We start from the raw sequence: 228036 nt of genomic DNA, 5'->3' as shown, positions 1-228036 counted from the left end.
GGTCGCCGAGCGGGCCGGCGGACCGGATGCCACCTTCAGCGCGTTCGGCGGGGCGCGCTACCTGGAGCAGCACTGGCCGGTGACCGGCCACGCCACTGGGCAGACGCCGGGCTACCCCGCCTTCCTGGGCGCCGAGCGCCAGGGCCAGCGCCAGGGCCAGGCCCCCGCCCAGGACGACCCGCCGACCATCGAGCTCGGCCCGCCGATCACCGAGGAGAACCCGTACGCGGCGTCCTACCCGCCCCCGGACACCGACCCGGGCCCGGTCGGCCCGCTCTACGTGGTCGGCGACGTGCACGGCTACCTGGACGAGCTGCTCGCCGCGCTGCACGAGCAGGGCCTGGTCGACGGCGAGGGCCACTGGTCGGCCGGCCGGTCCCGGATCTGGTTCCTCGGTGACTTCACCGACCGCGGTCCCGACGGGATCGGGGTGATCGACCTGGTGATGCAGCTGGCCGCCGAGGCGGCGGCGGCCGGCGGCTACTGCCGGGCGCTGATGGGCAATCACGAGCTGCTCTTCCTCGGCGCCCACCGCTACGGCGACGAGCCGGTGCAGTCCACCGCCGGCACCGCCTCGTTCCGCGCGGCCTGGCTGCTCAACGGCGGCCAGCAGCACGACCTGGAGCGGCTGCAGGGCCACCACATCAGCTGGCTCAAGCGGCTGCCCGCGATCGCGCTGGAGGACGGGCACCTGCTGCTGCACTCCGACACCACGGCGTACCTGGAGTTCGGCGACTCGATCGACGAGGTGAACGACGCCGTCCACAACCTGCTCGCGGACGAGGGCGCGGACGACTGGTGGGACGCCTTCCGCCGCTTCACCAAGCGGTTCGCCTTCCGCGGCGAGGGCGGCCCGATGGCGGCCGGCGAGCTGCTGGGCACCTACGGCGGGCACCGGGTGGTGCACGGCCACAGCCCGATCCCGTACCTGACCGGCGAGGCGAACAACGGCAGCGGCGAGCGGCCCTACGTGCCGGGGCCCTACATCTACGCCGACGAGCTGGCGGTGGCGATGGACGGCGGGGTCACCATGGAGGGCCGACTGCTGGTGGCCCGGCTGCCGGTGGACTGACCGTCGGCAGCCGGGCCGGTCGAGGAGGTGGCGGCCCTGGGAGGTCGCGGCCCGGGGACGTCGTGGCCCGGGGACGTCGTGGCCCGGGGAGGTGGCGCGGCGTCAGCGGTTCGGGTTCTGGTACTGCTCCTGCCAGCCCGGCTTGTTCCGCTGGGACGTGACCAGGGCCGTGTTCACCAGGGCCAGCGCGCCGAAGGCCACGCCCCAGGCCCAGCCGGCCCGCGCGCCGAGCGCCAGCGCGCCGGCCCCGAAGACCAGCGCCTTGACCAGCAGCACGCCCGCCACCGGCAGCTTCACCGAGGCCCGCGGGGCGGCGTAGCGTCCCCAGAGCACGGCGGCCAGCAGCGGCAGGCCGATCGCCAGCAGCAGGTGCACGGCCGTGTCCGGCCCGGTGCGGTACCCCCACCAGGCCAGGAAGCCGAGTGCGGCCAACTCGATGAAGAACGCCAGGACATCGTTCAGGGCACGCAGTCCATTGGTCACCATGGCCCGCACCCTAACGGCAAACCGCTTGCCCGAGGTCGAGTATCGCTTGAGCGTGACCGGATGTCAGAGCTCGCGGGCGAAGTGCAGCGCCACGATCGACATCCTGCGAGCGTGGTAGAAGCGGTGCGCGCCGTGGTTGGCGGCCCCGGAGTCCAACTCGATCCGCACGCAGCCCGAGCGGCGGGCGCGCTCCTCCAGCTGGCCGAGCAGGTGGGCGCCGACGCCGCCGGAGCGGACGTCGGGGTCGGTGACCAGGTCGTCGACGAAGAGCAGCCGCCCCCGGCTGGTGGCCAGCACCCGGTGCGCCGCCACCGCCAGGCAGCGCCCGCGCGGGTCGTAGGCGGCCGTGAAGACCAGCCCCTGGGCGTGCGCCTCGGCGGCGAAGGCGGCGAACTCCGCGCGCCCCAGGCCCGGCCGCAGCAGCCGGATCAGCGGGGCCACGTCCCGTTCCAACTCCACCTGGTCAGGCGTCACATCACAGACGATCAGCTCCATGGCGCACCACCTTAGACCGGCCGGCGAATGGTGGGTGGGGCAAGGAGCGGGTCGAGGGCCGAGTCTGGGCGGCGCCGACGAGGAAGTCCATGCGGAGCATTGGCGACTGAGGAGAAGCCGTCCAGGCGACAGCCATCGGCACGCGACGCCGCCCACCATTCGCCGGCCGGTCCCGGACCGGCTGGTCTTAGACCGGTCGGGAGGCGGTGGGCCCGCTCCCGGCCCGGACCTGCTTGCGGAAGCCGTCGAGCACGTCCTGGCGCAGCAGCCGGCCGAAGCCGGCCGACTCCAGGCGCAGGCCGAGCACGGCCTCGGTGACGCCCAACGCCTCGGCCGTGCGCGCCAGGTGCCAGTCGTGGGCGGCGAGCCGGCTGAGCAGGTGGCCGCGCCGGGTCTGGTTCTCGGAGAGCCGGAAGGTCTTGAGGTAGGCCAGCCGACCGTGCTCGTCGGTGATCGTCTCGCCCAAGTGGTTCTCCCGCTTGAGCTGGAAGCCGGGCAGGAAGCGGTTCAGCGTGAAGCGGCCCATCCGGTACACGGTGCTGACGGTGTGCTCGTCCGCCAGCAGCCCGGCCGCCATGGTGGTGTCGTGGAACTCCGCCCACTCCCGCTCCTGCTGCTCGGCCGCGGCGCGCAGCTGGGCCAGGGTGCGGATGCCGGGCCCCGGGATCGAGGCCCGGAAGGCGGGCAGCGGCAGCATCAGGGCGGTGTAGTGGTGGACCAGTTCGCCGTACAGGTCGTGCAGCAGGCTGGGGTGCAGCGCGCGGTAGTCCTCGGGGTGCGGAACCACGAAGGCGGCGGCGAGCGCGTCCGCGACGTACAGCAGCACGCCGCACTGGCCCGGGTGGATCTCGAAGATCCGCAGCGCGTCGGCCAGTCCGCTCACCTCGCCGCCGAAGTAGGCCTCCTCCGCGCGCGGCGACAGCCCCTGCCGGATCGCCCGCTGCGACCACTCGCGCCAGGCGATGACGGGCCCGTTGAAGTGCAGCGCGAGGTAGCCCTCCAGGGCCAGGTGCAGCGGCAGGAAGCGCAGCCGGGTGCGGTCCTCGCGGCGGGCCATCCGGTGCTGGCCGCGCGGCTGGAGCGGCACCGACCGCGGGTGCTCGGCCACGTCGAGCTGGGTGCCGTAGGCGGCGGCCGCCGTGCCGTCCCGGGTCCAGTCGGCGACGAAGCCGTGCGGGATGTACGAGGTGTACGTGCTCCGGTCGTCGAGCCGCACCACGCTCGGGCCGCCGTCCGAGGGGTAGAGCCGGCGGTGCAGGCGCAGGTCGGTGATCGGCTGCTCGCGCACCAGCGGGACCAGCCGCACCGCGCCCCAGCTCTGCGCGGGGCGGGTGGCCAGGCCGGTCAGGTCGAGGGTGCTCAGGTCGGGGGTGGTCAGGTCGGGGGTGCTGAGGTCGGGGGTGCTGAGGTCGGGGGTGGTCATCGGGTCTCCTGGCTCAGGAAGGCGGCCACCCGCGCGTCCAGGTGCGCGCGCAGCTCGGCCAGGCCGGTGCGGCCCTGGGCGAACTGGGCCAGCTCGACGAGCGCGGGCAGGTCCTCGGCGTCGCGCAGGCCGGCGGTGGGGACGCCGGGAGCCAGCCGGCGCACGTCGAAGTCCTCCGCGTCGTAGACCGGGTTGAGGTGGACGACGCTGGTGCGGTGCCCGGGGTCGAGCCGGGTGCGGTGCACCCTGAGCACCTCGGCGGCCAGCCCGGGCGGGGCGTTGTCCCAGCCGTCCGAGACGATGACCACCAGGTCGGGGGAGGTCTCCAGGGCGTCCAGCACCCGGTGCCCGAGCGGGGTCGGGCCCAGCGGGTGGGCGAGCAGCGCGTCGGTGCGGCCCGAGGTCCAGTGCGCCGTGTACCGCTGGGCCAGCTCCGCCAGCAGGTGGTGGGCGGCGAGCGCGACGGCCAGCGGGCGGCGGCGCTTGGTGCCCGAGCCGTAGCTGGAGAAGCTGTCGTCGAGCACCGCCGCCACCGTGCCCCAGCGGCCCCGCAGCGGCCCGGCCGCGCGGACGGCGGCGGCCCGCAGCGCGGCGGTCAGCTCGGCGCGGCGCTCGCGGCGCTCGGCGGTGGGCAGCGCCAGCGTGTAGGAGGCGAGCCGGGTCAGCGGCATCCGGGCGAGGTCGGCGGCCGGTGCCTGGGCGCCGTGGGCCCGCGCGGACTCCTGCAGCCGCAGCTGCTCCAGCCGCGTGAGCCGGGGGGCGATCCGCTCCAGGAAGGCGCCGCGCGCGATGCCGTGCTTGGCCGCGAAGCCCTCGGCGACGGTGAACGGCAGCTCGTACAGCGCCGGCTGCTCGTAGTGCGCGCGGCGCCAGGCGTCCAGCAGCGGGGCGTCGTAGTGGGCCCGGCGCTTGGGGGCGAACAGGAAGTCGCCCAACTCCGCCTCGGTGGGGGCGAGATGGGTGTGCCGAAGGGCGGCCTTCAGGCCGCTGCGGTACTTGACGGCGTCGAAGGCGGGCTCGGGGCGCGCGGCCAGCCAGTCGCGGATGATGGCGCGGGTGCGGCGGTTGTTCACCTTGGCCCGGCGCAGCTGCCCGAAGAGCCGGTAGACCCGCTGCGGCGGCAGCGTCAGCAGCCGGCGGGCGATCAGCGCGCCCTCGGTGCGGCGCTCGGCCGGCGCCGCCTCGTCGGCGTGCACCAGCAGCGCCTGGATGATCAGGGCCGCGTTGTGGTCGTTGCAGCCCAGGGCGAGCGTGGCGGCGTACAGCTCGCGGTAGTTGACCCGCAGGTACTCGTGCAGGAAACCGAGCGAGAGCCGCTGGGCGCCCGCTCCGGCGTGGAACTCGCGCTGGCCGGTCGCGGTGATCGCGGCGTTGACGAAGAGCAGCACGTCGTCGGCGGCGATCAGGTCGGCGTGGCTCTCCATCGCGGGCCTCCAGGCGCCGGTCGATCGGGGGCGGGGATCGTGAGTTGGCAGGTGTCGGGAGCTGACGGGAATCGGGAGCTGACGACGGCCGGCCGGGGAGATGGGGGCACGAGCTGCGAATCATCGCGGTAGAGGCGGGTCCCGGAAGTCGCACCGGAGTCCCGCGGCCGGACCGTCGAGCCCGACCGTAACAGAGCGGTGGAGGCGCGGTCCGCCGGTTTTCTTCCCGCCGTCCGCTGCCACTTCGCGCCTCCGGGCTGCCTCCTAAGAGGCACGGATATGCCCACGAACGGGGCATGTGGGACGCGGTCCGGGTCACTACCGTGTGTTCCGGTAGAGCTACACCCCGAGAGGAAGTGCCATGCGCGCCATCGTCCAGCACCGCTTCGGCGGCCCCGAGGTCCTCGAACTCGCCGAGGTCGAGCGGCCGAAGCCACTGCCCACCGAGATCGTGGTGGAGGTCAAGGCGGCCGGGGTCAACCCGGTGGAGACCATCATCCGCTCCGGCGGCTTCCCGCTGCTCGGGCAGCCCCCGTTCATCCTGGGCTGGGACGTCTCCGGCGTGGTCACCGAGGTGGTCCCCGGTGTCACCCGGTTCAAGGTCGGCGACGAGGTCTTCGGGATGCCGTTCTTCCCGCGCGCCGCGAACGCCTACGCCGAGTACGTCGCCGCCCCCTCGCGGCACTTCGCGCTCAAGCCGCCGAGCCTGACCCACGTGCAGGCCGCCGCCATCCCGCTGGCCGGGCTGACCGCCTGGCAGGGCCTGGTGGACGTGGCCGACGTGCGGCCCGGCCAGCGGGTGCTGATCCACGGCATCGCCGGCGGCGTGGGCCTCTTCGCGCTGCAGATCGCCAAGGCCCGCGGCGCCTACGTGATCGGCACCGCCAGCGCGCCCAAGCACGAGCTGCTGCGCGACTTCGGCGCCGACGAGCTGATCGACTACCGCACCGAGGACTTCACCGACAAGGTCAAGGACGTGGACCTGGTCTACGAGACCATCGGCGGCGACTACCCCTACCGCTCGCTGCGCACGCTGCGCCCCGGCGGCCTGCTGTTCAGCGCCGTCGGCCGCGGCGACCAGGCCCTGGAGCGGGCCGCGGAGCAGGCCGGGATGCGCTTCACCGGCATCTCGGTGGAGCCGGACGCGGCGGGCCTGGAGGCGCTGGCCGACCTGGTCGAGCGCGGGCTGCTGCGCACCCACGTGGCGCACACCCTGCCGTTGGAGCAGGCGGGCAGGGCACACGAGTTGGTGGCCACCGGGCACACCACCGGGAAGATCGTGCTGGTGCCGTGAGCCGCCGACCGGTGGCGCCGTCCCACGACGGCGCCACCGGGGCCGGCTCAGGCCTGGCGGCGGATCTCCACCGTGCGGAAGCGGCTGGCCACGAAGGCCGCGTCCGTGTAGGCGGCGTTGGCGGCCGGGTTGGCGCCGGTACCGTGCAGGTCGGAGAAGGCGGCGGTCTGGTTCGGGTAGACGCCGCCGGTGAGGTTGAGCGAGAGGCAGACGCCGGTGTCCAGGCTCGCCCGGACCAGCTGCCGCTCCACCTCGGGGTCGGTGGTGTAGCCGGTGGCGGTCATCGCGCCGTGCTCGGTGACGGTCTGCCGCAGCAGCTCGACGGCGTCGGCGGTGGAGTCGACGGCGACGGCGAAGAAGACCGGGCCGAAGCACTCGGTGAGGAAGACCGCACGGTCGTCCGGCTTGTGCGCCTCCACCTTGATCAGCGCGGGGGTGCGGATGGCCGCGTTCGGGTACTCGGCCGACTCCACCACCCGCGGCGCCAGCGCCAGGTCGCCGTACTCGCCGCTCGCCGCGGCGGCGCTGCGCTGCAGCACGGCCGGGTTGACCACGGCGCCCAGGATCGCGGCGGCGCGGGCGTCGTCGCCGAGCAGGCCCTCGATCGAGCGGGCCAGGTCGGCCACCACCTCGTCGTAGGACTTGGTGCCCTGGTCGGTGGCGATGCCGGTGCGCGGGATCAGCAGGTTCTGCGGGGTGGTGCACATCTGGCCGGTGTAGAGGGAGAGGGCGAAGGCGAGGTTGGACAGCATGCCCTTGTAGTCGCCGGTGGAGTCGATGACCACCGTGTTGACGCCGGCCTTCTCGGTGTAGACCAGGGCCTGCTTGGCGTTCTCCTCCAGCCAGTCGCCGAACTCGGTCGACCCGGTGTAGTCGATGATCCGCACCGCCGGGTTCAGGGCCAGGGACTTGGCGATGCCCTCGCGGTCGCGCTCGGCGGCCAGGGTCACCAGGTTGGGGTCGAAGCCGGCCTCGGCGAGCACCTCGCGGGCGATCCGCACGGTCAGCGCGAGCGGCAGCACCGCGCGCGGGTGCGGCTTGACCACCACCGGGTTGCCGGTGGCCAGCGAGGCGAACAGGCCCGGGTAGCCGTTCCAGGTCGGGAAGGTGTTGCAGCCGATCACCAGCGCGGTGCCGCGCGGCACGGTGACGAACTCCTTGCGCAGCACCAGCGGGTCGCGCTTGCCCTGCGGCTTGGTCCAGCCGGCCTCGGCGGGCAGCTTGGCCTGCTCGGCGTAGGCGTAGGCGACCGCTTCGAGGCCGCGGTCCTGGGCGTGCGGGCCGCCGGCCTGGAAGGCCATCGCGTAGGCCTGCCCGGTGGTGTGCATGACGGCCTGGGCCATCTCGTGCGAGCGGGCGTTGATCCGGGCCAGGATCTCCAGGCAGACCGCGGCGCGGGCGGCCGGGGTGGCGGCGGCCCAGCCGCCGGCGGCGGCTCCGGCGGCGGCCAGCAGCGCGTCCACCTCGGCGCGCGGGTAGGCGATGTCCAGCTCGATGCCGTACGGCGACACCTCGGTGCCCACCAGGTCGCCCGCCTCGGGGTGGCCGGGCAGCGCGAAGGTGGTGCCGAGCAGGGCGTCGAACGCGGCCTTGCCGTCGGCCGCGCCGCTCTCGCCGTAGGCCTTGGGGATCTCGGGGTACGGGGACCAGTAGTCCCGCTCGGTGAGCGCGGTGAGCGCCTGGTTCAGGGTCTGCTGGTGACGCTCGATCAGTTCGTCGACGGCGGCCATGCGGCGCTCCTCGCGGGCAGATGTCTGGGCTGGCGCTCCTCAGCGTAACCGAACGATCGGTCGGGGGAACAGGGCCTCGCGAGACAATCGGTCAGCTGTCGGTCGGCAGTCGGCCGGCAGTCGGTCAGCTGTCGGTCGGCCGTCGGTCGGCCGTCGATCAGCCATCGGTCGGCCGCGGGCGACAGCCCCGCCCCGCCCGGTGATCACCCTGCGCAGCCGGGGATACTCGGACCATGGCCGACACCCCGCTGCGCACCACCTACACCGTCGACTCCCTGCTCGCCGTCACCGTCGAGGTCTTCAACACCCGCGGCTACGACGGCACCTCGATGGAGGACCTGTCGCGGGCGGCCGGGATCTCCAAGTCCTCGATCTACCACCACGTGCGCGGCAAGGAGGAGCTGCTGCGGCTCGCGGTGGGCCGGGCGCTGGACGGGCTGTTCGGCACCCTGGACGAGCCGGCCGCGCTCAGCGGGCGACCGGTGGACCGGCTGGAGCACGTGGTGCGGCGCACCACCGAGGTGCTGCTGGCCGAGCTGCCCTACGTGACGCTGCTGCTGCGGGTGCGCGGCAACACCGCGACCGAGGAGTGGGCGCTGGAGCGGCGGCGGGAGTTCGACCACCGGGTGGCGGAGCTGGTGCGCGAGGCGGTGGCGGCCGGCGAGCTGCGCGCGGACGTGGAGCCGCGGCTGGCCACCCGGCTGCTCTTCGGGATGATCAACTCCATCGCGGAGTGGTACCGCCCCGCCGGGTCGAGCGCCGACGGCGTGCCGGACGCGGTGGTCCGGCTGGCCTTCGACGGGCTGCGCGCCTGACGCCGCCCCCTCGGGGTGCGGCGCGCGCTCGGGCCGGGCTCGGGCTCAGGCGGGCTCAGGCGGGCTCAGGCGGGCTCAGGCGGGCTCAGGCGGGCTCAGGCCGGCGGCACCCGGTCGGTCTCCTCGAAGACCAGCAGCGTCTGGGTGGAGAGCACCTCGGGGATGCTCTGGATGCTGCCCAGCACCAGCTCCCGCAGCGCCCGGTTGTCGGCGGTGTGCACCAGCATCAGCACGTCGAACTCGCCGCCGACCAACGCGATGTGCGCCACCCCCGGCAGCTCCAGCAACTGCTCGCGCACGGTCCGCCAGGAGTTCTGCACGATCTTCAGGGTGACGTAGGCGCAGGCGCCCTGCCCGGCCCGTTCGTGGTCGACCCGGGCGGTGAAGCCGCGGATCACCCCGTCCTCCATCATCCGGGCGATCCGGGCGTAGGCGTTGGCGCGCGAGACGTGCACCCGCTCGGCGACCGAGCGGATCGAGGCCCGGCCGTCCTGCTGGAGCAGCCGCAGGATCGAGCGGTCCACCCGGTCCAGGCCCCGATCGGTACCGCCGTTCGCCGCACCCGCGGGTCCGGGCTGCGGTCTGCTCCCGTTCGACCCGGCCATTTGTTCAGCGCCCATGTCCCCCAACCCTCCCGCGATGGACGTGCTGCTTTCAGCAGACTGCCGTGGCAGCCGATTGTCCAGCACCTTCGCTCGGCTGTGGCCACAATGAACAGACAACCGAACAATCGGTTGGGAGGCAACACCCGCCCACCGCCGCTCTCCCCCGCCGCCGCCCTCCTCGGGGTCCTCCCGGCACCGCGGCCCCGCCCTCCCCACCCCTTGGAGGTGCCTGATGACCGTCCTCGACCACCGGCCCACCGCGCCCGTGCCCCCGTGGCTGCCCGACGCGACCGGACCCCGGACCGACCCCGCGCCCCTCCTGCCGGACGACGCGCCCTACCGCGTCCTCGGCACCCCGAAGCTGGCCGAGCACGACCCCGAGCTGCTGCGCGAGCTGTACCACCGCCTGGTGGTCGGCCGCCGCTACAACCAGCAGGCCACCACCCTCACCAAGCAGGGCCGGCTGGCCGTCTACCCCTCCTCCACCGGCCAGGAGGCCTGCGAGGTGGCCGCCGCCACCGTGCTGCGGGAGGAGGACTGGCTCTTCCCCAGCTACCGCGACACCCTGGCGGTGGTCGGCCGCGGCGTCGACCCGCTGGCCGCGCTCACCCTGCTGCGGGGCAACGCGCACACCGGCTACGACCCGGTGGCCACCCGCACCGCCCCGCTCTGCACCCCGCTGGCCACCCAGGCCCCGCACGCGGTCGGCCTGGCCCACGCGGCCAGGCTGCGCGGCGATCGGGTGGTCGCGCTGGCGATGCTCGGCGACGGCGGCACCAGCGAGGGCGACTTCCACGAGGCGCTGAACTTCGCGGCCGTGCTGAACGCCCCGGTGGTCTTCCTGGTGCAGAACAACGGCTACGCCATCTCGGTGCCGCTGACCAAGCAGTCCGCCGCGCCGACCCTGGCGCACAAGGCGGTCGGCTACGGCATGCCGGGCCGGCTGGTGGACGGCAACGACGCGGTGGCCGTGCACCAGGTGCTGGCCGAGGCCGTCGAGCGGGCCAGGACCGGCGGCGGGCCGACCCTGGTGGAGGCGCTGACCTACCGCCTGGAGGCGCACACCAACGCCGACGACGCGACCCGCTACCGGGTCTCGGAGGAGGTCGAGGCCTGGCGCGAGCACGACCCGGTGAGCCTGCTGGAGCGCCACCTGCGCGCCGCGGGCCTGCTGGACGACGCGGCGGTGGCCCGAGCGGCCGAGGACGCCGAGGCGCTGGCCGCCACCATGCGCGCGGAGTTCCACGCCGAGCCGGAGCTCGACGCGCTCAGCCTGTTCCAGCACGTCTACGCCGAGCCGACGCCGCAACTGCGCGAGCAGGCCGAGCAGCTGGCCGCCGAGCTGGCGGCGGAGGCGGGAGCGTGAGCACTGTGACCACCGAGAGCGGCACCCGCGCCGCCGCGACCACCAGCACCATGGCGCAGGCGCTCAACGCCGCGCTGCGCGACGAGATGCGGGCCGACCCGACCGTCCACCTGCTGGGTGAGGACGTCGGCACCCTGGGCGGCGTCTTCCGGATCACCGACGGCCTGGCGGCCGAGTTCGGCGCGGACCGCTGCCTGGACACCCCGCTGGCCGAGGCGGGCATCCTGGGCACCGCGGTCGGCATGGCGATGTACGGGCTGCGGCCCGTGGTGGAGATGCAGTTCGACGCCTTCGCCTACCCGGCGATGGAGCAGCTGGTCTCGCACGTCGCCAAGATGCGCAACCGCACGGCCGGCAAGCTGGCGCTGCCGATCACCGTCCGGATCCCCTACGGCGGCGGGATCGGCGGGGTCGAGCACCACAGCGACTCGTCCGAGGCGTACTACGCGAGCACCCCGGGCCTGCACGTGGTCACCCCGGCCACCGTCGCCGACGCCTACGGGCTGCTGCGCGCCTCGATCGCCTCCGACGACCCGGTGATCTTCCTGGAGCCCAAGCGGCTCTACTGGTCCAAGGCGGAGCTGGACACCACCGCCGCCACCGAGCCGATCGGGCGCGCGGTGCTGCGCCGCGCCGGCCGCTCGGCCGTGCTGATCACCTACGGGCCCTCGCTGCCGGTCTGCCTGGAGGCCGCCGAGGCCGCCAAGGCGGAGGGCTGGGACCTCGCGGTGCTCGACCTGCGCAGCCTGGTGCCGTTCGACGACGCCACCGTCGCCGAGGTGGTCCGCTCGGTGGGCCGCGCGGTGGTGGTGCACGAGTCGACCGGCTTCGGCGGGGTCGGCGCGGAGATCGCCGCCCGGGTCACCGAGCGCTGCTTCCACCACCTGGCGGCGCCCGTGCTGCGGGTGACCGGCTTCGACATCCCGTACCCGCCGCCGATGCTGGAGCACCACCACCTGCCCGGGGTGGACCGGATCCTGGACGCGGTCGCCAAGCTGCAGTGGGAGGACTGAGCGTGATGCCGATCGTGCGCGAGTTCACCCTGCCCGACCTCGGTGAGGGACTCACCGGGGCCGAGGTGGTGCGCTGGCTGGTGGAGGTCGGCGACGTGATCGCCGTCGACCAGCCGGTGGTCGAGGTGGAGACCGCCAAGGCGATGGTGGAGGTGCCCTGCCCGTACGGCGGGGTGGTCACCGCGCTGTTCGGCGAGGTCGGCGAGGAGCGGGCGGTGGGGCAGCCGCTGGTCACCGTGGCCGTCTCGCCGGAGCCCGGCACGGCGGTGCCGGACGCCGCGCCCGGCGCGGGTCCGGCGGGCGTGGAGCGCCCGCTGGTCGGCTACGGCGTGGCGGAGGGCGGCAAGGGCTCGCGCCGCCGCCGGGTGGGGGCGGGCGCCCCCGCACCCGCACCCGCCCTGGTCGCGCCGGTCGTGCCGGTGGCGCCGGTGGCCCACGCGCCGGTCGCGATCGCCGTCATCTCCCCGCTGGTGCGCAAGCTGGCCCGGGAGCACGGGGTCGACCTGGCCGCCGTCACCGGCAGCGGCCCCGAGGGCCTGATCATGCGCGCCGACGTACAGCGCGCGATCGAGCCGGTCGCCGCCCCGGCACCCGCCGCGGTGCCTGCGGACACGGAGGTCGTCCCGCTGCGCGGCCTGCGCCGCACGGTGGCCGAGAAGCTCACCCGCAGCCACCACGAGATCCCGGCGGTCACTGTCTGGGTGGACGCGGACGCCACCGAACTGCTCGCCGTGCGCGCCCAGATGAACCAAGCACCGGGCGTCCCGAAGGTCAGCCTGCTCTCGCTGTTCGCCCGGATCTGCGTGGCCGCGCTGGCCCGCCACCCCGAGCTCAACTCCAGCGTGGACCTGGACGCGAACGGCGCCCCGGTCGCACTGCGCCGGCACACCGCCGTCCACCTGGGCTTCGCCGCGCAGAGCGAGCGCGGCCTGGTGGTCCCGGTGGTGCGCGACGCCCAGCGGCTGACCACCGAGCAGCTCGGCGCCGAGCTGGGCCGGTTGACAGCCTCCGCGCGCGCCGGCTCGCTCACCCCGGCCGAGCTGACCGGCGGCACCTTCACGCTCAACAACTACGGCGTCTTCGGCGTCGACGGCTCCACCCCGATCCTCAACCACCCGGAGGCTGCGATGTTGGGGGTGGGCCGGATCGTGGCCAAGCCCTGGGTCCACGAAGGTGAGTTGGCGGTCCGCCACGTCACCCAGCTGTCGTTCACCTTCGACCACCGGGTCTGCGACGGCGGCACGGCGGGCGGGTTCCTGCGCTTCGTCGCGGACTGCGTGGAGCGGCCGGGGACGCTGCTGCGGCAGCTCTGAGCAGCGGGCGGCGGCGGGCGGTGAGGTCCTTGCCGCCGCCGCCCGCACGTGCTGTCTACGTGATGGATCCCGTTCGTTCCGCGCAGGGTACATAGCCAGATGGTCGCGCGGGGGGACTTCCGGGGCCCCGGTGGTAGCCGCTCACGGCTCGATCCTCCGGACGTACACGCCCTCGGCGAGGGGTCGGAAGTCGTGGCCCTCCCACGCCCGACGGAGCTTGTCCACGGCCTCTTCGTCCGGCCGCCTCACCTCGGGGTCGTCGGACTCGTAGGAACACGGCTCGTCGGGGCCGTGGTCGTGAAGCGGGGCCGGGTAGCAGACGGCCACCGTTCCGGGGACGGCCAGCCGACGGAGCGCGGTGACGGCCAGCCGCATCCCAACGCCCTTGCCGCGCCACTCGTCGGCGACGTGGACGGCCTCCAGCAGCAGCAGAAGCGTCGGCTTCATCTCGGCCAGCGCGGGTACCAGGCCGCCATCCTCGGTGAAGATCACGCGCGGGATGCGGTCGAGAAGCCCCGGATCCACCTCGTACGCGCGGCGGGGATTGGGGGTCACGCCGGGGATGACGCGCGTGATGGTGGCCGTACCTACCTCCGGCACGCTCGGCGTGTAGAAGGTGGCCGTCCAGCGCTCCGCGAACTGCGCCCAGTCCGCGTCAGCGTAGTGCGCGGCCTTGTACTTGATCACGAACCGTTCAGTCATGGGCACTCCCTTGGAACGGGGGCCGCCCCCGGGCAACTTGCGCCCGGGGGCGGCCAGTCTCTCACTTCGAAGGCTGCTGCGGCGGGGTCTCCGGGGCGGGGTTGCCCTGGTGCTTCGGCGGGGGCTTCGCGTCGCCCTTGTGCTTGGACACGATGATCTCCATGCGCATGCCCATCTCCCTCTACTCGGTGGCGGTGCTGGTGTCGGGGTCCGGCGGCATCGGCCCGGGGCCCGGGGGCCTGTTGGGACCGGGGGTCGTCATACTGATGTCTCCTCACACTGTGGGGTCCCCGCCGCCGGTTGGCGGCCGGGCCGTTCGGTGTTGCGGTCCCCGCCTCGTTCGGCATGCTGTCCAAGGAACGCCGATCGGGGCGGGAGCTTCGGGCCCGTGCCGGGAGCGCGAAGAGTCCCTGTCTGACGAGCCGTCACCGAGAGGCCGGCTCGGGCCTGACGGAGGCTCAGTCCACACTGCCGCGCTCGTGGTCACCACTTGGGGGTGATCTTTATTCGGGGCTGGGCAGCGAGGTACGCGGCGTGGGCCGCCTGCTGCTCCGGGGTGCTCTTCTCGTCGCTGCGCCAGGAGTTGGCTGCTCTGCTCACTGGTCGGCCCCAGTCGGAGCACCCGACTTTGCCACAGGTGCACGGCGGCCGGCCGGGCGGCGCCCGCGTCCCACGCCCTCTTCTTGGGGGCGTAGTTGTGCCCGGCGGTAGCACTCATTCTTGGTCACTCTCCTTCACCAGCAAGGTGTGGGGGCGAGACAAGACCGTAGGTGCGTCGGCCGGCGGCACTCAACGAAGTTGCTCAGAGTTGCTGGAAGTCTCCTGAGAGAGGCTCAGGCACTGTCGGGTGCTTGACCTCGGGGTAGTCGCTGGACGAAGGTCAGAGGTGGCATACGGCCGGATCACGAGGGGAGCAACATGCAGCAACACAGCAGCGACAGCGACGACTTAACCGCTACGTTCTTCTGCACGGACCCCAACTCTCAGGGCGGTGTCGAGTGCGAGACGTTCTATGAGACCGACCATGACTCTTGGATCGTGCAGCTGAAGAAGCGCGGACCGAAGGTTCGGGATCAGCTCGTCGCCTTGGCCGATGACGAGACGTTCGGGGAGATGTCCGGGCGGACCATGGATGTGTTCGTGCGGAAGTACGTCAGGGAGCGCTATGGAATTGATCTCGGCATCACGCCGACTTGAGCTGCTGTTTGGTGAGCCCGCCCAAGAAGTCCGGAAGCTGGAGCTGAGGGACTTCTACGAGGTAGACCGCCCGCTGTTCGAGGCGTGGCGCTCAGGCGACCGTGAGACGGTCGAGGAGACGATGCGTGGGCATCGTGCGTTTCTGACCGGGAAGGCCGCTCTCGGCTTCCCCTACCGGCGCGTGCGAGTCATCTCCGAACCGCTCTCGGAGTATCAGCGGATGGCAGTCGGGTTGGCCGACCCCGAGGAACGTCTTCGGTGGCTTCCCCGCCCTCTCTTGTCGGCGGTGCCGTTGCCGGGGAACGACTGTCTGATCCGGGATGACCTGGTGATCTTCAACCTCATCGGGGGAGACAACCAGCAGACAGAGATCCAGCTCTCAATCGATCCGAACGTGGTCGGTTTCTGCAATGACGCGTTCGAGCGGGCATGGTCGCTCGGCGTCCCCAACGGTAAGTACAAGCCCTGACGACATGTCGGACCAAGAACCATCCGCGTCCGCGAAGCGCGCATTCGGAACCCAGCTCAAGGAACTACGCCGGGACACCAACCTCTCGGGCGTCGATCTCGCGCGGCTCTGCGGTTGGCACAAGACCAAGGTGTCGAAGATCGAGCACGGGACACAGATCCCGACCGAGGACGATATCCGAGCATGGGCAACGGCCTGCGGCGTCCAAGGGCAGATCCCCGAACTCATCGCGGCGAGCCGTGAGATCGAGCAGATGTGGACCGACTACAAGCGGTGGCACCGGCCGGGCATGAAGCGTCTCCAGTTCCAAGCCATGGACCTCTACGCGAAGACCAAGCTCCTCCGCGTGTATGAGTCACTGTTCATTCCTGGGTTCCTGCAGACAGTCGAGTACGCCAAGGCGCAGTTCACCATCCATGCCAAACTGCACGGTCTACCGTTGGGCGACATTGAGGAAGCCGCACAGAACCGCATGGTCCGCAAGCGGTTCCTCGGCACCGGAGCGCCCATATTCTCGTTCCTCCTGGAAGCGTCCGCACTGACGAACAACACAGGCGGCATTGAGGTGATGACCGGCCAACTCGACCACCTGCTAGAGGTGATGAAGCTCCAGTACGTGTCCATTGGGATCATCCCCCAAGGCCGGGAACGGTTGCTCTACCCGGGTGAAGGCTTCTACCTGTTCGACGAGAGCTTGCTCAAGCAAGAGTTCTGGTCAGGGGCGTTCCAGACGTCCAGACCCGAGAACATCACGTACTTCATCCGTGTTTTCGCTACTCTGCGGGATCAAGCCGTATTCGGCGCTGCCGCCCGAAACGAGATCGAGGCGGCTCGTAGCCGTCTGAAAGGGTCGTGGCAGTAGAACCTCCCTGCGGGCCATGCCTGACGTTCAAACCGTAGGACCAAGGTGCACGAGCTCAACCGGTCAGGGAGGGCTCTCGACCTTCGCTGATCCCGTGCTGGCACATTCGGCGATCTGAGACTGCAACTGCGGCAAGCCGTGTCACAGCTCTCGACTCCGCAGCAGCTGGACATCCCGGACCATGGGGACGTCATCGATTTCCCGCGCCGCATGATGCAGTTCTTCCAGGGAGGTTAACCACATTGCCGACTACGAGTACACGACGTCGCTCAACCAGCCTGCCGGCGACGACGTTCGGTGGCTTCCGCGACGGCAGGGTACCGCCATCGCCTGCCGGGAAACGACTTCTGGCTGTTCGACGATGAGACCCTCCTCGTTCTCCACTTCGCGGGCAACGGGGACTGGGAAGGCGCCGAGATCGACACGCGACCGGCTGCCATCAACCTGTGCCGGGAGGCATTCGAGGCCGTCCGGCGACAAGCAGTGCCGCACGGCGACTACCGCATCATCTGACGAACCGTGACCGCCGAAACGTCGGCGCACGTCTGCCGGATGGCCCCCTGGTGCTGTGACCGGGATGGCTCACCGTGGTCGGGAGACGGCTCACGGGACGAGCGCGGTCCGCGAGGCGACTGCTATTACTGGTGCATGCAGGAAGACACCGCGCGGTCCGCGATCGACACGTTCATCTCCGCGTTCAACGCCTCGGACGACAGCTATGTGACTGCGCTGCTCTCCCAGGCCCTGACCTCGGACGTGGTCTTCTGGGGACCGTTGGGCCGCATTGAGGGGATCGAGGCGGTCGAGCGGTTCGTGCTGGACATCCGGCGCCACCCCGCGGGGACCGGCACGATGATGCGCTGTTCGGCGGTGGACATGCCGGACGAGTGGGCCCGGTACCAGTGGGCCTTCACCACGCCGGATGGAGGCCCCCGCCTGGCGGGAACGGACGTCGTCCATCTGCGGCGGAGCCTCATCGACCAGGTCATCGTCTTCGCGGGGGAGATCGAGCCGTCCGCCTCCTGAGCCATTCTCCTCTGGCGCCGTCCTTCTCCTGAACCGGCACATCCAACCACCACCACGACCAACCCGGCGAACCCTATGCAGTCACAGCACTAGCCAGGTGGAGGGGGTGGGCCCGGCGGGAGGGCGGTGTCCTCGTCGGGCCTGGTCAGTCGGAGTGAGGTGACGACCCCGAGGGCGACGCCGGCGAGCGCGAGCGCGAAGCAGATCGCCAGGGCCGCGATGATCAGGGTGTCCTCGGTGCCGGGCCTCACCGGCGGATGCCGATGAGGCGCTGGCCGAGCCGGGCCGCGAGGTCCTGCAGCAGGTGGTCGGCCTGCTGGCGGGTGAGGGCGAGCGCGAGCTGCTCGCCCGGGCCGACGTGGATGTCGAGGTCGACGGCGGCCCGGAGCTGGATGGCGACGTCGGGCGCGGATTCGACGTCGACGTGGGCGACGGTGGTCCGCTCGACGTGAGCCGGGCCGGTGCCGAGGACGATCAGGACGCCCATGTCCCGCTCCCTTCCGGCTCGCGCGTGGGGGCGGCGGTCACGCGACCGCGTCCAGCTCGAACCAGACCCGCTTGCCGCCGCGCTCGTGCGGGTCGGCACCGAACCGGTGGGTGATAGGCAAACCGGGAACACCCCGTGTCATGGCTGTTGCTTGCGCAGTTGGGTCAGTTCGTCGGTGAACTTGGTGAGGAGTCCGGCGAAGCCGGCGCGGTCCCGTTCCGGCCAGTCGCGCATCAGGTGACTGTAGAGCTCATGACGGGATCGATGTGTTATTGCCAACAACTCCTCTGCGGCCGGGGTCAGTTCGAGGTGAATGCGCCGACCGTCGGCCTGCGAGGCCGCCCGCCGCAGATAGCCGGCCTTGATGGCGGCCGAGACCAGGCGGCTGGCCCGGGAGGGATCGATGCCCAGCCGGTCGGCCACCAGGCCCACGGTGACCTCTTGGCCCGGGCGGTCCGGCCCCTCCTCGACCGCGTCCACGACGTCCGCCAGGGCCGGGTCGAGCGCCGGTCCGTCCGTGCGCTCGTGAAGCCGCGCCAGAGTGCGCCGGGTCATGCTGCGTCGCAGCTGAACCATGGCGCGCTCGACTGTCTCCAGGACCTGCTGGCGGCTCTCGTCGGCCTTCTCGTCTCCCATGCCCGCATTCTAGTCGATTCCTGCCATTGACATATATGTGCTTCAAGCATATATATGTCAATGGCACGCAAGCTGCGACTGAGGGGAACATGATGAACAGCAACACGGCGGAGACGGTGACCGGCGTCATGGCCCGGCTGACCAATGCCTGGCAGGCCAAGGACGTCCCTGGCTATCTGGCGCTGCTGGCCGACCAGGTGGACGTGGTCAACCGGGGCGGCCAGCGACTGACCGGCAAGCAGGCTTTCGCGCAGCACCTGAACTGGCTCTTGAACTACCAGGCGATCTTCGAGGCAGAGCACACCCTCGAGTCGGCGCGCGTCCTGCGTCCCGGGTTGGCGCTGGTCCACGAGCTGCGGATCGAGCCGCTTCGGCAGTCCCGTGCCACCTACCTGCTCGTCGAGCATGAGGAGGGGCAGTGGCTCATCGAATCGATCGCCATCGCCCCGATCGAACACCCCCGCGATCCCGCCACCGGCGAGCGCATCTGATCGACGCGCCAACAGAGCTGTACTCAGACGGCCCATCACGCCACACCGGGGCAAACATTGCCGGACGCGGCACGTAGTCGTTGGAAGGGGGTGGGCCCGGCGGGAGGGCGGTGTCCTCGTCGGGCCTGGTCAGTCGGAGTGAGGTGACGACCCCGAGGGCGACGCCGGCGAGCGCGAGCGCGAAGCAGATCGCCAGGGCCGCGATGATCAGGGTGTCCTCGGTACCGGGCCTCACCGGCGGATGCCGATGAGGCGCTGGCCGAGCCGGGCCGCGAGGTCCTGCAGCAGGTGGTCGGCCTGCTGGCGGGTGAGGGCGAGCGCGAGCTGCTCGCCCGGGCCGACGTGGATGTCGAGGTCGACGGCGGCCCGGAGCTGGATGGCGACGTCGGGCGCGGATTCGACGTCGACGTGGGCGACGGTGGTCCGCTCGACGTGAGCCGGGCCGGTGCCGAGGACGATCAGGACACCCATGTCCCGCTCCCTTCCGGCTCGCGCGTGGGAGCGGCGGTCACGCGGCCGAGTCCAGCTCGAACCAGACCCGCTTGCCGCCGCGCTCGTGCGGGTCGGCACCGAACCGATGGGTGAGCGAGCGGACCAGGTGCAGGCCCCGGCCGGACAGCTCGTAGGGGTCGGCGCTGCGGGTGCGCAACTCGGGAAGGGCGGGGCTGCCGTCGGCGACGGAGACCCGGAGCGTGCGGAAGGCCCGGTCGGCGAGGAGCACGACCACCACGACGGGCGCGGGGCTGCCGCCGTGCTTCCAGGCGTTGACGAAGAGCTCGTGCAGGGCGAGTTCGGCGTCCTGGATGAGGTCGGTGGACCACCCCGCGGTGGTGAGGAGGTCGCGCAGCTCCTCCCGGGCGGCGGACCAGTCGGGCGGCTGGGGGAAGACGGGGAGGGCACAGGAACGCATGGGGAACCTCCGCGAGGCGGTGGGACGGTGAGGTGATCGGCGGATGCGTCGCCGTGAGCCAGGCCAGGACGGGACTGGTTGAGGTCGCGCGTGGCTGCTTCTGCGGTGCGCGGGCAGGAGGCGCCTACTGCCCTGGTGACAGGCATTTCTGACGATCCGTCGGATCGGTATGGCAACGACGATAGCGCAGGCAGTCACAAATTTGTGCCGCTCGCGGGGGGATTCATCCGATCGTGGGTGGGACAGTGCTGGACACTGCGGCAGACTGATCTCCACCAGCTGTTGAGAGGAGACCATGGCCCTTCGAACCAACCCGACGCTCCGTCAGCGCCGACTTGGCACCGAGCTGCGACGGATGCGGGAGCAGGCCGGCCTCGGAGGCAGCCAGCTCGCACGCCAACTCGGCATCAACCCTGCCCACGTCACGCAGATGGAGAGCGGCAAGACGGGGCTCAGCGTGGAGCGCTTGTACACCATTGCCGGAATGTGCATGTGCGACAACCAGCCCTTGCTCGATGCGTTGGCCGAAGTCATCGCTGATCGGGGCAAGGGTGGCTGGTGGGAGGAGTATCGAGGCGTCCTTCCGGTCGACTACCTGGAGGTGGCAGAACTGGAAGGCCACGCGAAGAGGATCACGAGCTTCGCCATGGTCTACATCCCGGGGCTGCTGCAGACGCGTTCCTATGCCAGTGCGCTGTTCACAAGAGGACCCCTGCCGCTGCTGCCGCAAGAGGTCGACCTCAGGACCACGTTCCGCCTGCGCAGGCAGCAGGTGGTTCGATCCGGCGGCACACCGTACCTGGCGCTCGTGCACGAAGCCGCTCTTCGCGGCCAGTATGGCGGGCGTGACGTGCTCATCGGTCAGCTTGCCGCGCTTGTCGAAGACTCCGAGCACCCAGGAATCTCCATCAGGATCGTGCCGTTCGAGGTGGCTGACTTCCCGATCCCAAGTGAGGATCTCACCCATCTGACCGGGCCTGTCCCAGAACTGGACACAGTTCAGGCCGATGCGTCCTACGGGTCCCACGTCTTCGATCTGCCCGCTCACCTGAGTCGCTACCGTGCAACCCTTGAGCACATCAGATCCGTTGCCCTGCAAGAAGATGAATCGCGATCCTTCATTCGCTCGATCATGGAAGAGATGCAGAACAGGCATGACTAGTTCAGCGTGGCAGAAATCCAGCTACAGCGCTGCCAACAACCAGTGCGTCGAAGTCCGCACCGCCGAGGGCCTGATCGAACTCCGCGAGTCCGACGACGGTGACGTCATCGTCCGCACCACCCCCACCAAGTTCGCCAAGTTCCTCCAGGGCGCCAAGGCCGGCGAGTTCGACCACTTCGCCGACCCCGCCAACTGACCCCACCGCCGACCCCGCCCTTGTGGGATCCGTTGCCCTGCAAGAAGATGAATCGCGATCCTTCATTCGCTCGACCAGGGAAGAGATGCGGGATAGGGATGACTAGTTCAGCGTGGCAGAAGTCCAGCTACAGCACTGCCAACAACGAGTGCGTCGAGGTCCGCACCGCCGACGGCCTGGTCGAACTTCGCGAGTCCGACGAGGGCGACATCATCGTCCGCACCACCCCCACCAAGTTCGCCAAGTTCCTCCAGGGCGCCAAGGCCGGCGAGTTCGACCACTTCGCCGACCCCGCCAACTGACCCACCGGCGAACCCGATCCTGTGGGGCCCTTGTCTTCCGAAGGCCGCAGAACCGCGCGAAAGCACAGGTCTGCGGCCTTCTTCCCGGTGCGCGTGGACCACAGCGGAGCGGGTCCACCGGCCGCCCGGCGGGCAAAGGGAGCGACCTTAGCGCGCGGACGGGGCGTCCGTCCGGCGTTTGCGCGATTTGTCGGATCAGCTGTTCGGCCGTGCCACGCTGCTTGAGGCGTTGCTGGGACGACCGGAGGCGAAACGATTCTCTTGAGTACGCGTCAAGTCAAAGTGAGGTCGCTCTCCGCGCTGCTGGTCCGCTCGGGCGGCGGAGGGTCGGCCACGGCCACGGCGGTGCCGGGGATGGCGCCCGCCTCGCTCGCCCCGGCCGTGGTGCCGGTCGTACCCGTGGTGCCGGTCGTGCCCGTGGTGCCGCCGATGCCGACCGAGCCGCCGGCGATCCCCGCACTTCCGGTCGCCGCACCCTCACCCGCGCCCGCGCCCGCCACCGTCGAGCTACCCGCCCCCGCAGCCACGCCCGTGCCGTCGCTGCTCCCCGAGCCCCGGCCCGCCATAGAGCCGCTGTTCCGCTGGGCCCCCGGCCTGAACTGGGCCGGCCCCGGCGACGGTTGGAGCCAGGCCTGGGCGATGGAGGCCCTCGGCGGCACCGCAGCAGCACCCGCGCCCCTCGCCGCCGCACCGGCCGCGCAGCCCCCCACCCCCCGCGACCTGGAGCTGATCCGGGCCAGTCTGGCCGTGGTCGAGCCCCTCGCCGACCGGGCCACCGCCCACTTCTACGCGCTGATCTTCCTCCACCACCCCGAGGTCCGCTCGCTCTTCCCGGCCGCCATGGACGTCCAGCGGGACCGCCTCTTCCGCGCCCTGCTGGCGGCCGCCCGCGGCGCCGACGACCCGGCCGCGCTGACCGCCTACCTGACCCGGCTCGGCCAGGGCCACCGCAAGTACGGCACGCTCACCGGCCACTACGGCCCGGTCGGCGAGTGCCTGGTGGCCTCGCTGGCGAAGTACTGCGGCAGTCGCTGGGACGCGGAGACGGAGCTGGCCTGGCGCCGGGTCTACGCGCTGATCTCCAAGATCATGATCGACGCGGCCGAGCAGGCGGCCACGAGTTCGCCGCCCTGGTGGCAGGCCGAGGTGGTCTCGCACCAGACCCTGGGCCGCGATGTCGCGGTGCTGACCGTCCGCCCCGACCAGGCGTACCCCTACCGGGCCGGCCAGTACACCACCCTGGAGACGCCCTGGTGGCCGCGGGTCTGGCGGCACTTCTCGTTCGCCACCGCGCCGCGTCCGGACGGGCTGCTGAGCTTCCACGTCAAGGCGTTGCAGGCGGGTTGGGTGAGCAGCGCGCTGGTCCGCCGGGCGGCGCCGGGGGACGTGCTGCGGCTGGGCCCGCCGGCCGGGAGCATGGTGCTCGACCACACCGACCCGGCCCCGCTGCTCTGCCTGGGCGGCGGCACCGGGATCGCGCCGATCGCGGCCCTGGTCGAGGAGGCGGCCGAGCACGGGACGGCGGCCCGCCAGGTCGAGGTCCTCTACGGCGCCCGGCAGTCGGCGGAGCTCTACCAGCTGCCCGCGCTGCGGGAGTTGGAGCGGCGCCACCCGTGGCTCGCGGTGCACCCGGTGCTCTCCGAGGAGTCGGCCGAGGGCGCGCTGCGCGGGCTGCTCCCCGACGTGGCGGTGCAGCGCGGCCCGTGGGACGGACGCCGGGCCTACCTCAGCGGGCCGCCCGCGATGGTCCGCCGCGCGGCCGCCGCGCTGACCCGCTCAGGGGTGCGGCCCGAGCACGTGCACCACGACCTGCCCGAGGGCTGAGCGGCCGCAGGGCGCCACACTCAGCCGAAGTCCGGGGCCAGCAGCGCCCGTACGCCCTCGATGTTGGCGGCCAGGTAGGCGCGCAGCGAGGGCGGCACCAGGTTGACCGAGGTGACGCCCTCGCGGGTGAACGGCAGCCGGACGATCTCGTACTCGCCGCGCGGCTCGTCCACCTCGGGGCCGTGCCGCAGCGCCGGGTCCAAGGCGGCCAACCGGCAGACGAAGAAGTGCTGCACCTTGACCCCGTGCGGATGGGCCGGGGTGCCGTCCTCGTGGTGGGCGTGCGCGACGGTGTCCACGAAGGCCGGGACCACGTCGACGACCTTGCCGCCCAACTCCTCGTCCACCTCGCGGTGGAGGGCGTCGGCGACGGAGCGGTCATCCGGCTCGACGCCGCCGCCCGGGGTGATCCAGTACGGATGGCAGCCGGGGCGGGTGCGCTTGATCACGACCAGCTGGGCCGGCCCGTGCCAGGGGTCGTCGGCAGGCAGGTCGAGCAGGATCGCGCGCGCGGTGCGCTTGACCACCGGACGGGGATGGGGAGTCACCTCGGCCACTCAGGTCACCTCCGGATGCCTGTTGTGCCTCAGCATCCCGCAGGCCGGCCGGGCCGAAACCCGGACAGTTGGGCGAATTCTGATCGCCCGCCCCCGCCACCGCCACCCGGCCTGCCGGCCGCCCAGCCCCGCGCTGTCAGTCCTCGTCGCCGACCGCCAGGTGCAGGCCCCAGGCGACCAGGCTGATGATCAGCGAGCCGAGCAGCGCGGGCACGAAGCCCTCGACGTGGAAGTCCAGCTTCAGCCGGTCCGAGGCGACCGAGGTCAACCAGAACATCAACGCGTTGATCACGAAGGTGATCAGGCCCAGTGACAGGATGAAGAGCGGGAACGAGAAGAACTTCACCAGTGGCTTGATCAGCCAGTTCACCACCCCGAAGATCAGTGCGACGGCGACCACCGTCAGCGTCTTCTGCTGCCAGTCGCCGCCGGTCAGGGTGATGCCGTTGACGATCCAGGCGGCCACCCAGATGGCGGCCGCGTTGATAAGGGTCTTGACCACGAAGTGCTTCATGACCGGCATGGTCGCAGGCCAGGGCGGCCGGTGGAAGCACCCAGGAGAGGAGCAGCCGATGAAGGTCTTCCGGCTCGACGAGTTGGACCGGCACCGGGCGGACGAGCAGGGTGCCTACCTGCGCTTCCTGAAGGAGCGCAGCATGTCGGCGGGCCTGTACGCGCTGGCGCCCGGTGAGAGCGACACCCAGTCCGCCCACGAGCAGGACGAGCTCTACCAGGTGGTCAGCGGCCGGGCCTACCTGACCGTGGGCGAGGAGACCTGCACGGTGGCGCGCGGCACCGTGGTCTTCGTCCCGGCCGGGGTGCCGCACCGCTTCCACCACATCACCGAGGAGCTGCGGGTGCTGGTGGTCTTCTCGCCCCCCGAGGCCTGAACCGGGCGGCCCCGGCCCCGACGTAGGGTCAGTGGCATGACCCAGACCCCGACGCTGACCCCGACGCTGACCGACGAGCTGTGGGCCGAGACCGTGGCGCCCGTCTACCAGCAGATCCTGGCCCACCCCTTCCTGGCCGGCCTGACCGACGGGACCCTGCCGCGCGCCGCGTTCCGGCACTTCGTCGTCCAGGACTCGCACTACCTGCGCGACTACGCCCGCGCGCTGGCCGTCTGCGCGGCCAAGGCGCCCGGCGAGGCGGAGGTGCGGGCCTTCGCCGACGACGCGATCGGCGCGCTGGCCGCCGAGCAGGGGATGCACGCGGAGTTCCTGACCGCCTTCGGGCAGAGCGCCGAGCAGGCCGCCGCCGAGCCGGTGCTGCCCACCACCCGGGCCTACACCAGCTACCTGCTGGCCACCGTCTACGGCGGCTCCTTCGCCGAGGCGGTGGCCGCGGTGCTGCCCTGCTACTGGGTCTACGCCCGGGTCGGCGAGCAGTTGCTCGCCAAGTCCTCCCCCGACCCGCTCTACGCCCGGTGGATCGCGGTCTACGGCGACGAGTCCTTCCAGTCGGTGGTGCGCCGGGTGCTGGAGCTCACCGACCGGCTCGGCGAGCAGCTCTCCCCCACCGAGCGGCGCCGGGTGCACGAGCACGTGCGCACCACCACCCGCTACGAGTGGATGTTCTGGGACGCCGCGTTCCGGGGCGAGCAGTGGCCGGTCTAGCCGCTCGGCCGGCCGGGATCCCGAGGAACCGGGGGTAGGGAACCGATAAGTACGAGCCCGGTAAGGGCGACCCTGAGGGGCGCTCCTCAGGGCCGTATCCGGGTTCTCTCAGGGGCTCGAACCCTCGTTTCCGCTCATCGGCCCTCGTACGATCGAAGTACCGAAAGCGGACGGGACGCGGCGACAAGGGCCGACCCGAAGGGGAAGAAGAGGAACCGACATGGCTGAGATCTGGAAGTCGCTGCCCTCCTGGGTGCGGAACATCGTCGTCCCGATCCTGGTGCTGATCATCGCCATCAACGTGGTCGGGGTCGTCTTCAGCGTGATCAGCTCGCTGGTCTGGTTCGCGGTCAAGGCCCTGGTGGTGGTCGGCATCGCGGCCGCCGTGGTGGTCCTGGTCAAGAAGGCCGCCAAGGGCTGACCCGCACGCCGCCTCCGCTCCGGCGCCCGATCCCTGCCTGGCAGGGGACGGGCGCCGCGGCGTTTCCCGGCCCCGCCCGCTGACCCCTGCCCGCTGCCCCCCCCCGCCCGCTGACCCCTGCTCGCCGGACCCCGCCCGCTGACCGCCGTCACCCGTGCGCGTGACACCTGTCATGCGGCAGTGACGACAGCGGGCACTGACGCCGGATCAGCTCAACTTGGGATGATCCTCTTGTCAGCGGGCGGGCCAGCGGGAGGACCGGAACCATGAGCGAGACCACCATCACCGAGGCGGCCCCGGCCGCCAAGCGCGCCAACCCCCTGGTCGGCGCGCTGCTCCCGCTCGTGGTCGACATCGCGGTGCCGCTGGCGGTCTACTACCTGGCCCACTCGGCCTTCGGCCTGAGCCTGCTGTCCGCGCTGATCGTCAGCAGCGTGGTGCCGGCCGCGCGGACCCTCTACGCACTGACCCGCCGGCGCGAGGCCAACGCGCTGGCCGGCCTGATGCTGGTGGTCAACGTGGCGGGCATCGTCACCACCTTCCTCACCGGCGACCCTCGGCTGATGATCGCCAAGGACGGCCTGGTGAGCAGCGCGATCGGCGCCGGCATCCTCTTCTCCGCGCTGCGCGGCAAGCCGCTGATGGCGATGGGTCTGCGCCCCTTCCTGACCGGCGGCGACACGGCGCGCGAGGCCGCCTGGGAGCGGCTGTCCGCCTCCAGCGACGTCTTCCGCCGCCACGCGCTGCGGCACTCGGTGATCTGGGGCGCGGCGCTGCTGCTGGAGTGCGCGGCCCGGGTGGTCGGGGCCTACACGCTGCCGCTGACCACCATGGTCTGGCTGCCCACCGTCTTCCTGATCGGCGCGATCGGGGTGGCGAGCGTGCTCTCCGGGCCGAGCACCGAGCGGATGAAGAAGCTCCTCACCGAGCAGGCCTGACACCCCGCCCCGCCCACCGCTCCGACCAGACCGGAAGAAGAACCATGCGCGGCAAGGGCATCGACTACGACACCGGCTTCCGCCCCGGCGACGGGATCTCCCGCGAGGACTTCGACCCCGCCGTGGTGCACGAGGAGCTGCGGGTGATCGCCGAGGAGCTGCACCGCACGGCGGTGCGGATCTCCGGCGCCGACCCCATGGGGGCACCTCCCGCCCGAAGCGGTGTGGCCCGCCCCGCCCGAAGGCGGAGCGGGCCACACCGTCCCGCTGTCCGGCGTCAGGCGGTCGGGTCCGCCTGGAGCGGGATGGCGTGCGTGGTGGTGGCGGCGGCCGTGCTCGGCCTGGCCGCCTCGTCCGCGCTCTCGGCGGCCGGGCTCATCGAGCCGAGCAGCTGGCGGGCCAGCCCCAGGCCGGTGCCGCCCATGGTGAGCGCCTTGGCGAACATCTCGCCCATCCCCTCGGCGCCGTTGAGCAGCACCATGTGCTCGACGTTGCCGAAGGCCTCGGCTCCCGCCCGGACGATCTCCGGCCAGTTCTCGGCCAACTGCTGGGCGACCACGGCCTCCTGGTTCTCGGCCAGCGCGGCCGCCCGGGCCTTGATCGCCTCGGCCTCGGCCAGACCCAGCGCGCGGGCCGCCTCGGCCGTCGCCAGACCCTTGGCCTCGGCCGCGGCTGCCTCGGCCTGACCGGTGGCCCGGGTCGCCTCGGCGGCGGCCAGACCGCGCGCCTTGGTCGCCTCGGCCTCGGCCAGCGCGGCGATCTTCACCCGGTTCGCCTCGGCGCCCGCCTTGAGCTCGGTCTCCTTGGCCTGCGCCTGGGCGGCCGAGATGCGCGCGTCGCGGTCGGCCTCGGCCTTGGTGCGGGTCTCGTAGGCGCGGGCGTCGGCCGGCTTGCGGACCTCGGCCTGCAGCTGCTGCTCCTTGCGGTGACCCTCCAGCTCGGCGACCTTGGTCTCCTGGACCACGACCTCCTGCCGGGAGGCGGCCTGGGCGAGCGGGCCGGCCTGCAGCGCGCGGGCCGCGGCGGTGTCCATCTCGGCCTGGTAGCCGGCCTGCTGGATACCGGAGTTGCGGGTGGCCTCGGCCTTGCGGGCGAACGCCTCCTGCTCCGCCTCGGTGGCCTCCCGGTCGGCCGAGGCAGCCGCGATGCGCGCGTCGCGCTGGACGGCGGCGGCGTGCGGGGCGGCCAGGTTCTTGATGTAGCCGGTCGGGTCCAGGATCTCCTGGATCTGCAGCGAGTCGATGATCAGGCCGAGCTTCTCCATCTCGGCCCCGGAGGCGGCCCGGGTCTCCCCGGTCAGGCGCTCGCGGTCGCGGATCATCTCCTCGACCGTCAGCCCGCCGACGATGGAGCGCAGGTGACCGGCGAAGACGTTGTGGACCCGCTGGCCCATCATCTTCTGCTGGTCCAGGAAGCGGCGCGCGGCGTTGGCGATCGACACCGTGTCGTCGCCCACCTTGAAGATCACCACGCCCTTGACCTGGACCGGGATCCCCTGCGAGGTCACGCACTCGACGTCCAGGTCGGCCTCGTTGAGGTCGAGCGAGAGCTTGCGGACCACCTGGATGCCGGGGGTCACCAGGGTCCCCCGCCCGGTCACCACCCGGAAGCCGAGTCCGTCGGCGAGGCCCTCGGTGCGGTGCTTGGAACCGGAGATGATCAGTGCTTCGTTCGGCTCGGCGACCCGCCAGCACATCTTGAAGATCACGATCAGAATCACGACTGCCGCGGCGACGATCCCCGCGATGGTGCCGATCAACATCGGCCTTTTCCCCCTTCAGGGCACACCGCTCCGTGGCTGCGCTCGGTTGTGCAGGATTGCGCGGAACGCGGTGGCGAGTCGAGATTCTGCGCCTGTTTCGATCAGTTGGCCAGTCCGGCGCGGCGTGTCCCGCGAGGCTGTGACAGGTGGTCACCCGGCGTGGACCTCGGTGGCCGGAAGGCGACGCAGTGTGCCGGCCGAGTTGCCGTGGTTCAGGGGCCCGCCGGGGCGACGTACACCGTGCGCGGCGGCTGGTACTCGACCACCAGCACCGGTGTGCCGACCGGCAGCGCCTCGCCCGGCAGCGCCAGGTAGGCCAGGAACGCCTCGGTGCTCTGCCGCTCCGGCACGTGCACCATCACCTCGCCGACCAGGCCCGGCCCCACCTTGCCGGTCACCCGTCCCAGGTATCCGATCACGCGACCACTCCCCCTTCCGTCCCGCCGTCGTCGGCGTCCTCCCAGTCTGACGCACTGTCCGAATGCCGCCCCCGCCCGGTGCCGATCCGGCGTCGTCGCGCTGCCCGGACCCCTACTGGACCACCCCCCGGGCCTGCGGCTACCGTGTGGGACACATCTTTGGGCAGGCAAGTCCGCCTGCCGACGGGAGCTCGGAGCACCGGGCTGAGAGGGCGCTGAAGGGCCCGTGGCCGTTTCCCAGGCCATGGACCGAACGCTGCGCCGACCGCAGGAACCTGGACCGGGTAATGCCGGCGTAGGGAGTAGAGGGTCTGATGACCACATTTGATGACGCACGTCCGGCTGCCGACGCACGCCCGGCTGCCGCCGACGCGGCGGCCGACGCCACCAACGCGTCCACTGCCACCCCCACCACCGTGACCAGCGCGACCACCGGGTACCCGACGCCGGCCTGGCGCAAGGCCTACCGCGAGGGCTCCCGTCCCGACCTGCGGGTCCCCTACCGGGAGGTGGTGCTGACCAACGAGCGCACCGTCCCGCTGTACGACACCTCGGGCCCGTACACCGACCCCGCCTTCGAGGCCGACGTCCGCCGCGGCCTGCCCCCGCTGCGCGACCCGTGGATCCGCCAGCGCGGCGACGTCGAGGAGTACGACGGCCGCGAGGCGCGCCCGGAGGACGACGGGATCAAGCACACCTCGCCGCGCGGCGGCAACCTGCGCAACCTGGACGCCGTCTTCCCCGGCCGCCCGCGCCGCCCGCTGCGGGCCCGCGACGGCGCCGCCGTCACCCAACTCGCCTACGCCAAGCGCGGGATCACCACCCCCGAGATGGAGTTCATCGCGCTGCGCGAGGGCCTGGCGGCCGATTTCGTGCGGGACGAGGTGGCCCGCGGCCGCGCGGTCATCCCGCTGAACGTCAACCACCCCGAGGTCGAGCCGGCCATCATCGGCACCAACTTCCTGGTGAAGATCAACGCCAACATCGGCAACAGCGCGGTCACTTCCTCGATCGAGGAGGAGGTGGAGAAGATGACCTGGGCCACCCGCTGGGGCGCCGACACGGTGATGGACCTCTCCACCGGCCGCAACATCCACACCACCCGCGAGTGGATCCTGCGCAACTCCCCCGTGCCGATCGGCACCGTGCCGCTCTACCAGGCGCTGGAGAAGGTGGACGGCAAGGCCGAGGAGCTGAGCTGGGAGGTCTACCGGGACACCATCGTCGAGCAGTGCGAGCAGGGCGTCGACTACATGACGGTGCACGCCGGCGTGCTGCTGCGCTACGTCCCGCTGACGGCCCGCCGCAAGACCGGCATCGTCTCGCGCGGCGGCTCGATCATGGCCGCCTGGTGCCTGGCGCACCATCAGGAGAACTTCCTCTACACCAACTTCGAGGAACTCTGCGACATCCTGCGCGCCTACGACGTCACCTTCTCGCTCGGTGACGGCCTGCGCCCCGGCTCGATCGCGGACGCCAACGACGAGGCGCAGTTCGCCGAGCTGCGCACCCTGGGCGAGTTGGGCCGGATCGCCCGCGAGCGCGACGTCCAGGTGATGATCGAGGGCCCGGGCCATGTCCCGATGCACAAGATCAAGGAGAACATGGACCTCCAGCGGGAGATCTGCGACGAGGCCCCGTTCTACACGCTCGGCCCACTCACCACCGACGTGGCGCCCGGCTACGACCACATCACCTCCGGCATCGGCGCCGCGATGATCGCCTGGTGGGGCACCGCGATGCTCTGCTACGTCACGCCCAAGGAGCACCTGGGCCTGCCGAACCGGGACGACGTCAAGACCGGCGTGATCACCTACAAGATCGCCGCCCACGCCGCCGACCTCGCCAAGGGCCACCCCGGCGCCCAGGAGTGGGACGACGCGCTCTCCGACGCGCGCTTCGAGTTCCGCTGGGAGGACCAGTTCAACCTGGCCCTCGACCCCGAGACGGCCCGCGCCTTCCACGACGAGACGCTGCCGGCCGAGCCAGCGAAGACGGCGCACTTCTGCTCGATGTGCGGGCCGAAGTTCTGCAGCATGAAGATCAGCCAGAAGATCCGCGCCGAGCACGGCGAGGGATCCACGGCGGTCAGCAGCGACTTCGACGCCGAGGCGCTGGCCGGCATGGCCGAGAAGTCCGCCGAGTTCGCCTCCCACGGCAACCGGGTCTACCTGCCCCTGGCGGACTGAGGCACCACCTGACGAGGCGCTGGTCCGGGAGGCAGGAGGGGGCTTCCCGGCCCGGCGCCTTGCCACGTCCGGCCGGTTCCTCTGTCCGCATCTCGCAGTCAGTGATTCGGTCGCGGGAGTAGTATTACGTGGTAGGGGTAATACGTGCTACTTCGAGGTGGGAGATGCGACTCAACAGCAAAGGGCAGGTCACCATCCCCGCAGACCTTCGCGAGAAGTGCGGCCTGCGCCCCGGGGATGAGGTGGACGTCATCGAGGAGGACGGCGTCCTGCGGATAGTGCGTCGGGAGGGCCATGGCACCAGAGGACAGCGGGTGGCCCGCCGGATGAGGGGAAGCGCCGTGGGCGGCATGTCCACTGACGAGATCATGGAGCTGCTGCGTGGCGAGTAGCCTCTTGAGGCTGGTCGGCCCGGGCCGGGCGCGGCCGGTGACGCTGGTCGACTCCTGTGTGTTGCTGGATCTGATGACGGACGACGATGCCTGGGCCGACTGGTCGGAGGCCGCGCTGTCCAAGGCCCAGGACGAGGGCGAAGTGGTGATCAACCCGATCGTCTACGCGGAGGTCTCGGTGGCGTACGCCGCGATCGAGGACCTGGACGCCGTCCTTCCCGTCGAGGACTTCGCGCGGGAGCAGCTCCCTTACGAGGCAGGGTTTCTGGCCGGCAAGGCCTTTCTGCTGTACCGCAAGCGTGGCGGGCAGAAGACCGCGCCCTTGCCGGACTTCTACATCGGCGCGCACGCGGCGGTGCGCGGCTACCGGCTGCTGACCCGTGATGCCACGCGCTACCGCACGTACTTCCCGACCATCGAGTTGCTCTGCCCCTAGTCAGGCGTGACGGAGCCGCTGTGGCGTTTCGCTCATGCTCCGGGGGCCACGTGCGGGCGGCCGAAGTGTGTCCGTTCCTCGGTGAGGTCCATGTGGCCGGTGACAGCGATCACGGTCATGCCGTTCCCCTGCCCCGGCTTCCCCGGCGATCAGGTTGCCAATAGCCGAGATCCACTATTCGTCAGTCTGACATGAATTCGCCCGAACTCCCCTGAGGACGCGCAGGTGTCTGACATGCTGAAGGTCCACCGAGAGGGGCCGTGGCGATGCAGTGGAAGATCCATGGGGAACGTCCGATCTACGAGAACCCTTGGGTGAACGTGTGGTTGGTCGACGTCGAGCAGCCTGACGGGCACCGGTGGGAACACCACGTACTCAAGCTGCGGCACCTCGCCGTGACCGCCGTGGTGAACAGCGAGAAGCAGGTGCTGATGATGTGGCGGCACCGCTTCATCACCGACTCGTGGGCCTGGGAGCTTCCCATGGGCTTGATCGAACCGGAGGAGACCCCGGCCGAGGCCGCTGCCCGCGAGGTGCTGGAGGAGACGGGCTGGCGGACCAACGAGGTCAAGCCACTCATCTACGCGCAGCCGGCGAACGGCATCACCGACTCGGAGCACTTCGTCTTCCGCGCCGATGCCGCCAAGTACGCGGGGCCGCCGACCGAGCGCAACGAGTCGGACAGGATCGAGTGGATCCCGCTGTCCGAACTGCGGGGCATGATCGACCGCCGCGAGATCGTGAGCAGCGGATCGCTGGTGGGCGTGCTCTATCTGCTGCTGGATGAGGCGGGTCTCTGATCAGCGCGCCGTCTCGCTGATGCGGGCGGCCAGCTCCGCAGCCGCAGGAGCATTGCGGTGCGGCCCCAGCAACTGGCGGAACTCCAGGAGGTGCGCCAACACTCGGGGTGACTCCACAGTCGTCGCAAGGTCGAGAGCAGCAGCCGCTGTCGCGCAGGCCAACTCGACTTCCTTACGCTGGAGTTGAGTTCGCGCGAGCCAGAACGTGTGAAAGGCTCTGGCTCGCGCATTCGTTGTCGGTTCAGTTTGCAGGGCTTCGGTAATGAGGGGCTCCGCCGCCGCTGCGTCACCGAGCTGGCCGAGAGCGATTCCGGTATCGACGGTGAGCTTGGTCCGGTCGAAGTACAGGACCCAGGAAGGATCGTCGTCTTCCGGGGCAGCACGTTCGAAGTGGTTCACGGCCTCGTTGATCGCGTTGTGGGTACCCTCCCGGCTGTTGGCACTGGCATGCCCGAACGCTTCGCGCATGGAGAGCATGGCCATCAACCTGGGCGTACCGCCATCGAGCCGCGCGCTGTCCTGCGCCGCTCGCGCCAGCGTCACAGCGTCGCGAGCCTTGTCCTGGTAGGTGGCCTGGAGACTGAGGCAAGCAAGCACGTTGGCGATGAACGGGCGGTCATCGATCTCGCGGGCCAAGCGCAGGGACTCGGTGAAGTAGGTCCGAGCCGTGCTGTACTGCCGCGCGTCGAAGTAGGTCCATCCCGTGAGGCGTGCGAGTTCGGCCGCGATGCCATGGAGGCTGCGCCGGTAGTTGGGCTCTGCGGTGTCCCGCAGTATGCCCGTGACGTACCTGAGCTGTCCGATCACTGCCGGCCGCAGCGCTTCACCGCCGTGCTCATCGTCGCGACGCCAGTAGTCCTCGATCGAGGCTTGCAGTGATCGCAGCACGGTTGGCGTGACCCTGGCGCCGGCCGCGATGGCGAGAATGTCGTCAAGCTCGCTACTGGGCAAGGCAGTCTCCCCAGCCTTGGCCGTGGACTTCACCAGCCGACTGATCGTCATGCTCGTCTGGGGGTAAGCCCTGATCTCGGCGCACTCCCACGCCCGGGAGGTGAGGCCGAGCAGGTGACCCGGAATTCTCAACCCATCGGCGATGCGCTCAATGACAGTCATGTTCGTGATCTTCCGCTTGCCGGAGATGACCTCGCCGACCCTGCTGGGCGTCAGCTCGCAAGCTCTGGCAATGCGGGACGAGTGGAAGCCACCCCGTCGCTTGGCGAGTTGGAAGATCTTGGCGAAGTCCCGAGAGGTACAGGCGGAGATCATCTCCGGGTCTGTGAGCAGTCGCTGAGGCAACCCTGGCGCGGTGGACTCGGTCACATCCAGAACCCCCGCCCCGCAAGATCATCGCTCAGTGTCACGTCAGATAACTGACTGCAAGTTTACTCACCCTGGGTACACCGGCTGGCCTTATTTCGGCAACGTCCCTACCGCAATCCTGAGATCCCCGAGGGCCCCCCGGGGGTTGACTGGAGGCAGAGGACGGTCCGAGCTGATGAGCCCCTTGGACACAGCATCGTTCCCCGTGCCGTACGAGTGGGGCGTCGAACCCGACGCGGCCGCCGTCCCACCGGCCCGGCGCCTGATCGTCGACATCGCGCGCTTCTGGAGGGTCCCGCTGTCGGACGACGCCCTGCGGGACGTGGAGTTGTGCGCGGGCGAGCTGCTGGCGAACGTCGTGGAACACGCCAAGGCCCGCTGCATGGTGACCGTGCGTTGGACCGGCCTGCGGCTACGGGTGGAGGTGACGGACACCAGCCCGCACCCACCCGACTCGTCGGCCACCGTGGACACGGTCACCGGTGGCCGTGGCCTGCTGCTGGTCGCCGGGCTGGCGCACTCGTGGGGCTGGTCCCCGGCGGGTGCGGGCAAGGTCGTCTGGTTCGAGGTCGCGGCCGACCAACTGGTCACCGGTGAAGAGCGCCTGGCCGTCCTCGTCAACACCGCACATGCCCAGGTCACGGACCAGCTCTCGCGTTCGAGCTGACCGCTTTCGGGCTCCGCCCACGGATGCCAAGGCATTGGCCGGGCGGATCAGCACCGGTCGCGCCCGTTCCCCTGAGGGTCGGCCGGCGCTGCAAGCACACAACGCTGCTCACTTCGAGAGGAGTTCACACATGAGTACACCTCCCCCGCCGAACCGCCCGCCGATACCCGGTCCGATGCCGCCGCGCGGCAATCGCACGGCGGCCTGACCGGGCCGACCAACCAAGCAACCAGTGAACGAAGGAGAGAGCAGATATGGGATGGGGAACCGGTAAGGGCGGCAGCTCCGGCGGCGGCAAGCACGGCGGAGACAAGGACTTCAGCAAGGACAAGCCCTCCAAGGACGGGCAGCGGCCGACGCCCGACCCGAAGCACAAGGACGGCGACAAGAAGTGACGCCCGACCTCCAACTCGACGAGCAGGCCGCCTCGCGCGGCCTGCTCCGCTCGGTGGCGGACGACCTCGGGCACGAGATCCCCGGCGAGTGGGCCAGGGCGCTCACCGCCGTCCCCCGTCACCTCTTCATCCCCGCCCTGATCCGGGTCGGCGACGACAACGAGCCGCTCGCCCGCGCGGACGACCCGGCCGGGTGGCTCCGCGCCTCCTACGCGAACGCCCCCGTGGTCACCCAGGTGAACGACGGGGCCGACCCGGGCGACGGTGACGTGTGGCCGTCCTCGTCCGCGTCCATGCCGTCGGTGGTGGTCCGGATGCTCGAAGATCTCGATGTCCGCGAGGGCATGCGGGTGTTGGAGATCGGGACGGGAACGGGATGGAACGCCGGCCTCCTCGCGCACCGTCTCGGCGACGCCAACGTGACCTCGGTCGAGGTGGACGCCCGGGTGGCTGCAACCGCCCGTGCCGCGCTCGGTGCCGCCGGCCTGCGCCCTGAGGTGGTCCGCGCCGACGGCGCCGCCGGCTGGCCTCCCCGCCGGCCCTTCGACCGGATCATCAGCACCTGCGCGGTCAATCGGGTGCCGACGGCCTGGCTCGCCCAGGCACGACCCGGCGCGGTCATCCTCACGCCGTGGGAGAACCCGTGGATCGGCTGGGGCACACTGCGCCTGGTGGTCGGTGACGGCCGCGCCGAAGGCCGCTTCCTGCCCTACGGCTCGTTCATGCTGATGCGCTCGCACCGCACCAACCTGCGGATCTTCCGCGATGTGGTGAGCGACGACCACCAGCCGGACGAGTCGACGACCGAACTCGACCCCTGGGTGGTGGCCGGAGCGGACGCCGAGATCCAGTTCGCCATCGGCTCCCGGCTCGGCGACGTCTGGCACGCCCGGCAGCACGATCCCGACGTGGACGGCGTCGCGGTGCGGCTCTGGCTGGCCACCACCGACGCTTCCTCCTGGGCGGCCGTCGACTGGGACGGGGCAGCGGACGCGCCGCGGTTCACGGTCTGGCAGCACGGGCCCCGCCGACTGTGGGCCGAGACCGAAGCCGCCCACCGCTGGTGGCTCGACAACCACCGCCCCGGGCCCCACAGGTTCGGCCTCACCCTCACCCACAACGCTCAGCACATCTGGCTGGACGACCCGGACACTGAGCTGCCGCGCTCCAGGAGCTTGCGATGAGGTCGCCGACTGCTACGGCCACGTCGTCCGTGGGCTGCGGCGTTCACCGCCTCCAACGGACGCGGCCACTGGCGGACTGACCCGGTCAACCAGCAAGAGGCGCCGCACCGGGAGGCAGGAGGGGGCTTCCCGGCGCGGCGCCTCTTGCGCTGCGGGCGCGCGGGGGTACGGGAGGCTGCGCCAGGGTGTGCCCCCTGGCTCAGCTCTTCCTGGCCGCGCCGTCCGGCCAGATGACCTCCACCGGCGCCCCGGCGGCTTCGGCCCCCGGCCACCGTGTCGGCCGTCCCGCCCGGACCGTTCCCTGGCCGGCCGTCCCAGACCGCGAGGAGCCGATTCCGCCGCACAACCGCACGCAGCGGGCCGTGTGATCGATGATCCGGCCGTGGCGGCGGGTCAGGAAGCAAGCCGTTCAGTGCCGGGTTGGCACACCAGGAAAACCTCTGGGCGATCTCATCACCGGCCACTAACGTGCGGGGACGGGACCGTGGGAGGGTGAACTGATGTGCCCAGCACTGCTGGTGGATGTGGACAGGCCACTGAACCCGTACGCCGCGAAGCCGCACCGGCGCCCCGAGGGCTACGAGACGCACCAGCTGATCACACCCCGCTGGAAGGCGTACGAGCACCGCCGCATGGCCGAATCGGGGCTGTCCGACAGGCCGGTGAAGCCCCTGCGGGTGTGGTTGAGCCCCGACCACGGGCCGGCGCCGGCCGCGCTGCCCTTCGAGCTGGTCCGGGCCATGACCTGGAGGAACGCACCGAGCTTGCACCTTGTTCCCGACCTGCGGAAATGAGCTGAGATGCACGGTGCCACGACTCCGTTGTGGCCCCTTGCCCGTGCGCCACGGGGGACGACGCACGGGCAAGACGGTGCTCGGGCCCGCTAGGTGATCGGGTGGTCCGGGCTGTCGAGCCAGACGGCCTGTTCACCGTCGGCGGTCACGGTGATCCCGAAGCGGGTCAGCTCGGGCCTGCCCTCCTCCAGCCACCAGAGCCGGGCCCTGGTGATCTCGTCCCAGAGCCGACGCGGCCCGGCCTGGTGCACCGCGCCGTCGTCGTCCCAGTCGCTGTAGCTGACCGACGCCCAGGAACCCCGGCCGTCGGTCAGCTGCATCCGGTACGTCAGCGCCGGGTCCTGCTCGTCCCAGGTGTGCATATAGCGCGCCCCCGGCACCCGCAGCCCGATGACGAACGCGGCGTGCACGCTCTCGCTGGCAAGCTCCGGGTCCATCCGGGACGGGCCCCGCGAGTCCGGGGCCGTGGCGGGGCGGTCCGCCTCCTGTGGGCGCTGAGCACGCACCCACATGAAGCTGACGTTGTCCACGAACCGCCCGTACGACGGCCCGCCCACCTCGCCGACCTCCAGCCGCAGCAGCCCCGCGTTGGCGTACGGCGTGCCCCACGGCGTGACGATCACCCCGCCGGGGCGAGTCTGCTCGATCCACGCGCGCGGCACCCGCTGCACGGCGGCCGTCGAGTGGATGCGGTCGAACGGCGCGGACAGCGGCCACCCGTCCAAGCCGTCCCCGATGACGCTCACGGGCTTGAACCCGGCCGCTGCAAGGCTCCGCCGGGCCGCGTGGCCCACAGCGGGGTCCAGCTCGACCGTCGTCACGTTCTCATCACCGAGCCGGGCGCAGAGCAAGGCGGCCGTCCACCCCGTCCCGGTGCCCACCTCCATGACCCGGTGGCCGTCCTCCACATCCAGGTGACCGAGCATCCGCGCGACCAGCGCGGGCAGGGAAGCCGAAGACGTGGGCACCCCGGGCCCGTCCGGCTTGCCGTCGTCCAACTGCGTGACCACGACGGTGTTTGCGCCTGCCAACTCCTCCCAGCGCTCCGGCTCATCGGCCTTGCGCAGCCGCCGGAACCCGCTCGGGCCGTCCTCGTCCGGGGCCCACACCACATCGGGGACGAAGGCAGAGCGCGGGGCGCGCTCGAACGCGCCCCGCCACTCCTCGCCCAGGTCGCCGGCCCCGGTCAGCCCCGCGAGCAACTGTGCGTATTCGTTCATCAGTTGCAGCCGCTCACTTGCTCGGGGCCGGGGGGATCGGCTTGCTCCACTGGCCGTCCGACTCCTTCGGGCTCTGCCCCTTGTCCCCGCTCGAACCGCCCTTGCCGTCTCCGTGCTTGCCCATGACTGGGGTCTCCTCTCCGTCGATGGTGCAGATCAGTTGGTGCGCTTCGGGGCCCGCGCACAGGGGCGCCACGGGCCGGAGGCCACACCGGGCGGCATCGGACCCGGGCCCGGGGGCCTGTTGGGTCCGGGCGTCGGAGTGCTCATACTGGTGTCTCCTCACACTGAGGCGGAGCCGGACACCGATGCCGATGGGTCCGGTGCGCGGAACAGGGTTCGGCCCGGCGTGTCCGGGGCGGCCGATCCAGGCGTCAGCATTCGGCATCGGGCAGCCCCTTCGCGTGCACGTGGCACGTGCAACCAGGGCGCAAGCGCGGGGCCTTGCCCTCCCGTCGCTCGGCCTCGGCCGTCCGGTACTCGTCCAGGATGGCGGTCATCTCTTCCGGGGTGGCCCGCCGATCGTCTCGGTGGGGCCGTCGCTGCCGCGTACCAGTCGTCATCGCTTGCACGCTCCCTACTTCCGCTGCTGCGACTGCATCTGCAATCCCGTCAGGAAGACGGTAGGGAGCGGCGCGAACATACAGCCACGAAGTTCTACGGGATTCCACGCGGGCTTGCGGAGATCAGCCAAGCAGAGCAGCGGCCGATGTGATCAACTCTCGGGCAGCGGTTCCGTGGACTGCCAGCTCGGCGAGTTCGCCGAACGTCTCGGCGTACAACTGGATCTCGCTGGGCTGGGTGATCGTGAGGTAGCCGGAGATCAGTTCAACGTTGACCTGTGCGTTGTCGAAGATCCAGAACCCCTCAGCCGGCCAGCGCATCCGGTCGGGCCGCATCGGGACAACTCCCATGCTGACGTTGGGAAGTGAGCCGACCGTGGTCAGGTGGTGCAACTGGTCGCGCATCACACCGCTGCCACCGATCCCGCAGCGCAACACCGACTCCTCGACCAGGAAGGCGAATCGGCGATCGCCCTCGTACAGCACCCGCTGACGCTCCATTCGGGCAGCCACAGCCGCTTGAACGTCGTCGACCAGCCCTCGGCGCTGCTGAATCGCTTGAAGCGCCGCAGCCGTGTACCCCGGCGTCTGAATCAGTCCCGGGACCAGCCATGACGAGTAGGACCGGAACCGGTGGGTTCGCTCGTACAGCGGCAACCGAGCCTCCTGCGCAGCCTTGAGGCCCGCGCGCTCCATGCGCCGCCACTCAATGAACATGCCTTCCACGGCCCGTAGGGACGCGACCAGATCAGCCGCGCGACCCTCCACACCGCAGGCCCGGCACCACTCCCGGATGTCGTCCTCGGAAGGAGGTGTGTGGGCGTTCAGCAGCCGGGACACCTTGGACGGGTACCACCCGCATGCCGCCGCCAGTTCTCGCCCTGTCAGCCCTGCGTCCCGCTGAATCTCGCCGAGCCGGTCAGCGAGATTCTGGCGGGCACGCTGGACACTCGAAGATGCCGAGACAGCCATGAACTGATACCGATCAGGCGGGACGGTACTCCGCGTGGGGTGTCGCCCGTTCCCAGGCAGCTTCGTAGGCCGACAGATACCGCTTGGCCAACTCCGGGTCGGGCCGTACCTCCATCTTGGCCTCGGCCCACTGTCCGTCGCCTGTGAAGTGGTGCAGGATCACCACCTCGTCGTCCATCACCCAGCCGTCCAGACCAGGCAACAGCAGGTCACCAGCGCGCGAACGTGGCAGCCACCGCACATCCTCGCCCGCCGCGACGTTCGGGAACGTCACGTCGTACTCGTACCGGATGTAGTCGGTCACCGGCTCGGAGACCACGCGCAGTCGGCGCATCACGACCCCTCGGCCGGTCGCCTCGGCAACGACGTCCAGCCAGGACCGCCACCAGGACTCGCGGTCGGCGGGATCGAGCCGCTTGCCGTTCTGCCAGGCGATGAATTCCGGGTCGTCCAGCATGTAGCTGTCCCGCATCTCCAGGTGAACCGCAGAGCGCTGGGCTTTCGCCAACTGCTCACGAACCGCTGTTGCCAACGCTGTTGTCCTCGTTCTCGGGTCGGGGGATGAACTGGATCATGTTGGCGGGAAGCCGGATCATGAACTCGTGGTCCGGGATGTCCGTGGTGTGACCAGGAATCGAACCGACCTCCTGCGCGGCCTTGATGTCGTCCTCACTGGCCTTGTACGACTGGATGAGCAGGTCCCCGGTCTCCGGTTCTCGCCAGATGGTCGGGGAGCCGTCGTCCGGGGTGTTCGGGTAGATCCCCAAGAACTCCAGAGCCATGGCTACCTCCGGTGTCGATCAGGTTCTACGTAGTTCCAAGGATGCTGATGCCGCGTGCTCCTGTCAGGCGAATGGCGTTCTGACGCAGTTTCAGTACATGGAGTGGCAGGACGCCACAGCCCCGCGCAGCTCGCCACCCGCTCAGCGAAGAGTGACGGGCCCGGAAACGACGAAAGGCCCCGGCTGCCCCGTTCGTTGGGCGGCCGGGCCGGGGTTGCTCGGGTGGTCAGATGCGGTTGCCCCCAGCGGTGGGCGGCGAGGCTGCGGGCGGCGTTGGAGCGGCTTGCCGGGGGCTCGTAGGCGGGGAGGCGGACGCGGGCGATCAGGCGGCCCGCTTCGGCGCGGAGCTGGCGGGCCTCGGCGATCAGGGGATGGGCGACCATGACGCTGTGGCGGGTGCCTCCGGCGATCAGGCGGCCGTCCGCGCGGACCTGGTCGTCGCAGTGTGCGGCGTCGCGTAGGTGGTGTTCGGCGAGGCGGAGCGCGGCGTCTTCCTGGGGGTCCAACTCGATCTCCAGGGCGGCGATTCCGGCTCGCAGTTCGGTGATGATCTCGTGCAGGGGAACCCCTTCCACTGCTCTCGGTGTATGGGTGTAACGCTGTGCGCATGAGGGTTGGTTCATGCCTATGCGCATCGGTGCTGGGCTGCTATGACGCCCCGGAGGGGAGAGAGACGCAAAGGGGAGTCACCCCCGGGGTTCGGTGATCGGCGTCAGGATCGACCCGCGGGCCGGGCTGGCGGTCGCTGACTTCGCGGTGCTGGCCACCTGGGCGAGAGGGCAGGACTGACGGTCCGCTGGTCGACCACAGTATTGCGCCGACGACACCAGCCGCGCGACCACTCCCGCTCCCCCTGGCCAACCCCCACCCCCCTCCAGTAAGGTTCACTTAGCACTATCACCTATTACAGCTCAGGGGGTACGCCGCCATGCCGGAGACCAGGATCAGTGAGCTCGTGCGGATGTGGATCGAGGGCTGGGTCGTCTCCCGCGGCGCCTCGGACCCGATCGACGAGCCGTGGGGGTGGACCATCGACGTCGGGCAGACCGGGCAGCCCAGGCAGCTCGCCCGGCACGTGCTGCCGGAGCCGACCGAGGCGGACGTGCGCAAGATCGTCGCGGCGACGAGCGCACCGGGCACCTGGCTGAAGCTGTTCGCCGAGGACCAGGTGGCGCTGCCTTGGGTCGGGCCGGGCTGGCGGCTGGACGCTCCCGGATTCCTGATGGACAGTCAACTCAGGCCGGAGCGCCCTGCGGTGCCGACCGGCTACACGCTCACCCAATGGACCCGGGGCGGCGTCAGCCGGGTGCTGGTCCGCACGGGCGAGGGGCACTTCGCCGCGCGCGGACAGATCGCGACGGTCGGCGCCCATGCCGTGGCGGACCAGATCGAGACCGCCGCCGAGCACCGGCGCAAGGGCCTCGGCAGCCTGGTGATGCGCACGCTGCAGGGCACCGCGTACGAGACCGGCGCGCGGACCGGCCTGCTGGTCGGCACCCAGGAGGGGCAGGCGCTCTACTCCTCGCTGGGCTGGACCACACGCTCCCCGATGGCGAGCCTCTGGTACGAGCCGGCGGACGCCGCCTGACGACCCGGGGTTGACCACTACCGTTGCGCCGCACCCCGTCGCGCCGCGCCCCGTCGCGCCGCGCCCCGTCGCCCCAATCCCCTACGCGGGGGCGGCCGCGGGGGCGAGGGCCAACAGGTTCTTGACGCGGTCCGCGGTGATGACGCCGAGGGTGTAGCCGTCCTCGTCGATGACCGGCCAGACCGCCAGGCGCTTGATCTTCATAGCCAGCCCCGCCAGGGCCAGTGCCATGGTCGGCCAGGCGAACGGGCCGCGCTGGTGGGCGGTGTCGCGGATCGCGGTGCGCTGGGTGTACCAGGAGCCGGCCAGGAAGGGCAGGAACCCGCTCTCGGTCACCAGGCCCTCGCAGCGGCCGTCGTGGTCGCGCACCAGCAGGTAGGGGACGTGGGCGCTGCGGAAGATGTCGTTGGCGCGGTCGACGGGGGAGTCGTCGGCTATCTGGTACTCGAACGGCTCCATCGCGTCGGCGACCGTGAGGCCGGGGACGACGGCGGGAGCGGGGACGGCTCCGGGGCCGGACCTGACAGCGTGCGCGGAGTGGATGGTCATGGCGTCACCGGTGCCTGCCTCCGGGTCGGCGCTCGGCTGCCCGGATTAGCGATTCACCCAGAACGAAGCCGGAGTGGCGACCGGTATGCGGAATGCCCTGGATGCGTCCAGCCTACTCCGCGGCCCACTCGCGCCGGGCCGCTCCAGCGGGCCCGGAGCACCGTCCGGAGCACCGTCCGGAGCACCGGTGGTACCGCCGGGCACCGACCCGCCGGTCGCGGCCGTGGCGATGGCGGGTGCGGCAGCCCCTGGCAACCACACCCCGGCGGGCGAGTTGCTCGCCCGAGCCGGCCGGGACAGGACCGACGATCCGTCAGTTGGCGGGCAGCTTCGCCGCGAGCACGTCCACCGGCAGGATCTCCGGGGTCGCGGCGAGCAGGCGCGGACCGTGCTCGCGCAGCCCGTCGCCGATCACGCCGGCGATGTGGGCCTGTCGGTCCTCGTCGCCGCCGAAGGCGTCGAAGATGCCGAAGGTGGTGGGGCCCAGGCGCAGCGCGAACCAGACGGTGGTGCCGGTCTCCGCCTGGGCCAGCGGCAGGGCGGAGACCAGGAAGTCGTGCAGCTCGTCGGCGTGCTCGGGCTTGGCCTCCAGGCGGACCAGCAGGCCGACGCGGGTGGAGCCGTTGGAGTCAGTGGAGCCGTTGGAATCAGCGGAGTTGGCGGAGTTGGCGGAGTTGGCGGTCATCGGGGGACCTTCCCTTCGGGGGCCGACCGGCACCGACCGGCACCGACCAGCAGCGGCTGATGCGATCAACCTACGAGCGCGGCCGCCAGGCCCCCCAGTGGCGGATACGACACATCCCTTACCGTTTCCGCCATGAAGATATCGGTCCTGGTGCTCGACGGGGTCTTCGACTCGGGGCTCGCCGCGATCCTCGACGTCCTGCAGGCGGCCAACGAGCTGCGCGGCGAACTCCCCCAGCCCCCGCCGGCCTGGGAGGTGGCCCTGATCCGCGCGGACGACGCGCCGGTGCACACCGCCGCCGGACACACCGTCAACGCGGTCGACCTCGCCACGGCCCCCGCACCCGAGCTGCTGGTGCTCCCCGGGGTCGGCCACAAGCGGCCCGCGCCGCTGCTCGCCTGGCTGGACTCCCCCGAGCGGCAGCCGACCCTCGACCTGCTCGCCCGGGCCCGCGCGGACGGGGTGCCGCTGGCCGCCGCCTGCACCGGCAGTTTCCTGCTGGCCGAGAGCGGGCTGCTGGACGGGCTCCCGGCGACCACCAGCTGGTGGCTCGCCCCCGCGTTCCGGCACCGCTATCCGCAGGTGGCGCTGGACGAGAACCGGATGGTCACCCACGCCGCCGGCATCACCACCGCCGGCGCCGCGCTGGCCCACCTCGACCTCGCGCTCGCCCTGGTCCGCGAGCGCAGCCCGCTGCTGGCCGACCTCACCGCCCGCTACCTGGTGGTCGACTCCCGTCCTGGCCAGGCCAGTTACGCGATCCCCGGCCACCTCGCCCGGAACGACCCGACGGTCGCCGCCTTCGAGCGCTGGGTGCGCGAGCACCTCGACCGGCCGCTGCGGATCGCCGACGCGGCCCGCGCGGTGGGCACCAGCGAACGCACCCTGCAGCGCGCCCTGGACCGGGTGCTCGGCATCCCGCCGCTCCGCTTCGCCCAGCGGGTGCGCCTGGAGCAGGCCGCCCACCTGCTGCGCACCACCGACCTGCCGACCGACGTGGTGGCCCGCCGGGTCGGCTACGAGAACGCGACCACGCTCAGCACCCTGCTGCGCGAGCGGCTGGGCACCACCCCGGGCCGGCTGCGCCGCGCACCCGGGCCCTGAGACACCCGTCACACCGCGCACCGGGGGCGCTGAGCGGCCGGGCCGCGCGGCCGAGGCGCACCAGGAGGGGTCAGTTGGTGTGCTGACACAGCCGGGGCCGCTGGGCCAGGATGATCCCCATGGCAGAAGAGACCCTCACCCCCCGCCGGATCGCCGACAGCTACGTCTCCCGGATGGTCGCCCACGACCCCGCCACCGCCGCCTGGCTGGGCGAGCGGGTCGGGGAGGACGCGCAGCCGGGCCTGTCGCCCGAGTGGTTCGCGGCGGGAGCCGAGCTGGCGCGCACGGCGCTCGCCGAGCTGGACCGCGCACCGGCGCCGGCCCAGGGTGTCGAGGCCCAGGATGTCGAGGCCCAGCGTGTCGAGGCCGACTGCGCCCGGCTGTTGCGCGAGCGGCTGACCGCCGAGCTGGCCTGCCACGAGGCCGGCGACCACCTGCTGGCACTGCGGCCGATCGCCAGCCCGCTGCAGCAACTGCGGAGCACCTTCATGCTGGCCCCCACCGAGACCGGGGCCGACTGGGCGAACACCGCCGCCCGGCTGCGCGCCCTGCCCGGCGCGCTGGACGGCTACCGGAGCACGCTGCGCGAGGGGATGGGGCGCGGGCTGCTCGTCGCGCCGCGCCAGGTCTCGGGCGTGATCGACCAGTTGACCGCCTGGACCGGGGAGGACAAGGGCGGCCCCAGCTGGTTCAGCGGCTTCGTCGCCGACGGGCCCGAGCAGCAGCGCGCCGAGCTGGACGGGGCCGCGCTGCTGGCCACCGCCGCGGTCGCCGGGTTCCGCGACTGGCTGCGCACCGACTACGGCCCGGCGAGCGTCGAGGTGCCGGACGCGGTGGGCCGCGAGACCTACCTGCGCGCCGCCCGCCGGGCCACCGGGGCCGACCTGGACACGGCCGAGGCCTACGAGTGGGCCTGGAGCGAGTTCCACCGCACGCTGGCCGAGATGCGGGTGGCCGCCGGGCAGGTGCTGCCGGGCGCCACGGTGCTGGAGGCCATGACACACCTCAACGAGCACGGCCACGTGATCGAGGGCGAGGAGGGCATCAGGACCTGGCTGCAGGAGCTGATGGAGCGGGCGATCGAGGACCTGGACGGCACCCACTTCGACATCGCGGGCCCGCTGCGCCGGGTGGAGACCCACATCGCGCCGCCCGGCAGCTCGGTCGCGCCGCACTACTCGGGCCCCAGCCTCGACTTCAGCCGCCCGGGCCGCACCTACCTGCCGGCCCTGGGCCGCACCGCCTTCCCGACCTGGCAGCTGGTCAGCACCTGGTACCACGAGGGCGTCCCGGGCCACCACCTGCAGCTGGCCCAGTGGGTCACCCTGCAGCACCGGCTGAGCCGCTACCAGGTGACGCTCGGCAAGGTCAGCGCCAACGTCGAGGGCTGGGCGCTGTACGCGGAGCGGCTGATGGACGAGCTGGGCTTCCTGACCGACCCGGCGCACCGGCTCGGCTACCTGGACAAGCAGATGCTGCGGATCATCCGGGTGATCATCGACATCGGCATGCACCTGCGGCTGGAGATCCCGGCCGACTCGCCGTTCCAGCCGGGCGAGCGCTGGACCCCGGAGCTGGGCACCGCGTTCATGGCCGCCTACCACGGCAGCCCGGCCGCCCGCCGCAACGGCGAGATCAAGCGCTACCTCGGCTGGCCGGGCCAGGCGATCGGCTACAAGCTCGGCGAGCGGGCCTGGCTGCGGGGGCGCGAGGCGGCCCGGCAGCGGCACGGCGCGGCCTTCGACCTCAAGGCCTGGCACATGGCCGCGCTCTCCCAGGGCTCGCTCGGCCTGGACGACCTCGCGGGGAGCCTGGCCGTGCTCTGATCGCTCCGCTCCGAGCGCGGCGGCGGGTCCGTACGGCGGCGGGTCCGTACGGCGGCGGGTCCGTACGGCAGCAGGTCAGGGCGGCAGCAGGTCAGGGCGGCGGCCGGGTCAGCGCAGCGCGTCCTCGGTCTGCTCCAGGTAGTGCTCCAGCCGCTGCTGGTTCGCCACCACCCGCAGGCACAGGTGCCGCAGCGCGGTCAGGTCGGCGGGGGTGAAGCCCTGGAAGACGCCGGCCATCGCCCGCTGGGTCGGCAGCCGGAAGGTGTCGAGCCAGCCGCGCCCGGCCGGGGTGATCCGGGTGAGCACCGAGCGCCGGTCGTCCGGGTCGGGGACCCGCTCGGCCAGGCCCTCGCGCTCCAGCGTGTCGACCAGCCCGGTGACGTTGCGCGAGCTGACATCGGCGGCCCTGGCCAGGTCGCCGATGCTCAGCGCCTCACCACTCGTGGCGCCGAGCCGGATCAGGATGTCCAGGGCCCCGGCGCTCAGGCCGCGGCCCTGGGCACCACGGGCCCGCAGCCGGTCCACCGCGTGGGTGGCGGCCCGGACCGCGGAGGCCGCCTCCAGCGCCAGGGTGTCGGTGCCGAGGGTGAACTCGGCGAGCGCGGTGCGGACCCGGGGATCGTAGAGGCAGTCGTCGGCGTCCTGCGCCAGGCTGCCGGCGGGCTGCTGGGCTGCGTTGTGTACCTGCTTCATAATGAAGCCATACTTTATTAGATAGATATGACGATCCGTCAAATGTCGCAGGTCGCGTGCCCGCCGTGCCCGCCGGCTACCCCCGCCGCACCCGCCGCACCCGCCGCACCCGCCGCACCCGCCGCACCCGCGAAGCGGAACCCCGCCGCGTCCCCCGGACCGGCCAGCGCCTGCGCCAGCCAGTCCTGGTTGTACGCGTCCAGCTCCGGCAGCGCGTCGAGGGCGAACCAGGCGACCTCCAGCGACTCCTCGTCGTTCACCCGGGCCTGCCCGCCCACCACCCGGCAGCGGAAGACCAGTTCGAGGTACTGCACCTGGTCGCCGTTCTGGTAGGTGACCGGCTGCGAGACGCTCACCGAGGTCAGCCGCTCCGGCACCACCTCGACCCCGGTCTCCTCGAAGCACTCGCGCGCCGCCGCGTCGGCCGGCTGCTCGCCGGGGTCGATGACGCCGCCGGGCAGCGCCCAGGCCCCGGTGTCCGCGCGCCGACCGAGCAGCACCCGGTCCCGGTCGTCCAGGACCACCACGCAGGCGGCCGAGAGCCAGAGCGGTCGGGTGCCCACCAGGGAGCGGAGTTCGGCGAGGAAGGGAGGAATGGCCATGCCCGCGAGCCTAGACCCTGGGGGCACGCGACTTGCGACAGTACGGGCGCGGACCTGCGACAGTGCGCCGGGCTGCTTCCGAGCTCACTGATCAATGGTCAGGATCGCTGGCGCCCGGCGCGTCCCCGGGGAATAGGCTGGTACCCGGTGGAGCGGCGAACTCCGCTCCACCGCGGCGACGTACCAGCGGAACAGCGATGACAGCGCAGTGAAGTCGCGGCCTCGGGGGAAGGGTGGCCAGATGAACCTCGATGAAACGGATCCGGTGCCGGCAAGACCGGCGGACCGATCGGCCCGCGGTGGCGCGGGCACGGTGGCACCACCCGAGGAGCTGCTGGCAGTGCTGCCGGCGGCGCCCGGACCGCTGCGCCTCGACGGCGAGGACGGCACGGCCCAGCGGCTGCTCAGCCAGGAACCGGAGGTGCTCGCACGGTACCTGGCGGGGCTGCGGGCGATCAACAGCCCGCTGGCCGCCGATCCCGAGGCCTGGGAGCAGTGCGTGGTACAGGCCCGGCGGATCCTGATGGACTGCGCGGTGAGCCTGGCCGAGGGCCGGGCGACGGTGACCGGCACCGAGATCGCCGAGGTGGTCAACCTCGGCGGTGAGCGGCTGCGCCAGGGCCTGCACCTGACCCACTCGATAAGGGCCGGGATGCTGCTGCTGGACATCGTGCTCTCGGCGCTCGCCACCGCGGTCGCCGAGGCCGGCCAGGCGGAGGCGGTGGCGGCGGTCGGGCTGCCGCACGACCCCGCCGAGGTCTGCGCGACCTGCGGCGCGCCGGCCCGCTGGGCGGAGGAGCTGGCCGGCGCGGTGCGCCACTCGCACGCCCGCGACGAGCACTACACCGCGGCGCTGCGCTCGCTCCAGGAGGGCGTCAGCCGGCGCCTGGAGGTCGGCTCGGTCGGCTACGACACCTTCCTGCTCAGCCGGGTGCGCGAGCTGCACGAGCTGGGGCGGCGCAAGCTGGCCCGGGAGATCCACGACCAGCTCGGCAACTCGCTGAGCCTGGCGATGCGTCAGCTGGAGCTGCACGAACTGCGGTCCGGCGACGACATCTCACCGCACGTCAAGGCGGCCAAGGCAGCGGTGCTGGAGGCCATGGACACCACCCGCCAGATGGTCACCGAGCTGCGCCGCTCCAACGTCTCCGGCTCGCTGGAGATGGCGCTCAAGGGCTTCGCCGCCTCGATGGCGGAGGCCGGCGGCCGGGTGCAGATCTGGGTCAAGGGCTCCGACGAGTGGGTGCCGAGCAAGGTCTCCGAGGAGCTCTTCATCATCATCCGCGAGTGCCTGCGCAACGCGCTGCGGCACGCGGAGGCCGGCAACATCGTGGTGCACATCGACATCGCCCCGCACGAGGTGCAGGCCGAAGTGCTCGACGACGGACGGGGCTTCGACCCGGGCGCGGTCGGCCGCAAGGGCACCTCGAACGGCCTGGACGGGATGCGCGAGCGGGTGCAGCTGCTGCACGGCACGGTCAACATCTCCTCCACGCCCGGCAAGGGCACCCAGGTGCTGGTCTGGATACCGATCGAGGGCGCCGCGGACGAGGAGGTGGAGAGCGCGTGAGCGAGGACCTCGCCCAGGCCGGCGTCACGGCCCTGGCCGACCAGGACCGGGTGCGGATCCTGGTCGCCGACGACCACACGCTGCTGCGCGGCGCGCTCTGCGACCTGCTGGAGACCGAGCCGGGCTTCGAGGTGGTGGCCCAGGCCGGCACCGGCACCGAGGCGATCCGGATGGCCGGGCAGCACCGGCCCGACGTGGTGCTGCTGGACATCGAGATGCCGGAGAACGACCCGCCGGTGACGGTCCGGCGGATCCTGGACCGGGATCCGCAGATCCGGATCATCGTGCTGAGCATGGACGACGGCCAGCGGCTGGTCCAGGAGCTGCTCTCCCTCGGGGTGCGCGGCTACCTGCACAAGAGCGTCAGCCGGGAGACCCTGATCTCCACCATCCGCCAGCGCGAGGAGAGCGGGCGGCGCACCGTCACCGTCTCGGTCTCGCCGGAGAGCCTGCGCCGCGCGACCGGCGAGGCGGGCGAGGCCGGCGGCCTGTCCAGCCGCGAGGTGGAGGTGCTCGGTTGGGCCGCGCAGGCGCTGAGCAACCGGCAGATCGCCGGCCGCCTGGGCATCACCGAGGGCACCGTCAAGCGCCATCTGCGCAACATCTTCGGCAAGTTGGACGCGGTCTCGCGGATCGACGCGGTGAACAAGGCGGTCGAGCGCGAGCTGATCGAGCCGGTCGGCCACCGCGGCGGCCCGGCGGGGTACGGGCGGCGCTGACGCCCGCCCCGCCGCCCGGGGGCCGGAGTGCCGCGGCTCAGGCCACCGGGCCGCCGGCCACGTGCAGCACCTGCCCCGAGACGTAGTCGGCCGCCTCGGAGGCGAAGAACCAGACCGCGTCGGCCACCTCCTCGGGGGTGCCGGGGCGGCCCAGCGGGATCCGCTCCAGCACGTCCTTGCGGGCGTCCTCGAAGCTGACCCCCAGGCAGTCGGCCGCGGTGCGGGCCGAGTCGGTGGCGATCAGGCCGGGCAGCACGGCGTTGACCGTGACGCCGTGCGGCCCGAGGTCGACCGCCAGGGCCCGGGTCAGCCCGCGCACCCCGTCGGTCGCGGCGGCCGCGGCCAGATCGCCGCGCTCGCCGCCGGCCTGCGGGCGGGCCACGTTGACGATCCGGCCCCAGCCCTGGCCGACCAGGTAGCGCCGGGCCGCCGCGCTCAGCAGGTAGGGCGCCCGCAGCCCGGCGCGCAGCGTGCCGTCCCAGTCCTCCTCCGCCCCGGGCAGCGAGCTGGGGGCGAAGTCCGGCAGCTGGGAGGTGTTGTTGACCAGCACGGAGGGCTCGCCCAACTGCTCGGCGATCCGGGTCATCACCGCCTCGGCCTCGTGGATCAGCCGGACGTCGCCCGGGAACACCTGCGCCTGCCCGCCGGCCGCCGAGACGGCTTCCAGCGTGCGGTAGCAGAGCGCCTCGGTCCGGTCGACGACGGCGATCCGGTAGCCGTGGCCGGCGAGCTTGCGGGCCACGGCGAGGCCGATGTCGTTGCCGGCACCGGCTATGACGGCCACGCGGGTGGGGGATTGGCTCATTGCGGTGCCCTCCTGCGACTCATTGGCTGCAACGCGCTGGCTGCAACTCACTGGCTGGGGGTCAGAGTCAGAAGGTGAGGACGACCCCGCCGCGCTGGCCGCCGCCGGCCAGCAGTGTGTGGGCGGCGGCCACCTCGGCCGCCGCGAAGGTGCGGGCCGGGCGCAGCGTCAGGCTGCCCTGGTCGACCAGCTCGGACAGCGCGGCCAACTGGGCACCGTCGCTGTGCACGCCGACGCTGTCCACCCGGATGCCGCGCTCGGCCACCGGGGCGGCCGGCGGGAAGACGTTGACGAAGACCCCGCCGTCGCGCACGGCGGCCAGCAGCGGTGAGCCGACCAGGGCGGTGTCGAAGACCCCGTCCACGCCGCCGGGCACCAGCGCCCGCACCGCCTCGGCGGCCTGCTCGCCGCGCTCGACCCACTGGGCGCCGAGCCCGGTGACGAAGGCCTGGTCCTTGATGCCCGCCACCGCGATCACCCGCAGGCCCCGGCTGACCGCGAGTTCGACGGCGAAGCCGCCGACACCGCCGGCCCCGCCGGTGACCAGCAGGGTCGCGCCCTCGGCCAGGCCGATCAGGTCCAGCGCCTGGGCCGCGGTCAGGCCGTTCAGCGGGAGGGTGGCGGCCTCGACCTCGGTGGCCTTGGTCGGGGCGGGGGCGACCGCCGTGGCCGGCAGCACCACGTACTCGGCCTGGGTGCCGTTCAGGGTGGCGAACCAGTCGGAGAGCGCCACCACCGGCTCGCCGACGGCGAAGGAGGTGACCTCGGCGCCCACCGCGTCCACGGTGCCGGACAGGTCCCAGCCGAGGGTGTAGTGCGGGCGCTCGGGCAGCAGGGCGGCCAGCGCGCCGGAGCGGGTCAGCAGGTCGGCCGGGTGCACGGCGGCAGCGGCGACCCGGATCCGCAGCTGGTCCGCGCCGAGGGCCGGCAGCTCGGTCCCGATCAGCTCGGCAGCCTCGGGGCCACCGAAGTTCTTCACCACGACAGTACGCATCAGACGCGCCTTTCAAGGGAGTTGGAGAGGAGGAGCGGTTCAGGTGGGACAACGGTAGGTCGGCCCCGGGCCTCATGGGGGCGCGCTACCTCCTACGTCACCGCCGCTGCCTCGAAGGAGGCAGCGGCGGTGGGTGGGTCGACCGCGGGCGCGGCAGCGGTCGCGCCGCGCTCAGCCGCTCAGCCGCTCAGGCGCTCAGGCGGTGGCCGAACGGCGAGCGGTGCCGCGGGCGAAGAAGAGCGCGATCGCCAGCGCCCCGACCAGCAGCACACCGCCGTTGACCAGCAGTGCCAGCCGCACGCCGGCCAGCACCGAGTCGGCCGCGCTGTGGGTGGCCTGCAGGGCGGTGGTCCGCGCGGTGACGATGCTGCTGAGCACCGGGATGCCCAGGGTCAGGCCGACCAGCTGGGTGAGTGTGGTCAGGCCGGTGGCCAGGCCCTGCTCCCCGTCCGGCAGGCCGGAGGTGCCGGTCACCATGTACGAGACCACCGCGCTGATGTGGCCGAACCCGGAGACCGCCGTCCCGGCCAGCACCAGGATCAGCCAGCTCTTGCTGCCGCCCCCGATGCCCGCCAGCAGGAAGCTCGCCGCCCCCTGCACCAGCAGCCCGCCGACCAGCGCCTTCGGCCCGCCGAACCGCCCGATCAGGCGCGGCGCCAGCGCCCCGCCGACGAACGCGGCCACACCCAGCAACCCGAAGGAGAGCCCGGTGACCAGCGGCGAGAAGCCCAGCACCTTCTGCAGGTAGAGCGTCATCAGGAAGGTGACGCCGGAGCCCATGGTGAAGGTGATCAGGCCGCCCAGGTTGCCCCAGCGCACCGTGCGGCGCTTCAGCACCCGCACCGAGGCGAGCGGTTCGGCGGCGCGCAGCTCGATCACGTAGAACGCGACCAGCAGCGCGATGCCGAGCAGCAGCGGCAGCAGCGTGCCCACCGAGCCCCAGCCGTCGCTCTGCGCGGCGGTGATCCCGTAGACCAGCGCCAGCAGGCCGGCACTGACCGTCACGGCACCGGGCACGTCCAGCTTGGCGGTGCGCTCGGCCCGGCTCTCCTTGAGCACCGTCATGGCGAGCACCAGCACCGTCACGCCGACCGGCAGGTTGATGAAGAACGCCCAGCGCCAGCTGAGCAGGTCGGTCAGCACGCCGCCGAGCACCGCGCCGGTGATGAAACCGGCCGAGAGCATCGCGCCGTTCAGCCCCAGCGCCCGGTCGCGCAGCGGACCCTCCGGGAAGGAGGTGGTGAGCAGCGAGAGCGCCGCCGGGGTGACCATCGCGGTGGCCAGGCCCTGCGCCACCCGGCCGGCCAGCAGGATGCCGGGCGACTCGGCGACCCCGCCGACCAGGGAGGCCGCGGTGAGCAGCGCCATCCCGATCAGAAAGAGCCGGCGCCGCCCGAACAGGTCGGCCACCCGGCCGAAGAGCAGCGTGAAGCCGGCGGCTGCCAGCGAGAAGGCGGTGGTGACCCACTGCAGGTTGCCGAGCGAGAAGCCGAGCCCCTTGCCGATGTCGGGCAGGGCCACATTCAGGATCGAGAAGTCGGCGGCCAGCATGAACTGGGCGCCCAGCAGCAGGAGCAGGATCACCCGGAGGCGCCGGGTCATCACCGGGGCGCCGGCCGTGGCAGCGGCCCCGGCTCCGGCCTCGGTGCGGTCAGTGACTGCGGACATGGTCTTCCTCATCTTCCCCCTGCACCTCGCGGTGCGACGGGATGGTTTCCTCCTGCACCTCGCGGTGCGACGGGACGGTGGGGACGGCGCTGCCGGCCCGCTGGGCCGGGATCAGGCCGAGCGGAACGGGGCTGACGGTCCGGGGCCGGCCGTGGCTGAGCCGCCGCATCAGCGGCATCTCGACGGCGTAGTACAGGACGGTGGCCAGCCCGAGGGCGAGCAGCAGGGACAGCACGGTGAGGCCCAGGGCCTCGGGCGTGGCGAACGAGCGGGTGGCACCGAAGAGGTAGTGCACCCAGCGGATCACCAGCTGGTGGACCAGGTAGAAGGCGAACGAGACGTTGCCCAGCCAGCACAGCACCCGACCGCGCCAGACGGAGGCGCGGTTCTCCAGGTCGGCGGTGGCGGCGGTCGGGATCAGCAGCGCCAGCGGGATCAGCGCGCCGGCGTTCAGCCCGTAGAGGTACGGCAGCCAGGAGGAGGCCAGGTAGCCGAGCACGGCCAGCACGGTCGCGGTGCGCAGCCGCAGAGCGGGCCAGCGCCCGGCGGCCACGATCAGCGCGAGCACCATGCCGAGCGCGAACTCCAGCATCCGCACCGGCGGGAAGGTGTAGACGAACCACATCCGGTCCTCGCTGACCGGCAGGCCTGGCACGTTCGGGCCCTGGTGGAAGAGCAACTGCGCCAGGGCCGGCATCGCCCAGACCGCGGCGGCCAGGGCCAGCGCGGCGGGCCACAGGCCGCGCACCGGGATCCGGCGCAGCAGCGGGAGCAGCAGCGGGAAGCAGAGGTAGAAGAAAGCCTCGCAGCCCAGCGACCAGCTCGGGATGTTCATGCTGAAGAAGACCCCGCCGCGCGGTATCCAGTCCTGCAGCAGGAGGAGGTTGGGCAGCGAGTCCAGCCCGACCGGGGTGAACGAGCCGGTCAGGGTGAGCCCGGTCCAGCCCAGGAAGGCCAGCGCCACCACCCAGGTGACCAGGTGGTTGGGTACGATCTTGGCCGCCCGCCGGCGCCAGAAGCCGCGCACCGTGTCGTTGGCGCGGGCGGTCCAGGTGAGCAGGAACCCGCTCAGCAGGAAGAAGAAGGTCACCCCGACGCCGCCCTGGCTGAGCGAGTGGGACATCCAGCTGTTCGCCGTGGGGGAGGCGAAGAGCGCCACCGCGTAGATGTGGAAGCCGAAGACCATCAGGGCGGCAGCGGTGCGCAGGCCGGTGAGGGAGGGGAGTCTGCTCCGCCCGGGGGCAGGGGCGGGGGCGGCGGCGGTTCTGGGCACGGGAGGGGGGTCGCTTTCCGGGAAGGGGGGTGTGAGGGTGCGTGGGGGAGCGGGGCCGGCGTGGCGGCGGCGACGGGACGGGGTTGTTCCGCCGTCCCGCCGCCGCGGACTGGGGGAGCCGGGCGGGCGCCGGCTCAGGCGGTGAAGGCCTCGGAGGCCGCGTGGCTGTCCTCGAACATGTGGTACGTCCGGATCACGCCGTCCACCACCCGCACGTGGAGGGCGTAGTCGGAGACGAAGCGCTTGCCGGTGGCCTTCACCAGGTGGGTGAAGCTGCCCAGGGCGATCGCGTTCTCGCCGTCCACGATCACCTGGTCGACGGCGAACGCCTCGGTGGTGACCAGCTCGTAGCAGTTCTCGAGGAAGGCGTCGATCTCCGCCGGGGTGCTGCGCCGGCCGGTCCACGGGACGTTCGCCGCGCCGGGCACGTTCCAGTCGGTGCCGTCGGTGAAGAGCTCCAGGACGCCCTTGCGGTCGCCGCCGCCGAAGCGGGTGAAGAACTCCTGCAGGGTCTCGCCGGTGCCCAGGGTGGTCTGCTCGGTGGTCATGATGATCCTCTCGGTGGATCGGTAGTGTTTCTGATGATTGGTCAAGAAGGTTTGATAGTAGGGACGTTGGCAGGAAGGACGGCTCAGGCGGCTCAGGCGGCTCAGGCGGCTCAGGCGGCTCAGGCGGTGACCGGCTGCGCGGCACCGGCGGTGGTGGCGGGGGCCAGGTCGGCCAGCCGGTAGCGCAGCCGCTCGGCGTGGCTCACCGCGGCGCGCTCGACCAGGTGCCCGTCGGGGCGCACCAGCGCCAGCACCGGCTCCTTGCCCAGGTGGCGGCGGAGCTTGCGGGCGGCGTGGCCACTCAGCCCGCCCAGGTCGAGCACCTCGGCCTGACCGGCGAAGAGCCCGCGGGCCTCGCCCACCTGGGCGGCCCAGTCGGCGGGCGCCGTGCGACCCGGCCAGAGCAGGACGGTGTGGCGGTAGGCGTCCAGCGCCGGGGTGCCGTCGGGGAGCGCGGGGCCGGCGAAGAGCGGCAGCCGCTCCCCCGGCTTGGCCAGGGCCTGCCTGCGCAGCACCAGCGGCCGGTTGTCCAGGTCGCCGTAGTTGGTGTCGGTCTGGCTGAGCAGCGGCACCAGCACCCGCTGCAGCACCCCGACCAGCCGGCCGGCCACGAAGATCGCGTCCCGGCGCAGGCGGCGGGCCGGGCTCTTCTGCATGGCGAACTTGGCCTGGGCGGCGGAGGTGGCGGACATCCGCTGGGCGCTGGCCAGCCGCTCGGGCTCGTAGCTGTCCAGGATCGAGGCGTCCAGACGCCCGTTGACCACCCCGGCCAGCTTCCAGGCGATGTTGGCCGCGTCCTGGAAGCCGACGTTCATGCCCTGGCCGCCGGCCGGGCTGATCGCGTGCCCGGAGTCACCGGCCAGGAAGACCCGGCCGCGCCGGAAGCCGGACGCCATGCCGAGCCGGGGGCGGAAGGAGCGGGTCCAGAGCGGTTCGCCGACCGTGATGTCGATCTTGGCGCGGCGCCGGATGATCTCCTCCAGCAGCTCGCGGGGCGGGTTGCCCTCGCCCTCCGCGCGGTGCGGGATGTTGGCGGCGATCCGGTACTGGCCGCCGGCCAGCGGGACCAGCGCGACCACCCCGTCCGGCGCGTAGTAGTAGCCGGTGTCCTTGGGCGCGTCCCCGTGGATGGGGGCGTCCCCGATCGCGTAGCTGACGTCGATCGGCTCGCCCTCGAAGCTGATCCCGAGCAGGTTGCGGGTGGTGCTGCCCGGACCGTCCGCGGCCACCACCCAGGAGGGGCGCACCAGTTCGGTCCGGCCGTCCGGGTGGCGCAGGGTGACCACCGGGGCCGCCCCGGTGTCCTCGACGCCCTCGATGGCCTCCAGCGCGACGCCGCGCTCGACCACCCCGCCCAGCTCCGCCAGCCTGGCCCGCAGGATCCGCTCGCTCTCCCGCTGCGGCAGGGTCAGCACGAAGTTGTAGGGCGAGTCGGGGTGCCGGTCCAGGTGGGCGCTGCCCAGGTGGCGGCCGTCCGAGAAGTAGCCGACGGCGTCGCTGCGGTGGCCCGCCGCCACCAGTTGCTCACTGACCCCGATCCGGCGCAGCAGCTCCAGGCTGCGCGGCCAGAGCAGGATGCCCTTGGAGTGCGGGTCGTCCTCGTCCAGCACGGCCTGACGGTCGATCAGCCGGACGTCCACGCCCTGCTGCAGGAGCTCACTGGTGATCACCATGCCGACCGGGCCTGCGCCGATCACCAGCACGGCGGGGGCGGACGGGTCGGTCGTCTTCCGGTTCACTCTGCGTCTCCAATTCCATGGGTAGTAGTCGCGCTCGGGGCGCTCGCGCTCGGTACTGGGAAGGGGCGGGTGGGGGCGGGTGCAGGGGTCGGTGCAGGGGTGGGGGTCGGTGCAGGGGTGGGGGTCGGGGTCAGCCGGGGCCAGCCGTGCGCGGCCGCCGCCCGGAGCAGCTGCTCGTCCTCGCCGACCACCACCGGGTGGCCGACCAACCGCAGCAGCGCGAGGTCGGAGCGGTGGTCGCCGTAGCCGTGGCAGTCGGCCGGGTCGATGCCGCGGCCGGCCGCCAACTCGGCCGCGGCCAGCGCCTTGCGGGCGCCCAGCATGGGGCGGCCGACCTCGCCGGTGTAGCGGCCGGCCCGGATCTCGGGCCGGGTGCAGAGCACCGCGTCGGCGCCCAGCTCCTCGGCGAGCGGGTCGAGCACGGCACCGAACGAGCCGGAGACCAGGACCACCAGGTGGCCCGCCGCCCGGTGCTCGGCCAGCACCGCCAGCGCCTCGGGGCGGAACAGGTCCGCCCGCTCGGCCCGGTACCAGCGGCGGCCGGCCTCGGCCAGCTCGGTGACCGGTCGGCCGGCCAGCAACCGGAAGTACGCCCGGTTGGTGGCCGCTCGGGGGGCGCCGGCCAGGGTCATGGCGCGCAGTCGCTCGCGTTGCGCCGCGTAGGCCTGGTGGGGCAGGCCGCGCGAGGCCATCTCGTGCCGCAGGAAGCGGAACAGGGTGGTGCTCCGGGTCAGCGTTCCGTCGACGTCGAAGAACGCGGCGCGGGTGGGGAGTTCGGCCATGACGGTCTCCTTCGACAGTCGGCGGGACGGGGGAGCTGTGGGGGACCGGGCGGGTGGGGCGTGGGGGACCGGGCGCGGGGAGGCGGGCGGGGTGGGGGTGACCGTCCGCCTCCCGTCGTGCGGGCGGCTCGGGCGCGGCCGTCAGGCGGCGACGGCCAGTGCGGCCGCCTTGGCCTCGATCAGCTCGGCCAGCTCCCGCACCGTGGTGGTCTCGGCCACCTCGGTCTCGCTCAGCGGGATCTGGTAGTCGCTCTCCAGCGCCACCGCGAGCTCCACGAAGACCAGGGAGTCGAAACCGAGCTCCTCGAAGTCGGTCGTCGCGGTCAGCTCGTCCGCGCCGTAGCCGTACTTGACCTGGAGCAGCTCGATGACCTTCTCGGCGATCTGGGTGGTGGACATGGTCTGGGTTCTCCTTGGCAGGTGTGTATGTGGGGGTGTTCGATCGATGAGTGACGTGCGGGTGAAGCGAGGTGACGATCCGTCAGCCGATCCGTCAGCCGACCGTGACGTCGGGCCAGACCAGGGCCGCGGAGCCCCAGGCGAGGCCGCCGCCGAAGGCGGTCAGCGCCACGCGGTGGCCCGGGAGCAGCTCGCCGCGCTCGGCGGCGGCGGCCAGGGCGAGCGGGATCGAGGCGGCCGAGGTGTTGCCGACCTGGTCCAGGTGGACCACCGCCCGCTCCTTCGGGATCCCGAGCAGTTCGGAGACCGAGTGCAGGATCCGGACGTTGGCCTGGTGGCCGACGATCCGGTCCACCGTCTCGACCGGCCAGTCGACCTTCGCCAGCACCGACCGGGTCGACTTGGACATGTGGGTGACGGCCTGGGTGAAGACCTCGCGGCCCTGCATGGTGAACCAGCTGGTGTCCTGGTCCGGCGGCAGGCCGCCGGAGCGCTGGCGCGAGCCGCCGCCCGGGATCACGATCAGGTCGGCCAGGCTGCCGTCGCTGCCGAGGTCGAAGCCGAGCAGCGCGCCCGGCTCGTCGTCCTGGCCGGCCCGCAGCACCACCGCGCCGGCGCCGTCGCCGAAGAGGATCGCGGTGCCGCGGTCCTGCGGGTCGAGGATCGAGGTGAACGCCTCGGCCCCGATCACCAGGACACTCTCGGCGGTCCTGGCCGCGATGGCACCGGCGCCCACCGAGAGGGCGTAGACGAAGCCGGCGCAGACCGCGGCGACGTCGAAGGCGGGGATCTGGCCCAGGCCCAGCCGCGCGGCCACCTCGGGGGCGGTCCCCGGCAGCGGGTGGTCCGGCGTGGCGGTGGCGAGCACCACCAGGTCGACGGCGTCCAGGCCGGCCGACTTGAGGGCCCGCCCGCCCGCCTCCACGGCGAGGTCGCTGGTCGCGCCGCCCGGCTCGACCGCGTGGCGTTTCAGGATCCCGGTGCGGGTTCTGATCCACGCATCGGTGGTGTCCAGGCGCTCGGAGAGCATCTGGTTGGTGATCTCCCGGGGCGGGACCACGGCGCCCAGGCCGGCCAGGACGGCTGCGCGGCTCATCGGGCACCTGCCGGGGTGGAGTGAGTGGACATCGGGTGGGCCTTTCGCTGGTGTGGCGCACTGGGTGGGGCACTGGGTGGGGCACCGGGCCCCCGGTCGGTACCCGGCGCCGCTGGGCGGACACCGACCGGGGCACGGGCCGCGCACTTGTGGTCAGGTTCTGAGGGACACTCAGTGATCAGGAGCCGGGGCGGGCCGTCCGGCCCGGGCGGGCTCAGGCGGGTGCGGGCTCAGGCGGGTGCGGGCTCAGGCGGCGGCGAGCGCGCGCTCCTTCTCGTCCCGGATGTCGATGCCCTTGTACTCGGAGCGGGCCTTGTCGATCGCCTGACGCGGCGTCATGACCGGAGTGAAGCCGAACCGGTCGGCGATGGTCTCCAGCCGCTGCTCGACGTCGCCGCCGATGATGTGCACCGGCATGCCCAGCTCGTCCAGGGTGCGCAGCAGGGTCTCGTCGGCCAGCGTGCGGAACCGCTCGTTGACCGGGCGGTGGCCGTCCTTGGCCAGCGGCAGTTCGTTCTTCAGGTGGACGAAGGCGTCGAAGGACTGCTGCACGTGCAGCTTCAGGGAGACCCCGAGGCGCTCCATGACCTCCTCGAAGAACTTCAGCTCCGCGGTCTTGTCGACGTCCACGTCACCCAGGGCTATCGAGGCGTTGGGGTTGATGCCGACCTGCACCCGGATCGCGCCGTAGATCCACTCCTGCAGCGAGGAGCCGTCCGAGATGAAGCTGCCCAGGCTAAGCGCCCGCTCGTGGGCCACCCGCTCGGTGTGCCGCACCACGATCATCTGCAGCAGCTCGGCCGCGGTGCACTCCTCCAGCGTCTTGCCGGGGGCGGCCTCGGGCAGGATCTCGCGCATGGTGCGGGCCATGGTCCGCGGGACGCCGGTGTAGTGGGAGAGGGCGATCGAGGTCAGGGTCTTGCCGGAGGAGTAGGTGCCGGAGATGCCGAGCTTCATGACGTGCCTTCCAGAGTGGGCCGGCGGTAGGTGGTGCCGGCGGAGGTGTGGCGCGGGTACGTGCTGGTGGAGCTGGTGTTCCCGGGGGTGTTGCGGGTGCCCTGCCGGGTGTTCAGGCGGGCCCCGCGAACGACGATCAGGTGGAGGAGTTCCGCGGCGGTGGCGCCGGCCAGGTCGTCGGGCGCCGCTGTCACGCGGCGGCCCGCAGGACGGCCTGCTCCTCGCTCGCGTGCGCCGCCTCGGGCAGCTTGTGGGTCACCGAGCAGACCACCCGGACCCCGCCGGTCTCGGCGACGATGTCGGCGTTGCGCCAGTCGGCGCCCTGCGCCTGGACGATCTGCGCCGCTTCGAGGATCGCGGTGACCGGCGCGGCCTGCGCACCGGGGCGGTCGGGACGGCTGCTCTCCAGCACGGTCCGGCGCATCCACAGGGTGTTGGAGTCGGCGCGGGCCACCGAGTCGAGCTCGTAGAGCAGCACCTGGCCGAGCTGGAGGGCGGTCACGAAGGCGTCCACCAGGGTGATCCCCGGCTGGTAGGCGCCCTCCAGGCCGCGGGTGCCGATCGCCTCGGACGGGGCGGCGGTGACCGCCAACTTCCCGTCCACCGTGGGGACGAGCCCGTGGGCGTCCACCCGCAGGTCGGTCAGCGCCTGGCGGTGGGCCCGGTAGCCGGTGCCGTAGGGCCGCTGCTCGACGGGGCCGAGCAGGTCGTCGCGCACCTCGACCCGCGCCCCGGTGCCGGCCGCGTGCTCGACGGTGCAGCGCACCGTCATCCGGCCGATCCTGCAGACCACCAGCGAGACCAGCGCCTGCTGGTCCAGCGGTGCGACCGGGCTCTCCTTGAGCTGCGCGCTGGCCGGGAAGGCGGTCAGGCCCTCCTCCTGCGGGGCGGCGCCGGCCCGGATCTCCACCTTGCGCAGCCAGGCCGCGCGGCGCTGCTCCTCGGTCAGCCCGTACCGGGCGGTGAGCGCGGTCTCGGCCAGCTGGGCGGCGAAGAGCAGCGCGTCGATGGTGCTCAGGTGCGGGGCGAGCTTGCCCGCCTTCTGCTTCACGGACCAGTCGACCGGGTAGAGCACGCCGGCCACCGCGTTCAGCGTCTGGTGCTCCTCGTCCCAGGACAGCTGGTGGACGCGCTGCCCGACGCGGCGGTAGCCGCTGCCGAAGAACCGGCTCTCGGCCGGGCCGAGCAGGTCGTCGATCGAATCGCTGAGCAGGAGGGGGGACATCAGATCGGTCATCGTCGGATCACTTTCCCGTTGAGTGGTTCATCGAGGGATTTTCGGTGATGCGCGGTTCCTGGTGCGGATATTCACGTGCCTCGTGCCTTGCCGGTATTTCCTGATTCCGATCGGGCGGTCCTTCCGGGCCTTCTTGCTTCCGGCCCTTTCCGTTCCGCCCCCTCGCTTTCGTGTTTCCAACATTAGGCCGTCGGCCCGGGGGTTGGAATTCCCCTTGGGGTGCGGCCCCGGAGTCCGAAAGGAGTATCGAACTGCCTCTCGACAGGCGGGGCCGCCACCGCGTCACCGGTCGGCGAGCGCGCCGACCTCGACCAATGCCTTGCGGGCCACCGCCAGCGCGTTGAGGGTGCGCGGGATACCGGCGTAGAGGGCCACCTGGGACAGCGCCTCGATGACCTCCTGCGCACCCGCGCCGGCCCGCACCGCGCCGGCCACGTGGAAGGCCAGCTGCGGCTCGGCGTTGCCGAGGGCGGCCAGGATGGAGATGGTGGCCAGCTCCCTGGTGCGCAGGTCGAGCGCCGGGCGGCTGGTCAGCGTGCCGAGGCCGTGCTGGATGTGCGCGCCGAGCGCCGGGGCGAAGTCGGCCAGCGACTCCCAGGGCGCCGCGCCACCGGGCGCGGCCAGGCTGCGGAACACCCCGGCGGCGGCCGCGGCGACATCCGTCGGCGCGCCGTCCCCGGCGGCCGTCACCTCGGCGGCCGCCGTCTCCTCAGCGGCCGCCGTCTCCTCAGCGGTCCGCCGGATTTCCGCGGCCTCCTCGACGGTCCTCTCGATTTCCTCGCCGGCGGCGCTCCGGTGGGCTGCGGCGGCGTTCGCGACTACGGTCGTCATGAATCTCTCTCCTCGGCTCCGAGTGGAATGCCTCCACGGTAGGCACGAAATTCGGGGCCGCTGTTCGAAATTCCCCCGAGGGAGCGCCGAACTACCTCCATGGAGACATGCCGATGCCTCCCAGGACACCTCCCACTGCCCCCTCGGAGCGATGCCCGTAGGGGGGACCGGGGGCTAATTTCGCGGCATGACCATCAACCAGGCAGAACTCGATCAGAGCGCGGTGCGGCCGGTGCCGGCGGCCCCGGTGGCCGGTGGCGGGATATCCTCCCGGCTGGCCAGCATCCTCGCGGTCACGGCCGGATTCTCGGCCGCCAACATCTACTACGCCCAGCCGCTGCTCACCGCGATCGGCTCGACCTTCCACGTCGGCAGCGCCGCCGTCTCCCTGGTGGTCACGGCCGGCACGGTCGGCTTCACGCTCGGCATGGCCACCCTGGTGCCGCTCGGCGACCTGCTCGACCGGCGCAAGCTGGCCGTCGCCCTGCTCTCGGTCGTCGCCCTGTTCCAGCTGATCGCCGCCGGCGCCCCCTCGCTGGCGGTGCTGATCGGCGCGGCCCTGGTCGTCGCGACGGCCTCCGTCGTCTCCCCGCTGATGGTGGCCTTCGCCGCCACCCTGGCCGCGCCCGAGGACCGCGGCCGGGTCACCGGCAAGGTGATGAGCGGCGTGCTGATCGGCATCCTGCTGGCCCGCACGGCCGGTGGCCTGCTCGCCAGCGCGGCCGGCTGGCGCTCCGTCTACCTGGTCTCCGCGCTGCTGGTGCTGGTGCTGGCCACGCTGCTCTGGCGGGTGCTGCCCACCGCGCGCGGCGAGGCCCAGGTCAGCTATCCGCGGCTGCTCGCCTCGGTGCCCAAGCTGCTCGCCGAGGAGCCGCAGCTGCGGCTGCGCAGCGCCTTCGGCTTCGTCTCGCTGGCCGGCTTCAACGTGCTCTGGACCTCGATCGCCTTCCTGCTGGCGGGCGCCCCCTACCACTACGGCACGGCGCTGATCGGGCTCTTCGGCCTGGTGGGCGCGGTCGGCGCGACCGCCGCGCGGATCACCGGGCGGGCCGCGGACCGCCGGCTCGACCGGCCCGCCACCGCGGGGCTGCTGGCGCTGGTGCTGCTCAGCTGGGGGCTGATGGCGCTGAACGGCGGCGGCTGGCTCTGGGCGCTGATCGCGGGCGTGGTGCTGCTGGACTTCGGCGTCCAGGGCATGCAGGTGATGAACCTGAGCATCATCTACCGGCTGCGCCCCGAGGTCCGCTCCCGGCTCACCACCGCCTACATGACCATCTACTTCCTGGGCGGCGCGGCCGGCTCGGCCGCCTCCGGCTCGGCGTACGCCGCCTGGGGCTGGGACGGGGTCTGCGCGGTGGGCGCCGCGCTGGCCGGGGTGGCGCTGCTGATCTGCCTGGTCGAGGCGGCGCGGGCCCGGCGCCAGGCGCCCACCGCCTGATCCGGGCGCCCCGGCACCGTGGTACCCCGTGGGCCCGCCGCACCGTCCTGGTGCGGCGGGCCCCTGCCGCGTCCGCCCGGGTGCGCGCCCGTTCCCCGGCGAGCCGACCGCCTCAGGTCAGCCCCCCCGGCGCCCGGACCACCCGACGCAGCACCAGGAACCGCACCACCGTCCCCACCGCGTTCGCACCCAGCAGCGCGGCCAGCTCCTGGCTCCGGGTCGCCCGCGGATCCACCGCGCCGAGTGCCGCCAGCACCCCACTGCTCAGCGCCAGACCCACCAGCAGCGCCACCCCGCCGCCCAGTTGGTGGCGCAGCACGCCCTGCCGCCCCGTCACCCCGAAGGTGAACCGGCGGTTCGCGGCCGTGTTGGCGACCCCCGCCACCAGTTGGGCGAGCGCGTTGGCGACCAGCGCGACGGTGAGCCGGCGCAGCCCCAGGTAGAGCAGCAGATAGGTCGCGGTGCCCAGCGTCCCGACCACGGCGAAGCTGCCCAGCTGGCGCCAGAGCCGGGCCCCGCCCCGGCGCCCCGCGCCGGTCGGTGAGCGACCCGCCACCCCGCCCCGTCCCCTCGCGTCGTCGAGCGCGGTCCAGGTCCGGACTCTTCCCACGGTCGATGAGATTCACAGCACCGGATGGGCCCGCGATGATGGGAAGCTGAGAAAGCAGTGAGATCGAGCTAGCGACCTTGGGGAGTTGAGCCCATGACGGATCAGCAGGCGACCAGCGAGGAGTCGGCCTCGGACGCCGCTCCCGACCTCACCAGTGACGTGATCGTGGTCGGCGCCGGCCCCACCGGGCTGTTGCTGGCCGGCGATCTGGCCGCCGCCGGGGTGCGGGTCACGGTGCTGGAGCAGCGCGGCAAGGAGTCCAACCTCACCCGCGCCTTCGCCGTGCACGCCCGCACGCTGGAGCAGTTGGACGCCCGCGGGCTGGCCGAGGAGCTGATCGCCACCGGCACCGCCGTGGCCGAGCTGCGGCTCTTCGACCGGCTGCGGCTCGACCTGAGCAGGCTGCCGTCCCGCTTCCCGTTCGTGCTGATCACCCCGCAGTCGCAGACCGAACGGCTGCTGCTGGAGCGGGCGGTGAAGGCGGGCGCGGTGCTGCTGCGCGACCACCGGGTGACCGGCCTGCACCAGGACGCCGCGGGCGTGACGCTGACCGCCGCCACCCCGGCGGGCGGCGCCGAGCACCGGGCCCGGTACGTGGTGGGCGCCGACGGCGTGCGCAGCACGGTGCGCGAGCTGGTGGGCATCCCGTTCCCCGGTGAGTCGGTGGTCAGCTCGGTGCTGCTCGCCGACGTGCGCCTGGAGCGCGCGCCGCAGGAGGTGCTGACGGTCGGCGCCAGCGAGGACGGCTTCGGCTTCCTGGCCCCGTTCGGCGACGGCTGGTACCGGCTGCTCGCCTGGGACCGGACCCGCCAACTGCCCGACGACGCACCGGTGGAGCTGGCGGAGCTCGCCGACATCGCCCGCCGCGTGCTGGGCGTTGACTACGGCCCGCACGACGCCCGCTGGTTGTCCCGCTTCCACAGCGACGAGCGCCAGGTGCCCCGCTACCGCGACGGGCGGGTACTGCTCGCGGGGGACGCGGCGCACTGCCACTCACCGGCCGGCGGCCAGGGCATGAACACCGGCCTGCAGGACGCCGCCAACCTCGGCTGGAAGCTGGCGGCGGTGGTGCGCGGCCACTCCCCCGAGACGCTGCTGGACAGCTACCAGGAGGAGCGGCACCCGGTCGGCAAGGCGGTGCTGCGCAGCTCCGGCGCGCTGATCCGGCTGGGCCTGGCCAGGAGCGCGGCCACCCGGGCGGCGCGCTCGGTCGCCACCGCGCTGGCCGGCTCGGTCGACCCGCTGGTCACCCGGGCCGCCCGGACCGTCTCCGGCGTGAGCGTCAGGTACCCGGCCGCGCCGGGCGCGCACCCGCTGGCCGGTCGCCGGGTCCCCGACCTGCGGCTGGCCCAGGACGGCGCGGACGCTCCGGGCCGGCTCTACGAGGCGCTGCGCGCGGGCGAGTTCGTGCTCGTCACCGCCGACGAGCGGGCACCCGGCAGCCGTGTCCCGTTCAGCGCGCTGGAGGCGGCCGTCACCGAGCCGTGGGCCGGCCGGCTGGTGCACGCCGCGCCCGCCGACCCGCACGGCAAGCTGCGCTCCACCGTGCTGCTGGTCCGCCCGGACGGCTACGCGGCCTGGGCGGCGGCCGACCCGAGCCGCGCCGAACTGCGGGCGGCGCTCACCCACTGGCTGGGCGCGCCGAACCAGGAGGCGCCCGGGAATTGACCCGGGGCCGCGGGCCGGGTGATGGTTCGCAGTGGACCAGACCACTCGCGGCGGGAAAGGGCGGGGGCGGGGCGGGGCGGCGCATTCACTGTATAGAAATGCCTCCATTCAGTTCAGGTTCCACCAATGAACACTTGACTGTTATTTGGCATTTCATTACCTGAACATGGGTCAACTCCCAGCAAATCTCTGGGATGTTCTTCCCAGCGTTCTCGACCCCCGGAACGCGTGATCCCCTGCCGGCCATGCACGCCGGCCTGAGGAGGACCCGTGCGACCCCGCCCTCTCGCCCTCGCCGCCGCGATAGCCCTGCTCCCGCTGTGCGCAGCCTCGCTCTCGGTCACCGCCGCACAGGCAGCCACCCCCAACGCCTCGGCCCCGCGCGTGGCGCTGCCGAACACCGTGACCCCCGCGGTCGCCCACTCGCAGAAGCAGGGTGACGTCCCGGCCGCCCAGCAGCTCTCGGTGGCGGTCAGCCTCAAGCTGCGCAACACGGCGGACCTGGACAAGTTCCTGGCCGACGTGGCCAACCCGGCCTCGGCGAACTACGGCCACTACCTCACCCCGGCCGAGTTCACCGCGCGCTACGCGCCGACCCAGGCGGATGTCGACCACGTCGTCGCCTTCCTGAAGTCGCAGGGCCTGACCGCCTCGGTCAGCGCGAACCGCCAGGTGATCGACGCCAAGGGCAGCAACGCCCAGATCGCGCAGGCCTTCGGCACGCACGAGAGCGCGTACTACGACGCCTCCGACGCCAAGCAGTTCTTCGCCAACGACAACGCCGCCTCGCTGCCGGCCGACGTCGCCGCGATCGTGGACGGCGTCTCCGGTCTGAACAACAAGACCGTGCGCACCCCGGAACTGGCCAAGCCGAACACCTCGCACCCGCTGGCGACCCCCAGCGGCTACGGCCCCAGCCAGTACGACGGCGCCTACAACCTGAACAAGGTGGGCGCGGACGGCACCGGCGTCAAGGTCGCGCTCTGGGAGTTCGACGGCTACACGGCGTCCAACCTCAGCACCTACGACAAGCAGTACGGCCTGACCGGCCCGGCGCCCACCACGGTCCCGGTCGACGGCCAGAGCTACGACAGCGCCCCCGGCGACGGCCAGGGCGAGGTCGAGCTGGACAGCGAGATCATCAGCGGCGTGGCCCCCAAGGCGACCCAGCTGGTCTACGAGGCCCCCAACAGCGACCAGGGCGAGATCGACATGGCCGCCAAGATCGTGGCCGACGACCAGGTCTCGGTCATCTCGATCTCCTGGGGCGGCTGCGAGCCCGACACCACCCAGTCCTCGATGACCGCGGTGGACACCTCCTTCAAGCAGGCGGCCGCCGAGGGCATCTCGGTCTACTCCGCCTCCGGTGACGACGGCTCGCGCGACTGCACCCGCTCCACCAGCGGCGCCTCGGTCAAGTCGGTCGACTTCCCCGGCTCGGACACCTACGTGACCAGCGTCGGCGGCACCAACCTGCAGGTCTCCGGCACCTCCTACTCCTCGGAGAGCGCCTGGAGCACCGCCGGCGGCGGCGTCTCCACCGTCTTCGCCAAGCCGAGCTGGCAGACCGGCACCGGCGTGAGCGGCACCATGCGCACCGTTCCCGACGTGTCCTCCAACGCCGACCCGAACAGCGGCTTCGCGATCTACACCCAGGGCACCAGCGGCCCGGCGTGGCAGCAGTACGGCGGCACCAGCGCCGCGGCCCCGCTCTGGTCCGGCTTCACCGCGCTCTTCAACCAGAAGGCCGCCGCGGCCGGCAAGGCCAACCTCGGCCAGGCCAACCCGGCGCTGTACGCGGTCGCCAACAGCAGCAGCTACGGCACCTCGTTCCACGACGTGAAGACCGGCGCCAACCAGGACTTCAAGGCCGGCACCGGCTACGACCAGGTCACCGGCTGGGGCACCCCGGTCGCCGACGCGCTGACCACCGCGCTGCTCGGCGGCGGCGGCACCACCGGCGGCAACACCGTCACGGTGACCAACCCGGGCACCCAGTCCGGCACCGTCGGCACCGCGGTCTCGCTGCAGGTCAAGGGCGCTGACAGCGCCTCGGGCCAGACCCTGACCTACACCGCGACCGGCCTGCCGGCCGGCCTGTCGATCAGCTCCACCGGCCTGATCACCGGCACCCCGACCGCCGCGGGCACCTCCTCGGTGACCGTCACCGCCAAGGACGCCACCGGCGCCACCGGCTCGGCGACCTTCGGCTTCACCGTGGCCACCGGCTCCACCGGCTGCACCCCGGCCCAACTGCTCGGCAACGCCGGCTTCGAGACCGGCACCGCCGCCCCCTGGACCGCCAGCACCGGCGTGGTCGACAACTCCTCCTCCGAGGCGGCCCACTCGGGCAGCTGGAAGGCGTGGCTGGACGGCTACGGCTCCACCCACACCGACACCGTCTCGCAGAGCGTCACCATCCCGGCCGGCTGCAAGGCGACCTTCAGCTTCTGGCTGCACGTCGACACCGCCGAGACCGGCACCACGGCCTACGACAAGCTCGCCGTGACCGCCAACGGCACCAACCTGGCCACGTACTCCAACGTGAACGCCTCGACCGGCTACGTGCAGAAGAGCTTCGACCTCTCCTCCTACGCCGGACAGACCGTCACCCTGAAGTTCACCGGCACCGAGGACTCCTCGCTGCAGACCAGCTTCGTCATCGACGACACCGCTGTGAACGTCGGCTGACAACCGCGCCACCGAGCCTGGACATCGGCTGACACGCCGAGTCATTACCTGGTAGCTCCCTGAGACCGAATTGCGGAAAATCCCAGGTAGTGAGATCCCGCCGGTATCGGACCACCGTCCGATACCGGCGGGATTGTTGCATTCGCGTTTCATCGGTTTGGAGATCCGAGCAAACCCGCGTGAAAGTAATTTGTCGTGACCACTGTCATACCAGCGGGTAGATGACGTAGCCTCTGGTCCCTGCGTAAGGTTCCTGCAGCTCGGTGCCGTCCCCACAACGGCACCGAGCCGGTCCCGCCGCGTGCGTCCTCGGACAGCTTGGCGGCTGGTGGGGAAGGGTTAATTCGCATGGGCACGTATTACCCGCAGAACACCGCTCATCTCCGCCTGGTGGATGAGCGACCCCCGCGCGCTGTCACGGTGCGCAAACTGGTTCCCGCTTCCTGTCCCACCGCTGACCAGCGCCCGGAGGCCGCCGAACAGCGCCCGGCCACCGCCGGGTTCGCCGAGACCCTGCACGGCGCGATCGAGGCCAGCGGCCTGAGCCTGGACCGGATCCGCACCGAGTTGGACCGACAGGGCGTCAGAGTCAGTGTCACCACGCTGAGTTACTGGCGGCGCGGCCGCAGCCAGCCCGAACGCGCCTCCTCGGTACGGGCGGTGGCGCTGCTCGAAGAGCTGCTCGGGCTGCCCGGCAGCACGCTCTCCGGCCTGCTCGGCCCACCCCGCCCGCGCGGGCGCTGGGTCGGCGGCGCCGCGCAGGACAGCTTGCCGGTGGCCACCATCTGGCCCGAGGAGCAGCGGATCGCCGAGGTCTTCGCGGAGCTGGACGCGCCGCCGATCGGCGAGTTGGAGCGGCTGAGCGTGCACGACGCCTGCTACGTCGACGCCGACCGGTTCGGCAGCCAACTGAGGACCCGTCAGGTGGTGCGGGCCACCACCGCCGGGGTCTCGCGCTGCCTGGTGGTGCACCAGGCGGACGAGGACGCCGGCGGCTGCCCCGAGCTGACCTCGGTGCGGCACGCCCGGCTCGGCCGGGTCCGCCGCTGCCCGGAGATCGGCCTGCTGGTCGCCGAGCTGCTGCTGGACCGCCCGCTCGGGCTCGGCGACTCCACCGTCTTCGAGTACGAGGTGGAGCTGCCGCCGGGCGGCCCGACCACCGTCTACGGCCGCCGCTTCGCCGCGCCGGTGCGCGAGTACGTGCTCCAGGTGCACTTCGACCCGACCGCCGTGCCCGTCCACTGCGAGCGCTACGAGCGCGACCCGGGCGCCGTGGTGGACCGGGTGCGCGAGCGGCTCTGGATCGGCGCCTCGGCCAGCGCCCACGTGCTGGCCACCGAGCAGCAGCCAGGCCAGAGCGGCATCCGCTGGGAGTGGGAGTAGCCCGGCCTCCACCGGCCGTCCACTCCTTTGCCCAGCAGGCAACATGCCTGTCCCACTGTTCAACAGTTTGATTAATCTCCTGGTCAAGCCCCCCTCGTGACCAGGAGCCGCCGCATGTCCGCACCCCGCCCCCACCCCCTGCACGTGCTGCGCGCGTCGAGCTTCGCGATCGGCGCCCTGCTCCTGCTGGTCGGCGTCGGCGTGCTGCTCGGCGAGCCGTTGCTGATCCCGCCGCTGGCCGCCAGCGCCGCCCTGGTGCACGGGGCACCCGGACTGCCGATCTCCCAGCCGCGCAACCTGGTCGGCGGCCAGCTGCTCGCCGCGCTGATCGGCTTCGCGGTGCTCGCCGTCACCGGTCCCAGCGCCTGGGGGGCGGCGGTGGCCGCCGGCCTGGCGCTGGGCGCCATGCTGCTCACCCACCTCTCGCACTCGCCCGCGGCGGCCACCGCCGTGATCGTGGTGCTGCAGGGCCCGCGCCTGCTGCCCTTCCTGCCGCTGCTGCTGCTCGCCACCGGCCTGCTGGTCGCGATCGGCGTGCTGGCCGGGCGGCTGGGCCGGACCGCCGTGCGCTACCCGCTGAGCTGGTAGTACGCAATGATCATCGGTACACCCACCTACCCCTGGGGGAGACGATGAGCACCGCAGAAGCCCTGACGCTGCGCCCGATCGGCCTGGTCACCGGCGGCCGTACCGAAGTGGTCGACGACGACTGGGGCCAGGTCGCCGCGGTCATCCGGCTCGACCCGACCCAGTACACCGAGGAGGCCCTGCGCGGCCTGGACGCCTTCTCCCACCTTGAGGTGGTCTACCACTTCCACAAGGTCGCCGAGGAGAAGATCGAGACCACCGCCCGCCGCCCGCGCGGCAACCCCGAGTGGCCCGAGGTCGGCATCTTCGCCCAGCGCGGCAAGAACCGCCCCAACCGCCTGGGCGTCTCCCGCTGCCGCCTGGTCCGGGTGGACGGCCTGGACGTCCACGTGCTCGGTCTGGACGCCGTCGACGGCACCCCGGTCCTGGACCTCAAGCCGTGGATGGCCGAGTTCGCCCCGATCGGCGCCACCGGCCAGCCCCGCTGGGCCACCGAACTGATGCGCGCCTACTACTGAGCCGCCTCCCGCCCCCGCCGGCTCCGCCCCGCCCGGCCGGTACCCCGGCCTGACGGACCCGTTCGGCGTGCGAGAGTGCTGGCATGACCGACCACGATGCCCCCGACCTCGTGCTGCGCCGCTGGCGGGCGGCGGCCGCGGACCCGTCCACCGTGCTGATCGACGGGTTCCACGCGCTCAAGCACACCCTGCGCTTCGGCGGTGAGGTACGGCAGTTGCTCACCACCGACCGGGCGGCGCTGGCCGAGCTGGCCGCGACCCTGGCCCCGGACCTCGCGCCGGCGCTGGCGGTCGCGGTCGAGGTCCCGGCGCCGGCACTGCGCGAGCTCGTCGGACGACCGCACCCGACCGGGGTGGCCGCGTTGGCGGTGCGCCCCGACCCGGAGCGGGCGCTGGAGCGGCTGCGCGCCCTGCCGCGCCGGGCGCCCGTGGTGGTGCTGGACAACCCGCGCAACCTGGGCAACGTGGGCGCGGTGGTCCGCCTGGCGGCCGGCTTCGGCGCCACCGGCGTGGTGACCACCGGCGACCTGGACCCCTGGCACCCCACCGTGCTGCGGGCCGGCGCCGGCCTGCACTTCGCCACCGACGTGGCCCGCCTGGCACCCGACGGGCTGCCGCCGGGGCCGCTCTACGTGCTGGATCCGGACGGCGAGTCCATCCACGCCACCGAGCTGCCCGACCAGGCGCTGCTGGTCTTCGGCTCGGAGCGGCACGGGGTGGGCGAGGAGCTGCGCTCGCGCGCCGACGCGCTACTGGCCATCCCGATGCGCCCGCTGGTCTCCAGCTTCAACCTGGCCACCTCGGTCGGCATGGGCCTCTTCCACTGGCAGTCCCGCAGCCGGAACTTCGGCGGCACCGCCCGCTGAGGGCCGCAGCGCCCGCTCCAGCTCGCCGAGCGCCTGCACCAGCAGCCGGCTGCCCGACCGCACCACCGCGAGTTGCCCGGCCGGTCCCGGCGCGTCGCCCAGACTCTCCTCGAAGGCCCGCTGCGCCTCCCGCACCGCCGTGAAGTCGGCCGCCGTCCCGGTCAGCACCCCCGCCCCGGCGGCCGCGGTCGCGTCGGCCAGCAGCCGGCCGAAGGCGAGGGCCCCGGGCACCGGCTCGCCCTGGCGGTCCGGCAGGTGGGCCTCCATCAGCAGGGTGACCCTGGAGAGGAGGCCGAGCGCCTCCCTGGCCCGCCCCAGCTGCCGGCGGCTCAGCTGCGGCGAGTGCGCCCCGTGCCGCACCGGCTCGGCGGCGGCCAGCTCGCGCGCCTGCAGGAACTCCGCCCTGGCCTCACGCGTGTCCAGCAGCGCACCACGCACGGCACCCGGCTCGCGGCCGGCCGGATCGCCGTAGCCGACCAGCACCGCGGCCGCGTACCGGCCCACGGCGGCGATCCACTCCGCGGTCCGCTCCGGCAGCCTGGCGGTCTCCCAGGTCGGGAAGAGGGCGTAGCCGAGCAGTGCCACGGCGCCGCCCAGCAGGGTCATCAGGATCCGCTCCCGTGCCGTCTCCAGCGGCGCGCCGGGCTCCAGGCCGAGCAGGAAGACCACGTAGGCGGAGATGCAGGTGGTCATCACCGCGTAGCCGGTCCGCAGGGTCAGGTAGGCCCCGAAGATGCAGAGCACGGCCAGTGCGCAGGCCACCCGGTCGGCGGGGTCGAAGAGCTCCACCACGCCGGTGGCCAGCAGCACCCCGACCACGGTGCCCGCCACCCGCGCGATGCCCCGGCTGTAGGTCTGCACGAAGTCGGGCCGGATCACCATCGCGGCGGTCATCGCCGCCCAGTAGCTGTGGTGCAGGCCGGTCAGCCGGGCCAGCACGTACGCCGCGGTGACCACCCCGGAGAGCCGCACCGCGTGGTGCAGCACCGGCGAGCGGGCCCGCAGCTGGTGGCGGGCGGTGCGCACGGCCACCGGCACCATCCGGGCCAGGCCCGGGCGCAGCAGCGAGCCGCCGGGCCCGGGCACCGGCGTCTCCAGGGTGGAGTCGGCGTCGCGGTCCAGGGCGCCGAAGGCCCGGCCGAGCAGGGTGGTGAGCCGGTGGGCCGCGCGCAGCGCCGGACCGTGCAGCACCGGCTGCAGCGGGGCGGTCAGCGCGGCGGGCGCGGTGGCCGACCAGGAGGCCGGCTCGCCGGTGCGGATCGCCCGGGCCAGCGCGTCCAGCACCTGGGCGGCTCCGGCCAGCAGCTCCCTGGCCCGGTCCCGCTCGGGGCCCTCGGCGGCCGCGCCGATCTCGGGGTCGGCGATCGCGGCCAGGGTGGGACGGATCCGCTCGGCCAGGCCGCGCAGGCCGCCCAGTTCGGGCGGTCGGCGGCGCCGCTGCCAGGGCGTCAGGGCGGCGGCGTGCCGGGCGGTCATCAGCGGGGCCGGGTCGATGAAGGCGTGCGGGTCGTAGCGCAGCCGGCGGGCGTAGTCGGCCAACGAGGCGTACGCGTCGGCCAACGCGTCGCGCTGCGCGCCCCAGGTCTTGACCGGCCAGAGGGTGATCACCAGCGCCTGGACCCCGCCGCCGAGCGCGCAGAGCAGCGCGTGCGCGACGGCGGTCGGCACGCTGACCGGCAGCTGCACCACCACCAGCATCACGGTCAGCGTGTTGGTGGCCACCACCCCCGCGCTCGGGCCGAGCGACCAGGCCAGGCCGGCCCCGAAGGCCCAGACGGCGAGCAGCACCGGGAAGAGGCCGGGCACCGAGACCGCGAGGTAGCCGAGGAAGGTGCTGACGCCCAGGCCCAGGCCCGCGGCCAGCGCCAGCGAGGGGCGCGGCCGGAAGCTGCGCTGGAAGGTCGCGGTGCCCGCGATGAAGGCGCCCATCGCGGCCGAGGTGGCCGGCCGCGGCCCGCCGATCGCCAGCACCGGGAAGAGCACCAGCGCCACCGCGAGCGCCCCGCGCGCCGCCCGGTAGGGGTCGCCCAGCGCCCGCTCGAAGCGCAGGGCCGCGCGCCCGGTGTGGCGCAGCGCGGCGATCCAGGGCATACCGGACAGTCTAGGGCGCCACCCGCCGCCGACCAGCGGCCGAGCGGACCGGGCGGACCGGGCGGACCGGGCGGAGCCATCCGGCGACCCGGAGCAGCGCCCCGGTGGGCAGGAAGACCGCGTCCGCCGCGACCATCGCCAACGAGAAGATCGGCAGGCCGAGCAGCACCGCGATCGCCAGGTGCTCGGTGATCATCACGGCCAGCAGCACGTTCTTCACCCGCCGGTTGACCAACGTGAACGGGAAGGCGACCTGCACCAGCACGGTGCCGTACGAGAACAGGAAGACCAGCACCGCGCTCCCGCCGAGCAGCGCGGACAGCCCCGGCCAGGGGGTGAAGTAGTCCAGGTGCAGCGGGTAGTAGAGGGCACTGCCGTCCTGCCACCGCGAGCCCTGCACCTTGTACCAGCCGGCCGTCGAGTAGACCAGCACCACCTGCGCCGCGATCACCGTCATCGCGCAGTGGTGCAGCATGGTGGCCAGCGCGTCCAGCACCGCGCGCACCTCGCCGTCGGGCCACCGGCGCCCGAGCAGCCACCACAGCGCCGCGACCGCCCAGAGAAGCCAGAACAGCACCGACCAGCCGACGTAGGGCCAGCCGGCACCCCGCCAGGTCAGGTGGCCGGTCAGCTGGGCCGCCGTCAGCAGCGCGCCGCAGAGCGCCCAGAGCAGCACCCCGACCGCGTCGATCCGCGGCCGGCCGTCGCCACCACCCCTGGCCCGCCGCCGGGCGTCCAGCGACCAGACCTCGGAGCACCGGGTGAAGGCCAGGTAGATCGCCATCAGGTGGACGATGTTGTCGCCGCCGTCGCCGACCAGGATGTCGCGGTTCTGCACCGAGAGCACGGCCACCAGGAAGAGCACCGAGCTGAACCTGGTCCGCCAGCCGAGCAGCATCAGCACCCCGGCCAGGATCGCCAGCAGGTAGCAGCCCTCGAACCACCAGCCCTCGTCCCGCCAGACCAGCACGGTGAAGGCGTGCGTCTCGCCGAGCAGGTCGCGGGCCAGCCCCTGGCTCCACGGCGAGCGGTCGCCGTACAGCACCCGGCGGTTGGGCCACTCGCGCAGCAGCTGCAGGGTGAAGACCAGCGCGAAGCCGACCCGCACCACGGCCGCCTGGTGGCGGGCCAGCGGCCGGGCGGCGAAGGCGGTGCAGCCGGCCAGCACGGTCCGGCGCAGCTCCGCGCCCAGGCCCCCGCCCGGGCGCGGGGCGGGGCGCGGCGGCAGTGGCGGGGGCTGCGGGACGGACGCCGACTCCTGGCGCGAGGGACCGCTCTGCCGCGGGATGCCGGCCGGGCGCCCCTCGACTTCCCGTTCCGGCTCAGGCCGCGCCGTCCCGGGCAGCGCCGTCCCGGGCCACTCTGCCTCCGGCCGCCCCGTCTCGGGCTGCCCGGTCTCCGGCTGCCCGGTCACGACAGCCCCCGGTAGTCCGCCACGCTCACCGGCCACCAGGGCAGCTCCCGGTACTGCGGCGCGGTCGACCAGCGCTGGGTGCTCCACGGCGGCGGCGCCACCGCCGTGGTCACCGCGCGCAGCTCGACGCCGGTCACCGGGGCGCCGTCCAGGGTCGGACCGAGCCGCTGCAGCGCGATCCGCTTGAGGTACTCCTGGGCCAGCGCGCCGCGCTGGCCGATCGGGCTCTCGTCCGAGCCGTGCGTGCTGTCGTAGAAGTCCCAGGCCCGGCGCAGCAGGTTCTGGTCCACGTGGCTGGGCACCGGGTTGCCGCGGATCGCGGCGATGTCCTGGGCGGTCAGACCGATCCAGGCGCCGTCGCCCGCGGCGCTGCGCAGCCGGGCGTCGACGCTGATGTTCTGCTGCAGCGGATCGGGCGCGAAGAGCTTCCAGTTCTGCTCGAACTCGGGGTAGACCAGCCCGTCGACCTGCCCCTGGTACCGCTGCGAGAGCGAGTTGGACGGCGCCACGCTCAGGAAGACCAGGCCGAGGAAGACCGCGGTGCTGGTCACCAGCGCCGTCCCCGCGGCCACCAGCACCACCTGCGCGGGGCGCGACCAGGCGCGTCCGGGCACCGGGTCGCCGGACCCGTCCTCGTCCGCCGCCATCCGGTCGCTCCCCTCCTGCCCCTCCGGCCCGCTCTGCCAGCCCCCAGGCGCTACAGCACGTATGCCGCTTCGCCCCGGCCGCTCACCATCGGCCGGCCGGCCTGGGCCCAGGCGAACATGCCGCCGTCCACGTTGTAGGCCTCCCGCTCCTGCTGGCCCACCAGGTACTGCACCACCTGCGCGGAGCGGCCGCCGACCCGGCAGACCACGTACAGCGGGACGTCGCCGGGCACCTCGCCGAGCCGGGCGATGAAGTCGCCGATCGGGATGTGCAGCGCGCCTTCGGCGTGGCCCGCGTCCCACTCGTCCTGCTCGCGCACGTCGACCAGCACCGCGTCGGCGGGGATCGTCTCGACCTGGACGGTGGGGATCTGCTGGAACATGCTCGGGCTCTCCTGTACGGGTGTCGGCGTCGGTGCCTCATTGTCCACTGAACTGTCCGCCGAACCAGCGGGCACCGAACCAGCGGGCACCGGATCGGCGGGCGCCGGATCGGCGGGCGCCGGATCGGCGGGCGCCGGCTGGGCCAGCAGCCGGGCCAGTTCGGCCTGCTGGTCGGCGGCCTTGGCGAGCAGCTGCTCGGCCAGCTCGGCCAGCAGCTGGTCCGGGTCGCCCGGCGCCATGGCCAGCAGCGAGCCCATCGCGGTGGACTCCAACCGGACCTGCTCGGTGGCCAGCTCGGCGATCCGCGCGCCCAGCCAGTCGAGGCGCTGCGACAGCCAGGCACCGCGGTCGGGCGCGGTGAGGTCGGGGGCCGACTCCGGCGCGGTGGACCACTCCTCGCTCAGCGCGGTCAGCGCCGCCGCGTCACCGCGCGCGTAGGCCTCGTTGGCCCGGGCGATGAAGGCCGAGCGGCGCTGCTGGTCGGCCGGGTCGGTGGAGAGGTCGGGGTGGGCCCGGCGGGCCAGTTCGCGGTAGAGCCGCTGGGCCTCCTTGCCGGGCCGCACCCGCCGCGGCGGCTCGGCGGGGCCCGCCGGGTCGTCGCTCCCACCGGTCCCACCCGCACCCGCGGCACCCGCGGCACCGGCATCAGCAGCCCCGGCAGCCCGTTGCTCGGCCTGCCGCACGCTGTCGAAGAGCGCGTCCAGGTCCGGCAGTTCGTCCACCAGGCGGCGCGCGTCCGCCGCCCGGCGCAGGTCCTCGGGGCTGCCGGTGCGCACCGCCACCGCCTCGGCGACCAGCGCCTCCAGCTCATCGATCCGGGCGTAGAGCGGCCCCAGCCGCTCGTGGTGGATCAGCGCGAAGTTGTCGATCTCGACCCGCAGGGTCTCGACGTCGACCTCCAGGGTCAGCCAGGCCAGTTCGGTGGCCGCGACCCGCTCCTCCAGCCGCTGCCGCTCCGGGTCCGCCCAGCGGACCGGACTCATCGCGGTCACCTGCTCGCCTCGCTCTTCCATCTGGTCCGTCCCTCCCGTCCCACCGCGCCGTCGAGCCTACCCGGGCCCGGTGGCCGCGCCGGGCGGACGAGCGGGGGCGGCGAAATCCGGCCACCGAACTCATGGACAGGGCGTGCGACAGGGCGCACGCTGGGTGACACGCAACTGATACTGACGAATCTGGCGGTTTCGGTACCGACCCGGGCCCGGTCCGTGCTTCGCTGGAGACGGCACAGGGGCCCAGCAGCGGCCGGACAGGCGGGAGCGAGACGGATCCCATGGCGGACGACCCGAACTCAACATCGGACACCTCGGCGGAGCAGCCCCGCGCCCTCGGCTCGGTCGTGGCGGCAGCGCCGACGGTCGAGGCCGAGCCCACCGAACAGCCCTCGGGCGTGGTGGCGATGGTGCGGCTGGCGGCCGTGCTGATCGACCCGGACGGCCGGATCGCGCTGTGGAACCGCGGCGCGGAGGAGCTCTTCGGCCACCGCACCGAGGTGGTCCAGGGCCGCACCGCCAGCGGGCTGCTGCCCGCCGTGGAGCCGCGCTCGCTCGCCGAGGCGCCGATGGCCGCCGGGCGCCGCTGCGACGCCTTCGACACCCTGGACGACCTGACCCGCACCGGTGCCTGGGCCGGGCTGATGCCGGCCACCGACCGCGAGGAGCGCTCCCGCTCGGTGCTCTGGTGGGCCTACCCGCTGGTCGAGCCGGACGGCCGCAGCCTGCTGGCGCTGGCCGCCGACGCCCGCCCGCTGCGCGCCCGCGGCCCGCGGATCGCGATCGGCCGCCGGCTGCTGCCGTACGCGGCGGCCGAGGGCGGCCAGGGCGACTTCCACCGGATCTCCGCCGCGCTGGGCCCCACCGCGCCCGGCGGGGCGGGTGCGCTCGCCCCGCTGCTGCCCCGGATCGGCGCGGCCCGGCTGCGGGTGATGCTGCGCCGGATCGCCGCCGCCGGGGCCCCCGCGCTCTGGGTGGACGCCGGCACCCGGCTGCCGGTGGTCCCCTACGAGCCGCTCTCCGCCGGCGTGGCGCAGCTGGCCGCCGGGCTCGGCCGCCGCTACCCGACCGCGCAGCAGCGCTCCGCCGCGGCCGGCGGCCAGCTCGGTCTGCGGGTGGTCCCCGAGCCGCGCCCCGCGGTGCGCCCGGAGCCGCGCGGCACGGCCACCGCCCCCGCCCCCGCCCTCTTCCCGGCCCCGCGCCCGGCCGCCCCGGGCACCGACCCGACCGAGGGAGCACCCCTGACGACCGATCAGCAACCCGGCACACCGCTCTGCCCCGCCCAACCCGCCACGTCCACCCTGCCCGCCCCGGCGCCCGGCGACCGCCCCCGGCTGACGGTCGACCAGCTGACCCCGCTGCTGACCAACGGCCAGGCCGGCGAGCAACTGGCCCTGCTCAACGAGGTCGGCGGCAAGGTCGGCACCACGCTCGACCTGGACACCACCGCCCGCGAGCTCTGCCAGGTGCTGGTCCCCCGGGTGGCCGACTTCGCCTGCGTCGACCTGCTGGACCGGCTGATCTCGGACGCCGAGCTGCCCGACGAGCAGCCGGACGACGACACCATGCTGCGCCGGGTGGCCCGCAGCTACCACGAGTCCTCCGGCACCTGGTCGCACGTGCTGGACGAGGGCGCGCTGCTGGCCATGCCGCGCAGCACTCCGCCGGGCATGGCGCTGCAGCGCAACCAGCCGGTGCTGGTCCCGGTCGTCGGCGAGGACCTCGCGGTGGACTACGCCGCCGCGCTCGGCGGCGGCCCGAGCCTGGTCCCGGTGGTCTCCGGCCGCTCGATGCTGGTGCTGCCGCTCTCCGCCCGCGGCACCGTGCTCGGCATCCTCAAGCTGCTGCGGCTGCCCGACCGCGCCCCGTTCGACGAGGCGGACGCGGCCACCCTGCGCGAGCTGGCCGCCCGGGCCGCCCTCTCGCTGGACAACGCCCGGCTGCACCGGGCCGAGTCCAAGATGGCCACCACCCTGCAGCGCTCGATGATCCCGACCCGCCCGCCGCAGATCCCCGGTGTCCAGATCGCCCACCGCTACCTGCCCGGCGACCGACGGGCCGAGGTCGGCGGCGACTGGTTCGACGCGATCCAGCTGCCCGGCAGCCGGGTGGCCCTGGTGGTCGGCGACGTGATGGGCCACGGCCTGCACTCGGCCGCCGCGATGGGCCGCTTCCGCACCGCGATGCAGACCCTGGCCGCGCTCGACCTGCCGCCCGGCCAGCTGCTGCGCCACCTGGACAACCTGGCCCAGAAGATCGGCGACGACCACCTGGCCACCTGCCTGTACGCGGTCTACGACCCGATCAACCGCACCTGCGAGCTGGCCAGCGCCGGCCATGTGCCGCCGGTGCTGGTGCACCCGGACGGCACGGGGGAGCTGCTGGAGATCCCGGCCGGCGCCCCGATCGGGGTGGGCGGGGTGCCGTTCGTGGCCAAGAAGATCGACGTGGTGGACGGCTCGATGCTGGTCATGTGCACCGACGGCCTGGTCGAGGTGCGCGGCGGTGACATAGGAGCCGGCCTGGCGGCGCTCTGCGGGAACCTGATCGACCCCAAGCGGACGCCCGACGAGGCCTGCGACACGGTGCTGGACCGGCTGCACTCGGAGGACCGCAAGGACGACGTGGCGCTGCTGGTGGCCCGCTTCGACGGGGTGGCCGAGACCGAGGTGGCCACCTGGACACTGGCCGTCGACAAGGCCGAGGTGCGCCGGGCCCGCCGGCTGGTCCGCGACCAGCTGGCCGCCTGGCAGCTGACCGCGCTCAGCGACACCACCGAGCTGCTGGTCAGCGAGCTGGTCACCAACGCGGTCCGGGTGGCCAGGGACTACGTCCAGTTGCAGCTGATCCGGGTGGACAAGCTGCTGGTCGAGGTCAGCGACGACAACCACAACCTGCCCTCGCTGGAGCCCGCCGAGGAGATGGACGAGAACGGGCGCGGCCTCAACATGGTGAGCAAGCTCGCCGAGCGCTGGGGCACCGCCCGCAAGGCGGTCGGCAAGGTGGTCTGGTTCGAGCAGCCGCTGCCGCGCGGCTGAGCGCCGCGCGGCTGCTCGACCGGTGGGGCGGGTTACGCGGTGCGCTGGCGCTCGGTGCTGATCAGCCGGGCCGCGCGGACCCCGCTGAGCACCCGCGACCAGTAGCTGCCGAAGACCTCGCCGGTCGCGGCGATCAGCACGGCGGTGGCGATCGCCACCATGTGCTCCTGGCCGGCCAGGTTCGGCACCACCACGGCCTCGCCGAGCATGGCCCCCAGCACGACCGCCCCGGTGAACCACGCCCTGGTCTTCCAGGCGATGCAGATCGCCAGCGCCACCACGGCCGCCGACGGGCCGGTGTCGCGCATGTGCGCGACCGCGCCGGGGAAGCCGAAGAGGTGGTCGGGGCCCAGGCTCACGCCGATCCGCGCGTAGATCGTGCCGGCCAGCGTGCAGGCGTAGGCGATCAGCAGCGTCGTCCGGCGGCCCAGCACGATCTCGGCGATCCCGAAGACCAGCAGGACCTGGGCCAGCGCCCCCCAGACCGGCAGGTCCAGCGCCGGCACGTAGAGCGACAGCGGAGTGCGCAGCAGCGACACGTCGAGCGGCAGCGCGGCCTTGACCACGCCGATCCGGGTGACGAATGCCTCGCCGCCCGGCAGGTGCTGAACAATGCTGAACAGGAGGATCAGGAACGTCGCGACAACCGCCAGCGGAACGGATGCGAACCTCTTGCGCACCACATGATCCCGGACGCTGCCGAACAATGTTCCCCACTCGGCGACGACGGCCCGGCGCAGCAGCGCCCCCCGCCCTTGTCGCTCGTCCCCCGTGTGGGTCCTCTGGTCCACGACTGCCTCTCTTCTCGGTTTTCCTCTTGCTCCAGCCTAGGTAAGTGCAACAGGTTCCGCTTCGGTCTTCATACCCATTTTCGACTCATCCTCAGGTGGGATATCGCACTGGGGTATCTCGGGGATCTCAGGGCCCCGACCCCGAGAGGACCACATCGCGCTAAAGCTTCCCCTGAGGACGGACCTGCCGAAATGCGGTCGGGCACCCTCCGCCCCCCGGCGGAGGGTCACCCCTTCCCGTCGCCTTCCGCCGTGGGCAGCGCCGGGCCCGCGCCGGTGGCGGCGGACCGGGTGTGCCGGCGACGGAAGAGCGAGGGGAGGCTCGGTGCGGTGATGAAGCCCTCGGCCCGAGCACTGGCGATCCCGATCCGCGGGATCTCGCTGCTCTTCTCGAAGAGCAGGTAGCGCGGCTCCCAGATCGGCCGGTACTTCGCGTTGGCCCGGTACAGCGACTCGATCTGCCACCAGCGGGAGAAGAAGCCCAGCACCGCGCGCCACAGCCGCAGCACCGGCCCGGCCCCCAGGCGCGAGCCGCGCTCGAAGACCGAGCGGAACATGGCGAAGTTCAGCGAGACCCGCTTCAGGTCGAGCTCGCCGGCGCCCTTCTCCAGCAGCTCGATCACCATGAACTCGATCAGGCCGTTCTCGGTCTCCCGGTCCCGGCGCATCAGGTCGAGCGAGAGCCCGTTGGGGCCCCAGGGCACGAAGCTCAGCAGCGCCCGCGGCTCACCCTGGCCGTCGTAGCACTCCAGCATCACGCAGCGCCCGTCGGCCGGGTCGCCGAGCCGGCCCAGCGCCATCGAGAAGCCGCGCTCGGTCTGCCCGTCGCGCCAGCGGTCGGCCTTGTCGAGCAGCTCGGCCATCTCGGCCTCGGGGATGTCCTCGTGCCGCCGCACCCGCACCGTGTAGCCGGCCCGCTTGACCCGGTTGTAGGCCTGTCGGACCACCCGCATCGCCCGGCCGTCCAGCGAGAACTCGTCCAGCTCGACGATCGCCTCGTCGCCCAGCTCCAGGGCGTCCAGGCCGTGCCGGGCGTAGATCACCCCGGCCTCCTCGGAGGCGCCCATCACGGCCGGCGCCCAGGCGTGCTCGCGGGCCTCGGCGAGCCAGGCGTCGATCGCGCCCGGCCAGGCCTCCGGGTCGCCGATCGGGTCGCCCGAGGCCAGCGAGACCCCGCCGATCACCCGGTAGGTGACCGCCGCCTTGCCGGTCGGCGAGAAGATCACCGCCTTGTCCCGGCGCAGCGCGAAGTAGCCCAGCGAGTCCCGCTCGCCCTGCTTCTCCAGCAGGGCGCGCAGCTTCTCCTCGTCCGCGGGGTTGAGCAGTTCCTTGCCGCGCGGGCTGCGGAAGGCGACGTAGAGCACCAGCAGGAAGAGCACCGCGCCCATCGCGTTGATGAAGGCGTTCAACCAGTTGGGGACGTCGATCATGTCCAGCACCCGGTCCGAGGGCGTCACCGTGACCATCCGGGCCACCGCGTAGCCGAACTCGTCGCCGAAGTCCGCGCCGGAGAGCCGGTTGAAGAAGCCGACCAGGACCGCCCCGACCACGCCGCCCAGCACCAGCCCGCCGACGAAGGTGGCCACCGCCGTCAGCGGGTTGGACCGGTCGCCCTTGGAGGTGAACTCCTTGCGCCCGACCACCAGGCAGAGCATGAACAGGCCGGTCAGCACGGTGGAGACGTAGTTGAAGGGGTGCTCGCTGTAGTGGTCGGTGCCCGGGATGCTGAGCGCGAGCACGTAGAGCAGGAAGAAGAACCCGCCCAGCACGAAGTTGAAGATCCAGGCCGCCCGCTTGCGGCGGCGCATCGCCACCGCGAGGAAGATCGACAGCACCGCGCTGGCCAGGCCCGCCGTCATCAGGTAGGTGGTGAAGTACTGGCCCTCGGAGTGGTGGCGCACCGTGTCGCGGAACGGCGTCAGCACCACCGCCACCAGGTTGACCAGCGCGATCAGCCGCAGGTACCAGACCGTCCCGGCGGCGGCGTACGGGCGCAGCCGGGCAAGGACCCCGGACCGGCGCACGGCCGCGGCGGCCGGTGACGGCTGCTTGGTGGTGGACACAGCTTCATTCCAAACGATCGGATCAGCGGGCGCATCCGCACTGCTGGTGGGGTGTCATCCATCGTGACGCAGCCCGCGGCGCATCCGCGTGAACCGGCCAGCCGATTCCCACCCCGCCGTTCGGCGGGGGTGAGAACCGTCGGAAGCCATAGGCTCGTCCCCGAGCAAGGAGTGAGGAGGGTTCGTGACAGCGATCCGCGTGCTGATCGTGGACGACGAGCTGCTGGTCCGCTCGGGTCTGGGAATGATCGTCGGTTCGGCGCCCGACCTGGAGCTGGTCGGGGGCTGCAGCGGCGGCGAGGCCGAGGAACAGGTGAAGCGGCTGCGGCCGCACGTGGTGCTGCTGGACGTGCGGATGCCCGATCTGGACGGCATCTCGGTGCTGCGCCGGCTGCGTGCGCTGCCCGACCCGCCGGCCGTCTCGATGCTCACCACCTTCGACACCGACGAGTACATCGGCACCGCGCTGCGGGCCGGGGCGGCCGGCTTCCTGCTCAAGGACACCGCCCCCGAGCAGCTGGTGCACGCGGTGCGGATCCTGGCGGCCGGCGGCAGCATGCTCTCGCCCGCGGTGACCCGCACGGTGATCGGCGGCTACGTGGAGAGCGGCGGCCCGGACTCCGGCGCGCTCGCCCTGGTCCGGCTGCTGACCGGCCGCGAGCTGGACGTGCTGGCGCTGCTCGGTGAGGGCCTGGCCAACGCCGAGATCGCCGAGCGGCTCTTCCTGGGCACCGGCACGGTCAAGGACCACATCAGCGCGATCCTCGGCAAGCTCGGCGTGGCCAACCGGGTGCAGGCGGCCGTGATCGCGCACCGCGCCGGGCTGGTCCGGCCCGGCGGCCCGTGATCCCGCTCCTCTGGCGGCGGCCGATCGGGGCGACGGCCCGGCGCCGCCTGGCGCTGCTGCTGCCCGTCGCCTACGCGCTGCTGGAGAGCTGGCTGCTGGACCGGGACACCGTCTGGTGGAAGAACGCGCTGAACGGCGTGGCCGCGCTGGGCCTGCTGCTGCGGCTGCGCTGGCCGGTCCTCGCCATGGGGCTGGCGCTGCCCGGCACCTTCTTCACCGAGAGCTGGCTGGCCCCGATCACCGCGCTCTACTCGGTGGCCGCCGACCGGCGCCGGTTGCCGGTGCCGGTGCTCTGCGCCGTGGCCTTCGCGCTCTGCGACTACTTCACCTGGTCGGTCTCCGGGCAGAGCTCGGGCCTGGACCCGCTCGCACTCACCCAGGGCAACGGCCTGGCGATGATGCAGTCACTGCTGCTGGGCACCGCTCCGGTGGCGCTGGGCATGCTGGCCCGCACCCGGCGGGAGCTGACCCTGCGGCTGGAGCAGCTCACCCTGGGGCAGCGGCGCGAGGCCCGGCTGCTGGCCGAGCGGGTGCTGGCCACCGAGCGGGCCCGGCTCGCCCGGGAGATGCACGACGTGGTCTCGCACCAGGTGAGCCTGATCAGCGTGCAGGCCGGCGGACTGCAGGTGTCCACCACCGATCCGGCCGCCGAGCGGACCGCGCGCACCATCCGCGAGCTGTCCGTGCGCACCCTGCAGGAGCTGCGGCAGATGGTCGGGGTGCTGCGCGCGGCGGGCGGCGCCGCCCTGCCGGCGACCGGCGAGCCCGGACCGCCGCAGGCACCGCAGCCCCGGCTGGCCGACCTGCCCCGGCTGATCGAGGACAGCGGCCTGGTCGCGGCGGACGGGCCCGGCGGCGTGGTCGAGCTCGCCGCGGGCGAGCGGGCCTGGCCGGAGGCGGTCCAGCGGGCCGCCTACCGCACCGTGCAGGAGGCGCTGACCAACATCAGCAAGCACGCGCCCGGCGCCGCGGTGCGGATCTCGGTCACCGCGCGGGCCGGGCGGCTGCTGGTGGAGGTGCGCAACGGTCCGGCACCCAGCCGCCCGGCGGCCGCCGCCCCGCTGCCCGGGGGCGGGCACGGCCTGGTCGGCCTGCGCGAGCGGGCCCAGCTGCTGGGCGGGCAGCTGACCGCGGGACCCACCAGGGACCGGGGGTTCGTGGTGCGCGCGGAGCTGCCGGACGGGCGCGGGTAGGGCCGGACGAGTGCGGTTATCAGGCCGGTTGCTGCGCCGTGCGGGTGACTGCGGGTGACTTGCCGGTGGCGTAACCGTTCGCGGGGCGATCGAGCCCGAAGAGTGGCCAAGGGACACTTTCGGGCATCGCTGATCGGAAGTGCTCCCGTCTGCCCCCTGTTCTATCCCGGCAAGGAATGGAGACACCCATGAAGGACTTCCGCAGGGCCCTCGGCCTGGCCTGCGCCGCCGGTGCGCTGGTGCTCGGCGGCGCCGGTGCCGCCTCGGCCGACAACTCCGCCACCGCGACCGGTGTGGCGGTCGGCTCGCCCGGAATCCTGTCCGGCAACGTGATCCAGGTTCCGGTCAACATCCCGGTCAACATCTGCGGCAACAGCATCGGCGTGATCAGCGCCCTCAACCCGGCCTTCGGGAACGAGTGCACCAACGGCTGACACCGCCGCCACGGCCGGCCCCGCCTACCCGGCGGGGCCGGCCGTTCGCGTTCCCGCCCCCGCCACCCGCACCGCGCCCGCGGCACCCGCAGCGCCGGCGGCCCGTGCCGGCCGCAGCCGGCGCAGGGTCCAGCCGCGACCGGCCGGGTCCAGCTCGCGGGTCGCGGCGGTGAAGATCTCGGCGGCCCTGCGGTAGGAGAGCCGCCCGCGCCCGGTCAGCGGGCAACGGTCGGCCGCCGGGACGGAACGCGCCGCCCGACGGTCGGTCAGCAGCAGCGGCCCGCCGGCGCGGCTGACCAGCAGCAGCGGCAGCAGCCGCGCGGTGCCCGCCCCCCAGCGCAGACCGGCCGCCCGGCCCCGGCCACGCCGCCCCGAGACGTCGATCTGGTCGACGTCCAGTGCCAGCACCCGCTCGATCGCGGCCCCCGACTCGTGCACCAGGTGCCAGCAGACCTGGTCGCGCAGCGGCGCGGGCAGCGCCAGCACGGCGGCGACCTGTGCGGCCGTCAGCGCCTCGGCGTGCCGCTCGCCCGGCAGCGGCCGCGGCAGCAGGCCGACGGTCGGATCGGTCCGCAGCCAGCCCCGCGCCCGCCACCAGCCGACGGCACCGCGCAGCGCGGAGAGCTCCCGGTTCGCGGTGCGCCCCGCGGCCGCCCGCCCGGCCAGGTGCGTGCGCAGCCGCTCGGAGGCGCCCGGGTCGTCCAGCAGCGCCAGCGGCAGCACCGGTGGCGCCGCCCGGCGCCGCCCGTCCCCGGTGGGCGCGGGACGGTCGGCCAGCGCCCAGGCCCAGGTGGCCAGCGCGATCCGGTAGACGCGGCGGGAGTCGTCGCCGAGCCGCGCGGCCGTCAGATAGTGCTCGACGGCAACCGCGTACTCCACTGGTTCCCGCAGTAAATCACTCACTCTGATCTCCCCTGTTTCCGCAGCTCAGACCGTATTTACTGCGCCATTTCCAATGTACCGAAGAATTGACTGCGAATCACTCAATTCTGCTTGCCGGCGGACACTGCTGACGGGCAGTCTGCTCTGCATGACGACCGCTCTCCACGGGCGCCGCGGGCTGCTGCGCGCTTTTCCGGAAGACCGTGATTTCCGCCGCTTCTTTCCCGGCTACGCCGTCTCGCTCTTCGGCACCGCGATGGCGCCGGTGGCCCTCGCCTTCGCGGTGCTGCGCGGTCCTGGCGGCGCCGGTGCGCTCAGCTGGGTGCTGGCGGCCCGCACCTGTGCGACGGTGCTGGTCCTGCTGGCCGGCGGGGTGGCCGCCGACCGCCTGGGCAGCCGCCGGGTGATGCTCGGTGCCGATCTGGTGCGCTTCCTCTCCCAGGGCACCTTCGCCGTCCTGCTGCTGACCGGCCGGCCACCGCTCTGGACGATGCTGATGCTGGTCTGTGTCGGCGGCGCGAGCGAGGCGGTGTTCAACCCGGCGCTGACCGCGCTGATCCCCCGGCTCACACCGCCCGAGCGGCTGGCCGAGGCCAACGCCCTGCTCACCCTGGCCGGCTCCGTGGCCGGGGTGGCCGGTCCCGCGCTGGCCGGACTGCTCACCGCCGCCGCGGGGCCCGGCGCGGTGCTCGCGCTGGACGCGGCCAGCTTCGGGATCAGCGTGTTGATGCTGGCCCGGGTGACGGTGCGACTGCCGGTCGGTGCGCCGGGCCCCTCACTGCTGGCCGACCTGCGCGCGGGCTGGTGGGAGTTCCGCTCGCGCACCTGGCTCTGGGCCACCTGCGTGCACTTCGGGCTGTTCAACCTCCTGGTCTGGGCCCCCTTCCTGGTGCTCGGCCCGGCCACCGCCGCGCAGCGCCTGGGCGGGGCGCGCTCCTGGGGCCTGGTGCTGGCCGCCTACGGGGCCGGCTCGGTGCTCGCCGCGCTCGCCCTGCTCGGCCGCCGCCCCCGCCGTCCGGTCCTGGTGGCCACCACCGTCACGGTCGGCTTCGCACTGCCCTCGGCGCTCCTGGCGCTGGGTGCCGCGCTGCCCTGGGTCTGCCTGGGCGCGGCGGTGGCCGGGGTGGCGTCGGCGGTCAACGGCACCCTGTTCGGCACCGCCGAGCAGCGCCTGATCCCGCCCGAGGCGCGCGCCAGGGTCGCCGCCTACGGCAGCCTGGGCGCCTTCGCACTCGGCCCGCTCGGCCTGGCCGCCGCCGGCCCGGCGGCCGCGCTGTTGGGCAGCCGGACGGTCTTCGGCTTCGGCGCGCTCTGGCTGCTGGGCGCCACCGCCGTGGTGCTCACCGTGCCGTCGGTGCGCCGCAACTGAGGGCCCGCCGGCCGCCGGGCAGCGCGATCCGCAGGCCGCCTCGGTCCGTCCCGGTCAGTTCGAGGGCGGCGGCCACCTCGGCGGGCGGCTCGCCGATGCCGAGCAGCGCGGCGCTCAGCCGGGCGGCGGCCAGGTGCCAGTCGCGCGAGCGGCGCAGCATCGCGTGGTCGCCGCCGGCCACCTCCAGGCCGGCCACCGCCGCCCCGGCCGCCCGGGCCCGGGCGGCGAGGTCCCGGGTCGCGGCGGGGTCGGTGACCCGGTCGCGGTCCCCGTGCAGGGTCACCAGGGTCCGGCCGGCCAGTTGCTCGGCCGGGTCCTCGGGCGGGCACCAAGGGGCCAGCGCGACCACCCCGGTGACCGCATGGTGCCCGGCGCAGCGCAGCGCCGCCCGCCCGCCCATCGAGTGACCCAGCAGCACCACCGGCACCGGACCGAACTCGGCGGCCACCGCGTCCAGCGCCGCCACCACGTCCTGGGCCGCGTCCGCCCGCTCGCCGTTCCAGCCCCGGTAGCGGTAGCGCACCAGGCCCACCGCCGTCCCGCCCCGCGCCGTGGCCCTGGCCAGCGGCGCGACGAAACCGTTCATCCGCACCGCCGCCGGCTGCCAGGGCCGGGCCGGCGCCCTGCTGGCCACCTGCCCACCGTGCAGCACCAGCACCACCCCGCGCACCCCGCCCGGCCGCACCCGCCACCGCACCACGCCCGCCACGCGCACCGCTCCCTCCGTCCACCATCCGGTGGAACCAGTCTCCGGCACGCCGAAGGCCGGCCGGCACGACCCTGGAGGTCACGCCGACCGGCCTTCCGGTGTGCTGGTCAGTGCCGGGCGGCCCGGCGGCGGGTCGCCGCCAGGATGCCCACACCCGCGGCGAGCACCACGGCACCGCCCACCGCGTAGGTCACCGTGCCGTTGGCACCGGTGAACGCCAGCTCACCCGAGGCCGCTCCCCGCGAGGTGGCGGCCGAGGGCTTGGCGGAGATGACGGCCGCCGGCTTGGCGGTGGCGGTGGCCGCCGGCGCGGTCGAGGCCGGAGCACTCGGCGCGGCGGCGGCCTGGGTCGGCGCCGCGGCGGAGGTGCTGGGCGCCGCGGCGGGCGCGGCGTTCACCGTGAAGGTGCCGCTGCTGTCGCTGAACGGCCGGCTGAACGGTTCAGCGTCGGAGTAGACGCCGTAGCGGCTGTCCAGCTTCACCATGGTCGTCTTCAGCGCCGGGTCCGCCTTGAAGGTGAGCTTCAGCGTGGTGTCACCGGGCGACAGCAGGCAGTCCATCAGCCAGGTGTCCTCCACCGTGGGGCTGTGCTGGTCGCCCACCGGCAGGGTGCGGCAGCTCGCACCGTTGTCAGCGGTGGCGGAGAGCAGGTCCAGCCCTGGCGGCAGGTCGAGCTCCTCCTTCTGCGAAGGGTTCCAGCTCTGCCCGGAGGTACCGTCCTCGGCCCGGACCACCACCTCCGGGTGGTCGGCGGCGTGCACCTTGACCGTCTGCACCGCGGTCTGACCGGCCGTGAAGTCGGCGAGCTGGAAGGTGCTCCCGCCCTGCGCGGCCCGCTCCTTCGACTCCACCTCGTACGCCTGGTCACCGGTCTGGAACTTCTGGCCGCCCTGCTGGTCCGCCTGGACCTGGGCGAGCGTGGTGTCACCGTGCGGGACCAGGGTCTGGGTCAGCACGAAGGCCGTCCGGTCCGCGGTGGCGGCGGTGGTGTTGACGGTCACCGTGGCACTGGACCCGACGACGTTGCCGGGCAGGGCGGCCCCTGACGGGGTCGGCTTGGCCATGTCGCAGATGAACGCGGCGGCCTGAGCGGGAGCCGTCCCCGGCACGGCCGGGGCACAGGTGCCGCTGGGGAAGGTCAGCGATACCCCCTGGGGCAGTGCCGGGTCCTGGCCGAGGACCGACCGCACGGTCACCAGGACGTTGGCTTCGATCGGGGCTGCGCCCTTGCCGCCCACCCAGATCGACGTTTCCGGCGCGGCACCGGGCGCGATCACAACGGGCCGGTTGCCCGGCTCCGGCGCCCACTGCTGCAACGTCAGGCTACCGAAGTCGTCGGCCTGGGCGGCCACTCCGAGGGCGAGCTGCAGCGAGGCGAGGCCGAGTGCGGCCACACCGACCGCCGCCGTACGAGCGAGCTTCACGAAACCATCCAGCGTGCGATCCGGCCCTGTGCGGCCGCGTCAGCGCGGGAGGCCGTCCCCCCGGCGCCGATCACCCTAGCCACCGGGCAGAGCCCCTCCGCATACGGAGGCGAATCGTGATGCTTTCGAGACCGACATCTGATTTTGACTCCGTCTCAGCCCACCTGGTCGCCGGGAGCCATGTCGTAGGTGAGGAACGGGACCCTGGTGGCGACCTGGTCGTACTTCGACCTGGCCCGGTAGTTGTCCTCCGCGGTGATCCACCGCACGGTGTTCCAGCCGCGCTCCGCCGCGATCCGCCGCAACCCGGCGAAGAGCGCGTCGACCGCGCCGCTGCCCCGGGCGTGCGGCGCGACGAAGAGATCGTCCAGGAACCCTCCGACCGCGCCGCGCAGCGGCCTGGCGAACGGACGGTAGTGCGCCAGGCCCACCGGTCGGCCGGCTCCGTCGACCACCACCAGGCACTCCACCTCGTGCGCCGGGTCGTGGATCCAGCCCCAGACCAGCTCGGCGTGCTCGTCGGTGACCGGCACCCGGTAGAACTCGCCGTAGCCGCCGAAGAGCTCTCGCCAGTCGGCGAAGTCGGCGGCGGCGGCCGGGCGGACCGCCCAGGCCGGTCGGTCCGCGGGCTGCGGGACGGTGGTCATGAGGCGGCTCCTTCGCTCGGATCGGTCACATCCGATCCATGATCGCTCAGAACTGCCGTGCGGGATCGGCATTTTTGATCAACAGGACCGCAATACCGTTCAGTGGACCGATCGCCACCGCTCCTCTCCCTACCCTCGGAGAGGTGTCTCGGGAGTACCCGAACGATCCCTGGGAGGTAGCGGTGGTCGGTGTGGAGCTTGCCCTCAAGGAGGCGCTGGCGATCGAGGGAGCGCTCGGCGCCGCCCTGGTCGACCTCGGCAGCGGGATGGCCCTGGGCACCCTGGGCCACGCGGCCGACCTCGACCTGGCCCTCGCGGCGGCGGGCAGCACGGACGTGGTCCGGGCCACCCTGCGCGCGGCGGAGCTGCAGGCGCAGCCGGGTGGCGGGGCGATGGAGGACATCCTCACGACGCTGACCCGCCAGTACCACCTGATCCGCCCGCTCAGCGGCCCCGGCGGCCAGGGCCTCTTCCTCTACCTGGTGCTGGACCGGTCCCGGGCCAACCTCGCGCTGGCCCGCCATCACACCCGCCGGATCGAGGCCGATCTGGCCCTCTGACCGACCCTCACCCGAACAGGTGCGCCAGCACCGCCCCCAGGTAGGCGGCGCCCAGCCCGGCCGCCAGCGAGAGGCCGACGTTGGCCGCCGCGAACCGCCGCGCCCCGCTCTCCGCCAGCCGCAGCGTCTCGTAGCTGAACGTCGAGTAGGTGGTCAGCGCCCCGCAGAAGCCGGTGCCGACCAGCAACTGCCACTGCTGGGAGGCGGCCCCGGCCAGCACCACGCCGGTCACCAGGCCCAGCACCACCGTGCCGAACAGGTTCACCGCGAAGGTCCCCCAGGGGAAGACCGAGTCGTGCCTGGCCTGCACCGCACGGTCGGTCAGGTACCGGGCCGGCGCCCCGACCAGCGCGCCGAGCGCGACCAGCAGGTATCCGTTCACCGGCCGGACTCCCCGAACCGCACCACCTCGACCGGCTCCAACGTCACCAGTCCCCGGTTCACCAGCCCGGCCAGCCTCGGCAGGAACGCCCGCACCCGCTCCTCCTCGTCCACGATCACCACGGCCACCGGCAGGTCCTCACTCATCGACAGCAGCCGCGCCGAGTGCACCGTCCGGGACGCCCCGAAGCCCTCCACCCCGTGGAAGACCGAGGCCCCGGCCAGTCCCGCCGCGTGCGCGCGGTGCACGATCTCGGTGGCCAGCGGGCGGTGGTGCCAGGTGTCGCCGTCCCCGACCAGCACTGTCAGCCGCAGCGCCGGCCCGCTCATCTCCAGCCCGCTCATCTCCGGCCCGCTCACCACAGCCGCCCGCCGCGGGCCAGCGCCCAGCGAGCCACCCCGGCGCCGCCGGCCACCGCCACCATCGCCGCCGCCAGGGTGAGCGCCAGGTAGCCGATGGCCGTGCCCGCCTCGCCCCTGGTTAGCAGCCGCTGGATGTCCACGCAGTAGGTGGAGAAGGTGGTGAAGCCACCCAGCACCCCGGTCCCGAAGAACGGGCGGACCAGCCGGTGCGCCGGACGCCCCTCGGTGATCGCCACCAGGAAGACCCCGATCACCAGGCAGCCCAGCACGTTGATCAGCAGGGTGGTCCACGGGAAGGTCCCGGGCACGGTCGGCCACAGCCGCCCGGCCTCGTAGCGGGCCTCGGCGCCGAGCACGCCGCCGACCGCGACCACCGCGACCGCGTCCAGGGCGAAGGTCCGCCCGCTCATGACCCCGCGCTCCACCGGGCCGGCCGGCGGGCCCCGTCCCGGGCGGCCGTGCCGGGCCTCCAAGGGCGGACGAAGGCGGCGAAGGCATGGGCTTCCATACGCCCAACCTACCGCCGCCCCCCACCGCGCTCCCCCGGACGGCCCAGCCGGGGAGCCCCGGCCCCGGCCCGCACCCAGGCTGGTCCCATGGACAAGCCACCGCCCCGCTCCCTGCTGTGGCCATGGCTGCTGCTGACCGGTGGCCCGACCCTGCTGATCACCGCCTACTTCACCGTGCCGCTGGGCAGCTTCGGCCCCCATCACCCGGCTCTCAGCTGGACCGTCTTCGGTGTGCTGCTGATGCTGCTGGCCGGGCTGCTCCTCTACGAGGTCCAGTCGATCCTGCTGGAGTCGCAGCGCGGCCTGCCGGCACTGACCATCCCGCTGCTGGCCGTCACCGCCCTGCTGGTCTTCGCGGGCTGCTACCTGGTCCTGGCCCAGCACCCCGGCGAGTTCGCGGGCCTGAACACCCGGATCGACGCGCTCTACTTCACCATCACCACCGTGGCGACCGTCGGCTACGGCGACATCGTGCCGGTCAGCCAGACCGCCCGGGTCATCGTGATGACGCAGATCCTCTACACCCTGGTCTTCCTGACCGCCGGCGCCACCGCGGTCGGCCAGCGGCTGCGCGGGCGGCTGGGCGAGCGGGCCCGCCGGCGCCGCGGCGGAAGCGGTTGAGCTTTCCCCCGAGCGAGGCGATGCTGGACGGGTGACCGGCATCTTCGACGAGGAGTTGCGCGAGCAGCTGGCCCTGGCCCGCCAGGCCCTGGCCCAGGCTCGCGCCGACGGCGATCTCGACGGCGTCCAGGCCTACCAGGGCCGGGTCGCCGGGCTGCTCAGGACCGCCGCCAAGCACGGCATCACCGTCGAGCACACCGAGGAGGAGGAACGCGGCGAGAGCTGAGGCACCGCCCACCGCGAGCGCCCACCGTGAGCGCCCGGCGCGATCGCCTCCACGCGGCGGCCTCGGGGAACCGGAGAAACAGAAAGGGCCCCACCTCGATGACTTGCGTCATCCCGGTGGGACCCTGTCCTACTGTGCGCGAGGGGGGAGTTGAACCCCCACGCCCTTTCGGGCACTGGAACCTGAATCCAGCGCGTCTGCCTATTCCGCCACCCGCGCAAGGTGATGAAGAAGATGCTAACCGATCGCCCGACTGAGGTCGAATCGGTTTGGACCCGCTTCGCTTCCCACTCGGCCGGCTTCGGCTCCCTCTCGGGCGCCCCTTCCGACATGGAAAACATTAGCACGCCCCACGGGGTACCTACGAATCCATTCCCGCCCCCGGCCTGCACACCTGTCGCCCGGCCGCCACTCGAACGACCGGGCGAACGGGTGAGCCAGGGGTGAGCGGGCCGTCCCGCGGGTACCTGTCGTTGCGCCAGGACCACCGGGGCGGCCAGGGTGTGCGCAAGCACACCCCCGTCCACGGGGCGGCCGGGGAACCGTACAGCTGGCCAAGGCGTGGATACGATCAGTACGGAAGTACCGCGATCGGGCCCGCGCCGGGCCCGACCCGAGCAGCCGAGAACCCTTTGGAAGGGGGTGCCCCGTGGGAGTCATGAAGAAGTTCGAGCAACGACTCGAGGGTCTCGTGAACGGCACCTTCGCCAAGGTGTTCAAGTCCGAGGTCCAGCCCGTGGAGATCGCCGGCGCCCTGCAGCGCGAGTGCGACAACAACGCCACCATCTGGAACCGCGACCGCACCGTGGTGCCGAACGACTTCATCGTCGAACTCAGCCCGCACGACTACGAACGGCTCAGCCCCTACGCGGGCCAGCTCGGCCAGGAGCTCTCCGGCATGGTGCTGGAGTACGCCGAGGCGCAGCGCTACAGCTTCCTCGGCCCGCTGCAGGTGAACCTGGAGCGGGCGGACGACCTGGACACCGGGCTGTACCGGGTGCGCAGCCGCACCCTGGCCGGCGAGAACGCCGACCCCGCCCCGGCGCCGCCCGCACCCGCGCAGCCCGGCTACGGCCGCCCGCCGGCCGAGGCGCCCGTGGCTCCCGCCGCCCCGTGGCAGCAGAGCGCCGGCCCGACGTACGCCGGTGCGCCGCCGGCGCCGAACTCCCCCCCGGCGGTGCCGCCGGCCCCGCCGACCGCCGCTCCGGGCAACGTGCGCCAGTTCCCCGGCTCGGGCGGCGGCGCGGGCGCCCGGCGCTGGATCGAGGTCAACGGCACCCGCCACCAGATCACCGGCAGCGCCTGCGTGCTGGGCCGCTCCACCGAGGCGGACGTGCGGATCGACGACCCCGGGGTCTCCCGCAAGCACGCCGAGATCCGCCCCGGCAACCCGGCCATGGTGCTCGACCTGGGGTCCACCAACGGCATCGTGGTGGACGGGCAGCACACCCAGCGCGCTACGCTCCGCGACGGCTCGCGGATCGTCGTGGGCTCCACGACGATCATCTACCGACAGGTCGAAGGGTAGGGCGAGCTCCGGTGTCCGAACTGACTCTGACAGTCCTCCGGCTGGGTTTCCTGGCCGTGCTGTGGCTGTTCGTCATCGTCGCGGTCCAAGTGATCCGCAGCGATCTGTTCGGCGCCAGGCCAGGCAGCAGGACCGGGCGGCGCGGCGCCCGCGCCGCCGCTGCCACCGCCACCGCGGCCCCCACCCCGACCCCGGTCGGTGCCCCACCGCGCCAGCAGACCGGCGCCCCGCGGGAGGCCACCCAGGGTGGCCAGCGCGGCCGGCGCCCCGGGCCCGCCGCGCCGACCCAGCTGGTCGTGGTCGAGGGCGCGCTGGCCGGCACCACGGTCGCCCTGCAGGGGCAGGTCATCAGCCTCGGACGGGCCCACGACTCCACCATCGTGCTGGACGACGACTACGCCTCCTCGCGCCATGCCAGGATCTATCCCGACCAGACTGGGCAGTGGACCGTGGAGGATCTAGGCTCCACCAACGGCACGTATCTCGACCGGCAGCGGCTGACCACGCCGATGCCACTGCAGGTGGGAGTGCCGATCCGTATCGGCAGGACCGTCATCGAACTGCGGAAGTAGTAGCGCATGAGGGACAGCACCCCGTCCAAGACCAGCCGGGACGGCAGCGTGACGGCTGCCGCTGCCCTGCGCGAGGCCCAGAGGGGGGCACGCACCGTATGAGCCTCGTGCTGCGTTTCGCCGCCGGTTCCCACAAGGGCCTGATCCGGGAGGGGAACGAGGACTCCGGTTACGCCGGTCCCCGGCTGCTCGCCGTGGCCGACGGCATGGGTGGCGCGGCGGCCGGTGAGGTCGCCTCCTCCGAGGCGCTCAGTTCGATCATCTCGCTGGACGACTCCGACCCCGACGCCGACCTGCTGACCCTGCTCAACGACGCCGTGCAGGCCGCCAACGAGCGGCTGCGCGTGATGGTCGAGCAGGACCCGCAGCTGGAGGGCATGGGCTGCACCCTCACCGCGCTGCTCTGGACCGGCGAGCGGATGGGCCTGGTGCACGTCGGCGACTCCCGCGCCTACCTGCTGCGGGACGGCTCGCTGTCCCAGATCACCCAGGACCACACCTGGGTACAGCGCCTGGTCGACGAGGGCCGGATCACCGCCGAGGAAGCCGAGACGCACCCGCAGCGCTCGCTGTTGATGCGCGCGCTGGACGGCCGCGGCCAGGTCGAGCCCGACCTGTCGATCCGCGAGGTCCGGGCCGGCGACCGCTACCTGATCTGCTCCGACGGCCTGTCCGGGCCGGTCAGCCACCAGACCCTGGAAGAGACGCTGGGGAGCTTCTACGCCCCCGAGCCGACCATCCAGGAGCTGATCCAGCTCGCCCTGCGCGGCGGCGGCCCCGACAACATCACCTGCATCGTGGCCGACGTGCTCGACGTGGGCCCCAGCGACACCCTCAGCGGGCAGTTCGCCAGCACGCCCGTGGTGGTCGGCGCGGTGGCCGAGGGCCCGCACGGCACCGCCGTGGACAACCTGATCATCGACACCCCGGCCGGCCGCGCCGCCGGCCTGGGCCGCCAGCAGCCGCAGGCCGGCGCCTTCGGACCGCCCGACGCCTACCCGAACGCGGCCGGCGGCTTCGGCCCGGCCGAGGGCTACGGCGAGGGCTACCCCGAGGGCTACGGCGAGGGCTACGGCGAGGAGTACGGCCAGGCCCACCAGGAGGGCTACGGCCACCCGCAGGACGGCTACGACGCCGCGCGGCAGGCCGAGGGCCACCCCGAGGGCTACGGCAGCGCGCCTGGCGGCCCCGGCGGCCAGTACGACGCCCAGGGCTACCGCGCCGTGGACCACCGGTCGGCCGACCAGCCGAAGAAGCGCCGCGGGCTGCGGCGCGCGGCGATCGGCGTGCTGGCCCTGGGCCTGGTCGGCGGCGCGCTGTACGCCGGCTACCAGTGGACCCAGGGCCAGTACTACGTGGGCGAGCACGACGGCCATGTCGCCGTCTACCAGGGCCTCGACCAGAGCCTCGCCGGGCTGGACCTCTCCTCCGTACGGCAGGACTTCCCGGACGCCGCGCTCAGCGACCTGCCCGCGGACCAGCAGAGCCAGCTGCGCAGCACCGTCTCGGCCGGCAGCCTGGACGCCGCCACTCAGCGGGCCAAGACCTACGAGGCCCAGGCCACGGTCTGCCGCAAGGTCAAGCAGCCCGGCACCGCCACCACGGCGACCAGCGCCGCCTTCGAGACCACGCCGCGGACCGCGCCCAAGGCCGCCGCCTCCCCGGCCACCGCCAGCCCCGCGCCGACCGCGCCGCCCACCGCGCAGTCCAGCCCGAGCACGGCCCCGCAGACCACCCCCTCGCCCGCCGCCCCCACCACCCCGAGCGGGCCGCCCCCGCTCACCCCGGACGAGCAGCAACTGGCCAAGAACTGCTCCTGAGGCCGGTGGCCGACGGTTCCGGGGCAGGGGCCGGCCGGCCCCTGCCCCGGAACCGACCCGGGCGGTCGGTGCGTGAGCGTTTGTGCGGTTGAATGACTCCGCCGCGCCTTGCGCAGTGCACACCGAGGAGGGGACCCGAGTCTCAATGAACCAGCCCATTCGACGGGTCTCCGTCTTCTGCATGGTCCTGATCTTCGCGCTGCTGCTGCGCACCAACTGGATCCAGGCCGTGGCGGCCGACTCCTACGCGGACAACCCGCACAACATCCGCAGCATCCTCGACGAGTACTCCTATCCGCGCGGCAACATCACCACCGCCGACGGACAGCCGATGACCCAGTCGAACCTCACCACCGCGTTCGAGTACAAGTACAAGACCAGCTGGACCAACGGCCCGCTGTACGCCCCGGTCACCGGCTACTCCTCGCAGGTGTACAAATCCAACGGCCTGGAGTCGCTGGAGGACGGCATCCTCTCCGGCACCGATGACCGCCTCTTCTTCGGCGACACCTGGGATTCGCTGACGGGTAAGAAGAAGCAGGGCGGCGACGTGGTCACCACGATCAACTCCAAGGCCCAGCAGGCCGCCTTCCAGGGGCTGGGCGACAAGAAGGGCGCCGCGATCGCGATCGACCCGCGCACCGGCGCGATCCTGGCCCTGGTCTCCACCCCCTCCTACGACCCGGGGACCTTCGCCGGCAGCAGCACCGCCGACAGCAAGGCCTGGACGAGCCTGAACGCCGACCAGAACGAGCCGATGCTGGACCGGGCGCTGCGGCAGACCTACCCGCCGGGCTCGACCTTCAAGATCGTCACCGCCGCCACCGCGTTCGAGACCGGCAAGTACCAGAACCCGAGCGACCAGACCGACACCCCGGACCAGTACGTCCTGCCGGGGACCAACACGGTGCTGCACAACGACAGCGACAGCGAGCCGTGCGGCCAGGCGACCCTGATCGACGCCTTCGCGATCTCCTGCAACACCGTCTACGGCAAGCTCGGCGCCGACCTGGGCGAGTCCAAGCTGCTCGCCCAGGCGAGCAAGTTCGGCTTCAACGCCACCGTCGACACCCCGATCCGCTCGGCGGCCAGCACCTTCCCCAGCGACTCCACCCCCGACGGCACCGCGATGGACGCCATCGGCCAGCACAACACCGCCGCCACCCCGCTGCAGATGTGCATGGTGGCCGCCGCGGTCGCCAACAACGGCAAGCTGATGCAGCCGTACCTGGTGGACCAGGAGAAGTCCGGCAGCGGCAGCGTCGTCTCCAAGCACACCGAGAAGGAGATGGACCAGGCCGTCAGCCCGGCCACCGCCCAGAAGCTCCAGCAGATGATGGTCGCCGTGGTGCAGAACGGCACCGGCAAGGCGGCGCAGATCCCCGGTGTCGAGGTCGGCGGCAAGACCGGCACCGCCCAGCACGGCACCGACAACAAGGGCCTGCCGTTCGCCTGGTTCGTCTCCTACGCCAAGGTCGGCAACGACATCCCGGTCGCGGTGGCCGTCGTGGTCGAGGACGGCGCCGCGCAGAGCGACGAGATCAGCGGCGGCAGCATCGCGGCGCCGATCGCCAAGTCGATCATGCAGGCGGTGGTCGGCCACTGATCGGATGACCCGGGCACCTTCGGGGCGTCGTGGGCCATACTGGGCGATCGGATACCGGTCTGGTCTCAGCTGCCGGGCGTGTCGAGTTGTCCAGGCGGCGACCGGTAGCGTATCCGCCAGCGGCGGGTGTGCCCGCGGCTCGGCGCCCCGGTCCACCGGGGCTCGAGGTCCGGCGTCACAGAACCACCGTGGCGAGGGCGGCGTCAGTACTGGAACGTGCGGGGACACCTACGTCACATCCTCACCAACCGGTGAGGGAGAGGGTCGGAACTATGGAAGAGCCTCGTCGCCTCGGCGGCAGGTACGAGCTCGGCGGCGTCCTAGGACGCGGTGGCATGGCCGAGGTCTACCTCGCCCATGACACCCGGCTCGGCCGATCCGTAGCGGTGAAGACGCTCCGGGCCGACATGGCCAGGGACCCGTCCTTCCAGGCCCGCTTCCGCCGCGAAGCCCAGTCCGCGGCCTCGCTGAACCACCCCGCGATCGTCGCCGTGTACGACACCGGCGAGGACTACATCGACGGCATCTCCATCCCGTACATCGTGATGGAGTACGTCGAGGGGTCCACGCTGCGCGAACTGCTGCACTCCGGGCGCAGGCTGCTGCCCGAGCGCGCGCTCGAAATGACCATCGGCATCCTGCAGGCCCTGGAGTACTCGCACCGGGCCGGCATCGTGCACCGCGACATCAAGCCCGCCAACGTGATGCTCACCCGGCAGGGCAACGTCAAGGTGATGGACTTCGGCATCGCGCGCGCCATGGGCGACGCCGGCATGACGATGACCCAGACCTCGGCCGTGATCGGCACCGCGCAGTACCTCTCGCCCGAGCAGGCCAAGGGCGAGACGGTGGACGCGCGCTCCGACCTCTACTCCACCGGCTGCCTGCTGTACGAGCTGCTCACCGTGCGCCCGCCGTTCATCGGCGACTCGCCGGTCGCGGTGGCCTACCAGCACGTGCGCGAAGAGGCCCAGCCGCCGTCCAGCTACGACCCCGAGGTGCGGCCCGAGGTCGACGCGATCGTACTCAAGGCCCTGGCCAAGGAGCGCGACTACCGGTACCAGAGTGCCGACGAGATGCGCGACGACATCGAGCGCTTCCTCGACGGCCTCCCGGTGGCCGCCGCCCAGCAGGCCGCCGCGTACGGCATGGGCGGCTACGGCTACGACCAGAACGGCTACCCGGTCGACGACCCGTACGGCCAGACCAGCATGCTCCCGCCGCAGGGCCACGGCGCAGCGCCGACCACCATGCTCCCGCCGGTCGGCCAGCACGGCTACCAGCAGGGCGGCCCCGGCTACCAGGGCCAGGGCGGCTACGACGACGGCTACGGCGCCGGCAACGACGGGTACGAGGAGAGCCCGCGCGGCAGCCGCCGCCGCGAGGACCCGCCGAAGAAGAGCAACACCTCCTGGATCATCCTCGCCATCGCCGCGGTGCTGGTCCTGGTCGGCTCCTTCTTCGTCGCCTCCGCGATGTTCAAGGGTGGCGGCAACAGCACCGCGAGCTCGACCAGCCAGCTCACCGTCCCCACGCTCACCGGCAAGAGCATCGCCGACGCCACCACCGCCGCGAAGGCCGCCGGCCCCAAGCTGACGATCACCCAGGGCGACCCGATCCCCTGCAACAACGTCGCCAAGGACCTGGTCTGCCAGCAGAACCCGGCGGCCGGCGCGCAGATGGCCAACAACGGCCAGATCACCGTCCAGCTCTCCAGCGGCCCCGGCCAGAGCCCGGTCCCCTCGGTCACCGGCCAGACCGCGGACGCCGCCACCCAGGCGCTGACCGCGGCCGGCTTCCAGGTCAGCACCCAGTACGCCAACGACGACACCGTCCCGCAGAACTCGGTGATCTCCCAGAGCCCGAGCAGCGGCAGCCAGGCCGCGCCGAACAGCTCGGTGACCATCACCCTCTCGCAGGGCCCGGGCAAGATCGCGGTCAGCAACGTGGTCGGCCAGACCACCGCCGCGGCCGTCCAGGCCCTGCAGCAGCTGGGCTTCACCTCGATCGACTCGACCTCGAAGACCGTCCCGGTCACCGACCCCACCAGCCAGACGGTCGGCACCGTCGCCTCGCAGACCCCGCAGGCCGGCAGCAAGGCGGCCAAGGGCGCCCAGATCACCCTGACGATCTACGTGGCCCCGCAGAAGGTCAACGTGCCGATCGTGGTCGGCAAGACCTACAAGGACGCCTTCGCCGCGCTGAGCGCGCTGCACCTGAACCCGGTCGTGGGCTCCGGCCCGCAGGACGACAACGCGCTGGTGACCGGCAGCAACCCGCCGGCCGGCACCGCGGTCGACCCGAACACCACGGTCCAGCTCACCACCACGGCGCCCACCCCGACCAAAGGGAGTCCCATCGGCGGCGCCTTCGGCTCCCCGCCCTTCTCCTTCCCCCCCGGGCAGACATCCCCGGGCGGGGGCAACGGGAACAACGGCGGCAACTGAGTAGCCCCTCGGCGACCCGGAAGGGGCTGTGGACGACGATCCCGTCGTCCACAGCCCTTTCGCCGTCCCGGCCCACGTCCCTCAGCGCCTGCGGCGGCGCCCCTGCCCAGGTGCGACGCCGAGGGTGCAGAGCATCTCCCCCCGGCCCCCGAGGGTGTGGACGGCGCCGGCGGTGTCGGCGAGCCGGACGGTGAGGGCGGCGAGCAGCTCCTGGTCGCGGCGGACCTGGGCACTGAGCACGGCGTGGCGGGCCTCCAGGGCGGCGACGCCCTGCTGGAGCTCGGCCACCCGCTGCTGGACGACCCGGGTGGCCTGCTCGACCAGCTGACCGATCGTCACACCGGACAGGTCGCCCGGCTGCTCGGCGGCGTCGAGCAGGTGTCGGCGCACCGCCCTCGCCACCTCGCTGTCGCGCAGCAGCATGGCGACGTTGAGCACGGCCCGGCGGGGGAAGACGCCCAGGCCGGTGCCGGGAGTTCTTCTTAGCTGCATCGTGCAGCTAAGAAAGTCCTGCAGCTCGGCGCCCTTGAGCACGGTGTAGCCATTGCCCCGCAACTCGTCGCGGTGCCTGTGGACAACCGCGTTGATGGCCCGCTCACCGACCTCGAAATAGTCCGCCATCAGACGCGCCGTCACATGGGCTCCGTCAGGGAGCAACAGCAGTGCCTTCACCTTGTCCAGCGCGTCCGTCCGCTGCGCCAGGTTCGCGCGCAGGGTGCGCGACTCCAGCAGGACGGCCTCGTCGTTCATCACGGGTGACTCCTCCCAGGCGTGAGTGCTGCCAGGTCCAACGCCTCGCACACCCGCCCGTCACGCCGTCGGCCGTGGCGCCCGGGGTCACCCGCCCGGCGTACCCGGTCCGACTGTGCGCCCCGCTCCCCCCGGTGCCGCGCCCGTCCGCTAGCCCCGCAGCTCCGCCGGCGGGGTGCGCTGCGCGTCCACCTGGTCGACCCGCACCAGGCTGCCCCAGACCGCCATCCGGTACCGCGAGGTGTACACCGGGGTGCAGGTGGTCAGCGTGATGTAGCGCCCCGGCTTCGTGTAGCCCGAGCTCTGGGGGACGGCGGCGATGATGCCGATGTCGTACTTGGTGGTCTCGGGCAGCGTGGCGTCCACCCGGTAGACGTACCAGCGGTCCCGGGTCTCCACCACCACCGCGTCGCCCTTGTCGAGCGCGTCGAGGTCGTGGAACTTGGCGCCGTGGCCGTCCCGGTGCGCCGCGAGGGCGAAGTTGCCGCTCGGATCCCAGGGCATGGCCGCGCGGTAGGGCTCCTCGTAGACCCCGGCGACGCCCTGGTTGAGCACCTCCGGGCTGGTGCCCATCTTGATCAGCACCTGGTAGTCCTTGCCCAGCGCGGGGACGTGCAGGAAGCCGACACCGTCACTGGCCCCGTACGGCACGGCGGGGGCCGCAGGGGCGCTCCAGGAGTGCCGCAGCTGGTCGCCGGCCCGGTCCGCCTGCCGGTCCGCCAGCAGGTCGGTCCACCAGAGCGAGTAGCCGACGAAGAGCGCCAGCACCAGACCCGCCGTGATCAGCAGCTCGCCCAGCAGCCCGAGCACCATCGCGCCCCGGGAGCGTGGGCGACGGCGCGGTGCGCCGCCGCCGGGGGAGCTCACGGTCAACTGCTGCCACTGGTCCGTCACGCCGGCTCCGCTCGTCCACCTGGATCTCGTCCATCTGGATGCGGCGCCGCGCCGGTGGCTAACCGTTCGTCAGCGCCGGGGGCAGCCCCTGGCTGCGCGGCCGCTCGTCCACCATCTTGCCGAAGACGATGAGCCTTCCACGGGCACTGTACTCGGGGGTGCAGGTGGTCATCGTGATGTAGCGGCCCGCTTGGGTGAACGGTGAGCCGTTGGGGATCGGGTTGAGCACCGCGACGTTGTTCGGCTTGGTCTCGGGGATGCCGCCCTCCACCTCGTAGGTGTAGTAGGTGGTCTGGGTCTCGACCACGATCTTGTCGCCGGGGGAGAGCTCGGCGAGCTTGTTGAACGGCTGGCCGTGCGTGGTGCGGTGGCCGGCCACGGCGAAGTTGCCGCTCGCGTCGGAGGGCATCGCGGTGCCGGTGTAGTGGCCGACCAGGCCGTGGTCGAGCACCGTCGTGGTGTCGGTGCCCTCGGCGATCGGGTCGGTCAGGCCGATCTTGGGGACGTGGATGATCGCGAAGCCCTTGCCCGGCGCGAAGGTGGGCGCGGCCGCGGCGGACTGTCCGGGCGCCGGGCTCTGCGGGGCGACCGTGGGGTTGTTCCACTGCTGTTCGAGCTGGTTGCGGGTGCTGTTCGCGGACGCGTCCGCCTGCACGTTGGTCCACCAGAGCTGGTACGCGACGAAGAGCAGCATCACCAGGCCGAGCGTTATGCACAGCTCGCCGACCGCGCGGGCGGCGAGCACCCGCTTGGACTCCTTGGGCCGCACCGCCCCCGAGCGGCGACCGGTCGCCCGGCGGCGGCCGCTGCCCGAGCGCATCGAGACCCGGCCGGGCGCTCGGCGGCGCTCGGCCGCTGCCGACGGAGCGTCAGCACCGGTCTCCGGAGCCACCGATATCGTGCGCAGCTGCAGCGTCTGGTCGGCCAGCCACGGGTAGGCGGGCTGCTCGTCCGACTGCGCGGGGTCGTAGACGCCCCAGGCGTCCGGCTCCGGCGCGCCGTAGCGCGGTGTCCCGCCGCCGGGCGCCTGGTGTCCGGCAGCGCCGTATCCCGGCGTGCCGTGGTCGCCCGCCTGCTGCCCGTACCCCGGGTACGCGTCCTGGCGCCCCTCCGGGCGCACCGCCGTCACGCTCTCAGCCCCGGCCGATCACCGGGGCGAGGCCCGCCGAACGGCCGACCGCCTCCGGGTCACCGCACTCGGCGAGCCAGTTGGCCAGCATCCGGTGCCCTCCCTCGGTGAGCACCGACTCTGGGTGGAACTGCACGCCTTCGACGAGCAGTTCCCGGTGCCGCAGGCCCATGATGACACCGCTCCCGGTGCGCGCGGTGACCACCAGCTCGTCCGGCACGGTGGCGGGCTCGACGGCCAGCGAGTGGTACCGGGTGGCGGTCATCGGCGAGGGCAGGCCGGCGAAGACCCCGCCGTCCTCGTGCTCGACCAGCGAGGTCTTGCCGTGCAGCAGCTCGGGAGCGCGCCCGACCACCGCGCCGTAGGCCACCGCGATGGACTGCAGGCCCAGGCAGACGCCGAACAGCGGCAGCCCGATCGCCGCGCAGTGCCGCACCATCTCGATGCAGACACCGGCCTCCTCGGGTGCGCCGGGGCCGGGGGAGAGCAGCACCCCGTCGTAGCCGAGCCCGCCTTCGCGGGGCACGGCCCGATCGACCGTCAACTCGTCGTTGCGGACGACTTCGCAGGTCGCGCCCAGCTGGTAGAGGTACTGCACCAGGTTGAAGACGAAGCTGTCGTAGTTGTCCACCACGAGGATCCGCGGCGCAGTGTCGGGCGAGGCCATGCGTGCTGTCTCCGGGTTCGTGCGGGGCGGGCGTGAGGGTCGGCGGACGGTCAGCCGCTGCCGCCGTTGTTCACCGTGACGTCGCCGAAGGGGAGCAGCGGTTCCGCCCAGGGGAAGACGTACTGGAAGAGGACGTAGACCACCCCGAGGACCAGCAGGATCGAGAGGATGGCCCGCACCAGGGAGTTCCCCGGCAGGTGCCGCCAGATCCAGCCGTACATGGTGCTCCCTAGGTGATGGGCAGTGGGGACCAGAGTAGACCTCGAAGCTGTGCGGGACGGCGGCCCTGGCCGATCTCTCCGCTGCCCCGGCCGTGTGTCGCGCGGCTACTGGCCGGCGGGCTGGGCCGACGCGGCGTTCAGGTCGGTGCTGCCGGTGTAGCCGGGCAGGGTGAGCTCGCTGTTCTCCTGCACCTTCCAGCCGAGCCCGTACGCCGTGACGTACTGCAGGTAGTTGCGAATCGAGGGGTCCGCGTCGACGGCGGCGTGCAGGTCGGCCGTCCGGCCGACCGCCCGGATCACGTAGGGCGGCGAGTAGACCCGGCCCTGCAGCAGCAGGGTGTTGCCGACGCAGCGCACCGCGCTGGTGGCGATCAGGCGCTGGTCCATCACCTGCACGCCGCCCGCCCCGCCGCGCCACAGCGCGTTGACCACCGCCTGGATGTCCTGCTGGTGGATCACCAGGTCGTTGACGCCGGGCTCGGGCACCCCGGGGATCCGGGCGGTGGCGTCCGGCGGCGCGTCGTTGAGCGTGACGGTCAGGCCCTGACCCTGCAGCGGGTCCAGGCCCACCTGCTGCTGCAGGGCGCTCAGCCGGTCGCTGTCCGCGGGCGTGCGCCCCTGCTGCCCGGCGAGCTGGTCGGCGCGCTGCTGCAGTTGGGCGAGTTCGGACTGGGTCTGCCGGTTCTGGTCGCTGCGCTGCTGTATCACGTCGCTGAGCCGCAGCAGCGAGTCGTCGGTGCGCAGGTCGATGCCGTGCGCCGCGTGCGCGCTCACGTAGAAGAGCACTCCGGCGAGTGCGAAGACGCCGCAGGTCAGGGCACGGCCGACAATTCGGGCCGAGCCGGGCCCCGCGCCCTCCGGCTTCGGGGAAGGATCCCCGGAAATCGAGGAATTCGGCACCGTACCCTTATCTCCTTCCGACCCGGCGAGCCACTACGCTAACGGACGCCGGTGGCATGTGCGGAGCCTCAGCCGTACCCGACCGGTTCCCACAGCCGCCCCGCCCCGCTGCACCCTGCGCGGTCTCACAGCGCATCGACAGGAGAGCCCCTCGTGCCGAAGTCTCGACTCCGCAAGAAGTCCGACTACACCCCGCCGGTCACCGCGACCGCAGTCAAGCTCAACGCCGGGCGCAACTGGGTGGCCCCGGTGATGCTCGCGCTGTTCCTGATCGGGCTGATCTGGATCGTCACCTACTACGTGACGAGCAGCAGCTATCCGGTGCACGCCTGGGGCAACTGGAACATCCTGGTCGGTTTCGGCTTCATCGCGGGTGGGTTCGGCGTCTCCACCCAGTGGAAGTAACCGCTCCCCGCTGAGCTGCTCCTCGGGACCGCCTCACCTGACCGGTGGGGCGGTCCCTTGTGCTGCCCAGTGCTGCCCAGTGCCGTCAGTGCCACCCGGAGTGCCTTCCAGCGCTATTCGTACCGTCCGCTTATCCACACGGTTATCCACAGTGGGGAAAAGTCGACCCACCCTGTGGATAACTAGCCGGGGCCGGGCCGGTCGATATCCCCCGAATGCCCTCGCCGACTTCGCATCTGCCCAGCGAAACCGCACCTGGACACGCGTAGACCAGTTTACGGAGAATCTCCGGCCACACGGCCTGTGGCGAACCCGCTGCACACTGTGGACAACCGAACGTCCGAACGCCGCCCGCACACCCGGTCGGACGGCGCCCGATCCTCAGCCGGTCAGACGCGCCGACTCCACCAGGACCATCGCCAGCACCCCGGCCAGCATCAGCACCACCGTGCCGGCCTGCACCAGGTTCCGGTTGGCCCGCGGCGCGTGCATCATCCCGATCCCGGTCAGCACGCCCGCCACCAGTCCGCCGACGTGCGCGCGCCAGTCGATCCCCGGCACCGAGAAGGTGATCACCAGGTTGAAGACGATCAGCGCGATCACCGGACCCAGCGGCTGCCGCGCCGCCCGGAAGAGCACCGCGGTCGCGCCGAAGACGCCGAAGATCGCCCCGGAGGCGCCCAGCGAGGCCACGGCCTGCCCCGCGACCAGGTAGACCAGCGCGCTGCCGGCCAGGCCCGAGACCAGGTAGAGCGCGGTGAACCGGAGCCGCCCGAGCACCCGCTCCAGAGTCGGCCCCATCCACCAGAGCGCCAGCATGTTGGAGCCCACGTGGAAGGGCTGCACGTGCAGGAAGGTCGCGGTCAGCAGCCGGTACCACTGGTCGGGCCCGGCGGCCACGCCGTAGGCCGTGCCGGTCTGCGGCGAGACGTAGCTGAGCAACTCCCACTGGCCGGCAAGCGGCTTGTCCAGGTAGGCGGCGACCACGAAGACCGCCAGGTTGATCCCGATCAGGATCTTGGTGACCAGCGCACCGTCCCCGGTGAGGCGGCCGCCGAAGCGGGTGGTCGCCGCCCGGGTGGGCGGCTGCCCCTCGGCGCCGCGCACGCACTCCGGGCAGTGGAAGCCGACCGAGGCGTCGACCATGCACTGCGGGCAGATCGGGCGTCCGCAGCGCGAGCAGCTGACCCCGGTCTCCTGGTCGGGGTGCCGGTAGCAGCGCGGCAGGGTGTACGCGCCGTGCGCGGCCTCGTCCTGGACCATCCGGGTTCGTCCTCCTCATGACGGATCCCGGCGCCGCTCCGTCCGGAGAGCCACCGGGAGCGTCAAGGCTACTGCCGCCGCGGCGGCAGTAGCCAGGAGCGGGCCGCAGGTGGTCTCCACCGATCGGATACCACCCGCTCACCCGGGCGGTGCAGCCACCCGAGCGGGGTAGCCGACCAGGACGGGGCAGCCGACCGCGGCGGGCCACCCGACCGCGGCGGTGACCCGGCGCGAACGGCGGCGAGCGGCCGTGCGTGGCGGCGATACGGACGGCCCAGCCTGCCATGCGCCGGGACAAATGCGGATGCATGATCTCGAAACAGGTGGATATGTGCTTATAGGACGCCAACCCAGGAGGAGAATCCCCGTGACCCGCTTGGACACCGCACGAGAGACGGCCGGCAAGACCCTGGACTCGCTGGCGCCCTATGCCGCCACCGCCAAGGACACCGCCGCGCACTACGCGGAGGAGGCCCGCCAGCGGCTCGGCCCGCGCATCGAGGCGGCCGCCGGCCAGGCCAGGACCGGCACCGCGCAGGCCGCCCAGCAGGCCCGGGTCGGCTATGTGCGGCACGTCGCCCCGCGCGTCGAGCACGCCTTCACCTCGCTGCCGCCCAAGGCCCAGGAGAACGCCCTGCGGGCCGTGCACCGGGCCCAGGAGGCCGCGCTGAGTGCCAAGCACTCCGCTGACCGGGCGGCCGAGCACACCCGCAGCAGCACGTTGCCCCGGTTGGGCGAGGCGCTCGACAGTGCGCGGGCCGGGGCCGCCCCGGCCGTCCAGCAGGCGCAGAGCCGCGGCGCGGCCGCGCTGACCGTGCTGCAGGGCCAGGTGAGCGCCGAACAGGTCAGCAAGCTCGCCGCGAAGAACGCCCGCAAGGCCGAGCGGAGCACACTGGCCACCGCGCTCGCGGTGATCGGCGCGGTGGCCGTCGGCAGCGGCGTGGTGATCTGGGCCTGGTGCCGCAAGCACAGTGAGCCGGAGTGGCTGATCGAGCCGCCCGAGGTGCAGGGCCCGCCGAGCAGCGTGCACCCGGTCGGTGGCGGTGCCACCGCAGCGACCGCGCCGGTGAACGGCTCCGGCCCCGCCGCCGCCGCTGACCGGCCCGCCCCCGGGCCGCCCGACGCACCGCACCCCGACGACGACGACCGCCCCAAGCCGCACGACCCGCGCAAACCGCACTGACCGGGCTGACCGGGCTGACCGGGCTGACCGGGCTGACCGCCAGGGTCCGTGAGAACGCCGATGGCCGACCTGGGAGAACCAGGCCGGCCATCGGCGTGTCGTGCAGTGGAGCTTAGGAGACTCGAACTCCTGACATCTGCCTTGCAAAGGCAGCGCTCTACCAACTGAGCTAAAGCCCCGTGACGGTGCACCGGACGCCGTCGGAGAACAGCGTACCGGGTCCGTCGGAGAATCTTGAGCAGATATCCGACCTGCGCAGGGGGGAGGCCCGGGCGGGCCTCCCGTCAGCCGCGCGCCGGGGTCAGCGGCCGGCCGGGATCGGGTCGGTGGCCTCGGTCCACAGGTCCTGCTCGGCACGATCGGCCTGGACCTGACGGTAGACAAAGAAGCCGCCGAGGGCGACCAGGGCGACCAGGAGGAGCTTCTTCACCGCGGGACCTCGTCCTTCTCAGCGTGTGGCGGGCTCAGCGGCCGGGCGCCCGAACGGGGGCTTGGGCTGCGAGTCCTCGGATGTGCACGTATGAACAGGCGGTCGGCTGGCCAAACCGCCTTGCGGCCGATGATACACACCCGTGTCCTGTCCGAGACCGGCCAGCGGTGGCTCAACCGGCGGACTCTGACGACGGTTTGACGCCGCACCGTCCAGGGCGGCTCAGCCGACCGGGCCGAGGCGGCCGAAGGCGACCGTGGCGTCGTCGTGCCGCTTGCCCCGGAAGCGCCCCGGCGGATCGGCCAGTTCGGCGGCCCGCACCGCCCGTACGGCCGAGTCCGGGCCCTGCTCGTCCAGCAGGTCCAGCAGTTGCCGCCAGGACCAGCCGTAGCGCTCCACCAGGCGCGAGACCCCGTCGGTGAGCACCGCGAAGCGGGTCACCGAGGACACCGGGTGCGCGCCGGTCAGCGCCTGCTCGGCGGCCGCCACCCGGGCGCCGGCCACCCAGAACCCGCCGGGCGCGTTGCGCAGCCGGGCCACGGTCGCCAGGTCGTAGGCGGGCAGCTGGTCGACCCGGTCGTCGAGCACCGCCTCCAGCCGACCGTCCGTCAGCTCGATCAGCACCGGCGAGTCGGCGAGCACCAGGTGCTCCAGCCACTCACCGCGCCGGCGCAGCAGGGCCACGGTCGCCGAGGGGCTGTCGGGGTGGTCGAGGTCACACCCCGCCCCGTGCAGGCGCCTGACCCGCTCGATCGCCAGCGCCAGCGTCCTGGTCAGGGTGAGTCCGGGCTCCTCCACCAGCAGCCGGCCGAGCGCGACCCCCAGCCGCCGGGTGACCCAGGCCACATCGTGTGCGCAGCCGGTCTCCGGCGCGCTGCGGGTGGCCCCGTCCAGCACCACCACGAAGTCCTCGCCCGCCAGCACGAAGTCCTCGTTGACCGCCGCGCCGGGCGCCGCCTGGGACACGTATCCGACCCGCACCCGCCGCTCCTCACCGTCGCCGGCCCACCGAGCCCTGCCGGGAAAACAGCAGCGCCCCGGATGGTGAACCATCCGGGGCGCTCTCGCAGGTGGGCCTAACAGGACTTGAACCTGTGGCCTCTTCCTTATCAGGGAAGCGCTCTAACCGTCTGAGCTATAGGCCCTTGCCGCACTGAAAGATTAGCGGACCGATGGCCGATCTCCCAAATCCACCTCCTCGCCCCCGTTGCGCCGCGCGATCGCAACGTGCAGCTCAGGGGACTTGGCCGACTCCGCGCCCGGTCGGTCGGGGCGGGCCAGCCACTGCTCGCGGGTGGCCGGCAGCCGGCTGGCGCCGCGCGGGGTGGTGCGCACGGCCAGCACCTGGTTGACCCCGATCCGGTTCTCCTCGAAGGCCAGCGCCGAGGCGGCCATGTAGAGCCGCCAGACCCGGGCCCGGCCGCGACCGACCAGGCGCACCGCCTGCGGCCAGCCGGCCTCCAGGTTGGCCACCCACTCGCGCAGGGTCAGCGCGTAGTGCTCGCGCAGGGCTTCGACGTCGCGGACCTCGAAGCCGGCCTCCTCCAGCAGCGAGACGGTGCTGCCGACCGGGGCCAGCTCGCCGTCGGGGAAGACGTAGCGGTCGATGAACGGGCTGCTGCTGTAGCTCTCGCCGGGGCGGGTGGGCCGACGGGCGATCTGGTGGTTGAGCAGCCGCCCGCCGGGGACCAGCAGGTCGTGCAGGGCCGCCCCGTAGACCCGGTACTGCTCGGCCCCGACGTGCTCGGCCATCCCGACGCTGGAGATGGCGTCGTACGGGCCGTCAGGGATCTCCCGGTAGTCCTGCAGCCGGATCTCCACCCGGTCGGCCAGACCCGCCCGGGTGACCCGCTCACGGGCCAGTGCCACCTGCTCGGCGGAGATGCTCACCCCCACCGCGCTGACGCCGTAGTGCTCCGCCGCGTGCAGCACCAGCGAACCCCAGCCGCAGCCGACGTCCAGCAGCCGCATCCCGGGGCGCAGGCCGAGCTTGCGGCAGATCAGGTCGAGCTTGGCGAACTGGGCGTCCTCCAGGCTCTTGCCCTCGGGGGTCCAGTAGGCGCAGGAGTAGACCATCGAGCTGCCCAGCACCAGGCGGTAGAAGTCGTTGCCGACGTCGTAGTGGTGACTGATCGAGGCCCGGTCGCGGCGGCGGCTGTGCAGCCGGCCTTCGGGGCGGGCCTCCTCGGGCGGCAGCGCGGGCCGCGGGCCGAGCGCACCGGCCCGGGCCAGCACCGCGACCGCCCGGCGCCCGGCCGGGCCGGTCAGGTCGGACGGGCCGAGCCGCAGCGCGCTCACCTCGGGGCGCTCGACGAAGTGCGCCACCTCGGCCAGCACGGTGTACAGGTCTTCGCCGGGGCCCAGGTCCAGATCACCCGAGACGTAGGCGCGGGCCAGGCCCAGCTCACCGGGCGCCCAGAGCAGCCGGCGCAGCGCCCGGCGATTGCGCAGCAGCAGCACCGGCGCCTCCGCTGCCCCCGCCACCGAGCCGTCCCAGGCCTGGAGCCGGAACGGCAGCCGGGTGCCGAGCAACTCCTCCGCCGCGCCGACCAGCTGCGATGCGATCTGTGCCATCCGTGAACCTCCGCGCAACCGAGGGGCAGCCGTCGCGCGGCGGCTGCCCCGTCTCCCGAACCGGTAGCCGTGCAGGACGCTTCAGCCAATCCAGCCGTCGACACCCGCCCTCCGAGGCACGCCGAAGGGAGGGAGGCTGTCACCCGATTGACGACCGGTGACGGCCGGACAACGAAGCGGACCCCTTCGATCAAACAACCGAAGGGGTCCGCGCATGCCGTGTTTCGCGAAATTGGTTCGTGCTGTGTCACGTACCCGGGAACCGTGACGGCCGGTCAGTTCACCGGCCGCCGAACGGAAGCGGATCCGCGCAGGTCAGCGGGAGGGCTACTCCTCCTCGGCCAGGGTCAGCTCGATGCCGCCGGTGAAGCCGGCCGCCGCGTTGTAGATGAAGGCCGACAGCGTGCAGAGCGCGGTCAGCAGCACCACGTCCACCACCGCGATCAGCGCGGTGTAGGTGAGCACCTTGCTGAAGCCGATGTAGTCCATCAGGTTGATTCCGCCGCTGGCGCCACCCGTGCCCGAGCCGGTGGCGTCCTTCAGCATGTTGTTCACCGAGCTGAAGACGCCGAGCGAGTCCAGCGTGCTCCACAGCACCGCGACCGCCACGATCATGATGATGCCGATGGCCAGCGACAGCAGGAAGCTGACCTTCATCACCGACCAGGGGTCGGCCTTGAGCACCCGCAGCCGGGCCCTGCGGGTACGGCCCGGCACCCCGGCGGGCGCGCCGGCCGGTGCCGCCGGCGCGGGCCGGCGCGGCGCGGCGCCGCCCTGCGGGGCGCCCGAGTTGACCCGGGTGCCGCGGGCCGGGGTCGGCTGGCCCTTGGTGTAGGTGGTCGGCGGCGAGTAGCCGTTCGGACCGCCGCCGGGGGGCACCGGCGGCTGGGCCGGTGCCGGGTTGTACCCGCCGCCCGGCCCCATCGCGGACATCAGCGAGGTGGTGGCAGCCGGGTGCTCGGCCGGCGGCTGCGGTACACCTCCGTACGGCGCACCGCCCGGCGCGGCACCTCCCGCGGCACCCGTGGTCCCACTCACTCTGGATCCTCCTGCAGTTCCTCGCCGGCACGCGCCTTACGCCCCGGTGGCCTCCACTGTGCGGCATCAAGCTGAGAAGCCCGAAACCGGGGCAGGCCGGCACCCTCGCCAGTGGCTCGCAGTACCGGCCGCCCGATGTCCATCAGTCCAGGTCAGCGGCGTCCGACGGAGTGGGTGCGGCTTCCGCCACACCCTCGCCCGCCTGCTCGGCGGCAACGTCCTCGGCGCCGTCGGCGCCTTCGTCGTCCTCCGCCTCCGCGTTGCGGGCCATGCCCACCACCGCGTCGCGCTTACCCAGGTTGATCAGTTGGACGCCCATCGTGTCACGTCCGGTTTCACGAACGCCGGAAACCCTCGTTCGAATCACTCCACCGGAGAGGGTGATCGCCATGATCTCGTCGCTCTCCTCGACCACCAGGGCCCCCACCAGCGAGCCGCGGCCCTCGACGATCTTCGCCGCCTTGGTGCCGAAACCGCCGCGGCCCTGCACCCGGTACTCGTCCACCGGGGTCCGCTTGGCGTAGCCGCCGTCGGTCGCGGTGAAGACGAAGGTGCCCGGGCGGACCACGTTCATCGAGAGCAGCTCGTCGTCCTCGCGGAAGGCCATGCCCTTGACCCCCGAGGTGGCCCGGCTCATCGGGCGCAGCGCCTCGTCGGTGGCGGTGAAGCGGATCGACTGGGCCTTCCTGGAGACCAGCAGCAGGTCGTCCTCGGCGGAGACCAGCTCGGCGCCGATCAGCTCGTCGTCCCGGCCCTCCTCGTCGGTGCGCAGGTTGATCGCGATCAGCCCGCCCGAGCGCGGCGAGTCGTAGTCCTTCAGGTGCGACTTCTTCACCAGACCCTCGCGGGTGGCGAGCACCAGGTACGGCTTGTCCTCGTAGGTGCGCACCGCCATCACCTGGGTGATGTGCTCCTCCGGCTGGAAGGCCAGCAGGTTGGCCACGTGCTGGCCGCGGGCGTCGCGCCCGGCGTCGGGCAGCTCGTAGCCCTTGGCGCGGTAGACCCGGCCCTTGTTGGTGAAGAAGAGGATCCAGTTGTGCGTGGTGGTCACGAAGAAGTGGTCGACGAGGTCGTCCTGCTTCAGCTGCGCGCCGCGCACGCCCTTGCCGCCGCGCTTCTGCGAGCGGTAGAGGTCGGAGCGGGTGCGCTTGACGTAGCCGCCACGGGTGATCGTGACGACGATGTCCTCCTCCGCGATCAGGTCCTCGACCGACATGTCGCCGTCGAAGGGGATCAGCGTGGAGCGCCGCTCGTCGCCGTACTTCTCGACGATCGCGGTCAGCTCCTCGGAGATGATCTCGCGCTGGCGGGGCGGCGAGGCCAGGATCACGTTGTACTCGTCGATCTTGCGCTGCAGCTCGTCGTGCTCGTCGGTGATCCGCTGGCGCTCCAGGGCCGCCAGGCGGCGCAGCTGCATCTCCAGGATCGCGTTGGCCTGCAGCTCGTCGATGGCGAGCAGGTTCATCAGGCCGCTGCGCGCGGCATCGGCGCTGTCCGAGGCCCGGATCAGCGCGATCACCTCGTCGATCATGTCCAGTGCCTTGAGCAGCGCGCGCAGGATGTGCGCCCGCTCCTCAGCCTTGCGCAGCCGGAACCGGGTGCGCCGGACGATGACCTCGACCTGGTGGCTGACCCAGTGCCGGATGAAGGCGTCCAGCGAGAGCGTGCGCGGCACGCCGTCCACCAGGGCCAGCATGTTGGCGCCGAAGTTGGTCTGCAGGTCGGTGTGCTTGTAGAGGTTGTTCAGCACCACCTTGGCGACCGCGTCGCGCTTGAGCACGATCACCAGGCGCTGGCCGGTGCGCGAGGAGGACTCGTCGCGCACGTCCGCGATGCCGGCCACCCGGCCGTCCTTGACCAGGTCGGCGATCTTCAGCGCCAGGTTGTCCGGGTTCACCTGGTAGGGCAGCTCGGTGATCACCAGGCACTGGCGGCCCTGGATCTCCTCGACCTCCACCACCGCGCGCATGGTGATCGAGCCGCGCCCGGTGCGGTAGGCGTCCTCGATGCCGCGGCGGCCCACGATCAGCGCCCCGGTCGGGAAGTCCGGGCCCTTGATCCGCTCGATCAGGGCTTCCAGCAGCTCCTCGTTGGAGGCGTCCGGGTGCTCCAGCGCCCAGAGCGCGCCGGAGGCCACCTCGCGCAGGTTGTGCGGCGGGATGTTGGTGGCCATGCCGACCGCGATGCCGGTGGAACCGTTGATCAGCAGGTTGGGGATGCGCGAGGGCAGGACGGTCGGTTCCTGCGAGCGGCCGTCGTAGTTGGCGGCGAAGTCGACGGTCTCCTCGTCGATGTCGCGCATCATCTCCATCGACAGCGGCGCCATCTTGCACTCGGTGTAGCGCATCGCCGCGGCCGGGTCGTTGCCCGGGGAACCGAAGTTGCCGTTGCCGTCCACCAGCGGCATCCGCATCGACCACGGCTGGGCCAGGCGCACCACGGCGTCGTAGATCGAGGTGTCGCCGTGCGGGTGGTAGTTGCCCATCACGTCGCCGACCACGCGGGCGCACTTGTAGTAGCCCTTCTCGGGCCGGTAGCCGCCGTCGTACATCGCGTACAGCACCCGGCGGTGCACCGGCTTGAGGCCGTCGCGGACCTCGGGCAGCGCGCGGCTGACGATCACGCTCATCGCGTAGTCGAGGTAGGAGCGCTGCATCTCGGTCTCGAGCTCGATCGGCTCGACCCGGGTGACGAAGACGTCGGTGGAGGTGCTGTCCGGCTGCTCGCCGTCGGGACGGTTGTCGTCGACCACTGGTGGTCAGTTTCCTTTCACGCGTGACTGGTACGTGGGGACGGGGTCGTGCGGACCCGTCACACGTCCAGGAAGCGGACGTCCTTGGCGTTGCGCTGGATGAAGGACCGGCGGGCCTCGACGTCCTCGCCCATCAGGACCGAGAAGAGGTCGTCGGCGCGGGCCGCGTCCTCCAGGGTGATCTGCTGCAGCAGCCGGTGCGCCTGGTCCATGGTGGTGATCCGCAGTTCCTCGGCGTTCATCTCACCCAGACCCTTGAAGCGCTGGATCGAGTCGTCCTTGGGCAGCCGGCGCCCGGCCGCCACACCCGCCGCGATCACGCTGTCGCGCTCGCGGTCGGAGTAGACGTACTCGAAGTCGTCCCGACCCCACTTGATCTTGTAGAGCGGCGGCATCGCCAGGTACACGTAACCGGACTCCACCAGCGGCCGCATGAAGCGGAACAGCAGGGTGAGCAGCAGGGTGCGGATGTGCTGCCCGTCGACGTCGGCGTCCGCCATCAGGACGATCTTGTGATAGCGGAGCTTGGACTCGTCGTAGTCCTCCTGGATGCCGCAGCCGAAGGCCGAGATCAGCGCCTGGACCTCGGTGTTCTGCAGCACCTTGTCGATCCGGGCCTTCTCGACGTTCAGGATCTTGCCGCGGATCGGCAGGATGGCCTGGATGCGCGGGTCGCGGCCCTGCTTGGCCGAGCCGCCGGCCGAGTCACCCTCGACGATGAAGATCTCGCACTCGGCGGGGTCCTTGGACTGGCAGTCGCTCAGCTTGCCGGGCAGCGAGGCGCTCTCCAGCAGGCCCTTGCGGCGGGTCAGGTCGCGCGCCTTGCGGGCCGCCATCCGCGCGGTGGCCGCGGTGATGGACTTGCGGATGATGTCCGCGCCCTCGTTCGGGTTGCGGTCCAGCCAGTCGTTCAGCTGCTCGTGCACCACGCGCTGGACGAAGGTCTTCGCCTCGGTGTTGCCCAGCTTGTCCTTGGTCTGGCCCTCGAACTGCGGCTCGCCGAGCTTGACCGAGATGATCGCGGTCAGGCCCTCGCGGATGTCCTCGCCGGAGAGGTTCTCGTCCTTCTCGCGCAGCAGCTTCTTGTCCCGCGCGTAGCGGTTGACCAGGCCGGTCAGCGCCGCGCGGAAGCCCTCCTCGTGGGTGCCGCCGCCGTGCGTGTGGATCGTGTTGGCGAAGGAGTAGACCCCCTCGGTGTACGAGGAGTTCCACTGCATGGCGATCTCCACCGAGATCGTCTTGTCCTTGTCCTCCGCCTCGATGTCGATCACCGAGGGGTGGACCACCTCGCCCTTGCGGGAGTTGAGGTGCTTCACGTAGTCGGCGATGCCGCCCTCGTAGTGGTACGTGACGGAGAGCGGCTTGCCCTCGTCGTCGACGTGCTCGGGGCGCTCGTCGGTCAGCGAGATGGTCAGGCCCTTGTTCAGGAAGGCCATCTCCTGGAACCGGCGGGAGAGCGTCTCGAAGGAGTAGACGGTGGTCTCGAAGATGTCGCCGTCGGCCCAGAACGTCACGGTGGTGCCGGTCCGGTCACTCGCCTCGTGCTGGGCCAGCGGGGCGACCGGGGCGCCCAGCGCGTAGTCCTGGGTCCAGCGGTGGCCGTCGGTGTGGATCTCGATGGCCAGCCTGGTGGAGAGCGCGTTGACCACCGAGACGCCGACGCCGTGCAGACCGCCGGAGACCGCGTAGCCGCCGCCGCCGAACTTGCCGCCCGCGTGCAGCACGGTGAGCACCACCTCGACGGCGGGCTTCTCCTGCCCGGGGACGATGCCCACCGGGATGCCGCGGCCGTTGTCGACCACCCGGACCCCGCCGTCGGCCAGGATCGTGACGTCGATGGTGTCGGCGTGCCCGGCCATGGCCTCGTCGACGGAGTTGTCCACCACCTCCTGGACCAGGTGGTGCAGGCCCCGCTCACCGGTGGAACCGATGTACATGCCGGGGCGCTTGCGGACCGCGTCGAGGCCCTCGAGCACCTGGATGTTGCTGGCGGTGTAGGAGGTACCCGAGGACGGGTCGGTGGGGACGGGGGACTGGCTGGAATCGCCGGAATCGGCCACGAAGCGCCCTCTCTGGCACAGCACGGGCCGCATGCCCGACCCGGGTACGGGCAGGCGTGCGACCACGGCGTTTCGACTCAGTTACCGCAAGCGGCAGTGTTTGACCCTCAGTCTACCGGTACCGCCGACAGAGATGGGCGTTTGGCAGGCCCTGAGGGCGGATTTACCGCCCCGAATCCCCTCCGCACATGTCCCGATACTCGACCGGGGGGCTCAGCGGCCTCACAGCGGCCGCCAGCCGTTCCGGAGGTATGCGCTCCGTCAAGACCGGCGCCGGCCGCCCCGTCACCCCCAGGTGTCACGCGGACCCTGGCTGCCCGGCGCCCGCAGCCGGCCGTAGCGGCGCTCCGGCGCGGACGGGCCGAGCACCCGGATCACCTTCACCGTGCCGTGCCCCAGCTCGTGGTTCAGCCGGGCCACCAACTGCCGTGCCAGCAGCCGCAGCTGGGTCGCCCAGGCGGTGGAGTCGCAACGCACCGTCAGAACCGCCTCGGCCTCGGCGTACTGCTCGGGGGTGCAGTGCGCGGCGATGTCGGGACCCACGATCTGCGCCCAGCGGCCCATCACCCCGCCCACCGCGGCCGGGGCCTCCCAACCACGCTCCGTGATCAAACGATTCAGCGCCGCCCCCAGCGGCACCGGGTCCCGGCCGTCCGCCCTGGCGCCGCTGCGCAGCCCGTGCCGCTTCGCCTCGCGCTTCTCGCGGACCTGCTCGCCGCGCTGGCGGGCCTGCTCCTTGGCGGCCCGCAGCGCGACCCGCGCGAGGTCGACGCCGGAGAGCTCCGGATCGCTCATGTTCGTCTTCGTCCCCAGGCTGTGGATGGATCGTCCAGGGTACGGGCTCGGGCCGCCCGGCGGAGCCTCACGGTGTCAGCCGGGTGACCTCGCCGCCCGCCACCGCGCAGCGGGCCCCGGCCAGCGCCTTCGGGACGTCCTCCGGGACCGCCGCCGTCACCAGCACCTGCTCGCCGCCGGCCACCAGCTCGGCCAGCTGGTCGCGGCGCCGGGCGTCCAGCTCGGCGAAGACGTCGTCCAGGATCAGCACCGGCTCACCGCCGTCGGCCCGCAGCAGCTCGTAGGAGGCCAGCCGCAGTGCAAGCGCGAACGACCAGGACTCGCCGTGGCTCGCGTACCCCTTGGCCGGCAGGGTGCCGAGCAGCAGCGACAACTCGTCCCGGTGCGGGCCGACCAGGGTCAGGCCGCGCTCGGTCTCCTGCTTGCGCACCGAGCGGAGCGCCTCCAGCAGCTGCTGGTAGGCCTCCTCCCGGCTGCCCGGCAGGCCGCCCTCGAAGGAGGAGCGGTACTCCAGCCGGGTCGGGCCGCCCCCCGGCGCCAGCCGCTCGTAGGCCTCCTCGACCAGCGGCCCGAGCGCCGCCACCAACTGCAGCCGAAAGGCGGTCAGTTCCGCGCCCGCCTGGGCCAGATGGCCGTCCCAGACCTCCAGGGTGGACAGGTCCGCGCCCTTGCCGCCGCCCGCCCGGCGGGCCATCGCCGCGGTCTTCAGCAGGGCGTTGCGCTGCTTGAGCACCCGCTCGTAGTCGGCGCGCACCCCGGCCAGCCGGGGTGCCCTGGCGGTCAGCAGCTCGTCCAGGAACCGGCGCCGCTCGCCCGGGTCGCCCTTCACCAGGGCCAGGTCCTCGGGGGCGAACAGGACGGTGCGCAGCAGGCCCAGCACGTCGCGCGGGCGCACGTTGTCCGAACGGTTGATCCGGGCCCGGTTGGCCTTGCCCGGGGTGATCTCCAGTTCGATGAGGGTGGTCCGCGCGCGGTCCACGACCGAGCCGCGGACCACCGCCCGCTCCGCGCCCTGGCGAACCAGCGGGGCGTCGGTGGCCACCCGGTGGCTGCCCAGCGTGGCCAGGTAGCCGATCGCCTCGACCAGGTTGGTCTTGCCCTGGCCGTTGGGCCCCACGAAGGCGGTCACGCCCGGGTCGAGGGGCACCTCGACCCGGGCGTAGGAGCGGAAATCGGCGAGCGACAGATGCGCGACATGCATGGGTGTGGACTGCGCTCGCCTTCTGGGGATGCTCCGCCGGTCGGTCTCGGACCGGTCGGTCCTACTTGCCCTCGACCGCGTGGCCGCCGAACTGGTTGCGCAGCGCGGCGATCATCTTCATCTGCGGGGAGTCGTCCTGGCGGGAGGCGAAGCGGGCGAAGAGCGAGGCCGTGATGGCCGGCAGCGGCACCGCGTGGTCGATCGCGGCCTCCACCGTCCAGCGGCCCTCGCCGGAGTCGGCCGCGTAGCCCCGGAGCTTGTCCAGGTGCTCGTCGCCGTCCAGCGCGCGCACCGCGAGGTCGAGCAGCCAGGACTTGATCACGGTGCCCTCCTGCCAGCTGCGGAAGACCTCGCGCACGTCGGTCACCTGGTCGGCGGCCTCCAGCAGCTCCCAACCCTCGGCGAAGGCCTGCATCATGGCGTACTCGATGCCGTTGTGGACCATCTTGGCGAAGTGGCCGGCGCCGACCTTGCCGGCGTGCACCGCGCCGAACTCGCCCTCGGGCTTGAGCGCGTCGAAGATCGGCTGCACCCGCAGGACGTGCTCGGCGCCGCCGCCGTACATCAGCGCGTAGCCGTTCTCCAGGCCCCAGACACCGCCCGAGACACCGCAGTCGACGAAGCCGATGCCCTTGGCGGCCAGCAGCTCGGCGTGCGCGATGTCGTCGGTCCAGCGGGAGTTGCCGCCGTCCACCACCACGTCACCGGGGGAGAGCAGCTCGGCCAGCTCCTCCACGGTCGCCTGGGTCGCGGCACCGGCCGGGACCATCACCCAGACCACCCGCGGGCCTTCGAGCTTGCTCACCAGCTCCTGGAGGCTGGCGGCGTCGGCGAGATCGGGGTTGCGGTCGTAACCGATGACGGTGTGGCCGGCGAGGCGGATGCGCTCGCGCATGTTGCCGCCCATCTTGCCGAGACCGATGAGGCCGAGCTCCATGACAAGTCCTTACCTGGGGTGTCGTGCCTGACGGCGGCGCCGTTGCCGCGACACAAGAGCCTACGCCGAGCGGTGTCCACAGGCCGGTGATGGTCTGTGGACACCCTGATCTCGTCAGGTCAGCTCCGACCGGGACCGGCTCAGCCGGAGAGGCGCACCGGCATGATCAGGTACTGGTAGGCCTCGTCGACCTCGGCGTCCACCGCGGCCTTGCCCTTCAGCAGGGCGGGCTTGGTGGCGGTGGTGAAGCAGAGGTTGGCGTACGGGGAGTCGATGGCCTTGAGGCCCTCCTCCAGGTAGCCGGGGTTGAAGGCGATCGAGATGTCGTCGCCCTCCAGGTCGGCCTCGATCCGCTCGGTGGCCTGGGCGTCGTCGCCCGAGCCGGCCTCCAGGGTCAGCACGCCCTGCTCGAAGCTGAGCCGCACCGGGGTGTTGCGCTCGGCGACCAGCGAGACGCGCTTGAGCGCCTCCAGGAACGGCTGGGTCTGCACCGAGGCCTCGGCGCTGAACTCGGTCGGGAAGAGGCTGCGGAACTTCGGGAACTCGCCCTCCAGCAGGCGGGTGGTGGTACGCCGCCCGGCCCCCTCGAAGCCGATCAGGCCCTCGCCCGCGCCGCCCGAGGAGAGCGCGATCGAGACCGTGTCGCCGCTGCCCAGGGACTTGGCGATGTCCTGCAGGGTGCGGGCCGGCACCAGGGCGACCGCGGAGATGTCCGCCTGCTCGGGCTTCCACAGCAGCTCGCGGACGGCGAAGCGGTAGCGGTCGGTGGCGGCCAGGGTGATCTTGTCGCCCTCGATCTCCACCCGGACACCGGTGAGCACCGGCAGCGTGTCGTCGCGGCCGGCGGCCACCGCGGCCTGGCTGACGGCCGAGGCGAAGACCTCGCCGGAGACCGTGCCGGTGGCGGTGGGCATCTGGGGCAGCGCCGGGTACTCGTCCACCGGCAGGGTGGGGAGTGTGAAGCGCGAGCTGCCGCAGACCACGCTGACCCGCTGGCCGTCGGTGGAGATCTCCACCGGCCGGTTGGGCAGGTTGCGGGCGATGTCGTTCAGCAGCCGGCCGGAGACCAGCACGGTGCCCGGCTCCTCGACGTCCGCCTCCAGCTCGACCCGGGCCGAGACCTCGTAGTCGAAGCCGGACAGCGCCAGGCTGCCGTCCTGGGCGGTCAGCAGCAGACCGGCCAGCACCGGCACCGGCGGCCGCGCCGGGAGGCTGCGGGCAGCCCAGGCCACCGCCTCCGCGAGGACGTCACGTTCCACCCGGAACTTCACCGGTCACCGCCTCCTGGGGTTCTGCAGTCGCTGCAGCTCTTGATCGTCGTCTGGCATCTGGGTCGTCCGGCATCTGGATCTTCTGGCATCTGGCGGGCACCGGATCCGCGGACCGAGCCCGCTCCGGCCCCAGGTGCCGAAGGACAGTCTGACGTACTCCACGGACAGACGGGGCAGACGGGCGGAAGCCGACCGAACGGATGTCGGGGCCGGCTTGTCCACAGATTTCGGCCCACCCCGCTGTTGAGCTCATCTACTGGTCTCTAGGTGTAGTGGTAGTAGTAGGGCCTGTGGATACCGTGGATAACCCTGTTTTCGCAGGTCAGACCCGGTTTTTTGTCCACACTGCATGTGGACCGCGCCCGTGGATAACTAGGGGCCGCTGTGGACGGCGGAGCGTTACTCACAGGCCACCGTGTGTATCCACAGGTTTTCCCCAGCTCGGTCCCCAGATTCTCGCCTAGTTATCCACGGGCTCCGGTCAACTTCTCGTGACGCCTTTCACACCGGGCGATGAACAGGACCTCTCCGTTGTCGAACAGTGGACAGTGCTGTGGAGAAGCTGGGGATAATCGGCCCCTGCCTGGGGACAGCCAGTGGACAACTCTTTGGGCCGTCTGATGGGTCGCCAACTGTCCACACCCTGTGGATAACTGTTGTGCACAAGTACACAGCCCGCTGACCTGCGAGGAAGAGCCCATCAGCGGTGCGACTGTGGAGGAAATCGGGATAACTCTGTGGTCCCCACGCTGTGGACGGGGAAAAACACCCGTCTCTGTGGACAACAGCCACTCGGGACCACGCTGTTCGAATCAGTGCTCAGATGTGCGAGCGGCCCTGGGCTTGGCGGAGCGTCAGCTGATCGAAGCCTTCCCCGGCCGATCTGACTTCACACCCGCCCGAAGACACCGAAGGGTGCCCGAGGACGTCGCAGGATGCCGGGGACCACCGAGGACCACCGGGCGCGTCCGGAGCGCCGGGGACGCCCGGGGGGACGCGTGCGGCGCACGGGAGAAGCCGAAGGGGCCGGCCGCGACGGTGGACGTCACGACCGGCCCCAACGGACCTGTCAGCCCTAGCTCTTGATCCGGTTGGTCAGCTCGGTGACCTGGTTGTAGAGCGAGCGCCGCTCGGCCATCAGGGAGCGGATCTTGCGGTCGGCGTGCATCACCGTGGTGTGGTCGCGGCCGCCGAACTGGGCGCCGATCTTCGGCAGTGAGAGGTCGGTGAGCTCACGGCAGAGGTACATGGCGATCTGACGGGCCGTCGCCAGCACCCGGCTGCGCGAGGAGCCGCACAGGTCCTCGACGGTGAGCCCGAAGTAGGCGGCGGTCTGCTGCATGATGACCTGCGCGGTGATCTCCGGACCGGCGTCCTCGTCGCCGCCCGGGATCAGGTCCTTCAGCACGATGCCGGCCAGCTCCAGGTCGACCGGCGAGCGGTTGAGGTTGGCGAAGGCGGTCACCCGGATCAGCGCGCCCTCCAACTCGCGGATGTTGCGGGTGATCCGGGAGGCGATGAACTCCAGCACGTCGGCGGGGGCGTTGAGCCGCTCCTGGATCGCCTTCTTGCGCAGGATCGCGATCCGGGTCTCCAGCTCGGGCGGGGTGACGTCGGTGATCAGACCCCACTCGAAGCGGTTGCGCAGCCGGTCCTCCAGGGTGATCAGCTGCTTGGGCGGCCGGTCGGAGGAGAGGACGATCTGCTTGTTCGCGTTGTGCAGCGTGTTGAAGGTGTGGAAGAACTCCTCCTGCGTCGACTCCTTGCTCGCCAGGAACTGGATGTCGTCGACGAGCAGGATGTCCATGTCCCGGTACCGCTTGCGGAACGCGTCCGCCTTGCCGTCCCGGATCGAGTTGATGAACTCGTTGGTGAACTCCTCCGAGCTCACGTACCGCACCCGGGTCCCCGGGAAGAGGCTGCGCGAGTAGTGGCCGATGGCATGCAGCAGGTGCGTCTTGCCGAGGCCGGACTCGCCGTAGATGAAGAGCGGGTTGTAGGCCTTGGCCGGGGCCTCCGCCACCGCCACCGCCGCCGCGTGCGCGAAACGGTTGCTGGCGCCGATCACGAAGGTGTCGAAGAGGTACTTGGGGTTCAGCCTGGCGGCCGGCTCGTCCTTGCGGGAGCCGTCGGCCGAGGGCGCGCCCGGTGGGGCCGGCACCCCGGGCACCGGGGTGCGGTCGGTGACCCGTTCGGGCAGTGCAGCGGCCGAGGGGCGGTCCAGCTCGCCGGACGACTGGCCGGGCGGGTGCGCCAGGTCGTGGCCGGGCCGGCCCGCCGGGCGGATGGCCGGCGGCGGCAGCTCCCGACGGCCGCCCGGGCCGGGGCGGCCGCCGCGGTGGCGCTGCTCCTCACCGGTGGCGTCGTAGGCGCCGCCGAACAGGTCGCCCTGCGAGGGCTCGCCACCGGGGTGCTGGCCGGGGTGCTGGCCGGGGCCGCCGGGCTGCGACCGGCCCTCGGCCTCCCGGTTCTCCCAGTCGCGGTAGCCGCGCTCCTGGTACGGCTGCGGCCCGCCACCCGGGTAGGGCGACTCGTTCGGGTAGCCGCCGTAGTGCGGCTGCTGGGGGTAGGGCTGGTCCTGGTAGCCGTCGTAGGAGGGCTCGGGGTAGCCGTAACCGCGCTCGTAGGACTGCTCGCGGTAGGCGGGGGCCGGGTAGTCGCGCGAGGGCCGGGGGCCGCCTGCCCAGTTCGGCTGCCCCGGCTCGGCGGTCGTGGGGCCCGGCTCGGGCTCGGGCTCCGCCATCGAGGCGGCCGAACTGGCGGGTGCCGGGGTGGGCGGGACGGCGTTGGCGTCCACCATCACGGCGATCCGCACCGGGCGGCCGAACTGCTGGCTGAGCCCGTCGGTCAGCTGTGGCAGCAGCCGGCCCTCCAGCACCTGCTTCGCCCACTCGTTCGGGGCGGCCAGCAGGGCGGTGTCGTGCATCATCCACATCGGCTGGGTCCGCTGGACCCACAGTTTGTCCTTGTCACCGACCGAGGTGTCGTTGACCAGCCGCTCGACGACCTTCGCCCAGGCCGGGACGAGGTCGCTGTTGACATCAGCCACTGGTGCACGCTTTCTCGTTCCCCCGAAGGGGGTGGTCCTGGTCAGGATCAAAGGGGTGCTGGCTCAGGTGGATGAACAAAACCAGACAAGTCCTGCAACGGTAGTCAGCGCGCAGAGCTGATTCAAGTTGTTGTCCACAGGCTGTGTACACCTTGGCCGGTGGGATGCCGCCGGGACCGCGAACCGGAAGCCGGTTTGACCCTCGGGTCCCGTCCCGCGTACCGTAACCAGGTCGAGTTGTCGATGGCCGCTGCCGCATGTCCGCGGGTCCGCCCCGGTTCCAGAAGGCGCGCAGCACGGGCGCCGTGGATCGCCTGGAACCCAGCAGACCTGGGGATCCGGGCCGGATTTCCCAGTTACGTAGGGGAGATCACGCGGCCGCACGGTGACGGCCAAGCTGCAAATCGTCACCCTACGATTCACCCCAGGAGCCCCCGAGTGAGCAAGCGCACCTTCCAGCCGAACAACCGTCGTCGCGCCAAGACCCACGGCTTCCGGCTTCGGATGCGTACCCGCGCCGGCCGCGCCATCCTGGCGTCCCGCCGTGGCAAGGGCCGCACCAACATCTCCGCCTGATCCGCGCCAAGGATCTGCAGTGCTGCCCTCCGAGAATCGGCTGCGGCGGCGCCAGGACTTCGCGATCGCGGTGAAACGCGGCCGCCGAGCCGGCCGGCCCCTGCTGGTCGTCCATCTCAGACGAGAGGACGAGTTGACGGGGCAGGTCGGCGGGCAGAGCGACTCCCACCCGCACGTCGCCGAGGGGACCCCCTCGGCGCGTGCGGGTTTCGTCGTGAGCAAGGCGGTTGGTCCTGCCGTGGTGCGCAATCTTGTGAAGCGTCGCCTGCGTCACTTGGTCCGGGAGCGTCTGGCCCGGTTGCCCGCAGGTAGCCTGATAGTGGTACGGGCGCTGCCCCCGGCGGCAACCGCCTCGTACCTGGATCTCGCCCATGACCTGGACGCGGCGCTGAAGCGGTTGCTCCGGCCCGACCCGGCCTCGCCGCCGGCGGGATCCAGGACAGCGACAGGATCAGGGCGATGAAGTACCTGCTGATGGGACTGATCAGGCTCTACCAGTGGACGATCAGTCCACTGCTCGGACCGGTCTGCCGCTACTACCCCTCGTGCTCGCACTACGGGTACGAGGCGGTGCGGACGCACGGTGCGGTGAAAGGCAGCGCGCTGACCGGCTGGCGGATCCTGCGGTGCAACCCCTGGTCCCCCGGCGGGGTGGACCACGTGCCGCCACGCAAGCGCCCCGTTTGGCACCAGCGGCTGCGTGCCCTGGTGCAGTCAAGGACCGGTAGCACCACGAGCCCGGAGCCGCCCGGCTCCGTGGCCCACGACCCGGTCACCACAGGCTCGACGGCTGCTGGTCAGACGTCGGTAGGCCCGATGTCCGAAAGCCTGACGACCAAGCCCAATGCTCAAGGAGTCTGACCGGTGACCTGGTCCTTCCTGAACCCCCTGTACACCGCGGTGTCCTGGATCATCGTCCAGTTCCACTCGCTGTACAGCCACGTCTTCAACCCCGACGGCGGGTGGGCCTGGGGCCTGTCCATCGCCTCGATGGTCGTCGTGATCCGGATCTGCCTGATCCCGCTCTTCGTGAAGCAGATCAAGTCGACCCGGGCCATGCAGGCGATCCAGCCGAAGATGAAGGCCATCCAGGAGCGCTACAAGAACGACCGGCAGCGCCAGTCCGAAGAGATGATGAAGCTCTACAAGGAGGCGGGCACCAACCCCTTCTCGAGCTGCCTTCCGATCCTGGTGCAGATGCCCTTCTTCACCGCCCTCTACGGCGTGCTGAGCTCCGTCGCCAAGGGCAAGCAGATCGGTGTCATCAACGGCACGCTGCTGGCGAGCGCGGGTAAGGCGCACATCTTCGGGGCCCCGCTGTCGGCCAGCTTCGTGCACAGCACCTCGACCAACGTCAAGATCGTCACCGCGGTGATGATCGTGATGATGTCGGCGTCGCAGTTCATCACCCAGCGCCAGCTGATGACGAAGAACATCGACCTCTCGGTCAAGACGCCGTTCATGCAGCAGCAGAAGATGCTGATGTACGTCTTCCCGTTGATGTTCGCCTTCATGGGCATCAACTTCCCGGTGGGTGTGCTGGTCTACTGGCTGACCACCAACGTCTGGTCGATGGGCCAGCAGCTGATCGTGATCCGCAACAACCCGACGCCGGGCAGCAAGGCCTGGGACGAGCGGCAGGCGCGCCTGAAGGCCGCCGGTCGGCTGAACCCGGACGGCTCGATCATCAAGGCCGGCGGCCCGTTCGGTTTCCTCGGCGGTGGCAAGCAGGCGGCTGCCCAGCAGGAGGCCGCCGCGGCGCTCACCGAGTCGGTGCAGGTGCGCCGCCAGCAGCCGCGCCGGCAGACCAAGGCGCAGCGCCAGCAGGTGCACCCCGGTGCGGTGAAGGCCGAGGAGGCCGCGGCGGCCAAGGAGGACGAGCCGCAGGACGCCGTCCCGGTCGAGGACGCGGTGCCCACCGCGCAGGGCGCGGGCAAGGCGCAGGCCTCCGGCGGTGCCAAGCGGCCGGCGGCCAAGCAGGGCGGCGGTGCCAAGCGCGGTCCGCAGCAGGGCGGCGGTCAGCGGCCCAAGAAGAAGTCCTGAGCCGACGCCCCATCCCCCTGCCCCTTGATTTCGGCCCGTAATCGTGGGCCCTGTCTTTGAAGGAGTCCCTCCCGTGACGGAAGGCACCACCTCCGCCGTCGAAGCCGGATCGGGCGCTGCGGCGCAGGAGTCGGCGGACACTCTGGTCTCCCGCCTGGAGCAGGAGGGCGAGATCGCGGCCGACTACCTGGAAGGCCTGCTGGACATCGCCGACCTGGACGGCGACATCGACATGGACGTGGAGGGCGACCGGGCCCTGGTCTCCATCGTCGGTGACGACGGTGACGACCGGACGCTGCTGCGGCTGGTGGGCCAGGAGGGGGAGGTCCTGGAGGCGCTTCAGGAGCTGACCCGGCTGGCGGTGCACCGCGAGACCGGGGAGCGCAGTCGGCTCATGCTGGACATCGCGGGCTTCCGGGCGCGCAAGCGCTCGGAGCTGGCGGAGCTGGGAGCCCAGGCGGCGGAGCAGGCCAGGACCACCGGTGAGTCGGTGAAGCTGCGGCCGATGACGCCGTTCGAGCGCAAGGTGGTCCACGACGCGGTGGCCGCGGCGGGACTGCGCAGCGAGTCGGAGGGCGAGGAGCCGCAGCGCTGCGTCGTCGTCCTGGCGAGCTGAGGGCCAACGGAATCGTTTCTCGTCGACCCCGTTCGCACGATCGGTGCGGGCGGGGTCGATGTTCCTTTCAGGGCTCCTGGGACAGGAGTCCGCAGGGCGGGGGATGTTTCACGTGAAACGGTGGGGTGCGGGGCCCGGTGGAATCGGTGAGCGGAGAGGCTGAGATGGCGACGGAGAGTGCGGCGGCCGAGGGTGGGCCCCAGGGGCTGACTGAGGCTCCGCCACAGGCGCGGGAGATCTTCGGTGAGCGGTTCGCCGCGGCGCAGCGTTATGCGGAGCTGCTGGCGTCGGCGGGTGTGCAGCGCGGGCTGATCGGGCCGCGGGAGGTGCCGCGGCTCTGGGATCGCCATGTGCTGAACTGCGCGGTGCTCGCCGAACTGCTGCCCGCCGGCGCGACGCTCTGCGACGTGGGCTCAGGGGCCGGTCTGCCCGGGATTCCGGTGGCGCTGGCCCGTCCGGACGTTTCGGTGACGCTGCTGGAGCCGCTGCTGCGGCGCACCACCTTCCTGGAGGAGGTGGTCCAGGAGCTGGGGCTGGAGAACGTCACCGTGCTGCGCGGGCGGGCCGAGGAGATGGTCGGGAAGGTCTCGGTGCAGATCGTCACGGCCCGGGCGGTGGCCCCACTGGACCGGCTGGCCGGCTGGGGGCTGCCGTTGCTGCGTCCCTACGGGCAGATGCTGGCGCTCAAGGGGGACAGTGCGGAGCAGGAACTGGCCGATTCGCGGTCGGCGCTGACCAAGCTGGGCGCCGTCGAGTGGGCCGTGATCCCGGTGGGGGAGAGCGCGCTCGGAGCGGCGACCCGGGTGGTGCAGGTGAAGGTCGGGGAGAGCCCCGGTGGAGTGAAGGCGGCCACCCGCCGGGCCAAGGCGGCCCGGGCCGGCCGGGCCGAGGCGCGGGGCGTGGGACGCCGCCGCCGCTGATCGACGTACCCGAGCGGCCCTGGAGCGAATGACTCGCCCGGGGCCGTTCGCGTTGCCCGGAGTGTCGCTCCGTCAGATTTCCGACATTGCGGGCATGGTGTTTCACGTGAAACGTCGCCCGTTGCTCTCCGCCAGCTTTGACCTGCGGCTCCCCAAGGGGCTGCACCGAGGCCGGGCGGTGCCTGTTGCCGCTCCGGTTTCACGTGAAACACTGGGCCCCATGCAGGACTCCGAGACCATCGACCAGATCGATGACACCCCTATCGCACGAGCGGCGCAGGCTGCCGTCCAGGCGCTGGGGCGGGCGGGCGAGGGTCTGCCCAGGCCGCCGGCGACCCGGGTGATCGTGGTGGCCAACCAGAAGGGCGGGGTGGGGAAGACCACCAGTACCGTCAACATGGCCGCCGCCCTGGCCATGCACGGCCTGCGGGTCCTGGTGGTCGATCTCGATCCGCAGGGCAACGCCTCCACCGCGCTCGGCATCGACCACCATGCCGAGGTGCCGTCGATCTACGACGTGCTGGTGGAGGGCAAGCCGCTGGCCGATGTGGTGCAGCCGGTGGTGGAGGTCGAGGGGCTCTTCTGCGTCCCGGCCACCATCGATCTGGCGGGCGCGGAGATCGAGCTCGTCTCGCTGGTGGCCCGGGAGAGCCGGCTGCAGCGGGCGATCGCGGCCTATGAGCAGCCGCTGGACTACATCCTGATCGACTGCCCGCCCTCACTGGGCCTGCTGACGGTCAACGCCATGGTGGCCGGTCAGGAGGTGCTGATCCCGATCCAGTGCGAGTACTACGCGCTGGAGGGACTGGGGCAGCTGCTGCGCAACGTCGAGCTGGTGCGGGCCCACCTCAACCCCGCGCTGCACGTCTCGACGATCCTGCTCACCATGTACGACGCCCGCACCAGGCTGGCCGCGCAGGTCGCCGAGGAGGTGCGCAACCACTTCACCACCGAGGTGCTGCGGACCGCGATCCCGCGCTCGGTGCGGATCTCCGAGGCCCCCAGCTACGGGCAGACGGTGCTGACCTACGATCCGGGTTCCACCGGTGCGCTCTCCTACCTGGAGGCGGGCCGGGAGCTGGCGCTGCGGGCGGTCGGCCTGGAGGCGCCGCCCACCGCGGTGGAGCAGGCGGCCGCCGAGGCGCTCGGCGCGGTGGGGCACAACCGGCACACGATCGGCGCGCAGGCGACGCCGATGGCAGAGCAGAGCACGATGGAGGGCAATCGGTGAGTGGTCGCAGGGGTCTGGGCAAGGGGCTGGGCGCGCTGATCCCGTCGGCCGGGGCGCCGGCGCCCGCCGCACCCGCGGGGACGGCCGCGCCGGAGCGGTCGGCGGTGCCCGCCACCCAGGCGGTGCTGGCGACCGGGGCGGTGTCGCCCAGCGCGGTGCCGGTGCTGCCCTCGGGTCGCGGCACGGTGGCGGCGCGGGCGGCGGAGAGTGCGCGGACCGAGCTGGCGCCGGTGGACGGGACACGTTTTGCCGAGCTCCCGTTGGACGTGATCACGCCCAATCCGCGCCAGCCACGTGAGGTCTTCGACGAGGAGAAGCTGGACGAGCTGGTCGCCTCCATCAAGGAGGTGGGCCTGCTGCAGCCGGTGGTGGTCCGGCAGGTCGGCCCGGAGCGCTATGAGCTGATCATGGGTGAGCGGCGCTGGCGGGCCTCGCAGCGGGCCGGCCTGGACCAGATCCCGGCGATCGTGCGGGCCACCGAGGACGACAAGCTGCTGCTGGACGCGCTGCTGGAGAACCTGCACCGGGCGGAGCTCAACCCGCTGGAGGAGGCCGCTGCCTACGACCAGCTGCTGCGCGACTTCGGCTGCACCCAGGACGAGCTGGCGGACCGGATCGGCCGCTCGCGCTCGCACGTCTCCAACACGCTGCGACTGCTCAATCTCTCCGCCGCCGTGCAGCGGCGGGTGGCAGCCGGAGTGCTGACCGCCGGTCATGCCCGGGCGCTGCTCGGAGTGGCGGGCGGCGAGCGGCAGGACCAGTTGGCCCGCCGGATCATCGCGGAGGGCCTCTCGGTCCGCAGCACCGAGGAGATCGTGAAGCTGCTGGGCCACGAGGAGAAGCCGCGATCGGTGGGGCCGAAGGCGGGCAAGCTGCTCTCGCCCGCCTTCAACGACCTGGCCGGTCGGCTCTCCGACCGCTTCGAGACCCGGGTGAAGGTGGAGGTCTCCCAGCGCGGCGGCAAGCTGGGCAAGGGCAAGGTGGTGCTGGAGTTCGCCTCGGTCGAGGACCTCAACCGGATCCTGGACAGCCTGGCGCCCGGGGAGGACGGACTCCGGCTCTCGCAGAGCTGAGCCGGTCGAGTTGAGCTGAGTTGAGCTGAGTTGAGCTGAGCCGTGTCCGGTGGGCCGCGCGGGCCGGTCGATCGGTGGGGTCGTCTTTCGGTGGGTGCATGTTTCACGTGAAACATGCACCCACCGGCGTCTGCACGGGCCTTGGGGGAGCGGTCCGGTTGGCTGCGGCCCTCAGGGGGAGGAACCGAACGAGGAGGTGTGCCGCATGGGTCGCAGGATCGTTCCGCTGACGCTGGACAACCTGGCGGACCTGCCCGAGCCCTGCCGCTCCTGTGTCTTCTGGGAACTCGATCCGGTGCGTGGCCGGGAGGCGGTCGAGGGGGGCAAGGCGCAGGCGGAGAAGGAGGGATGGATCTCCGCCGTGCTGCTGGAGTGGGGATCCTGCGGGCGGCTGGTCTACGTGGACCAGGAGCCGGCCGGGTTCGTGCTCTTCGCGCCGCCGGCCTATGTGCCGCGCTCGCAGTCGTTCCCGACCAGCCCGGTGTCACCTGACGCCGTCCAGCTGATGATCAGTCGGGTGCTGCCCGGGTTCCAGGGGCAGGGCCTGGGGCGGGTGCTGGTGCAGCAGGTGGCCAAGGATCTGCTGGTGCGGGGCTTCCGGGCGATCGAGGCCTTCGGCGCGGCGGCCGGGGAGCCCGCCAGCTGCCTGCTGCCGGCCGAGCACCTGCTCGCGGTGGGGTTCAAGACGGTGCGTCCGCACCACCGCTTCCCCCGGCTGCGGTTGGAGGCCCGGGCCACGCTCTCCTGGAAGGGCGGTGCGGAAGGGGCGCTCGAGCGGCTGCTCGGCGCGGGCCGCAAGGAGCCCGTGCTCCGCCCGCTCTGACCGGATCGGGCAGGCGGCCACGGCGGCGGGGGCGGACGCGGAAGGGGCGGACCCGGTGGGCCCGCCCCTTCGGCAACTCGCGTCGTCAATTCACCTCGGCGGCAGTGCTCCTGCCGACCACTCAGGCGACCGATCAGACCTTGTCGACGTTGATGATGCCCTCAAGGTCGCGCAGCAGCGCGGCCTTCGGCTTGGCACCCACGATGCTCTTGACGACCTCGCCGTTGACGTAGACGTTCAGCGTCGGGATGGAGACGACGCCGTACTGGGCCGCCACGGCCTGGTTGGCGTCGACGTCGATCTTGGCGACCGTCAGCTGGTCGCCGAACTCCTCGGCGATCGCTTCGAGCACGGGGGCGACCTGCTTGCACGGGCCGCACCAGGTGGCCCAGAAGTCGACGAGGACGGGCTTGTCGCTCTTCAGGACCTCGCTGTCGAAGGTCGCGTCAGTCACGGTCTTGGTGGCGCCGGCCACGGGAACTCCTAGGGTCGCGTTCGGGGAGTGCTTGGTACTTCGTGGGTCATAACAACCGGGGGGCGGATTCTGTTTCGCCGCCTCCCGGACCGGGCGTCAGACCGCGACGGCTGTCTTGGCGTCCTGCTCGGTCGCGTGGGCGAGGTGGGCCAGGTAGCGTTCGGCGTCGAGGGCGGCGGCGCAGCCGGTGCCGGACGCGGTGATCGCCTGGCGGTAGCTGTGGTCGACCACGTCGCCCGCGCCGAAGACGCCGGGCACGTTGGTGCGGGTGGTGGGGGAGTCCACCTTGAGGTAGCCCTCGGCGTCCAGCTCCAGCTGACCCTGGAAGAGCTCGGTACGCGGGTCGTGGCCGATCGCGATGAACAGGCCGGTGACCGGCAGCTCGCGCAGCTCCCCGGTGGTGGTGTCGCGCAGGGTGACACCGGTCAGCTTGGGGTCGCCGTGGATGGCCTCGACCGCGCTGTCCCAGGCGAAGCTGATCTTCGGGTCGGCGAAGGCGCGCTCCTGCATCGCCTTGGAGGCGCGCAGCTCGCCGCGGCGGTGCACGACGGTGACGCTCTTGGCGAAGCGGGAGAGGAAGGTCGCCTCCTCCAGCGCGGTGTCGCCGCCGCCGACCACGGCGATGTCCTGGTCGCGGAAGAAGAAGCCGTCACAGGTGGCGCACCAGGAGACGCCGCGCCCGGAGAGCGCGTCCTCGCGGGGCAGGCCGAGCTTGCGGTGCTGGGACCCGGTGGTGACGATCACGGCGTGGGCCCGGTGGACCGTCCCCTCGGAGTCGGTCACGGTCTTGATCTCGCCGGTGAGGTCGACCGAGACGATGTCGTCCGGGACCAGCTCGGCGCCGAAACGCTCGGCCTGGGCGCGCATGTTGTCCATGAGCTCGGGGCCCATGATGCCGTCCCGGAAGCCGGGGAAGTTCTCCACCTCGGTGGTGTTCATCAGGGCGCCACCGGCGGTGACGGCCCCCTCGAAGACCAGCGGCTTGAGGGAAGCCCGCGCGGTGTAGAGCGCTGCCGTGTATCCGGCCGGGCCGGACCCGATGATGATCACGTTACGGACGTCGCTCACTGCATCTCCTGGTTCGCATCGCGACCCGCGCCAGGCGGGGAGGGTGGCGGTCCTGCTCCGCCGCCCGGGACAACGACTCACCAGTGTCGCGCATTCCCAGGCGGCCGCCTACCAGCGACCGCCCATCGGATGGACGTGGCGGCGGCCGGTCCCGTGATCAGGAGGCCGGGACCTCCTGGTGCAGCCGCACGTCGGCCGGGGTGCTGCCGGCGCAGTCGGGGGTGAGCAGGAAGACGTCCAGGTGGGCCGGATCGCCGCTGACCCGGAAGACGTAGACGTCCACCGGGCCGGACTGGAAGCTGCCCCGTGTGACCAGCAGCGGCTGCTCGCCCTGGTGGCCTCCGACGGCGGCGACCACGCAGGTGGGCAGCACCGACGGCTGCGGACCGCCCGCGGTGGCGGGCGCCTCCTGCTGGCTGCTGGCGTGCGGCAGGGCGCCGTGGTCGTCGGTGGGCAGCAGTTGGCGGATCTGCTCGGGCAGGCCCGCGGCGGTGAGCGCGGGGCCGTACGGGGCGGTCGCTTCGCCCGAGGCGGCGGCGCCCTCGGGCGTGGCCGGCTGCCGGGCTGCCGCCCCGATGCCGTGGGCCGCGTCGGAGCTGCCGTCGGAGGTGCCGGCGAGCACCGCGGCGGTGCCGCCGCCCAGCACCGCGAGGCAGGCGACGGCGGCGGCCAGCAGCGCGCCGCGGCGGCGCCGCGGCCGGGTGCGGCCGGGGCCGGTGCTGTGGTCGGCGCGGTGCGGCGGCGCGGTGGGTGCGGCCGGTGCGGGGGAGACGGGCGGGTTGGCGGCGGCGGGCAGGACGGGCGGGGCGGGGACGGCGGGGGACTCGTCGAGCGCCGCGGCCAGCGCGGCGTCGATCCGCCGGGCGACGTCCTGCGGCATCGGGGGCGGCTCGTCCGCACCGAGCAGTGCGGTCAGCTCGCTCAGTTCGGCCAGGGTCCGCGAGCAGTCCGGGCAGCGGGCGAGGTGATCCGCCAGCGCCGCGGCCTCCGTGGGGGGGAGTAGCTCCTCCTGCAGATCGGCGAGCTGGTCGACGGTCGGATGGGAGGCGGGCGACGCCGACTCGACGGATTCGGGTGTCTGGTTCATCGGTGTGTCGCGTCTCCTTCCAGGCTCGACTCTCGGGTGGGACCGCCGGTGCCCGGGGATGGGACGGAGCGGGTGCCGGATGGGTTCCCCGACCTCGGACCGGGCGGTGTTTCACGTGGCCCGTTGGGCGTTGTTTCACGTGGCCCGCCGGGCGTTGTTTCACGTGAAACATGGTGTCCGCCCTCCGGCTGCCGCAGGTGGCGCACCAGCGGCAGCAGCCGGGCCCGGCCGCGGGCGCAGCGGCTCTTCACCGTGCCGACCGGAACACCGAGCAGCTCGGCCGCCTCGGCCACCGGGTAGCCCTGCATGTCGACCAGCACCAGTGCGGCTCGCTGCTCGGCCGGCAGCTCGGCCAGTGCGGCGCCGAGTTCGCGGCGCAGCTCCTGGCGGAGCACCACGGCGTCGGTGGATTCGGCCGCGGGAACCAGGGAGTCGAGCCGACCCGGCTCCTCGTCCAGCGAGCCGGCCCGTCTGCTGTTGGCCCGCCGGGCCCGGTCCAGGCAGGCGTTGACGACGATCCGGTGCAGCCAGGTGGTGACGGCCGAACGTCCCTGGAAGGTGTGGGCGGCGCGGAGTGCCGAGACGAGAGCGTCCTGCAGGGCGTCGGCGGCCTCCTCGCGGTCGCCGAGGGTGCGCACCGCGACGGCCCAGAGGCGGTCGCGGTGGCGCTGCACCAGGAGGCCGAAGGCCGCCCGGTCGCCGGCCACGTGCCGGGCCAGCAGATCGGCGTCGCCGGCCTCACCGGCCGCGGCCGCGCCGCCCGGCCGCGGGGTGGCCGCGGCCGGGTCGGTCGCCCCTGGCGGTTCTGGTCGTGCCGGTCCTGCCATCTGTCTGCCCCTCGGGTGCCGCTCGGCGCGGTCGGGCTGGTGGCCCAGGAGCGGCGGCGCCTGACGGCGGGCTGCTGCTGGGGTCAGCCGGTGACCTTGATCGTGGTCACCTGGCCGCGGTAACTGCCGCTCCCATCCTTGGGGAGGCTGGTCAGCCAGATCAAGAGGTAGCGGGAGGTGACCGGAGTGCCCGGCTGGAACTGGGCGGCCTCACCGGTGGCCGTCGCCAGTGGCTGGCCGAAGTCGCTGAGCTGGGCCGGGGGATTGGCGCCCTGAGCGGTGGGCACCCGCAGTTCGGCGGTGGTGCTGCCGATGAACTGGACCGCGACCGAGCTGACCGGCTTGGCCGAGCCGAGGTCGATCAGCAGCCCGGTGCCGTGGCCCAGGGCGGTCAGGTCCTGGTAGTAGCCGTCGGTCGACCAGGCGTTGGTCGGGTTGCCGCTGTTGATCCGGGAGAGCAGATCGGTGTGCATCGGGCCGGTGCCGTACGGGTTGAAGGACTGGATGCCGCTGATCGCCAGCGGGGTGGGCTTCGGCAGGGGGGAGGCGCTGACCGAGGGGGTGCTGCCGAGTGCGGAGCCACCCAGCGCCTGCTTGTCGTTGGTGCTGCCGAGCTGGCCCGCCAACTGCCAGGAGCCGTAGCCGATCGCGGCCAGCAGCACCACCGAGGTCGTCCACTTCAGCACCTGCCGGCCCAGGCGGCGCGGGCGCGGCCCGGGCGCCGTACGCGGGGGAGCGGGGCGGGCCGGCGGGTGCGTCGGCGGGTGTGTCGGCGGGCCGGGCGGGCGGTGCCCCGCGCCCGGCGGCACCGGGCGCGGCACCTGGGTCCGGGTGCCGCCGGGCGCCGGGTAGCGGGGGGCGGCGCGGCCCGGGGCGGCCGGGTCCGGCTCGGGCTGGCGGATCCGGGGCAGCCGGGCGATCTCTTCGGCCAGGGCGGCCGGGGAGGTGATCCGCGCCGACTGCTCCGCCGGCTCGCCCAGCACGCGGGTGGCGAGGTCGGCCAGTCCCGGGTGGACATCGGCGTGCAGCCGCTCCGGCGGGACCAGGCCGTCCGCCTCGGGCAGGCCGGTCAGCCCGTAGCGGTCCTCGGGCTGCGGCCAGCGGTGGGTCAGCGCCGCGTACAGCAGGGTGCCGATCGCCTGGGTGTCCGTCAGCTCGGCGCCCTGCTCGGGGAGCCCGCGCAGGGCGGCGTCGACGGCCACTCCGTTGATCCGGTACTGGCCGGTGTCGGTGCGCAGCACGCAGCGCGGGGTCAGCCGCAGATGCGAGCGGCCGCTGTAGTGGGCGGCGGCAACGGCATCGGTGACCTGCCGCACCATCTGGTAGGCGTCGTAGGGCGCCATCGGCCCGTCGGCGAACAGGGTGGCCAGGTCGGTGGCGTCGGGCAGCCACTCCCGGATCACGTAGACGAGTTCGCCCTCCTGGACGGCGTCCAGTACCTGCACGAAGCGCGGGTCCCCGAGCAGTGCGGCGGCGCGGGCGGCGGCCAGCACGTTCTCGGCCCGCCGGCTGCCGGCCGCCAGCAGGTGGACGCCGACCGCGCGGCGCAGCTTCTCGTCCATGGCGCGCCAGCTGCTGAACACCTCCGAGTGCGAGATGCACTCCTCCAGCCGGTACCGGTCGGCGATCCGGTCGCCGCTGCGGCGCTCCGGGACGGGCAGCCGCTCGGGCAGCACGTCGCCGTCGTCGGGCGCCTCGTCGGTCGTCCCAGCCGCCTCGGTCCCGTCCGTCCCAGCCGCCTCGTCGCCTCCGGCAGCGGCGGCGAGGCTGTCGTCTGCCGGGTCGGCGGCGCCGTCAACGGGACCGCTGTCGGCATCCCCGGCGACGTCGCCGTCGGCCGTGGGATCGCCGGGCGCGGAATCGTCGGCCGTGGGATTGTCGGCGGTGGGATTGTCGGCGGTGGGATCGGCGGCCGGGTCGACCTTCGGGAGCACCTGGGTCGCCGGTAGCGCCGGCAAGGCCTGGGTGACGGTCAGTTCGCCGTCGGCGCCACCGTTCAGCTCGGCGGCGAGCTCGGCAGCGCACAGCGGCGCGGTGATCTCCCCCGACACCTCGCTCGGCGTCCCGGTCGGCCCCTTGGCGGTCGAACGCTCGACGACTGCCTTGGTGCGATCCTTGGTGCGATCAGCCACCGTCGTCCTGCCTCCCCTTGTAGCGCCCGGTACGGCATCCTCGGCTACCTGTCCCGCGGGAGGCGGGAAGGAGAGGACCCGGGTCTGCAGACCAAGTCGTTCGAGACAATTGTGCCCACTCTTCCCACCCGAGTACGACCGCGGACGGGGCCATCCGGTTCCGCCCGGTCCCGAACCGCTCCGTAGGTGGACAAACTGAGCTGCTGTCAGCGGCCCAGTCGGGTACGGACCATGCCGATCACCGCGTTCAGCTCCTCGATTCGCATCCGTCGGGCCAGGGTGAGGAAGACGGCCACCTGTCCGGCCCCGGCCACCAGGACGGCGAGCACGCTGCCGAACCAGCCGTCCAGCAGCTCGCCGAGGAGCAGCGCGAGCAGGAAGCCGACCAGCGCGGCCGGCACGCAGGCGATGGCCAGGCGCGCGTACGTCTTGGCGATCCGTCCGGTGTCCAGGTCGCCGATCCGCCGCTTGAGCTTGGGGACGGCCACCGCGACGCCCACCACGTAGGAGGCACCGTAGCCGAGCGCCATCCCGGTGACCGCCCACTGGGCGGGCAGCAGCAGGAAGCAGAGCAGCGCGCCGGCGGCCTGGGCCACGGCCACCCAGATGGTGTTGGAGAACGGGGTGCGGGTGTCCTCGTAGGCGTAGAAGCCGCGCAGCAGCACGTACTGGACCGAGTACGGGATCAGGCCCAGGGCGAACGCGGAGAGCATGAAGCCGACCGCGGTGGTGCCGTGCGCGGCGCTGCCGCCGTTGCCCAGGCCGTAGATGGCGCCGCCGATCTGCGGACCGAGCGCGAGGAAGAGGAAGGCGGCCGGCACGATCGCCACCGCGGAGGTGCGCAGCCCGTAGGAGAGGTCGTCGCGGACCGCGGCGGCGTCGCCGTCGGCGGCCGCGCGGGAGAGGCGCGGCAGCACCGCGCTCATCACCGAGACGGTGATCACCGCCATCGGCAGCTGCCAGATCAGCAGCGCGTTGGAGTAGGCGGCCAGGCCGACCCCGAGGTAGCCGGCGGTGGCGGCCTTGCTGCCGGCGGCGGTGGCGAGCTGGGTGACCACCAGGTAGCCGGCCTGGTTGGCCAGCACGAAGAGGAAGGTCCACTTGGCCAGCCGGGCGGCCTTGCCCAGGCCGTGCCCGCGCCAGTCGAACCGCGGTCGGAAGTGGAAGTCGGCGGCGCGCAGGTAGGGGATCATCGCCAGCGCCTGGACGGCGAGGCCCAGCAGGGTGCCGATGCCGAGCAGGCGCAGGCCCTCGGGGCTGACCGTCTCCGGGGTGACCCGGCTGTCCTGGAAGGCGCCGAAGACCCACAGGTACATCGCGAAGGTGAAGATCACCACGACGTTGTTGAGGACCGGGGTCCACATCATGGCGCCGAACCGGCCGCGGGCGTTGAGGATCTGACCCATCACCACGTGCACGCCCATGAAGAAGATGGTCGGCAGGCAGTAGCGGGCCAGCGCCACCGTGGTGTCGGCACTGGCCGGGGTGCTCATCAGCGAGTGCGAGATCAGCTGGACCAGCAGCGGGGCGGCCAGTACGGCGACGAAGACCACACCGGCCAGGCCGGTCATCACCAGGGTGAGCAGCCGGTTGGCATAGGCGGTGCCGCCGTCCTGGTCCTGCTTCATGCTGCGGACCAGCTGCGGCACGAAGACGGCGTTCAGGGCGCCGCCACCGATCAGGATGTAGAGCAGGGTGGGCAGGGTGTTCGCGGCGGAGTAGGAGTCGCCCATGGTGCCGACGCCGATCGCGGCGGCGACCACCATGGTCCGCAGGAAGCCGGTGCCCCGGGAGACCAGGGTGCCGGCCGCCATGATCGCGCTGGAGTCGAGCAGGCCGGCGACCTTGCGGCGGGTGCCCGTCGGGTCGGTGGGCGCGCCGGCCTCGATGCCTGCTGCGCCTGCTGCGCCTGCTGCGCCCTCGGTGGCCTCGGCGGCTTCGAGCGCTGCGATGGCCTCGGCCAGTGCGGCGGCTTCGGCGGCTTCAGCGTCGAGGTCGGCGTTGGCGGTGACGGCTTCGGAGGCGTCGGTGGAGCCCGTGGCCTCGGCGGCCTCGGGGAGGCCGGTGCTGCTGGAGTCCTTCGTCTTCCTGGCGTTCCTGGCGTTCTTGGCGCTCTTGACGCGTGCGGCCGGTGCGGCCGGGTCTGCGGGTCGGCTGGGAGTGGCCGGGGTGCCGGGCGCGGTGGCCGGGTCGATGGCCTTCTCGGGGGGCTTCGCGGGAGCCGCCGCACCGACCTTGCCGGTCGCCCCTCCGCCCGTCGCCGGTTCGCCCGTCGCCGGTTCGCCCGTCGCCGGTTCGGTCGGTGCCGAGGCGTCCGCCGAGGCGCTCGCGGCCGGCGCGGCGGCACCCGGGCCGGCCGGCTGGCCGATCTCCTCGGCGCTCAGCGGCGGGTCGAACTCGATCACCGGGACGAACGGCCGCTCCGCCGCCTCGGCGACGGCGCCGCGGCCGACCGAGCCGGAGAACAGGGCCTCCACCCCCAGGTACTCGCCTCCCGAACTGGCCCGGGGCGCGTCCAGGGACTGCTCGGGCTCCGCCTCGGCCAGCCCGAGCGCGGCGGCGCCCGCGGCGGGGCGCACCCAGCGGGAGGCGGGGACCATCGGTTCGTCCAGCGGCTCCGCACGGTCGGCCCGCACCGGCGACAGCGGCTGCTCCTGCGCGGTGCCGCGCTCCTCCGCGGCGCCCGGCGCGGTACGCCCGCGCTGCTCGGCCGGCCCGGCAGGCGCCGCCGGGGTGGGGACCGGGTCGCCCGGCGCCGCGTCGGTCTCCTGGTCGTACGGCCCGGGCCCGGCCTCGGCGGGGTACGGATCGGCGGCGAACGGGTCGCGGGCGAAGGTCTCGGTGAGGTACCAGTCGGATTCGTCGGCCGCCGGGCCGGGGGCTGTCGCCGACGGGCGCTGGTCGCCGCTTCGCGCGTCCTTCCCCTGCTGTCCGGCAGGGGGGACCGCCTTGCTCCGCTCGGTCATGCCACCTCATCGCTGGTCGGATCCGGCCGTCTCACCGAGACCTACTGTCTCATCACAGACGACCCGATTCCGGCTTTCGACGCCGTGCGCTAGGGGTGCGCCGTGGTGTCCGGGGCGGTGGTCCAGCTGTCCGTTTCGTACGGATTCACCGTCGTGCCGGGACCTCCGCCCGGCAGGCCGCCCGCGATGCCGTCCACGCTGCTGCCCGGGAGACCGTCCGAGCCGTCCTCCGAGCCGTCGTTCGCGCCGCCGTCCGGCGCGTCGGGGTCGGTCAGCGGGGCGTCCGGGTCCTCGTCCTGTTCGCCGCGGCGCTTGCGGCGCTGCAGGTAGAACCGCAGCCCGGCCAGCAGCACCAGCGCGGCGCCGGCCCCGACCACCCACCAGACCCCGCTGGGCACCTGGCTGACCTCGACGGTGAACTTCACCTCGGGCCCGTACGGCTGCGGGTTGGGACCGGTCGAATAGAGCTGGGCGGTCATCTGCACCGGGCCGTTGCCCTGGGCCTGGGCGAAGAACTTGGACGAGGCGCTCTGGGCCGCGTTCAGCACGATGTCCTGCGGCTTGCTGACGTTCACCCGGTGGGGCTGGCTGGAGGTGAGCCGCAACTGCAGGTTGGTGACCGCCTGCTGGAGGTCGTTGTGCACGCTGACCTGGATCACGCCGGAATCACCCGCAAGCGTGATCTTCGTCTTGTTCGGGATGCCGACGGCCTTCTGCAGATCCGACAGGTACCCCTCGACGTCGTTGCGGTAGGTGCCCCCGGTCGGCTCGGCGCCGCGCCAGGCGGTGGAGACGGAGCGGAGCATCGCGGCGCCGAACGGCCCGCTGACCCGGGTCGGGATGGTGAGGATCGGCAGCAGCTGGTCCATGTCCTGCTGGGTCCGGTCGACCTGGGCGAGAGCGGCGGTCGGCAGCTCGCCCCGGCGCGCCGCGCTCGGATAGCTGTCGGCGGGGGCGATGGCGGTGCCGTCGGTGTTCGGGTCCGCCGGGGTGCTGGTCACCGTGTCGAGGCTCACCGGGTTGATCCACTGGCCGGTCCTGGCGGTCAGCAGCGACTGCTGGAGCACCTGCGCGGCGGCGGCGGACAGGTTGCGCGGCGGCATCACCACCAGGGTCCGCGGGGTGTACGGCTGCTGCAGGGTGACCGCCAGGGTCTCGGCGAGCAGCCGCTGCTCGGCTGCCGAGTCCGCCCCGGGAGTGCTCGGGTTGTAGGACTGCAGCACGTCGGCGATGGTGCTGTCGGCGACCACCGCGGTCTGCCCGTTGGGCAGTGGCCGGGCCGCGTTGGCGCTGTAGTTCAGGTTGTGCGGGTCGGTCACGCTCGCGCTGTTCACGATCACCCGCGAGCCGCCGAGCTGCTGGGCGACCTGGGCGGTCTGCGGGTCCAGGTAGCCCTGGTAGGGCCAGGCGACGTCGTCCTGCGGGTCCACCGAGAGCCTGCCCTCGACGGTCAGCTGGCCGGCCTGCTGGGCCTTGCCGATCGCGGTGCTCAGCCCGGCCAGGTTGCCGCCGTTGTGCGCGATCGAGGCCAGGTCCGGGTCGCCGTAGGGCAGCGCGACCACCTCGTCGCCGTTCTTGGTGACGGCCTGGCGCAGCTTCTCCAGCCACTTGGTGGCCGCCGCCTGGCCGGTGCCGGCGCTGGTGGTGTCCTTGGCGGCGGTCTTCGTGCCCTGCCCGGGCAGCTGCACCCGGTACGGCTTGGTCATCGCGTACACCGCGTCCAGCAGGTCCGGATCGATCACCCAGGTCAGCGAGGGGATGGCCGAGCCGAGGGTGACCAGCTTGTCGAGCCGTCCGTCGGGCTGCAGTTCGGTGGCCAGGCTGTCGTCGCGCAGCACCGGGATCGGGGTCTGATCGCTGTCCTGCATGGTCTGGGCGACCAGCTCGGGGGCGTGGGTGAGCGGCCACAGGGTGGCGACCTGGGTCGGCTTGTCGTCGGTGCTGCCGCCCGGGTAGTACGGCAGCAGGGTGCGGCCGATGCCCACCGGGTGCGCGCTCGAATCGTCGCCGTTGCCGGCCTCGACCTCCACCGCCAGTTCGTAGACGCCTTCCTTCGGCAGCTTCAGATCGCTCTGCGCCACCTGCGGCAGGGCGAACGCGGCGCTGGCCCCGGGGGGCAGGTCGCCCAGCGTGGTCACCGGTGCCTTCAGCACCGTTCCGTCGCTGCTGCCCGGGTCGCCGCGGTCGACCACGCCGGCGATCGTGCCGCGCAGCCGCAGCGGCTGTGCGCCCTGGCCCAGCGCCAGGCCCAGCTGCGGGCTCTTGAGGGTGCTGTTGCCGGTGTTGGTGACGGTGCCGGTGACGGTCAGCGGGTCGCCGGGGGCCGCGCCGGGCTGCTGCACGGCGGAGATGGTGACCACGGCCGGGGAGTCGGGCGAGGCGGTGGCGAACGAGGGCGGCGTGCCCCCGGCGGCCGCCGCGGGCCCGATCGCGGTGCCGAGCAGCGCCAGCGCGCCGGTCAGCAGGGCGGTGGAGCGCAGCGCCCGGGTCAGCCGTCGGGCGGTGGTGCGCTGGTCGCTGGGACCCTTGGTGTGCCGTGCTGGCTCGCCCACGCGCTTCGTCCTCGCCGTCCTGATCCGCGGTCGTCATCGCCCCGGTCCGCGCCGCCGCGACGACACGCGGCGTCGGGCTCGCGCCCGCTGCGGACCATCGGTCCCACCCGCATGGTAACGACGCCGCGCCGTCCGCAGTGTTGCGGGCCGGGGAGTGGAGGTCCGCGACGGGGCGCGCGGTGCCGCCGCGAAAAGCCGTGAGCTGCGGGGCCGCCCGGCACGTACCCTTGTGTGCCGTGTCCAACGCTGATGATTCCACCGCCGCCCGCCCCGCTTCCGCCGCCCCGACCACCGCGCTGCCAGGCCTGAGCGAGGCCCAGACGCTGGGCCTGCAGGAGCTGCTGCGGGTCTCCCCGGTCGCGGACGAGATCGCCCGGCGGTTCCACGAGGCCGGCTTCCGGCTGGCCCTGGTCGGCGGCTCGGTGCGGGACGCGTTGCTCGGCCGGCTCGGCAACGACCTGGACTTCACCACCGATGCCAGGCCCCAGCAGGTGCTCAAGTTGGTCCGCGGCTGGGCCGACGCGGTCTGGGACGTCGGGATCGCCTTCGGCACGGTCGGGGCCCGCAAGGACACGCCGGACGGCAGCTTCCTGATCGAGATCACCACCTACCGCAGTGAGGCCTACGACCGCACCTCCCGCAAGCCGGAGGTGACCTACGGCGACACCATCGAGCAGGACCTGGTGCGGCGCGACTTCACGGTGAACGCGATGGCCGTGGACCTGCCCGGGCGCGGCTTCGTCGACCCGCACCACGGGCTGGACGATCTGGAGGCCCGGGTGCTGCGCACGCCCGCGACGCCCGAGGAGTCCTTCTCCGACGACCCGCTGCGGATGATGCGGGCCGCCCGCTTCGCCGCCCAGCTCGACTTCACGCCCGCGCCCGAGGTGGTCGCGGCGATGACCGCGATGGCCGAGCGGATCACCATCGTCTCCGCCGAACGGGTCCAGGCGGAGCTGAACAAGCTGCTGCTCGCCCGGCACCCGGTGCAGGGCCTGCGGCTGCTGGTGGAGACCGGCCTGGCCGCCCACGTGCTGCCCGAACTGCCGGACCTCCAGCTGCAGGAGGACGAGCACCACCGGCACAAGGACGTCTACGAGCACTCGCTCACCGTGCTGGAGCAGGCCATCGCGCTGGAGCAGGACGGCCCCGACCTGACCCTGCGGCTGGCCGCGCTGCTGCACGACATCGGCAAGCCGCGCACCCGCCGCTTCGAGTCGGACGGCCGGGTCTCCTTCCACCACCACGAGATGGTCGGCGCGAAGCTGACCCGCAAGCGGATGCGTGAGCTGAAGTACTCCAAGGAGCTGATCGACGACGTATCGCGCCTGGTCGAGCTGCACCTGCGCTTCCACGGGTACGGCGGCGGCGAGTGGACCGACTCCGCCGTGCGCCGCTACGTCACCGACGCCGGCCCGCTGCTGGAGCGGCTGCACAAGCTGACCCGCTCCGACTGCACCACCCGCAACAGGAAGAAGGCGGCCACCCTCTCGCGCACCTACGACGGCCTGGAGGAGCGGATCGCCCAGCTGAAGGAGCGCGAGGAGCTGGACGCCATCCGCCCTGGGCTGGACGGTAACCAGATCATGGAGCTGCTCGAACTGAAGCCGGGTCCGCTGGTGGGCAAGGCCTACCAGCACATGCTGGAACTGCGCCTGGAGCACGGGCCGATGGAGCACGAGGCGGCCGTGGCGGCGCTGCGGCAGTGGTGGGCGGCGCAGGGCGCCTGACGGCGGACGCCCAGCGGCCGGATGCCCAGCGGTCGGGCGCGCCGCCGGCGCCCGACCGCTGAACGCGCGCCGGTCAGACGCTGGCGCCGGTGGGGGCGTCCCCGGTGTCACCGGAGGTGTCGCCCGAGGTGTCACCGGACGTGCCACCCGAGGTGTCGTCCGGGGAGCTGGTCGGCGGGCTGCCCGGTGTGTTGGGAGCCAGGCAGAGGACGAAGCTGCTGGCGCCGTCCGGGTGGGCGTACCAGGTGGTGGCGTCCGAGTAGGGGGAGCAGGCCGAGGCGGGGTCCATCATGGTGGCGACCCGGCCGAGCACCCGGTACTGGGCCTTCGCGTCGGTGCACGGGACCACGGCCAGGTCGGGGTTGGTCTGGTTCTGGTCCGCGGTGCCGCCGCCGTCCCGCAGGCAGTCGCCGCCGTTGGCGTTGAGCACCGAGGTGCCGACCGCGGTGTCGGTGCCGCTGCCGCCGGCCAGGAGCAGCGCCAGGATCGTGATCGAGGCCGCCACCGAGGCGATCGGCACCAGCAGCATCCAGATCGCGCCGCGCTTGGTGAGCGGGGCGCCCGGGTCCAGCTGGGGTCCGTGCGTGCCCGGCGCGGGTGGCGGCAGCTGACGGATCTTCTGATAGGCGGACCGGTTGCGCAGCAGTGCGATCAGCGTGAAGAGCGGTGAGAGGTAGGCCCACCAGCCGCGCAGCAGCGTGTACTGCGACAGCTGACGGACCGTCGCCGTGCCGCAGACCTGGCAGTAGGGGCCTGGCTGGCGGAGGAAGCGCATCAGCACGACCAGGCCCTGGTGCCCGTGCACCGTGACGTCCGCGGCGGGCATGCCGCCGCAGACCCGGCAGGCCACCGGCCCGGGGAAGCCGTACCCGTAGGCGTAGCCGAATCCGGGCTGCGCGGGCGGTGCGTACGGATTGGGCGCGGCGAAGGGGTCGGGCGGGTACGGGCCCGACACGGCCTGCGGCGGCGGCGCCTGCGGCGGCAGGAATGCCTGGGGCGCCTGCGGTGGGGAAGGCATCTGGGGCGCGGGCGCGGCCGCGGGCATGGCGCTCGGCGGCTGGAGCGGGGGCGGCGGCACCGCCGCGGCCGGGGCCTGCGGTGGGACCGCCGGCTGGAGCGGTGCGACCGGGGTCCGTACAGCCGGCGCCTGCTGTGTCGGCGCTTCGGCCTGGGTGGGGAAGACCGGCGGCGGCAGCAGCGAGGACGGGGGCGGCTGGTCGGACGGCTCGGCCGGCGGCGTAGTCGTCGGCGGAGTGTACGGATTCGGCGGCTGGTGCGGATTGCTCACAACGGCTCTCCGAGGACGGCACGACGGCCAAAGGGCGGCGGAAAGAGTGAAGGTGCGGCGGAGCTGTGGCGTGGTGCTGCGGACGTACCCTAGCGATTCGCCCCGCCGCGGTCACCAGGGCCCGGTCAGCCCGGTCGGCGGGCGTAGAGCACGGCGCTGAGCGCGTACAGCGCGGCGACCCCGAGCACCACGCCCGCCGAGCGCCCGTCCAGCGGCAGCACCAGCGCGGTGACCCCTGCCGCCGCCACGAAGGCGACATTGAAGAGCACGTCGTAGAGGGCGAAGACCCGGCCCCGGTAGTCGTCCTCGACGGCGTTCTGCACGATCGTGTCGGCACAGATCTTGGTGCCCTGGGTCACCACCCCCAGCAGCAGGGCGGCGGCCATCACCGGCCCGGTGGCGAAGAAGAGGCCGAGCCCGGGGACGAAGACGGCGGCCGAGCCGAGGCAGGCGACCATCCAGCCGGTGAGCCCGAGCCGCCTGGTGAACCACGGGCTGACCACCGCGGCCAGGAAGAAGCCGACCGCCGAGAAGCCGAGTGCGGTCCCCAGGGTGGCCAGCCCGGCCTGGCTGTCGGCGGGGTCGTTGAAGGTGTAGCGGGAGAGCATCAGCACCGTGACGATCAGGACGCCGTAGCAGAACCGCGCTGCGGTCACCGCGGCCAGCGCGTGCACGGCGGGTCGGCTCTCCTTGACCAGGTGGCGGATCCCCTCGGCCAGCGCGTGCCCGGCCTGGCCGAGCGCCGCCCGCAGGTCCGGGCGGTCCTGGTGGTGCTCGGGCCCCAGCAGCTCCGGGTCCATCCGGTGGGCGGCGAGCGCGGCCGCCAGGTAGAGCGCGGCGGCGACGGTGACCAGCGCGGCGTCCGCTCGCGGCCCCGGTGCCATGACCTGGTGGAAGAGGAACCCGATGCCGCCACCGCAGGCGGCCGCCACGGTGCCCGCGGTGGGGGAGAGCGCGTTGGCCGTCACCAGTTGGTCGGGCGCGACCACCCGGGGCAGCGCGGCGGACAGGCCGGCCAGGATGAACCGGTTGAGCGCGGTGACGAGCAGCGCGCAGGCGAAGAAGAGCCACTCGGGCACCTGGCCGAGCAGCAGTGCGGCGGTCACCAGGCCCAGCCCGAAACGGGCCAGGTTGCCGAGGTAGAGCACCTGGCGGCGGCGCCAGCGGTCGAGCAGCACGCCGGCGAAGGGGCCGATCACCGAGAACGGCAGCAGCAGCACCGCCAGCATCGAGGCGATGTCGGCGGGGGAGGCCTGGCGCTCGGGGGAGAAGATCACGTAGGAGGCCAGCGAGACCTGGAAGACCCCGTCGGAGAGCTGGGAGAGCAGCCTGGCGGCCAGCAGGCGCCGGAAGTCACGGGTGCGCAGCAGCCCGCGGAGCGTGGCGCGGCCGACGGACTGGGTACTGCCGGCCGCCGGGGCCGGCCTTCTGGTGATCGCCACCAGGTCAGGGTGTCATGGCGAGGGCCGATGTTTCACGTGAAACATCGGCCCTCGCCATGACGAACGATCAGCTCAGCGTTCAGAGCTCAGCGCTCTGTGCTGAAAGTCGCGACCCGCTGCGGAGCAGCTGATCGATCGGAGTGCTGCGCTCAGCGCTCTGTGCTGAAAGTCGCGAACCTCGCTGCGCTCAGCGCTCTGTGCTGAAAGTCGCGAACCTCGCTGCGCTCAGCGCTCTGTGCTGAAAGTCGCGAACCTCGCTGCGCTCAGCGCTCTGTGCTGAAAGTCGCGAACCTCGCTGCGCTCAGCGCTCTGTGCTGAAAGTCGCGAACCTCGCTGCGCTCAGCGCTCGACCTCACCGCGGATGAACTTCTCCACGTTGTCCCGCGCCTCGTCATCGAAGTACTGCACCGGCGGCGACTTCATGAAGTACGAGGAGGCCGACAGGATCGGGCCACCGATGCCGCGGTCCAGGGCGATCTTCGCCGCGCGCACCGCGTCGATGATGACACCGGCCGAGTTCGGGGAGTCCCAGACCTCGAGCTTGTACTCCAGGTTCAGCGGAACGTCACCGAAGGCGCGGCCTTCGAGGCGGACGTAGGCCCACTTGCGGTCGTCCAGCCACGCGACGTAGTCGGACGGGCCGATGTGGACGTTCTTGGCGCCCAGGTCGCGGTCCTTGATCTGCGAGGTGACGGCCTGCGTCTTCGAGATCTTCTTGGACTCCAGGCGCTCGCGCTCGAGCATGTTCTTGAAGTCCATGTTGCCGCCGACGTTCAGCTGCATGGTGCGCTCGAGGATGACACCGCGGTCCTCGAAGAGCTTGGCCATCACGCGGTGCGTGATGGTCGCGCCGACCTGCGACTTGATGTCGTCACCGACGATCGGCACGCCGGCCTCGGTGAACTTGTCGGCCCACTCCTTGGTCCCCGCGATGAACACCGGCAGGGCGTTCACGAAGGCGACCTTGGCGTCGATGGCGCACTGGGCGTAGAACTTCGCGGCGTTCTCGGAGCCCACCGGCAGGTAGCAGACCAGGACGTCGACCTGGCGGTCCTTGAGGATCTGCACCACGTCGACCGGAGCCTCGTCGGACTCCTCGATGGTCTCCCGGTAGTACTTGCCGAGGCCGTCCAGCGTGTGGCCGCGCTGCACGGTGATGCCGGTCGGCGGCACCTCGCAGATCTTGATGGTGTTGTTCTCGCTGTTGCCGATGGCGTCGGCCAGGTCGAAGCCGACCTTCTTGGCGTCGACGTCGAACGCGGCGACGAACTCCACATCGCTGACGTGGTAGTCGCCGAACTGCACGTGCATCAGCCCGGGGACCTTGCCGGCCGGGTCGGCGTCCTTGTAGTACTCGACACCCTGCACCAGCGAGGCGGCGCAGTTACCCACGCCGACGATGGCTACGCGAACCGAACCCATTCCGGTTGCTCCCTGTGATCTCGTGAGGTCCGCCGGAGAACGGCGGCCCTCGTCCTGCTTCTCATCTGACTCATTGACGGGCGCACTGCGCCCATTTCCGCCGCATGGCACGGGGCAGATGCGGCGGCGGCACTCCTAGTCGGAGCGCCCCGGGCGGTCGTGCGGTGGCCGGAGCGGATCCAGGGATCCGCTCCCGTCGCCACGGCCGTCCGAAGACTGTGGTGTCGCGGCCCGGCCCGGCGGGGCGGCGGTGCGCCCGGTCCGGTTGGCCCGCTCGGTCTCGATCAGCTCGTTCAGCCAGCGGACCTCGCGCTCCACCGACTCCAAGCCGTGCCGCTGCAGTTCGAGCGTGTAGTCGTCGAACCGCTCACGGGTGCGGGCGATCGAGCTCCGCATCCGCTCCAGCCGCTCCTCCAGCCGGCTGCGCCGCCCCTCCAGGACGCGCATCCGCACCGCCCGGTCGGTCTGGCCGAAGAAGGCGAAGTGCACGCCGAAGTGCTCGTCCTCCCAGGCATCCGGACCGGAGTCGGCCAGCAGCTCCTCGAAGCGCTCCTTGCCCTCCGGCGAGAGCCGGTAGACGATCTTCGACCGCTTGCCGTTGAGCGCGGTGGCCGGGACGTACGCGGTGTCCGGGTTGTCCTCGACCAGGAAGCCCTGGGCGACCAGGCTCTTCAGGCAGGGGTAGAGCGTGCCATAGGAGAAGGCGCGGAACGAACCGAGCAGCACGTTGAGGCGTTTGCGCAGCTCGTAGCCGTGCATCGGAGCGTCGTGCAGCAGGCCGAGAACGGCGAACTCCAGCACTCCTGAGCGCCTGCTCACGCTGTCCGGCCTCCCTTCGACGTGCTCCTGGTCGGTACTCCGCCGTCGGCTATGCCGCCGCGATGTATCGACTCGATATATCGAGAACGATAGGCCGAGGTCACGATTGGGGCAAGGGGGGCGCGGGTGAATGTGATCACAAGAGTCCGGGATGTCCGTCGGCGGGGCCGTGCCGCCCGGCCGTGCGACCTGCGCGGATCGCGGAGCGAGCCGCCGAGGCCGTGCCCGTCAAGGCCAACTCGGGGTTTCTTGGCAACGGGCACGTAATGATCTGCCGCTCTTTCGCGGTAGTTGTGACGATATGCCCGATTGATGACTCATCAAGGATGCGTACGCTGTCGCGTGTGCACGAGGACCACCACCGGGGTAGCGGCCTGACCCAGGCCTAGGGCGGTTGCGGGCATCGGAAGTGGATCCTGTCTACAGGCGTCCGTGCCTGGCCTAGGAGTTACTGGACTATGAGCGAACACCGGCGCCGGTCGCCGAACTCGGGCGACGGCGACGAGCAGCCGCCCGGCCGACCGAACGGCCAACGCCCGTACGCCTACGGCTCTCCGCCCGAGGGTGCGCCCAGCTACGACACTCCTGGCCGGCCCAGACCTGGCCGGACGGCCTCGCCGAGCGGCCCGCCGCGCAGCCGGGAGACCTCCCAGCAGCCGCGGATGACCCGGGCCGAGATGCGCAAGGCCGCGCAGAAGCGCGGGCGCAAGGGCGGCGGACCCGGCGGACCGAGCGGCCCCGGAAAGGACGGTCGCGGGGCCGCCGCCAAGCCGCCGGGCAAGATGCGGTTCATCGACTACCCGCGCTGGGGCAAGCGCGGCGTGCGCCGCTGGCTGCCCTCGTGGAAGCTGGTGCTCTCGCTCTTCCTGCTCTTCAGCGGCGGTGGTGTCGCCGCGATCGGCACCGCGTACGCGATGACCACCGTGCCGCAGCTCAAGGACCTGGTGAACGACCAGCCCAACGTCTACTACTGGGCCGACGGCAGCCAGATGACCACGACCGGCAGCACCCACCGGGTGATCGTCCCGATCAGTGACATCAACAAGTCCGCGCAGGACGCGGTGATCGCGGCCGAGAACGAGTCCTTCCGCACGGACAGCGGCATCGACCCCAAGGGCATCGCCCGCGCCGTCTACAACATGGCGTCCGGCGGGGCCACCCAGGGTGGTTCGACGATCACCCAGCAGTACGTGAAGAACGCCTACCTGAACCAGAGTCAGACGGTGAGCCGCAAGCTCAAGGAGTTCTTCATCACGCTGAAGATCAGCCAGAAGGAGTCCAAGGACGACATCCTGGACGGCTACCTGAACACCAGCTGGTTCGGCCGCGGGTCCACCGGCATCCAGGCCGCCGCCCGCAACTACTACGGCGTCGACGCCAAGGACCTGAACCCCTGCCAGAGCGCGATGCTGGCCGGCCTGCTCAAGGGCGCGGCGCTCTACGACCCCTCGCTCAGCGCGGCCAACCACACGAACATGTTCGGCACACCGAGCAACCCGAGTCTGGGCCGCTGGGAGTACGTCCTCGACCGGATGGTGGTCACCAAGGCCATCACCCCGGACCAGAAGGACCAGTGCGAGAAGGCCGGTCCGCCCGAGCCGATCAAGCAGCAGCCCTCGACCAACATGAGCGGGCAGGTCGGCTACATCGTCGCCACCGTCGACAAGTACCTGGAGCAGAAGGACCCGACCATCACCGACGCCTCGCTCGGCGTCGGCGGCTACCAGATCTACACCACCCTGCAGAAGGACAAGGTCGACGAACTGAGCGCGGCCGTCGCGCAGATGGCCCAGCAGAACCTCGACCCGGTCAAGCGCCCCAACAACGACTCGTTCGTCCAGGTCGGCGCGGCCTCGGTGGTCCCGGGTGACGGCGCCCTGGTGGCGCTCTACGGCGGTCCGGGGCAGGACAAGGGTCAGTACAGCAACAACGCGGACACCACCGGTGTCCCGGTCGGCTCGACCTTCAAACCGTACGTGCTGGCCACCGCGATGCAGGTCGGCCTGCAGACCCAGACCGGTCCGGACGGCAAACCACTGCGGATCAACGAGGACAGCCGCTACAACGCCGACGACCTCAGCACCATCCGCAAACCGGACGGCTCGCTGGTGACCAACCCGGACGGCTCGGTCTTCAAGCAGAAGAACGACGAGACCGGGCCGCAGGGCTACGTGACCCTGCGGGACGCGATGATCAACTCGTTCAACGTGCCCTACGTGCAGCTCGGCGAGGACGTCGGCGGCCCGAACGTGGCCAATCTCGCGGCCCAGATGGGGCTGAGCAAGGCGAGCATGCCGGTCCAGAACCAGAGCACCGCCGCCTTCGCCATCGGCACCTCGACGCCCAGCGCGATCCAGATGGCCTCCGGCTACTCGGTCTTCGCCGCCCGCGGGCAGCAGACCGACATGTACCCGGTGACCAAGGTGGAGTTCGCCGGCAAGCAGCTGACCACCTTCACCAAGCCCGCCCCGAAGGCGGTGCTCGACCAGGCGGTGGCCGACAACATCACCAGCGTGCTCCAGGACGTGGTGCAGAAGGGCACCGGTACCAAGGCGCAGGCGGTGGGTCGCCCGGTGGCCGGCAAGACCGGTACCACCGACAAGGGCACCTCGGCCTGGTTCGACGGCTTCACCCCGCAGCTGGCCACCGCGATCACGATGTTCCGCGAGGACCCGAACCACCCCGGGCTGATGTCGCTGATCGGCACCGGCGGCAAGAGCTCCTTCTACGGTGGTGACCTGCCGACCGAGATCTTCGCCAACTACATGAAGTCCGCGCTGGCCGGCACACCGGTGCAGGACTTCCCGGCGCCGGAGCCGGTGAACACCGAGGTCGACGCCTCGGGTGCGCCGAGCACCGCCTCGCCCTCGCCCTCCACCTCGGCCAGCTCCTCGGCCTCGGCCAGCACCGCCCCGACCACCCAGGCCCCGACCACGGCCCCGCCGACCAGCCAGGCGCCGGTCCAGCAGCCCACCGGTGCGCCGGCGACCTGCCTGCCGGGCACGGACTGCGGCGGCGGCCAGCCGACCCCGAGCAAGTCGGCGACCGGTGGTCCCGGCGGCGGCACCGGTGGTGGTACTGGTGGTGGCACCGGCGGTGGAACCGGCGGTACGGGCGGCGGCACCGGCGGTACGGGTGGTGGCACCGGCGGTGGAACCGGCGGCTGCATCCCGCTCATCGACTGCCCGAGTCCGAGCCCTTCCCACAGCCATGGCGGTCCTGGCGGCGGTACCGGTGGGGCCGGTGGCGGCACCGGCGGTGGCGGATCCGCCTCACCCTCCGCACCGGCCAGCGGGGCGAGCCCGGCAGCCGGCACCTGACCACCACGGAGGGCGGTCCCGCGCGAGCGGGGCCGCCCTCCGGCGTTGGTGCCCGCAGGTGTTCGGCGGCGCGGATGTACGGACCAGTCCTCGTCCGATCGGCGGGCGTGCGGCAGTATGTCCGGCATGACGTCCAGCACACGTGACGAGACGCCCGCCCCCGACCCCGGGCCGGCGTCGGCCGAGGGCCCGCTGCCCAACACCGTGGTCGTCCCCGCGGACGAGGACCCGGTCGCGGCGGCCGGAAGCGAACTGCTCGGTGGCCCGCCCGGGCGCCGGGCCCTGCTGGGCGTCTCGTGGTGGCTCCCGGCCCGGTTCCTGGCGCTGGCCACCGTGGTGACCTACCTGGTCGGCATGGTGCAGAAGCTGCCCTGCTACACCAGCGGCTGGTTCTTCGGCGCCACGGCGCAGTACACCCACTCCTGCTACAGCGACATCCCGCACCTGTACACGGCGCGCGGCTTCGCCAACGGGCTGCACCCCTATCTCGACATGCTGCCCTCGCCCTCGCCGGACATGAAGTACCTGGAGTACCCGGTGCTCACCGGGGGCTTCATGCAGATCGCCGGCTGGCTGACCCCCACCGGCGGCGCCATCGACGACCGCGAGCGCTGGTTCTGGATGGTCAACGCCGCGATGCTGCTGATCTGCGCGGTGGTCACGGTGATCGCGCTCACCCGCACCCACCGCCGCCGCCCCTGGGACGCGCTGCTCTTCGCCCTGGCGCCCTGCCTGGCACTGGACGCCACGATCAACTGGGACCTGCTCGCGGTCGCGCTGACCGCCGTCGCGATGGCCTACTGGTCGGGCAAGCGGACGGTGTGGGCCGGTGTCTTCATCGGCCTGGCCACCGCCGCCAAGCTCTACCCGGTGCTGCTGCTCGGCCCGCTGCTGGTGCTCTGCTGGCGCTCGGGCCGCTGGCGGGAGTTCTGGCAGGCCACCGCCGGCGCGGTCGGCGCCTGGCTGCTGGTCAACCTGCCGATCATGATCGCCAACTTCGACGGCTGGGCCACCTTCTACAGCTTCAGCCAGACCCGCAAGGAGGACTTCGGGTCCTTCTGGATGGTCCTGATGCAGGACCGCAACGAGTCGCTGGCCGGCCTGAACAACTGGATCGCCGCGCTGCTGATCGCCTGCTGCCTGGGCATCGGCTGGCTGGCGCTGAGCGCGCCGCGCCGGCCACGCTACGCCCAACTGGTCTTCCTGGTGGTGGCCGCCTTCGTGGTCACCAACAAGGTGTACTCGCCGCAGTACGTGCTCTGGCTGATCCCGCTGGCCGCGCTGGCCCGCCCGCGCTGGCGCGACTTCCTCATCTGGCAGGCCTGCGAGGTGCTGTACTTCCTCGGCATCTGGTCCTACCTGGCCTTCATCAGTGACGCCAAGCAGCACGGGATCGGCCAGGACTGGTACCACTTCGCCGTCATCCTGCACCTGGCCGGCACGCTCTACCTCTGCGCCAAGGTGATCCGCGACATCCTGCGCCCCGAGCACGACCCGGTGCGCTGGGACGGCAGTGACGACCCGTCGGGCGGTGTGCTCGACTTCGCCCCCGACGTCTTCGTGATCGGTGCGGCGCGCCGACTGCGCGAGGCGGAGTCCTACACGGCCTTCGCCCCGGTGGACGGCTCCGCCGGTCCGGACGGGGTGGACTGGCTGACGCCCCAGGAGCAGGTGGACGTCACCGAGGAGCAGGGCCCGCGGGACCGGCACTCCGGGGACCGGCACCCCGAGGACCGGGAGCCCGCAGGCCTGGAGCCCGCGGACGTCGTGGCGGTGGCGCCGGCCGCGGAGCCCGAGCGCGCCTGACCACCCGTCAGCCGGGCCGGTCGGTCACCTGGTCGAAGTGCGTGGTGGTGTGCCGGACGTTGACCGGCAGCTCGTCGCCCACCGCCGGCGGCTTGTCGCCGCCGGGCAGGAAGACGATGCTCACCTGCATGTGCGGCGGCTCGGCGAACCAGAGCTGGCGCCCGTTCCACTGGTAGGGCGACAGCGTGCGGTTCACCGTGGCCAGCCCGGCCCGGGCGAGCTCCTTGGCCCGGGGCAGCAGGCCGTGCACGTACTTCGGCGCCGCCATGCCGATGCCGTGCGCGGTGCCGCCGGCGAGCACCAGCAGGTGCCCGTCCGAGGGCGCCCGGTGCTGGCGGTAGCCGTAGCGCTCGCCGCGGGACACCGCGGTGACGTCCAGCACGGTGGCGCGGGCGGTGAGCGAGCCGACGTCGCCGAGCCAGAGCCGGGTGCCGATCCGGGAGCGGAACTCGGTGCCCGGGTACCGCTCGGCCAGCGCGCCGATGCCGGCCGAACTCAGATGGCTCAGGTAGACGGTGGCGGCGGGCAGCCCGGCGGCGGCGATCGCCGCGACCCACCCGGCCACCTCGGTGACCGGGTCGGCGCTCTTGGCGCGCTTGGGACGGGAGGAGCCCCGGGGGCGGTCCAGCGGCAGGTGCAGTGCGAAGCCCTCAAGGACGGCGCCGCCCCGCCCCGCGGCCTCGGCCAGGTGCGCCAGCTCGCCGGACGCGATGCCGTGCCGGCGCATGCTGGTGCGGCACTCCACCACCACCCGGTGGCCGGCCAGCGCGCGCAGTGCCTCCACGTGCCCCACCGTGCGCACCACGCGCTCGGCCGGCAGCCCGGGCGCCTCCTCCCCGATCCGGTAGGGCGTCAGCACCAGCACGTCGCCCTGGTAGCCGCCGGCCTCCTCGGGCTCGCCGAGCACCTCGGCGGCCTCCGCCGCGGTGCCCACCGCCAGCGCGCCGGCGCCCAGCAGCGCCGCCTCGCGGGCCAGCCGCAGATTGCCGAAGCCGTAGCCGTTGCCCTTGGCCACCGGGACCAGGTGCGGGAACTCGGCCAGCAGCGTGCGCTGATGCGTCCGCCAGCGGTCGGTGTCGACGTACAGCGAAAGGGTCATCGAGCTCTCCCCGGGGGGTGGTGCGGGTGGTGCGATCGGCGGCGCGCGGTCGGGTCAGCGGCGCGACATGTAGAGGTCGAGCGCCTTGTGCAGCAGCTTGTTCAGCGGGAAGTCCCACTCACCCAGGTACTCGGCCGCCTGGCCGCCGGTGCCGAGCTTGAACTGGATCAGGCCGAAGAGCGGGTCCTCCTCCTGGAGCGTGTCGCTGATCCCGCGCAGGTCGTACACGCCCGCGCCCAGCGCGTACGCGTCGCGCATCATCCGCCACTGGATCGCGTTGGACGGTTTGACCTCGCGCTTGTGGTTGGCCGAGGCGCCGTAGGAGTACCAGACGTGCTCGCCGACGGTGAGCATGGTCGTCGCGGCCAGCGGCTCGCCGTCGTGGTAGGCGAGGTAGAGCCGCATCCGGTTGGGGTCCTCGGCGTTCATCGCCTGCCACATGCGCTGGAAGTAGCCCAGCGGGCGCGGGGTGAAGCGGTCGCGCTCGGCGGTGACCACGTAGAGCCGGTGGAAGACGGCCAGGTCCTCGTAGCTGCCCTGGACCACCTCGACGCCGCTCTTCTCGGCCTTCTTGATGTTGCGCCGCCACAGCTGGTTGAAGCCGCGCTGGATGTCGTCCAGCGAGCGGCCGGCCAGCGGCACCTGGAAGACGTAGCGCGGCTGCACGTCGCCGAAGCCCGCCCCGCCGTCCTCGCCCTGCAGCCAGCCGGACCGGCGCAGCCGTTCGGCCAGGTCGAAGGCCTGCGGCTCGTACCAGTCGGCCTCGATGTCCCGCAGCCGCTTGGCCTGGCCGCCGGCGATCGCCTCCTTGATCGTCGACGACTCCCAGCGCCGGATCACCACCGGCGGCCCCATCTTCACCGAGAACGCGCCCTGGGCCTTCAGGTGCGCCAGCATCGGTCGCAACCAGCGCTCCAGGTCGGTGTCGAACCAGTCGATCACCGGGCCCTCGGGCAGGTAGGCCAGGTAGCGCTTGACCTTCGGCAGCTGTCGGTAGAGCACCACACCGGCGCCGACCACCGCGCCCGAGGCGTCGATCCAGCCGATCGACTCGCTGCGCCACTCCGACTTCACCTCGCCCCAGGACGGCACCTGCATGTGACTGGCGGTGGGTCGGCCGCGCAGGAAGGCGAGGTGCTCCTCACGGGTGATCGTCCTCAGACGCAGGCTCATGCTCGGGATGCTCCTTGGGGTGGGCGGTGGTGCGGTGGTGACGACCGGCGGGTCCGGGCCGGCCCTGGTGCTCTGTGACCCTATGGACAGCTCTGTGACCCTATCGCCCGAATGGTCCGTTTCTGCCCGGCACACGCGGCGCGTTGACGGAACCCTAGGGGGCCGGGCCGCCGGCGGGTGTCGGAACACCGCGAACGGCGCCCTCCGCGAGGAGAGCGCCGTCGCGTGCGCCGGGTGTGCGCCGAGGTGGCCGGGTGGGCCGCCCCGGCGGTTACCCGAAGAGGCCGCCGTGGGCCAGACCGACGCCGAAGCCGAACGCTGAGGCGGCCAACGCGATCACCAGCACGAAGCGTTCGGCGGTGGTGACCGAGATGAACTGGCCCCACAGCCCGGTGACCACGCCGGCGAGCCCGGTCCAGGAGCTGAGCAGGTGCAGGCTGTGGACGAACGAGGTGCTGAAGGCCAGCAGGCCCAGGACCACGGTCAGGCCCACCAGGGTGTTCTCCCTGGGGTGCGTGCGGCCGTCGGTGTTGAGGGTGAGCGTGGGGAATCGGCGGATGGTCTGTGCCATGGAACCCACCTCCTGCGGAGGGCGAGTGCGGTGTGTGTACCCGTTCTGCCCAGATTGCGCCGCTCCAGACGTAGCGGCAATCCATGGGTGTTTTGTTCGTCCGGATGGGTGCGGGTAGGCTGAGCGATCTGCACTGGTGTACCTGTGCCCCTGCCTGCCCGCTCGCGGGTCAGCGGCCCTTCGGGGTCCGGCGGGGTCCGACTGTCAGACCCGGTCACTACGGTGGTCCTCACCACAGTGGTCCGAGGTCGGCATGGCTCCAGTGCCGACGCCGTACAACCCTCCTGCCACGGAGAGACCGTGGCCGCTGAGTCCAAAGGAGGTGGGTTTACCCATGCGTCACTACGAGGTGATGGTCATCCTCGACCCCTCGGTCGAGGAGCGCGCTGTCTCGCCCCTCATCGAGAACTTCCTCAATGTCGTTCGCACCGGCGGTGGCACCGTCGAGAAGATCGACACCTGGGGCCGTCGTCGCCTGGCGTACGAGATCAACAAGCAGCCCGAGGGTATCTACTCGGTCATCGACCTGAAGGCCACGCCCGAGGTCGTCAAGGAGCTGGACCGCCAGATGTCTCTGAGCGAGTCGGTTCTGCGGACCAAGGTCCTGCGCCCGGACACCCACTGAGCCACCGTCGGGACTGCTGAAGTCCCGATGGCTCATGTCCGATGTTTCACGTGAAACATCGCTGAACGGAACTCTTCCTCCCGAGAGGTCAGCACACCATGGCAGGCGAGACCGTCATCACCCTCGTCGGCAATCTCGTCGACGACCCCGAGCTGCGTTTCACCCCCTCGGGTGCGGCGGTCGCGAAGTTCCGCATCGCGTCCACTCCCCGCACCTTCGACCGCCAGACCAACGAGTGGAAGGACGGCGAGAGCCTCTTCCTCACGTGCAACGTCTGGCGTCAGCCGGCGGAGAACGTGGCCGAGTCGCTGCAGCGCGGCATGCGCGTCATCGTGCAGGGCCGACTGCGCCAGCGGTCTTACGAGACCAAGGAAGGCGAGAAGCGGACGGTCTTCGAGGTGGAGGTCGACGAGGTCGGCCCGAGCCTGCGCTCGGCGACCGCCAAGGTGACCCGGGCCAACCGGTCCGGTGCGCCGGGCGGTGGTGGCGGCGGCAGCTTTGGTGGCGGTGGCCAGCAGGGCGGCGGCGGTCAGGGCGGCCAGGGTGGCTGGGGCGGTGGCGGCGGCCAGGGTGGCGGCAACTGGGGTGGCAACTCCGGTGGCGGTCAGTCCGGTCCCTCCGACGACCCGTGGGCTTCCAGCGCTCCCTCCTCTGGCGGTAGCCAGGGTGGCGGCGGCTGGGGTGCCCCGTCCGGTGGCGGCTTCTCGGAAGAGCCCCCGTTCTAAGAGCTGACAGATTTCGTGCGACCCGGGACACCCGCACCCGCTGCGGGTCCTGGATCGTGATCCTCATTTGGAGCACACCATGGCGAAGCCGCCTGCTCGCAAGCCGAAGAAGAAGGTTTGCGTCTTCTGCAAGGACAAGGTCAACTACGTTGACTACAAGGACACGAACCTGCTGCGGAAGTTCATTTCCGACCGTGGGAAGATCCGTGCCCGCCGGGTCACCGGCAACTGCACCCAGCACCAGCGTGACGTCGCGACGGCCGTGAAGAACAGCCGTGAGATGGCGCTGCTGCCCTACACCAGCACCGCGCGCTAAGAGAGGGTGACCGAAGAATGAAGATCATCCTCACGCACGAGGTGACCGGCCTCGGTGGCGCCGGCGAGGTCGTCGAGGTCAAGGACGGCTACGCCCGCAACTTCTTGGTCCCGCGTGGCTTCGCCATCCGCTGGACCAAGGGCGGCCAGAAGGACGTCGACGCGATCCGTCGCGCCCGCAAGATCCACGAGATCCAGACCATCGAGGTGGCCAACGAGTTCAAGGCCAAGCTCGAGGGTCTGCAGGTCAAGCTGGCTGTTCGCTCCGGCGACGCCGGCCGCCTGTTCGGCTCCGTGACCCAGGCCGATGTCGTCGAGGCCGTCAAGGCCGCCGGCGGCCCGGCCGTGGACAAGCGCGCTGTCACGATCGCTTCGCCGATCAAGACCGTGGGCACCCACAAGGTCTCCGTCAAGCTGCACGCCGACGTCAAGGCTGACCTCGACGTCGCCGTCGTCGCTGCCTGACCCAGGCCGCGGTAACGCGTCAACGACAGGGCCGGACCTCCCGCAGGGGAGGTCCGGCCCTGTCGCGTTCGCCGGCCCTGTCGCGTTCGCCGGCCCTGTCGCGTTCGCCGGCCCTGTCGCGTGGGTCAGGCCAGGTCAGGCCAGGTCAGGTCAGGTCGGACCGGGGCCGGGTGACCGGGGCGGTCAGGCCCGCACCGCGCCGGTGACCAGCCAGCGGCCGGTGCGCAGCCGCCCGAACAGGAAGGCGCAGCGCACCAGGATGAAGGCGTTCAGCGCCCACCAGAGGCCGGCCAGCCCCCAGCCGAAGGCCGGCACGGCCAGCGCCAGCGGCGCGAAGGCGACCAGCGTGCCGAGCATCGCCCAGGCCAGATAGCCGCCGTCCCCCGCGCCCATCAGCACGCCGTCCAGCACGAAGACCGGACCCGAGGCGGGCTGGGTCAGCGCGACCAGCAGCAGCACCGCGGAGAGCTGGGCGCGCACCGCCGGATCGGCGGTGAAGAGCGGGATGTACAGCGGCCGGGCCAGGACCACCAGCAGCCCGAGCAGCACTCCCGAGCCGAGCCCCCACTCGACCATCCGCCGGGTCGCCGCGCGCGCCCCGGCCTCGTCCCCGGCACCCAGGTAGCGGCCGATGATCGCCTGCCCCGCGATGGCGATGGCGTCCAGGGCGAAGGCCAGGAAGCTCCACAGCGCCATGGCGATCTGATGGGCCGCCACCTCGCGGTCGCCCAGCCGGGCCGCCACCGCCATGGCCAGCACCAGCACCGCCCGCAGGCTCAGGGTGCGGATCACCAGCGGTCCGCCGGCCCGGGCGCAGGCGCGGATCCCGGCGCGGTCCGGGCGCAGCGCGGCCCCCTCGCGACGGGCGCCGCGGACCACCACGGCCAGGTAGCAGGCGGCCATCGCGCTCTGCGCCAGGACGGTGCCCCAGGCCGAGCCGGCCACGCCCAGGTGGGCGCCGTAGACCAGGACGAGGTTGAGCCCGAGGTTGGCGGTGAAGCCGCCCACCGCTACCAGCAGCGGCGTGCGGGTGTCCTGCAGGCCGCGCAGCACGCCGGTGACCGCCAGCACCATCAGCATGGCCGGGATGCCCAGCGCGCTGATCCGCAGGTAGGTCACCGCGTACGGGGCGGCGGTGGCGGAGGAGCCCAGCAGGGCGGCCACCTGCGGGGCCAGCAGCACCGCCAGCAGCGCCACCGGCACGGCGAGCAGCAGGGCCAACCAGACGCCGTCGATGCCCTGCTGGACGGCTGCCCGGCGGTCCCCGGCGCCGACCCGGCGGGCCACGGCTGCCGTGGTCGCGTAGGCGAGGAAGACGAAGATCCCGGCGAGGGTGCTCAGTGCGGTGCCGGCCACGCCGAGGCCGGCCAGCTGGGCGGTGCCCAGGTGACCGACGATCGCCGAGTCGCCGAGCAGGAAGAGCGGCTCGGCGACCAGGGCGCCGAACGCGGGCACGGCCAGGGTGAGGATCTCGCGGTCGTGGCGGCGGCGGTCGGGGCGGCCGGTGTCAGGGTGGCCGGTGCCCTGATGGCCGGTGTCCTGGCGGTCCGGGGCGCGAGGGACGCCGCGCGCCGGGGGTGTGGTGGAGCCGCCGCCTGTCATGGAGATACGGTAACCAGCTGCCAGTAAGCAGTACAAGGCCCTGTGGCTATTACTGGCTGCTGAGCGCTCTGGCTGTGTGAAGTTTTTCTCATGCACAGCCAGTGGAAAGAGTCACCGCAGGTCAGCAAGTTGACAGTGGACGGATCGTCGGGTTATCCACAGCACTTTCCCCATCCTTGTGCACAGGTTTCGGGCAGTTGTCCACAGCAAAGCGACTTTCATCCACACGCCCTGTGGATAACTGTGCCGGCTTTTCTTGGAACTGGACCCGGGTGCGCCTTAGCGTGGTCGCTCACCCGACGCGCCGCGCCCGCACCTGGCGGCGGTTCTGTCGGCCGCGTGGCGTATGAAGGAGGTGGAGCGGACTGTGACCGCGCCCGTCCACCCAGGCCACCGCACCTGCGCACCACACCCGCACCGCTCGCTGATCGGGGAACTAGCGTGACCGGCCCCCAGTACGACGACCACGACGTGCCGCCGCCACCGGAGGACGACTGGCAGCCGTCCGACGACGCTTTCGGCCCCGCCTTCCCCGCCGACGGCCCCAGCGACCGGCTCCCGGTCGCCCGCAACCGCGGTCAGGCCGCCGCCGGCGGTGGCGGCGGCACCGGTGGCAAGGGCGAGTTCGGCAAGGACTTCCGCAAGCGGGACGGCGAGCGCGGGCGTGACGGTGGCCGGGACGGCGGTTCGGGCGGCTCCGGTGGCTCAGGAGGATCAGGCGGCGGCGAGGGCTTCGAGCGGGTCCCGCCGCAGGACCTGCCCGCCGAGCAGTCCGTGCTCGGCGGCATGCTGCTCTCCAAGGACGCCATCGCAGACGTGGTCGAGGTGCTCAAGCCGCTCGACTACTACCGCCCGGCCCACGAGCTCATCCACAGCGCGATCCTCGACCTCTACGCCCGCGGCGAGCCGGCCGACCCGATCACCGTCGCCAGTGAGCTCACCAAGCGCGGCGAGCTCACCAGGGTCGGCGGCCCCGGCTACCTGCACACCCTGGTCAACTCCGTACCCACCGCCGCCAACGCGGAGTACTACGCCGAGATCGTCCACGAGCGCGCCGTGCTGCGCCGCCTGGTCGAGGCCGGCACCCGGATCGCCGGCATGGGCTACGCCGCCGAGGGCGACGTCGACGAGATCGTCAATGCCGCCCAGGCCGAGATCTACGCCGTCACCGAGCAGCGCACCAGTGAGGACTACGCCCCGCTCGCCGACATCATGGAGGGCGCCCTCGACGAGATCGAGGCGATCGGCTCCCGGCAGGGCCAGATGTCCGGCGTGCCGACCGGCTTCGCCGACCTGGACGCGCTGACCAACGGGCTGCACCCGGGGCAGATGATCGTGATCGCGGCCCGACCCGCGATGGGCAAGGCGCTCGCTCTCGACACGCCACTCCCGACCCCCACCGGGTGGACCACCATGGGTGAAGTGCGGCCCGGGGACTACCTGCTCGACGCGACGGGGAAGCCGACTCGCGTGGTGGCCGCAACCGACGTGATGACGGGGCGGCCCTGCTACGAGATGTCGTTCGACGACGGCACCACCGTCATCGCCGACGCGGATCACCAGTGGCTCACCGACACCCGGGCCTCGCGCGAGTCGGCCCGAGCCGCGGCGGCCGGACAGAACCGCGGGCGCACCCAGCGCATCTCCGCCTCGGTCAGGACCACCAAGGAGATCGCCGGGACGCTGTACTGCGACACAGCCGACCAGCGCAGGAACCACAGCGTGCGGAACGCGGCCCCGATCGATCTCCCGCACCGGGACCTCCCCGTCCCGCCCTACACACTCGGCGCGTGGCTGGGTGACGGCCGCGGCGACGCCGCGCGGATCACCTCGGCGGACCCGGAGATCATGCGCGGGAACAAGCACATCCCCCAGGAGTACCTGCGCGCTTCCGCCGCCCAGCGGCGAGAGCTGCTCGCCGGTCTCCTGGACACCGGCGGGACGGTCACGAACACCGGGTCGGTTCGGGTCGCGGTCACCAGTGGGGCACTGGCCGAGGGATTCCGTGAGCTGGTCCTGAGCCTCGGCCACCGCTGCGCCATGACCACCAAGCGGGTCCAGGGGCGCTCCGAGGAGTCGTCCACCGCCTACCTCCTCACCTTCACTCCGAGCGGCGACGTGTTCCGGCTGGAGCGGAAGCAGCAGGTGCACCGCGAGCGGCGGCGTCCCGGTGGTCCGAAGCTGACGCGGCGGTTCGTCACCGGCGCCCGGGAGGTCGAGAGCGTGCCGGTCCGCTGTGTCCAGGTGGACAACGCCGATCACCTGTACCTGGCCACCCGGTCGATGATCCCCACGCACAACTCCACGCTGGCCCTGGACTTCTCCCGGGCCTGCTCGATCACCAACGGCCTGCCGAGTGTGATCTTCTCGCTCGAAATGGGCCGCAACGAGATCGCGATGCGCCTGCTCTCGGCGGAGGCGCGGGTGGCTCTGCACCACATGCGGTCGGGCAACATGACCGACGACGACTGGACCAGGGTGGCCCGGCGGATGCCGGACGTCACGGCGGCACCGCTGTACATCGACGACTCGCCGAACCTGTCGATGATGGAGATCCGCGCGAAGTGCCGGCGCCTCAAGCAGCGAGCCGACCTCAAGCTGGTGGTGATCGACTACCTCCAGCTGATGCAGTCCGGCGGCTCCCGGCGGGCCGAGAGCCGGCAGCAGGAGGTCTCCGACATGTCGCGAAACCTCAAGCTGCTGGCCAAGGAGCTGGAGGTGCCGGTGATCGCGCTCTCCCAGCTGAACCGTGGTCCCGAGCAGCGCACCGACAAGAAGCCGATGGTCTCGGATCTGCGCGAATCGGGCTCCATCGAGCAGGACGCCGACATGGTGATCCTGCTCCACCGCGAGGACGCCTACGAGAAGGAGTCCCCCCGCGCGGGCGAGGCCGACCTGATCGTGGCCAAGCACCGCAACGGCCCCACGGCGACCATCACGGTGGCGTTCCAGGGCCACTACTCGCGGTTCGTGGACATGACGCGGGACTGAGCGCGAGCTTGTAGGGACCACGATTTCGTGAGCAATATCGGCTGATCATGAGCACTCGACGAGCAATACCGGTACTGGGTGAGCAATGGCCCAGTATTCAGATGCTCTCGCTAACGAGTCCCGAAGTCCGACAGACGAGGGCCACAAGACGTACTGAGGCTTCGTGGAGGCATAGGGCCTGCGCAAACGCCCTGGCATGGCGCAGGCCCTGGAGATCGCCGGGCGGCGGCTCGAAGGCCGTCACCACCGCGGCGAGGACGACGCCTGGAACATCGCCGCCCTCGTTCTCCACCTGTCCGAACGGGGCGTCTGGCCGGATCCGTGCTGACCGCGCTCGGCATCCCTCAGCACGCGGAGGCTGGACAGCAGATCGGGGCCGGGCGCCCGGGCGCCATCATCCAGTTGAGGCCATCATCCGGAGCGGAGTGGCCCGGCCCGCTGAGTGCGCGTCAATGGAAGTCCGGTGCGGTCTCCGGGTAGCTTTCGAGCCCTGAGCGCAGCAGGTCGAATGCCTGCTTGGTGGCTGTGTTGACGGATCTACGGATGCTCTCCGTCTGCTCGCCCGCGACCACGCGTCGGCGGATTTCGGCAGTGGTCGCTCGGTAGGTTCCGGCGATGGCTCCGGCCAGCATTCTGGGCAGTGGGTCATCCGGGGCGGCCCCCGTCTCCTCGGCCAGGACTGCCGCGAGCGCAGCCTCGGAGCGTTCGGCGATCTCGCGCCCACGGGCCTGGAGAGCGGGGCTGTCGGCGACCACCTGCCAGAACGTCTTCGCCTCGGTGCTCAGCCCGAGGGTCGGCTCGTCGCGTTCGAGTGCTGCCAGCAGGCCATCGCGGACCGCACCGGCCGCAGAGCTGCCGTCCGGTCGGGTGCGGACGACCTCGGCGAGGTGCGCCTCCACCTCGGCCTGTCGGTCGAAGAACAGGTCTTCCTTGGTGGGGAAGTAGTTGAAGACCGTGTTGACAGAGACCCCTGCGGCCCGGGCCACCTCGGCGACGGTGACATGGTCGAAGCCGTGCTCGATGAAGAGTCCCATGGCCGTGTCGGCGAGGGTGGCCCGGGTCTGCTGCTTTTTGAGTTCACGGAGTCCCATGGCCCCATAGTAGAGTCAATGCAAAGTTGCAGTGACACCAAAAATATCGTCTATGGTGAGACCCATGACCTTCACCTTCGGGATCTACCCGGGCGCTCTCCTGGGCAGCGACACCGGCATCGTGCACCCTGTCAGCCCCGATCAACCGGAGCGGATCACCACTGCGCTGCGGCAGCTTCAGGGTGACGCCCCGACCCTGCTGGTCCGCGCCTACCGCCCGTACACGGCAGGCGTCGCACCGGACGCGCCCTCCACCCCGGCCGACCCCGTGCGCCACCTCGGTGAGGGACGCAGGCTCGACCTGGTGCTCACGTTCCGCGAGCCGACGGGCGAACTCGAGGGCTGGGTGGACTTCGTCCGGACCACGGTGCGGACCGACGGCCCGCACCTGGCGATGCTCCAACTCTGCGAGGAGCCCAACCTGGACATGCCGGCCCTCGACGGCAGCATGCCGAATGTGCGTCAGGCCCTTGTCCAAGGCGTGATCGCGGCCAAGGAGGAAGCTCGTGCCCGCGGTCACGACATCGCCGTCGGCTTCAACGCGGTGCCGACCTTCGACCCCGTCGACACCTTCTGGCAGGACCTTGGCGCGCTGGCCGACGACCGCTTCCACCGGTCGTTGGACTACGTCGGCCTGGACTTCTTCCCCGATGTCTTCCGGCCACTGCCCGTAGGCCAACTGTCCGAGGCAGTGGCCGTAGTGGTCACCGACTTCCGTAACACCAGTCTCCCGAAGGCCGGCATCAGCGGGTCCGTGCCCATCCACATCTGCGAGAACGGCTGGCCCACCGGACCGGACCGCACCGAGCAGCGCCAGGCCGAAGTCATCGAGAACGTGATCCGGACGGTGGCGGGGCTCCGCGAGGACCTCAACCTCACCGGGTACTCGTTCTTCGACCTGCGTGACGCGAACAGCGTGGGCACCGGCCTCTTCGACCGGTTCGGGCTCTTGCGGGACGACTACACACCCAAGCTGGCCTTCGACACGTACCGCCGTCTGATCCAGGAGCTGACGAGCTGACCCCGAGCCGTCAGGTCCGCGGACCGTTGCTCATGATCGAGAAACCAGTGGCACGCGGCCTATTGCTCGCCGACGTCAACATCGCAGGTCCTGGCGTCGCGATTGCTCGCGAAATCGTGGACCCTGCAGAGCGTGTGGGGTCTCAGATCTCATGTCGGAATCTCAGGGCTGATGTCGGGCCGGAGTCGGATGCGACGCGGTCTTGAGACTCGCAGGTCATGTCGTCACTCGGCTGGGTGGCTCGGGCGGTAGTCCGGGTCACCCGGGACGGGCGCTCAGCGCCTCGTCTCGTACCTGGTCAGGATCACGCCGCAGGGGAGCGTCCGCGTCTCCACCAGGGTGAGGTTCACCCAGTTGTCCAGAGTGGTGAAGAACGGCGTGCCGCCGCCCACCAGGACCGGCGTGGTGGCCAGCACGTACTCGTCGATCAGCCCGGCCCGCATCGCCGCCCCGGCGAGCGTCGCGCCGCCGATGTCCATCGGGCCGCCGTCCTCGGCCTTGAGTCGGGCGATCTCGGCGACCGCGTCGCCGGTGACCAGGCGGGTGTTCCAGTCGACCTTGTCGATCGTCGAGGAGAACACCACTTTCGACATGTCCCGCCAGCGGCGCGCGAACTCGATCTCCGCCGGGGTGGCGTTGGGCCGCTGGTCGCCGGTCGGCCAGTAGGAGCTCATCGTCTGCCACAGCTTGCGCCCGTACAGCGACAGGTCGGTCGCCCGCAACTGGTCGGACCAGAACTGGAACAGCTCGTCGCTCGGCACGCTCCAGCCGATGTCGTCGCCGGGCGCGGCGATGTAGCCGTCCAGGGTCAGGTTCATGCCGTAGATCAGTTTCCGCATGGCGCCAGTCTTCCGTGAGTCGGTCCCACGCATACGGACCGGCGCGGCGCGGGAAACTCATCGGTGCGCGGAGGAAATGGCATCGATCTGAGACTGCTCCTGGGTGACATCGCGGTGAGACAACAGAGAACAAGCAGGTCACAGAAGATCGACATGTCATCGGGGGCGAGACCCTACAGCCGCGCAGGGCCTCATGTGCCGTGACGGAATCTCATGGTGATGTCGTAACAGGAGGGCTCCGGGACTCCCGAACCCGAGGTGCCCCAGCGGCTGCTACGGTCCGCGCATGACAAAGCGTGTGCCATTCACCGGTGGCGAGAAGGACAGTCTGCATGTTGCCCTCGACCGGCATCGTGACGCGGTGCTCTGGAAGCTCGAAGGCCTTGACGACGAGCAGTTGCGGCGGCCGATGACTCCGTCGGGGACGAACCTGCTGGGGCTGGTCAAGCACCTCGGGGGTGCCGAGCTCGGTTGGTTCCGCGAGACCTTCGGCCGCGAAACGGGGCCCCTGCCGTTCGACTTCGACGTGGACGAGGCCTCCGACATGCGGGTGGAACCGCACGAGTCCACCGGCGACATCCTGGAGTTCTACGGTCGGGCCCGAGCTGCCGCCGACGAGGTGATCGACGAGCTCGGACTCGACGACCTCGGCACGTCCTACGCCGGCAACGCCGTTTCGCTGCGCTGGGTACTCATCCACATGACGACGGAAACCGCACGGCATGCGGGCCACCTGGACATCCTGCGCGAGTTCATCGACGGCTCGACCGGGGACCACGACCGGGGCTGAGCCGCGGGGGTCGTCACAGCCCCGGCCCCCGGCCTCGGACCGGATTCGCGGGAGCCTGGGGCACTCGCGGGACCCTACGGCCGGGACCGCGCGCGGAAGGTGCGGCGGTAGGTGTCCGGGGGCACGCCGACGGTGCGGTTGAAGTGGCGGCGCAGCGTCGTGGCGGTGCCCATGCCGGTGGCCGCCGCGATGGTGCCGACGCCGTCGTCGGTGTTCTCCAGCAGCTCCTGCGCCCGGCGGATCCGCTGGGTGAGCAGCCACTGCAGCGGGCTGGTGCCGGTCGCCGCCCGGAAGTGGCGGCCCAGGTTGCGCGAGCTCATCCGGGCCCGGCGGGCCAGGTCCTCCACGGTCAGCGGCTGGTCGAGCCGCTCGCTCACCCAGGGGAGCAGGGTGGCGAGCGGATGGTCCTCGCGGGCGGGCACCGGGGTGGTGACGAACTGGGCCTGCCCGCCGGCCCGCAGCGGCGGCACGACCAGGCGGCGCGCGACGGTGTTGGCGATCGACGAGCCGTGGTCGAGGCGGACCAGGTGCAGGCACAGGTCCAGTGCGGCGGCCTTGCCGGCGGAGGTGAGCACGCTGCCGTTGTCCACGTAGAGCACATCCGGGTCGACCGCCACCCGCGGGTAGCGGGCGGCCAGCTGATCGGTGTGGGCCCAGTGCGTGGTGGCGCGCCTGCCGTCCAGGAGGCCGGCCGCCGCCAGCACGAACGCGCCCGTGCAGAGCGAGGCCACCCGGGCGCCCGCCTCATGGGCCGCGCGCACCGCGTCGACCAGGTCGGCCGGCGGCTCCTGGTCGACATCGGCCCAGGCGGGGACGATCACGGTGTCGGCCTGCCGGAGCCGGTCGAGCCCGAGGTCGGGCTCCAGCAGGAAGCGGCCCACCCGCACGGGGTGCGAGCCGCAGAGGGCGAGGTCGTACCAGGGGCCGGCCACGGCGGCCGGAGCAGGACCGAAGATCTCGCACGCCACGGACAGTTCGAAGTGCAGCATCCCGTCGGTGACGGCCAGTGCGACAGTGCTCATGTCCGGAATTGTACGGAGCGCGGCGTTCCGGACACTCGTGCTGGAGTGCCCGCCCTGCCAGGATGTCCTTAACGATCATTCGAACGGGGAGCACACATGGCTTCGGAACAGACAGTTGCGGTCTTCGGCGCGTACGGGCACACGGGGCGGTTCGTGGTGGCCGAGCTTCGGGAGCGCGGGTTCCTGCCGCTGCTCGTCGGCCGCGACGCCGAGAAGCTGCGGGCGCTGGCGGAGGCCCATCCCGGGCTCGACGCCAGGCCGGCGTCGGTCGACGATCCGGCCGCGCTCGACCGCGCACTGGCCGGTGCCGCGGCGGTGATCAACTGCGCGGGGCCCTTCGCCACGACCGGCGCTCCGCTGATCGAGGCGGCGCTGCGCGCCGGGATCCCGTACGTCGACGTGGCGGCCGAGCTGGAGGCCAACCTCGACACGTTCGCCCACTTCGCGGACCGCGCTCGTGCCGCGGGGGCGGTGATCGTCCCCGCGATGGCCTTCTACGGCGGCCTCGGCGACCTGCTGGCGACCGCGGCGATGGGTGACTGGACCGCGGCCGACGAGGTGCACGTCGCCTACGGGCTGAACAGCTGGCACCCCACGGAGGGCACGATCGCCGCGGGCCGGATCTCCCGGGAGCGGCGCAACGGCCAGCGGGTCCGCTTCGCGAACGGGCGGCTGGAGTACCGCGACGACGCCCTGCCCACGCTGGAGTGGCCGTTCCCCGAGCCGCTGGGCACCCGGGCGGTCCTCGGGGAGTTCACGATGGCCGACGTCGTCACCATCCCCAGCCACCTGTCCGTCCCGGAGGTGTGCACCTACATGACGGTCGAGGCGGCCACGGACCTGTCGGCCCCGGACGCGTCGGCGCCGACCGCGGTCGACGAGCGCGGGAGGTCCGCGCAGACCTTCCTCGTCGACGTCGTCGTGCGCTCCGGTGGCCTGGAGCGGCGCGCGGTGGCGCGGGGCCAGGACATCTACGCGGTCACCGCGCCGCTCGCGGTCGAGGCGGTCCGCCGCATCCTCGCGGGGCAGACCAAGGCGGTCGGTGTGGTCTCCGCCGGAGAGCTCTTCGACGCGACCGACTTCCTGCGGGAGCTGTCCGCGCACATCTCGCTCGAACTGCGTCAGTAGCGGGGCCGGGCGGGGCACGGCGGGGCGGGGCACGGCAGGCGGAGTCGCGGGTCGGTGGCCGGGCGCGGAAAAAAGCTCGGCCGCCGCTGTCGAATCGGCGTGGTCCCGTTCGACGCATGGGTGAAGGCTTGATGGGGAGCCGGGCGGACGGTCCGCCCGGTGACCGGGCCGAGAAGGAGATGGCGACGATGCGCTTCATGATGATGGTGCGGGCCGACGAGACCACCGAGGCCGGTGTCCTGCCGTCCACCGAGCTGATCGACGCGATGAGCCGCTACAACGAGGAGCTGGTCAAGGCCGGGGTGCTGCTGGCCGCCGACGGCCTGCACCCCAGCGAGAAGGGCTTCCGGATCAGCTGGCCGGGCGGGAAGCCGACCGTGACCGACGGGCCGTTCACCGAGGCGAAGGAGCTGATCGCGGGCTACTGGCTGATCCAGGTGAAGTCGCCCGAGGAGGCCGTGGAGTGGGCCTGCCGGGTGCCCTTCGGCGAGGGCGGCACGCTGGAGCTGCGACAGATCTTCGAGCCCACCGAGTTCCCCGCCGAGGTGCTGCCGCCGGACGCGCTGGAGCGCGAGCGGGCGATGCGCGCGGAGGTGGAGCGCCAGCAGGCGGCCGCCCGGTAGCGATGCGGTGATCGGGCCGCCGTCCGCGGTTGGTGCGGTGGGGGTGCGCGAGCTTGCGGCCCCCGCCCGCCCGCTGCTCTGATGGGAAGCCGTGACGAGCTCTCAGCCGCCCGATCCCGACAGCGCCCCCGCCCACAGCGCCCCCGCCCACAGCGCCCCCGCCGACAGTGCCTCCTCCGGCAGCGCCCCCGCCCGCCGCGCGATCGCCGCGGTCTGGCGGATCGAGTCGCCGCGCCTTATCGCCGGGCTGGTCCGGATCGTGCGCGACCTCGACCTGGCCGAGGAGCTGGCCCAGGACGCGCTGGTCGCCGCGCTGGAGCAGTGGCCCGGTGAGGGGGTCCCGCGCAACCCGGGAGCCTGGCTGATGACCACCGCCAAACGCCGCGCGATCGACCTGGTGCGCCGCGAGCAGCGGCTGGCCGGCAAGCTCGACCGGTTCGGTCACCAGCTGGCCGCCGAGCCCGCGCCGGGCCCCGAGCAACTCGCCGAGCAGAGCGAGGAGATCGAGGACGACCTGCTCCGCCTGGTCTTCACCGCCTGCCACCCGGTGCTCGCCACCGAGGCAAGGGTGGCGCTCACCCTGCGGCTGCTCGGCGGGCTGACCACCGATGAGATCGCCCGCGCGTTCCTGGTCGCGGAGTCGACGGTGGCCCAGCGGATCGTCCGGGCCAAGCGGTCGCTGGCCCGGGCCGAGGTGCCGTTCGAGGTGCCGGCCGGTCCGGAGCTGGCCCGGCGGTTGGACTCGGTCCTGGAAGTCATCTATCTGATCTTCAACGAGGGCTACGCCGCGACGGCGGGCGACGACTGGATGCGTCCGGGCCTCTGCGAGGACGCGCTGCGCCTGGGCCGGGTGCTGGCCGAGCTGGTCCCGGGCGAGTCGGAGGTGCACGGGCTGGTCGCCCTGCTGGAGATCCAGGCCTCCCGGGCCGCGGCCAGGGCCGGGGTCGACGGTGCACCGGTGCTGCTGCTCGACCAGGACCGGGCCCGCTGGGACCAGTTGCTGATCCACCGCGGCCTGGCGGCGCTGGAGCGGGCCGAGCAACTGGCCGCGGGTCCGCTCGGCCCGTACGCGCTGCAGGCCTCGATCGCCGCCTGCCACGTGCGCGCGGGCAGCCCCGAGCGGACGGACTGGGTGCGGATCGCCGCCCTCTACGAGGCGCTGGCCCGGCGCGCGCCCTCGCCAGTGGTGGAGCTGAACCGCGCGGTGGCGCTGGGGATGGCCTTCGGCCCGGCCGTCGGGCTCGACCTGCTGGACCAGCTCCGCGAGGAGCCCGCCCTGCGCGGCTACCACCTGCTGCCCGCCGTCCGCGGCGACCTGCTGGCCAAGTTGGGGCGCCCGGCCGAGGCCCGGGCCGAGTTCGAGCGGGCCGCTGAGCTGACCCGCAACGGACGCGAGTGCGCCCTGCTGCTGGACCGGGCGGCGGCCTGCGGGCGGGCCGCGGGCCGCGACGCGTCGGCGAACGGCGGGGAACCGGTCGACTGACACCGCGTCACTCGGTGCCGAGGAAGTCGCGCACCACGCGCACCAGTTCGTCGGGCGCTCGTAGCGGTCGGCGGGATCCAGGAAGTCGAGTCGGGCTGACCGGTTCCTTCTTCGGTCGACGACGGTACGGGCGGGTGTCACGCGGGCGAATCGGTCAGTGGGAGGCAGGTCTAGCCTGACCCGATGACAGAAACTGACGATCATTCGAATGAGCCCGTTGACCTGGTCATCTTCGACTGCGACGGCGTCCTGGTGGACAGCGAGCGGATCGCGGTCCGGGTGCAGGTCGCGCTCGGTGCCGAGCTCGGCTGGCCGCTCACCGAGGCGGAGGTGATCGAGCGGTTCATCGGCCGCTCGACCGCCTCGATCGGCGCGCAGGTCGCCGAGCGGCTGGGCGGGGCGGTGGCCGCCGAGTGGCAGCGGTGCTTCGAGGAGCGGCACCGGGTGGCGGTGGACGAGGGGCTGGCCCCGGTGGACGGGATCGCACAGGCGCTGGCCGGTCTGCACCGCCCGTCCTGCGTGGCCTCCAGCGGCAGCCATGAGAAGATGCGCCACACCTTGGGGCGGACCGGGCTGTACGACTACTTCGACGGTCGGATCTTCAGCGCCACCGAGGTCGCCCGGGGCAAGCCGGCCCCCGACCTGTTCCAGCACGCGGCGGCCCGGATGGGCGTCCTCCCGCGGGCCTGCGTGGTGGTGGAGGACAGCGGCCCCGGGGTCCGCGCCGCCCGCGCGGCCGGCATGCGGGTGCTCGGCTACGCGGGCGGCCTGACCCCCGCCCAGCTGCTGGCCGAGGCGGGCGCGCAGCACGTCTTCCACGACATGCGCGAACTCCCCGGGCTGCTCGCCGCCCTGGCGGCAGGGGGTGGCCCCGGCGCCCCCAGCAGCCCTGATGGCCCTGACGGCGGGGACGGCGCCGCCGGCACGGCCGGGTACCAGGATGAGGCGGCCGCGCTGGCCGAGCAGTACGAGAGCGTCACCTTCGAGCAGGTCCACCGCGGGCTGCTGCACCTGCTGCCGTCCGCGCCCGCCCGGGTGCTGGACCTCGGGGCCGGCTCCGGCCGGGACGCCGCGGCGCTGGCCGCGCTGGGCCACACGGTGACCGCCGTCGAGCCCACCGCCGCGCTGCGCGAGCTCGGTGAGCGGCTGCACGCGGGGGCCGGCATCCGCTGGCTGGACGACGCACTCCCCGCGTTGCCCCGCCTCACGGCCGAGACGGCGCGGGCGGACGGGGCCGAGACGGCCGCCTCTCCGGCCGGGCAGGCCCGCTTCGACCTGATCCTGGTCACCGCGGTCTGGATGCACCTGGCGCCCGCCGAGCGGGCCGCGGCGATCGGCGCGGTGGCCGCGCTGCTCGCCCCCGGCGGCACCCTGCTGCTGACGCTGCGGCACGGCCCGGTGCCGGCCCGGCGGCGGATGTTCGCGGTGCGGCCCGAGGAGGTGCTGGCCCAGGCGCGGGCGGCGGGGCTGCGCCCGGTGCACCAGGGCGAGCGCGGTGATCTGCACGGGCGCCCCGACGTGCGCTGGACCGAGCTGGGCTTCGGCAGGGCCGGCCACGAGGCCGGCCGGCCGCGCTGAGCACCCCGAGACGCGTCGTGGGTCGGCGGGACGCGCCGCGACACCCCGAGCCACCCCGAGCCACGCCGTGCCGCGTGCGCCGCGGCCGCCCGTACCGCGTCAGGTCAGCAGCCGGGTGGCGTGGGCTCCGGCAGGTGCGTGGCGGCCCAGCTGCGCAGCTCGTCCAGCGCGGGGCGCAGGGCCCGGCCGGCCTCGGTCAGCTGGTAACTGACCCGCAGCGGCGGCCCCTCGTCCACCCGGCGCACCACCAGGCCGGCCTCGGCCAGTTCGGTCAGCCGGTCGGAGAGCATCCGCTCGCTGATCCCCGGGATCGCCCGGCGCAGCTGCGAGAAGTGGGCGGGGCCGTGGCTGAGCACCGCCACCACCAGCCCGGACCAGCGCTTGCCGAGCAGAATGAAGACCCGGGTCAGCGCCAGGTCGACCCCGGCGCACGGACCGAGCGCCGTGCCGGGCGCCGTCGCCGGGATCCCGCACGGCCCCTCCGGCGTCGGCAGTGTCCCGGTGGTGCCCACGCCCATCGGATCCAGCTCTGGCTCACCCATGCGTCCAGCGTACGGCCCAGCGGTGATGACTGCAGAAAAGTTAGCTGCTACGTTATTGCCAGCTGCAAACAAAACAGCAGCAACTGCTACCTGTATGGAGGACTGCCATGCCCACGCTGCTGCACATCGACTCGTCGGCCTTGACCGAGGGTTCGGTCTCCCGCGAGGTCGCCGCGACCTTCGCACGGGAGTGGCAGGAGGCCCACCCGGACGGCACGGTGGTCTACCGCGACCTCGGCGTCAGCCCGGTGCCGCACCTGAGCGGCACCGCGATCTCCGCCCAGTTCACCCCGGCCGAGCAGCGCACCCCGGAGCAGCACGCCGAGGTCGCGGTGCGCGAGGAGCTGATCGCCGAGCTGGAGCAGGCCGACGCGGTGCTGATCGGCGCCCCGATGTACAACTTCAGCGTTCCCTCCTCGCTGAAGGCCTGGCTCGACCAGGTGGTGTGGATGGGCCGCACCGGTGGCGAGGGCGGCTCGGTCGCCGGCAAGCCCCTCACGGTGGTCGCCTCGCGCGGCGGCGCGTACGGCGAGGGCACTCCGCGCGCCGAGTACGAGTTCCTGGTCAGCTACCTGGAGAAGGCCTTCACCGGTCTGCTGGGCATGGAGGTGGACTTCGTGGTCGCCGAGATGACGCTGGCCCGGGTCAACCCGGCGCTCGCCCAGTACATCGAGCACGCGGACGCCTCCAGGGCGCAGGCCCACACGGACGCGGCGGCCAAGGCCAGGGCGCTGGTCGAGCGGCTGGCGGAGCGGGTCGCGGTCTGACGCCCCGGCGGCGGACCGCCGGTGCGGCTGCCGGGCCGCCGGTGCTCACCCGCCCGGGTGCGGCTGCCGGGCGCGCGGGGCGGGCGGCTCCCAAGCTGGTCCCGACAGCCCCCAGTACGGCGGGGCGCGGGGAGAGCAGCGGACCAGGGAGAGCCAGTGACGTCGTCGCCACCGCCGCAGGACCGGGCCCACGGGAGCAGCCACGGGAACGGCGCGGGAGCGGGGGGCGAGCACGGCGAGGGCCCCGCCCCGGCGCTGGTCCCGGTCGGCGCCACGGCGGCCCCGCCACCCGGACCGCCGCTGGCGATCGAGGTGTTCACCGGTCCCGAGTCGGCCTTCTTCGCCACCTCCAGCCTGATCATCGGCGCCCGGGACGCGATCCTGGTGGACGCCCAGCTGACCCGCAGCGCGGGGCGCGAGCTGGCCGAGTGGATCGCGGGCAAGGGGCGCAACCTGCTGGCCGTGGTGATCACCCACCCGCACCCCGACCACTACTTCGGGGTCGAGGAGGTGCTGCGGCTCTTCCCGCACGCGCATGTGCTCGCGGCCCCGCCGGTGGTGGACGCGATCGCCGCGACGGCCGCCGAGAAGGTCCGGCAGTGGCGGCCGGTGTACGGCGACGACATCCCCGAGACGCCGATCCTGCCGCGCCCGCTGCGGCCGCAGCCGCTGATGATCGACCGTCAGCTGATCCGGGTGCTCTACCTGGGCCAGGGCGACTGCGCGACCAGCACCGTGGTGCACGTCCCGGCCTCGCGCACGGTGATCGCCGGTGACCTGGCCTGGAACGGGACCCATGTGTGGACCGCGGAGACCACCCCCGAGCAGCGCGCCGCCTGGATCCGCAACCTGGGCCGGATCGCCGACCTGGACGTGGACCGGGTGATCGCCGGGCACCGTGCCCCCGACCAGGGTGACGACGCTGCCCGGGTGCTCGCCTTCACCGGCGAGTACCTGCAGGACTTCGACCACCTGCTGGCCGAGCACCCGCACGACCCGGACGCCCTGATCGCGGCGGTCGGCGAGCGGTACGGGGAGCTGACGTTGCCGGCCGTGCTCGCCGCCGGGGCACAGGCGCAGGCGAACGGGCAGGCCGAGCCGCCCACCTCCCCGTAGCGGCCGTCCAGCCGTCCAGCCGACCCGCACGTAGCGGCGTGGCCCGGGGCCGGCGCGCCTCGACCGATACTGGGCGCATGACCGGTGCCGCCGTCCCACCCGACCCGACTCCCGCCGCTGCGGCTCCCGCTGCTCCCGCCCTCGCCGCCACCACCCGGTACGACGCGATCGTGCTCGCGGGCGGCGCGGCCCGCCGGCTCGGCGGCGCCGACAAGCCGCGGTTGACGGTCGGCGGCCGCAGCCTGCTGGACCGGGTCCTCGCCGCCTGTGCGCGGGCGGCGACCACAGTGGTGGTGGGCCCCGCGCCGAGCGGCGGGTCCACGTCCGACGGGCCGCATTGGACCAGGGAGCAGCCGCCCGGCGGTGGGCCGGTGGCCGCTGTCGCGGCCGGACTCGCGGATCCCGCGGTGACCGCGCCGGTGGTGCTGCTGCTCGCCGCGGACCTGCCGTTCCTCGACCGGGCGACGGTGCGCCGCCTGGTCGACGCCGTCAGCCCCGACGCCGTCAGCCCCGACGCCGTTAGCCCCGACGCCGTTAGCCCCGACGCCGTCAGGCCCGACGCTGCCAGCCCCGAAGCCGTCACCCGCGAGGCAGCCACCGCCGACGCCGCCGAGGTCGACGCCGCGGTGCTGGTCGACGCCGACGGCCGCGAGCAGCCGCTGGCCGCCGCCTACCGCACCGCGGCACTGCGCTCGGCGCTGGCGGCGCTCGGCGACCCGGCGGGCCTGCCGCTGCGCCGCCTCACCGGCGGGCTGCGCACCGCCCGGCTGGCCGACCCCGACGGCGTCTCGCAGGACTGCGACACCTGGCAGGACCTGGCCCGAGCTCGCCGCCGTGACCGGGACGGGGCGGGTCGGCACGGCTGAGCCGCCCCGTCCCGGCGGGCCGGCTCGCACCCCGCGCACCGCCCAGGTGAGCGAAACGACCCACTGCGCTCACCCGCGCGACACGGCAGCACGCCGTGGATCAGGCAGCATGGACCACCATGGAACGCACGTTGGACGACTGGATGGCCGAGGCCGCGGCCGAGCTGGGGATCGACCCGAAGGCCGACATCCGCGAACTGCTCGACCTCGCCCGGGTGGTGGCGCACGGGGTGGAGCGGCCGGCCGCTCCGCTGACCACCTTCCTGGCCGGCTACGCGGCCGGGGCCCGTGGTGGCGGGGACGAAGCGGTGGGTGAGGTCGTGCGGCGGCTGACCGCGCTGGCCGAGCGCTGGGTCGCCCGCGCGGCCGCCGAGCAGCCGTCGCAGCCGCCGTCCGCACAGGAGCCCTCCGCCCAGTCGCAGTCGCAGCCACCGTCGGGGTCGCCGACCGCCGGGCAGCCGTGAGCGCCGCCGCGCCACCGGTGGGCACGGCCGGCACCGCCACCCCCACGCCGGTGGCCTCCTGGCCGCGGGCCCGCGCGATCGCCCGCCAGGCGGCAGCCCGGCCGCTGCCCGCCGTCGAGCGCGAGCTCGCGGCCGCGCTCGGCCACACCCTGGCCGCACCGCTGGCCGCGCTCACCGACCTGCCCGCCTTCGACACCTCCGCGATGGACGGCTGGGCGGTGGCGGGCCCGGGGCCGTGGCGGCTGGCCGGCCGGGTGCTGGCCGGGCGCACCCCGCCGCCGCTGGCAGACGGCTGGGCCACCGGGATCGCCACCGGCGCCCAGCTGCCGCCCGGCGCCACCGCCGTGCTGCGCCGTGAGCACGGCCGGGTCGAGCGCCCCGCCCTGGCCTCCGGCACCCTGCACCCGACCGGCCGCGCCGAGCTGGCGCCCGGGCAGGACGTGCGCCCGCGCGGGCAGGAGTGCCGCAGCGGTGAGGAGCTGCTGCCGGCCGGGACCCCGGTGACCGCGGCCGTCCTGGGCCTCGCCGCGGCCTGCGGCTACGACACGCTGACGGTCCGTCGCCGGCCCACCGTCGAGCTGCTGGTGCTCGGCGACGAGCTGCTGCCCTCCGGCCTGCCGGGGCCCGGGCTGGTGCGCGACGCGCTCGGGCCGCTGCTGCAGCCCTGGCTCGGCGCGGCGGGTGCCGAACTGCTGGGGCGGCGCACGGTCCGCGACGATTTCGCGCTGCTGCGGGACGCCGTGCGGTACTCGACGGCCGAGGTGGTGGTGACCACCGGTGGTACCGCGGCCGGCCCGGTGGACTTCCTGCACGCGGCGCTCGCCGAGTGCGGTGCCCGGCTGCTGGTCGACGGGGTGGCGGTCCGTCCCGGGCACCCGATGCTGCTGGCCGAGCTGCCGCCGGCCGCCCCGGGGACCGGGCCAGTGCGCCACCTGGTCGGGCTGCCGGGCAACCCGCTGGCCGCGGTGGCCGGCGCCGTGACCTTGGCGCTGCCGCTATTGGACGCGCTCAGCGGGCGCCGGACGGGCCCCGGGCGCTTCGCGCGCGCCGGCGCCGCACTGCCGGGCCACCCCGAGGACACCCGGTTGCTGCCGGTGCGCTCGACCGCCGACGGCCCGGTGCCGCTGGCCTTCGACGGCCCCGCCATGCTGCGCGGCCTGGCGCTCGCGCAGGCGCTGGCGGTGGTCCCGCCGGGCGGCCTGGCGGCGGGGGAGCCGGTGGAGCTGCTGGGCGTGCCGGGGTGAGGGGGTGAAGGCCGGCGAGGCGGACGCCCGGATCGTGCTGCCCGCCCGGCGCGGCGTGCCGCCGCTGCGCCAGGTCGGGCTGCGGGTGGCGATCGCGCTGGCCGTGCTGGTGGCCACCACGCTGCTCGTCTACCTGGACCGCGCCGGCTACCACGACAACGCGCACGACACCCTCTCGCTGCTGGACGCCGCCTACTACGCCACCGTCACCCTCTCCACCACCGGCTACGGCGACATCACCCCGGTCAGCGACGGCGCGCGGCTGGCCAACATCCTGGTGATCACCCCGCTGCGCGTGGTCTTCCTGATCATCCTGGTCGGCACCACCCTGGAGGTGCTGGCCGAACGGACCCGCCGGCAGTGGCGGATCGGACGTTGGAGGTCCTCCGTGCACGACCACGCGGTGATCGTCGGATACGGCACCAAGGGGCGCAGCGCCGTGCAGACGCTGCTCGGCCAGGGGCTGGGCAAGGAGCGGATCGTGGTGGTCGACCCGCAGCGCCGGGTGGTCGAGCAGGCCGCCCTGGACGGTCTGACCGGCGTGGTGGGCGACGCCACCAGGACCGACACGCTGCTGCGCGCCGAGGTGCCGAAGGCCGCCCAGGTGGTGGTGGCCACCGAGCGGGACGACACCGCCGTGTTGGTCGCCCTGACGGTCCGCCAGCTCAACCGGGCCGCCACCCTGGTCGCCGCCGTCCGGGAGGACGAGAACGCCCCGCTGCTGCGGCAGAGCGGGGCGGACGTGGTGGTGACCAGCTCCAGTTCGGCCGGGCGACTGCTCGGCATGTCGATGCTCAGCCCGAACGCCGGCGCGGTGATGGAGGACCTGCTCACCTACGGCAAGGGCCTGAACGTCGTCGAGCGCCCGGTCACCCGGGCCGAGGCCGGGCAGAGCCCGAGGGCCTGCCCGGACCTGGTGGTGGCGGTGGTCCGGGGCCGGCGGGTGCTCGACTTCGCCGACCCCGAGGCCGCCGAGCTGCGGCTGACCGACCGGGTGATCACCATCCAGCGGTCCACCCCGGTCGGCTAGGGCCTCTCGTCGGCTCGGCTCGGCTCGGGTCGGCTCGGGTTGGCTCGGGTTGGCTCGGCTCAACTCAAATCAGCCCAGCCCAGCCCAGCCCAGCCCAGCCCAGCTCCGCTCAGGCGCCGGCCCGCTCCGCCGCCAGCACCGTGTGCCGCAGCAGCAGCGCGGTGGTCACCGGGCCGACACCGCCCGGCACCGGGGTCAGCGCGCCGGCCCGTTCGGCGGCCTCGGGGGCCACATCGCCGACCAGGCCGCCCTCGGGGGTCGGGTTGGTGCCGACGTCGATCACCACCGCGCCGGGGCGCACGTGCTCCGCCGTGATCAGCCCGGCCCGGCCGACCGCCGCGACCAGCACCTCGGCGGTGGTGGTGACGGTCGCCAGGTCGGCCGTGCGCGAGTGGCAGACCGTCACCGTGGCGTCCCGGTCGAGCAGCAGGTGCGCGGCCGGCTTGCCGACCACCGTGGAGCGCCCCACCACCACGGCCTGACGACCGCTCAGCTGCACCTTGTGATGGTCGAGCAGTGCCACCACGGCCTCGGCGGTGGCCGGGGGGAAGGCCGGCAGGCCGCTGGCCAGCCGGCCCAGTGAGAGCGGGTTGGCACCGTCGACGTCCTTCTCGAAGGCGATCGCCGAGGCCAGCTCCTCCAGGGTCGTCCCGGCGGGGAGCGGGGTCTGCAGCATCAGGCCGTGCACGGCGGGGTCCGCGCTGAGCTCGGCCAGCAGCGCGCTGATCGCGGCGGGGTCGGCGTCGGCGCCCAGGTCGTGGACGGCGCACTCCAGGCCGGTCTTCTCGGCGGCGCGCACGATCGAGCGGACGTACCAGGCGCTGGACTCATCGGCGGTGGCGGTGACCACGCACAGCCGGGGGCGGCGGCCGAGGGCCGCGAGCTCCGCGGCGCGGGCGGCGGCCTCGGCCCGGATCGAGGCGGCCAGCTCGGTGCCGGACAGGACGGCGGCGGTCACTTGGCCAGCTCCGCCCGGACGGCGGCGGTGACCCGCTCGGCGCGGGCCGCGATCTCGTCCACCCGGGCGGTGTCCGCCAGCAGCGCCTCACGGGTGCGTTCGTCGCGGATCCCGGACAGGTTGACCTCCACGTTGACCCGGGCGGTGGTGGCCGCCGCGCGGGCCGCCTCGGCCGCGGCCGCGATGTCGGTGACCACGTTCGGGTTGCCGATCGGCAGCAGGGTCTCGGCCAGTTCGACGGCGTCCAGCGCGACGGTGATCACCTCGGCCGGCGGCCGGGCGGCGTCGGCCAGCGCCCGGGCGATCGCGGCCGAGCGCGCCGCCTTGGCGGCCTCGTCGTCCTTGGGCAGCCGGTAGGCGTCGGTGACGGCGGTGAAGGCCGCCGCGTCCTGCTCGGCCAGGGTCAGCGCCCGGCCGCGCAGCGTGTCGCTCTCCCGGATGATCCGCTCCACCACCGGCTGGTGTGCGGCGTACTTCTCTCCGGTGCTGTAGCGGGCCACCATGGCGAGCAGCGCGCCCGCCTGCGCGGCGTGCAGCGCGGCCGAGGCACCGCCCCCAGGAGCGGGGACCCGGTCGGCCAGGCGGTCCAGGAATTCGCTGATGGTGTCTTCGCGCACGACGGCTCTTCCTCGCAGGGGGGTCGGTACGCGCATTGTCGCATAGCTGACGGGTCGTCAGATGTCTTGCCGGGACGGCGCCGCGAGCGGTCGGTGATCCTCCGCTCTTGACGCCGGAACAGGTCTAGTCCATCGTCGTCACCGTACGCTTCGCCTCGCCCTGCCGCCCCCACCGGAGGACTCTGTGCGCAAGCTCAACTCCGCTATGTCCATGCTCAGTTCAGTCGCACTGTTGGCCACGGGACTGCTCGCGCTGGCGGTCCCGGCGCACGCCGACGGCAGCAATCTGGTGGTCAACTCCGGCTTCGAGACCGGTGACCTGACCGGGTGGAGCTGCGACGCCGGCACCGGCTCGGTGGTCGGCTCGCCGGTCCACTCCGGCAGCCACGCGCTGGCCGGCGCGGCCGGCGCGAGCGACGACGCGCAGTGCGTCCAGACCGTGGCCGTCCAACCGAACTCGGCCTACACGCTATCGGCGTACGTCCAGGGCGCCTACGTCTACCTGGGCGCGACCGGCTACAGCTCGACCTGGACGCCGGGCACCGGCGGCGGCTGGCAGCAGCTGACCACCGGCTTCACCACCGGCGCCTCGACCACCTCGGTCACCCTCTACCTGCACGGCTGGTACGGCCAGGGCACCTACCTCGCCGACGACGTCTCGCTGACCGGCCCCGGCGGCGGCCCCGCGCAGGGCCCGGCCACTCCCACGGGCCTGGCCGTCTCGGCCAGCACTGCCTCCTCGATCTCGCTGGCCTGGACCGAGCCGGGCACCGGCTCCGCGGCCACCTCGTACCAGGTCCGCGAAGGCTCGACCGTGGTCGCCACCAGCACCGCCACCGCGGCCACCGTCACGGGCCTCGCGGCCGGCACCAGCCACACCTACACCGTCACCGCGCTCGACGCGGCCGGCCACGCCTCCGCCGCCAGCGCCCCGGTGACCGCGAGCACCCGGAGCGGCGGCGGCACCGGCGCCGCCTGGCACCCGTCCTACCTGTCGATCGGCAGCGTCTACACGCCCGGCACCGGCGTCGACAGCTTCTTCAACGGCCTCAAGGCGCACGGCAAGCTGCCGGACTACGGGTACGAGTACCTGACCGGCGACAACTTCGGCAACTGGGCCGCCACCACCACGACCATGGTCCAGCACTCCGCCCAGCTCGGGATGACCCCGGTCATGGTCGAGTACGGGATGAACGGCAACGTCGACGGCACCAGCGTCGACTACACCAACATGCAGAGCGCGAGCTGGCTGACCACCTACTTCCAGTCGCTCAAGAACGCCGCGACGGCGGCGAACGCGGCCGCCCCGGGCAAGCCGGTGGGCTGGGTGATCGAGCCCGACATGCTCGGCTACCTGCAGCAGAACTACGCGGCCCAGTACGGCGGCGACGCCACCAGGTTCCCGGCCGCCACCAGCGCGGCGTACGCCTCCGGGGTGCTGAGCGGCAGCGGCGACCCGGCCTTCGGCAACAACCTCACCGGCCTGGTCCAGGCGATCTCCTACACGATCAAGAAGTACGACCCGGCGGCCTTCCTCGGCTGGCAGGTCAACACCTGGGGCGTGCGCGACGCGCTCAAGGACACCGACACCATGGGCTGGACCGCGGGCCGCCAGTCGGTCGCCTCGACCGGCAGCCAGGTCGCCGCGTTCCTGGAGAGCGCGGACATCGGCTACCAGGCCGACTTCGTCGCCTTCGACCAGTGGGGCCAGGACTTCGGCATCCTGCACGACCCCGACCCCGCCGCCGACGTGCGGTACCTGAACGCGGCGCACTGGAGCAACTACCTGCTCTACGTCCAGACGATCCGTCAGTCCCTGGGCCTGCCGGCGGTGCTGTGGCAGATCGCGGTGGGGCACCTCAACTCCACCAGGACGCCGAGCCCGACGTACTTCAACGCCTCCGGCACCTTCCCCGACCTGGACAACACGAGCGCCGAGGAGAACGAGGACTCCGCCTCGACCTTCTTCTACGGCGACTCCTTCACCTCCAGCGGCAACAACCTGGCCTTCTACAGCAGCGATCCGGGCGCCGACCCGAAGGTCTCGGTGAGCGGCTCCACCGTCACCTGGGGCTCGCACCTGCCGGAGGCGGCCGCGGCGGGTGTGGTGGCCGTCCTGTTCGGCGCCGGCACCGGGACCAGCACCTACGGCGTGCCGGAGACCTCGGGCACCGACCAGAGCGGCCCCGGCGACTTCGGCTACTGGGCCACCCGGACCCAGTCCTACCTCGCGGCCCCCACCCCGTTGCCCTAGCGGTGGTGGCGGTGGTGGCGGTCGCCCCGGTCGAGGGGTGCGCCGAGTAGCGTCGGGCCATGTTCGCATTCACGATCCCTGAGCCCGGCGGTCCCGACGCACTGAGCTGGACCGAGGTGGACGACCCGGTACCCGGCGAGGGCGAGGCCCTGGTCGAGGTGGCCGCCACCGCCGTCAACCGCGCCGACCTGATGCAGCGGCAGGGCCGCTACAACCCGCCGCCCGGCGCCTCCCCCTACCCGGGGCTGGAGTGCTCCGGGCGGATCACCGCGCTGGGCCCCGGCGTGGCCGGCTGGGCGGTCGGCGACGAGGTCTGCGCCCTGCTGGCCGGCGGCGGCTACGCCGAGCAGGTCGCGGTGCCGGTCGGCCAGCTGCTGCCGATCCCGCGCGGCCTCGGCCTGGTCGCCGCGGCCGCGCTGCCGGAGGTGGCGGCCACGGTCTGGTCCAACGTCTTCATGGTGGCCCACCTGCGCCCTGGCGAGACGGTGCTGCTGCACGGTGGTGCGAGCGGGATCGGGACGATGGCGACCCAGTTGGCGAAGGCGGTGGGTGCGCGGGTGGTGGTGACCGCCGGGAGCGCGAAGAAGCTGGCGCGGTGCGCGGAGCTGGGCGCGGATGTCGGGATCAACTACCGCGAGCGTGATTTCGTCGAGGTGGTGCGGGAGGTGACGGGTGGTCACGGAGCGGACGTGATCCTGGACATCATGGGTGCCAAGTACCTGCAGCGGAACGTGGACGCGCTGGCGGTCAGCGGGCGGCTGGTGATCATCGGACTGCAGGGCGGCACCAAGGGAGAGATCGACCTCTCCACCCTGCTGGCCAAGCGGGCGGCGGTGGTGGCCACCTCGCTGCGCCCGCGGCCGCTGGCGGAGAAGGCGGCGATCGTGGCGGCGGTGCGTGAGCACGTGTGGCCGCTGGTGGAGTCGGGGGTGGTGAAGCCGGTGATCGACCGGGTGCTCCCGCTGACCGAGGCGGCCCAGGCGCACCGGGCGCTGGAGGCGGGCGAGCACGTGGGCAAGGTCGTGCTGCAGGTCTGAACGGGGCCGGGGCGGGCCCGGAGCGGGACCCGCCCCGGCTCACGGAACCCTGGCCACCACTGTGCCGGTGGTCCCCCTGGTGACCGACGCGTCGGTGCGTTCAGCGCTCATGCGCACGTCGGAGCCCGGTCACAGGAACGTGCGCACCTGGCCCCAGACCTCGATCAACCGTTCGCGGGACACCTCGGGGACCTGGTGGCCGAGTTCCCGTACCCGGGCCACGAACTCCCCGGGCAGAGCGGCGTGGTAGGTCTGGAGGTAGAACCAGAGGTCGCCGCGCCAGACCCACTCACCGTCAGTGAAGAGCGAGTCGCCGCCGAGGATCCGGTAGTCGCTGCCCAGGACGTCGCGCAGAGAGCCCATGGCGCTGAAGAGTTCGCTGCCGTCGCGCAGGTACGCGGTGATGGCGGCCTCGTCGGGCAGGGGGTCCCCGCCGACCAGGTCGGTCAGCCGGCCGACCGGTTCGCCCGCCTCGGCCGGCCAGAACTCCTGGTAGAAACCGAGGATCTGCACGGGGTCTCCTAGTGGTCGGTGAGTCATTGGGTCATTGGGTCATGGGCAGGAAGGTCCGCCAGTAGCCTTCCCCGAAGATCTGGGGCTCCTGGCCGGCACCCAGCGCGGGGACGGTACCCACCTTATTGGTGGGGGCCATGACCGGGACGCCGAGCTCGTTGGCGAGGGTCTGGGCCGCCGGGACCTCCGCGATCCCGTCACCGACCGTGCCGGAGTGGCAGGAGACGAGTCGGATCGGGCCGCCTTCGTAGTAGGGGCTGTTGCGGATGGCGTCCGCGATGTGGCCCGGGTGGGTGTCGCCGCCCGAGAACCCCTTGCCGGCGGCGTTGATCCGGCCGGGCTCGAAGTACCCCTGGTTGTTCCCGTGGATCACCACGTCGTGGTAGCCGGGCTTGGGCGCGACGTTGTCGAAGTTGGACACCGTGCTGGAGTCGTAGCCGACGGCCGTGGACCCGGGGCGGTAGTACACGGGGTCGCCGGTCGGTAGCGCGCCGTCCCCGGGGATCCTCGGCGGCACTGGGAAGTCGGACTTGTCGTCGTTCTGGGCGGCGCGCTGACGTCGGGTGCCCATCTGGTCGGGCGCGGGGTCGTCGTTCCCCCTGCCCCCCGGTGCGGCGGCTCCGCCGATGATGCCGGCCGCAAGGTCGAGGGGGTCGATGCTGCCGCCGTTGAAGACGGCGTCCTGGCCGGCCGCCATGCCGCCGCCGACGAGCATGCGGCCGGGCATGGTGCTGAGGGCGTTGAGAGCGGGGGCGAGGGTGTCGCTGGATTCGGCGAGGATCTTGGCGCCGGCGCCGAAGCCGCTGGCGGCGCCGCCGGCGATGCCGCCGGTTTCGGCGGCGTCGAGGATCTCGGTGCCGCTGATGCCCTTCTGGTCGCCGAAGGCGATCTTGATGGGCTGGGCGACCGCGAGGTCGACGGTGGCGGATTCGGCGGCGCCGAAGACGGCCCCGGTCAGGACGGTGCCGGCGATGGTGGCGACGGTTTCGGAGACGGTGACGCCGACCGCGGCGGCCGCGCTGACGATGCCGGCGGCGGCCCCGTCCGCGGCGGCCTCGGAGAGGCCGCCGGTGAAGAACGCCAGGGCCGTGCCGGCGATCAGGACGCCGCCGACGAGGGCGATCTTCTCTTCCAACTGGTGCTTGGCCTTGCCGACTTCGTCGGCGTACTGGGTGAAGGCCTTGGCGATCTGGCGGCAGGCGTCGGAGGTGTCGTGGAGCCAGCCCTTGCCGCTGTCGTAGTACTGGGCCCAGAACTTGCCGAAGGCGTCCACGGCGGGGCCCGAGTTGTCGTGGACGATGCCCTGGGCGGTGGTGTTGGCCTTGGAACAGACGTCGTCGATGGCGTCGGCGCAGTCGCTCCAGGCCTTGGCGGCTCTGCGCAGTCCGTCCTCGTCGGCGTCGGGCCACCACATGCCGGTGAGGTCGCGGACGGTCTTCTCGGCGTCCTGGGTCAGCCCCATTACTCGCCGGCCTTCAGCGAGGTGGCGGCGGTGGTGTCGGTGCCCTGATGGTTGCCGGCCATGGCTTCCAGGCCGAGGTGGATGCTGGCCATGCCCTGGACGAGGACGCCCAGCGACTTGACCAGGGCGGTGTGTCGGGGGTCGTAGGCGTCGCCGAACTTCTTGCCCTGGTCGTCCGCGCCCCACGGTGAGCCGAGGTCCTTGAGGGTGGACTCCAGGTTGGTGACGGCCGACCCCAGGCGGTCGCTCTGGGTGGTGAAGTCCGGTGCGGCCGTGAGGATGTCGGCCGGATGGACCGAGAAGCCGGCACCGCCACCAGTGGAGTCGGTCATGAGTCCCCCCATTACGTATGACCAGTCAGATAGATGGTATCTACCGTGAACAGGGGATTTTTGAGGGGCGGATGTGTGACAGAGGTGCGACGCGTGGGGGCTTCTTGACAGGCTCCGACGTCCGAGGTGGTGGTGCGGGAGGTGACGCGGCAACGGGCCGGTGGCCGGGGGAGCTGGCCCCGGCCACCGGCCCGTTGCCGGGCGCCTGCTCGCCGGTCAGCGGCGGTAGCCGGGCTCCTCGCGGTAGTTGACCAGCGCCCAGATGATGAAGACGTCGATGGCGATCACCACCAGCGACCAGAGCGGGTAGTACGGGACGAAGACGAACTGGGCGATCAGCGACAGCCCCGTCAGCGCGACGCCGGTCCAGCGCGCCCAGCCCGCCCCGCTGAGCACCCCGACGCCGACCAGTGCGATCAGCACGCCGAGCGCCAGGTGGATCCAGCCCCAGGAGGTCAGGTCGAAGCGGAAGACGTAGCGCGGGGTGGCGACGAAGACCTGGTCCTTGGCGATGCCCATGATGCCCTGGAAGACCGCGAGCAGGCCGTTGACCAGCATCAGGACACCCGCGAACATGGTGCCGCCGTCGGCCCAGCCGCTGCCGCGGGGCGGGCCGGTGGGACGGCCGGGTCGGTTGGCGCTGCTACTGGTGCTGCTGCTGGTACTGCTGCTACTGCTGCTGCTACTGGTGCCGCTGGGGCGTTCGGGGTCGGGCTGGGGGTCGCGGTACTGGCCGGTGGACATGGTGGCGGCTCCTGTCTGGTCGTGCGGCCGTGTGCCGCCACTTCCGACGAATGCCTCATGACGAATGCCTCATATCAGACATTCCGATGATCGTGAGTCTAGGAGTGCGCCATCCGTGCTGCATCTCGCCCGGCTGTCCCGCCTGCCCCGCTCCCGCCCGCCTGCCCCGCTCCCGCCCGTCGGCGGCGGCCAACGCGAGGTCCGATGACCGCCAGCGCCGGCCGCCGCGCCCGCCGAGAGTGGAGCCGCGGGCCGGCCCCGAGCCGCCCGCGTCCTGCGACCCCCTGCGCGAGAGGCGAGACATGCACGTGGTGCCCGGGCTCAAGGTGCTGTACTTCGGAACCCCGGTGGTGCTGATCAGTTCCAGGAACGAGGACGGCAGCGCGAACCTCGCCCCGATGTCCTCGGCGTGGTGGCTGGGCCGGCACGCCATGCTCGGCATGGGGACCGCCAGCAGGACGGTGGAGAACCTGCTGCGCGAGCGTGAGTGCGTGCTCAACCTGCCGTCCGCCGCGATGGCGCAGGCGGTGGACCGGATCGCGATGACCACCGGCAATCCGGCCATGTCACCGACCAAGGAGCGGCAGGGCTACCGCTACGAGCCCGACAAGTTCGCCCTCGGCGGCCTGACCGAGCAGGCCTCGGAGCTGGTGGCGCCGCCCCGGGTCGCCCAGTGCCCGGTCCAGTTGGAGTGCCGGGTCATCGCCTCGCACCCGTTCGGCGACCCCGTCGCGTCCCGGACGGTGGCCATCCAGGTCGAGGTGCTGCGCGCCCATGTCGCCGAGGAGTTGGTCATCCCGGGGACCGGTTACGTGGACCCGGTGGGCTGGGACCCGCTGATCATGAAGTTCTGCGAGTACTTCGGTGGCGGCGCCAACGTCCATCCCTCGCGCCTGGCCGAGGGCTGGGCGATGCCGCACGGGCTGCCGGTCGCGGCCGGCAGCGGCCGCTGACGACACGCCGGGCGGATGAGCCGCCGACCGGGGCCCGGTTCTGATGGTCTCTGCGGGACCTGACCAACGCCCCGAGAAGGACCCGGACCCGGCCCATGACCGTCACCATCGCCCTGTTCACCCAGGACCTGCGGTTGCACGACAACCCGGTGCTGCACGCGGCCCTCGCCGACGGGGACGAGGTGGTCCCGCTCTTCGTGCTGGACCAGGACCTCGCGGCCACCGGCTTCGCGGTGCCCAACCGGCAGGCGTTCCTGCTGGACTGCCTGGTCGATCTGGACGCCTCGCTGCGCGCGGTCGGCGGGCGACTGGTGCTCCGCCAGGGCCGCACCGCGGACGAGGTGGCCCGGCTGGTCGAGCAGACCGGGGCCGCCTCGATCCACCTCGCCGCCGGGGTCAGCGGTTTCGCCGCGCGGCGCGAGCGCGAGCTGCGCGAGCGGTTCGGGGCCCGGCTGCGGGTGCACGACGCCTCGCTGACCGCGCTCGCGCCGGGCGCCGTCACCCCGGTGGGGAAGGACCACTACGCGGTCTTCACCCCGTACTTCCGGGCCTGGCAGCGGGCCGAGCGGCGCACCGTCCGGCGGGCGCCGCGGGCCGTGCGGGTGCCGGACGGGGTCCAGGGCGTGCCGCTGCCGAGGGCGCGCGCGGACTCGCCCGCGCTCCCGCCGGGCGGTGAGAGCGCGGGGCGGCGGCTGTGGCGGGCCTGGTCCCCCGACCGGTACGAGGAACAGCACGACGACCTCGCCGCCGACGGCACCTCGCGCCTGTCGCCCTACCTGCACTTCGGTTGCCTCTCCGCGGGCGAGCTGGTCGCGCAGGCCGTGCGGCGCGGCGGGCCCGGTGCCGAGGCCTTCGTGCGCCAACTGGCCTGGCGCGACTTCCACCACCAGGTCCTGGCCGCCCGCCCGCAGGCGGCCCGACTGGACTACCGGAGCAAGGGCGACCGGTGGCCGTACCACGAGCGGGAGGTCGAGGCCTGGCGGCGGGGCCGCACCGGCTACCCGATCGTGGACGCCGGGCTGCGCCAGCTCGCCGCCGAGGGCTGGATGCACAACCGGGCCCGGCTGCTCACCGCCTGCTTCCTCAGCAAGACGCTCTACCAGGACTGGCGGATCGGCGCCCGGCACTTCCTCTCGCTGCTGGTCGACGGCGATCTGGCCAACAACCAGCTGAACTGGCAGTGGGTGGCCGGCACCGGTACCGACACCCGCCCCAACCGGGTGCTCAACCCCCTGGTCCAGGCGGACCGCTACGACCCCGAGGGCACCTACGTGCGCCGCTGGGTGCCGGAGCTCGCGGGCATCCCCGGGCGGGCCGTGCACCGGCCCTGGCTGCTGGCGGACCGGCCCGACTATCCGGAGCCGATCATCGACCCCGGGCTGCTCGCGGCCCGGCTGCGGCAGGCCCGGGGCCTGGACTGAGCGCGGGTACGGCCATCGGGCGCCGGCGCCGGGCGCTGGGCCGGGCCGGGCGGGGGTCCGTTCCGTCCGGCATGCCCGGCGCGGCGGGCTGTGTGACGCTGGAGCGGAGCTGTCCCGCCGCCGGCGGCCCCTCGGGGCACCGGCCGTCGGAAGGACCGTCGTCCGTGGCCAAGACCTCGCTCTCGTCGCTCCCGCTCTCTGCCACTTCCCGTTCTTCCCGCTCCTCCCGGTTCTCCGCCGCCCCCGGCAGCGAGCCCCGGCCCCGGCCCCGCCGCCGGGGCGCGCGCCGGACCGGGCCACTGGCGGCCGGAGTCGCCCTGACGGCACCGGTGCTGCTCGCGCTGCTGATACCCGTCGCCGCCGCGCAGGCCGCCACCGGGGGCGCGCTGCCGGTGGCCGAGCCGGTCAATTCCGCCTCGCAGGGCCCCGAGCGCCCGTTCCCGCTGCTGCGGCCGATGCCCGAACCCGGGGCGGAGTCCGCCGATCCGGCCTCGGACCAGCCGGGGGCGTGGGCCTCCGACGCCTCCGTGCCGGCCCCGGCCGCCGCCCCCGTGCCCGCCGCCGCGCCGACCGAGGCCGCCGCGACCGCCGGCTCCGCGCTCCCGGGTGACCCGGGCGCACTCACGAGCACCGCCCCGGGGCCGGCCACGCCGGGTCCGGGCCTGCCGGGCGCCGCCGAGCCGGGCACGGCAGCCCCGGGCGGTGCGCCGCCCACCGCGGCGGCCGCCCAGAGCCCGGCGGCCGACCCACCGGGCGCCACGGCCCCGGGGACCACGGCCCCGACCGCCGTGGCCGCCCACCCGTCGGAGGCCGCGCCGTCCAGGCCCGCGGCGGATCCGACCCGCCGGCCGCGCCCGACACCGGAGCGGACCACGGCGCCGAGCGACCAGCCCGCGCCCACCGCTGATCCCGTCGGTCCCACTGGTCCCACCGTCCCGGGTGAGCCCGCTGACGCGGCCGACCCCGCCGGCGCCGGTGACCCGGGAGTCGTGGTCATCCCGGCCGCCGCCCCGCCCACCGCGGACCCGGCGATCGGCGGGGCACTGCCGGCCGACCCCCCGGCCGCCTCCGCACCGGCCCCGGCCGGCCCGGCGGACGCGGGCCCGCCCGCTGCCGCGGCCCCCGCCACAGACCCCGCCCCAGACCCCGCCATCGATCCGCAGGCCGCCGATCCGCAGGCCAACGGCCCGCAGGCGGCCGCCGGGCGCCAGAGCGCGAGCGCGGTGCGGCTGCGCGGCCCGGTGGTGCTGGTGCTGCCGCTGGGCGCCGGGCTCGTGCTGATCGGCCTCGGGCTGGCCCTGGTGGGAGTGCGGCTGCGCCGCGGCTGACCCGGGCCGGCCGTGGTCGGTTGACCCTCCCACCGGCCGAAGCATATGAAGGAGTTATGACGAAGCCGCTGAACGAACGGCCCGAGCACGAGCCGTACCAGGGATCGAAGGGACCGGACGGTCTGTCCGAGGAGGGCCCGCAGCAGGTGCTGATCGTCGGCCCGGACGGGATGGCGGTCGGCACCGCGCCGCAGGGCGCCGGACGTGCCTTCGGCCGGACGGGTGAGGAGGGGGAGCACCGCGAGCTGCCGGTGACCGAGATGGTCGAGCAGCCCGCCAAGGTGATGCGGATCGGCAGCATGATCAAGCAGCTGCTGGAGGAGGTCCGCGCGGCTCCGCTCGACGAGGCCAGCCGGGTCCGGTTGAAGAACATCCACGCCAGCTCGATCAAGGAGCTGGAGCTCGGCCTGGCCCCGGAGTTGGTGGCGGAGCTGGAGCGGCTCTCGCTGCCGTTCACCGAGGACACCATCCCGACCGAGGCGGAGCTGCGGATCGCCCAGGCCCAGCTGGTCGGCTGGCTGGAGGGCCTCTTCCACGGCATCCAGACCGCGCTCTTCGCCCAGCAGATGGCCGCCCGCGCGCAGTTGGAGCAGATGCGCCGCGCCCTGCCGCCGGGCAGCGCCCCGCAGGACCTGGACTTCGAGGAGCCCGGCGAGGGCCGCGGCATCCGCTCCGGTCCCTACCTGTAGCGGACCCGCGGCCTTCGGCACCGCCACGCCACCGCGCCCCGCAACCGTGCCGGGGAGCGGTGGCGTCCAGCGGTGGGGCAGCCGATACCCTGACCCCTGTCGACGGCCCGCCGAGGGGGAAGCAGAGGACCATGAGCGAGGACGGCAGCACCGGAGTGGACCAACCGCAGGGGCAGCTCCACTCGCTGGGCCATGGCCGGTACGTCCTGAAGCGCCTGCTGGGCGAGGGCGGCATGGCCTCGGTCCACCTGGCGCACGACAACGTGCTGGGCCGCAACGTGGCGGTGAAGACGCTGCACACCGAGCTGGGCCGGGAGCAGTCCTTCCGCGAGCGCTTCCGCCGCGAGGCGCAGGCCGTCGCGCGGCTGTCGCACTCCAACATCGTCACTGTCTACGACAGCGGCGAGGAGGTGGCGCGGGACGGGGCCACCACGCCCTACATCGTCATGGAGTACGTCGAGGGCCAGTCGCTGCGCGACGTGCTCAACCAGGCGATCGCCGAGCACGGCGCGATGCCCACCGATCAGGCGCTGCGGATCACCGGCGCGGTGCTGGCCGCCCTGGACACCTCGCACGACCAGGGCCTGGTGCACCGCGACATCAAGCCGGGCAACGTCATGGTGAACACCAAGGGCGAGGTCAAGGTGATGGACTTCGGCATCGCCCGGGCCATGCAGTCGGGGGTCACCTCGATGACCCAGACCGGCATGGTGGTCGGCACCCCGCAGTACCTCTCGCCCGAGCAGGCGCTGGGCAAGAGCGTGGACGCCCGCTCCGACCTCTACTCGGTCGGCTGCATGCTCTTCGAACTGCTCACCGGCCAGCTGCCGTTCGACGGGGACTCGCCGTTCTCCATCGCCTACAAGCACGTCCAGGAGCCGCCGCCGGCGCCCTCCAGCGTGAACCGCGCGGTCACCCCCGCGGTGGACGCGCTGGTGGCCCGCGCGCTGCGCAAGGACCCGGCCCACCGGTTCCCGACCGCCGCCGCGATGCGCGAGGAGGTCGAGCGGGTGCTGGCCGGGGAGCAGGCCGGCCCGGCCGCCACTCCGCTGGTGATCAGCGAGGGGCCGCGCGCGGTGCACGCGGCCTCCTCCTCACTGGCCAACTTCCCGCCGGTGACGGGCGACATCAACACCCCGAACCCGCAGGTCGGCCAGCACTACCAGCCCACCCACACCGGCTCGCCCTACGGCCCCGGGCCGCAGACCCCGCCGCCGGCCTACGGCCCGGGCCCCACCGTCGCGCAGCCGCCGCACTTCCAGCCGCCGCCGGCCTACCAGACCCCGGCGCCGCAGCCCTTCCAGACGCCGCCCGCCTTCCCGCGGCAGGCGCAGACCCCGCCGCCCATGCCGATGCCGATGCAGCAGCCGATGCAGCAGGGGGTCCAGTACCTGCCGCCGAAGTCCGACAACCGGGGCTGCTCCACGGCGCTGGTGGTGGTCGGCGTGGTGGTCGGCCTGCTGGTGCTGATGATCATCATCATCGCGATCGTGGCGACCAAGAGCGCCGACACCAGCAGCAGCGGCCTGTCGAGCCTGCCCGCCGTGGCGGCCCGGCTGTCCGCCGGGCCCGACCTGACCTAGAGGACTGACGAAGCCCCGCCCGCCCGGCCGCCTGCCGCACCCCGGGAACCCATTCGGGGTGCGGGGGCCGGAGGCGGTAGCGTTCCGGGGGAGCGAATCGAAAGGGCGACCGCGACCAGAGCGTCGGCCCGGGGCGAGGAGTAATGGCACAGACGCATGAACCGGGCGACGGCGGGGGAGAGCGCACTCCCGCCCCCGGTGTCGGTCCCGGTCCCGGTCAGCGGCACGACGGCGAGTACGACCACCAGGCCGAGGAGACCACCGCGGCCCGCGCGCAGGGCCAGCCGCCCGGCGCGCCGTACGGCGGTCCCGGCACCCCCGGTCGGGGCGTTGCCGCGGCCATGGGCACCCTCGGCGACGGCCGCTACCGGCTGACCCACCGGCTGGGCCGCGGCGGCATGGCCGAGGTGCTGGCCGCCCAGGACATCCGGCTCGGCCGCACGGTGGCGGTCAAGCTGCTCCGGGTCGAGCTGGCCCAGGACGAGGTGGCCCGGCTGCGGTTCACCCGCGAGGCGCACTCGGTCGCCTCGCTCAACCACCACTCGATCGTCGCGGTCTACGACACCGGTGAGGATCTGGTGGGCGGGGAGTCGACCCCGTACATCGTGATGGAGCTGGTCGAGGGCCGCACCGTCCGCGAGCTGCTGGTGGCCGAGGAGGCCCCGCCGGTCGACCAGGCGCTGATCATCATCGCCGGGGTGCTGGAGGCGCTGGACTACAGCCACCGGCACGGCATCGTGCACCGCGACATCAAGCCGGCCAACGTGATCATCACGACCGCCGGCGCGGTCAAGGTGATGGACTTCGGCATCGCCCGGGCGCTCGACGGCGCGGCCAGCACCATGACCCAGACCGGCATGGTGATGGGCACCCCGCAGTACCTCTCGCCCGAGCAGGCGCTGGGCAAGCCGGTCGACCACCGCTCCGACCTGTACGCCGCCGGCTGCATGCTCTACGAGCTGCTCACGCTGCGTCCGCCGTTCACCGGCGACACCCCTCTCTCGGTGGTCTACCAGCACGTCCAGGACGCGCCGGTGCCGCCCTCGCAGGTCAACTCCCGGGTGCCCTGGCAGCTGGACGAGCTGGTGCTGCGCTCGCTGGCCAAGAGCCCGGACGACCGCTTCCAGAGCGCCGACGAGTTCCGCGCGCACGTGCAGCACGCGCTGCGCGAGATGCACGGCGGCGCGGGTGGCTACCCCACCGGCGGCATGCTCGGTGGCCCGGCCGGCGGGCCCGGGCGGGACGGCACACCCGGGCAGGGCACCGCGGTGACCGCGATGCTCGGTGCCAGTGCGCTGCCGCCGAACGACCGGACCACCGTGCTGCCCTACGGCGGTGCCACGGCCTCCGGCTACCAGACCCCGCGGCAGCCCTATGGCGGCGCGGGCGGCGGTGCCGGCGGTGCCGGTGGTGGTGGCGCCGACGGCTACGGTGGCGGCGGGTACGAGGACGAGCCGCGGCCGGCGGGTGGCCGCCGCAAGGCGCTGGCCTGGGCGGCGGGCGTGGTGCTGGTGGCGGCGGCCGGGATCGGCATCGCCGTGGCGGCCACCGGCGGTAGTGGCGGTGGCGGCCAGAACGTGATCCCGCCGGGGCCGAGCAACTCGACCGTGGTGTCCGAGTCGCCGAGCGACCAGCCGACCACCAGCAGCCCGACGCCCTCGCCGACGCTGTCCCCGACCCGCACCCGCACGCCCACGTACCAGCCGCCGACCGAGAGCGTGCCGCAGACGCCGAGCCAGCCGACCTACCGCCCGACCAGGTCCAGTTCGCCGACGGCCAGCCCGTCCGGCTCGGCCTCGCCGTCGAGCTCGTCGACCGCCTCGTCCCCCGCCGTGCCGTCGAGCTCGGGGAGTCCGGGCGGTGGCGGCGCCTCGTCGTCCGGTGCGCCGCCCACCAGCGGGGCATCGAGCGGCGCCGCCAACCCGCCGCCGGCCTCGTCCAAGGCGAGCCCGCCGATCAGCATCGGTACGCCGCCGGTCAACTGACGGTCCATCAGTTCACGAACGCGTCGAGGACCTGCTCGTACTCCTGGCACCACCAGACCGTCTGCGCGGCGGCGGCCGGGAAGAGCGGGTCCGCGCGCGGGTCGGCGCGCTGGTAGTGCCACTGCAGCATCCAGAAGTCGTTGAGCCGCTCCCACCAGACCCGGTGGGCGGCCAGCGCCAGTTCCTCGGCCCCGGCGCCCGCCGCGGCCCGGTAGCCGCGCGCGTAGCGGCGCACCCGGGCCAGGTCCAGCTCGCCGGTGGCCGGGTCGTTGAAGATCAGCGTGGCGGCCCGGACGGCCTCCTCGGCGCGCGGGCGCACCCGCAGTCGGTCCCAGTCCAGCACGGCCGCCACCCGCCCGCCGCGGTGCAGCAGGTTGAGGCCGTGGAAGTCGCCGTGCACCCAGCCCGAGGGGCCGATCGCGGCGGGGTCGGGCCGGCGTCCCTGGTGGGTGGCGAGCAGCTCGATCCGCTCGGCCAGCCGGTACTCGGCCAGTCGGTCGAAGGCGCTGCAGGGGCGCCGGCGGGCGGCCAGCGCGGCCAGCCGGGCGGCCAGCTCCGCGCTGGCCTCCGGGTCGGCGCTGGGCAGCGCGGCGGGCTGGGCGACGGGGGCGCAGACCTGCGCCAGGGCGCCGTGCAGTTCGGCGAGCAGCGCGCCCAGCTCCGCGCACTGTCGCGGGTCGAGTTCGGCGCCGGTGCGGTGCCGGCCGGCCACCCAGGGGTAGAGGGCGAAGCGCCGGCCTTGGTGGTCGGTGGTGGTGCGCCCGTCCCGGGCGGTCAGCGGGGGCGGCACCGGCAGGCCGAGTCCGGCCAGCGCGAGGGTGGCCCGGTGCTGCGCGGTGATCGCGGCCAGGGTGGCGGTGGCCGGCTCGACGTAGCACTTGAGGAAGTACCGGCCGGTGTCGGTGGTCACCCGGTAGCCCCGGTTGAGCAGGCCCTCGGCCACCGGCTCGGCCGCGAGCAGCCGGCCCAGGCGGTACTCGCGCAGCAGCCGGGCCAGCGCCCGGCGCGGGACGGGCGGGCTGAGCGTGCCGACCGGCGGGGCGTCGGTGTCGGGGCCGTCCAGCGGCGGGGCGTCGGTGTCGGGCAGGCCCGGTTGCGGGGCTTCTACCAGGGCGATCTGACGGTCTGTCACGTCTGATCATGGTAGCGACGGGCCCCTGGCGTGCCCCGGTTGGCCGAAATTGCCCGGTTGTGAGCGGCCCCTCCCACGCCATGATCACCGACGGAGCGTCAACGACCGCCTAGTGGTGCTGATCTGTGCCCAGCCGGGCCACGTAGGCGGCCGCCTGGGTGCGCCGCGCCATACCCATTTTGGCCAGCAGACTGGAGACGTAGTTCTTCACCGTCTTCTCCGCGAGGTGGAGTTCACCGCCGATCTGCCGGTTGGTCATCCCCTCGCCGATCAGGTCCAGGATCCGCCGCTCCTGCTTGGTCAGCTGGGCCAGCTTCTCGTCCTCCTTGCCGTCCTCGCCGCGCAGCCGCTCCAGCACCCGGCTGGTGGCCGCCGGGTCGAGCAGCGACTTGCCGGCCGCCACGTCGCGCACCGCCGAGAGCAGGTCGCTGCCGCGGATCGCCTTGAGCACATAGCCCGAGGCCCCGGCCATGATCGAGTCGAAGAGCGCCTCGTCGTCGGAGAACGAGGTGAGCATCAGGCAGCGGACCCCGGGGTGCTGCGAGCGGATCTCGCGGCAGACCTCGACGCCGTTGCCGTCCGGCAGCCGGACGTCCAGCACCGCGACATCGGGGGCCACCGCCGGGATCCGGGTGAGCGCCTCGGCGGCGGTGCCGGCCTCGCCGACCACCTCGATGTCCGGCTCGTCGGAGAGCAGTTCGTGGACGCCGCGCCGGACCACCTCGTGGTCGTCGAGCAGGAACACCCTGATTCGCCCGTTTTCGTTCATTGGCAAATGCTCCCATAGCGTCATAGGCCTGACCTATCGTCCGCACCGGCTCCTCGCACAATCTGTCCGGCGAACCCCCTTACGCGAAGCGCGCTGCCCGGATAGCGTGCGCAGGTGTCCTGACGGCACCCCGGTGCGAGCTCCTGTGCCCGGTTCGACCCCCACCCTGGTCGGAACAAGTAGGACGTCCTAGCGCAGGCGCGCCAAGAGCGCCCGCTGGGTAACGTTCTCGTGAGGACGCCGTCGGAAAAGGATCACCACCTGCCGCGTATTCGGTGCGCCCACCCCGCGCACCGTGCGAGGAGGTGACCGGACCGGTCACCGGCGACCCCGGGCGGCCGGACAGACCGAGGAGTGAACGTGACCGTCAAAAGCACGGCGAGGGCGCGCAAGAAGGCCGCCCCCGGCGTCCCCGAGAGCCCCGGCACGGGGAAGGACGCCCCTGCCGAGCTCGTCCAGCTGCTCACCCCGGAAGGCGAGCGGGTCGAGCACCCGGACTACCCGCTGACCGTCACCCCCGAGGAGCTGCGCTCCCTCTACCGTGACCTGGTGCTGGTGCGGCGCTTCGACGCCGAGGCCACCGCGCTGCAGCGGCAGGGCGAGCTGGGCCTGTGGGCCTCGCTGCTCGGCCAGGAGGCGGCGCAGGTCGGCAGCGGCCGCGCGATGCGGGAGAGCGACTACGCCTTCCCCACCTACCGCGAGCACGGTGTGGCCTGGTGCCGCGGGGTCGACCCGCTCAACCTGCTCGGGATGTTCCGCGGCGTGAACCACGGCGGCTGGGACCCGAACGAGAAGAACTTCCACCTCTACACCATCGTGATCGGCTCGCAGACGCTGCACGCGACCGGCTACGCGATGGGCATCACCAAGGACAGCGCCGACGACGCCGTGATCGCCTACTTCGGCGACGGCGCCTCCAGCCAGGGCGATGTCAGCGAGGCCTTCACCTTCGCCTCGGTCTACAACGCGCCGGTGGTGTTCTTCTGCCAGAACAACCAGTGGGCGATCTCCGAGCCGACCACCAACCAGACCCGGATCCCGCTCTACCGCCGCGCCTCCGGCTTCGGCTTCCCGGGCGTGCGGGTGGACGGCAACGACGTGCTGGCCTGCCTGGCGGTCACCCGCTGGGCGCTGGACCACGCCCGCAGCGGCAACGGCCCGGTGCTGGTCGAGGCCTTCACCTACCGGATGGGCGCGCACACCACCTCGGACGACCCGACCCGCTACCGCGACGCCGAGGAGACCGAGGCCTGGAAGGCCAAGGACCCGATCTCCCGGCTCAAGGCGCACCTGGAGCGCGAGGGCCTGGCCGACGAGGAGTTCTTCGCGGGCGTCGAGGCGGAGAGCGAGACCCTGGGCCTGCGGGTGCGCGAGGGCGTGCGCTCCATGCCGGACCCGGACGCGACGCTGATCTTCGACCATGTCTACGCCGAGCCCCACTCTCTGGTGGCTGAGGAGCGTGCCGAGTATGTCGCGTACGCGGAGTCGTTCGAGGGCGGGGAGTAACCGAACATGTCCAAGCTCACCATGTCGAAGGCCATCAACGAGGGCCTTCGCTCCTGCCTGGAGACCGACCCGAAGACCCTGGTGATGGGGGAGGACGTCGGCAAGCTCGGCGGTGTCTTCCGGGTCACCGACGGCCTGCAGAAGGACTTCGGCGAGGACCGGGTGATCGACACCCCGCTGGCCGAGTCCGGCATCGTCGGCACCGCGATCGGCCTGGCGCTGCGCGGTTACCGCCCGGTGGTGGAGATCCAGTTCGACGGGTTCGTCTACCCGGCCTTCGACCAGATCGTCACCCAGCTCGCCAAGATGCACGCCCGCGCGCTCGGGCACATCAAGCTGCCCGTCACCGTCCGCATCCCCTACGCGGGCGGCATCGGCGCCGTCGAGCACCACAGCGAGTCGCACGAGGCCTACTTCGCGCACACCGCCGGCCTGCGGGTGGTCACCCCGTCGAACCCCAACGACGCCTACTGGATGCTGCGCCAGTCGGTCGAGTCCGACGACCCGGTGATCTTCCTGGAGCCCAAGGCCCGCTACTGGGACAAGGCCGAGATCACCGCCGCCCCCGAGCTGGACCTGCACGCGGCCAAGGTGGTGCGCCCCGGCACCGACCTGACGCTGCTGGCCTACGGTCCGATGGTCAAGGTCTGCCTGGAGGCCGCCCAGGCCGCCGAGCAGGACGGCCGCCACCTTGAGGTGGTCGACCTGCGCTCGCTCTCGCCGGTCGACTTCGCCGCCCTGGAGGCCTCGGTGCGCCGCACCGGTCGGGCCGTGGTGGTGCACGAGGCTCCGGTCTTCATGGGCATGGGCGCCGAGCTGGCCGCCCGGCTCACCGAGCGGTGCTTCTACCACCTGGAGGCGCCGGTCCTGCGGGTCGGCGGCTACCACGCGCCGTATCCGCCGTCCCGGGTCGAGGAGCAGTTCCTGCCCGACCTGGACCGGGTGCTGGACGCCGTCGACCGCGCGCTGGCGTTCTGAGGGGAGTGAACCGATGACCACCGCTCTCCGTGAGTTCAAGATGCCCGATGTGGGCGAAGGCCTGACCGAGGCCGAGATTCTCAAGTGGTACGTCCAGCCGGGCGACACCGTCACCGACGGCCAGGTCGTCTGCGAGGTGGAGACCGCGAAGGCGGCCGTCGAGCTGCCGATCCCGTTCAACGGGACGGTCGAGGCGCTGCACTTCCCCGAGGGGTCGACGGTCGACGTCGGCACCGCGATCATCGTGATCGCCGTGGCGGGCGGGGCACCGGCTCCGGCCGAGGCCGCACCGGCGGCCGCCCCCGTGGCGGAGCCGGCCGAGCCGGCCGAGCCGGCCGAGCCGGCCGAGCCGGCCGAGCCCGAGCGGCGCGAGGTGCTGGTCGGCTACGGCCCGCGCACCGGCGGGACCCAGCGCCGGGCCCGGCGCACCACGGCCGCCGCCCCGGTGGCCGCCGCGCCGGTCGCTCCCGCCCCGGTCGCTCCCGCCCCGGTGGCCGCCGCGCCCGCGCCGGTGCCCGTGCCGGTGGTGGCGGCCCAGCCGGTCGGCACCGAGCGGCCGCTGGCCAAGCCCCCGGTCCGCAAGCTCGCCAAGGACCTGGGCATCGACCTGCGCACCGTGGTGCCGACCGGTCCCGACGGGATCGTCACCCGCGAGGACGTGCACGCCGCCGCCGCGCCCGCCGCCGCCCCCCAGGCGCCGGCCCCGCTCGCCGCGCAGGCGGCCGTCCCGGTGGCCGAGGCCGTTCCGGTCGCCGTCACCGGCGGCGACGTGCGGATCCCGGTCAAGGGCGTGCGCAAGGCCACCGCCCAGGCGATGGTCGCTTCCGCCTTCACCGCGCCGCACGTCACCGAGTTCGTCCAGGTCGACGTCACCCGCACGATGAAGCTGGTGCGCACCCTGAAGGAGAGCGGCGAGCTGGGCCAGGGGGTGCGGGTCAGCCCGCTGCTGCTGGTCGCCAAGGCGCTGCTCACCGCGATCAAGCGGCACCCCGGGATCAACGCCAGCTGGGACGAGGCCGCCCAGGAGATCGTGCTGCGCGGCCAGGTCAACCTGGGCATCGCGGCCGCCACCCCGCGCGGCCTGATCGTGCCGAACATCAAGAACGCCGGCGCGCTCACCCTGGCCGGTCTGGCCACCGAGCTGGGGTCGCTGATCGACACCGCCCGCCAGGGCAAGACCTCTCCGGGCGACATGTCCGGCGGCAGCGTGACCATCACCAACGTCGGCGTCTTCGGCGTCGACACCGGCACCCCGATCCTCAACCCCGGCGAGGCCGCCATCCTGGCCTTCGGCGCGGTGCGGGAGCTGCCGTGGGTCCACAAGGGCCGGGTGGTGCCCCGCCAGGTCACCACCCTGGCGCTCTCCTTCGACCACCGGATGGTCGACGGCGAGCTGGGCTCCAAGGTGCTGGCCGACGTCGCCGCGATCCTGGAGCGGCCGAAGCGGCTGATCACCTGGGCCTGAGGGCCTGGCAGGCACGCCACGGGCCCCGCACCTCGCTCTTCGAGGTGCGGGGCCCGTGCGTTCCCGGGCCGCCGCCCGGGGTGCCCGGTGCGAAAAAATCTTCGGACGTGCCGGACCGGCTGCTGAATACTGCTCAGGTGGCTGATCCCCGCACCATCGACGCCCTTGCCGACGCCCCTGCCGAGGCTCCCCCTGCCGACCCGCAGGCCGAGCCGGACCCCGGCGGGTACTCGCTCCGTCGCGACGTCTCCTTCTCCGCCCTGCTGGCCGGCCTGATCGCGGTGGTGGTCTGCTACTCGGGTCCGCTGGTGGTGGTCCTCGCCGCGGCCCGGGCCGGGCACCTGGACCAGGCGCACACCGCCTCGTGGATCTGGGCGGTATCGATCGGCAGCGGGGTGACCTCGCTGCTGCTCAGCTGGTACTCCCGGCTGCCGGTGGTCACCGCCTGGTCCACGCCCGGCGCGGCCCTGCTGGTCAGCAGCCTGGGCGCGTACACCTATCCGGAGGCCATCGGCGCCTACCTGGTCAGCGGGGTGGTGGTGACGCTGCTCGGGGTGACCGGGCTCTTCGGGCGGCTGGTCCGGGCGGTCCCGACCGGCGTGGTGAACGCGATGCTGGCGGGCATCCTGTTCGAGTTCGGCACCGGGATCTTCAGCTCGCTGCACAGCGGGCCGGCCGTGGTGATCAGCGCGCTGGCCGCCTACCTGGTGGCCAAGCGGCTGCGGCCCCGCTACGCCGTCCCGGCCGCGCTGCTGGTCGGCGCGGTGGCGGCGGCGCTCACCGTGGGCCTGTCGCTGCACTTGGGGCACGGCGGGCTGACCCGTCCGGTGCTGACCGCGCCGGCCTTCGACGGCGCCGCGCTGATCGGCCTCGCGCTGCCGCTCACCCTGGTGGCGCTCGCCTCGCAGAACGCGGCGGGACTCGGGGTGCTGCGGACCTTCGGCTACCGGCCCGAGGACCGGCTGCTGGTCGGGGCGACCGGCGCGGCCTCGGTGCTGCTGGCGCCGTTCGGCAGCCCCGGGATCAACATCGCCGCCATCACCGCCGCGATCTGCGCCGGCCCCGAGAGCCACCCGCAGCCGCGCCGCCGCTACCTGGCGGGCATGTCGATCGGCGTGCTCTACCTGGTGGTGGGCTGCTTCGGCGGGGTGCTGGTCAGCCTCTTCGCCGGGCTGCCCGCCGCGCTGGTGGCGGTGGTCGGCGGAGTGGCGCTGATCGGCGCGTTCCAGGGCAGCCTGGCCGCGGCGCTGGCCGACGAGCGGGGCCGCGAGGCGGCGGCGGTGACCTTCCTGGCCACCACCTCGGGGATGACCCTCTGGGGGATCGGCGCCGCCTTCTGGGGACTGCTCCTCGGCGTGGGCACCCAGCTGGTCCTGACGGCGCGCAAGCGGGGGTGAGCCGCCCGGCGTGGCGCATCGGCCTGCCGGGTGAGATGTGCTACCGAATGTCGGTCGGCCGCCACGGAACGGGTACGTCTGTGCGACCCCCACCCGCGCGCCCGCCGGGTGACCGGAGCACCGAGGACCGTCCGTATGACGCCTGGCAACCCTGGCCGTCTCATCCGGAGTCTGGCCGCACTCGCCCTGCTCGCGGCGGCCGTGCTGCCCGCCGCCCTGGAGCTGACCGGTCCGGCGCCGTTCGCCGTGATCGGCCCCGCCGCGAACTCACTCACCGACCGGGCCGCCCCGCCCAGGGGCGGGAGCGCGGTCCAACCCGCCCGGCTGCGCACCGGCACCGCCCCGACCGTCGACATACGCCGCACCGGTGATCCGGCCAACCGGATCACCCTGGTGCTGCTCGGCGACGGCTACGCCGCGAGCCAGCAGGAGCTCTTCCGCCAGCAGGCCGACCAGGCCTGGCGGGCGCTGATGGAGATCGAGCCGTTCCGCACCTATCAGGACTTCTTCAACATACGGCGGGTCGAAGTGGTCTCCCCGACCGCCGGGATCGCCGAGACGCAGGGCAGGGGCAAGCGGCCCGGCACCCCGCTGGGCATGCACTTCTGGTGCGAGGGCACGGCGCGCCTGCTCTGCGCCGACGAGGCCGCCACCGCCCAGTACGCGGGGCCGGGCGAGGGGCCGCAGTACCTGATCGCGCTGGCCAACTCGACCGAGTACGGCGGGGCCGGCGGCACCGGGGTGACCACGCTCGCCGGCGGCAGCCCCGACGCGGGCCGGATCATCCAGCACGAGATCGGCCACACCGTGGGCGACCTGGGCGACGAGTACGACAGCGCCCCCAAGGACGCCGACTACCCCAACCTCTCCACCCAGGGCGCCGACGCGATGCGCCGCGACCACCTCAAGTGGTGGCGCTGGCTGGGCAGCGACTCGCCGGACGGCGGCGGCCAGGTGGGCGCCTACCGCAGCGCCAACGGCATCTACCGCCCCACCACCGACTCGGTGATGCGCACCCTGGGCGGCAGCTACAACCTCCCCTCCCGGGAGGCGATCATCGAGCAGCTCTACCGTCGGCTCTCCCCGGTGGACGGCGTCGAGCCCGCGGCGGGCCGGGTGGTCGGCCAACCCCGGCTGACGGTGCGTCCGCTCCACCTGACCGGGAGCCGCCAGCTCCAGGTGGACTGGAAGGTGGACGGCAGGCCCGTGCAGCCGGGCTCGGCCGACCGCACCTGGTTCGACCCGGCGACGCTGGCGCTGGCACCCGGTCAGCGGGTGACGGTGACCGCGACGGTGCGGGACACCACGGACTGGGTGCGTGACGAGGCGTACCGGGACCAGCACATGACGCGTGCCGTGAGCTGGGTGGTGACGGGGTGAGCGGGATCACGGGCTCCTGACCGGGAGCATCGAATGATGGGATGACTAATCTGGGTGCACTATGACCGTGGACCCAGCCAGCGTCACCCGCTCCTCTGCCGCCCCTGGTCCCGCCGCTGCCGGCCGCACCGTCCCCGGCCCGCGGATCGCCGATGCCACCGCCGTGCTCCAGGGGCCCGGCGGACGGGCCGCCTGGTTCGCCTGGAGCATCGGGGTCAGCGGCTACGTGCTCGCGGTGATCCACCGCACCAGCCTCGGGGTGGCCGGGCTGGACGCGGCCCAGCGCTTCGGGGTCGGCGCCGCGGCGCTGGCCACCTTCTCGATCGTCCAGGTGCTGGTCTACGCGGCGATGCAGGTCCCGGTCGGGCTGCTGGTCGACCGCTTCGGCCCGCGCCGGGTGCTGCTGCTGGGTGCGGTGCTGCTCACCGCCGGCCAGCTGGCCTTCGCCTTCAGCACCGCCTTCCCTCCCGCGCTGGCCGCCCGGGCGGTGATCGGCTGCGGCGACGCGATGACCTTCATCAGCGTGCTGCGGATCGTCGCGCGCTGGTTCCCGGCGGCGAAGAACCCGCTGGTCGCCCAGCTCACCGGGCTGGCCGGGATGGGCGGCAACCTGGTGACCACCGTGGTGCTCGCCCAGGCGCTGCACAGCGAGGGCTGGACCGCGAGCTTCACCGCGCTGGCGCTGCTGGGCGTGCTGGTCTTCGCCCTGATCGCGCTGCTGCTGCGGGAGGCGCCGCCCGGTGCCGCGGCGCCCTCGCCGATCGCCGGCGCCGCTGTCGCTGGTGCTGGTGCCGGTGCCGCTGTCGCCAGTGCCGCCGGTGCCGCCGGTGCCGCCGGTGCCGCCGCCACCGCGCGGCCGCCGATCCGCGAGCAGATCCGAGACTCCTGGCGGGAGCCCGGTACCCGGCTCGGCCTCTGGGTGCACTTCACCACCCAGTTCCCCGCCAACGCCTTCGCCCTGCTCTGGGGCCTGCCCTACCTGGTCGAGGGCCAGGGCAGGAGCCGGGGTCAGGCGGGCGGCCTGCTCACCCTGCTGGTCTTCGCCAACATGTTCTTCGGCCTGCTCTTCGGCCGCCTGCTCTCCCGGGGCCCCGCGGTGCGGATGCCCATCGTGCTGACCGTGATCGCCGCCACCGGCGCCTGCTGGGCCGTGGTGCTGGCCTGGCCCGGTGGCCACCCGCCGCTCTGGCTGATCATCGTGCTGCTCGTGGTGATGGGCAGCAACGGCTCCGCCTCGCTGGTCGGCCTCGACTTCGCCCGCTCGCACAACCCCGTCCACCGCCTCGGCACCGCTTCGGGCATCGCCAACATGGGCGGCTTCATCGCGACCATGCTGACCCTGCTGGGCATCGGCGTGCTGCTGGACCTGCTCTCCCCGGGCAGCGGCGACACCTACTCGGCGGCGGCCTACCGGGGGGCGTTCTGCTGGCTGTTCGTGCCGATGGTGCTGGGGACGGTGATGATCCTGCGGCTGCGGGCCAAGGTACGGGCGGTGTAGGGCGGGTGAGCTGGGGCCATGCCTCCAACCCTCATGGGAAGTGAGGGCTGGAGGCATGGCTGTGGACAACCCTGAGGGGTTCGGTCAGGCCGCCAGCAGCCTGATCAGCTCGGCGACCTGACCCGGGCTCCCCTGGATCTCCGCGCGGTCGATCCGGACCGTCATGAGGTCGGTCGAGGCGTCCGGCTCCGGCCCCGCGGGGTCGGCCCGGGGCGCAGCGCTCATCCACCTGGCCAGTTCGACCAGCCGCACCTTGCCGCAACCCGGGGTGACGAGACGGCTGCCCCGGATCCCGACCCGGTCCGGCTCCGGGCACTCGAAGTACGGCCCGAACGGCGGACCGCTGTCCTCCTCCGGAGCCGGCAGACGGCCCGTCATCTCGCCGTGCGCGCAGTGCAGCGTCCCGTCCGAGTGCACCCGGACGCCGGGGAGGTCGTCCCGCTCGATCTCGGCGACGATCCGCACCTGCTGTCCGATCGCCTCGGCCAGGGTCTCCGCCATCCGCTGCCGCTGCCTCGGGACGTCGGTGTCGCCGCGCCGGACGGAGGGGAGCAGCTCGCGGGTGACCCACTCCTGGAAGGGGGCGGCGTTGGGCTTCCTGGACCTGAGGATCAAGGTGTAGAGGCCGGCCTCGTTGATCACGTTGAGGTAGGGATTTCCACGCACGGAGGCATTCTGACCTGGCGTTCGGTCGTATGCCTGAGTTGAACTCAGGCATACCGAGCGCATGTCGATGGTGCGAGTGTCCTCTCGCCCGACCATGCGGCTGGCCCAGGTCGGGCTGCCACGGTGAAGGACGGCGCAGAGATCCGCCGTGGCGAACCACGGCTCCCCGTCGATCATCACCACCCGGATCGGCTGCCCCGTCACCGGGAAGCTGGTCCGCATCAGCACCATGCCCGTGCCCGTGCCCGCACTCGTATCACTCACGGCAGATCCCGCTTTCGCTCGACGAAGGGATGTGCCATGCGCAACGACCCCGAACCTCCGCCGTACGGGGTGGCGCGCGCCGCGTGGGTGTGCGAGGGGTGCGCCACCCCGCGTGCGGTGTGACGAGTACGCCGGTCGTACTACCCGGCAACCGGCCAGGTGCGGGTCAGTGGGTCTGGACGAAGTTCGCCAGCACCCGCTGCGCCAACTCCTCGTCGCCGTCGATCCGCAGGGCGCCGGCCGGGAGGGCGCCGGGGCGCACGCGGCCGCAGGCGAGGCGGAGCCAGGTCTCCCAGTCGAGGGTGAACTGGACGTCGGGGCCCAGGCTGATCTGGGCGTCGATCGAGCCGTGGCCGTTCTCGTCGACCCGGATGGTGCGCAGGAATTCGAGCGGGCCGGTGACGTCGAAGACCACCACCGCACCGGCGGGGGCGCCGGCCTCCTTGGCGACGATCTTCGGCAGGCCCCGCAGCAGCAGGTCGCGGGTGACCTGGGCGCCGGGGGAGTCCAGGTTGCCGGGAAGCCGCAGCGCGCGGCGCAGGTCCTGCTCGTGCACCCAGACGTCGAGCACCCGGATCTGGAGCAGTCGCTGGTAGGGCAGGTCGAAGGAGTACGGGCCGGCCGGGAAGCGCACCGTGTCCTCGGCGGCGGTGGTGGCGGTGCGCAGGGCACGCGCCCGGCGGATGATCACGTACTCCAGCTCCGAGGTCATCTCGGGCGCGGTGTGGCAGCGGCGCTTGTCCACCGGGAGTTCGAGGTAGCGGGAGACCTCGTCCTTGATGTGCCGCAGGTCGCTGGGGAGCGAGTGGATCGGGCGGGGGTCGCCGAGCAGCTCGGACTCTACGGCGATCACGTGCGAGACGATGTCGCGCACCGACCAGCCCGGGCACTCGGTGGGCCGGTTCCAGGAGTCGCCGGGCAGCGAGGCCACCAACTCCGCTATGGACTCGATGGAGTGCGTCCAGGCGTCCGTGTAGGCCTGTACGGCCTGATTCTCGGTCACAGCTCTTCTTCTCCGGCCCATCCGTCGGTTCCAGGGGCAAACCGCACGTTACGCTGCCCGCAGAGAGCAGGCAGCGCTTTCGGGTGACGATCGTAGGACTCTTGTCGTGGACGGTGGTAGTGTGCGCGCCTCATTGATCCAACTCTCCGTGTCCGATGCCGAACCGGTGGCCGAGCGGCGGGCCAGGGCGGCCGCCCTGGTCCGGGCGCAGCAGGGGGCCGACCTGGTGGTCCTGCCGGAACTCTGGCCGCTCGGCGGCTTCGCCTATGACGCCTGGTCGGACGGCGCGGAGCCGCTGGACGGGCCGACGGCTGACGTGATGTCAGCGGCGGCCGCCGCGGCCGGGGTCTGGCTGCACGCCGGCTCGATCGTGGAGCGCGATCCGGACGGCCCGGTCTACAACACCTCGCTGCTCTTCTCGCCGAGCGGCGAGCTGGTGCACACCTACCGCAAGATCCACCGCTTCGGCTTCGACAGCGGCGAGGCGGTCGCGATGGGCGCCGGGCAGGAGATCGTCACGGCCGCCACCGACTTCGGCACCCTGGGCCTGGCCACCTGCTACGACCTGCGCTTCCCCGAGCTCTTCCGGGCGCTGCTGGACGCGGGCGCGCAGCTGCTGGTGGTCCCGGCGGCCTGGCCCGAGCGGCGGCGCGAGCACTGGACCCTGCTGTCCAGGGCCCGGGCGGTGGAGGAGCAGGCCTTCGTGCTCGCCTGCAACACGGCCGGCACCCACGGCGGGGTCGAGCAGGCCGGGCACAGCCTGGTCGTGGACCCCTGGGGCACGGTGCTGGCCGAGGCGGGGCCGGGCGAGGAGGTGCTGAGCGTCGAGTTCGACGTGGCGGAGGTGGCCAAGGCGCGCTCGGAGTTCCCGGTGCTGCGGGACCGGCTGCTCGGGATCCCGGCACCGGTGCAGCGCTGACCTCCCGCAGTCACGCCGTCCTGAGCCCCGCCCCGCCGCCCCGCCGCCCCGCCGCCCCGCTCCGCCGCTCGCCGCCTGCGGCCGTGCCGGTGGGCCGGAGCCGCGGCCCCGGGCCTGCGGCCTCCTCGGCCCGGACCCGGGTTGTGTGCGTTTTGCGTGGCTTTTGAGAGGATGACCCCTCGGTGGCGACCCGGGGTGGGTCCGATGGCGGGTCGAGGGAGGTTGTGCGGTGAGTGCCAGCGGTCTGGGACGGCTGCCGATCCAGCGCAACAGCCTGCGCGAGCAGATCGCCGGGGCGCTGCGCGAGGAGCTGATGGCGGGTCGGCTGGCGGCCGGCGGCAACTTCACCGTCAAGGAGATCGCCGAGCTGTACGGCGTCTCCGCGACCCCGGCGCGCGAGGCGCTGGTCGACCTCGCGGCGCAGGGGCTGCTGCGGGCCGAGCACCATCGCGGGTTCACCGTGCCAGAGCTCGGCTGGAGCGACTTCCTGGAGATCTTCGAGGCCAGGGTGATGCTCACCGACAGCGCCTTCCGCCGGTTGGCGGTGCGGCCCAGCGGCTACGACTGGACGCGGCTGAGTTCGCTGCGCCGCCGGGCCGAGGCGGCCGCCCGGGCCGCGCGGGCCGGGCAGCTGGACGTGATGGTCGGCTGCGACCGGAGGTTCTGGAACGAGCTCTCCGGGTTCCTGGAGAACCGGCGGATCGCCGACTACCTGGACTGGCTGCGGGTGCAGTCCTGGATGTTCGCCGCCCGCTACCTGCGGGCCCGCGAGCAGCTGGCCGGGGTCTGCTGGGACCGCCAGGGCGAGCTGGTCGAGCAGATCGCCTCGCGCGACCTGGCCGGCGCGCACCGGACGGTCAACCAGTACAACCTCTTCACGGTGCGGCTGCTGGCCGAGCTGGCGGGGGAGCCGCTGGAGAGCGTCACGGTGCTGCCGCTGCTGCTGGCCGAGCCGAGCGGGGAGCCGGCCGCGGCCGGGTCGCCCGCCCCGCTCCCCGCCCCGCCACCGGCACTGGGCCGGTAGGGTGGTTCGGACGACCGAAGCCAGTGAGAGGAAGAGCGGCCCGTGGCCTGTGACCTCTGGCTCGTACCGCTGGTGGACGTGCTGAGCCGCAACCCCGAGAACCCGTTCCGCGACGACCTCGCGATCTACAACGCGGCGCTGACCGCGCGCGGGCTGCCGGGGATGCCGGTGTACGAGTTCGCCCCCGGCATCACCGGCGGGGTGGAGCCGATAGCGGCCTTCGACTACGACTCGCTGCACTTCCTGCGGCGGGCCTACCTGCTGCAGCTGACCGGTTTCCAGCTGACCCCGGTGGACGCGCTCGGCGGCGACTACGAGCAGCTGCTGGAGATGTTCGAGGCCACGGCCGAGCAGTCCCACCTGGTCTGGCACTTCGACCACGCCGGCGCTTACGTGCCGATCGAGTTCCAGGTCCCGCTGGTGGACCAGGAGCTGCTGGCCTCCGGCGGACCGCTCGGCTCGTCCTACGGGCTGCTGCGCGAGCTGCAGGCGATCGCGCCCGCGCTGGGCATCGACCCGCTGGACCCGCCGGGGCCGACCCGTCCGCTCGGGCCCACCGGCCTGGAGCAGCCGTTCGCCCCGCCGCTGGACGACGTGCACCCCTACGCCAGGGAGCGGCACGCCTGGGCCGGCTTGTACGCGGCGGCGACGCGGAGCCTGACGCAGGGTTCGATGGTGGTCTTCGCCTGAGCGGTGCGGGGCTTTGCGAAGCTCGCAAAGCCGGGAGCGGTCTGGCAGGCGGGCTTTGCAAGCTTCGCAAAGCCCGACACCCCGCTGCCACCTACCGCCACCTACCGCAGCGGCCCCTCCGGCGGCCGCTGGCGCGGCATGGTCGGGCGGGTGCCGGGCGGCGGCAGCACCCGGACCTGCGCCGGTGTGCCGCCCTCCGGACGGCCCCCCCAGCTGCCCGGGGCCTGGGTGGGCAGCTGGGTCATCCGGGCCCGGAACTCCAGCATCCACTCCGAGGTCTCGCCGCGGACCAGCTCCGAGACGTCCTCGCAGAAGCGCCGCAGCACGCCCAGGCAGCGCTCGGCCGCCTCGCCCGCCGTCCCCTCGGTGGGGCCGAGCACCTCGCGCACGCACTCCGAGGCCCAGTCGAACTGGAACGCCTCCAGTCGCCGCTGCAGCGCCTGGGCGGTGGAGACGTCGCGCATCCAGCCGGAGCTGAGCCCGAAGGCCCGGTCGGTGGCCAGGCAGCCGGCGGCCAGCGCGAGGGCGACGTAACCCCAGGCGCTGCCGTGCGGCAGCCGGCCGGTCAGCTGGACCAGCGGCAGGGTCACCCCCGACACCCCGCCGCCGGCCGCGCCGGCCCGCAGCAGCCGCGCCCAGCGGCGCTTCCAGAGCCGGTCCCGGCGGTACCAGTCGATCGCCTCGACCGCGCGCTCCTCGGACCAGCGGTAGAGCTCCTCCAGCCGCTCGGCCGGCTCGCCCCAGTCGCCGAGCGGGAACTGGCGGGCACTCAGGTCGGCACGGCGACGGGTGACGGCGCGGTCCCGCCCCGGGCCGACCACCGTGCCGGGCTGGTCCTCCTCGCCGACGTCCTTGCCCCAGGGGCTCTCCTCGGGCTGCATTTCGGGCTGGCTCACCTGTGGGGCTCCCTTGACGGGCCAGACCTCTCGGCCAGGCCTGACTGCTGCGCGGACTGCGACTGCGGACTGCTGCGGGCACTGCTGGGTATCCAACAGCACTTCTTACCGCCAAATGGCTGACCGTGTGGCGCCTCCCCCAAGATCGTTACCCGAAAAGGCGTCCGTAACCCGTGGTGGCGGGGTTGCGGAAGTCGGCGTGATTTCACTCTTCCGAGCGAGTGCGGCGCGTGCTGCGAACCTGACCCGGCACCCTTCCCGGCACCCTGCCCGGCGGCACGCCCGGTGCCCGCCCGGTGGCACGCCTGGCGAAGTCCACAGCTGAAAGCGCTGCTCGGCGACCGGCGGTCGGAGATTCGGCCGGCCCGGTGGACCGGCGCGAACAGGCCACCGACTACCCTTGCCAAGCGTGAAGGTCCTCGTCATCGGCGGCGGCGCCCGCGAACACGCCCTGTGCCGCTCCTTGTCCCAAGATCCCGCCGTCACCGAGCTGCACTGCGCCCCGGGCAACGCCGGGATCGCGCAGGTGGCGACGGTCCACCCGGTCGACCAGCTGGACGGCGCCCAGGTCACCGCGCTGGCCCGGCGGCTGGCCGCCGACCTGGTGGTGGTCGGCCCGGAGGCACCGCTGGTGGCGGGTGTCGCCGATCCGTTGCGGGCGGCCGGCATCCCGGTCTTCGGCCCCTCCGGCGCGGCCGCCCTGCTGGAGGGCTCCAAGGCCTTCGCCAAGGACGTGATGGCCGGCGCCGCGGTGCCCACCGCCCGCTCCTACCTCTGCACCACGCCCGAGGAGGCCGCCGAGGCGCTGGACGCCTTCGGCGCCCCGTACGTGGTCAAGGACGACGGCCTGGCAGCCGGCAAGGGCGTGGTGGTCACCGCCGACCGCACCGCCGCGCTGGCCCACGCCGCGGCCTGCGACCGGGTAGTGATCGAGGAGTACCTGGACGGCCCGGAGGTCTCGCTCTTCGCGATCACCGACGGCACCACCGTGCTCCCGCTGCAGCCCGCGCAGGACTTCAAGCGCGCGCTGGACGGCGACGCCGGCCCCAACACCGGCGGCATGGGCGCCTATTCGCCGCTGCCCTGGGCCCCCGCGGGCCTGGTGGCCGAGGTGCTCCAGAGCGTGCTCCAGCCGACCGTGGACGAGCTGCGCCGCCGCGGCACCCCGTTCTCCGGCCTGCTCTACGCGGGTCTGGCGCTCACCTCCCGCGGCACCCGGGTGATCGAGTTCAACGCGCGCTTCGGCGACCCGGAGACCCAGGTGGTGCTGGCCCGGCTGCGCACCCCGCTGGCGGGCGTGCTGCTGGCCGCCGCCAACGGCACGCTGGCCGACCTGGAGCCGCTGCGCTGGTCCGAGGACGCCGCCGTGACCGTGGTGGTGGCGGCCGAGGGCTACCCCGCCGCGCCGCGCTCCGGCGACCCGATCGAGGGCCTGGAGAAGGCCGAGGCGGCCGACGGCACGGTCTGGGTGCTGCACGCGGGCACCCGGGCGGACGAGGAGGGCCGGGTGCTCAGCGCCGGTGGCCGGGTGCTCTCGGTCACCGCGGTCGGCGCCGACCTGGTCCAGGCCCGCGAGCGCGCCTACGCGGGCGTGGCCGAGATCCGGCTGGACGGCTCCCAGCACCGCACCGACATCGCGCTGCGCGCGGCAGGCGAGGCCCGCGAGGCCGGCGAGTAGCGCCACCCGCCGTGCCCACCAGGGGCGCTGTGTCCGGTCATCCCACCGGGCGCAGCGCCCCTGGTCGTTCGCCCGGCTGTTCGGCCGCGGCGCCGAAGGTTGCAAGCGGCGGGGCGATTCCAGCCCTTCGAGTGAATGCCGCGTCAGCGGGCTGACGGATCGGCGCCGCTGGCCGTATGGTGCGCTGAACCGCGGTGCCGCCGGGGGTGATTCCGCACTCGTCGCCGGGTGCGCGGGTCCGCGCGGGGGGAAGCTGCAAGGACCGGCTCGCCGTCACCAGGACGGGTGGAAGCCGGGCCGGACCGGAACGCCCGCAGCGGCGCGCGCGTCAGCACAGGCAGCAGGACGCGCGGGCCGGGTGGCCGGGCGGACGGCTTCCGGCCGGCCCGCGCCGGTGCTCCCGGTGGCCGCAGGTGCCCGGAGGCCGTCGGCCGGTCGCCGTCGGCCGCCCGCGCCGCGCGCACGAATCCCGAACGAATCCCGAAGGTCCCGACTCCGAAGGGGGTGCAGCACCGGATGGCCGCTTTCGACGCCGCACGCGCACGGGCGCACGCCGTGCTGCGGATCCGCTCCCTGGCCCGGGCCGCCGCCGTGCTGCCCGCGGCCGTCGCCGTGGTCCTGCTGGCCGGGCGCGTCACCGGCCGGATCGGCGCTGCCGGCGCCCCGGACGCCCCCGGCTGGGACGTGGTGCGCTGGGTGGTCGGCGCGGTGGCCGTGCTGGTCGCCCTGGTCGCCCTGGCGGCCGCGCACCGGCACGCCCACGCGCTGCCACCCAGCACCCCGGCGGTCGCCGTGCCGCCCGAGCGGGCGCCCGAACTGCACCGGCTGATCAGGGAGCTGGCCGACCGGCTGGGCGTACCCGCGCCGACCGCCATCGCGCTCACCCCGGACTGCGACAGCTGGCTGGAGGAGCCGCCCGCGCCGCCGCGCGGCCGCGCCACCGGCGGCCACCCGCCCACCGGGCAGCTGCTGGTGATCGGCTCGCCCTTCCTGTGGTGGATGCGGGCCGGCGAGCTCTGCGCCCTGCTGGCCCCGGTGGTGGCCGGCACCGTGGCGGCCGCCGACCCGGAGATCGCCGCCGCCCGCCGCTTCGTCCGCGGCCTGGACGCCGCGCTCGGCTCCGGTCGGCGCACCCCGCTGGCCCGGCTGCTCGACCGGATCACCCGCGCGCTGCTCAAGGCCTGCCGCGAGCACGTGGCCGAGCTGGAGCGGGCGGCCGCCGCCGCGGCCTCCGAGCAGGCCAAGTCGGTGGACTACGGGCTGCGGATCGCCGCCCAGGGCCAGGTCGGCCTGGCCTACGCGGGCTGGGACCGGCTGCTCACCCGGGTGGCGCTGCCGGCCTGGCGGCTGGGCCGCTGCCCGGCCCAGCTGAACGCCGGGGTGGTGGCCGCGCTGACCGAGCTGTCCCGCCGGGACCGGCTGGCCGAGGGCTACGAGAGCAGGCTCGGCGAGCGCCCCGCCTGCGACCTGCTGGAGGAGCCGGGCGCGATGGACGCGGCGGTCTCGCTGCTGGCTGCCGAGCTGTTCCACGGCCCGGTACCCGGTGGCCGGGCCGAGCTGCTCTGGGAGGACTACCCCGAGCAGGTGGTCGACCGCGGCTGGCGGCTGCGGGCGATGGCCCTGCAGGAGGCGCTGGACGCCGTCGCGCCGGGCCGCTCGGCGCCCACCCTGGCCCGGCTGCTGGAGCGGCTGGCGGCCGGCGGCGGGGACGAGCTGGCCCGGGCGCTGGCGCTGGCCCCGCCCCCGGCGGCACCCGGCGCGGGTGAGCGAGAGGGGTCCCCCCGGCCGGAGGCGGGGGGAGGGCGCGAGCTGCTGGCCGACTGCGTGACGGCGATGGTCTGCTGCGCGGCGGTGGACGGTGCCGGCGGCCGGCCCGGCCTGGACTGGCTGGACGGGCCGGTGCTGCTGCTCGGCGGGGTGCGCCGGGGCGACCTGGCCGATCCCGTGGCCGAGGCGGTCGAGCAGGGCGCGGCGGGTCCACTGCGAAGCTGGCTGGAGGCCGCCGGGATCCGCCTGGAGAAGCCGGTCCGGCTCGGCTGACGAACTGTCAGCAAGTCTTTGGTCAGCCGCCGTTGACGAGACTTCGGGCATGGGGTGCCGCGGCGGGGGCACGGTGTGGTCTGCTGGACCACGCGAATATTTCGGTGGCACATGCCACCCGCGGCACATCGTGGGAGGGGCTACGTGGACCAGGAGTCATCGGGTCGCAGATGGGAGTCCGGGACGCTCGCGCACGGCGTCTCGGACCCGTTCGGACAGGGGCCGCTGCCCTGGTTGCGCAGTCCCGACCAGTACCTGGCCGGCGTCGAGGGAGCCGTGCCCTGGTACGTGAGCACCGACGCCCCGGGGCAGCAGCCGCTGCCCACCGCCGCGCCCGCCGCCGGGCGGCCCGGCCAGGGGATGGTCGGCACCCCGCGCAACTCCGACGACGTGGTCCAGCAGATCAAGGGGTTCGCCTCGGCGGGGCCGGTCTACCCCGGCGGCTCGGTGGACCTGCGGGTCACCGTGCACCCGCCGCGCGACTTCCTGGTGGACGTCTACCGGATCGGCCACTACGCGGGCGCCGGTGCCCAGCACATGACGGCCAGTCCGCTGATCCACGGCCTGCAGCAGCCCGCTCCGCTGGTGGTCGGGCGGACCGTCAGCTGCCACCACTGGTGGCACTCCTGGCGCCAGCAGATCCCGGCGCACTGGCGGCCCGGTGCCTACGTCGCGGTGCTCACCACCGCCGACCAGCGCCACCGCAGCCACATCCCGTTCACCGTGCGCGACCCGCGCACCACCGGGCCGGCCGGCAGCGCATCGGCCGGCAGCGGACCTGCCGACACCGGACGTGCCGACACCGGACGTGCCGACACCGGGCCGGCCGGCAGCGGACCTGCCGCGGACCTGCTGCTGGTGCTGCCGGACATCACCTGGCAGGCGTACAACCTGTTCCCGGAGGACGGGCACACCGGCGCCAGCCTCTACCACGCCTGGGACGAGCGCGGTCGGCTGCTCGGCGAGCCGGAGGCGGCGGTCACCGTCTCCTTCGACCGCCCGCACGCGGGGGCCGGGCTGCCGCTGCACGTCGGGCACGCCTACGACTTCATCCGCTGGGCCGAGCGGTACGGCTACGACCTCGCCTACGCCACCGCCTCCGACCTGCACGCGGGTCTGGTCGAGCCGTCCCGGCACCGGGCGCTGATCTTCCCGGGGCACGACGAGTACTGGTCCGAGCCGATGCGCCGCACGGTCGAGCGGGCCCGGGACGGCGGCACCTCGCTGGTCTTCCTCTCCGCCAACACCATGTACTGGCGGGTCGAGCTGACCAGCGGCGCCTCCGGGGAGCCGGGCCGGCTGCTGAACTGCCGCAAGCGCCAGCGGGTGCTGCCCGAATCGCCGGCCGCGGGCCCGGCCGGCGCGGCCAGCGCGCTGTGGCGGGACTCGGGCGAGCCCGAGCAGCACCTGCTCGGCGTCCAGTACGCGGGGCGGGTGGCGCAGCCTGTGCCCCTGCGGGCCGGCAACACCTGGCACTGGCTCTGGGCCGGCACCGGCCTGCGGGACGGCGACGAGGTGGCCAACCTGGTGGCCGGCGAGGCGGACCGCTACTTCCCCAAGGTCGCGCTGCCCGAGCACCGCGAGCGGATCCTGCTCGCCCACTCGCCCTACCGGGACGAGCGGGACCGCCCCCGCCACCAGGAGACCTCGCTCTACCGGGCCCCCAGCGGCGCCTACGTCTTCGCCTCCGGCACCTTCGCCTGGTCGCCGGCGCTGGACCGCCCGGGGCACACCGACGAGCGGATCCAGAAGGCCACCGCCAACCTGCTCGACCGGGTCTGCAAGGACGGGTGAGCCCGAGCGGCCCCGGGGGCGCATGAAAGACTCGCGGTGTCCGAGCAGCGACCCCCACTCCTGAGGACTGAAGCAATCTTGAGCGGATTCGTCACCAAGCCCGAGCCGATCCAGGTGCCCGGCCTGGTCCACCTGCACACCGGCAAGGTGCGCGACCTCTACCGCGACCCGGCCGGCCGGCTGGTCATGGTGGCCAGTGACCGCACCTCGGCCTTCGACTGGGTGCTGCCCAACGACATCCCCGACAAGGGCCGGATCCTCACCCAGCTCTCGCTCTGGTGGTTCGAGCGGATCGCCGACCTGGTGCCCAACCACGTGATCTCCACCGAACTGCCCGAGGGCGCGCCCGCCGACTGGGCCGGGCGCACCATGATCTGCGACGACCTGGAGATGTTCCCGGTCGAGTGCGTGGCCCGCGGTTACCTGACCGGCTCCGGCCTGGCGGAGTACCAGGTGAGCCGCACGGCCTGCGGCATCGCGCTGCCCGAGGGCCTGGTGGACGGCTCCGAGCTGCCGGCGCCGATCTACACCCCCGCGCTCAAGGCCGAGGTCGGCGAGCACGACGAGAACGTGCCCTACGAGGAGACCTCGCGCCGGATCGGCGCGGACTGGGCCGCGATGCTGCGCCAGACCACGCTGGCCGTCTACACCCGGGCCCGGGACATCGCCGCCGAGCGCGGTCTGGTCCTGGCCGACACCAAGTTCGAGTTCGGTCTGCGGGGCGGCGAGCTGGTGATCGGCGACGAGGTGCTGACCCCCGACTCCTCGCGCTACTGGCCGGCCGACGTGTGGCAGCCGGGTCGGGCCCAGCAGAGTTACGACAAGCAGTTCATCCGGGACTGGCTGACCTCGCCGGCCTCCGGCTGGGACCGCGCGAGCGAGCAGCCGCCGCCGGCCATGCCCGCCGAGATCCTGGAGCGCACCCGGGCCAAGTACGTCGAGGCGTACGAGCGGCTGACCGGGACCGACTGGGTCTGAGCCCGGACCGACTGGGCATGGGCATGGGCCTGGGCCTGGGCCTGAGCCCGGACCGGGGCCGGGCCCGGCCGGGCCTCGCCGTCAGATCCAGCCGTGCTCGCGGGCCAGGCGCACCGCCGCGTGCCGGTTCTCGGCGCCCAGCTTGCCGGCCGCCGCGGAGAGGTAGTTGCGCACCGTGCCGGGCGAGAGCCCGGCCCGGGCGGCGATCTCGGTGACCGGGGTGCCGTCGGCGGCCAGCTCCAGCACGTCGGTCTCCCGCGGGGTCAGCGGGCTCTCCCCGGCGCTGATCGCCTCGGCCGCCAGCTCCGGGTCCACGTAGCGGCCGCCGGAGCGCACGGTGCGGATGATGCCGGCCAGGTCGGCGGCCGAGACGGTCTTCGGCAGGAAGCCGCGCACGCCCACCTCCAGGGCCCGCTTGAGGTAGCCGGGGCGGCCGTGGCCGGTGACGATCATGGTGCGGCACTCCGGCAGCACCCGGCGCAGCTCGGCGGCCACCTCGATCCCGTCCAGGCCCGGCATCTGCAGGTCGAGCACCGCGACGTCGGGCCGGTGGGCCTTGGCCATCGCGAGCGCCTCGGGCCCCGAGGCGGCCTGGGCGACCACCACCAGGTCGTCCTCCAGGGCGAGCAGCGCGGCGAGCGCGCCGCGGATCAGGTGCTCGTCGTCGGCGAGCAGCACCCGGACGGTGGCGGTCATGCGGCCAGCTCCTTCTCGTCGGCGGTCCCTTGGGCCAGCGGCAGGGAGGCGCGCAGCGTGAAGCTCCGCTCCCGGGCCTCGGTGGCCAGTTCGCCGCCGTGCGCGGTCAGCCGCTCGCGCAGGCCGGCCAGCCCGCTGCCGCCCGGCGCGGCCACGCCCGCCCGCACGCCGTCGTTGACCAGCTCCAGGACCGCCCGCTCCTGCTGCGTCCAGAGCCGCACCGAGACCAGGGTCGCCTCGCTGTGCCGCAGCACGTTGGTGGCCGCCTCGCGGACCACCCAGCCGAGCACCGACTGGGCGAGCGCGGGCAGCGTGGCCGGGTCGGGGCCGAGGTCGACGCGGCACTCGATCCCGGCGGCCCGCAGCACCGAGCGCGCCCCGGTGACCTCGGCGGCCAGGTCGGCGGTCCGGTAGCCGCGCACCACCTCGCGCACCTCGCGCTGCGACTCCTGGGCGATCCGCTGCACCTCGACCATCTGGTCGGCCGCCTCCGGGCGCCCGCGCCGGGAGAGCTGCACCGCCAGTTCGGCCTTGAGCGCCATGGTGGTCAGGTTGCGGCCGAGCACGTCGTGCAGGTCGCGGGAGAAGCGCAGCCGCTCCTCGGCCACCGCGAGCCGGGACTGCGCCTCCCGGGCGGTGTCCAGCTCCCAGGCCACCTTGACCATCCAGGCCGAGCAGCGGCAGCTCGCCGCACAGGCCGACAGCCCGATCAGGCTGCCGACCAGCTGGCCCAGCGACCAGGCGGGATCGCCGGTGGCGATCACCGCGGGCGGCAGGGAGAGCAGCACCATCGCCAGCGCAGCGGGTGCCAGCACCCGTGGCCGCAGCGCGATCGCGGGGGCGACGGCCCACACCAGCAGGACGACCTCGCTGCTCACCAGCAGGGCGGTCGGCTGCTGCCGGTGGTGCGGGCCGACCAGCAGCGGCAGCCAGATCGCGGCCTGGGAGAGGGCCGCGTGCGCCAGCAGCAGCCGCACCGGCACCTGGCCGCCGTGCACGTGGCACCTCAGGGCGGCCCGGATCAGCGGGACGGAGACGACGGTGCCCAGCAGCATCAGGACGCTCAGCAGGACGGCGGCGAGCGGGGAGGACTGGCGGGGCACCTGCTGGCAGGCGAGGGGGAGCAACGAGAGCGGCGCGAAGACCGTCATCGCGTACATCGACCAGCGGATGTAGATCTCGATCCGCTTCGGTTTGCTGTAGTCGCGCCAGGTCCGAATGCCCATGGCCGCCCCCCTTTGTCCGGTGCCCGACCCTTCCTATCAGACACCTCAGCCGCGGGGTTCCCAGCGGAAGCCGCGCAGGGCGGCCCAGGCGGCGAGGGCGAGCCAGGCCACGGCGCCGCCGAGGTAGGGGAGCGCGGTGAGCCAGCTGCCGGCGAAGCCGGTGGGCGCGCCGGAGCCGTCGCCGCCCAGCCAGCCGATCCGCAGCAGTTCCAGTGCCGAGCTGGCGGGCAGCAGGCGGCCGGCGTCGGCCAGCGGCGCGGGCAGCACGCTGAACGGGACGATCAGGCCCGAGCCGGCCAGGGTGACCAGCACCACCGGCAGGGTGGTGAGCCCGGCGGCCTCCACCGTGCGGGTCCAGCCGCTGGTGAGCGCGGCGAGCGCGGCCAGCAGGCCCGCCGCCAGCAGCAGGCCGAGCAGCACCAGCACCGCGTTGACCGGCGCCGCGAGGCCCAGCAGCACCGCGGCGGCGGCGGTGATCAGCGCGACCTGCAGCAGTGCGAGGAGCGCGGAGGGCAGCGCGGTGCCGCCCAGGATCTCGCCGTCGGTCAGCTCACCGGTGCGCAGCCGCTTGAGGACCAGCTCGCCGCGCCGGGTCACGTAGGCCGCGGTGAGGTTGGTGTAGAGGCCGAAGAGCAGCGCGACCGCGCTGAGGTTCACCACCAGGGCGCTGTGCAGGTCCACCCCCGGCAACTGGCCGCGCTGCGCCGCGAGCAGCGAGTGCAGCGCGCTGACCAGGGCGATGGGCATCAGCACCGCCATGGACAGCGCGGTGCGGTTGCGGCGCAGCAGCAGCAGTTCGGTCCGCACCAGGCCGACCGGACGGCTCAGCGGGCGGCGCTGAGGCTCCAGCGGCTGACTGGGCATCGGCTGACGAGGCATCGGCTGGGTGAGCGTCATCGGTTCGCTCCGATCAGGGCGCGGCGCAGGATGCGGCGGGCGGGGGTGGTGGGTGGTTCCGCCTGTCCGGGCTGTTCGGGCTCCGCCGGGCCGGCCTCGGCGGCGATGGCCAGGAACGCCTCCTCCAGCGTGGCGCTGCGGGCGTCCAGGCCGCGCAGGGCGACGCCCTGCTCGGCGGCCCAGCCGAGCAGCTGGGTGAGGGTGCGCTGGAGGTCGGGGGTCCGCACGGTCACCTTGCGGTCGGTGAAGCCGACCTCGGCGCCGGGCAGGGAGAGCAGGGGGGCGGCGGGCTGCTCGGGCAGCTCGAAGCTGATCCGGGCCGGCCGGCCCGCGATCACCTGCGCGACGGTGCCGGTGGTGACCACCTGGCCGTGGTGCATGACAGCCAGGCGGTCGGCCAGCTCCTCGGCCTCCTCCAGGTAGTGCGTGGTGAGCAGGATCGTGGTGCCCTGCTCGCGCAGTTCGCGGACCAGCTGCCAGACGGCGGCCCTGGCCTGCGGGTCGAGGCCGGTGCTGGGCTCGTCCAGGAAGAGCACCTCGGGGCGGCCGATCAGCGCCACCGCGAGGTCCAGCCGGCGCTTCTCGCCGCCGGAGAGCTGCTTGACCCGCACCCCGGCCCGGTCGGCGAGCCCCACCAGGTCCAGCGCCTCGGCGACCGGCCGGGGCGTGCTGGTGCCACGGGCCCACCCGGTGATCGTCTCGGCCACCGTCAGGTCGCCCGGGAAGCCGCCCTCCTGGAGCATGATCCCGATCCGCGGCCGCAGCGCGGCCCGCTCCCGGTAGGGGTCGTGGCCGAGCACCCGGACGGTGCCGGCGGTGGGCCTGGCCAGGCCCTCGATGAGTTCCATGGTGGAGGTCTTGCCGGCCCCGTTGGTGCCCAGCAGCGCGAACAGCTCGCCGCGCGCCACCGTCAGGTCCAGTCCGCGCACGGCGGTGAAGGCGCTCCCCGAATTTCCGTAGCGCCGCCGCAGGCCCTGGGCCGTGACGGCGGGAGAAGTGCTGCTCATGGCATCGACGATCCCGTGGCGACGGGCCCTGGGGCAGTGCGCGCGCTCACCGGTCGCGGGTGTGTTTTCACGGGTCGGCGGTGACAAATGTCACGGGTGGGCCGCGGGCGGCGCCGAGGTGGGACTCGGTCGCCGCGCGGTGGAACTCGGCTGTCGGCGGCGGGCCGGAAACGCGAAATGGGCCTCCGAAGGAGACCCATTCACACTGTCACTCTGGAGCGGACGACGAGATTCGAACTCGCGACCCTCACCTTGGCAAGGTGATGCTCTACCAACTGAGCCACGTCCGCATGATCTTTACTTGTACCGCGTTGCACTGCTGTCCTGCTGTACTACGAGCGGACGACGAGATTCGAACTCGCGACCCTCACCTTGGCAAGGTGATGCTCTACCAACTGAGCCACGTCCGCACGGCACCTGATGGCGCCGGCCGCTGCTCCCGGGTTCCGGTTGCGGCGACGAGAATTACTCTACCCCATCGTCGGGACTGCTCACGCATCCCTTCCGCCGCGGCTGTCTGCGGCGGCGGAAGGGCGGGCGGCGCGGGGTCAGTTGGCCTCGGCGAACGCTTCGTAGACGTGCTTGGGGATCCGGCCGCGGGCCGGCAGCTCCATGCCCCGGGACTGGGCCCAGGCGCGCACGGCGGCCGGGTCGGGCGCGAGCGCGGTGCGGCGGAACGACTTTCCGGTGCGGCTCTGGCGGCGGCCGGCCGCGACGAAGGGGGCGAGCGCCTCCCGCAGCTTTTCCGCGTTGTCCAGGGACAGGTCGATCTCGTACGACTTCCCGTCGACGCCGAAGTGGACGGTTTCGGCGGCCGCGCCGCCGTCCAGGTCGTCGGAGAGCGTGACAACTACACGCTGAGCCATGGGCGTCAATCCTCTCGGCAATTCGGCAGACCGGGCGCGGTGTGCCGCGGCAGCCCTGTGCTCCGGCGCTCCAGGGGCATGCGGGTGCACCGAAGGTCGCACCGTCTGCGCAGCTCCTGCCACCGCCGGTGGCCCTATTCTGCACCCGGAGCACGTCGAAATCGATGGGCGTTGCATTCTTTTTCCGGATATTCACCTCGCTTCGCCTCCGTACCGTTACTTCGCTTCGGATACCCCCGGGTTTCCGTGGTCGATCTGTCCGGTGTGCCGGTATTCGGGGGGTCGCCGGGCGAGGGTGGGGCGAAGCTGGGAAGTTCTTTAAAGGGGGAGGAAACGGGCGCCGCGTAACGCCTGATCCGGTGCGGCGTAAGGGGCGAGTGTCTACGCGCGTTGCCCATCGGGTGCCCAGGACCGGGCAGTCGAACGGCCGATGAACCCCGGTACTCTGAAGGTCCCCCCGCCTTCACGCACCACACCTTTGGGAGTGCCAGTGGCACGCGTCGTAGTCGACGTCATGCTCAAGCCGGAGATCCTCGACCCCCAGGGACAGGCGGTGCAGCGCGCACTGCCCCGTCTCGGATTCACCGGGATCGCCGACGTCCGCCAGGGCAAGCGTTTCGAGCTGGAAGTGGAGGGCCCGGTGGACGACGCCGCGCTCGCCAGGATCCGCGAGGCCGCCGAGACCTTCCTGGCCAACACCGTGATCGAGGACTTCACCGTTCGGGTGGAGGGCTCGGAGTGACCACCCGTGTTGGCGTTGTCACTTTTCCCGGCTCGCTGGACGACCGGGACGCCCAGCGCGCGATCCGGCTGGCCGGCGCCGAGCCGGTCGCGCTCTGGCACCGCGACAAGGACCTGCACCAGGTCGACGCGGTGGTCCTGCCGGGCGGATTCAGCTACGGGGACTATCTGCGGGCCGGTGCGATCTCGCGCTTCTCGCCGGTGATGGGCACCGTCATCGAGCAGGCCAAGCTCGGAATGCCCGTCCTCGGTATCTGCAACGGCTTCCAGGTGCTCACCGAGTCGCACCTGCTGCCCGGCGCGATGCTGCGTAACAACCACCTGCACTTCATCTGCCGCGACCAGAAGCTGCGGGTGGAGAATGCGGGCACGGCCTGGACCACGGATTACCAGGCGGGCCAGGAGATTTCCGTCCCGCTGAAGAACATGGACGGCCGCTACACGGCAGACGCGCGCACGATCGACGAGCTGGAGTCCGAGGGCCGGGTGGTTTTCCGCTACCTCGACCTCAACCCGAACGGCTCGATCAACGATATTGCCGGGATCACCAACGCGGCCGGCAACGTGGTCGGCCTGATGCCGCACCCCGAGCACGCCGTCGAACCGCTGGTCGGCACCGGCGGGACCGACGGTCTGGGCTTCTTCACGTCCGTTCTCAAGCAGTTGGTGAGTTCCTGAGATGACTCTCGACACGGTCAAGAACGCCGAGCAGACTCCGGACGCCGCCCAGCCGTGGGCCGAACTCGGCCTGAAGCAGGACGAGTACGCCCGGATCCGGGAGATCCTCGGCCGCCGCCCCACCGGCGCCGAGCTCGCGATGTACTCGGTGATGTGGTCGGAGCACTGCTCGTACAAGAGTTCCAAGGTGCACCTCAAGCAGTTCGGCGAGAAGGCACCGCAGTCCGACGCGATGCTGGTCGGCATCGGCGAGAACGCCGGTGTGGTCGACGTCGGTCAGGGCTACGCGGTCACCTTCAAGGTGGAGTCGCACAACCACCCGTCGTACATCGAGCCTTACCAGGGCGCGGCCACCGGCATCGGCGGCATCGTGCGCGACATCCTCGCGATGGGCGCCCGCCCGGTCGCCGTGATGGACCCGCTGCGGTTCGGTGCGGCCGACCACCCCGACACCCGTCGGGTGCTGCCCGGGATCGTCGCGGGCATCGGCGGCTACGGCAACTGCCTGGGCCTGCCGAACATCGGCGGCGAGGTCGTCTTCGACCCCTGCTACCAGGGCAACCCGCTGGTCAACGCGCTCTGCGTGGGCGTGATGAAGCACGAGGACATCCACCTGGCCAAGGCCAGCGGGGCCGGCAACAAGGTCGTCCTCTACGGGGCCAGGACCGGTGGCGACGGCATCGGCGGCGTCTCGGTGCTGGCCTCGGAGACCTTCGACGACTCCAAGCCGACCAAGCGCCCGGCGGTCCAGGTCGGTGACCCGTTCCAGGAGAAGCTGCTCATCGAGTGCACCCTGGAGGTCTTCCGGGAGCAGTTGGTGCTCGGCATCCAGGACCTCGGTGGCGCCGGACTCTCGTGCGCCACCTCGGAGTTGGCCTCGGCCGGCTCCGGCGGCATGCGGATCGAGCTGGACACCGTGCCGCTGCGCGACGCCACGCTCTCGCCGGAGGAGATCCTCATGAGCGAGTCGCAGGAGCGGATGTGCGCGATCATCGAGCCCGAGAAGGTCGAGCGCTTCCTGGCGATCTGCGAGAAGTGGGACGTCATCGCCACCGTGATCGGTGAGGTGACCGAGGGCGAGCGGCTGGAGATCTTCTGGCACGGCGAGCAGGTGGTGGACGTGCCGCCGCGCACCGTGGCGCACGACGGCCCGGTCTACCAGCGCCCGTACGCCCGGCCCAGCTGGCAGGACGCGCTGCAGGCCGACGCGCCGACCGCCGAGCGGCTCCAGCGCCCGGCCACGGGCGAGGAGTTGAAGGCGGCGCTGCTGGCGGTGGCGGGCTCGCCCAACCAGGCGTCCAAGAGCTGGATCACCGACCAGTACGACCGGTTCGTGATCGGCAACACGGTGCTGGCCACCCCCGAGGACTCCGGCATGATCCGGATCGACGAGGAGACCAACCTCGGCGTCTCGGTGGCCACCGACGGCAACGGCCGCTTCACCAAGCTGGACCCTTACACCGGTGCCCAGTTGGCGCTGGCCGAGGCCTACCGCAACGTGGCGGCCGGCGGCGCCAAGCCGCTCGCGGTCTCCGACTGCCTCAACTTCGGCTCCCCCGAGGACCCGGACGTGATGTGGCAGTTCGCCGAGGCCACCCGCGGCCTGGCCGACGCCTGCCTGGTGCTGGGCACCCCGGTGACCGGCGGCAACGTCTCGCTCTACAACCAGACCGGCGACGTCGCCATCCACCCGACCCCGGTGGTCGCGGTGCTCGGTGTCATCGACGATGTCACCCGGCGCACCCCGATCGGCTTCGCCGAGGAGGGCCAGCACCTCTACCTGCTCGGCGACACCGCCGACGAACTGGGCGGCTCCGCCTGGTCGCAGGTGGTCCACGACCACCTCGGCGGCCTGCCGCCCAAGGTGGACCTGGAGCGCGAGCGGCTGCTCGCCGAGATCCTGATCGCCGCCTCGCGCGACGGCATGATCGACGCGGCGCACGACCTCTCGGACGGCGGCCTGGCCCAGGCGCTGGTGGAGAGCTGCCTGCGCGGCGGCCAGGGTGCCCGGGTGATCGTGCCGGCCGACCTCGACCCCTTCGTCCTCCTCTTCTCCGAGTCGGCGGGCCGCGCGGTCGTCGCCGTGCCGCGCAGCGAGGAGCTGCGGTTCACCGACATGTGCGGTGCGCGGGGCCTGCCGGCCACCCGGATCGGCGTGGTGGACGGGGACGTGCTGGAGGTCCAGGGCCAGTTCTCGGTCTCGCTGGCCGAGCTCACCGAGGCCCACACCGGTGTCATCGAGGCGCTGCTCGGCTGATCGCGTCGCGGCTACGCCGGAACGGCTCGCTCCGCTGCCGCGGGGTGGGCCGTTCTGGGTGGTCGGCGCCGCAGCAGGCCCGGCAGCAGGCCCGGCACCGCCGCAGGTCGGCACCGCTGTAGGTTGGCCGCATGGCGAAGACGGCGACCGGCAAGGCGCGCAGCTACGATCCGGCGAAGGTGCGGGCGGCGCTCGCGGCGCAGACCGAGGCGCTGCGGGCCGCGGTGCACCGCCTCTGCGGCGATCCGGCCGCCGCCGCTCTGCTGGAGCGCCCGACCCGGCTGGGGCAGTGGCGGGTGCGGCAGCTGGTGGCCCATCTGGCACTCCAACTCGCCTGGCTGCCGAACAACTTGGACCAGTCGCCGCAGGGTCGCCGGCCGCTGGGGCTGACCGCCTGGGTGGCCGAGGTGGGCTCGCTGGCGGAGCTGCTGGACGCCGGCACCCAGGCGCACGCGGCGGAGGACTTCGCCGGCGGCCCGGCCGCCGTCGCGGCCGGCTTCGACGCCGCCGCGGACGCGCTGCTCGCGCTGCTGGACGGGGCCGAAGTCCGTGACCCGCAGCGGAGGTTCGAGATCCGGTTGGGCTCGATGACGCTGGCCGACCTGCTGGTCACCCGGCTGGTGGAGGCGGTGGTGCACGCCGACGACCTGGCGGCGGCGCTGGAGTTGCCCGCGTTCCCGCACGACCGCTTCGCGCTGGCCTCGGTCTGCCGGCTGCTGGCCGACGCCTTCGCGGCCCAGCAGCCCGGCGGGGCGGTCGAGTTGCGGATCCCGCCGTTCGCCGTGGTGCAGGCGGTGCCCGGCCCTCGGCACACCCGCGGCACGCCGCCCAACGTGGTGGAGAGCGACCCGCTGACCTGGGTGCGGCTGGCCACCGGGCGGCAGGCCTGGGCGGCGGCGCTCGACGCGGCGCAGGTGAGCGCCAGCGGTGAGCGCAGCGACCTGGCCGCCTTCCTGCCGGTCATGGCCTGAGCCTGACGGAAGATCAGATCGTTTGGCCGGCAACCTGGTTGGTGATGCCGGGCGCGCCGGCGGAGACCGCGCCGACGGAGACCGCGCCGACGGCGCCGCGGGTCTCGCGCAGCAGCAGTGCGGCGGTCAG

Annotated in this window: 213 protein-coding genes, 5 tRNA genes, 5 pseudogenes and 1 riboswitch (2 of these 224 cut by a window edge); of the genes and pseudogenes, 111 read left to right on the top strand and 112 right to left on the bottom strand. The window is 72.6% G+C overall.

Features of this window, described 5'->3' with window-relative positions:
* Positions 1-1072: the 3' portion of a metallophosphoesterase gene (locus OG455_RS20135; protein WP_266295667.1), read on the top strand. Its footprint begins 140 nt before the window's first position; 1072 of the gene's 1212 nt are visible here — the last part of the coding sequence; its start codon lies beyond the left edge, outside the window; its stop codon occupies positions 1070-1072.
* Positions 1073-1174: 102 nt separating this feature from the next.
* On the opposite strand, the gene OG455_RS20130 is transcribed toward OG455_RS20135, so the two are convergent.
* From OG455_RS20130 to OG455_RS20115, 4 genes are all read right to left on the bottom strand, one after another.
* Positions 1175-1558: a YrdB family protein gene (locus tag OG455_RS20130; RefSeq protein WP_266295665.1), complete on the bottom strand. Its 384-nt coding sequence runs from the start codon at positions 1556-1558 to the stop codon at positions 1175-1177.
* A gap of 63 nt (positions 1559-1621) precedes the next feature.
* Positions 1622-2053 carry a GNAT family N-acetyltransferase gene (locus OG455_RS20125; RefSeq protein WP_266295663.1) on the bottom strand — a complete coding sequence of 144 codons (432 nt, stop codon included), beginning with the start codon at positions 2051-2053 and terminating at the stop codon, positions 1622-1624.
* Positions 2054-2240: 187 nt separating this feature from the next.
* Entirely contained in the window at positions 2241-3476 is a 1236-nt protein-coding gene (locus OG455_RS20120; RefSeq protein ID WP_266295661.1) for a hypothetical protein, read from the bottom strand.
* Positions 3473-4900, bottom strand: coding sequence for a hypothetical protein (locus tag OG455_RS20115; protein WP_266295659.1), 1428 nt, complete (start codon positions 4898-4900; stop codon positions 3473-3475). The genes OG455_RS20120 and OG455_RS20115 overlap by 4 nt, the downstream gene beginning before the upstream one ends.
* A 361-nt stretch (positions 4901-5261) precedes the next feature.
* Between OG455_RS20115 and OG455_RS20110 the strand changes: the two genes are divergently transcribed.
* A complete protein-coding gene (locus tag OG455_RS20110) occupies positions 5262-6194 on the top strand; it encodes an NADP-dependent oxidoreductase (RefSeq protein WP_266295657.1) in 933 nt (310 codons plus the stop codon).
* A gap of 47 nt (positions 6195-6241) precedes the next feature.
* On the opposite strand, the gene paaN is transcribed toward OG455_RS20110, so the two are convergent.
* The gene (gene paaN / locus OG455_RS20105; protein WP_266295655.1) at positions 6242-7924 is read right to left on the bottom strand and encodes a phenylacetic acid degradation protein PaaN; all 1683 of its coding nucleotides are present in this window, start codon (positions 7922-7924) and stop codon (positions 6242-6244) included.
* 233 nt (positions 7925-8157) lie between these two features.
* On the opposite strand from paaN, the gene OG455_RS20100 reads away from it, so the two are divergent.
* Positions 8158-8739 (top strand): TetR/AcrR family transcriptional regulator, encoded by a 582-nt coding sequence (locus OG455_RS20100; RefSeq protein ID WP_266295653.1) that lies wholly within the window; start codon positions 8158-8160, stop codon positions 8737-8739.
* 95 nt (positions 8740-8834) lie between these two features.
* Here the strand turns inward: OG455_RS20100 and OG455_RS20095 are convergent, their stop codons facing one another.
* Complete coding sequence (locus OG455_RS20095; RefSeq protein WP_266295651.1) at positions 8835-9359, bottom strand: Lrp/AsnC family transcriptional regulator; 525 nt, start codon at positions 9357-9359, stop codon at positions 8835-8837.
* A 217-nt stretch (positions 9360-9576) separates the two neighbouring features.
* Here OG455_RS20095 and pdhA (OG455_RS20090) point away from each other — a divergent pair, with 217 nt between their 5' ends.
* From pdhA (OG455_RS20090) to OG455_RS20080, 3 genes are read left to right on the top strand one after another with little or no spacing between them, the layout of a single operon-like run.
* On the top strand, positions 9577-10710 hold the full coding sequence (pdhA, locus tag OG455_RS20090; protein ID WP_266295649.1) for a pyruvate dehydrogenase (acetyl-transferring) E1 component subunit alpha: 1134 nt from the start codon (positions 9577-9579) through the stop codon (positions 10708-10710).
* 50 nt (positions 10711-10760) lie between these two features.
* Positions 10761-11723, top strand: a complete 963-nt coding sequence (locus OG455_RS20085) for an alpha-ketoacid dehydrogenase subunit beta (RefSeq protein WP_266300887.1) — start codon at positions 10761-10763, stop codon at positions 11721-11723.
* A 5-nt stretch (positions 11724-11728) separates the two neighbouring features.
* Complete coding sequence (locus tag OG455_RS20080) at positions 11729-13036, top strand: dihydrolipoamide acetyltransferase family protein (RefSeq protein WP_266295647.1); 1308 nt, start codon at positions 11729-11731, stop codon at positions 13034-13036.
* 141 nt (positions 13037-13177) lie between these two features.
* On the opposite strand, the gene OG455_RS20075 is transcribed toward OG455_RS20080, so the two are convergent.
* Complete coding sequence (locus OG455_RS20075) at positions 13178-13738, bottom strand: hypothetical protein (RefSeq protein ID WP_266295645.1); 561 nt, start codon at positions 13736-13738, stop codon at positions 13178-13180.
* A gap of 918 nt (positions 13739-14656) precedes the next feature.
* Here OG455_RS20075 and OG455_RS20070 point away from each other — a divergent pair.
* The 5 genes from OG455_RS20070 to OG455_RS20050 all read left to right on the top strand — a co-directional run bounded on the left by OG455_RS20070 (position 14657) and on the right by OG455_RS20050 (position 17292).
* Positions 14657-14935, top strand: a complete 279-nt coding sequence (locus OG455_RS20070; protein ID WP_266295643.1) for a hypothetical protein — start codon at positions 14657-14659, stop codon at positions 14933-14935.
* Positions 14904-15404: a DUF6879 family protein gene (locus tag OG455_RS20065; protein WP_266295641.1), complete on the top strand. Its 501-nt coding sequence runs from the start codon at positions 14904-14906 to the stop codon at positions 15402-15404. Before OG455_RS20070 ends, OG455_RS20065 begins: the two co-directional genes overlap by 32 nt.
* A gap of 4 nt (positions 15405-15408) precedes the next feature.
* Complete coding sequence (locus OG455_RS20060; RefSeq protein ID WP_266295639.1) at positions 15409-16266, top strand: helix-turn-helix transcriptional regulator; 858 nt, start codon at positions 15409-15411, stop codon at positions 16264-16266.
* A gap of 297 nt (positions 16267-16563) precedes the next feature.
* Positions 16564-16779 carry a DUF6879 family protein gene (locus OG455_RS20055; RefSeq protein WP_266295637.1) on the top strand — a complete coding sequence of 72 codons (216 nt, stop codon included), beginning with the start codon at positions 16564-16566 and terminating at the stop codon, positions 16777-16779.
* A 135-nt stretch (positions 16780-16914) separates the two neighbouring features.
* Entirely contained in the window at positions 16915-17292 is a 378-nt protein-coding gene (locus OG455_RS20050) for a nuclear transport factor 2 family protein (protein WP_266295635.1), read from the top strand.
* An 89-nt stretch (positions 17293-17381) separates the two neighbouring features.
* Here OG455_RS20050 and OG455_RS20045 read toward each other — a convergent pair whose 3' ends face one another.
* The 3 genes from OG455_RS20045 to OG455_RS20035 all read right to left on the bottom strand — a co-directional run bounded on the left by OG455_RS20045 (position 17382) and on the right by OG455_RS20035 (position 18415).
* On the bottom strand, positions 17382-17543 hold the full coding sequence (locus tag OG455_RS20045; protein ID WP_266295633.1) for a hypothetical protein: 162 nt from the start codon (positions 17541-17543) through the stop codon (positions 17382-17384).
* On the bottom strand, positions 17540-17779 hold the full coding sequence (locus OG455_RS20040) for a hypothetical protein (RefSeq protein ID WP_266295629.1): 240 nt from the start codon (positions 17777-17779) through the stop codon (positions 17540-17542). Before OG455_RS20040 ends, OG455_RS20045 begins: the two co-directional genes overlap by 4 nt.
* Before the next feature lie 138 nt (positions 17780-17917).
* Positions 17918-18415 carry a MarR family winged helix-turn-helix transcriptional regulator gene (locus OG455_RS20035; RefSeq protein ID WP_266295632.1) on the bottom strand — a complete coding sequence of 166 codons (498 nt, stop codon included), beginning with the start codon at positions 18413-18415 and terminating at the stop codon, positions 17918-17920.
* An 89-nt stretch (positions 18416-18504) separates the two neighbouring features.
* On the opposite strand from OG455_RS20035, the gene OG455_RS20030 reads away from it, so the two are divergent.
* Positions 18505-18906, top strand: a complete 402-nt coding sequence (locus OG455_RS20030) for an SgcJ/EcaC family oxidoreductase (protein ID WP_266295630.1) — start codon at positions 18505-18507, stop codon at positions 18904-18906.
* A gap of 231 nt (positions 18907-19137) precedes the next feature.
* Here OG455_RS20030 and OG455_RS20025 read toward each other — a convergent pair whose 3' ends face one another.
* Positions 19138-19377, bottom strand: coding sequence for a hypothetical protein (locus OG455_RS20025; RefSeq protein ID WP_266295629.1), 240 nt, complete (start codon positions 19375-19377; stop codon positions 19138-19140).
* A 37-nt stretch (positions 19378-19414) separates the two neighbouring features.
* A complete protein-coding gene (locus tag OG455_RS20020; RefSeq protein WP_266295628.1) occupies positions 19415-19816 on the bottom strand; it encodes an ATP-binding protein in 402 nt (133 codons plus the stop codon).
* A 295-nt stretch (positions 19817-20111) separates the two neighbouring features.
* Here OG455_RS20020 and OG455_RS20015 point away from each other — a divergent pair, with 295 nt between their 5' ends.
* The 4 genes from OG455_RS20015 (at position 20112) to OG455_RS20000 (ending at position 23300) form a co-directional block, all read left to right on the top strand.
* Positions 20112-20978, top strand: coding sequence for a helix-turn-helix transcriptional regulator (locus tag OG455_RS20015; RefSeq protein ID WP_266295627.1), 867 nt, complete (start codon positions 20112-20114; stop codon positions 20976-20978).
* Positions 20971-21174: a DUF397 domain-containing protein gene (locus OG455_RS20010; protein WP_266295626.1), complete on the top strand. Its 204-nt coding sequence runs from the start codon at positions 20971-20973 to the stop codon at positions 21172-21174. Before OG455_RS20015 ends, OG455_RS20010 begins: the two co-directional genes overlap by 8 nt.
* Positions 21175-21272: 98 nt before the next feature.
* Positions 21273-21476 carry a DUF397 domain-containing protein gene (locus OG455_RS20005; protein ID WP_266295625.1) on the top strand — a complete coding sequence of 68 codons (204 nt, stop codon included), beginning with the start codon at positions 21273-21275 and terminating at the stop codon, positions 21474-21476.
* 261 nt (positions 21477-21737) lie between these two features.
* A complete protein-coding gene (locus OG455_RS20000; protein ID WP_266295623.1) occupies positions 21738-23300 on the top strand; it encodes a globin domain-containing protein in 1563 nt (520 codons plus the stop codon).
* A gap of 20 nt (positions 23301-23320) precedes the next feature.
* Here the strand turns inward: OG455_RS20000 and OG455_RS19995 are convergent, their stop codons facing one another.
* Both OG455_RS19995 and OG455_RS19990 read right to left on the bottom strand, forming a co-directional pair.
* Complete coding sequence (locus tag OG455_RS19995; protein ID WP_266300886.1) at positions 23321-23848, bottom strand: NUDIX domain-containing protein; 528 nt, start codon at positions 23846-23848, stop codon at positions 23321-23323.
* Between the two features lie 145 nt (positions 23849-23993).
* The gene (locus OG455_RS19990) at positions 23994-24371 is read right to left on the bottom strand and encodes a phage holin family protein (protein ID WP_266295621.1); all 378 of its coding nucleotides are present in this window, start codon (positions 24369-24371) and stop codon (positions 23994-23996) included.
* Positions 24372-24429: 58 nt separating this feature from the next.
* Here OG455_RS19990 and OG455_RS19985 point away from each other — a divergent pair, with 58 nt between their 5' ends.
* From OG455_RS19985 to OG455_RS19970, 4 genes are all read left to right on the top strand, one after another.
* A complete protein-coding gene (locus tag OG455_RS19985) occupies positions 24430-24747 on the top strand; it encodes a cupin domain-containing protein (protein ID WP_266300885.1) in 318 nt (105 codons plus the stop codon).
* A gap of 36 nt (positions 24748-24783) precedes the next feature.
* On the top strand, positions 24784-25473 hold the full coding sequence (tenA, locus tag OG455_RS19980) for a thiaminase II (RefSeq protein ID WP_266295619.1): 690 nt from the start codon (positions 24784-24786) through the stop codon (positions 25471-25473).
* A 220-nt stretch (positions 25474-25693) separates the two neighbouring features.
* A complete protein-coding gene (locus OG455_RS19975) occupies positions 25694-25894 on the top strand; it encodes a DUF5326 family protein (protein WP_266295617.1) in 201 nt (66 codons plus the stop codon).
* A 266-nt stretch (positions 25895-26160) separates the two neighbouring features.
* Complete coding sequence (locus OG455_RS19970; RefSeq protein WP_266295615.1) at positions 26161-26832, top strand: VC0807 family protein; 672 nt, start codon at positions 26161-26163, stop codon at positions 26830-26832.
* Between the two features lie 277 nt (positions 26833-27109).
* Here OG455_RS19970 and OG455_RS19965 read toward each other — a convergent pair whose 3' ends face one another.
* A complete protein-coding gene (locus OG455_RS19965; RefSeq protein ID WP_266295613.1) occupies positions 27110-28594 on the bottom strand; it encodes a flotillin family protein in 1485 nt (494 codons plus the stop codon).
* A 212-nt stretch (positions 28595-28806) separates the two neighbouring features.
* Positions 28807-29013 (bottom strand): hypothetical protein, encoded by a 207-nt coding sequence (locus OG455_RS19960; protein WP_266295611.1) that lies wholly within the window; start codon positions 29011-29013, stop codon positions 28807-28809.
* A gap of 172 nt (positions 29014-29185) precedes the next feature.
* Positions 29186-29331, top strand: a riboswitch (TPP riboswitch).
* On the opposite strand from OG455_RS19960, the gene thiC reads away from it, so the two are divergent.
* From thiC to OG455_RS19940, 4 genes are all read left to right on the top strand, one after another.
* Complete coding sequence (gene thiC, locus OG455_RS19955; RefSeq protein WP_266295609.1) at positions 29328-31202, top strand: phosphomethylpyrimidine synthase ThiC; 1875 nt, start codon at positions 29328-29330, stop codon at positions 31200-31202. (Overlaps the previous riboswitch by 4 nt.)
* A gap of 164 nt (positions 31203-31366) precedes the next feature.
* A complete protein-coding gene (locus OG455_RS19950; protein WP_266295607.1) occupies positions 31367-31594 on the top strand; it encodes an AbrB/MazE/SpoVT family DNA-binding domain-containing protein in 228 nt (75 codons plus the stop codon).
* Positions 31584-32030, top strand: a complete 447-nt coding sequence (locus tag OG455_RS19945) for a type II toxin-antitoxin system VapC family toxin (protein WP_266295605.1) — start codon at positions 31584-31586, stop codon at positions 32028-32030. The genes OG455_RS19950 and OG455_RS19945 overlap by 11 nt, the downstream gene beginning before the upstream one ends.
* Before the next feature lie 266 nt (positions 32031-32296).
* Positions 32297-32830, top strand: a complete 534-nt coding sequence (locus OG455_RS19940) for an NUDIX hydrolase (RefSeq protein WP_266300884.1) — start codon at positions 32297-32299, stop codon at positions 32828-32830.
* Here the strand turns inward: OG455_RS19940 and OG455_RS19935 are convergent, their stop codons facing one another.
* Complete coding sequence (locus OG455_RS19935) at positions 32831-34150, bottom strand: hypothetical protein (protein WP_266295604.1); 1320 nt, start codon at positions 34148-34150, stop codon at positions 32831-32833. It lies immediately after the preceding gene.
* A gap of 175 nt (positions 34151-34325) precedes the next feature.
* Between OG455_RS19935 and OG455_RS19930 the strand changes: the two genes are divergently transcribed.
* From OG455_RS19930 to OG455_RS42100, 4 genes and pseudogenes are all read left to right on the top strand, one after another.
* Positions 34326-34817, top strand: a complete 492-nt coding sequence (locus OG455_RS19930; RefSeq protein WP_266295602.1) for an ATP-binding protein — start codon at positions 34326-34328, stop codon at positions 34815-34817.
* Between the two features lie 254 nt (positions 34818-35071).
* Complete coding sequence (locus OG455_RS19925; RefSeq protein ID WP_266295600.1) at positions 35072-35212, top strand: hypothetical protein; 141 nt, start codon at positions 35072-35074, stop codon at positions 35210-35212.
* On the top strand, positions 35209-36396 hold the full coding sequence (locus tag OG455_RS19920) for a methyltransferase domain-containing protein (RefSeq protein WP_266295598.1): 1188 nt from the start codon (positions 35209-35211) through the stop codon (positions 36394-36396). The genes OG455_RS19925 and OG455_RS19920 overlap by 4 nt, the downstream gene beginning before the upstream one ends.
* 500 nt (positions 36397-36896) lie before the next feature.
* Positions 36897-37148 (top strand): annotated as a pseudogene (locus OG455_RS42100) (hypothetical protein); the annotation flags it as partial.
* Positions 37149-37279: 131 nt separating this feature from the next.
* On the opposite strand, the gene OG455_RS19910 reads toward OG455_RS42100, so the two are convergent.
* The 5 genes from OG455_RS19910 to OG455_RS19890 form a co-directional block, all read right to left on the bottom strand.
* The gene (locus tag OG455_RS19910; RefSeq protein ID WP_266295594.1) at positions 37280-38410 is read right to left on the bottom strand and encodes a methyltransferase domain-containing protein; all 1131 of its coding nucleotides are present in this window, start codon (positions 38408-38410) and stop codon (positions 37280-37282) included.
* A gap of 686 nt (positions 38411-39096) precedes the next feature.
* Complete coding sequence (locus tag OG455_RS19905; RefSeq protein WP_266295592.1) at positions 39097-39945, bottom strand: helix-turn-helix transcriptional regulator; 849 nt, start codon at positions 39943-39945, stop codon at positions 39097-39099.
* A gap of 13 nt (positions 39946-39958) precedes the next feature.
* Positions 39959-40477 carry a DUF6879 family protein gene (locus tag OG455_RS19900; RefSeq protein WP_353963009.1) on the bottom strand — a complete coding sequence of 173 codons (519 nt, stop codon included), beginning with the start codon at positions 40475-40477 and terminating at the stop codon, positions 39959-39961.
* Positions 40458-40727 carry a hypothetical protein gene (locus tag OG455_RS19895; protein WP_266295590.1) on the bottom strand — a complete coding sequence of 90 codons (270 nt, stop codon included), beginning with the start codon at positions 40725-40727 and terminating at the stop codon, positions 40458-40460. The genes OG455_RS19900 and OG455_RS19895 overlap by 20 nt, the downstream gene beginning before the upstream one ends.
* 2 nt (positions 40728-40729) lie before the next feature.
* Positions 40730-41302, bottom strand: a complete 573-nt coding sequence (locus OG455_RS19890; RefSeq protein ID WP_266295588.1) for a hypothetical protein — start codon at positions 41300-41302, stop codon at positions 40730-40732.
* A gap of 353 nt (positions 41303-41655) precedes the next feature.
* Between OG455_RS19890 and OG455_RS19885 the strand changes: the two genes are divergently transcribed.
* Positions 41656-42315 (top strand): GNAT family N-acetyltransferase, encoded by a 660-nt coding sequence (locus tag OG455_RS19885; RefSeq protein WP_266295586.1) that lies wholly within the window; start codon positions 41656-41658, stop codon positions 42313-42315.
* 81 nt (positions 42316-42396) lie between these two features.
* On the opposite strand, the gene OG455_RS19880 is transcribed toward OG455_RS19885, so the two are convergent.
* Both OG455_RS19880 and OG455_RS19875 read right to left on the bottom strand, forming a co-directional pair.
* Complete coding sequence (locus OG455_RS19880) at positions 42397-42864, bottom strand: CBS domain-containing protein (protein ID WP_266295584.1); 468 nt, start codon at positions 42862-42864, stop codon at positions 42397-42399.
* 313 nt (positions 42865-43177) lie between these two features.
* Complete coding sequence (locus tag OG455_RS19875; protein ID WP_266295582.1) at positions 43178-43549, bottom strand: putative quinol monooxygenase; 372 nt, start codon at positions 43547-43549, stop codon at positions 43178-43180.
* Between the two features lie 132 nt (positions 43550-43681).
* On the opposite strand from OG455_RS19875, the gene OG455_RS19870 reads away from it, so the two are divergent.
* Positions 43682-44653, top strand: coding sequence for a GlxA family transcriptional regulator (locus OG455_RS19870; RefSeq protein ID WP_266295580.1), 972 nt, complete (start codon positions 43682-43684; stop codon positions 44651-44653).
* 119 nt (positions 44654-44772) lie between these two features.
* Positions 44773-46479 (top strand): DUF885 domain-containing protein, encoded by a 1707-nt coding sequence (locus tag OG455_RS19865; RefSeq protein ID WP_266295578.1) that lies wholly within the window; start codon positions 44773-44775, stop codon positions 46477-46479.
* A gap of 108 nt (positions 46480-46587) precedes the next feature.
* Here OG455_RS19865 and OG455_RS19860 read toward each other — a convergent pair whose 3' ends face one another.
* Both OG455_RS19860 and OG455_RS19855 read right to left on the bottom strand, forming a co-directional pair.
* The gene (locus OG455_RS19860; protein WP_266295577.1) at positions 46588-47172 is read right to left on the bottom strand and encodes a MarR family winged helix-turn-helix transcriptional regulator; all 585 of its coding nucleotides are present in this window, start codon (positions 47170-47172) and stop codon (positions 46588-46590) included.
* Between the two features lie 38 nt (positions 47173-47210).
* Positions 47211-47774: an NUDIX domain-containing protein gene (locus OG455_RS19855; protein ID WP_266295576.1), complete on the bottom strand. Its 564-nt coding sequence runs from the start codon at positions 47772-47774 to the stop codon at positions 47211-47213.
* Positions 47775-48015: 241 nt separating this feature from the next.
* Here OG455_RS19855 and OG455_RS19850 point away from each other — a divergent pair, with 241 nt between their 5' ends.
* Together OG455_RS19850 and OG455_RS19845 are read left to right on the top strand one after the other, a co-directional pair.
* Positions 48016-49344, top strand: a complete 1329-nt coding sequence (locus tag OG455_RS19850) for a sensor histidine kinase (RefSeq protein WP_266295574.1) — start codon at positions 48016-48018, stop codon at positions 49342-49344.
* On the top strand, positions 49341-50063 hold the full coding sequence (locus tag OG455_RS19845; protein ID WP_266295572.1) for a response regulator transcription factor: 723 nt from the start codon (positions 49341-49343) through the stop codon (positions 50061-50063). The genes OG455_RS19850 and OG455_RS19845 overlap by 4 nt, the downstream gene beginning before the upstream one ends.
* A gap of 37 nt (positions 50064-50100) precedes the next feature.
* Here OG455_RS19845 and OG455_RS19840 read toward each other — a convergent pair whose 3' ends face one another.
* The 13 genes from OG455_RS19840 to OG455_RS19780 all read right to left on the bottom strand — a co-directional run bounded on the left by OG455_RS19840 (position 50101) and on the right by OG455_RS19780 (position 62392).
* Complete coding sequence (locus tag OG455_RS19840) at positions 50101-50868, bottom strand: SDR family NAD(P)-dependent oxidoreductase (RefSeq protein WP_266295570.1); 768 nt, start codon at positions 50866-50868, stop codon at positions 50101-50103.
* A gap of 67 nt (positions 50869-50935) precedes the next feature.
* Positions 50936-51862 (bottom strand): NADP-dependent oxidoreductase, encoded by a 927-nt coding sequence (locus OG455_RS19835; protein ID WP_266295568.1) that lies wholly within the window; start codon positions 51860-51862, stop codon positions 50936-50938.
* Positions 51863-52057: 195 nt separating this feature from the next.
* Positions 52058-53530: an MFS transporter gene (locus OG455_RS19830; RefSeq protein ID WP_266295566.1), complete on the bottom strand. Its 1473-nt coding sequence runs from the start codon at positions 53528-53530 to the stop codon at positions 52058-52060.
* Positions 53514-54803 (bottom strand): acyltransferase, encoded by a 1290-nt coding sequence (locus tag OG455_RS19825; RefSeq protein ID WP_266295564.1) that lies wholly within the window; start codon positions 54801-54803, stop codon positions 53514-53516. The genes OG455_RS19830 and OG455_RS19825 overlap by 17 nt, the downstream gene beginning before the upstream one ends.
* Positions 54804-54937: 134 nt before the next feature.
* A complete protein-coding gene (locus tag OG455_RS19820) occupies positions 54938-55351 on the bottom strand; it encodes a nuclear transport factor 2 family protein (protein ID WP_266295562.1) in 414 nt (137 codons plus the stop codon).
* Between the two features lie 119 nt (positions 55352-55470).
* A complete protein-coding gene (locus tag OG455_RS19815; protein ID WP_266295560.1) occupies positions 55471-57090 on the bottom strand; it encodes an FAD-dependent monooxygenase in 1620 nt (539 codons plus the stop codon).
* Positions 57087-57872, bottom strand: coding sequence for an HAD family phosphatase (locus OG455_RS19810; protein ID WP_266295558.1), 786 nt, complete (start codon positions 57870-57872; stop codon positions 57087-57089). Before OG455_RS19810 ends, OG455_RS19815 begins: the two co-directional genes overlap by 4 nt.
* Before the next feature lie 141 nt (positions 57873-58013).
* Entirely contained in the window at positions 58014-58271 is a 258-nt protein-coding gene (locus OG455_RS19805; protein ID WP_266295556.1) for an acyl carrier protein, read from the bottom strand.
* 94 nt (positions 58272-58365) lie between these two features.
* Positions 58366-59367 carry a beta-ketoacyl-ACP synthase III gene (locus OG455_RS19800; RefSeq protein WP_266295554.1) on the bottom strand — a complete coding sequence of 334 codons (1002 nt, stop codon included), beginning with the start codon at positions 59365-59367 and terminating at the stop codon, positions 58366-58368.
* A gap of 246 nt (positions 59368-59613) precedes the next feature.
* Positions 59614-60324 (bottom strand): AAA family ATPase, encoded by a 711-nt coding sequence (locus OG455_RS19795; protein WP_266295552.1) that lies wholly within the window; start codon positions 60322-60324, stop codon positions 59614-59616.
* Entirely contained in the window at positions 60321-60518 is a 198-nt protein-coding gene (locus tag OG455_RS19790; RefSeq protein WP_266295550.1) for a hypothetical protein, read from the bottom strand. Before OG455_RS19790 ends, OG455_RS19795 begins: the two co-directional genes overlap by 4 nt.
* Positions 60515-61561 (bottom strand): AvrD family protein, encoded by a 1047-nt coding sequence (locus OG455_RS19785; RefSeq protein WP_266295548.1) that lies wholly within the window; start codon positions 61559-61561, stop codon positions 60515-60517. Before OG455_RS19785 ends, OG455_RS19790 begins: the two co-directional genes overlap by 4 nt.
* Positions 61562-61843: 282 nt before the next feature.
* Positions 61844-62392, bottom strand: coding sequence for a carboxymuconolactone decarboxylase family protein (locus OG455_RS19780; protein WP_266295546.1), 549 nt, complete (start codon positions 62390-62392; stop codon positions 61844-61846).
* A gap of 187 nt (positions 62393-62579) precedes the next feature.
* Between OG455_RS19780 and OG455_RS19775 the strand changes: the two genes are divergently transcribed.
* The gene (locus tag OG455_RS19775; protein WP_266295544.1) at positions 62580-63830 is read left to right on the top strand and encodes an MFS transporter; all 1251 of its coding nucleotides are present in this window, start codon (positions 62580-62582) and stop codon (positions 63828-63830) included.
* 112 nt (positions 63831-63942) lie between these two features.
* On the opposite strand, the gene OG455_RS19770 is transcribed toward OG455_RS19775, so the two are convergent.
* Positions 63943-64440: a GtrA family protein gene (locus OG455_RS19770; RefSeq protein ID WP_266295542.1), complete on the bottom strand. Its 498-nt coding sequence runs from the start codon at positions 64438-64440 to the stop codon at positions 63943-63945.
* A 93-nt stretch (positions 64441-64533) separates the two neighbouring features.
* On the opposite strand from OG455_RS19770, the gene OG455_RS19765 reads away from it, so the two are divergent.
* From OG455_RS19765 to OG455_RS19740, 6 genes are all read left to right on the top strand, one after another.
* Positions 64534-66108: an FAD-dependent monooxygenase gene (locus OG455_RS19765; protein ID WP_266295540.1), complete on the top strand. Its 1575-nt coding sequence runs from the start codon at positions 64534-64536 to the stop codon at positions 66106-66108.
* A 270-nt stretch (positions 66109-66378) separates the two neighbouring features.
* Complete coding sequence (locus tag OG455_RS19760) at positions 66379-68799, top strand: protease pro-enzyme activation domain-containing protein (RefSeq protein WP_266295538.1); 2421 nt, start codon at positions 66379-66381, stop codon at positions 68797-68799.
* Positions 68800-69219: 420 nt separating this feature from the next.
* Positions 69220-70182 carry a hypothetical protein gene (locus OG455_RS19755; RefSeq protein WP_266295536.1) on the top strand — a complete coding sequence of 321 codons (963 nt, stop codon included), beginning with the start codon at positions 69220-69222 and terminating at the stop codon, positions 70180-70182.
* Positions 70183-70296: 114 nt separating this feature from the next.
* Positions 70297-70770 carry an HPP family protein gene (locus OG455_RS19750; RefSeq protein ID WP_266295534.1) on the top strand — a complete coding sequence of 158 codons (474 nt, stop codon included), beginning with the start codon at positions 70297-70299 and terminating at the stop codon, positions 70768-70770.
* Between the two features lie 44 nt (positions 70771-70814).
* On the top strand, positions 70815-71288 hold the full coding sequence (locus tag OG455_RS19745) for an SAM-dependent methyltransferase (protein WP_266295532.1): 474 nt from the start codon (positions 70815-70817) through the stop codon (positions 71286-71288).
* Between the two features lie 83 nt (positions 71289-71371).
* Positions 71372-72154 carry an RNA methyltransferase gene (locus OG455_RS19740; RefSeq protein WP_266295531.1) on the top strand — a complete coding sequence of 261 codons (783 nt, stop codon included), beginning with the start codon at positions 71372-71374 and terminating at the stop codon, positions 72152-72154.
* Here the strand turns inward: OG455_RS19740 and OG455_RS19735 are convergent.
* From OG455_RS19735 to OG455_RS19720, 4 genes are read right to left on the bottom strand one after another with little or no spacing between them, the layout of a single operon-like run.
* Positions 72038-74245, bottom strand: a complete 2208-nt coding sequence (locus OG455_RS19735; RefSeq protein WP_266295530.1) for an FUSC family protein — start codon at positions 74243-74245, stop codon at positions 72038-72040. The genes OG455_RS19740 and OG455_RS19735 overlap by 117 nt on opposite strands.
* A 10-nt stretch (positions 74246-74255) precedes the next feature.
* A complete protein-coding gene (locus OG455_RS19730; protein WP_266295529.1) occupies positions 74256-75659 on the bottom strand; it encodes an HTTM domain-containing protein in 1404 nt (467 codons plus the stop codon).
* Positions 75656-76306: a DUF5819 family protein gene (locus tag OG455_RS19725; RefSeq protein WP_266295528.1), complete on the bottom strand. Its 651-nt coding sequence runs from the start codon at positions 76304-76306 to the stop codon at positions 75656-75658. Before OG455_RS19725 ends, OG455_RS19730 begins: the two co-directional genes overlap by 4 nt.
* Positions 76307-76356: 50 nt before the next feature.
* The gene (locus OG455_RS19720) at positions 76357-77703 is read right to left on the bottom strand and encodes a rhodanese-like domain-containing protein (protein WP_266295526.1); all 1347 of its coding nucleotides are present in this window, start codon (positions 77701-77703) and stop codon (positions 76357-76359) included.
* A 257-nt stretch (positions 77704-77960) separates the two neighbouring features.
* On the opposite strand from OG455_RS19720, the gene OG455_RS19715 reads away from it, so the two are divergent.
* Positions 77961-80717, top strand: coding sequence for a SpoIIE family protein phosphatase (locus OG455_RS19715; protein WP_266295524.1), 2757 nt, complete (start codon positions 77961-77963; stop codon positions 80715-80717).
* Positions 80718-80749: 32 nt separating this feature from the next.
* Here OG455_RS19715 and OG455_RS19710 read toward each other — a convergent pair whose 3' ends face one another.
* Positions 80750-81397 carry a hypothetical protein gene (locus OG455_RS19710; protein WP_266295522.1) on the bottom strand — a complete coding sequence of 216 codons (648 nt, stop codon included), beginning with the start codon at positions 81395-81397 and terminating at the stop codon, positions 80750-80752.
* 338 nt (positions 81398-81735) lie between these two features.
* Complete coding sequence (locus OG455_RS19705) at positions 81736-83532, bottom strand: phosphatidylglycerol lysyltransferase domain-containing protein (RefSeq protein WP_266300882.1); 1797 nt, start codon at positions 83530-83532, stop codon at positions 81736-81738.
* Positions 83533-83755: 223 nt separating this feature from the next.
* On the opposite strand from OG455_RS19705, the gene OG455_RS19700 reads away from it, so the two are divergent.
* The 3 genes from OG455_RS19700 (at position 83756) to OG455_RS19690 (ending at position 86045) form a co-directional block, all read left to right on the top strand.
* Entirely contained in the window at positions 83756-84418 is a 663-nt protein-coding gene (locus OG455_RS19700) for a response regulator transcription factor (RefSeq protein ID WP_266295520.1), read from the top strand.
* Positions 84415-85611 carry a sensor histidine kinase gene (locus OG455_RS19695; RefSeq protein ID WP_266295518.1) on the top strand — a complete coding sequence of 399 codons (1197 nt, stop codon included), beginning with the start codon at positions 84415-84417 and terminating at the stop codon, positions 85609-85611. The genes OG455_RS19700 and OG455_RS19695 overlap by 4 nt, the downstream gene beginning before the upstream one ends.
* 188 nt (positions 85612-85799) lie before the next feature.
* Positions 85800-86045 carry a chaplin gene (locus tag OG455_RS19690; RefSeq protein WP_266295516.1) on the top strand — a complete coding sequence of 82 codons (246 nt, stop codon included), beginning with the start codon at positions 85800-85802 and terminating at the stop codon, positions 86043-86045.
* A 24-nt stretch (positions 86046-86069) separates the two neighbouring features.
* On the opposite strand, the gene OG455_RS19685 is transcribed toward OG455_RS19690, so the two are convergent.
* Positions 86070-86948 (bottom strand): hypothetical protein, encoded by an 879-nt coding sequence (locus OG455_RS19685; RefSeq protein ID WP_266295514.1) that lies wholly within the window; start codon positions 86946-86948, stop codon positions 86070-86072.
* 127 nt (positions 86949-87075) lie between these two features.
* Between OG455_RS19685 and OG455_RS19680 the strand changes: the two genes are divergently transcribed.
* Positions 87076-88296: an MFS transporter gene (locus OG455_RS19680; protein ID WP_266295512.1), complete on the top strand. Its 1221-nt coding sequence runs from the start codon at positions 87076-87078 to the stop codon at positions 88294-88296.
* Here the strand turns inward: OG455_RS19680 and OG455_RS19675 are convergent.
* From OG455_RS19675 to OG455_RS19665, 3 genes are all read right to left on the bottom strand, one after another.
* Positions 88268-89005: an alpha/beta fold hydrolase gene (locus tag OG455_RS19675; RefSeq protein WP_266295510.1), complete on the bottom strand. Its 738-nt coding sequence runs from the start codon at positions 89003-89005 to the stop codon at positions 88268-88270. The genes OG455_RS19680 and OG455_RS19675 overlap by 29 nt on opposite strands.
* A 107-nt stretch (positions 89006-89112) precedes the next feature.
* A complete protein-coding gene (locus OG455_RS19670; RefSeq protein WP_266295508.1) occupies positions 89113-90429 on the bottom strand; it encodes a hypothetical protein in 1317 nt (438 codons plus the stop codon).
* Positions 90430-90584: 155 nt separating this feature from the next.
* Positions 90585-91076, bottom strand: coding sequence for a GNAT family N-acetyltransferase (locus OG455_RS19665; protein ID WP_266295506.1), 492 nt, complete (start codon positions 91074-91076; stop codon positions 90585-90587).
* A 182-nt stretch (positions 91077-91258) separates the two neighbouring features.
* On the opposite strand from OG455_RS19665, the gene OG455_RS19660 reads away from it, so the two are divergent.
* Positions 91259-91636 carry a hypothetical protein gene (locus OG455_RS19660; protein ID WP_266300881.1) on the top strand — a complete coding sequence of 126 codons (378 nt, stop codon included), beginning with the start codon at positions 91259-91261 and terminating at the stop codon, positions 91634-91636.
* Between the two features lie 7 nt (positions 91637-91643).
* Here the strand turns inward: OG455_RS19660 and crcB (OG455_RS19655) are convergent, their stop codons facing one another.
* Genes crcB (OG455_RS19655) through crcB (OG455_RS19645) form a run of 3 tightly spaced genes read right to left on the bottom strand, consistent with a single transcriptional unit; the run spans position 91644 to position 92790 of the window.
* Positions 91644-92018: a fluoride efflux transporter CrcB gene (crcB, locus tag OG455_RS19655; RefSeq protein WP_266295504.1), complete on the bottom strand. Its 375-nt coding sequence runs from the start codon at positions 92016-92018 to the stop codon at positions 91644-91646.
* Complete coding sequence (locus OG455_RS19650) at positions 92015-92362, bottom strand: DUF190 domain-containing protein (RefSeq protein WP_266295502.1); 348 nt, start codon at positions 92360-92362, stop codon at positions 92015-92017. The genes crcB (OG455_RS19655) and OG455_RS19650 overlap by 4 nt, the downstream gene beginning before the upstream one ends.
* Positions 92363-92373: 11 nt before the next feature.
* The gene (gene crcB / locus OG455_RS19645; RefSeq protein WP_266295500.1) at positions 92374-92790 is read right to left on the bottom strand and encodes a fluoride efflux transporter CrcB; all 417 of its coding nucleotides are present in this window, start codon (positions 92788-92790) and stop codon (positions 92374-92376) included.
* Between the two features lie 186 nt (positions 92791-92976).
* On the opposite strand from crcB (OG455_RS19645), the gene OG455_RS19640 reads away from it, so the two are divergent.
* A complete protein-coding gene (locus OG455_RS19640; RefSeq protein WP_266295498.1) occupies positions 92977-93510 on the top strand; it encodes a potassium channel family protein in 534 nt (177 codons plus the stop codon).
* A gap of 31 nt (positions 93511-93541) precedes the next feature.
* Complete coding sequence (locus OG455_RS19635; protein WP_266295496.1) at positions 93542-93736, top strand: hypothetical protein; 195 nt, start codon at positions 93542-93544, stop codon at positions 93734-93736.
* 135 nt (positions 93737-93871) lie between these two features.
* Here OG455_RS19635 and OG455_RS19630 read toward each other — a convergent pair.
* Positions 93872-93955, bottom strand: a tRNA-Leu gene (locus OG455_RS19630).
* Positions 93956-94385: 430 nt separating this feature from the next.
* Between OG455_RS19630 and OG455_RS19625 the strand changes: the two genes are divergently transcribed.
* From OG455_RS19625 to pknB, 5 genes are all read left to right on the top strand, one after another.
* Positions 94386-95264, top strand: a complete 879-nt coding sequence (locus OG455_RS19625) for a DUF3662 and FHA domain-containing protein (RefSeq protein ID WP_266295494.1) — start codon at positions 94386-94388, stop codon at positions 95262-95264.
* 11 nt (positions 95265-95275) lie between these two features.
* Positions 95276-95836: an FHA domain-containing protein gene (locus tag OG455_RS19620; protein WP_266295492.1), complete on the top strand. Its 561-nt coding sequence runs from the start codon at positions 95276-95278 to the stop codon at positions 95834-95836.
* Positions 95837-95934: 98 nt separating this feature from the next.
* Positions 95935-97656, top strand: coding sequence for a PP2C family serine/threonine-protein phosphatase (locus OG455_RS19615; protein ID WP_266295490.1), 1722 nt, complete (start codon positions 95935-95937; stop codon positions 97654-97656).
* Between the two features lie 145 nt (positions 97657-97801).
* Positions 97802-99262, top strand: a complete 1461-nt coding sequence (locus OG455_RS19610) for a penicillin-binding protein 2 (protein ID WP_266295488.1) — start codon at positions 97802-97804, stop codon at positions 99260-99262.
* 272 nt (positions 99263-99534) lie between these two features.
* Positions 99535-101709 (top strand): Stk1 family PASTA domain-containing Ser/Thr kinase, encoded by a 2175-nt coding sequence (pknB, locus tag OG455_RS19605; RefSeq protein ID WP_266295486.1) that lies wholly within the window; start codon positions 99535-99537, stop codon positions 101707-101709.
* 81 nt (positions 101710-101790) lie between these two features.
* On the opposite strand, the gene OG455_RS19600 is transcribed toward pknB, so the two are convergent.
* From OG455_RS19600 to OG455_RS19575, 6 genes are all read right to left on the bottom strand, one after another.
* Positions 101791-102462 carry a hypothetical protein gene (locus OG455_RS19600; RefSeq protein ID WP_266295484.1) on the bottom strand — a complete coding sequence of 224 codons (672 nt, stop codon included), beginning with the start codon at positions 102460-102462 and terminating at the stop codon, positions 101791-101793.
* Between the two features lie 147 nt (positions 102463-102609).
* The gene (locus tag OG455_RS19595) at positions 102610-103272 is read right to left on the bottom strand and encodes a class E sortase (RefSeq protein WP_266300880.1); all 663 of its coding nucleotides are present in this window, start codon (positions 103270-103272) and stop codon (positions 102610-102612) included.
* Positions 103273-103411: 139 nt separating this feature from the next.
* Positions 103412-104482 carry a class E sortase gene (locus tag OG455_RS19590; RefSeq protein WP_266295482.1) on the bottom strand — a complete coding sequence of 357 codons (1071 nt, stop codon included), beginning with the start codon at positions 104480-104482 and terminating at the stop codon, positions 103412-103414.
* Positions 104483-104486: 4 nt separating this feature from the next.
* On the bottom strand, positions 104487-105149 hold the full coding sequence (locus OG455_RS19585; protein ID WP_266295480.1) for an aminodeoxychorismate/anthranilate synthase component II: 663 nt from the start codon (positions 105147-105149) through the stop codon (positions 104487-104489).
* Between the two features lie 50 nt (positions 105150-105199).
* Positions 105200-105370 (bottom strand): hypothetical protein, encoded by a 171-nt coding sequence (locus OG455_RS19580; RefSeq protein ID WP_266295478.1) that lies wholly within the window; start codon positions 105368-105370, stop codon positions 105200-105202.
* Positions 105371-105475: 105 nt separating this feature from the next.
* Positions 105476-106201 carry a DUF881 domain-containing protein gene (locus OG455_RS19575; protein ID WP_266300879.1) on the bottom strand — a complete coding sequence of 242 codons (726 nt, stop codon included), beginning with the start codon at positions 106199-106201 and terminating at the stop codon, positions 105476-105478.
* Between the two features lie 222 nt (positions 106202-106423).
* Between OG455_RS19575 and crgA the strand changes: the two genes are divergently transcribed.
* Positions 106424-106675, top strand: coding sequence for a cell division protein CrgA (gene crgA, locus OG455_RS19570; RefSeq protein WP_266295476.1), 252 nt, complete (start codon positions 106424-106426; stop codon positions 106673-106675).
* 381 nt (positions 106676-107056) lie between these two features.
* On the opposite strand, the gene OG455_RS19565 is transcribed toward crgA, so the two are convergent.
* The gene (locus tag OG455_RS19565) at positions 107057-107938 is read right to left on the bottom strand and encodes a rhomboid family intramembrane serine protease (protein ID WP_266295474.1); all 882 of its coding nucleotides are present in this window, start codon (positions 107936-107938) and stop codon (positions 107057-107059) included.
* A gap of 367 nt (positions 107939-108305) precedes the next feature.
* Between OG455_RS19565 and OG455_RS19560 the strand changes: the two genes are divergently transcribed.
* Positions 108306-109121, top strand: coding sequence for a DUF5324 family protein (locus OG455_RS19560; RefSeq protein ID WP_266295472.1), 816 nt, complete (start codon positions 108306-108308; stop codon positions 109119-109121).
* A 106-nt stretch (positions 109122-109227) separates the two neighbouring features.
* On the opposite strand, the gene OG455_RS19555 is transcribed toward OG455_RS19560, so the two are convergent.
* From OG455_RS19555 to dnaA, 13 genes are all read right to left on the bottom strand, one after another.
* Positions 109228-109300, bottom strand: a tRNA-Ala gene (locus OG455_RS19555).
* A 122-nt stretch (positions 109301-109422) separates the two neighbouring features.
* A complete protein-coding gene (locus OG455_RS19550; protein WP_211786189.1) occupies positions 109423-109551 on the bottom strand; it encodes a DLW-39 family protein in 129 nt (42 codons plus the stop codon).
* A gap of 222 nt (positions 109552-109773) precedes the next feature.
* Complete coding sequence (locus tag OG455_RS19545; protein ID WP_266295467.1) at positions 109774-110532, bottom strand: protein phosphatase 2C domain-containing protein; 759 nt, start codon at positions 110530-110532, stop codon at positions 109774-109776.
* 90 nt (positions 110533-110622) lie between these two features.
* Positions 110623-110696: transfer RNA gene (locus OG455_RS19540), tRNA-Ile, on the bottom strand.
* Between the two features lie 16 nt (positions 110697-110712).
* Positions 110713-112125, bottom strand: a complete 1413-nt coding sequence (locus OG455_RS19535; protein ID WP_266295465.1) for a cyclopropane-fatty-acyl-phospholipid synthase family protein — start codon at positions 112123-112125, stop codon at positions 110713-110715.
* A 327-nt stretch (positions 112126-112452) separates the two neighbouring features.
* Positions 112453-113163 (bottom strand): DUF3566 domain-containing protein, encoded by a 711-nt coding sequence (locus OG455_RS19530; RefSeq protein ID WP_266295463.1) that lies wholly within the window; start codon positions 113161-113163, stop codon positions 112453-112455.
* A gap of 142 nt (positions 113164-113305) precedes the next feature.
* Entirely contained in the window at positions 113306-115915 is a 2610-nt protein-coding gene (gyrA, locus tag OG455_RS19525; protein ID WP_323185542.1) for a DNA gyrase subunit A, read from the bottom strand.
* Positions 115916-115974: 59 nt separating this feature from the next.
* Positions 115975-117999 (bottom strand): DNA topoisomerase (ATP-hydrolyzing) subunit B, encoded by a 2025-nt coding sequence (gyrB, locus tag OG455_RS19520; protein ID WP_266300877.1) that lies wholly within the window; start codon positions 117997-117999, stop codon positions 115975-115977.
* A 261-nt stretch (positions 118000-118260) separates the two neighbouring features.
* Positions 118261-118770: a DUF721 domain-containing protein gene (locus OG455_RS19515; protein WP_266295461.1), complete on the bottom strand. Its 510-nt coding sequence runs from the start codon at positions 118768-118770 to the stop codon at positions 118261-118263.
* A 67-nt stretch (positions 118771-118837) separates the two neighbouring features.
* Positions 118838-119971 (bottom strand): DNA replication/repair protein RecF, encoded by a 1134-nt coding sequence (gene recF, locus OG455_RS19510; RefSeq protein ID WP_266295459.1) that lies wholly within the window; start codon positions 119969-119971, stop codon positions 118838-118840.
* A gap of 61 nt (positions 119972-120032) precedes the next feature.
* Positions 120033-120908 (bottom strand): phosphogluconate dehydrogenase (NAD(+)-dependent, decarboxylating), encoded by an 876-nt coding sequence (gene gnd, locus OG455_RS19505; protein ID WP_266295457.1) that lies wholly within the window; start codon positions 120906-120908, stop codon positions 120033-120035.
* A gap of 140 nt (positions 120909-121048) precedes the next feature.
* Complete coding sequence (gene dnaN / locus OG455_RS19500; protein WP_266295455.1) at positions 121049-122179, bottom strand: DNA polymerase III subunit beta; 1131 nt, start codon at positions 122177-122179, stop codon at positions 121049-121051.
* A gap of 1075 nt (positions 122180-123254) precedes the next feature.
* Complete coding sequence (gene dnaA, locus OG455_RS19495; protein WP_266295453.1) at positions 123255-125228, bottom strand: chromosomal replication initiator protein DnaA; 1974 nt, start codon at positions 125226-125228, stop codon at positions 123255-123257.
* Between the two features lie 438 nt (positions 125229-125666).
* Here dnaA and rpmH point away from each other — a divergent pair, with 438 nt between their 5' ends.
* The 9 genes from rpmH (at position 125667) to OG455_RS19450 (ending at position 132510) form a co-directional block, all read left to right on the top strand.
* A complete protein-coding gene (gene rpmH / locus OG455_RS19490) occupies positions 125667-125804 on the top strand; it encodes a 50S ribosomal protein L34 (protein ID WP_266295451.1) in 138 nt (45 codons plus the stop codon).
* Positions 125805-125823: 19 nt separating this feature from the next.
* Positions 125824-126267 (top strand): ribonuclease P protein component, encoded by a 444-nt coding sequence (rnpA, locus tag OG455_RS19485; protein ID WP_266295449.1) that lies wholly within the window; start codon positions 125824-125826, stop codon positions 126265-126267.
* Positions 126264-126665, top strand: coding sequence for a membrane protein insertion efficiency factor YidD (gene yidD / locus OG455_RS19480; RefSeq protein WP_266295447.1), 402 nt, complete (start codon positions 126264-126266; stop codon positions 126663-126665). The genes rnpA and yidD overlap by 4 nt, the downstream gene beginning before the upstream one ends.
* A 3-nt stretch (positions 126666-126668) precedes the next feature.
* Complete coding sequence (gene yidC / locus OG455_RS19475; RefSeq protein ID WP_266295445.1) at positions 126669-127847, top strand: membrane protein insertase YidC; 1179 nt, start codon at positions 126669-126671, stop codon at positions 127845-127847.
* 142 nt (positions 127848-127989) lie between these two features.
* On the top strand, positions 127990-128463 hold the full coding sequence (locus OG455_RS19470; protein ID WP_266300876.1) for a R3H domain-containing nucleic acid-binding protein: 474 nt from the start codon (positions 127990-127992) through the stop codon (positions 128461-128463).
* A gap of 164 nt (positions 128464-128627) precedes the next feature.
* The gene (rsmG, locus tag OG455_RS19465) at positions 128628-129383 is read left to right on the top strand and encodes a 16S rRNA (guanine(527)-N(7))-methyltransferase RsmG (RefSeq protein ID WP_266295443.1); all 756 of its coding nucleotides are present in this window, start codon (positions 128628-128630) and stop codon (positions 129381-129383) included.
* 247 nt (positions 129384-129630) lie between these two features.
* Positions 129631-130614 (top strand): ParA family protein, encoded by a 984-nt coding sequence (locus OG455_RS19460; RefSeq protein ID WP_323185643.1) that lies wholly within the window; start codon positions 129631-129633, stop codon positions 130612-130614.
* Positions 130611-131687 (top strand): ParB/RepB/Spo0J family partition protein, encoded by a 1077-nt coding sequence (locus OG455_RS19455; protein WP_266295439.1) that lies wholly within the window; start codon positions 130611-130613, stop codon positions 131685-131687. The genes OG455_RS19460 and OG455_RS19455 overlap by 4 nt, the downstream gene beginning before the upstream one ends.
* A 205-nt stretch (positions 131688-131892) precedes the next feature.
* Positions 131893-132510, top strand: a complete 618-nt coding sequence (locus OG455_RS19450; RefSeq protein ID WP_266295437.1) for a GNAT family N-acetyltransferase — start codon at positions 131893-131895, stop codon at positions 132508-132510.
* Positions 132511-132643: 133 nt separating this feature from the next.
* Here the strand turns inward: OG455_RS19450 and trxA are convergent, their stop codons facing one another.
* The 7 genes from trxA to OG455_RS19415 all read right to left on the bottom strand — a co-directional run bounded on the left by trxA (position 132644) and on the right by OG455_RS19415 (position 143617).
* On the bottom strand, positions 132644-132985 hold the full coding sequence (gene trxA / locus OG455_RS19445; protein ID WP_266295435.1) for a thioredoxin: 342 nt from the start codon (positions 132983-132985) through the stop codon (positions 132644-132646).
* Positions 132986-133081: 96 nt separating this feature from the next.
* The gene (trxB, locus tag OG455_RS19440) at positions 133082-134053 is read right to left on the bottom strand and encodes a thioredoxin-disulfide reductase (RefSeq protein WP_266295434.1); all 972 of its coding nucleotides are present in this window, start codon (positions 134051-134053) and stop codon (positions 133082-133084) included.
* Positions 134054-134210: 157 nt separating this feature from the next.
* Complete coding sequence (locus tag OG455_RS19435; protein ID WP_266295433.1) at positions 134211-135140, bottom strand: anti-sigma factor; 930 nt, start codon at positions 135138-135140, stop codon at positions 134211-134213.
* Positions 135137-135967 carry an RNA polymerase sigma factor SigM gene (gene sigM / locus OG455_RS19430; protein WP_266295432.1) on the bottom strand — a complete coding sequence of 277 codons (831 nt, stop codon included), beginning with the start codon at positions 135965-135967 and terminating at the stop codon, positions 135137-135139. The genes OG455_RS19435 and sigM overlap by 4 nt, the downstream gene beginning before the upstream one ends.
* Before the next feature lie 83 nt (positions 135968-136050).
* Entirely contained in the window at positions 136051-138099 is a 2049-nt protein-coding gene (locus OG455_RS19425; protein ID WP_266295430.1) for a protein kinase family protein, read from the bottom strand.
* A 206-nt stretch (positions 138100-138305) separates the two neighbouring features.
* Complete coding sequence (gene murJ / locus OG455_RS19420) at positions 138306-141065, bottom strand: murein biosynthesis integral membrane protein MurJ (protein WP_266295428.1); 2760 nt, start codon at positions 141063-141065, stop codon at positions 138306-138308.
* 89 nt (positions 141066-141154) lie between these two features.
* Positions 141155-143617 (bottom strand): DUF6049 family protein, encoded by a 2463-nt coding sequence (locus OG455_RS19415; RefSeq protein ID WP_266295426.1) that lies wholly within the window; start codon positions 143615-143617, stop codon positions 141155-141157.
* A gap of 305 nt (positions 143618-143922) precedes the next feature.
* Between OG455_RS19415 and OG455_RS19410 the strand changes: the two genes are divergently transcribed.
* Positions 143923-145347 carry a CCA tRNA nucleotidyltransferase gene (locus tag OG455_RS19410; protein WP_266300875.1) on the top strand — a complete coding sequence of 475 codons (1425 nt, stop codon included), beginning with the start codon at positions 143923-143925 and terminating at the stop codon, positions 145345-145347.
* 73 nt (positions 145348-145420) lie between these two features.
* Here OG455_RS19410 and OG455_RS19405 read toward each other — a convergent pair whose 3' ends face one another.
* From OG455_RS19405 to OG455_RS19390, 4 genes are all read right to left on the bottom strand, one after another.
* Positions 145421-146635 (bottom strand): hypothetical protein, encoded by a 1215-nt coding sequence (locus OG455_RS19405; protein ID WP_266295424.1) that lies wholly within the window; start codon positions 146633-146635, stop codon positions 145421-145423.
* A gap of 125 nt (positions 146636-146760) precedes the next feature.
* Entirely contained in the window at positions 146761-148071 is a 1311-nt protein-coding gene (locus tag OG455_RS19400; RefSeq protein ID WP_266300874.1) for an MFS transporter, read from the bottom strand.
* A 345-nt stretch (positions 148072-148416) separates the two neighbouring features.
* Entirely contained in the window at positions 148417-149499 is a 1083-nt protein-coding gene (locus tag OG455_RS19395) for an inositol-3-phosphate synthase (RefSeq protein ID WP_266295423.1), read from the bottom strand.
* Between the two features lie 135 nt (positions 149500-149634).
* Positions 149635-150318: a PadR family transcriptional regulator gene (locus tag OG455_RS19390; protein WP_266295421.1), complete on the bottom strand. Its 684-nt coding sequence runs from the start codon at positions 150316-150318 to the stop codon at positions 149635-149637.
* A 458-nt stretch (positions 150319-150776) separates the two neighbouring features.
* Here OG455_RS19390 and OG455_RS19385 point away from each other — a divergent pair, with 458 nt between their 5' ends.
* Positions 150777-153638 (top strand): transglycosylase domain-containing protein, encoded by a 2862-nt coding sequence (locus tag OG455_RS19385; RefSeq protein ID WP_266295419.1) that lies wholly within the window; start codon positions 150777-150779, stop codon positions 153636-153638.
* Positions 153639-153764: 126 nt separating this feature from the next.
* Entirely contained in the window at positions 153765-155444 is a 1680-nt protein-coding gene (locus tag OG455_RS19380) for a glycosyltransferase family 87 protein (protein ID WP_266295417.1), read from the top strand.
* Positions 155445-155451: 7 nt separating this feature from the next.
* Here OG455_RS19380 and OG455_RS19375 read toward each other — a convergent pair whose 3' ends face one another.
* The 3 genes from OG455_RS19375 to OG455_RS19365 all read right to left on the bottom strand — a co-directional run bounded on the left by OG455_RS19375 (position 155452) and on the right by OG455_RS19365 (position 158287).
* Positions 155452-156543 (bottom strand): alanine racemase, encoded by a 1092-nt coding sequence (locus OG455_RS19375; protein WP_266295415.1) that lies wholly within the window; start codon positions 156541-156543, stop codon positions 155452-155454.
* A 54-nt stretch (positions 156544-156597) separates the two neighbouring features.
* Entirely contained in the window at positions 156598-157716 is a 1119-nt protein-coding gene (locus OG455_RS19370; RefSeq protein WP_266295413.1) for a peptidoglycan bridge formation glycyltransferase FemA/FemB family protein, read from the bottom strand.
* A gap of 271 nt (positions 157717-157987) precedes the next feature.
* Positions 157988-158287 carry a hypothetical protein gene (locus OG455_RS19365; RefSeq protein ID WP_266295411.1) on the bottom strand — a complete coding sequence of 100 codons (300 nt, stop codon included), beginning with the start codon at positions 158285-158287 and terminating at the stop codon, positions 157988-157990.
* Between the two features lie 334 nt (positions 158288-158621).
* On the opposite strand from OG455_RS19365, the gene rpsF reads away from it, so the two are divergent.
* The 4 genes from rpsF (at position 158622) to rplI (ending at position 160417) form a co-directional block, all read left to right on the top strand.
* Entirely contained in the window at positions 158622-158912 is a 291-nt protein-coding gene (gene rpsF, locus OG455_RS19360) for a 30S ribosomal protein S6 (RefSeq protein WP_266295409.1), read from the top strand.
* Positions 158913-159010: 98 nt separating this feature from the next.
* Entirely contained in the window at positions 159011-159637 is a 627-nt protein-coding gene (locus tag OG455_RS19355; protein WP_266295407.1) for a single-stranded DNA-binding protein, read from the top strand.
* 79 nt (positions 159638-159716) lie between these two features.
* The gene (gene rpsR, locus OG455_RS19350) at positions 159717-159953 is read left to right on the top strand and encodes a 30S ribosomal protein S18 (protein ID WP_030304537.1); all 237 of its coding nucleotides are present in this window, start codon (positions 159717-159719) and stop codon (positions 159951-159953) included.
* A gap of 17 nt (positions 159954-159970) precedes the next feature.
* Positions 159971-160417: a 50S ribosomal protein L9 gene (gene rplI / locus OG455_RS19345; protein ID WP_266295405.1), complete on the top strand. Its 447-nt coding sequence runs from the start codon at positions 159971-159973 to the stop codon at positions 160415-160417.
* Between the two features lie 183 nt (positions 160418-160600).
* Here rplI and OG455_RS19340 read toward each other — a convergent pair whose 3' ends face one another.
* The gene (locus OG455_RS19340) at positions 160601-162019 is read right to left on the bottom strand and encodes an MATE family efflux transporter (protein ID WP_266295403.1); all 1419 of its coding nucleotides are present in this window, start codon (positions 162017-162019) and stop codon (positions 160601-160603) included.
* 756 nt (positions 162020-162775) lie between these two features.
* Here OG455_RS19340 and dnaB point away from each other — a divergent pair.
* Both dnaB and OG455_RS19330 read left to right on the top strand, forming a co-directional pair.
* Positions 162776-165010 (top strand): replicative DNA helicase, encoded by a 2235-nt coding sequence (dnaB, locus tag OG455_RS19335; RefSeq protein WP_266300873.1) that lies wholly within the window; start codon positions 162776-162778, stop codon positions 165008-165010.
* A 160-nt stretch (positions 165011-165170) separates the two neighbouring features.
* Positions 165171-165338, top strand: a pseudogene (locus OG455_RS19330) (DNA polymerase III); the annotation flags it as partial.
* 121 nt (positions 165339-165459) lie between these two features.
* Here OG455_RS19330 and OG455_RS19325 read toward each other — a convergent pair.
* Complete coding sequence (locus OG455_RS19325) at positions 165460-166101, bottom strand: TetR/AcrR family transcriptional regulator (RefSeq protein ID WP_266295401.1); 642 nt, start codon at positions 166099-166101, stop codon at positions 165460-165462.
* 64 nt (positions 166102-166165) lie between these two features.
* Between OG455_RS19325 and OG455_RS19320 the strand changes: the two genes are divergently transcribed.
* Positions 166166-167122 carry a hypothetical protein gene (locus OG455_RS19320; RefSeq protein ID WP_266295399.1) on the top strand — a complete coding sequence of 319 codons (957 nt, stop codon included), beginning with the start codon at positions 166166-166168 and terminating at the stop codon, positions 167120-167122.
* A gap of 275 nt (positions 167123-167397) precedes the next feature.
* On the opposite strand, the gene OG455_RS19315 is transcribed toward OG455_RS19320, so the two are convergent.
* On the bottom strand, positions 167398-167961 hold the full coding sequence (locus OG455_RS19315; RefSeq protein WP_266295397.1) for a dihydrofolate reductase family protein: 564 nt from the start codon (positions 167959-167961) through the stop codon (positions 167398-167400).
* Positions 167962-168247: 286 nt separating this feature from the next.
* Here OG455_RS19315 and OG455_RS19310 point away from each other — a divergent pair, with 286 nt between their 5' ends.
* Positions 168248-168751: a DinB family protein gene (locus tag OG455_RS19310; protein ID WP_266295395.1), complete on the top strand. Its 504-nt coding sequence runs from the start codon at positions 168248-168250 to the stop codon at positions 168749-168751.
* 74 nt (positions 168752-168825) lie between these two features.
* On the opposite strand, the gene OG455_RS19305 is transcribed toward OG455_RS19310, so the two are convergent.
* Complete coding sequence (locus tag OG455_RS19305; RefSeq protein WP_266295393.1) at positions 168826-169773, bottom strand: helix-turn-helix domain-containing protein; 948 nt, start codon at positions 169771-169773, stop codon at positions 168826-168828.
* A 96-nt stretch (positions 169774-169869) separates the two neighbouring features.
* On the opposite strand from OG455_RS19305, the gene OG455_RS19300 reads away from it, so the two are divergent.
* From OG455_RS19300 to OG455_RS19280, 5 genes and pseudogenes are all read left to right on the top strand, one after another.
* Positions 169870-170901 (top strand): trans-acting enoyl reductase family protein, encoded by a 1032-nt coding sequence (locus tag OG455_RS19300; RefSeq protein ID WP_266295391.1) that lies wholly within the window; start codon positions 169870-169872, stop codon positions 170899-170901.
* A gap of 116 nt (positions 170902-171017) precedes the next feature.
* Positions 171018-171524: a YciI family protein gene (locus tag OG455_RS19295; RefSeq protein ID WP_266295389.1), complete on the top strand. Its 507-nt coding sequence runs from the start codon at positions 171018-171020 to the stop codon at positions 171522-171524.
* Positions 171525-171726: 202 nt separating this feature from the next.
* A complete protein-coding gene (locus OG455_RS19290; RefSeq protein WP_266300872.1) occupies positions 171727-173007 on the top strand; it encodes an RNA polymerase sigma factor in 1281 nt (426 codons plus the stop codon).
* 183 nt (positions 173008-173190) lie between these two features.
* Positions 173191-173859: pseudogene (locus OG455_RS19285) on the top strand (HAD family hydrolase); the annotation flags it as partial.
* Positions 173848-174585 (top strand): bifunctional 2-polyprenyl-6-hydroxyphenol methylase/3-demethylubiquinol 3-O-methyltransferase UbiG, encoded by a 738-nt coding sequence (locus OG455_RS19280; protein WP_266300871.1) that lies wholly within the window; start codon positions 173848-173850, stop codon positions 174583-174585. The pseudogene OG455_RS19285 and the gene OG455_RS19280, both read left to right, overlap by 12 nt.
* A gap of 104 nt (positions 174586-174689) precedes the next feature.
* Here OG455_RS19280 and OG455_RS19275 read toward each other — a convergent pair whose 3' ends face one another.
* Complete coding sequence (locus tag OG455_RS19275) at positions 174690-175127, bottom strand: helix-turn-helix domain-containing protein (protein ID WP_266295387.1); 438 nt, start codon at positions 175125-175127, stop codon at positions 174690-174692.
* Positions 175128-175234: 107 nt separating this feature from the next.
* Between OG455_RS19275 and OG455_RS19270 the strand changes: the two genes are divergently transcribed.
* The 6 genes and pseudogenes from OG455_RS19270 (at position 175235) to OG455_RS19245 (ending at position 180614) form a co-directional block, all read left to right on the top strand.
* A complete protein-coding gene (locus tag OG455_RS19270; protein ID WP_266295385.1) occupies positions 175235-175894 on the top strand; it encodes an FMN-dependent NADH-azoreductase in 660 nt (219 codons plus the stop codon).
* Between the two features lie 156 nt (positions 175895-176050).
* A complete protein-coding gene (locus OG455_RS19265; protein WP_266295383.1) occupies positions 176051-177010 on the top strand; it encodes an MBL fold metallo-hydrolase in 960 nt (319 codons plus the stop codon).
* Between the two features lie 77 nt (positions 177011-177087).
* Positions 177088-177855, top strand: a pseudogene (locus OG455_RS19260) (molybdenum cofactor guanylyltransferase); the annotation flags it as partial.
* A gap of 152 nt (positions 177856-178007) precedes the next feature.
* A pseudogene (locus OG455_RS19255) lies at positions 178008-178340 on the top strand (DUF6457 domain-containing protein); the annotation flags it as partial.
* Between the two features lie 17 nt (positions 178341-178357).
* Positions 178358-179584 carry a molybdopterin molybdotransferase MoeA gene (locus tag OG455_RS19250; protein ID WP_266300870.1) on the top strand — a complete coding sequence of 409 codons (1227 nt, stop codon included), beginning with the start codon at positions 178358-178360 and terminating at the stop codon, positions 179582-179584.
* A gap of 4 nt (positions 179585-179588) precedes the next feature.
* Complete coding sequence (locus OG455_RS19245; protein WP_266295381.1) at positions 179589-180614, top strand: TrkA family potassium uptake protein; 1026 nt, start codon at positions 179589-179591, stop codon at positions 180612-180614.
* A gap of 109 nt (positions 180615-180723) precedes the next feature.
* Here OG455_RS19245 and OG455_RS19240 read toward each other — a convergent pair whose 3' ends face one another.
* Positions 180724-181572, bottom strand: a complete 849-nt coding sequence (locus OG455_RS19240; protein WP_266295379.1) for a bifunctional 5,10-methylenetetrahydrofolate dehydrogenase/5,10-methenyltetrahydrofolate cyclohydrolase — start codon at positions 181570-181572, stop codon at positions 180724-180726.
* Entirely contained in the window at positions 181569-182189 is a 621-nt protein-coding gene (locus OG455_RS19235; protein ID WP_266295377.1) for a cyclodeaminase/cyclohydrolase family protein, read from the bottom strand. The genes OG455_RS19240 and OG455_RS19235 overlap by 4 nt, the downstream gene beginning before the upstream one ends.
* 211 nt (positions 182190-182400) lie before the next feature.
* Here OG455_RS19235 and OG455_RS19230 point away from each other — a divergent pair, with 211 nt between their 5' ends.
* Both OG455_RS19230 and OG455_RS19225 read left to right on the top strand, forming a co-directional pair.
* Positions 182401-184443 carry a carbohydrate binding domain-containing protein gene (locus OG455_RS19230; RefSeq protein ID WP_266295375.1) on the top strand — a complete coding sequence of 681 codons (2043 nt, stop codon included), beginning with the start codon at positions 182401-182403 and terminating at the stop codon, positions 184441-184443.
* A 59-nt stretch (positions 184444-184502) separates the two neighbouring features.
* A complete protein-coding gene (locus OG455_RS19225; RefSeq protein ID WP_266295373.1) occupies positions 184503-185480 on the top strand; it encodes an NAD(P)H-quinone oxidoreductase in 978 nt (325 codons plus the stop codon).
* Positions 185481-185609: 129 nt separating this feature from the next.
* Here the strand turns inward: OG455_RS19225 and OG455_RS19220 are convergent, their stop codons facing one another.
* The 4 genes from OG455_RS19220 to OG455_RS19205 all read right to left on the bottom strand — a co-directional run bounded on the left by OG455_RS19220 (position 185610) and on the right by OG455_RS19205 (position 188531).
* The gene (locus OG455_RS19220; protein WP_266295371.1) at positions 185610-185993 is read right to left on the bottom strand and encodes a hypothetical protein; all 384 of its coding nucleotides are present in this window, start codon (positions 185991-185993) and stop codon (positions 185610-185612) included.
* A gap of 31 nt (positions 185994-186024) precedes the next feature.
* Positions 186025-187455, bottom strand: a complete 1431-nt coding sequence (locus tag OG455_RS19215; protein WP_266295369.1) for a hypothetical protein — start codon at positions 187453-187455, stop codon at positions 186025-186027.
* Entirely contained in the window at positions 187455-187787 is a 333-nt protein-coding gene (locus OG455_RS19210; protein ID WP_266295367.1) for a WXG100 family type VII secretion target, read from the bottom strand. Before OG455_RS19210 ends, OG455_RS19215 begins: the two co-directional genes overlap by 1 nt.
* Before the next feature lie 216 nt (positions 187788-188003).
* Positions 188004-188531: a hypothetical protein gene (locus OG455_RS19205; protein ID WP_266295365.1), complete on the bottom strand. Its 528-nt coding sequence runs from the start codon at positions 188529-188531 to the stop codon at positions 188004-188006.
* Positions 188532-188833: 302 nt separating this feature from the next.
* Here OG455_RS19205 and OG455_RS19200 point away from each other — a divergent pair, with 302 nt between their 5' ends.
* The 6 genes from OG455_RS19200 (at position 188834) to OG455_RS19175 (ending at position 196490) form a co-directional block, all read left to right on the top strand.
* Positions 188834-189484, top strand: a complete 651-nt coding sequence (locus tag OG455_RS19200) for a flavin reductase family protein (RefSeq protein ID WP_266295363.1) — start codon at positions 188834-188836, stop codon at positions 189482-189484.
* 95 nt (positions 189485-189579) lie between these two features.
* Positions 189580-190905, top strand: a complete 1326-nt coding sequence (locus OG455_RS19195) for a deoxyribodipyrimidine photo-lyase (RefSeq protein WP_266295361.1) — start codon at positions 189580-189582, stop codon at positions 190903-190905.
* Between the two features lie 164 nt (positions 190906-191069).
* Positions 191070-192233: a hypothetical protein gene (locus OG455_RS19190; RefSeq protein WP_266295359.1), complete on the top strand. Its 1164-nt coding sequence runs from the start codon at positions 191070-191072 to the stop codon at positions 192231-192233.
* Between the two features lie 170 nt (positions 192234-192403).
* Positions 192404-192922, top strand: a complete 519-nt coding sequence (locus OG455_RS19185; protein WP_266300869.1) for a bacterial proteasome activator family protein — start codon at positions 192404-192406, stop codon at positions 192920-192922.
* A gap of 131 nt (positions 192923-193053) precedes the next feature.
* Positions 193054-194505 (top strand): protein kinase, encoded by a 1452-nt coding sequence (locus OG455_RS19180; RefSeq protein ID WP_266295357.1) that lies wholly within the window; start codon positions 193054-193056, stop codon positions 194503-194505.
* Positions 194506-194846: 341 nt separating this feature from the next.
* Positions 194847-196490, top strand: a complete 1644-nt coding sequence (locus OG455_RS19175) for a protein kinase (protein ID WP_266300868.1) — start codon at positions 194847-194849, stop codon at positions 196488-196490.
* 7 nt (positions 196491-196497) lie between these two features.
* Here the strand turns inward: OG455_RS19175 and OG455_RS19170 are convergent, their stop codons facing one another.
* Together OG455_RS19170 and OG455_RS19165 are read right to left on the bottom strand one after the other, a co-directional pair.
* A complete protein-coding gene (locus OG455_RS19170) occupies positions 196498-197622 on the bottom strand; it encodes a phosphotransferase (protein WP_323185541.1) in 1125 nt (374 codons plus the stop codon).
* Positions 197623-197731: 109 nt separating this feature from the next.
* On the bottom strand, positions 197732-198391 hold the full coding sequence (locus tag OG455_RS19165; protein WP_266295355.1) for a response regulator transcription factor: 660 nt from the start codon (positions 198389-198391) through the stop codon (positions 197732-197734).
* A gap of 354 nt (positions 198392-198745) precedes the next feature.
* Here OG455_RS19165 and pdhA (OG455_RS19160) point away from each other — a divergent pair, with 354 nt between their 5' ends.
* The 6 genes from pdhA (OG455_RS19160) (at position 198746) to OG455_RS19135 (ending at position 206615) form a co-directional block, all read left to right on the top strand.
* Entirely contained in the window at positions 198746-199897 is a 1152-nt protein-coding gene (pdhA, locus tag OG455_RS19160; protein ID WP_266295353.1) for a pyruvate dehydrogenase (acetyl-transferring) E1 component subunit alpha, read from the top strand.
* A 6-nt stretch (positions 199898-199903) separates the two neighbouring features.
* Entirely contained in the window at positions 199904-200875 is a 972-nt protein-coding gene (locus OG455_RS19155; RefSeq protein ID WP_266295351.1) for an alpha-ketoacid dehydrogenase subunit beta, read from the top strand.
* Between the two features lie 13 nt (positions 200876-200888).
* A complete protein-coding gene (locus OG455_RS19150) occupies positions 200889-202340 on the top strand; it encodes a dihydrolipoamide acetyltransferase family protein (protein ID WP_266295349.1) in 1452 nt (483 codons plus the stop codon).
* A gap of 137 nt (positions 202341-202477) precedes the next feature.
* Positions 202478-203737 carry a benzoate/H(+) symporter BenE family transporter gene (locus OG455_RS19145; RefSeq protein ID WP_266295347.1) on the top strand — a complete coding sequence of 420 codons (1260 nt, stop codon included), beginning with the start codon at positions 202478-202480 and terminating at the stop codon, positions 203735-203737.
* A gap of 135 nt (positions 203738-203872) precedes the next feature.
* Entirely contained in the window at positions 203873-205117 is a 1245-nt protein-coding gene (locus OG455_RS19140; RefSeq protein WP_266295345.1) for a M64 family metallopeptidase, read from the top strand.
* A gap of 163 nt (positions 205118-205280) precedes the next feature.
* Positions 205281-206615 carry a nitrate/nitrite transporter gene (locus tag OG455_RS19135; protein ID WP_266300866.1) on the top strand — a complete coding sequence of 445 codons (1335 nt, stop codon included), beginning with the start codon at positions 205281-205283 and terminating at the stop codon, positions 206613-206615.
* Positions 206616-206699: 84 nt separating this feature from the next.
* Here the strand turns inward: OG455_RS19135 and OG455_RS19130 are convergent, their stop codons facing one another.
* A complete protein-coding gene (locus tag OG455_RS19130; RefSeq protein ID WP_266300865.1) occupies positions 206700-207458 on the bottom strand; it encodes a Bro-N domain-containing protein in 759 nt (252 codons plus the stop codon).
* A 253-nt stretch (positions 207459-207711) separates the two neighbouring features.
* Complete coding sequence (locus tag OG455_RS19125) at positions 207712-208548, bottom strand: maleylpyruvate isomerase family mycothiol-dependent enzyme (protein WP_266295343.1); 837 nt, start codon at positions 208546-208548, stop codon at positions 207712-207714.
* 121 nt (positions 208549-208669) lie between these two features.
* Here OG455_RS19125 and OG455_RS19120 point away from each other — a divergent pair, with 121 nt between their 5' ends.
* From OG455_RS19120 to OG455_RS19110, 3 genes are all read left to right on the top strand, one after another.
* The gene (locus OG455_RS19120) at positions 208670-209467 is read left to right on the top strand and encodes a carbon-nitrogen family hydrolase (protein WP_266295341.1); all 798 of its coding nucleotides are present in this window, start codon (positions 208670-208672) and stop codon (positions 209465-209467) included.
* A 229-nt stretch (positions 209468-209696) separates the two neighbouring features.
* Complete coding sequence (locus tag OG455_RS19115; protein ID WP_266295339.1) at positions 209697-210491, top strand: GntR family transcriptional regulator; 795 nt, start codon at positions 209697-209699, stop codon at positions 210489-210491.
* A gap of 42 nt (positions 210492-210533) precedes the next feature.
* Positions 210534-211181: a hypothetical protein gene (locus tag OG455_RS19110; protein ID WP_266295337.1), complete on the top strand. Its 648-nt coding sequence runs from the start codon at positions 210534-210536 to the stop codon at positions 211179-211181.
* 101 nt (positions 211182-211282) lie between these two features.
* On the opposite strand, the gene OG455_RS19105 is transcribed toward OG455_RS19110, so the two are convergent.
* Complete coding sequence (locus OG455_RS19105) at positions 211283-212077, bottom strand: SLATT domain-containing protein (protein WP_266295335.1); 795 nt, start codon at positions 212075-212077, stop codon at positions 211283-211285.
* Between the two features lie 409 nt (positions 212078-212486).
* Here OG455_RS19105 and purD point away from each other — a divergent pair, with 409 nt between their 5' ends.
* The 4 genes from purD (at position 212487) to OG455_RS19085 (ending at position 218567) form a co-directional block, all read left to right on the top strand.
* Positions 212487-213755 (top strand): phosphoribosylamine--glycine ligase, encoded by a 1269-nt coding sequence (gene purD, locus OG455_RS19100; RefSeq protein ID WP_266295333.1) that lies wholly within the window; start codon positions 212487-212489, stop codon positions 213753-213755.
* A 516-nt stretch (positions 213756-214271) separates the two neighbouring features.
* A complete protein-coding gene (locus OG455_RS19095) occupies positions 214272-215795 on the top strand; it encodes a hypothetical protein (protein ID WP_266295331.1) in 1524 nt (507 codons plus the stop codon).
* 144 nt (positions 215796-215939) lie between these two features.
* Complete coding sequence (locus OG455_RS19090) at positions 215940-217589, top strand: N,N-dimethylformamidase beta subunit family domain-containing protein (RefSeq protein WP_266295329.1); 1650 nt, start codon at positions 215940-215942, stop codon at positions 217587-217589.
* A gap of 78 nt (positions 217590-217667) precedes the next feature.
* On the top strand, positions 217668-218567 hold the full coding sequence (locus OG455_RS19085; RefSeq protein ID WP_266295327.1) for a phosphoribosylaminoimidazolesuccinocarboxamide synthase: 900 nt from the start codon (positions 217668-217670) through the stop codon (positions 218565-218567).
* A gap of 81 nt (positions 218568-218648) precedes the next feature.
* Here OG455_RS19085 and OG455_RS19080 read toward each other — a convergent pair whose 3' ends face one another.
* From OG455_RS19080 to OG455_RS19050, 7 genes are all read right to left on the bottom strand, one after another.
* Complete coding sequence (locus OG455_RS19080) at positions 218649-219263, bottom strand: response regulator transcription factor (RefSeq protein ID WP_266295325.1); 615 nt, start codon at positions 219261-219263, stop codon at positions 218649-218651.
* Positions 219260-220489: a sensor histidine kinase gene (locus tag OG455_RS19075; RefSeq protein ID WP_266295323.1), complete on the bottom strand. Its 1230-nt coding sequence runs from the start codon at positions 220487-220489 to the stop codon at positions 219260-219262. The genes OG455_RS19080 and OG455_RS19075 overlap by 4 nt, the downstream gene beginning before the upstream one ends.
* Before the next feature lie 45 nt (positions 220490-220534).
* Entirely contained in the window at positions 220535-221386 is an 852-nt protein-coding gene (locus OG455_RS19070; protein ID WP_266295321.1) for an ABC transporter permease, read from the bottom strand.
* Positions 221383-222393 carry an ABC transporter ATP-binding protein gene (locus OG455_RS19065; protein WP_266295319.1) on the bottom strand — a complete coding sequence of 337 codons (1011 nt, stop codon included), beginning with the start codon at positions 222391-222393 and terminating at the stop codon, positions 221383-221385. Before OG455_RS19065 ends, OG455_RS19070 begins: the two co-directional genes overlap by 4 nt.
* A gap of 214 nt (positions 222394-222607) precedes the next feature.
* Positions 222608-222683: transfer RNA gene (locus OG455_RS19060), tRNA-Gly, on the bottom strand.
* A gap of 47 nt (positions 222684-222730) precedes the next feature.
* A tRNA-Gly gene (locus OG455_RS19055) sits at positions 222731-222803 on the bottom strand.
* Positions 222804-222941: 138 nt separating this feature from the next.
* A complete protein-coding gene (locus OG455_RS19050; protein WP_184936468.1) occupies positions 222942-223259 on the bottom strand; it encodes an Lsr2 family protein in 318 nt (105 codons plus the stop codon).
* Positions 223260-223749: 490 nt separating this feature from the next.
* Here OG455_RS19050 and purS point away from each other — a divergent pair, with 490 nt between their 5' ends.
* From purS to OG455_RS19030, 4 genes are all read left to right on the top strand, one after another.
* Positions 223750-224001: a phosphoribosylformylglycinamidine synthase subunit PurS gene (gene purS, locus OG455_RS19045; protein ID WP_266295314.1), complete on the top strand. Its 252-nt coding sequence runs from the start codon at positions 223750-223752 to the stop codon at positions 223999-224001.
* On the top strand, positions 223998-224678 hold the full coding sequence (purQ, locus tag OG455_RS19040; protein ID WP_266295312.1) for a phosphoribosylformylglycinamidine synthase subunit PurQ: 681 nt from the start codon (positions 223998-224000) through the stop codon (positions 224676-224678). The genes purS and purQ overlap by 4 nt, the downstream gene beginning before the upstream one ends.
* A 1-nt stretch (position 224679) precedes the next feature.
* Positions 224680-226935: a phosphoribosylformylglycinamidine synthase subunit PurL gene (purL, locus tag OG455_RS19035; RefSeq protein ID WP_266295310.1), complete on the top strand. Its 2256-nt coding sequence runs from the start codon at positions 224680-224682 to the stop codon at positions 226933-226935.
* Positions 226936-227066: 131 nt separating this feature from the next.
* Positions 227067-227906 (top strand): sterol carrier family protein, encoded by an 840-nt coding sequence (locus OG455_RS19030; RefSeq protein ID WP_266295308.1) that lies wholly within the window; start codon positions 227067-227069, stop codon positions 227904-227906.
* A 13-nt stretch (positions 227907-227919) separates the two neighbouring features.
* Here the strand turns inward: OG455_RS19030 and OG455_RS19025 are convergent, their stop codons facing one another.
* Positions 227920-228036, bottom strand: the 3' end of a protein-coding gene (locus tag OG455_RS19025; RefSeq protein WP_266295306.1) for a DUF4267 domain-containing protein. 345 nt of this gene lie beyond the right edge of the window; 117 of the gene's 462 nt are visible here — the last part of the coding sequence; its start codon lies beyond the right edge, outside the window; its stop codon occupies positions 227920-227922.

Source organism: Kitasatospora sp. NBC_01287 (assembly GCF_026340565.1).
Classification (GTDB): Bacteria; Actinomycetota; Actinomycetes; order Streptomycetales; family Streptomycetaceae; genus Kitasatospora.
The sequence above is the reverse complement of the archived record's forward strand: the minus strand, read 5'-3'. Positions and strand labels throughout refer to the sequence as shown.

Excerpts from the sequence above, each read along its gene's own strand:
- OG455_RS20130 (WP_266295665.1), bottom strand. The coding sequence starts at position 1,558 with ATGGTGACCAATGGACTGCGTGCCCTGAACGATGTCCTGGCGTTCTTC.
- OG455_RS20125 (WP_266295663.1), bottom strand. The coding sequence starts at position 2,053 with ATGGAGCTGATCGTCTGTGATGTGACGCCTGACCAGGTGGAGTTGGAA.
- OG455_RS20120 (WP_266295661.1), bottom strand. The coding sequence starts at position 3,476 with ATGACCACCCCCGACCTCAGCACCCCCGACCTCAGCACCCCCGACCTG.
- OG455_RS20115 (WP_266295659.1), bottom strand. The coding sequence starts at position 4,900 with ATGGAGAGCCACGCCGACCTGATCGCCGCCGACGACGTGCTGCTCTTC.
- OG455_RS20110 (WP_266295657.1), top strand. The coding sequence starts at position 5,262 with ATGCGCGCCATCGTCCAGCACCGCTTCGGCGGCCCCGAGGTCCTCGAA.
- paaN (WP_266295655.1), bottom strand. The coding sequence starts at position 7,924 with ATGGCCGCCGTCGACGAACTGATCGAGCGTCACCAGCAGACCCTGAAC.
- OG455_RS20100 (WP_266295653.1), top strand. The coding sequence starts at position 8,158 with ATGGCCGACACCCCGCTGCGCACCACCTACACCGTCGACTCCCTGCTC.
- OG455_RS20095 (WP_266295651.1), bottom strand. The coding sequence starts at position 9,359 with ATGGGCGCTGAACAAATGGCCGGGTCGAACGGGAGCAGACCGCAGCCC.
- pdhA (WP_266295649.1), top strand. The coding sequence starts at position 9,577 with ATGACCGTCCTCGACCACCGGCCCACCGCGCCCGTGCCCCCGTGGCTG.
- OG455_RS20085 (WP_266300887.1), top strand. The coding sequence starts at position 10,761 with ATGGCGCAGGCGCTCAACGCCGCGCTGCGCGACGAGATGCGGGCCGAC.
- OG455_RS20080 (WP_266295647.1), top strand. The coding sequence starts at position 11,729 with ATGCCGATCGTGCGCGAGTTCACCCTGCCCGACCTCGGTGAGGGACTC.
- OG455_RS20075 (WP_266295645.1), bottom strand. The coding sequence starts at position 13,738 with ATGACTGAACGGTTCGTGATCAAGTACAAGGCCGCGCACTACGCTGAC.
- OG455_RS20070 (WP_266295643.1), top strand. The coding sequence starts at position 14,657 with ATGCAGCAACACAGCAGCGACAGCGACGACTTAACCGCTACGTTCTTC.
- OG455_RS20065 (WP_266295641.1), top strand. The coding sequence starts at position 14,904 with ATGGAATTGATCTCGGCATCACGCCGACTTGAGCTGCTGTTTGGTGAG.
- OG455_RS20060 (WP_266295639.1), top strand. The coding sequence starts at position 15,409 with ATGTCGGACCAAGAACCATCCGCGTCCGCGAAGCGCGCATTCGGAACC.
- OG455_RS20050 (WP_266295635.1), top strand. The coding sequence starts at position 16,915 with ATGCAGGAAGACACCGCGCGGTCCGCGATCGACACGTTCATCTCCGCG.
- OG455_RS20040 (WP_266295629.1), bottom strand. The coding sequence starts at position 17,779 with ATGGGCGTCCTGATCGTCCTCGGCACCGGCCCGGCTCACGTCGAGCGG.
- OG455_RS20035 (WP_266295632.1), bottom strand. The coding sequence starts at position 18,415 with ATGGGAGACGAGAAGGCCGACGAGAGCCGCCAGCAGGTCCTGGAGACA.
- OG455_RS20030 (WP_266295630.1), top strand. The coding sequence starts at position 18,505 with ATGATGAACAGCAACACGGCGGAGACGGTGACCGGCGTCATGGCCCGG.
- OG455_RS20025 (WP_266295629.1), bottom strand. The coding sequence starts at position 19,377 with ATGGGTGTCCTGATCGTCCTCGGCACCGGCCCGGCTCACGTCGAGCGG.
- OG455_RS20020 (WP_266295628.1), bottom strand. The coding sequence starts at position 19,816 with ATGCGTTCCTGTGCCCTCCCCGTCTTCCCCCAGCCGCCCGACTGGTCC.
- OG455_RS20015 (WP_266295627.1), top strand. The coding sequence starts at position 20,112 with ATGGCCCTTCGAACCAACCCGACGCTCCGTCAGCGCCGACTTGGCACC.
- OG455_RS20010 (WP_266295626.1), top strand. The coding sequence starts at position 20,971 with ATGACTAGTTCAGCGTGGCAGAAATCCAGCTACAGCGCTGCCAACAAC.
- OG455_RS20005 (WP_266295625.1), top strand. The coding sequence starts at position 21,273 with ATGACTAGTTCAGCGTGGCAGAAGTCCAGCTACAGCACTGCCAACAAC.
- OG455_RS19990 (WP_266295621.1), bottom strand. The coding sequence starts at position 24,371 with ATGAAGCACTTCGTGGTCAAGACCCTTATCAACGCGGCCGCCATCTGG.
- OG455_RS19985 (WP_266300885.1), top strand. The coding sequence starts at position 24,430 with ATGAAGGTCTTCCGGCTCGACGAGTTGGACCGGCACCGGGCGGACGAG.
- tenA (WP_266295619.1), top strand. The coding sequence starts at position 24,784 with ATGACCCAGACCCCGACGCTGACCCCGACGCTGACCGACGAGCTGTGG.
- OG455_RS19975 (WP_266295617.1), top strand. The coding sequence starts at position 25,694 with ATGGCTGAGATCTGGAAGTCGCTGCCCTCCTGGGTGCGGAACATCGTC.
- OG455_RS19970 (WP_266295615.1), top strand. The coding sequence starts at position 26,161 with ATGAGCGAGACCACCATCACCGAGGCGGCCCCGGCCGCCAAGCGCGCC.
- OG455_RS19965 (WP_266295613.1), bottom strand. The coding sequence starts at position 28,594 with ATGTTGATCGGCACCATCGCGGGGATCGTCGCCGCGGCAGTCGTGATT.
- thiC (WP_266295609.1), top strand. The coding sequence starts at position 29,328 with ATGACCACATTTGATGACGCACGTCCGGCTGCCGACGCACGCCCGGCT.
- OG455_RS19950 (WP_266295607.1), top strand. The coding sequence starts at position 31,367 with ATGCGACTCAACAGCAAAGGGCAGGTCACCATCCCCGCAGACCTTCGC.
- OG455_RS19940 (WP_266300884.1), top strand. The coding sequence starts at position 32,297 with ATGCAGTGGAAGATCCATGGGGAACGTCCGATCTACGAGAACCCTTGG.
- OG455_RS19930 (WP_266295602.1), top strand. The coding sequence starts at position 34,326 with ATGAGCCCCTTGGACACAGCATCGTTCCCCGTGCCGTACGAGTGGGGC.
- OG455_RS19925 (WP_266295600.1), top strand. The coding sequence starts at position 35,072 with ATGGGATGGGGAACCGGTAAGGGCGGCAGCTCCGGCGGCGGCAAGCAC.
- OG455_RS19910 (WP_266295594.1), bottom strand. The coding sequence starts at position 38,410 with ATGAACGAATACGCACAGTTGCTCGCGGGGCTGACCGGGGCCGGCGAC.
- OG455_RS19905 (WP_266295592.1), bottom strand. The coding sequence starts at position 39,945 with ATGGCTGTCTCGGCATCTTCGAGTGTCCAGCGTGCCCGCCAGAATCTC.
- OG455_RS19895 (WP_266295590.1), bottom strand. The coding sequence starts at position 40,727 with ATGGCTCTGGAGTTCTTGGGGATCTACCCGAACACCCCGGACGACGGC.
- OG455_RS19885 (WP_266295586.1), top strand. The coding sequence starts at position 41,656 with ATGCCGGAGACCAGGATCAGTGAGCTCGTGCGGATGTGGATCGAGGGC.
- OG455_RS19880 (WP_266295584.1), bottom strand. The coding sequence starts at position 42,864 with ATGACCATCCACTCCGCGCACGCTGTCAGGTCCGGCCCCGGAGCCGTC.
- OG455_RS19875 (WP_266295582.1), bottom strand. The coding sequence starts at position 43,549 with ATGACCGCCAACTCCGCCAACTCCGCCAACTCCGCTGATTCCAACGGC.
- OG455_RS19870 (WP_266295580.1), top strand. The coding sequence starts at position 43,682 with ATGAAGATATCGGTCCTGGTGCTCGACGGGGTCTTCGACTCGGGGCTC.
- OG455_RS19865 (WP_266295578.1), top strand. The coding sequence starts at position 44,773 with ATGGCAGAAGAGACCCTCACCCCCCGCCGGATCGCCGACAGCTACGTC.
- OG455_RS19860 (WP_266295577.1), bottom strand. The coding sequence starts at position 47,172 with ATGAAGCAGGTACACAACGCAGCCCAGCAGCCCGCCGGCAGCCTGGCG.
- OG455_RS19855 (WP_266295576.1), bottom strand. The coding sequence starts at position 47,774 with ATGGCCATTCCTCCCTTCCTCGCCGAACTCCGCTCCCTGGTGGGCACC.
- OG455_RS19850 (WP_266295574.1), top strand. The coding sequence starts at position 48,016 with ATGAACCTCGATGAAACGGATCCGGTGCCGGCAAGACCGGCGGACCGA.
- OG455_RS19840 (WP_266295570.1), bottom strand. The coding sequence starts at position 50,868 with ATGAGCCAATCCCCCACCCGCGTGGCCGTCATAGCCGGTGCCGGCAAC.
- OG455_RS19835 (WP_266295568.1), bottom strand. The coding sequence starts at position 51,862 with ATGCGTACTGTCGTGGTGAAGAACTTCGGTGGCCCCGAGGCTGCCGAG.
- OG455_RS19830 (WP_266295566.1), bottom strand. The coding sequence starts at position 53,530 with ATGTCCGCAGTCACTGACCGCACCGAGGCCGGAGCCGGGGCCGCTGCC.
- OG455_RS19820 (WP_266295562.1), bottom strand. The coding sequence starts at position 55,351 with ATGACCACCGAGCAGACCACCCTGGGCACCGGCGAGACCCTGCAGGAG.
- OG455_RS19810 (WP_266295558.1), bottom strand. The coding sequence starts at position 57,872 with ATGGCCGAACTCCCCACCCGCGCCGCGTTCTTCGACGTCGACGGAACG.
- OG455_RS19805 (WP_266295556.1), bottom strand. The coding sequence starts at position 58,271 with ATGTCCACCACCCAGATCGCCGAGAAGGTCATCGAGCTGCTCCAGGTC.
- OG455_RS19800 (WP_266295554.1), bottom strand. The coding sequence starts at position 59,367 with ATGAGCCGCGCAGCCGTCCTGGCCGGCCTGGGCGCCGTGGTCCCGCCC.
- OG455_RS19795 (WP_266295552.1), bottom strand. The coding sequence starts at position 60,324 with ATGAAGCTCGGCATCTCCGGCACCTACTCCTCCGGCAAGACCCTGACC.
- OG455_RS19785 (WP_266295548.1), bottom strand. The coding sequence starts at position 61,561 with ATGACCGATCTGATGTCCCCCCTCCTGCTCAGCGATTCGATCGACGAC.
- OG455_RS19780 (WP_266295546.1), bottom strand. The coding sequence starts at position 62,392 with ATGACGACCGTAGTCGCGAACGCCGCCGCAGCCCACCGGAGCGCCGCC.
- OG455_RS19775 (WP_266295544.1), top strand. The coding sequence starts at position 62,580 with ATGACCATCAACCAGGCAGAACTCGATCAGAGCGCGGTGCGGCCGGTG.
- OG455_RS19765 (WP_266295540.1), top strand. The coding sequence starts at position 64,534 with ATGACGGATCAGCAGGCGACCAGCGAGGAGTCGGCCTCGGACGCCGCT.
- OG455_RS19750 (WP_266295534.1), top strand. The coding sequence starts at position 70,297 with ATGTCCGCACCCCGCCCCCACCCCCTGCACGTGCTGCGCGCGTCGAGC.
- OG455_RS19745 (WP_266295532.1), top strand. The coding sequence starts at position 70,815 with ATGAGCACCGCAGAAGCCCTGACGCTGCGCCCGATCGGCCTGGTCACC.
- OG455_RS19740 (WP_266295531.1), top strand. The coding sequence starts at position 71,372 with ATGACCGACCACGATGCCCCCGACCTCGTGCTGCGCCGCTGGCGGGCG.
- OG455_RS19735 (WP_266295530.1), bottom strand. The coding sequence starts at position 74,245 with ATGCCCTGGATCGCCGCGCTGCGCCACACCGGGCGCGCGGCCCTGCGC.
- OG455_RS19725 (WP_266295528.1), bottom strand. The coding sequence starts at position 76,306 with ATGGCGGCGGACGAGGACGGGTCCGGCGACCCGGTGCCCGGACGCGCC.
- OG455_RS19720 (WP_266295526.1), bottom strand. The coding sequence starts at position 77,703 with ATGGAAGAGCGAGGCGAGCAGGTGACCGCGATGAGTCCGGTCCGCTGG.
- OG455_RS19715 (WP_266295524.1), top strand. The coding sequence starts at position 77,961 with ATGGCGGACGACCCGAACTCAACATCGGACACCTCGGCGGAGCAGCCC.
- OG455_RS19690 (WP_266295516.1), top strand. The coding sequence starts at position 85,800 with ATGAAGGACTTCCGCAGGGCCCTCGGCCTGGCCTGCGCCGCCGGTGCG.
- OG455_RS19680 (WP_266295512.1), top strand. The coding sequence starts at position 87,076 with ATGACGACCGCTCTCCACGGGCGCCGCGGGCTGCTGCGCGCTTTTCCG.
- OG455_RS19665 (WP_266295506.1), bottom strand. The coding sequence starts at position 91,076 with ATGACCACCGTCCCGCAGCCCGCGGACCGACCGGCCTGGGCGGTCCGC.
- OG455_RS19650 (WP_266295502.1), bottom strand. The coding sequence starts at position 92,362 with ATGAGCGGGCTGGAGATGAGCGGGCCGGCGCTGCGGCTGACAGTGCTG.
- crcB (WP_266295500.1), bottom strand. The coding sequence starts at position 92,790 with ATGAGCGGGCGGACCTTCGCCCTGGACGCGGTCGCGGTGGTCGCGGTC.
- OG455_RS19640 (WP_266295498.1), top strand. The coding sequence starts at position 92,977 with ATGGACAAGCCACCGCCCCGCTCCCTGCTGTGGCCATGGCTGCTGCTG.
- OG455_RS19615 (WP_266295490.1), top strand. The coding sequence starts at position 95,935 with ATGAGCCTCGTGCTGCGTTTCGCCGCCGGTTCCCACAAGGGCCTGATC.
- OG455_RS19610 (WP_266295488.1), top strand. The coding sequence starts at position 97,802 with ATGAACCAGCCCATTCGACGGGTCTCCGTCTTCTGCATGGTCCTGATC.
- pknB (WP_266295486.1), top strand. The coding sequence starts at position 99,535 with ATGGAAGAGCCTCGTCGCCTCGGCGGCAGGTACGAGCTCGGCGGCGTC.
- OG455_RS19595 (WP_266300880.1), bottom strand. The coding sequence starts at position 103,272 with ATGGTGCTCGGGCTGCTGGGCGAGCTGCTGATCACGGCGGGTCTGGTG.
- OG455_RS19585 (WP_266295480.1), bottom strand. The coding sequence starts at position 105,149 with ATGGCCTCGCCCGACACTGCGCCGCGGATCCTCGTGGTGGACAACTAC.
- OG455_RS19580 (WP_266295478.1), bottom strand. The coding sequence starts at position 105,370 with ATGTACGGCTGGATCTGGCGGCACCTGCCGGGGAACTCCCTGGTGCGG.
- OG455_RS19565 (WP_266295474.1), bottom strand. The coding sequence starts at position 107,938 with ATGGTCCAGGACGAGGCCGCGCACGGCGCGTACACCCTGCCGCGCTGC.
- OG455_RS19535 (WP_266295465.1), bottom strand. The coding sequence starts at position 112,125 with ATGGCACAGATCGCATCGCAGCTGGTCGGCGCGGCGGAGGAGTTGCTC.
- OG455_RS19515 (WP_266295461.1), bottom strand. The coding sequence starts at position 118,770 with ATGAGCGATCCGGAGCTCTCCGGCGTCGACCTCGCGCGGGTCGCGCTG.
- recF (WP_266295459.1), bottom strand. The coding sequence starts at position 119,971 with ATGCATGTCGCGCATCTGTCGCTCGCCGATTTCCGCTCCTACGCCCGG.
- gnd (WP_266295457.1), bottom strand. The coding sequence starts at position 120,908 with ATGGAGCTCGGCCTCATCGGTCTCGGCAAGATGGGCGGCAACATGCGC.
- yidD (WP_266295447.1), top strand. The coding sequence starts at position 126,264 with ATGAAGTACCTGCTGATGGGACTGATCAGGCTCTACCAGTGGACGATC.
- rsmG (WP_266295443.1), top strand. The coding sequence starts at position 128,628 with ATGGCGACGGAGAGTGCGGCGGCCGAGGGTGGGCCCCAGGGGCTGACT.
- OG455_RS19450 (WP_266295437.1), top strand. The coding sequence starts at position 131,893 with ATGGGTCGCAGGATCGTTCCGCTGACGCTGGACAACCTGGCGGACCTG.
- OG455_RS19435 (WP_266295433.1), bottom strand. The coding sequence starts at position 135,140 with ATGAACCAGACACCCGAATCCGTCGAGTCGGCGTCGCCCGCCTCCCAT.
- sigM (WP_266295432.1), bottom strand. The coding sequence starts at position 135,967 with ATGGCAGGACCGGCACGACCAGAACCGCCAGGGGCGACCGACCCGGCC.
- murJ (WP_266295428.1), bottom strand. The coding sequence starts at position 141,065 with ATGACCGAGCGGAGCAAGGCGGTCCCCCCTGCCGGACAGCAGGGGAAG.
- OG455_RS19395 (WP_266295423.1), bottom strand. The coding sequence starts at position 149,499 with ATGGGTTCGGTTCGCGTAGCCATCGTCGGCGTGGGTAACTGCGCCGCC.
- OG455_RS19385 (WP_266295419.1), top strand. The coding sequence starts at position 150,777 with ATGAGCGAACACCGGCGCCGGTCGCCGAACTCGGGCGACGGCGACGAG.
- OG455_RS19380 (WP_266295417.1), top strand. The coding sequence starts at position 153,765 with ATGACGTCCAGCACACGTGACGAGACGCCCGCCCCCGACCCCGGGCCG.
- OG455_RS19375 (WP_266295415.1), bottom strand. The coding sequence starts at position 156,543 with ATGACCCTTTCGCTGTACGTCGACACCGACCGCTGGCGGACGCATCAG.
- OG455_RS19370 (WP_266295413.1), bottom strand. The coding sequence starts at position 157,716 with ATGAGCCTGCGTCTGAGGACGATCACCCGTGAGGAGCACCTCGCCTTC.
- OG455_RS19365 (WP_266295411.1), bottom strand. The coding sequence starts at position 158,287 with ATGGCACAGACCATCCGCCGATTCCCCACGCTCACCCTCAACACCGAC.
- rpsF (WP_266295409.1), top strand. The coding sequence starts at position 158,622 with ATGCGTCACTACGAGGTGATGGTCATCCTCGACCCCTCGGTCGAGGAG.
- OG455_RS19355 (WP_266295407.1), top strand. The coding sequence starts at position 159,011 with ATGGCAGGCGAGACCGTCATCACCCTCGTCGGCAATCTCGTCGACGAC.
- rpsR (WP_030304537.1), top strand. The coding sequence starts at position 159,717 with ATGGCGAAGCCGCCTGCTCGCAAGCCGAAGAAGAAGGTTTGCGTCTTC.
- rplI (WP_266295405.1), top strand. The coding sequence starts at position 159,971 with ATGAAGATCATCCTCACGCACGAGGTGACCGGCCTCGGTGGCGCCGGC.
- OG455_RS19340 (WP_266295403.1), bottom strand. The coding sequence starts at position 162,019 with ATGACAGGCGGCGGCTCCACCACACCCCCGGCGCGCGGCGTCCCTCGC.
- OG455_RS19325 (WP_266295401.1), bottom strand. The coding sequence starts at position 166,101 with ATGGGACTCCGTGAACTCAAAAAGCAGCAGACCCGGGCCACCCTCGCC.
- OG455_RS19320 (WP_266295399.1), top strand. The coding sequence starts at position 166,166 with ATGACCTTCACCTTCGGGATCTACCCGGGCGCTCTCCTGGGCAGCGAC.
- OG455_RS19315 (WP_266295397.1), bottom strand. The coding sequence starts at position 167,961 with ATGCGGAAACTGATCTACGGCATGAACCTGACCCTGGACGGCTACATC.
- OG455_RS19310 (WP_266295395.1), top strand. The coding sequence starts at position 168,248 with ATGACAAAGCGTGTGCCATTCACCGGTGGCGAGAAGGACAGTCTGCAT.
- OG455_RS19305 (WP_266295393.1), bottom strand. The coding sequence starts at position 169,773 with ATGAGCACTGTCGCACTGGCCGTCACCGACGGGATGCTGCACTTCGAA.
- OG455_RS19300 (WP_266295391.1), top strand. The coding sequence starts at position 169,870 with ATGGCTTCGGAACAGACAGTTGCGGTCTTCGGCGCGTACGGGCACACG.
- OG455_RS19295 (WP_266295389.1), top strand. The coding sequence starts at position 171,018 with ATGGGTGAAGGCTTGATGGGGAGCCGGGCGGACGGTCCGCCCGGTGAC.
- OG455_RS19275 (WP_266295387.1), bottom strand. The coding sequence starts at position 175,127 with ATGGGTGAGCCAGAGCTGGATCCGATGGGCGTGGGCACCACCGGGACA.
- OG455_RS19270 (WP_266295385.1), top strand. The coding sequence starts at position 175,235 with ATGCCCACGCTGCTGCACATCGACTCGTCGGCCTTGACCGAGGGTTCG.
- OG455_RS19230 (WP_266295375.1), top strand. The coding sequence starts at position 182,401 with ATGCTCAGTTCAGTCGCACTGTTGGCCACGGGACTGCTCGCGCTGGCG.
- OG455_RS19225 (WP_266295373.1), top strand. The coding sequence starts at position 184,503 with ATGTTCGCATTCACGATCCCTGAGCCCGGCGGTCCCGACGCACTGAGC.
- OG455_RS19215 (WP_266295369.1), bottom strand. The coding sequence starts at position 187,455 with ATGGGGCTGACCCAGGACGCCGAGAAGACCGTCCGCGACCTCACCGGC.
- OG455_RS19210 (WP_266295367.1), bottom strand. The coding sequence starts at position 187,787 with ATGACCGACTCCACTGGTGGCGGTGCCGGCTTCTCGGTCCATCCGGCC.
- OG455_RS19205 (WP_266295365.1), bottom strand. The coding sequence starts at position 188,531 with ATGTCCACCGGCCAGTACCGCGACCCCCAGCCCGACCCCGAACGCCCC.
- OG455_RS19200 (WP_266295363.1), top strand. The coding sequence starts at position 188,834 with ATGCACGTGGTGCCCGGGCTCAAGGTGCTGTACTTCGGAACCCCGGTG.
- OG455_RS19195 (WP_266295361.1), top strand. The coding sequence starts at position 189,580 with ATGACCGTCACCATCGCCCTGTTCACCCAGGACCTGCGGTTGCACGAC.
- OG455_RS19185 (WP_266300869.1), top strand. The coding sequence starts at position 192,404 with ATGGCGGTCGGCACCGCGCCGCAGGGCGCCGGACGTGCCTTCGGCCGG.
- OG455_RS19180 (WP_266295357.1), top strand. The coding sequence starts at position 193,054 with ATGAGCGAGGACGGCAGCACCGGAGTGGACCAACCGCAGGGGCAGCTC.
- OG455_RS19175 (WP_266300868.1), top strand. The coding sequence starts at position 194,847 with ATGGGCACCCTCGGCGACGGCCGCTACCGGCTGACCCACCGGCTGGGC.
- OG455_RS19165 (WP_266295355.1), bottom strand. The coding sequence starts at position 198,391 with ATGAACGAAAACGGGCGAATCAGGGTGTTCCTGCTCGACGACCACGAG.
- OG455_RS19155 (WP_266295351.1), top strand. The coding sequence starts at position 199,904 with ATGTCCAAGCTCACCATGTCGAAGGCCATCAACGAGGGCCTTCGCTCC.
- OG455_RS19150 (WP_266295349.1), top strand. The coding sequence starts at position 200,889 with ATGACCACCGCTCTCCGTGAGTTCAAGATGCCCGATGTGGGCGAAGGC.
- OG455_RS19140 (WP_266295345.1), top strand. The coding sequence starts at position 203,873 with ATGACGCCTGGCAACCCTGGCCGTCTCATCCGGAGTCTGGCCGCACTC.
- OG455_RS19130 (WP_266300865.1), bottom strand. The coding sequence starts at position 207,458 with ATGATCGACGGGGAGCCGTGGTTCGCCACGGCGGATCTCTGCGCCGTC.
- OG455_RS19095 (WP_266295331.1), top strand. The coding sequence starts at position 214,272 with ATGGCCGCTTTCGACGCCGCACGCGCACGGGCGCACGCCGTGCTGCGG.
- OG455_RS19080 (WP_266295325.1), bottom strand. The coding sequence starts at position 219,263 with ATGACCGCCACCGTCCGGGTGCTGCTCGCCGACGACGAGCACCTGATC.
- OG455_RS19075 (WP_266295323.1), bottom strand. The coding sequence starts at position 220,489 with ATGGGCATTCGGACCTGGCGCGACTACAGCAAACCGAAGCGGATCGAG.
- OG455_RS19070 (WP_266295321.1), bottom strand. The coding sequence starts at position 221,386 with ATGACGCTCACCCAGCCGATGCCTCGTCAGCCGATGCCCAGTCAGCCG.
- OG455_RS19065 (WP_266295319.1), bottom strand. The coding sequence starts at position 222,393 with ATGAGCAGCACTTCTCCCGCCGTCACGGCCCAGGGCCTGCGGCGGCGC.
- OG455_RS19050 (WP_184936468.1), bottom strand. The coding sequence starts at position 223,259 with ATGGCTCAGCGTGTAGTTGTCACGCTCTCCGACGACCTGGACGGCGGC.
- purL (WP_266295310.1), top strand. The coding sequence starts at position 224,680 with ATGACTCTCGACACGGTCAAGAACGCCGAGCAGACTCCGGACGCCGCC.
- OG455_RS19030 (WP_266295308.1), top strand. The coding sequence starts at position 227,067 with ATGGCGAAGACGGCGACCGGCAAGGCGCGCAGCTACGATCCGGCGAAG.